Annotated in this window: 177 protein-coding genes and 5 tRNA genes (2 of these 182 only partly in view); 89 read left to right on the plus strand and 93 right to left on the minus strand. The window is 58.0% G+C overall.

What is annotated here, in order from left to right; genetic code table 11:
* Positions 1 to 565, plus strand: the 3' portion of a protein-coding gene (locus OHL20_RS05635; RefSeq protein WP_263382225.1) for a DsbA family protein. 74 nt of this gene lie to the left of the window's left edge; only the last 565 of its 639 coding nucleotides appear in the window; its start codon lies beyond the left edge, outside the window; it ends in the stop codon at positions 563 to 565.
* Here the strand turns inward: OHL20_RS05635 and OHL20_RS05640 are convergent, their stop codons facing one another.
* A complete protein-coding gene (locus OHL20_RS05640; protein WP_263382226.1) occupies positions 566 to 1,519 on the minus strand; it encodes an outer membrane lipoprotein-sorting protein in 954 nt (317 codons plus the stop codon).
* Between the two features lie 222 nt (positions 1,520 to 1,741).
* Between OHL20_RS05640 and OHL20_RS05645 the strand changes: the two genes are divergently transcribed.
* Positions 1,742 to 2,608, plus strand: coding sequence for a histidine kinase dimerization/phospho-acceptor domain-containing protein (locus OHL20_RS05645; RefSeq protein WP_263382227.1), 867 nt, complete (start codon positions 1,742 to 1,744; stop codon positions 2,606 to 2,608).
* A gap of 62 nt (positions 2,609 to 2,670) precedes the next feature.
* Positions 2,671 to 3,216 carry a regulatory protein RecX gene (locus OHL20_RS05650; protein WP_263382228.1) on the plus strand — a complete coding sequence of 182 codons (546 nt, stop codon included), beginning with the start codon at positions 2,671 to 2,673 and terminating at the stop codon, positions 3,214 to 3,216.
* 65 nt (positions 3,217 to 3,281) lie between these two features.
* On the opposite strand, the gene OHL20_RS05655 is transcribed toward OHL20_RS05650, so the two are convergent.
* The gene (locus tag OHL20_RS05655) at positions 3,282 to 4,766 is read right to left on the minus strand and encodes a porin (protein WP_263382229.1); all 1,485 of its coding nucleotides are present in this window, start codon (positions 4,764 to 4,766) and stop codon (positions 3,282 to 3,284) included.
* Between the two features lie 94 nt (positions 4,767 to 4,860).
* Here OHL20_RS05655 and OHL20_RS05660 point away from each other — a divergent pair, with 94 nt between their 5' ends.
* The 10 genes from OHL20_RS05660 (at position 4,861) to OHL20_RS05705 (ending at position 18,855) form a co-directional block, all read left to right on the plus strand.
* Positions 4,861 to 5,796, plus strand: coding sequence for a DUF429 domain-containing protein (locus OHL20_RS05660; RefSeq protein WP_263382230.1), 936 nt, complete (start codon positions 4,861 to 4,863; stop codon positions 5,794 to 5,796).
* A 27-nt stretch (positions 5,797 to 5,823) separates the two neighbouring features.
* The gene (alaS, locus tag OHL20_RS05665) at positions 5,824 to 8,586 is read left to right on the plus strand and encodes an alanine--tRNA ligase (protein WP_263382231.1); all 2,763 of its coding nucleotides are present in this window, start codon (positions 5,824 to 5,826) and stop codon (positions 8,584 to 8,586) included.
* A gap of 42 nt (positions 8,587 to 8,628) precedes the next feature.
* Positions 8,629 to 9,753, plus strand: coding sequence for a sialidase family protein (locus OHL20_RS05670; RefSeq protein WP_263382232.1), 1,125 nt, complete (start codon positions 8,629 to 8,631; stop codon positions 9,751 to 9,753).
* A gap of 94 nt (positions 9,754 to 9,847) precedes the next feature.
* Complete coding sequence (locus OHL20_RS05675) at positions 9,848 to 10,531, plus strand: hypothetical protein (protein WP_263382233.1); 684 nt, start codon at positions 9,848 to 9,850, stop codon at positions 10,529 to 10,531.
* Positions 10,532 to 10,662: 131 nt separating this feature from the next.
* Complete coding sequence (locus OHL20_RS05680; RefSeq protein ID WP_263382234.1) at positions 10,663 to 12,777, plus strand: N-acetylmuramoyl-L-alanine amidase; 2,115 nt, start codon at positions 10,663 to 10,665, stop codon at positions 12,775 to 12,777.
* A 160-nt stretch (positions 12,778 to 12,937) separates the two neighbouring features.
* Positions 12,938 to 14,005, plus strand: coding sequence for a DUF6599 family protein (locus OHL20_RS05685; RefSeq protein WP_263382235.1), 1,068 nt, complete (start codon positions 12,938 to 12,940; stop codon positions 14,003 to 14,005).
* Positions 14,006 to 14,379: 374 nt separating this feature from the next.
* A tRNA-Thr gene (locus OHL20_RS05690) sits at positions 14,380 to 14,455 on the plus strand.
* A gap of 124 nt (positions 14,456 to 14,579) precedes the next feature.
* A complete protein-coding gene (locus tag OHL20_RS05695; RefSeq protein ID WP_263382236.1) occupies positions 14,580 to 16,457 on the plus strand; it encodes a M61 family metallopeptidase in 1,878 nt (625 codons plus the stop codon).
* A gap of 196 nt (positions 16,458 to 16,653) precedes the next feature.
* Positions 16,654 to 17,556: a tetratricopeptide repeat protein gene (locus OHL20_RS05700; protein ID WP_263382237.1), complete on the plus strand. Its 903-nt coding sequence runs from the start codon at positions 16,654 to 16,656 to the stop codon at positions 17,554 to 17,556.
* Positions 17,557 to 17,691: 135 nt separating this feature from the next.
* Positions 17,692 to 18,855, plus strand: coding sequence for an acyl-CoA dehydrogenase (locus tag OHL20_RS05705; protein ID WP_263382238.1), 1,164 nt, complete (start codon positions 17,692 to 17,694; stop codon positions 18,853 to 18,855).
* Positions 18,856 to 18,943: 88 nt separating this feature from the next.
* Here OHL20_RS05705 and OHL20_RS05710 read toward each other — a convergent pair whose 3' ends face one another.
* The 3 genes from OHL20_RS05710 to OHL20_RS05720 are packed head-to-tail and all read right to left on the minus strand — an operon-like array spanning position 18,944 to position 22,215.
* Positions 18,944 to 20,965 (minus strand): LVIVD repeat-containing protein, encoded by a 2,022-nt coding sequence (locus tag OHL20_RS05710; RefSeq protein ID WP_263382239.1) that lies wholly within the window; start codon positions 20,963 to 20,965, stop codon positions 18,944 to 18,946.
* Positions 20,962 to 21,690: a DUF305 domain-containing protein gene (locus tag OHL20_RS05715; protein WP_263382240.1), complete on the minus strand. Its 729-nt coding sequence runs from the start codon at positions 21,688 to 21,690 to the stop codon at positions 20,962 to 20,964. Before OHL20_RS05715 ends, OHL20_RS05710 begins: the two co-directional genes overlap by 4 nt.
* Before the next feature lie 27 nt (positions 21,691 to 21,717).
* Positions 21,718 to 22,215 (minus strand): DUF4142 domain-containing protein, encoded by a 498-nt coding sequence (locus OHL20_RS05720; RefSeq protein WP_263382241.1) that lies wholly within the window; start codon positions 22,213 to 22,215, stop codon positions 21,718 to 21,720.
* Between the two features lie 150 nt (positions 22,216 to 22,365).
* Between OHL20_RS05720 and OHL20_RS05725 the strand changes: the two genes are divergently transcribed.
* The gene (locus OHL20_RS05725) at positions 22,366 to 23,598 is read left to right on the plus strand and encodes an MFS transporter (RefSeq protein WP_263382242.1); all 1,233 of its coding nucleotides are present in this window, start codon (positions 22,366 to 22,368) and stop codon (positions 23,596 to 23,598) included.
* Between the two features lie 73 nt (positions 23,599 to 23,671).
* Here the strand turns inward: OHL20_RS05725 and OHL20_RS05730 are convergent.
* The 8 genes from OHL20_RS05730 to OHL20_RS05765 all read right to left on the minus strand — a co-directional run bounded on the left by OHL20_RS05730 (position 23,672) and on the right by OHL20_RS05765 (position 28,842).
* Positions 23,672 to 23,748 (minus strand) — tRNA-Arg (locus tag OHL20_RS05730).
* A 32-nt stretch (positions 23,749 to 23,780) separates the two neighbouring features.
* Positions 23,781 to 24,392, minus strand: coding sequence for a hypothetical protein (locus tag OHL20_RS05735; protein WP_263382243.1), 612 nt, complete (start codon positions 24,390 to 24,392; stop codon positions 23,781 to 23,783).
* 193 nt (positions 24,393 to 24,585) lie between these two features.
* Positions 24,586 to 25,791 carry a pyridoxal phosphate-dependent aminotransferase gene (locus OHL20_RS05740; protein WP_263382244.1) on the minus strand — a complete coding sequence of 402 codons (1,206 nt, stop codon included), beginning with the start codon at positions 25,789 to 25,791 and terminating at the stop codon, positions 24,586 to 24,588.
* Positions 25,792 to 26,168: 377 nt separating this feature from the next.
* Complete coding sequence (locus tag OHL20_RS05745; RefSeq protein WP_263382245.1) at positions 26,169 to 26,504, minus strand: hypothetical protein; 336 nt, start codon at positions 26,502 to 26,504, stop codon at positions 26,169 to 26,171.
* Positions 26,501 to 26,869, minus strand: coding sequence for a hypothetical protein (locus tag OHL20_RS05750; RefSeq protein ID WP_263382246.1), 369 nt, complete (start codon positions 26,867 to 26,869; stop codon positions 26,501 to 26,503). The genes OHL20_RS05745 and OHL20_RS05750 overlap by 4 nt, the downstream gene beginning before the upstream one ends.
* Before the next feature lie 97 nt (positions 26,870 to 26,966).
* Positions 26,967 to 27,977 carry a YheT family hydrolase gene (locus OHL20_RS05755; RefSeq protein WP_263384954.1) on the minus strand — a complete coding sequence of 337 codons (1,011 nt, stop codon included), beginning with the start codon at positions 27,975 to 27,977 and terminating at the stop codon, positions 26,967 to 26,969.
* Complete coding sequence (locus tag OHL20_RS05760) at positions 27,977 to 28,732, minus strand: DUF72 domain-containing protein (RefSeq protein ID WP_263382247.1); 756 nt, start codon at positions 28,730 to 28,732, stop codon at positions 27,977 to 27,979. The genes OHL20_RS05755 and OHL20_RS05760 overlap by 1 nt, the downstream gene beginning before the upstream one ends.
* Before the next feature lie 35 nt (positions 28,733 to 28,767).
* Positions 28,768 to 28,842 (minus strand) — tRNA-His (locus OHL20_RS05765).
* A gap of 55 nt (positions 28,843 to 28,897) precedes the next feature.
* Between OHL20_RS05765 and OHL20_RS05770 the strand changes: the two genes are divergently transcribed.
* A complete protein-coding gene (locus OHL20_RS05770; RefSeq protein WP_263382248.1) occupies positions 28,898 to 29,446 on the plus strand; it encodes a DUF4112 domain-containing protein in 549 nt (182 codons plus the stop codon).
* A gap of 35 nt (positions 29,447 to 29,481) precedes the next feature.
* Positions 29,482 to 29,558: transfer RNA gene (locus OHL20_RS05775), tRNA-Pro, on the plus strand.
* Between the two features lie 87 nt (positions 29,559 to 29,645).
* On the opposite strand, the gene OHL20_RS05780 is transcribed toward OHL20_RS05775, so the two are convergent.
* The 5 genes from OHL20_RS05780 to OHL20_RS05795 all read right to left on the minus strand — a co-directional run bounded on the left by OHL20_RS05780 (position 29,646) and on the right by OHL20_RS05795 (position 32,391).
* Entirely contained in the window at positions 29,646 to 30,002 is a 357-nt protein-coding gene (locus OHL20_RS05780) for a hypothetical protein (protein ID WP_263382249.1), read from the minus strand.
* Between the two features lie 113 nt (positions 30,003 to 30,115).
* Positions 30,116 to 30,397, minus strand: a complete 282-nt coding sequence (locus tag OHL20_RS05785) for a hypothetical protein (protein ID WP_263382250.1) — start codon at positions 30,395 to 30,397, stop codon at positions 30,116 to 30,118.
* A 45-nt stretch (positions 30,398 to 30,442) separates the two neighbouring features.
* Complete coding sequence (locus tag OHL20_RS25185) at positions 30,443 to 30,763, minus strand: tyrosine-type recombinase/integrase (RefSeq protein WP_396271692.1); 321 nt, start codon at positions 30,761 to 30,763, stop codon at positions 30,443 to 30,445.
* A 12-nt stretch (positions 30,764 to 30,775) separates the two neighbouring features.
* Positions 30,776 to 31,522: a site-specific integrase gene (locus tag OHL20_RS05790; RefSeq protein WP_263382251.1), complete on the minus strand. Its 747-nt coding sequence runs from the start codon at positions 31,520 to 31,522 to the stop codon at positions 30,776 to 30,778.
* Positions 31,522 to 32,391, minus strand: coding sequence for a hypothetical protein (locus OHL20_RS05795; RefSeq protein ID WP_263382252.1), 870 nt, complete (start codon positions 32,389 to 32,391; stop codon positions 31,522 to 31,524). Before OHL20_RS05795 ends, OHL20_RS05790 begins: the two co-directional genes overlap by 1 nt.
* Positions 32,392 to 32,465: 74 nt before the next feature.
* Here OHL20_RS05795 and OHL20_RS05800 point away from each other — a divergent pair, with 74 nt between their 5' ends.
* Both OHL20_RS05800 and OHL20_RS05805 read left to right on the plus strand, forming a co-directional pair.
* A complete protein-coding gene (locus OHL20_RS05800; RefSeq protein WP_263382253.1) occupies positions 32,466 to 32,681 on the plus strand; it encodes a helix-turn-helix domain-containing protein in 216 nt (71 codons plus the stop codon).
* Complete coding sequence (locus OHL20_RS05805; protein WP_263382254.1) at positions 32,671 to 33,147, plus strand: hypothetical protein; 477 nt, start codon at positions 32,671 to 32,673, stop codon at positions 33,145 to 33,147. Before OHL20_RS05800 ends, OHL20_RS05805 begins: the two co-directional genes overlap by 11 nt.
* Before the next feature lie 1,026 nt (positions 33,148 to 34,173).
* On the opposite strand, the gene OHL20_RS05810 is transcribed toward OHL20_RS05805, so the two are convergent.
* A complete protein-coding gene (locus OHL20_RS05810; protein WP_263382255.1) occupies positions 34,174 to 34,794 on the minus strand; it encodes an SOS response-associated peptidase in 621 nt (206 codons plus the stop codon).
* An 81-nt stretch (positions 34,795 to 34,875) separates the two neighbouring features.
* On the opposite strand from OHL20_RS05810, the gene OHL20_RS05815 reads away from it, so the two are divergent.
* The 6 genes from OHL20_RS05815 to OHL20_RS05840 all read left to right on the plus strand — a co-directional run bounded on the left by OHL20_RS05815 (position 34,876) and on the right by OHL20_RS05840 (position 39,480).
* A complete protein-coding gene (locus OHL20_RS05815) occupies positions 34,876 to 35,397 on the plus strand; it encodes a hypothetical protein (RefSeq protein WP_263382256.1) in 522 nt (173 codons plus the stop codon).
* A gap of 381 nt (positions 35,398 to 35,778) precedes the next feature.
* Positions 35,779 to 36,504, plus strand: coding sequence for a recombinase family protein (locus OHL20_RS05820; RefSeq protein ID WP_263382257.1), 726 nt, complete (start codon positions 35,779 to 35,781; stop codon positions 36,502 to 36,504).
* A gap of 306 nt (positions 36,505 to 36,810) precedes the next feature.
* The gene (locus OHL20_RS05825) at positions 36,811 to 37,206 is read left to right on the plus strand and encodes a hypothetical protein (RefSeq protein ID WP_263382258.1); all 396 of its coding nucleotides are present in this window, start codon (positions 36,811 to 36,813) and stop codon (positions 37,204 to 37,206) included.
* Positions 37,184 to 37,663 carry a hypothetical protein gene (locus OHL20_RS05830; RefSeq protein WP_263382259.1) on the plus strand — a complete coding sequence of 160 codons (480 nt, stop codon included), beginning with the start codon at positions 37,184 to 37,186 and terminating at the stop codon, positions 37,661 to 37,663. Before OHL20_RS05825 ends, OHL20_RS05830 begins: the two co-directional genes overlap by 23 nt.
* Positions 37,654 to 38,307: a hypothetical protein gene (locus OHL20_RS05835; protein WP_263382260.1), complete on the plus strand. Its 654-nt coding sequence runs from the start codon at positions 37,654 to 37,656 to the stop codon at positions 38,305 to 38,307. The genes OHL20_RS05830 and OHL20_RS05835 overlap by 10 nt, the downstream gene beginning before the upstream one ends.
* A gap of 570 nt (positions 38,308 to 38,877) precedes the next feature.
* Positions 38,878 to 39,480 carry a hypothetical protein gene (locus OHL20_RS05840; protein ID WP_263382261.1) on the plus strand — a complete coding sequence of 201 codons (603 nt, stop codon included), beginning with the start codon at positions 38,878 to 38,880 and terminating at the stop codon, positions 39,478 to 39,480.
* A 10-nt stretch (positions 39,481 to 39,490) separates the two neighbouring features.
* Here OHL20_RS05840 and OHL20_RS05845 read toward each other — a convergent pair whose 3' ends face one another.
* The gene (locus OHL20_RS05845; RefSeq protein WP_263382262.1) at positions 39,491 to 39,658 is read right to left on the minus strand and encodes a hypothetical protein; all 168 of its coding nucleotides are present in this window, start codon (positions 39,656 to 39,658) and stop codon (positions 39,491 to 39,493) included.
* A gap of 337 nt (positions 39,659 to 39,995) precedes the next feature.
* Between OHL20_RS05845 and OHL20_RS05850 the strand changes: the two genes are divergently transcribed.
* Entirely contained in the window at positions 39,996 to 40,751 is a 756-nt protein-coding gene (locus OHL20_RS05850; protein WP_263382263.1) for a hypothetical protein, read from the plus strand.
* Between the two features lie 5 nt (positions 40,752 to 40,756).
* Here OHL20_RS05850 and OHL20_RS05855 read toward each other — a convergent pair whose 3' ends face one another.
* Together OHL20_RS05855 and OHL20_RS05860 are read right to left on the minus strand one after the other, a co-directional pair.
* Complete coding sequence (locus tag OHL20_RS05855) at positions 40,757 to 42,670, minus strand: alpha-L-arabinofuranosidase C-terminal domain-containing protein (RefSeq protein WP_263382264.1); 1,914 nt, start codon at positions 42,668 to 42,670, stop codon at positions 40,757 to 40,759.
* A gap of 90 nt (positions 42,671 to 42,760) precedes the next feature.
* On the minus strand, positions 42,761 to 43,636 hold the full coding sequence (locus tag OHL20_RS05860) for a PGN_0703 family putative restriction endonuclease (RefSeq protein ID WP_263382265.1): 876 nt from the start codon (positions 43,634 to 43,636) through the stop codon (positions 42,761 to 42,763).
* A gap of 87 nt (positions 43,637 to 43,723) precedes the next feature.
* On the opposite strand from OHL20_RS05860, the gene OHL20_RS05865 reads away from it, so the two are divergent.
* Positions 43,724 to 44,998, plus strand: coding sequence for an MFS transporter (locus tag OHL20_RS05865; RefSeq protein WP_263382266.1), 1,275 nt, complete (start codon positions 43,724 to 43,726; stop codon positions 44,996 to 44,998).
* A 346-nt stretch (positions 44,999 to 45,344) separates the two neighbouring features.
* On the opposite strand, the gene OHL20_RS05870 is transcribed toward OHL20_RS05865, so the two are convergent.
* The 4 genes from OHL20_RS05870 to OHL20_RS05885 all read right to left on the minus strand — a co-directional run bounded on the left by OHL20_RS05870 (position 45,345) and on the right by OHL20_RS05885 (position 49,506).
* The gene (locus tag OHL20_RS05870; protein ID WP_263382267.1) at positions 45,345 to 46,388 is read right to left on the minus strand and encodes a ComEC/Rec2 family competence protein; all 1,044 of its coding nucleotides are present in this window, start codon (positions 46,386 to 46,388) and stop codon (positions 45,345 to 45,347) included.
* Entirely contained in the window at positions 46,385 to 47,200 is an 816-nt protein-coding gene (locus tag OHL20_RS05875) for an SDR family NAD(P)-dependent oxidoreductase (protein ID WP_263382268.1), read from the minus strand. Before OHL20_RS05875 ends, OHL20_RS05870 begins: the two co-directional genes overlap by 4 nt.
* Positions 47,197 to 48,249: a galactitol-1-phosphate 5-dehydrogenase gene (locus OHL20_RS05880; RefSeq protein WP_263382269.1), complete on the minus strand. Its 1,053-nt coding sequence runs from the start codon at positions 48,247 to 48,249 to the stop codon at positions 47,197 to 47,199. The genes OHL20_RS05875 and OHL20_RS05880 overlap by 4 nt, the downstream gene beginning before the upstream one ends.
* Positions 48,250 to 48,324: 75 nt before the next feature.
* On the minus strand, positions 48,325 to 49,506 hold the full coding sequence (locus tag OHL20_RS05885) for a tetratricopeptide repeat protein (RefSeq protein ID WP_263382270.1): 1,182 nt from the start codon (positions 49,504 to 49,506) through the stop codon (positions 48,325 to 48,327).
* Between the two features lie 201 nt (positions 49,507 to 49,707).
* Between OHL20_RS05885 and OHL20_RS05890 the strand changes: the two genes are divergently transcribed.
* From OHL20_RS05890 to OHL20_RS05910, 5 genes are all read left to right on the plus strand, one after another.
* Complete coding sequence (locus OHL20_RS05890; protein WP_263382271.1) at positions 49,708 to 53,523, plus strand: TonB-dependent receptor; 3,816 nt, start codon at positions 49,708 to 49,710, stop codon at positions 53,521 to 53,523.
* A 9-nt stretch (positions 53,524 to 53,532) separates the two neighbouring features.
* Entirely contained in the window at positions 53,533 to 54,519 is a 987-nt protein-coding gene (locus OHL20_RS05895; protein WP_263382272.1) for a tetratricopeptide repeat protein, read from the plus strand.
* A 78-nt stretch (positions 54,520 to 54,597) separates the two neighbouring features.
* Positions 54,598 to 56,661 (plus strand): alpha-L-arabinofuranosidase C-terminal domain-containing protein, encoded by a 2,064-nt coding sequence (locus OHL20_RS05900; protein WP_263382273.1) that lies wholly within the window; start codon positions 54,598 to 54,600, stop codon positions 56,659 to 56,661.
* Positions 56,662 to 56,683: 22 nt separating this feature from the next.
* On the plus strand, positions 56,684 to 58,789 hold the full coding sequence (locus tag OHL20_RS05905) for a glycoside hydrolase family 127 protein (protein WP_263382274.1): 2,106 nt from the start codon (positions 56,684 to 56,686) through the stop codon (positions 58,787 to 58,789).
* Positions 58,790 to 58,798: 9 nt separating this feature from the next.
* Positions 58,799 to 59,725, plus strand: coding sequence for a ribokinase (locus OHL20_RS05910; protein ID WP_263382275.1), 927 nt, complete (start codon positions 58,799 to 58,801; stop codon positions 59,723 to 59,725).
* A 473-nt stretch (positions 59,726 to 60,198) separates the two neighbouring features.
* Here OHL20_RS05910 and OHL20_RS05915 read toward each other — a convergent pair whose 3' ends face one another.
* Positions 60,199 to 63,747, minus strand: coding sequence for a TonB-dependent receptor (locus tag OHL20_RS05915; RefSeq protein ID WP_263382276.1), 3,549 nt, complete (start codon positions 63,745 to 63,747; stop codon positions 60,199 to 60,201).
* A gap of 138 nt (positions 63,748 to 63,885) precedes the next feature.
* On the opposite strand from OHL20_RS05915, the gene OHL20_RS05920 reads away from it, so the two are divergent.
* Positions 63,886 to 65,346: a M20/M25/M40 family metallo-hydrolase gene (locus tag OHL20_RS05920; protein ID WP_263382277.1), complete on the plus strand. Its 1,461-nt coding sequence runs from the start codon at positions 63,886 to 63,888 to the stop codon at positions 65,344 to 65,346.
* 10 nt (positions 65,347 to 65,356) lie between these two features.
* Here OHL20_RS05920 and OHL20_RS05925 read toward each other — a convergent pair whose 3' ends face one another.
* Positions 65,357 to 66,265, minus strand: coding sequence for a LysR family transcriptional regulator (locus tag OHL20_RS05925; protein ID WP_263382278.1), 909 nt, complete (start codon positions 66,263 to 66,265; stop codon positions 65,357 to 65,359).
* Positions 66,266 to 66,401: 136 nt separating this feature from the next.
* Between OHL20_RS05925 and OHL20_RS05930 the strand changes: the two genes are divergently transcribed.
* The 3 genes from OHL20_RS05930 to OHL20_RS05940 are packed head-to-tail and all read left to right on the plus strand — an operon-like array spanning position 66,402 to position 72,282.
* Positions 66,402 to 69,581 (plus strand): efflux RND transporter permease subunit, encoded by a 3,180-nt coding sequence (locus OHL20_RS05930; RefSeq protein ID WP_263382279.1) that lies wholly within the window; start codon positions 66,402 to 66,404, stop codon positions 69,579 to 69,581.
* A 2-nt stretch (positions 69,582 to 69,583) separates the two neighbouring features.
* On the plus strand, positions 69,584 to 70,849 hold the full coding sequence (locus tag OHL20_RS05935; protein ID WP_263382280.1) for an efflux RND transporter periplasmic adaptor subunit: 1,266 nt from the start codon (positions 69,584 to 69,586) through the stop codon (positions 70,847 to 70,849).
* A complete protein-coding gene (locus tag OHL20_RS05940) occupies positions 70,846 to 72,282 on the plus strand; it encodes an efflux transporter outer membrane subunit (protein WP_263382281.1) in 1,437 nt (478 codons plus the stop codon). The genes OHL20_RS05935 and OHL20_RS05940 overlap by 4 nt, the downstream gene beginning before the upstream one ends.
* Before the next feature lie 51 nt (positions 72,283 to 72,333).
* Here the strand turns inward: OHL20_RS05940 and OHL20_RS05945 are convergent, their stop codons facing one another.
* Positions 72,334 to 72,795 (minus strand): DUF4126 family protein, encoded by a 462-nt coding sequence (locus OHL20_RS05945; RefSeq protein ID WP_263382282.1) that lies wholly within the window; start codon positions 72,793 to 72,795, stop codon positions 72,334 to 72,336.
* A gap of 128 nt (positions 72,796 to 72,923) precedes the next feature.
* Positions 72,924 to 75,038, minus strand: a complete 2,115-nt coding sequence (ligA, locus tag OHL20_RS05950; protein ID WP_263382283.1) for an NAD-dependent DNA ligase LigA — start codon at positions 75,036 to 75,038, stop codon at positions 72,924 to 72,926.
* Positions 75,039 to 75,136: 98 nt separating this feature from the next.
* Here ligA and OHL20_RS05955 point away from each other — a divergent pair, with 98 nt between their 5' ends.
* Positions 75,137 to 76,312, plus strand: a complete 1,176-nt coding sequence (locus OHL20_RS05955; protein ID WP_263382284.1) for a serine hydrolase domain-containing protein — start codon at positions 75,137 to 75,139, stop codon at positions 76,310 to 76,312.
* Positions 76,313 to 76,415: 103 nt separating this feature from the next.
* On the opposite strand, the gene OHL20_RS05960 is transcribed toward OHL20_RS05955, so the two are convergent.
* A complete protein-coding gene (locus OHL20_RS05960; protein ID WP_263382285.1) occupies positions 76,416 to 77,900 on the minus strand; it encodes a glycoside hydrolase family 30 protein in 1,485 nt (494 codons plus the stop codon).
* Between the two features lie 128 nt (positions 77,901 to 78,028).
* On the opposite strand from OHL20_RS05960, the gene OHL20_RS05965 reads away from it, so the two are divergent.
* The 4 genes from OHL20_RS05965 to OHL20_RS05980 all read left to right on the plus strand — a co-directional run bounded on the left by OHL20_RS05965 (position 78,029) and on the right by OHL20_RS05980 (position 82,809).
* Positions 78,029 to 79,066: a metal-dependent hydrolase gene (locus OHL20_RS05965; protein WP_263382286.1), complete on the plus strand. Its 1,038-nt coding sequence runs from the start codon at positions 78,029 to 78,031 to the stop codon at positions 79,064 to 79,066.
* Between the two features lie 73 nt (positions 79,067 to 79,139).
* The gene (locus OHL20_RS05970; RefSeq protein ID WP_263382287.1) at positions 79,140 to 80,612 is read left to right on the plus strand and encodes a serine hydrolase; all 1,473 of its coding nucleotides are present in this window, start codon (positions 79,140 to 79,142) and stop codon (positions 80,610 to 80,612) included.
* A 32-nt stretch (positions 80,613 to 80,644) separates the two neighbouring features.
* Positions 80,645 to 82,177, plus strand: coding sequence for a class I SAM-dependent methyltransferase (locus OHL20_RS05975; protein WP_263382288.1), 1,533 nt, complete (start codon positions 80,645 to 80,647; stop codon positions 82,175 to 82,177).
* 86 nt (positions 82,178 to 82,263) lie between these two features.
* Positions 82,264 to 82,809: a DUF6580 family putative transport protein gene (locus tag OHL20_RS05980; RefSeq protein WP_263382289.1), complete on the plus strand. Its 546-nt coding sequence runs from the start codon at positions 82,264 to 82,266 to the stop codon at positions 82,807 to 82,809.
* A 76-nt stretch (positions 82,810 to 82,885) separates the two neighbouring features.
* On the opposite strand, the gene OHL20_RS05985 is transcribed toward OHL20_RS05980, so the two are convergent.
* From OHL20_RS05985 to OHL20_RS05995, 3 genes are read right to left on the minus strand one after another with little or no spacing between them, the layout of a single operon-like run.
* The gene (locus OHL20_RS05985) at positions 82,886 to 83,581 is read right to left on the minus strand and encodes a YqaA family protein (RefSeq protein WP_263382290.1); all 696 of its coding nucleotides are present in this window, start codon (positions 83,579 to 83,581) and stop codon (positions 82,886 to 82,888) included.
* Positions 83,571 to 84,134, minus strand: a complete 564-nt coding sequence (locus OHL20_RS05990; RefSeq protein ID WP_263382291.1) for a MogA/MoaB family molybdenum cofactor biosynthesis protein — start codon at positions 84,132 to 84,134, stop codon at positions 83,571 to 83,573. The genes OHL20_RS05985 and OHL20_RS05990 overlap by 11 nt, the downstream gene beginning before the upstream one ends.
* A gap of 48 nt (positions 84,135 to 84,182) precedes the next feature.
* A complete protein-coding gene (locus tag OHL20_RS05995; protein WP_263382292.1) occupies positions 84,183 to 85,229 on the minus strand; it encodes a VWA domain-containing protein in 1,047 nt (348 codons plus the stop codon).
* Positions 85,230 to 85,369: 140 nt separating this feature from the next.
* Between OHL20_RS05995 and OHL20_RS06000 the strand changes: the two genes are divergently transcribed.
* From OHL20_RS06000 to miaA, 4 genes are all read left to right on the plus strand, one after another.
* Positions 85,370 to 86,560: an acyltransferase family protein gene (locus OHL20_RS06000; protein WP_263382293.1), complete on the plus strand. Its 1,191-nt coding sequence runs from the start codon at positions 85,370 to 85,372 to the stop codon at positions 86,558 to 86,560.
* 166 nt (positions 86,561 to 86,726) lie between these two features.
* Complete coding sequence (locus tag OHL20_RS06005) at positions 86,727 to 87,782, plus strand: TonB C-terminal domain-containing protein (protein WP_263382294.1); 1,056 nt, start codon at positions 86,727 to 86,729, stop codon at positions 87,780 to 87,782.
* The gene (locus OHL20_RS06010; RefSeq protein WP_263382295.1) at positions 87,782 to 87,922 is read left to right on the plus strand and encodes a hypothetical protein; all 141 of its coding nucleotides are present in this window, start codon (positions 87,782 to 87,784) and stop codon (positions 87,920 to 87,922) included. Before OHL20_RS06005 ends, OHL20_RS06010 begins: the two co-directional genes overlap by 1 nt.
* Complete coding sequence (miaA, locus tag OHL20_RS06015) at positions 87,916 to 88,866, plus strand: tRNA (adenosine(37)-N6)-dimethylallyltransferase MiaA (protein WP_263382296.1); 951 nt, start codon at positions 87,916 to 87,918, stop codon at positions 88,864 to 88,866. Before OHL20_RS06010 ends, miaA begins: the two co-directional genes overlap by 7 nt.
* Positions 88,867 to 88,898: 32 nt before the next feature.
* On the opposite strand, the gene OHL20_RS06020 is transcribed toward miaA, so the two are convergent.
* Positions 88,899 to 89,801 (minus strand): hypothetical protein, encoded by a 903-nt coding sequence (locus OHL20_RS06020; protein WP_263382297.1) that lies wholly within the window; start codon positions 89,799 to 89,801, stop codon positions 88,899 to 88,901.
* A gap of 125 nt (positions 89,802 to 89,926) precedes the next feature.
* On the opposite strand from OHL20_RS06020, the gene OHL20_RS06025 reads away from it, so the two are divergent.
* Positions 89,927 to 91,144: a glycine C-acetyltransferase gene (locus tag OHL20_RS06025; protein ID WP_263382298.1), complete on the plus strand. Its 1,218-nt coding sequence runs from the start codon at positions 89,927 to 89,929 to the stop codon at positions 91,142 to 91,144.
* 222 nt (positions 91,145 to 91,366) lie between these two features.
* Positions 91,367 to 92,191: a DMT family transporter gene (locus OHL20_RS06030; RefSeq protein ID WP_263382299.1), complete on the plus strand. Its 825-nt coding sequence runs from the start codon at positions 91,367 to 91,369 to the stop codon at positions 92,189 to 92,191.
* A gap of 97 nt (positions 92,192 to 92,288) precedes the next feature.
* On the opposite strand, the gene OHL20_RS06035 is transcribed toward OHL20_RS06030, so the two are convergent.
* The 8 genes from OHL20_RS06035 to OHL20_RS06070 form a co-directional block, all read right to left on the minus strand.
* Entirely contained in the window at positions 92,289 to 92,759 is a 471-nt protein-coding gene (locus OHL20_RS06035; RefSeq protein WP_263382300.1) for a VOC family protein, read from the minus strand.
* A 229-nt stretch (positions 92,760 to 92,988) separates the two neighbouring features.
* Positions 92,989 to 93,873, minus strand: coding sequence for an aldo/keto reductase (locus OHL20_RS06040; RefSeq protein ID WP_263382301.1), 885 nt, complete (start codon positions 93,871 to 93,873; stop codon positions 92,989 to 92,991).
* 108 nt (positions 93,874 to 93,981) lie between these two features.
* Positions 93,982 to 95,286: a dihydroorotase gene (locus tag OHL20_RS06045; protein ID WP_263382302.1), complete on the minus strand. Its 1,305-nt coding sequence runs from the start codon at positions 95,284 to 95,286 to the stop codon at positions 93,982 to 93,984.
* Entirely contained in the window at positions 95,283 to 96,263 is a 981-nt protein-coding gene (locus OHL20_RS06050; RefSeq protein WP_263384955.1) for an aspartate carbamoyltransferase catalytic subunit, read from the minus strand. The genes OHL20_RS06045 and OHL20_RS06050 overlap by 4 nt, the downstream gene beginning before the upstream one ends.
* An 85-nt stretch (positions 96,264 to 96,348) precedes the next feature.
* The gene (locus OHL20_RS06055) at positions 96,349 to 96,813 is read right to left on the minus strand and encodes a peroxiredoxin family protein (protein ID WP_263382303.1); all 465 of its coding nucleotides are present in this window, start codon (positions 96,811 to 96,813) and stop codon (positions 96,349 to 96,351) included.
* Positions 96,814 to 97,003: 190 nt separating this feature from the next.
* Positions 97,004 to 97,573: a bifunctional pyr operon transcriptional regulator/uracil phosphoribosyltransferase PyrR gene (pyrR, locus tag OHL20_RS06060; RefSeq protein WP_317890937.1), complete on the minus strand. Its 570-nt coding sequence runs from the start codon at positions 97,571 to 97,573 to the stop codon at positions 97,004 to 97,006.
* A gap of 47 nt (positions 97,574 to 97,620) precedes the next feature.
* A complete protein-coding gene (locus OHL20_RS06065; RefSeq protein WP_263382304.1) occupies positions 97,621 to 98,328 on the minus strand; it encodes a hypothetical protein in 708 nt (235 codons plus the stop codon).
* A 45-nt stretch (positions 98,329 to 98,373) separates the two neighbouring features.
* Positions 98,374 to 99,072 (minus strand): hypothetical protein, encoded by a 699-nt coding sequence (locus OHL20_RS06070; protein ID WP_263382305.1) that lies wholly within the window; start codon positions 99,070 to 99,072, stop codon positions 98,374 to 98,376.
* Between the two features lie 316 nt (positions 99,073 to 99,388).
* On the opposite strand from OHL20_RS06070, the gene OHL20_RS06075 reads away from it, so the two are divergent.
* The 3 genes from OHL20_RS06075 (at position 99,389) to murJ (ending at position 102,099) form a co-directional block, all read left to right on the plus strand.
* Entirely contained in the window at positions 99,389 to 99,901 is a 513-nt protein-coding gene (locus OHL20_RS06075; protein WP_263382306.1) for a MerR family transcriptional regulator, read from the plus strand.
* Between the two features lie 127 nt (positions 99,902 to 100,028).
* Positions 100,029 to 100,400, plus strand: coding sequence for a hypothetical protein (locus OHL20_RS06080; RefSeq protein ID WP_263382307.1), 372 nt, complete (start codon positions 100,029 to 100,031; stop codon positions 100,398 to 100,400).
* Positions 100,401 to 100,500: 100 nt separating this feature from the next.
* Entirely contained in the window at positions 100,501 to 102,099 is a 1,599-nt protein-coding gene (gene murJ, locus OHL20_RS06085) for a murein biosynthesis integral membrane protein MurJ (protein ID WP_263382308.1), read from the plus strand.
* Between the two features lie 7 nt (positions 102,100 to 102,106).
* On the opposite strand, the gene iscX is transcribed toward murJ, so the two are convergent.
* Both iscX and OHL20_RS06095 read right to left on the minus strand, forming a co-directional pair.
* Entirely contained in the window at positions 102,107 to 102,322 is a 216-nt protein-coding gene (iscX, locus tag OHL20_RS06090) for a Fe-S cluster assembly protein IscX (protein ID WP_263382309.1), read from the minus strand.
* Between the two features lie 21 nt (positions 102,323 to 102,343).
* Entirely contained in the window at positions 102,344 to 103,294 is a 951-nt protein-coding gene (locus OHL20_RS06095) for a GlxA family transcriptional regulator (protein WP_263382310.1), read from the minus strand.
* Positions 103,295 to 103,410: 116 nt separating this feature from the next.
* Here OHL20_RS06095 and OHL20_RS06100 point away from each other — a divergent pair, with 116 nt between their 5' ends.
* Entirely contained in the window at positions 103,411 to 104,058 is a 648-nt protein-coding gene (locus tag OHL20_RS06100) for an HD domain-containing protein (RefSeq protein WP_263384957.1), read from the plus strand.
* A gap of 51 nt (positions 104,059 to 104,109) precedes the next feature.
* On the opposite strand, the gene OHL20_RS06105 is transcribed toward OHL20_RS06100, so the two are convergent.
* The 8 genes from OHL20_RS06105 to OHL20_RS06140 form a co-directional block, all read right to left on the minus strand.
* Positions 104,110 to 104,544 (minus strand): 2Fe-2S iron-sulfur cluster-binding family protein, encoded by a 435-nt coding sequence (locus OHL20_RS06105; RefSeq protein ID WP_263382311.1) that lies wholly within the window; start codon positions 104,542 to 104,544, stop codon positions 104,110 to 104,112.
* 60 nt (positions 104,545 to 104,604) lie between these two features.
* The gene (gene hscA, locus OHL20_RS06110; RefSeq protein WP_263382312.1) at positions 104,605 to 106,545 is read right to left on the minus strand and encodes a Fe-S protein assembly chaperone HscA; all 1,941 of its coding nucleotides are present in this window, start codon (positions 106,543 to 106,545) and stop codon (positions 104,605 to 104,607) included.
* Between the two features lie 26 nt (positions 106,546 to 106,571).
* Positions 106,572 to 107,180 (minus strand): Fe-S protein assembly co-chaperone HscB, encoded by a 609-nt coding sequence (gene hscB, locus OHL20_RS06115; RefSeq protein WP_263382313.1) that lies wholly within the window; start codon positions 107,178 to 107,180, stop codon positions 106,572 to 106,574.
* Positions 107,181 to 107,194: 14 nt separating this feature from the next.
* Positions 107,195 to 107,668 carry a HesB/IscA family protein gene (locus tag OHL20_RS06120; protein WP_263382314.1) on the minus strand — a complete coding sequence of 158 codons (474 nt, stop codon included), beginning with the start codon at positions 107,666 to 107,668 and terminating at the stop codon, positions 107,195 to 107,197.
* A gap of 41 nt (positions 107,669 to 107,709) precedes the next feature.
* Positions 107,710 to 108,789 (minus strand): acyltransferase family protein, encoded by a 1,080-nt coding sequence (locus tag OHL20_RS06125; RefSeq protein WP_263382315.1) that lies wholly within the window; start codon positions 108,787 to 108,789, stop codon positions 107,710 to 107,712.
* Between the two features lie 136 nt (positions 108,790 to 108,925).
* Positions 108,926 to 109,348 carry a Fe-S cluster assembly scaffold IscU gene (iscU, locus tag OHL20_RS06130; RefSeq protein ID WP_263382316.1) on the minus strand — a complete coding sequence of 141 codons (423 nt, stop codon included), beginning with the start codon at positions 109,346 to 109,348 and terminating at the stop codon, positions 108,926 to 108,928.
* Between the two features lie 53 nt (positions 109,349 to 109,401).
* Positions 109,402 to 110,670 carry an IscS subfamily cysteine desulfurase gene (locus OHL20_RS06135; RefSeq protein ID WP_263384958.1) on the minus strand — a complete coding sequence of 423 codons (1,269 nt, stop codon included), beginning with the start codon at positions 110,668 to 110,670 and terminating at the stop codon, positions 109,402 to 109,404.
* Between the two features lie 90 nt (positions 110,671 to 110,760).
* Positions 110,761 to 111,228 (minus strand): RrF2 family transcriptional regulator, encoded by a 468-nt coding sequence (locus OHL20_RS06140; RefSeq protein WP_263382317.1) that lies wholly within the window; start codon positions 111,226 to 111,228, stop codon positions 110,761 to 110,763.
* 199 nt (positions 111,229 to 111,427) lie between these two features.
* On the opposite strand from OHL20_RS06140, the gene OHL20_RS06145 reads away from it, so the two are divergent.
* Positions 111,428 to 111,628, plus strand: a complete 201-nt coding sequence (locus tag OHL20_RS06145) for a hypothetical protein (RefSeq protein ID WP_263382318.1) — start codon at positions 111,428 to 111,430, stop codon at positions 111,626 to 111,628.
* On the opposite strand, the gene OHL20_RS06150 is transcribed toward OHL20_RS06145, so the two are convergent.
* On the minus strand, positions 111,625 to 112,257 hold the full coding sequence (locus OHL20_RS06150) for a CDP-alcohol phosphatidyltransferase family protein (RefSeq protein ID WP_263382319.1): 633 nt from the start codon (positions 112,255 to 112,257) through the stop codon (positions 111,625 to 111,627). The two genes, OHL20_RS06145 and OHL20_RS06150, sit on opposite strands and share 4 nt — an antisense overlap.
* A 94-nt stretch (positions 112,258 to 112,351) precedes the next feature.
* Here OHL20_RS06150 and OHL20_RS06155 point away from each other — a divergent pair.
* Both OHL20_RS06155 and rpmB read left to right on the plus strand, forming a co-directional pair.
* Positions 112,352 to 112,428 (plus strand) — tRNA-Val (locus OHL20_RS06155).
* 75 nt (positions 112,429 to 112,503) lie between these two features.
* Entirely contained in the window at positions 112,504 to 112,695 is a 192-nt protein-coding gene (rpmB, locus tag OHL20_RS06160) for a 50S ribosomal protein L28 (RefSeq protein WP_263382320.1), read from the plus strand.
* 72 nt (positions 112,696 to 112,767) lie between these two features.
* Here the strand turns inward: rpmB and msrB are convergent, their stop codons facing one another.
* Together msrB and OHL20_RS06170 are read right to left on the minus strand one after the other, a co-directional pair.
* On the minus strand, positions 112,768 to 113,196 hold the full coding sequence (gene msrB, locus OHL20_RS06165) for a peptide-methionine (R)-S-oxide reductase MsrB (RefSeq protein WP_263382321.1): 429 nt from the start codon (positions 113,194 to 113,196) through the stop codon (positions 112,768 to 112,770).
* 39 nt (positions 113,197 to 113,235) lie between these two features.
* Complete coding sequence (locus tag OHL20_RS06170; protein ID WP_263382322.1) at positions 113,236 to 113,637, minus strand: RidA family protein; 402 nt, start codon at positions 113,635 to 113,637, stop codon at positions 113,236 to 113,238.
* Between the two features lie 127 nt (positions 113,638 to 113,764).
* On the opposite strand from OHL20_RS06170, the gene OHL20_RS06175 reads away from it, so the two are divergent.
* The 8 genes from OHL20_RS06175 to OHL20_RS06210 all read left to right on the plus strand — a co-directional run bounded on the left by OHL20_RS06175 (position 113,765) and on the right by OHL20_RS06210 (position 129,096).
* Positions 113,765 to 114,172, plus strand: a complete 408-nt coding sequence (locus OHL20_RS06175; RefSeq protein WP_263382323.1) for a YidB family protein — start codon at positions 113,765 to 113,767, stop codon at positions 114,170 to 114,172.
* A 31-nt stretch (positions 114,173 to 114,203) separates the two neighbouring features.
* Complete coding sequence (locus OHL20_RS06180; protein WP_263382324.1) at positions 114,204 to 114,596, plus strand: LysM peptidoglycan-binding domain-containing protein; 393 nt, start codon at positions 114,204 to 114,206, stop codon at positions 114,594 to 114,596.
* A 193-nt stretch (positions 114,597 to 114,789) separates the two neighbouring features.
* On the plus strand, positions 114,790 to 116,085 hold the full coding sequence (locus OHL20_RS06185) for an MFS transporter (RefSeq protein ID WP_263382325.1): 1,296 nt from the start codon (positions 114,790 to 114,792) through the stop codon (positions 116,083 to 116,085).
* 415 nt (positions 116,086 to 116,500) lie between these two features.
* Entirely contained in the window at positions 116,501 to 120,991 is a 4,491-nt protein-coding gene (locus OHL20_RS06190; RefSeq protein ID WP_263382326.1) for an FG-GAP-like repeat-containing protein, read from the plus strand.
* Between the two features lie 242 nt (positions 120,992 to 121,233).
* Complete coding sequence (locus tag OHL20_RS06195) at positions 121,234 to 121,635, plus strand: type II secretion system protein (protein ID WP_263382327.1); 402 nt, start codon at positions 121,234 to 121,236, stop codon at positions 121,633 to 121,635.
* A 342-nt stretch (positions 121,636 to 121,977) separates the two neighbouring features.
* Positions 121,978 to 125,133 (plus strand): TonB-dependent receptor, encoded by a 3,156-nt coding sequence (locus tag OHL20_RS06200; protein ID WP_263382328.1) that lies wholly within the window; start codon positions 121,978 to 121,980, stop codon positions 125,131 to 125,133.
* Between the two features lie 213 nt (positions 125,134 to 125,346).
* Positions 125,347 to 126,924: a hypothetical protein gene (locus OHL20_RS06205; protein ID WP_263382329.1), complete on the plus strand. Its 1,578-nt coding sequence runs from the start codon at positions 125,347 to 125,349 to the stop codon at positions 126,922 to 126,924.
* A gap of 24 nt (positions 126,925 to 126,948) precedes the next feature.
* Positions 126,949 to 129,096 carry a prolyl oligopeptidase family serine peptidase gene (locus OHL20_RS06210; RefSeq protein WP_263382330.1) on the plus strand — a complete coding sequence of 716 codons (2,148 nt, stop codon included), beginning with the start codon at positions 126,949 to 126,951 and terminating at the stop codon, positions 129,094 to 129,096.
* Positions 129,097 to 129,397: 301 nt separating this feature from the next.
* Here the strand turns inward: OHL20_RS06210 and OHL20_RS06215 are convergent, their stop codons facing one another.
* The 3 genes from OHL20_RS06215 to OHL20_RS06225 all read right to left on the minus strand — a co-directional run bounded on the left by OHL20_RS06215 (position 129,398) and on the right by OHL20_RS06225 (position 135,420).
* Positions 129,398 to 131,527, minus strand: coding sequence for a putative bifunctional diguanylate cyclase/phosphodiesterase (locus OHL20_RS06215; RefSeq protein ID WP_263382331.1), 2,130 nt, complete (start codon positions 131,525 to 131,527; stop codon positions 129,398 to 129,400).
* Between the two features lie 104 nt (positions 131,528 to 131,631).
* Positions 131,632 to 134,097, minus strand: coding sequence for a RelA/SpoT family protein (locus tag OHL20_RS06220; protein WP_263382332.1), 2,466 nt, complete (start codon positions 134,095 to 134,097; stop codon positions 131,632 to 131,634).
* A gap of 99 nt (positions 134,098 to 134,196) precedes the next feature.
* On the minus strand, positions 134,197 to 135,420 hold the full coding sequence (locus OHL20_RS06225; RefSeq protein WP_263382333.1) for a DUF6351 family protein: 1,224 nt from the start codon (positions 135,418 to 135,420) through the stop codon (positions 134,197 to 134,199).
* 167 nt (positions 135,421 to 135,587) lie between these two features.
* Here OHL20_RS06225 and OHL20_RS06230 point away from each other — a divergent pair, with 167 nt between their 5' ends.
* The 5 genes from OHL20_RS06230 (at position 135,588) to OHL20_RS06250 (ending at position 141,493) form a co-directional block, all read left to right on the plus strand.
* Positions 135,588 to 137,081: a sialate O-acetylesterase gene (locus OHL20_RS06230; protein ID WP_263382334.1), complete on the plus strand. Its 1,494-nt coding sequence runs from the start codon at positions 135,588 to 135,590 to the stop codon at positions 137,079 to 137,081.
* A gap of 95 nt (positions 137,082 to 137,176) precedes the next feature.
* Complete coding sequence (locus OHL20_RS06235) at positions 137,177 to 138,637, plus strand: GH1 family beta-glucosidase (protein WP_263382335.1); 1,461 nt, start codon at positions 137,177 to 137,179, stop codon at positions 138,635 to 138,637.
* A 235-nt stretch (positions 138,638 to 138,872) separates the two neighbouring features.
* Positions 138,873 to 139,469: a hypothetical protein gene (locus OHL20_RS06240; protein ID WP_263382336.1), complete on the plus strand. Its 597-nt coding sequence runs from the start codon at positions 138,873 to 138,875 to the stop codon at positions 139,467 to 139,469.
* A 13-nt stretch (positions 139,470 to 139,482) separates the two neighbouring features.
* Positions 139,483 to 140,115 carry a hypothetical protein gene (locus tag OHL20_RS06245; RefSeq protein ID WP_263382337.1) on the plus strand — a complete coding sequence of 211 codons (633 nt, stop codon included), beginning with the start codon at positions 139,483 to 139,485 and terminating at the stop codon, positions 140,113 to 140,115.
* Positions 140,108 to 141,493: a Dyp-type peroxidase gene (locus tag OHL20_RS06250; RefSeq protein ID WP_263382338.1), complete on the plus strand. Its 1,386-nt coding sequence runs from the start codon at positions 140,108 to 140,110 to the stop codon at positions 141,491 to 141,493. Before OHL20_RS06245 ends, OHL20_RS06250 begins: the two co-directional genes overlap by 8 nt.
* Here the strand turns inward: OHL20_RS06250 and larA are convergent.
* Entirely contained in the window at positions 141,447 to 142,766 is a 1,320-nt protein-coding gene (gene larA, locus OHL20_RS06255) for a nickel-dependent lactate racemase (RefSeq protein ID WP_263382339.1), read from the minus strand. The genes OHL20_RS06250 and larA overlap by 47 nt on opposite strands.
* Before the next feature lie 160 nt (positions 142,767 to 142,926).
* Between larA and OHL20_RS06260 the strand changes: the two genes are divergently transcribed.
* The gene (locus tag OHL20_RS06260; protein ID WP_263382340.1) at positions 142,927 to 144,636 is read left to right on the plus strand and encodes an L-lactate permease; all 1,710 of its coding nucleotides are present in this window, start codon (positions 142,927 to 142,929) and stop codon (positions 144,634 to 144,636) included.
* Between the two features lie 4 nt (positions 144,637 to 144,640).
* Here the strand turns inward: OHL20_RS06260 and OHL20_RS06265 are convergent, their stop codons facing one another.
* The 3 genes from OHL20_RS06265 to OHL20_RS06275 form a co-directional block, all read right to left on the minus strand.
* On the minus strand, positions 144,641 to 145,975 hold the full coding sequence (locus OHL20_RS06265) for a glycerate kinase type-2 family protein (protein WP_263382341.1): 1,335 nt from the start codon (positions 145,973 to 145,975) through the stop codon (positions 144,641 to 144,643).
* A 73-nt stretch (positions 145,976 to 146,048) separates the two neighbouring features.
* Positions 146,049 to 148,763 carry a hypothetical protein gene (locus OHL20_RS06270; protein WP_263382342.1) on the minus strand — a complete coding sequence of 905 codons (2,715 nt, stop codon included), beginning with the start codon at positions 148,761 to 148,763 and terminating at the stop codon, positions 146,049 to 146,051.
* Positions 148,764 to 148,815: 52 nt separating this feature from the next.
* Positions 148,816 to 152,166: a TonB-dependent receptor gene (locus OHL20_RS06275; RefSeq protein WP_263382343.1), complete on the minus strand. Its 3,351-nt coding sequence runs from the start codon at positions 152,164 to 152,166 to the stop codon at positions 148,816 to 148,818.
* A gap of 215 nt (positions 152,167 to 152,381) precedes the next feature.
* Here OHL20_RS06275 and OHL20_RS06280 point away from each other — a divergent pair, with 215 nt between their 5' ends.
* Complete coding sequence (locus tag OHL20_RS06280) at positions 152,382 to 153,128, plus strand: FadR/GntR family transcriptional regulator (protein ID WP_263382344.1); 747 nt, start codon at positions 152,382 to 152,384, stop codon at positions 153,126 to 153,128.
* 8 nt (positions 153,129 to 153,136) lie between these two features.
* Here the strand turns inward: OHL20_RS06280 and OHL20_RS06285 are convergent, their stop codons facing one another.
* The 3 genes from OHL20_RS06285 to OHL20_RS06295 all read right to left on the minus strand — a co-directional run bounded on the left by OHL20_RS06285 (position 153,137) and on the right by OHL20_RS06295 (position 155,653).
* Positions 153,137 to 154,147, minus strand: coding sequence for a LacI family DNA-binding transcriptional regulator (locus OHL20_RS06285; protein WP_263382345.1), 1,011 nt, complete (start codon positions 154,145 to 154,147; stop codon positions 153,137 to 153,139).
* Positions 154,148 to 154,213: 66 nt separating this feature from the next.
* Positions 154,214 to 155,509, minus strand: coding sequence for a GRP family sugar transporter (locus OHL20_RS06290; RefSeq protein WP_263382346.1), 1,296 nt, complete (start codon positions 155,507 to 155,509; stop codon positions 154,214 to 154,216).
* 27 nt (positions 155,510 to 155,536) lie between these two features.
* Entirely contained in the window at positions 155,537 to 155,653 is a 117-nt protein-coding gene (locus tag OHL20_RS06295; protein WP_263382347.1) for a translocated intimin receptor Tir, read from the minus strand.
* A gap of 230 nt (positions 155,654 to 155,883) precedes the next feature.
* Between OHL20_RS06295 and OHL20_RS06300 the strand changes: the two genes are divergently transcribed.
* Positions 155,884 to 156,744, plus strand: a complete 861-nt coding sequence (locus OHL20_RS06300; RefSeq protein ID WP_263382348.1) for an inositol oxygenase — start codon at positions 155,884 to 155,886, stop codon at positions 156,742 to 156,744.
* 15 nt (positions 156,745 to 156,759) lie between these two features.
* Here the strand turns inward: OHL20_RS06300 and OHL20_RS06305 are convergent, their stop codons facing one another.
* Positions 156,760 to 158,178, minus strand: coding sequence for a glycoside hydrolase family 30 protein (locus OHL20_RS06305; protein ID WP_263382349.1), 1,419 nt, complete (start codon positions 158,176 to 158,178; stop codon positions 156,760 to 156,762).
* A gap of 363 nt (positions 158,179 to 158,541) precedes the next feature.
* Here OHL20_RS06305 and OHL20_RS06310 point away from each other — a divergent pair, with 363 nt between their 5' ends.
* The 7 genes from OHL20_RS06310 (at position 158,542) to OHL20_RS06340 (ending at position 173,512) form a co-directional block, all read left to right on the plus strand.
* On the plus strand, positions 158,542 to 161,925 hold the full coding sequence (locus tag OHL20_RS06310; protein ID WP_263382350.1) for a TonB-dependent receptor: 3,384 nt from the start codon (positions 158,542 to 158,544) through the stop codon (positions 161,923 to 161,925).
* Positions 161,926 to 162,020: 95 nt separating this feature from the next.
* Entirely contained in the window at positions 162,021 to 163,205 is a 1,185-nt protein-coding gene (locus OHL20_RS06315) for a tetratricopeptide repeat protein (protein ID WP_263382351.1), read from the plus strand.
* Between the two features lie 7 nt (positions 163,206 to 163,212).
* Positions 163,213 to 164,916: a CRTAC1 family protein gene (locus tag OHL20_RS06320; RefSeq protein ID WP_263382352.1), complete on the plus strand. Its 1,704-nt coding sequence runs from the start codon at positions 163,213 to 163,215 to the stop codon at positions 164,914 to 164,916.
* A gap of 162 nt (positions 164,917 to 165,078) precedes the next feature.
* Positions 165,079 to 167,382: a beta-glucosidase BglX gene (bglX, locus tag OHL20_RS06325; RefSeq protein ID WP_263382353.1), complete on the plus strand. Its 2,304-nt coding sequence runs from the start codon at positions 165,079 to 165,081 to the stop codon at positions 167,380 to 167,382.
* A gap of 75 nt (positions 167,383 to 167,457) precedes the next feature.
* Positions 167,458 to 168,639, plus strand: coding sequence for an MFS transporter (locus OHL20_RS06330; RefSeq protein WP_263382354.1), 1,182 nt, complete (start codon positions 167,458 to 167,460; stop codon positions 168,637 to 168,639).
* 14 nt (positions 168,640 to 168,653) lie between these two features.
* Positions 168,654 to 169,691, plus strand: a complete 1,038-nt coding sequence (locus OHL20_RS06335; RefSeq protein ID WP_263382355.1) for a LacI family DNA-binding transcriptional regulator — start codon at positions 168,654 to 168,656, stop codon at positions 169,689 to 169,691.
* A 377-nt stretch (positions 169,692 to 170,068) separates the two neighbouring features.
* Positions 170,069 to 173,512, plus strand: coding sequence for a TonB-dependent receptor (locus OHL20_RS06340; protein ID WP_263382356.1), 3,444 nt, complete (start codon positions 170,069 to 170,071; stop codon positions 173,510 to 173,512).
* Positions 173,513 to 173,605: 93 nt separating this feature from the next.
* Here the strand turns inward: OHL20_RS06340 and OHL20_RS06345 are convergent, their stop codons facing one another.
* The 3 genes from OHL20_RS06345 to OHL20_RS06355 form a co-directional block, all read right to left on the minus strand.
* Entirely contained in the window at positions 173,606 to 175,327 is a 1,722-nt protein-coding gene (locus tag OHL20_RS06345) for a CRTAC1 family protein (protein WP_263382357.1), read from the minus strand.
* 86 nt (positions 175,328 to 175,413) lie between these two features.
* Complete coding sequence (locus tag OHL20_RS06350; protein ID WP_263382358.1) at positions 175,414 to 176,565, minus strand: tetratricopeptide repeat protein; 1,152 nt, start codon at positions 176,563 to 176,565, stop codon at positions 175,414 to 175,416.
* Positions 176,566 to 176,678: 113 nt separating this feature from the next.
* On the minus strand, positions 176,679 to 179,354 hold the full coding sequence (locus OHL20_RS06355; RefSeq protein WP_263382359.1) for a glycoside hydrolase family 3 C-terminal domain-containing protein: 2,676 nt from the start codon (positions 179,352 to 179,354) through the stop codon (positions 176,679 to 176,681).
* Between the two features lie 266 nt (positions 179,355 to 179,620).
* Here OHL20_RS06355 and htpG point away from each other — a divergent pair, with 266 nt between their 5' ends.
* A complete protein-coding gene (gene htpG, locus OHL20_RS06360; protein WP_263382360.1) occupies positions 179,621 to 181,486 on the plus strand; it encodes a molecular chaperone HtpG in 1,866 nt (621 codons plus the stop codon).
* Positions 181,487 to 181,553: 67 nt separating this feature from the next.
* On the opposite strand, the gene OHL20_RS06365 is transcribed toward htpG, so the two are convergent.
* The 7 genes from OHL20_RS06365 to OHL20_RS06395 all read right to left on the minus strand — a co-directional run bounded on the left by OHL20_RS06365 (position 181,554) and on the right by OHL20_RS06395 (position 189,923).
* A complete protein-coding gene (locus OHL20_RS06365) occupies positions 181,554 to 183,425 on the minus strand; it encodes a M2 family metallopeptidase (RefSeq protein WP_396271715.1) in 1,872 nt (623 codons plus the stop codon).
* Positions 183,426 to 183,467: 42 nt separating this feature from the next.
* Complete coding sequence (locus OHL20_RS06370; RefSeq protein WP_263382361.1) at positions 183,468 to 185,240, minus strand: MiaB/RimO family radical SAM methylthiotransferase; 1,773 nt, start codon at positions 185,238 to 185,240, stop codon at positions 183,468 to 183,470.
* 50 nt (positions 185,241 to 185,290) lie between these two features.
* Complete coding sequence (locus OHL20_RS06375) at positions 185,291 to 186,106, minus strand: glycosyltransferase family 2 protein (protein WP_263382362.1); 816 nt, start codon at positions 186,104 to 186,106, stop codon at positions 185,291 to 185,293.
* Positions 186,103 to 187,335 (minus strand): beta-ketoacyl-[acyl-carrier-protein] synthase family protein, encoded by a 1,233-nt coding sequence (locus OHL20_RS06380; protein ID WP_263382363.1) that lies wholly within the window; start codon positions 187,333 to 187,335, stop codon positions 186,103 to 186,105. Before OHL20_RS06380 ends, OHL20_RS06375 begins: the two co-directional genes overlap by 4 nt.
* On the minus strand, positions 187,332 to 187,601 hold the full coding sequence (locus OHL20_RS06385; protein WP_263382364.1) for an acyl carrier protein: 270 nt from the start codon (positions 187,599 to 187,601) through the stop codon (positions 187,332 to 187,334). The genes OHL20_RS06380 and OHL20_RS06385 overlap by 4 nt, the downstream gene beginning before the upstream one ends.
* A gap of 284 nt (positions 187,602 to 187,885) precedes the next feature.
* Entirely contained in the window at positions 187,886 to 188,947 is a 1,062-nt protein-coding gene (locus OHL20_RS06390) for a type III polyketide synthase (RefSeq protein WP_263382365.1), read from the minus strand.
* Positions 188,948 to 189,053: 106 nt separating this feature from the next.
* Positions 189,054 to 189,923 carry a TTC39/IML2 family protein gene (locus OHL20_RS06395; RefSeq protein WP_263382366.1) on the minus strand — a complete coding sequence of 290 codons (870 nt, stop codon included), beginning with the start codon at positions 189,921 to 189,923 and terminating at the stop codon, positions 189,054 to 189,056.
* A 158-nt stretch (positions 189,924 to 190,081) separates the two neighbouring features.
* On the opposite strand from OHL20_RS06395, the gene OHL20_RS06400 reads away from it, so the two are divergent.
* Positions 190,082 to 191,965 (plus strand): mechanosensitive ion channel family protein, encoded by a 1,884-nt coding sequence (locus OHL20_RS06400; protein ID WP_263382367.1) that lies wholly within the window; start codon positions 190,082 to 190,084, stop codon positions 191,963 to 191,965.
* Positions 191,966 to 191,973: 8 nt separating this feature from the next.
* Here the strand turns inward: OHL20_RS06400 and OHL20_RS06405 are convergent, their stop codons facing one another.
* The 8 genes from OHL20_RS06405 to OHL20_RS06440 all read right to left on the minus strand — a co-directional run bounded on the left by OHL20_RS06405 (position 191,974) and on the right by OHL20_RS06440 (position 198,462).
* Positions 191,974 to 192,495, minus strand: a complete 522-nt coding sequence (locus OHL20_RS06405; protein WP_263382368.1) for a ubiquitin-conjugating enzyme E2 — start codon at positions 192,493 to 192,495, stop codon at positions 191,974 to 191,976.
* Between the two features lie 9 nt (positions 192,496 to 192,504).
* A complete protein-coding gene (locus OHL20_RS06410) occupies positions 192,505 to 193,179 on the minus strand; it encodes a DUF4339 domain-containing protein (protein WP_263382369.1) in 675 nt (224 codons plus the stop codon).
* A gap of 25 nt (positions 193,180 to 193,204) precedes the next feature.
* Positions 193,205 to 193,819: an NINE protein gene (locus tag OHL20_RS06415; protein WP_263382370.1), complete on the minus strand. Its 615-nt coding sequence runs from the start codon at positions 193,817 to 193,819 to the stop codon at positions 193,205 to 193,207.
* Positions 193,816 to 194,907 carry an FHA domain-containing protein gene (locus OHL20_RS06420; RefSeq protein ID WP_263382371.1) on the minus strand — a complete coding sequence of 364 codons (1,092 nt, stop codon included), beginning with the start codon at positions 194,905 to 194,907 and terminating at the stop codon, positions 193,816 to 193,818. Before OHL20_RS06420 ends, OHL20_RS06415 begins: the two co-directional genes overlap by 4 nt.
* Complete coding sequence (locus tag OHL20_RS06425) at positions 194,904 to 195,827, minus strand: Mov34/MPN/PAD-1 family protein (protein ID WP_263382372.1); 924 nt, start codon at positions 195,825 to 195,827, stop codon at positions 194,904 to 194,906. Before OHL20_RS06425 ends, OHL20_RS06420 begins: the two co-directional genes overlap by 4 nt.
* The gene (locus OHL20_RS06430) at positions 195,824 to 197,029 is read right to left on the minus strand and encodes a HesA/MoeB/ThiF family protein (RefSeq protein WP_263382373.1); all 1,206 of its coding nucleotides are present in this window, start codon (positions 197,027 to 197,029) and stop codon (positions 195,824 to 195,826) included. Before OHL20_RS06430 ends, OHL20_RS06425 begins: the two co-directional genes overlap by 4 nt.
* Positions 197,030 to 197,102: 73 nt before the next feature.
* Positions 197,103 to 197,372, minus strand: a complete 270-nt coding sequence (locus OHL20_RS06435; protein ID WP_263382374.1) for an EsaB/YukD family protein — start codon at positions 197,370 to 197,372, stop codon at positions 197,103 to 197,105.
* A 13-nt stretch (positions 197,373 to 197,385) separates the two neighbouring features.
* The gene (locus tag OHL20_RS06440; protein WP_263382375.1) at positions 197,386 to 198,462 is read right to left on the minus strand and encodes a S1C family serine protease; all 1,077 of its coding nucleotides are present in this window, start codon (positions 198,460 to 198,462) and stop codon (positions 197,386 to 197,388) included.
* Positions 198,463 to 198,618: 156 nt separating this feature from the next.
* Between OHL20_RS06440 and OHL20_RS06445 the strand changes: the two genes are divergently transcribed.
* Both OHL20_RS06445 and OHL20_RS06450 read left to right on the plus strand, forming a co-directional pair.
* The gene (locus OHL20_RS06445) at positions 198,619 to 199,812 is read left to right on the plus strand and encodes an acetate/propionate family kinase (protein ID WP_263382376.1); all 1,194 of its coding nucleotides are present in this window, start codon (positions 198,619 to 198,621) and stop codon (positions 199,810 to 199,812) included.
* 69 nt (positions 199,813 to 199,881) lie between these two features.
* Positions 199,882 to 202,293: a phosphoketolase family protein gene (locus OHL20_RS06450; RefSeq protein ID WP_263382377.1), complete on the plus strand. Its 2,412-nt coding sequence runs from the start codon at positions 199,882 to 199,884 to the stop codon at positions 202,291 to 202,293.
* 68 nt (positions 202,294 to 202,361) lie between these two features.
* Here OHL20_RS06450 and OHL20_RS06455 read toward each other — a convergent pair whose 3' ends face one another.
* Entirely contained in the window at positions 202,362 to 204,536 is a 2,175-nt protein-coding gene (locus tag OHL20_RS06455) for a S53 family peptidase (protein ID WP_263382378.1), read from the minus strand.
* A gap of 222 nt (positions 204,537 to 204,758) precedes the next feature.
* Between OHL20_RS06455 and OHL20_RS06460 the strand changes: the two genes are divergently transcribed.
* The 4 genes from OHL20_RS06460 (at position 204,759) to OHL20_RS06475 (ending at position 208,505) form a co-directional block, all read left to right on the plus strand.
* Positions 204,759 to 204,935, plus strand: a complete 177-nt coding sequence (locus OHL20_RS06460; protein WP_263382379.1) for a hypothetical protein — start codon at positions 204,759 to 204,761, stop codon at positions 204,933 to 204,935.
* A 41-nt stretch (positions 204,936 to 204,976) separates the two neighbouring features.
* Positions 204,977 to 206,017, plus strand: a complete 1,041-nt coding sequence (locus OHL20_RS06465) for an MFS transporter (protein WP_263382380.1) — start codon at positions 204,977 to 204,979, stop codon at positions 206,015 to 206,017.
* Between the two features lie 29 nt (positions 206,018 to 206,046).
* A complete protein-coding gene (locus OHL20_RS06470) occupies positions 206,047 to 207,147 on the plus strand; it encodes a nucleoside hydrolase (protein ID WP_263382381.1) in 1,101 nt (366 codons plus the stop codon).
* Positions 207,148 to 207,233: 86 nt separating this feature from the next.
* Complete coding sequence (locus tag OHL20_RS06475; protein ID WP_263382382.1) at positions 207,234 to 208,505, plus strand: condensation domain-containing protein; 1,272 nt, start codon at positions 207,234 to 207,236, stop codon at positions 208,503 to 208,505.
* Here the strand turns inward: OHL20_RS06475 and OHL20_RS06480 are convergent.
* From OHL20_RS06480 to OHL20_RS06495, 4 genes are read right to left on the minus strand one after another with little or no spacing between them, the layout of a single operon-like run.
* Complete coding sequence (locus OHL20_RS06480) at positions 208,502 to 209,767, minus strand: MFS transporter (protein WP_263382383.1); 1,266 nt, start codon at positions 209,765 to 209,767, stop codon at positions 208,502 to 208,504. The genes OHL20_RS06475 and OHL20_RS06480 overlap by 4 nt on opposite strands.
* Before the next feature lie 21 nt (positions 209,768 to 209,788).
* A complete protein-coding gene (locus OHL20_RS06485) occupies positions 209,789 to 210,754 on the minus strand; it encodes a glycosyltransferase family 2 protein (protein ID WP_263382384.1) in 966 nt (321 codons plus the stop codon).
* Positions 210,751 to 212,040 (minus strand): glycosyltransferase, encoded by a 1,290-nt coding sequence (locus tag OHL20_RS06490; RefSeq protein WP_263382385.1) that lies wholly within the window; start codon positions 212,038 to 212,040, stop codon positions 210,751 to 210,753. The genes OHL20_RS06485 and OHL20_RS06490 overlap by 4 nt, the downstream gene beginning before the upstream one ends.
* A gap of 2 nt (positions 212,041 to 212,042) precedes the next feature.
* Positions 212,043 to 212,963: an alpha/beta fold hydrolase gene (locus OHL20_RS06495; RefSeq protein WP_263382386.1), complete on the minus strand. Its 921-nt coding sequence runs from the start codon at positions 212,961 to 212,963 to the stop codon at positions 212,043 to 212,045.
* A gap of 441 nt (positions 212,964 to 213,404) precedes the next feature.
* Here OHL20_RS06495 and OHL20_RS06500 point away from each other — a divergent pair, with 441 nt between their 5' ends.
* The 4 genes from OHL20_RS06500 to OHL20_RS06515 all read left to right on the plus strand — a co-directional run bounded on the left by OHL20_RS06500 (position 213,405) and on the right by OHL20_RS06515 (position 218,143).
* Entirely contained in the window at positions 213,405 to 213,971 is a 567-nt protein-coding gene (locus OHL20_RS06500) for an RNA polymerase sigma factor (protein ID WP_263382387.1), read from the plus strand.
* An 83-nt stretch (positions 213,972 to 214,054) separates the two neighbouring features.
* Entirely contained in the window at positions 214,055 to 214,747 is a 693-nt protein-coding gene (locus OHL20_RS06505; RefSeq protein WP_263382388.1) for a zf-HC2 domain-containing protein, read from the plus strand.
* A 25-nt stretch (positions 214,748 to 214,772) separates the two neighbouring features.
* Complete coding sequence (locus OHL20_RS06510) at positions 214,773 to 215,660, plus strand: hypothetical protein (protein ID WP_263382389.1); 888 nt, start codon at positions 214,773 to 214,775, stop codon at positions 215,658 to 215,660.
* Between the two features lie 212 nt (positions 215,661 to 215,872).
* On the plus strand, positions 215,873 to 218,143 hold the full coding sequence (locus tag OHL20_RS06515; protein ID WP_263382390.1) for a CHAT domain-containing protein: 2,271 nt from the start codon (positions 215,873 to 215,875) through the stop codon (positions 218,141 to 218,143).
* A gap of 1 nt (position 218,144) precedes the next feature.
* Here OHL20_RS06515 and OHL20_RS06520 read toward each other — a convergent pair whose 3' ends face one another.
* The 3 genes from OHL20_RS06520 to OHL20_RS06530 form a co-directional block, all read right to left on the minus strand.
* Positions 218,145 to 221,912 (minus strand): alpha-amylase family protein, encoded by a 3,768-nt coding sequence (locus OHL20_RS06520; RefSeq protein WP_263382391.1) that lies wholly within the window; start codon positions 221,910 to 221,912, stop codon positions 218,145 to 218,147.
* Between the two features lie 264 nt (positions 221,913 to 222,176).
* A complete protein-coding gene (locus OHL20_RS06525; RefSeq protein ID WP_263382392.1) occupies positions 222,177 to 224,216 on the minus strand; it encodes a fused MFS/spermidine synthase in 2,040 nt (679 codons plus the stop codon).
* Between the two features lie 123 nt (positions 224,217 to 224,339).
* Positions 224,340 to 227,612, minus strand: coding sequence for an alpha-L-rhamnosidase (locus OHL20_RS06530; RefSeq protein WP_263382393.1), 3,273 nt, complete (start codon positions 227,610 to 227,612; stop codon positions 224,340 to 224,342).
* Positions 227,613 to 227,920: 308 nt separating this feature from the next.
* Between OHL20_RS06530 and OHL20_RS06535 the strand changes: the two genes are divergently transcribed.
* Positions 227,921 to 230,686, plus strand: partial view of a TonB-dependent receptor gene (locus tag OHL20_RS06535; RefSeq protein ID WP_263382394.1) — the 5' portion only. It continues 756 nt past the right edge of the window; 2,766 of the gene's 3,522 nt are visible here — the first part of the coding sequence; the start codon lies at positions 227,921 to 227,923; the stop codon falls past the right edge of the window.

The following is a 230,686-nucleotide window of genomic DNA, read 5'->3' on the forward strand; positions in this document are numbered from 1 at the left end:
CAACGCGGTGGATAGCTTCCGCGACACCTCAATGCTCAAGCCGCCAGCCGGAGCGAAGGTTGCGATCGTCGAGTTCGAAGACCTGGAGTGTCCCCTCTGCGCTTACGATTTCTCGATTGTCCGGGCAGCGGTTGAGCAGCGTAGGGTGGCCTTGGTGCGGCACGACTTTCCGCTCACAGAGATCCACCCGTGGAGCCTGACCGCCGCAGTTACAGCGCGATATTTGCAGGATAGTGCAGCTTCGGGGATGGCCGAAACGTATCGGCGAGACGTCTTCGCAAATCAGCGCAATATCGCCAGCAAGGACGATCTCAGCACCTTTACGCAGCGATGGTTTCAGACCCATGGGCAGAAGATGCCGTTTGTGATGGATGCCAGCGGCGTCTGCACGAAGGAGGTGCTGGCAGATCGCGCTTTGGGTGAGCGGCTGCATGTTCCGCACACACCGTGCATCTTCGTTGTAACGGCGAAAAGCTGGACCGAGGTGAACGACATCAAGCTGCTGAACCGGGCGGTTGACTTGGCAGTCGCGGAGACAAGTGGGCCCGTGAAGGCCCACCGCTAGCTATCTTGGTGGCGTGGCTGGCGCAGGCTGAGCTGGTTTTGTTTGATCCGGTTTCTGCTGATCACCCTTATTGGTAATGTCTTCGCCGTTGTAGATGATTCTGCTGCTGGCACGGAACTGCTTATAGTCCGAGTATTTGACGATGTTGCGCATGTGGACGTCCTGGCTCATGGCACCCGACTGGGCTGCGAAATGCAGGTTCCCCTCAGCTTTTGTGTAGGTTGGAAACCAGTATTTTCCGTCGACCTGCTCGTAGTAGGTGGTGAAGGGCGGCGACAGATCTTCGTGGCCCTTGCGCTTGTCCTGCGGTACGGTAATTCCGTTAATCAGGACGATCTGAAGATCCTGCTGGTCGACCCAGACCTTGCCCTGGAAGTAACGCTTCCCTTTCTCCAAGACCTTCGGGCCGGCATTGAAAACATAGGTGTCGAGTTCATCGACCTTCTGGCGGCCTAGATAAGTGATGTCGTATTTGGGAAGGTCTTCCGTGGTGAGGACGAAGGGCAGGCGGTGTTCGATTTCCTCAAAATCGGCAGGTGTCATGAGAACGCGCTCGAGGGTATTCTGGGGGGCGAAGACAACGTGCTCCTCGCGACGGCCGTCACGCCCAAAGGTGATGTCCGTGACTTGCTGGTACTCGCCATCGATCTTGTTTGTGTCCTCGGCGAGGGTGTCAACCTTGACGCTCTGACGAAAGGTATAGTTCTGCCGCGCCTGGTTGAAGACCGTCTCACGGGCAGCGAACTTCTCGACGATCTGCTGAGGAGTTACGCCGGTCGGCGGTGTGGGGTCGAGCGTGCCGAAGCCTGAGGCATCCTGCGCCGCGGCCAATACCGCCGACGATGACGCTGCGTATCTATATGAGACACCGGAGCTTCGGTGCGCGGCATAGGCCGATAGCGGAACGAGAGGCAGTACCGCGAGACCGGCATATTTGAGGATGAGCGAATTCATCAGAGATACCTCATTGCGTTCGCTGAGTGGATAGTTTGCCACCTGCGAAGCCTTTCTTCTTGAGAATAGACGTTCCTGAATAAAGACGGGTAGAGCGAACCAGATGCCTGCAAGGAACGAGGAACGGGTGATTGTGTGAGGTCTAGCTTGTGGTTGACTACGACGCTGACGGGGTATTCCAGGATTGTTCCCTGGATACTTGTTGCAGAATCGATATTGCTGATGATGGCTGTATGGGCGCTGGCGAGGAGACGCCGTGCGCGGTGGCTGCAACTCCAGTGGACTCGGGATCGATTGCGAGAGCTGGAGGCGTATTGCGGGCTGGAGGTCAGTCTCTCACTCGCGAGCGAACGCGACAAGCTGGCAATCCAGGCTAAGCGCGTCTGCCGCATGGTTGTAGAAAAGAGCGTGTTTCCAAAGGTCGCGCTGCTGACCCGCAACGTTGACGGACGCCTCCTCTATGCAGGAAGCTGCGGGATGGATGACCTGACGCTAGAGGCATTAGGCGCCCTGGGGGACAGGCTGATCGGAGATGAAAACACTGGAAAAGCGACGGTGGCAAAGCTGAGCTACTCCGTGACGCTTGGGGAGTGGGTGGACTTCGATGACGTCTCCGGCCATGGTCGCCACCTCACGACGATCGTCCCACTCCGGATGCAACAGGGACGGCTGGTGGGGGCGCTGGCCGTGTGCAGCGATGCGAAGACGGAGCTGCGCATGGGGGAGATGGAGCAGGTGGACGGGATACCTCGCGCGCTGATGCCGCTTGAGATGCTTGCGGCCAAGCTGGCAAGGACCCTGGAACGTGGCATGTTGATGGAGCGATTGATGCAGGCAGAGCGGCTGGCGGGAGTTAGCGGAATCGTCGCTGACGTGGCTCATAAGCTGCTGAATCCACTGACGACTGTGCTGGGTTTTGCAGAATTAATCGCTGAGACATCGATCGAAGCGCGAGCGCGGCAGGATGCGGCGATCATCGTCGCTGAAGCGACAAGGATGCAAGAGACGCTGCGAGGTCTGCAGGACTTCTGGAAGCCGCGTAAAGGAAGCGATCTGCAAACATCCCAGGCCGTTCGTGCTGGCGCATAGAGCCTCATCGGAGAGAACGTGCCGATGCGCTTAGGATGACAGATGGGCGTGAGGGCTCGTCAATGGCATTTGCGAGACCGAAGAAGCGAGAGCCGGTGGGTGAGGCTGGGCTGTTCGATTATGCGGTGGGAGTGTTGGCCCGGAGGATGCGGACAGTGCGCGATCTGCGGCGACTGATGAAGCTGCGAGCCGAGGAGGGTGCGGTCGGCGAGGCAGCCATGGATGCCGTTGTGGCGCGACTGAAGGAGTTGAACTACCTCTCGGACACGCGCTTTGCTGCGGACTACACGCGGCTGCGAAAGGACAATGAGAAGTTTGGCAGGCGGAGAGTCCAGCAGGATCTTGCCATGAAAGGTGTGGAGAAGGAGTTAGTGGCGTCTACGCTTGCGACTGCCTATGAAGATGTAGACGAGACGGCCCTGGCGCGAGAGTACATTGCACGCAAGCGGATGAAGCAGCCGAGTGGGGCGGATGCCAAAAAGGAGACGGTGCGCACGATGAATCGACTGATGCGGGCGGGCTTCTCTTCAAATGCGATCTTCAAAGTGCTGCGAGCGTGGGGCGCTCCTGTCGAGGAGATCGAGGTTGAGGAGTCGTTCGAGGACTAACTGATGGGTCCCATCCTTCGCAGTGTTGCTGTGAAGGACGGGACTCTCCTTGTGATCGGCGCCGCTTAGAAGTGATAAGTAATATCACCGGCTACGACGAACTGGGTTTTCTTGGTGCCAAGATCGTAGGCTGCAAGGTTGTAGGAGTGTTCCAGACGGATCTCCGGGCGGAACAGGATGGTCGAGCCTATCCAGTGCCCATAGCTGAGCAGGTGCTCTGAATACTTTGTAGCGTAGCCGGTGCGCTGGCCCTTGATATCGTCGACAAACTCATTGCGTATGGAGATGTAGTTCTTCTTGTTGATCTCTTTTTCGACATAATTCGTGATAGCTACTTCGGGAGCGAAGCAGCGCTGTTTGTCATAGGCACAAAAAGCTCCGTTAGCACCCGTCTCGGTAGGGATCGGGTTAACTACACCCGGTGCGATGCTGGGGACATTGCGTTCATACATGTACCAGGCCTCCGTATCGGTGTGCCAGGTGGCATTGAACTTGTGGTACCAGGTTTCGTAGAAGGACTGGACGTTGTTATAGGCGTAGTTGCCTTTATTGAGGGAGTTGATACAGGTGTACGACGCGTCGCCACCCTTATTCCAGGTGTAGTCGACGCAAGCTGTCCCGGTTGGAGTCGCATCCTTAGTCCAGAGCGCGACGTCGTTGCCATCCGAGAGTCCGAGTTGAAGGAGCCAATGATCCGAAAACTTGATACTGGCGACGATGCCGGTCTGGGTGTAAGGATCGACGGTATAGAGGAGGGAGTGCGAGTAGGTGTAGTTATTCGGGGCTAGTTGGGCTTCAATGTCGGGCAGTGAAACATAACGGCCTACGCGAATATTCATCCCCTTGGCAACGTGCGGTAGATACAGGTCGAAGTAGTACATGATGGGGTCGTAGCCATTCTCGTGATTGCGAGCGAGGAGTTGCTGTGAAAAGATGCCCTTCGAGGTGGTGTAGCGATAGTCCTGGCCATAGAGTTGGGCGAAGCGGAAGCCCCAGTCGACATGATCGGTCTGAACGGTGTTGGGAAGTCGTTCGACGTAGAGGACCTGCTGATCCGCGGTGACGCGATTTGGGTTGTAGTAATAGGAAGCCGGAGAGTTAGCCCCATCGCCTTTATTCGAGGTGCTCACGTTGAAGCCACCATTCAGCCATCCATAGACCTTGATGCGGCTCTTATTCTGGTTGATCGCCTGCATAAGGGTGTAGGTCTGGGTATCGGGCGCACCGATTACGGGCGTTCCGCCGACACTGTAGTCAGTGCCGGGAAAGGGTGTAGAGTCGAGCGGTCCCGCATAGCCGCGACGGACAGGATCAGGGCCAGCCGGCTGCGTGGGGTGCCAGTCTTCCCTGTACGCTGATGCCAGACGATGGAAGAAGTTCTGGTCCTCTTGCACGGACTGCGGGAGCGCGGGGCTGTCGGGATCGAAGGGGTGTAGAGCGCTGACGCTCACGGATTCTTCAAGGCTGGCTAGTTGCTGCGCAGGAAGTGCTGCAGCGGCGAGTGCTAGAGTGAGGCTGAAAATCAAGAGTTTTGGTGTTGCGCGTTCCATGGTTGCGTTGCTTTCCTGCGAAGGGGTTCCGGCTCCGCATCTTTCCTTATTCAGGCTAGTGAGCAGGCCATAAAGAAGGCATAAGTGGAGGCCAATGAGTTCAGGAAGCGTTGATGTGGAATCACAGGTGGAACGAGTGGTCGCGGTGGACTGGTCAGGCCGGGTTGACCTAGCAGGGCAGCGGCGACATATCTGGGCAGGAGTCTGGACGCGTGCTGGAAACAAGACAACGCTAGAAGCGGGACGGACGCGGGAGGAGTTGATTGCCTGGCTGATCGAGATGTCGAAGGAGACGCCTCGAATGGTGGTGGGGATCGATTGCTGCTTCAGCTATCCGGCCTGGTTTCTAAAGGAGCATGAGTGTCGGACGGTATTCGACTTCTGGAAGCATGTGGCGGCGGGACATGGAGAGCGCTGGCTGGCGCGAGAGGCCGGAGAGATTGCGCGGGACGAGCGCTTCTGGGGAGCACCGCACAAACGGCCGGCGGAGTTCAGCGGGGCTGGACTTGAGCGGTCCATGCGGATGACGGATGTCGAGAACAAGATCACGCCGAAGATGCTCAATGAAGATCCGGAGCGAGCGGCGAAGGTAAAGGGGATCACGCCAAAGTCGCCGTTCCAAATCGGCGGCTCTGGCAGCGTAGGGACGGGATCGCTACGGGCCATCCCACTCCTGCTGCACTTGCGGGAGGCAGGCTTTCGCGTCTGGCCGTTTGAAGACTCTGCGCTCGGCACTAAGGAGCCGAAGCCGTTGCTGGTGGAGATGTACACGCGATTGCTGACGGGAGCGGTGGCGAAGAGTAATCCTCTAGCACGTAAGGCTTACATGGACGCTCGTCGGAAGGCTGAACCAGAGTACGCGCGGCTCTCGCGAGGCGTAGTGGCGAAGGCGCTGGGAAGTGAGGACGCGTTCGATGCGCTGGTATGCGCCATGGAGATGGTGCGAGACCGCGGGGAGTTTATGCATCTGCAGCGAACCAAGGATGCGACGCTCAGGCTGGAGGGGATTACGTGGCGACCGGGGATCTGAGCGGCTTCGCTGATAAACTTTGTGCTTATGATCAGTCGCTCTGGCAACCAGATTCGGGAAGATTTTCTACGGTTTTTTGAGGTCAAGGGACATCGGCGCGTACATTCCTCGTCGCTGGTGCCTGCGAATGACCCGACGCTGCTATTTACCAACGCAGGTATGAACCAGTTCAAGGATGTCTTCCTGGGTGCGGAGAAGCGCGAGTACACGCGCGCGGTATCGTCGCAGAAGTGCGTGCGGGCTGGCGGCAAGCACAATGATCTTGAGAACGTCGGCTTTACGCGGCGGCACCATACCTTCTTCGAGATGCTCGGAAACTTCAGCTTCGGCGATTACTTCAAGAAGGATGCGGTTGCCTACGCATGGGAACTGCTGACGAGTCCGGAGTGGTTTGGGATCGATCCGGTGAAGCTCTATGTGACGATCTTTGAAGGCGATGCTGCAGTTCCTCGGGATGACGAGGCGGAGGCTTTCTGGATCGGTGTGGGCGTACCGAAGGAGCGAATCTTCGGCATGTCAGCCAAGGATAACTTCTGGCAGATGGGCGATACCGGACCGTGCGGTCCATGTAGCGAGATCTACTATGACCTTGGTTTAGAGGCAGCCGACGAGCCGGGGAGCGACAAGCCCTTCCCGCTCGATGAGCAGCGTTATGTTGAGATCTGGAACCTGGTCTTTATGCAGTTCGACCGCAGCAGCGATGGAACGCTGACGCCGCTGCCGAAGCCTTCAATCGATACCGGTATGGGGTTGGAACGGGTGTCAGCCGTCCTGCAGGGCGTGCTTTCGAACTTTGAAACAGACTTGTTTGTGCCGCTGATCCTGCGGGCTGCGGAGCTGACAGGCGTTGCGACGAAGGGGGCGGCAGTCGAATGTGTGACGGGGCCGGATGATCCTGTGCCTCCGCCGATGACTGAGGCAGAGAAGACGGCGGATACAGGCGTTGCGCCCAGTGATGACGAATTGATCGGAAACGCTTCCCTCCGCATCATCGCGGACCATGCACGCGCGGCCACTTTCCTGATCGCCGATGGCGTGCAGCCTGCAAACGAGGGGCGCGGCTATGTGCTACGCAAGATTCTGCGGCGCGGCATCCGGCATGGTCGGCTGCTCGGGCAGGAGCAGCCGTTCATGCACGAGATGGTCTTTGCGGTGCGGGATGAGATGGCCGTGGCCTATCCCGAGTTGAAGGATGTCGCTGAGCGTGTGAGTAAGGTTGTGCTGGCGGAAGAGCTGCAGTTTGCTCGCACGCTTGAGCTTGGACTCAAGCAGATGAACGACGAAACGTTGCGATCAGGATCGCTGGCATTCCGGCTATACGAGACCTTCGGAATGCCGCTCGACTTCATGGTCGATGCTGCGCGCGATGCTGGAATCGTCTTTGACATGGAAGGCTTTGACGCCGCAAAAGAAGAAGAGCAGCAGCGTGCTCGAGCATCGTGGAAGGGTGGATCGCAAAAGTCAGCAGCACCGGCGTATCGCGAGCTAGCAAAGACGGAGTTTGAGGGATACACGGCGCTTCGTGTCGATGGAGCGCGTGTGCTGGCGCTCGTGAAGGACGGTGTCGGCGTCCCGGAGTTGCAGGGTGGCGAGACGGGCGAAGTGGTGCTCGATGCGACCAGTTTCTATGCGGATTCGGGCGGCCAGGTTGGCGATATGGGCTGGCTGTACTCGGGTGATCACAACTCCGTCGTTGCCGAAGTGAGCGGGGCGACGAAGCCGGTGCAAGGTGTGTTTTCGCATCGGGTCACGGCTAATCGGACCATTGCCGTAGGCGATGTAGTTGATACGGTGGTGGACGCGGAAAACCGTCGCGCTACGGAGCGCAACCATACGGGAACGCACCTGCTGCATGCGGCACTTCGCGAGGTACTGGGAAAGCATGTCAAGCAGGCTGGATCGCTGGTTGATGCGACGCGGCTGCGCTTCGACTTCTCCCACTTTACCGGTGTCGCCGAGGAGGAGTTGCAAGAGATCGAGAGCATCGTGAACCGGCAGGTGCTTGGCAATGCGAAGGTCGAGACGATGGTGGACGTGCCGATCGATGTCGCCGTCAATGAGCTTGGCGCGATGGCACTGTTTGGGGAGAAGTACGGCGACCGCGTACGCGTCGTGCAGATCGGCGGCCCGGGCGGATTCTCGACTGAGCTATGTGGTGGAACGCACACGGGCGCTACGGGCGAGATTGGGCTGATCAAAATCGTCGGGGAAGGTTCTGTGTCGAGCGGCGTTCGCCGGGTCGAGGCCATCTCGGGAACGGGTGCGCTGCATACGTTCCGACGCGACTTTGACCTTGCGCGAGCAGTGAGCCAACTGACGGGATCGTCGGACGCTGATTCGCTGCGGGCGAGGCTCTCTTCACAGGAAGAAGAGATGAAGAAGCTGCGCCGGGAGCTTGACGCGGTGCGGATGAAGGCGGCCTCAGCTTCCGTAGCTGACTCGGCCGGAAGTGCCGTCGAGGTGAAGGGCGTAAAGGTGCTGGCGCAGCGTGTCGACGGGCTCGACAAGGGGCAGATGCGGGAGTTGATCGACGGCTTGCGGCAGAAGCTTGGCTCAGGCGTCGTCGTGCTCGGTGCCGCGGCAGAGGGTAAGGTTGCCCTGATTGTCGGCGTGACGAAGGATCTTACTTCGCGGGTGCAGGCTGGAAAGATCGTTGGATTACTAGCAACCAAGGTTGGCGGCAAAGGTGGCGGACGGCCTGATCTGGCGGAGGCTGGCGGCAACGACGCAGGCGCTTTGGATGGAGCATTGGCTGGCGCTGCGGAAGTTGTGGGCAGTCTGCTGGCGTAGGACTGCGGTGGAGCGGGGCACCCAGACTGGGTTGGAGGAAGCTTGATTCGAGTTTGTCGCGCTGTGCTGCTGGGTTTCGTGCTGGCGATAGCGGTCGTCGGACTCCAGGCGCAAGACGGCTTCATCTTCAAGCCGGGTCCACCTGCGCCTCCGGATAATCATGCCTCGACAGTCGTAGAGCTTAGAAATAACGACGTGCTTGCTGCCTGGTTTGGGGGAACTAAAGAGGGTGCCAGCGATGTCGTCATCTGGAGCGCGCGGCTGCATGGTGGGGCGTGGACGGCGCCGGCCGAACTGGTGAACGAGCATGGTGTCGCCTGCTGGAATCCTGTTCTCTTCCACACAAGAGATGGGCGCCTCTGGCTGTATTACAAGTTTGGGAAGAGCCCGAGCACATGGCAGGGTGCGCGCCGGTGGAGCAGCGATGAGGGCAGGACGTGGTCGGCGAGGGAGCGGCTTCCGGAAGGGATCTTGGGGCCGATCCGGGCTAAGCCGCTGGTGCTTGACGATGGGACTGTGGTCAGTGGATCGTCAGTCGAGAAAGATGGGCACTGGACGGTTTGGGTCGAGCGGTCGGTAGATGGTGGCCGGACGTTTACGAAGTTTGGCCCGATCGCCTTGCCCGAGACGCTGGACATCCCCGATGCCGGAGCGCTTGCTGCCGCGAAGGAGACCGGCCCGGCGGTGAGTGATGCGGATGAAGGTGTGAAGACGCGGCTCTACCCTCCGGGACCAACTACGGTTGGGATCATTCAACCGACGATTGTCTCGCTTGGCGGTGAGCACCTGCGGCTGTACGCACGCTCCAAGACCAAAGCTGCGCGGATCGCGGTAGCTGACTCGATAGACAACGGCGTGACCTGGACGCAGGCCAGCTTCATCGCATTGCCAAATCCTTCGGCAGGGATCGATGCGGTGCGGCTGCGGAATGGGCGCGTCATCCTGGTCTTCAATAACAGCTACAACAAACGAACGCCGCTGTCGCTTGGTGTGAGCCGGGATGGCAGGAGCTTTCATGTCTTCAAGACGCTGGAAGATGGTGAGGGTCAGTACTCCTATCCTGCGATGATTGAAGCGAAGAATGGCGACCTGCTGATCACCTACAGCTGGCGACGGCAGACGATTAAATTCGTACGAGTTCCAAAGGCCGAGATCCTGTCACGCTAGGCTAAAATCGAGGACGTTGCGTCCGGTCTCATCTTTTTGCCTTCTGTATGAGACGAAACTCTGAGACCAAGCAAATGCCCTGGAGGTTGAGCCTTTGGATGTCCATGCACCACACGAGCCGATTCATAGCGCCAAGGATTTCTTTCTTCACCTGTTCACAATCACGGTTGGGCTGCTTATCGCTGTCGGGATCGAGGGTTGTGTGGAGTTGCATCGCGAGCACTCGCTGGTGAAGGAGGCGCGAGCCACGTTGCGCGAGGAGATCGAGCACAATGCGACAGCGCTGAAGGGTGCATCGAGCGTCGTCGCCGAAGAGCGACGAAACATTGCTGATGATATGGACGCGTTGACCAAGATCGAGGAACATCCGCTGGATAAGACATTGCAGAACGCTAGTCTTACGGCAAAGTACAACGTTCAAGGCCTGAATGAAGCTGCCTGGAAGACTGCACAGATGACCGGCGCACTGGCTTATATGCCCTATAAAGAGTCGCAGCGATACACCGACATCTACGAGTCGCAGCATGACTTTCTGGCCGATCAGCAGAAGATTCTCGATGACGAGGCAGCATTCTTCGGAGTTCTAGCAAAGATGGACTTTGGGCATGGCAATGTTACTCCCGACAAAGCGAGTGCGGCGCTGGAGCGACTCGGGGTCTGGCAGGCCCACCTTGTGAATGTGAGCCTGATGGCAAAGTTAAGTCTGATGAATGATAGTGCGTTCCTGGAAGGCAAAGAAGGTCCGACAGACCTACATGAAGACCTGAACAGTAGATGATTCAGCCTCTCATCGTTACTGTTTGTAGTGTCGATGTGAATATTGGCGAGGTGCCGCCGGAAGTACCCCGTGCTAATCCCTGGTCCTTTCCCCCGCTGCAGACATTAAACTGGCGTTAGGGTGCGCCAGCTTTGCTCTTCTTCTCTCCAAACCGTGTAGTGCGCTGGACGGCAAGTTTCCTGCTGGTAGCAGGATGTCTCCCTCCGGCGAACGCGAAGCCGAAGCGAATCGAACTGACGCCTTGGGAGCAAGCGTCCCGTGGGCGCGAAGTGCTCGAAGCGATTCCGGCCGGAGCGAGAACACGGACAGACTACGATCGAGCGCTTGATGGATTTCGGGCCGTGTACCACGGTTCTCCGGGCGACGTGCATGCACCTGAGGCAGTGTTTGCGGTAGCTGAATTGCTGGCTGAAGAGGGTCGCACACGGCATGATGCGAAGAGCCTGAATGCAGCCGTGGGCCAGTACGAATTTTTGCGAACGCAGTATCCGGTTAGCTCGATGCGGGTTCAGGCTCTGTTGGCCGAGGCGCAGATTGAGCAGAATGACCTGCAGGATGCCAAGGGCGCAAAGGATCGCTATCGGCTGTTGTTAACCCAATCCCCAAAGAGCAGCCAGGCCGAAGAGGCTCGGGCAGCGCTGGCCGAGATGAGCCGACCTGCAAGTCAAACTGTGCGGGCAGTGCCACCTCTCGTGGTCGCGCCTGCTTCAAGTGCTCCTGCAGTTTTGGCAAGTCCTGCTTCCACTGCGGCTGCTCCCGCATCGACAGACCCTCTGCAAATTCCGTTAACGAAGCCTGAACCCAAACACACTGGACCATTGGCTCTGGTCTCCGGGATACGGCACTGGTCGACTCCGACCTATACGCGAGTCGTGATCGACCTTGGCGACAATGTGACGTATGAGGCAGCGCGGGTGCCAAACCCCGATCGCATCTACTTCGATCTGCATGGAACCAGGCTGGCTTCGGAGTTGGTCGGCAAGAACTTTTCCGTCACAGATGATGGGTTTCTCAAGAAGATTCGGGCGGCGCAGTTTCGCGACCAGATGACGCGGGTCGTGCTGGATGTTAACGATGTGACGGAGTACTCGGCGTTTCTGCTGCCGAATCCCTACCGCCTGATCATCGACATCCACGGCCAGACAGGGCCGCGACCGGTTGTTGCTGCCGCGCTGCCTGCAGAAGCTACCGTGATGAAGCCGGTGATGCCCACGCCGAGTTCTCCCGTGCCGAACACGACTTCGGTGCGCTCGAAGAGTTCGGTCGAGGTGGCGTCGTTGAGCGATCAGCCCGATCGGGTTGAGGCGACAAGCCGACCTACCTCAAAGCCTATCTCTGCTGTAGTCGAACTACCTGCTCCGTCAACAAAAGAGGTTGTGCCGCCTGCGCCTGCGACGGCTACCGGGACAGGTTTGCGCAAAAAGACCAAGTCCAAAGTGACACCTGCAGATGGTGTGGCAGTTGGCGACGCGGTACCAGCGAGAGCAGCTGTGCCTACAGCGGATGGGGAGACGTCCCTGGTGCGCGCCCTGGGGCTTAAGATTGGGCGGATCGTAATCGACGCTGGCCATGGCGGACATGATTCCGGAACTCTTGGAGTCGACGGCATCCAGGAGAAGGATGTCGTGCTCGACGTGGCGCTGCGCCTCGGCAAGATGCTGCATGAGCGACTCGGCGCGGAGATCATCTATACGCGATCGGACGATACGTTCATTCCGCTCGAGACGCGAACGGCAATCGCGAACAAGGCGCAGGCGGATCTGTTTCTCTCCATCCACGCGAACTCTTCGCCAGACGCATCGGCGCGTGGGGTGGAGACCTACTACCTCAACTTCACCTCTTCGCCTGATGCGCTGGATGTGGCCGCGCGTGAAAATGCGGTTTCGGACCAGTCCATCCACCAGTTAAGCGATCTCGTGAAGAAGATCGCGCTGAAGGAGAAGATCGACGAGTCCCGCGAGTTTGCGTCCGATGTCGAGCAAAGCCTGTACGGAGGCCTGACGACTGGGAACGCCGGTTTGAAGAATAGGGGCGTAAAGAAGGCACCGTTCGTCGTCCTGATTGGTGCGAACATGCCTTCGATCCTGGCGGAGATCTCGTTTGTTACCAACCCGCGAGATGCGGACCAGCTACAAAAGCCAGAGTATCGGCAGCGGGTGGCAGATAGTTTGTACAAGGGTGTGGCGAAGTATGCTTCAGGACTAAGCGGGGTACGGGCTCCGATGGAGCGAGCGGGCGGACAATAACTGCCGCTTCGCGCCTGCTGGGCTTCCCTATTGGCGCTGGTGTAGTCTCACCTTTAGTATGGCTGCCCTCTCCCGACCTACCCTTCCCTTACGCTGCATGGCGGTTTTCTGTATCGCCGCTGCCTGGAGTTTTCTCCTTCCCGCGCAGACGACTGTCCTCATGGAACCTGCAGCACCGCTACTGCCGCAGAAGTTTGGCACCTGGCAGATGCAGGCGGCCGCAACTACGGGCAACGATGCAAGCCAGATCGACAGTACGCACTTCACTGAGCTGAAAGAGGACGGTTTCAACCGTTTCTCTACTGCCAAATATGTTCGGAATGGCTCGACCCTCGATGTGCGGGCGCTACAGTTTGTGGATGCTACGGGTGCGGCCGCCGCGCTAAGCCTCTATCGTGGCGACCATGCTGGCCTTCAGCCGTTATCGAATGGCCAGAAGCTCGGGACCGAGGCCGCCGGGGGTAGCGGAGAACTTCTGTTTCGTGGCGGTAATACACTGGTGATCGCAAAAGCCCCCGGAGTGCAGGCATCGGAGTTGCAGGCGCTGGCCGTGACGCTACCAAAAATCAGTGGGCCAAAGGGGATGTCCCCCTTGCTGCCGACACTACTCCCGCCAAAGGGCTTGTTGCCGCAAAGTTTGCGGTACGCGCTTGGACCCGCCAGCTATACGGCGACCGGCGGCGTACTGCCAACGGAGCTTCTGGGCTTCGATAAGAGCGCTGAGGCGGTCACAGCGAGCTACGCTGCGCGCACCGGTCAAGGCATTCTGACACTGCTGCTCTACCCGACGCCAGAGATAGCGGGCGATCGAGGCCGCGCTGTCGAGGCGTGGGTCAACGGGCATCCGGGAGGACTCGGCACGGTGAAGATGCGCCGGGAAGGTCCGCTGGTGCTGATGACCTCAGGCAGCTTCCCGGCCGAAGAAGCCCAGCAGATGATCGAGAATATCCATCTGCGGAGCGAGGTCACCTGGGATAAGAAGCTTCAGCCAGAGTTCCACACCGAGGTCAAGAAGACTGCCAGCCTGCTGGTAAGCATTGTCGTGCTATCAGGCATCCTGATGGCTGCTGCGATCCTTCTCGGACTGTTTCTTGGCGGCGGGCGTGCGGCTTACCGGGTCATGCGAGGCAAGTCAGCCGCAACGGAGCCTGAGTTCCTCGGATTGGGCCTAGAGCGAGGGCCGGTGAAAGGTTTGAGCGGACACGATGGACCGGCACGGAGCCAGTAGCTTCTCGGCACAACAAAGTTTGAACCACGTTAGGTGCAATTCAGTAGCTAAGCGACTCATAGGAAGTAGCTTTGCAGCTTCGCAGGCCCCTAAAAAGCGAAGCTACGGCGAAGACTTAGGTGCAAGTTAACGACAAGGTCAACAGGTAACTTGTTCATACATAATAAGTTATGCATTGTGCAATAAGGCCTTGACACTGCAACGAGGCGATTCTAGTATTTCGCCAGAAAGTTCTGATGGCTTTGCCTCCGTTGGAACTGTTCTCCCTAAAGGAAGGGCTGCCCTGTTGCCGGGCGGCCCTTCCGTCGTTCCGGACGCCTTTTTCACATCACATTTGGCGGGATGTGGGTGCAACCGATAGAATGATGAGGCAGGCCGATGTAGCTCAGTTGGTAGAGCAACTGATTCGTAATCAGTAGGTCAGCGGTTCAACTCCGCTCATCGGCTCCATTCCCTCCCCAATCTCAGATTTTGCGGCAGTCTCGTAGCTGTGTCTTTCGTACACGGCTGGACAGCCCTATACTCGATGAACCTAAGAGCATAACTAAATTGTTGTGAGAGGAACTATCGCCTCATGCTCACCCGCATGGCCGTTCTGTCGTTTGCCTTGTCCGTTGGTGTCACCTATGCCCAAAAGCCGATAATCCAGATCACTGCCGATCTCTCCGATGCTCCGCGTAAGCTGTACCACGCCGAGGTTGACATACCCGTTACAGCCGGCCCGCTTGCGCTCACAACACCGAAGTGGATTCCAGGCCATCACAGCCCTAACGGCCCGGTCGCCGATATCACCGGCGTTGTCTTTACGGCGAATGGCAAGACGCTGCCATGGCGGCGCGATGATGTGGATCTATATCAATACCGCCTAGTAGTGCCTGCTGGCGTCACATCGCTCCACGCGCACCTGGACTGCATCGTGACAAGCCGAATCACGACAAACATGGCAGTGCTGGAATGGGAGAAATTACTCCTGTATCCCGCCGGCATTTCTGTGGCCAGGATTCCGATCCAGGCGACTGTAATCGTCCCGACCGGCTGGGGAATAGGCACGTCTCTGAAACCGATTTCCGCATATGATCCGCAACATCCGGTAGGCGGAACCGTGCACTACGCGGCAACCACGGTAGAAATGCTGGAGGACTCTCCGATTCAGACGGGGCAGTACTTTCACGAGTATGCGCTTGCGCCCGAGGTGTCGCCGAAGCACTATATCGATCTTTTCGGGGACGAGGCTGAAGATGTGCAGTTGAGGCCCGCTGTCCTCGCTCATATGGACAACCTGATCCGCGAGGCTGGGGCGATGTATAACTCGCACCACTACACGAGCTACCACTTCCTTCTCACTCTGACTCAAAAGGGCGGAGGTGGTGGTCTGGAGCATCATGAATCGTCTGATAACGGCCTGCCCGAACATGCATTTTTCGATGAGCAGAACGAGATGATCAACTTCTACCTGCTGGCCCATGAGTTTACCCATTCCTGGAATGGCAAGTATCGTCGGCCTATCGGACTGGCCACGCCGGACTACGCTATGCCCATGCAGGGACAGCTTCTCTGGGTCTACGAGGGGCTGACCGACTATCTGGGCAATGTGCTCGGAACCAGGTCAGGGTTCACAACGCAGGAGTACTACCGTGGCTACCTTGCGCTACTGGCGGCGCAATTGGACTATAAGGCTGGCCGACAGTGGCGGAGCACAGAGGATACGGCCATCTCGGTTTCAGCCCTGCGCGGCAGTCCCGCGTGGGCGAACTGGCGACGCAGTACGGATTACTACCAGGAGGGCGATCTTCTGTGGCTGGATGCGGACACGACGATTCGCAAGCTTACGGATAACAAGAAAAACCTTCACGACTTCCTTGCAATCTTTCTGGGTAAGGGTGGTGAGACGGCGCCAATGGTCGTGCCGTACGACGTGAATGAACTTGCAGTCGATCTGAACCAGGTAGTGAAGTATGACTGGGCAGGTTTTTTAAGGGACCACGTCGACAAAATCAACCAGCATGCCGATCTGACAGGCATCGAGCAGGGCGGATACAAGCTCATCTATACGGACAAGCCTACAGCCTATGAAAAAAGCTTTTTGTCGCTGCGTGGGGGCGGTATCGATGTGTGGTTCTCGCTGGGAATATCGATCGACGCGGACGGGACGATCACGGATGTGCAGTGGGACGGGCCAGCAAGTAAGGCAAAGCTCGTTCCAGGCGAGAAGATCATGGCGGTAAACGGGAGAATCTTCTCGAAGGACGCCTTGCTCAACGCAGTGAAACAGACTAAAGGCTCGACGGAGCCACTGCGTTTGATCCTTCAGAACGACACGTTAGTTACGACGGCTGACATCGACTACCACGACGGGGCGCGGTACCCAGCGTTGGTGCGGGTAGACGGATTGCCGGACTATCTCGACGACATCACCAAGGCTATGACGATCGCGCCTTCAAAGGCCGAATAGCATGTCGGTCGGAGATAACAACGGCTGTCTCCGGCCTACATCTTGTGGTTGCACGAGGGCCATGAACCCGATTTGGTACAGGTTATCCACTGTTATTTGATCGACTTAGCTCGAATGGGCTTGATTGGCGCAGGATGTAGCCGCATACTTTGGGTAGTACCTGACACCTATGCCCAAGGCGAACCGAGACACCCAAGTGACCCGATACAGCCGACGCGATGTGCTGCGAATTTTGCATCTGCAGACACGCCACCTGTCAGCCTGGGAGCGGGCTGGGTTGATTGTTTCGCAGAATCAATACACCTTTGAAGACCTTGGGCAGTTGCGGACGCTGCGCGATCTCCGTGCTACCCGCATTTCAGTGAGGAGCATCAGCCGATCGGTGACCGCAATGCAGCGCGTGGCTGGGCTGCGCAATGCCCTGCTGGAATCGAGCGCGGTACGGCGTGGATCGAGGCTGATCTGGCGCCATGCAGGCTCGCTCATGGACCCCGTGACGCAGCAGCTTGCCTTTGACTTCGAGGGCTCGACTGGAGAACCGTCGTTCGTTAGGACCGGCATACTCGAAACCGTCCGAAAGTCGAACAAGGTGCAAGAATTATTTGCAGCGGCGGTGCGCCTTGAGGAGAAGCTCGAGACACTTACCGAGGCTGCGGAGGTGTATGAGTCGATTCTCCGGGAACAGCCAGATCATGCAGCCGCAGCAATTAACCTGGGCACGATTCGGTACGGGCAGAAGGAGTTTTCTGCGGCGGAGAGGCTCTATCGGCGTGCAACGGAGAGCGATCCCGAGTATGCGCTCGCCTTCTTCGACCTGGGCAACGTGCTTGACGAGATGCAGCAGATGGACGATGCGATTGTGGCCTACCGACGAGCCATTGCGCTGGTCCCCCAATACGCAGATGCCCACTATAATCTTGCACTTGCGTATGAACGCCAGGGCGAACGACGGAAAGCCCTGCGGCACTGGTTGGTCTACGTTCGACTCGATCCGGTGGGGCCATGGTCGAGCCATGCCAAGGGCCAGGCGCGCAAAATTTTGAGCGGAGAGCGCTTGACCATCGTGAGTCGCCGAAACATGCTTGTCGCGGCTGGGTAACGTCTGCGTCGAACACGCCTGAAAGAAACGGTAGCTACGTGTTGTTTCCATGGAGCTACCGTATCTCCTTTGCCATTCTGAATGACTATTCATTTGCTGTTTTCGGATGCTAGACTCGGCTGCTTGAGGTGATCCATGGTGCAGCAGGACAGTCCGAGGCCGTTGACGCAGATCGACGAAGACGAGCGAATGTTTCGGGACACGGTACGGCAGTTTGGTGCGGAAAAGATCGCGCCGCTGGTTCGCGGGATGGACGAGGCGCAGCAATTGGAGCCTCGGCTGATCCGGCAACTCTTCGAGCTTGGCTTAATGGGAATCGAAATTCCTGAGCAGTATGGTGGTTCAGGTGGAACGTTCTTTGAGGCAATTCTCGCAGTCGAGGCTCTATCGGCGGTCGATCCTTCGGTTGGTGTGCTGGTAGACGTGCAGAATACGTTGGTTGCGAACGCGCTGATTCGATGGGCTACCGATGATCAGAAAAGGCGATACCTTCCTCGGCTGGCTGCGGACACAATCGGGGCATATGCGTTGAGCGAGGCGGGTTCAGGATCGGATGCGTTTGCCTTGGCTACCCGCGCTACTCAAAGAGGGGAAGATTACGTACTGAATGGTCAGAAGCTTTGGATCACCAATGCCAAGGAGGCAGGTCTGTTTATCGTCTTTGCGACGATCGATCCAGCGGCAGGCTATAAAGGCATCACCGCGTTCCTGGTGGAGAAGGATGCACCAGGGTTCAAGCTAGGCAAGAAGGAAGATAAGCTTGGAATTCGGGCATCGAGCACATGCGAATTGATCTTTACGGACTGTGTGGTTCCGGCGGGACAGGTGCTTGGGCAGGTTGGCAAGGGCTACAAGATCGCAATCGAAACGCTGAATGAGGGACGAATCGGGATCGGAGCCCAGATGCTGGGGCTTGCTGCAGGAGCCTGGGACCATGCAGCGAAGTTCGCAAAAGAACGAAAGCAGTTCGGCAAGGCGTTGGTGGAGTTTCAGGCGATGCAATATCAGCTTGCGGAGATGGCGACAGAGGTGGAAGCGGCTCGTCTACTGGTCTACAACGCGGCGCGGCTCAAGGATGCGGGTGCTGATTTTCTAAAAGAAGCGGCGATGTGCAAGTATTTCACCTCCCAGGTGGCGGAGCGAGTGGCCAGTCTTGCGGTTGAGGTGTTTGGCGGATCAGGGTTTGTGAAGGACTTTCCGGTCGAGAAGCTATATCGTGATGCCAAAATTGGGAAGATCTATGAGGGAACCAGCTTCATGCAGTTGGGAACGATTGCGAAGCTGGTGCTAGGGCGATAACGTACTCCGCAACCCAAATAATAAAGCCCCACTTCAATGCTCCATACGAAAGAGCAAAGAAGTGGGGCTCGGAAAACGCCTGATGAGTTCAGGCGATTGGATGCATCAGGATTGCTGACAAAGCATGCAGTCGTGTGGCGTCAGCCGGGTTTTTGGCGGTGCCGGCGCTCTCATCGATCCCCGCGGCCAGTCCCTTCAACTTCGCCAGGTCCTTTGCATTCAGGTGTGACTTCTCAGCATCGTGAATCGACTTTTGAAGCCCTGCCGCACGCTCGGAAGAAAAGGCCTGCGAGCGAATCAGCTGATCCACATAAGCCTTCGCCACGACGAGTTGTGAGGTCCATTCGATCTTTTGCTGATCCTGCACATTCAACTCTGCTAGTTGAATCGTCTTGGCCGCGTCGATCTCATTCTGGGTGAGAAACTTCGTAGGAGAGAGCTCGAAGACGTCGAGTCCACGCGCAATCTCTGAACCGTAGATGTGACCGTTATACCAGTAGGCCGACCAGTCGCCGCCGAGCACGAGCGTCTTCGGATCGATTGGTCCACGATCAAAATAAGCGATCTCAAATGGATGGGACGCATCGGTAAAGTCCATGATTGAGATACCGCCCTGGTACCAGGCTTGAACTTCGATATCGCGTCCCGGAACCGGGATGAGCGAGCCGTTATGCGCCACGCAGTTCTCCGTGTCCCCCTGCGCTGCAGGTAGCTTGTAGTAGCTCGCCAGGCTCAGCTTGTCATCCTTCAAATGGAAGATCGCGTCTGCACCCCATTTGTTCGGATCGTTCGGACGGCATCGTGCGCCGAGGCCCCCGCCCCATTCGTCCGTAAACACCACCTTGCTTCCATCATTGGAAAACGAGGCAGAGTGCCAGTACGAGTAGTTCGGATCATTCACCGCGTCCACCCGCTTCGGATGAATCGGGTCCTTGATGTCGAGCAGGATGCCATTGCCGGAGCAGGCACCCGCCGCTAATCCAATCGCCGAATAGACAGTAATGTCGTGGCACTGGTTGGTGTCCGCCGGCTTTTCCGCTTCCTTGCCGTGACTCCCACCGTTGTTGAGGCCGTTGAGCGCACCGGTCCGGGGATCGACAAACACGCGTGGGCTCGAGACGACCTTTGCCTCCTGCGGCGCTGCAATCGGAACCTTGATTACATCGATCCTGAAGAGGGCGGTGTTTTGATCCTTGTCTGGAGCCTCATTCGAGCATCCGGCGACCTCCTCAGGCTGCCGCACGAATGACGTACCCGAAACATAGAGATACACGTTGTCTTTATCGTTTGGGTCGACAACCAACGTGTGCGTGTGCGAGCCACGGCAGGTCTGTACGGCTGCGACCTGCTTCGGATTCTTGATATTTGAGATGTCGAAGATCCGGACGCCACGAAAGCGTTCTGACTGCGCGGCGGGTATATGGCGATCCTTCTCATGCCCTGCAGCGGGAGGCGGCTCCGGAGGAAATCCCTGCACACCGCAGTCCAAACGTCCATTCGGCATCTCGACCGAAACAAACATCAGGTTGCCGTAGACAGACACATCACCTTGTCCACCCGGGCAGACCAGCGAGGTCAGCAGGGTCGTCTTGGCTGGATTTGCGATGTCGTAGATGTTGACCCCATAGAAGTTCCCCTGAAAGAGGTGATTTCCCTGGAACGCGAAGTCTGAGTTCGCGAAAGCGAGTTGGGCAATCACCATTTGCAGAGGCTTCGGCATCTTCGCAGTGTTGCTCATGCCAAGTTGATCGAGTGTCTTGCCAATCTTCGGGTCGCCGGGCTGAACGTCGCCAAGCTGGAAGGCATCGGGCTTGTGAAGTAAGAGCAGGTGCTTGATACCCATCGAGGTTTCGCCGGCGTCGTACATTCCCGGCTTCAGCTTGAAGCGAGGATCGCTGGTATCTGACCCCGTCATCCCCGCAGGCAACGGCGGCGCCGGCTGTGGCGCAAACGGATTTGCCTCTGCTTCCTTGGCTGGCGTCGACGGAGCAGGGGTCGTCGGTGGAGCAGCCGGTGCCTGTGCCTGAAGGTGGCCCGCGGCGAGGTACATGACAAACGCTGGCAGGGCCGTACGGGCCGCGCGAAAGGCAAAATGGAGCACTTGCTTCATGGTTTTTCCTTTAGAAGAGACTGCATAATCGTGATTTCGGCACGCTGGGTATTATCCGCATCGGTCGCAAAATTGAACAGGTCGGCATCCTGCCCGGCACCTGCGCGGCTAAACAGTGTTTGCACCATAGTAAGCGCTCCGTTGTGGTGCTGGATCATCCCCGTTAAAAAGAGCTGATCGAACGCTGCGCCTTTCGCATTGCGCAATGCATCGATCTGGCGCGGGGTAAGCATCCCGGGCATGGAGACCATCGGCCTACCCGACATGTCCATTTCAGGCATCCCGGGCATAGCCATCGAAAGCGGTTCTCCTCGTGCGGCAAGCCACTTTTGCATGAACCTTCGTTCATCTGACTGCGAACTGCTGATGCGAGCCCCGAGAGAACGAATGCTGGCGTTTTCCGTGTGCGATGGAATGAGCGCGGTCATCTCCACAGCTTGACCATGATGCATGATCATGCCCTGCATAAACTCCACATCGGCCTGCGAGCGCTCGGGAAGTGTGGCGCGGGTGGAGGGCGGCAGCACCTTGCTCGGCTGACCCGGCGCGCCCGGCTGGACAATGACGGGAGACTCATGGGGGTCCACATGCTGAGACTGCGCGTGAGTAGAGAACAGGACACTGGCAAGGAGAGCCCACCGATGCACTACCGCTCCCCGCTGCGTTAAAGACATGGAGGAGCGGCAATCACTGGAAGATACAGACTCTGGTTTGAGGTCGAACATTGATGATGCCGTAACGCTAACACAAGGTTAGTGGTCGAGGCCGTGAAGGGCACCGATGTGGCGTTTGACGATGCGATCGGTTGCGGCCGCGAAGTTCTTAAAATCAACTGAGCCGCCATCATTGGCTTCCTGGGCGAAGAGTTTTTCGTCCTTATCGTGAATAGTAGCCATCTCGGACATGTAAGCGGCGTCAAAGCTCGAGCCGTTGAGGGCTTTCAGCTGAGCAAGCTTACCTTGAAACTCCGCGTTGAGGTCAGGAGCGATGGAGACATGCTTTGCGATAGAGATTCGCTTGAGCTCGGCATTAACAAGTTCGTGGTCGTGGACCTCACTCGAAGCGATGTCTTTGACATCCTGGGCGACAGCTTTCTGTATGGCTAGCTTGCTGGCTTCAACCTCATAGCGGCCCCCTTGAGAGACCTTAGCGACGAAAGCCTGATCATTGGGCGATGAGAGCTGTTGAGCATAGACACCAACGGTGAGCGCAAGAATTATTGGGCAAAAGGCAATCTGGACATGCTTCATGGAATCTGGCTCCTTTAGTTCAGCTTTCCTGTGAGATGCATTTACGCGAAACGGCAGCATAAGGCTGGCAATACTGTTCGCCTGAGTCACTTGGCTTCAAGAAAGACCTTGGGCTCGCTTAGACTGGTTGTTGAGGATATTTCCGTTTTGATGAGTGCCAAAGACCAGAACGCCGCTACGCCACGGGCTCCCCTTCCCTTTCTCGGGCTTGCGTGCGCAGTGGGTGTATCGACGATCTACTACAACCAGCCTTTACTTTTGGAGATGGGACGCAGCTTCAAGGCAACGGCGGGGCACACCGGTTTTGTAGCGGTGGCCACGCAGGTCGGGTATGCCGTGGGCTTATTGTGCTTCGTTCCGCTTGGCGATGTGCTCGAGCGACGCGCGTTGATGATGCGAATGTATGCGGCAGTTTCAATAGCGCTGCTTGCGATTGCGTTCGCACCAAACCTCATATGGTTGATCGCGGCAAGCGCAGTAGCTGGGATGCTTGCGTCGGTGACGCACATCGTTCTCCCGATCGCGCCGGACCTTGCTACGCATGAGGGTCGCGGACGGGCTATTGGAATCGTGATGACGGGGCTGCTATTGGGCATCCTGCTGGCACGCACCTTTGCCGGATGGCTGACGAAGTTGCATGGCTGGCGGCTGGTGTTTATCGCAGCTGCGCTGATGAACGCGATATTTGTGCCATTACTCTGGCGGCTGATGCCGAAGCTACCTCCGAAACAGGCTTTGAGCTATGGAGAGGCGATGCGATCTCTCTGGACACTTTGGCGGACTGAGCCGCTGCTGCGGGAGTCCTGCGCGATTGGGGCATTGGTGTTCGCTTCGTTTAGTTGCTTCTGGACGACGCTGGCGTTTCTGCTGGATCGACACTACGGACTTGGTCCTGGCGTGGCAGGAACATTTGGACTGGTAGGCGCAGCGGGCGCGCTGGCTGCTCCCTTGGCCGGACGGCTTTCGGATAAGCACGGACCACGATACGTCGTGCAGGCTGGAATTCTCATACTTGGAGCTTCGTATGTAGTGCTCTGGAGCGGAGAGCGGTTAGCTATGCCGATGGTGTGGCACCTGGTCGTGCTTGCGTTGGGGGTGATCGTGCTGGATCTTGGCGCGCAGATGACACAAGTGGCCAATCAAACGCGCATCTTTGGGCTGGTACCTTCAGCACGCAGTCGGCTGAACACGGTGTACATGACAACTTACTTCACCGGAGCGGCAGCGGGATCTGCGCTAGCCACAGTGGCATGGGTGCACTGGGGATGGAGCGGTGTTTGTGCCTTGGCTTTCGTCTTTATCGCACTGGCTGGATTGAGACATCTGGCTGGCCGTGAAAGCGGCCGGGAGATTTCTGCCCCAGCGGTCACGGCTGAAGTGTAAAGACAATCCGCTGATTTCCCGCCATCAAACGGGAAGAGCAAAGCTCCGTTCAGGGGATCACTCTTAGGGAAGGTGGTGGGCGAGACAGGGATCGAACCTGTAACCCCGGACTTAGAAGGTCCGTGCTCTATCCGATTGAGCTACTCGCCCACGAGGGGGACCTTTTGATTGTAAGGGTGGGGCTAGGCAAGTGCCAGTTCTTTGCTGCGGAGAAGAGTGACAACAGCTTCGAGAGCGGCGGACCAAAGCTCCCATGCCGTGTGAGGGTCAGGGCCGATAGCTTTGATATAAAGCGTGATCGCAAAGCCTTCCTGCGGTCCAGTAAGGTCGATCAAGGCCGGGCGAAGAACGCAGTCCAAGGTGGCCTGCGGATGGTCGAGGGTAGCTGCGCGGCGTGTGAGGCGCGCAAGCACCTGCTCCTGCCGGGGGAACGAAACAAAGAGGGCGCGGTCGCGGCATAGAAGATCGATGTAGCTGCCAAAGCCCGCGGGAACATCTGCGGGATCGCTATACAGAGTGGGATCGATATTGAAGCGAAGAGCTTCCAGTTCCTCTGCACCTAACGCCCATGCGTCACATTTGGCAGTGAACACCGGAGAACGAGCCGCATTGAGCGAGCGGAGGGCCTGCATGAGCGGTGGGTTCTGCTCGGCCTCGACAATCTGATCAAGATCGTACGGGGACTCTCGGAGATCGATGAAGTGAGCTGTACTGGCTGGGTCAGACGTATCTGACCACGGAACTACAAGGACGGGGTCCTCAGCGGCACATTCGGCGGACCATTCTGCAAGCATGAACTTCTATCTTACTGGCTTAACGTCCAATCTTCTACGCAACGGATGATGACTCGTTAGGGTTGCTAATCTTGTCTACCTTCTAACTCTGCCGCGACCTTGCAAGTAGCGATGCGATAGCAACGGCCTGGGGAATGAAGTGGTACAAAACGACGAGACCGGACTCGCGTCCGGCCCCTTCATTTTGTTGCGACTAGCAGGCGTGTTGATTAAGGAGATGCGGGTAAGGATGAGTGAGCGCGTTCATCTTCCCGTCAGGTAGCTGCATCACCTCTAAGAAAGCGCTTTGAAAGCTCTGCATATCAGAGGGACTGCCCACCGTGATTCGTGGCCAGTTTGGCATTGCCGCCCAGGTACGGCCGACCATGACAGAATGATGCGCGAGAGCGTTGACCACAGGGGCTCCCGGCTGCTTGACGTTCAAGAGAAAGTGGTTGGTCTGCGATGGGGTGAACGCGTAATTATTCTTGGCGAGCCACGTGAAGGTCTTGTCGCGAGTGTCGGCCATTGCCTGCTTGCGGAGAGGGATCAACTGCTTATCCGCCAACTGGATCTTGGCACACTGGATGGCCGTGGTCGACATTGCATTGACGTTATAGAAGTGCAACTTCGCCGTAAGGTCAGGTCGCGCCATGGCATATCCAAAGCGGAGACCGCCCATGGAATAGATCTTCGAGAAGGTACGGGAGACGATAAGATCCTTGTCCTTGCCAACCAGATCGATCACTGATTCGGCGTCGGAGAAGTGGATATAGGCCTCATCGACAAGAACAATGGAGCCGGGTGCCTTGTTGGCCAGCAGCCACTCGATATCTGCACGTTTGACCGGAACGCCAGTAGGGTTATTGGGATTACAAACATAGTAGAGACCAGCATTTGGATCGGCAGCGACCATGGCCTTCATGTCATAGCTGTAATCGGCCTTGAGGGGAACCTTGTGGACTTTGGCCCCATTCGACTCGGCGACGCGCCAAGTCTGCTCAAAGGTCGGGTCAGCAGTGACAAGAGAGCGCGTAGGCGAGGTAAAGGCGAGTGTGGTGAAGTGGAGAACTTCGGTTGAACCGGCGTAGATGGTGAGATAGCCGGGTTTCAGGTCATGATATGCGGAGAGCTCTCCATTGAACTTGCTGGTCTCGTTCATGTAGTAGCGATTTCCGCTAACAGCCATCTTGTGCATGATGTCGACGGCGGCTTGCGTGGGGCCGGAAGGATACTCGTTGATGTTGAGAAGAGCGACGTTGGCGGGGACGTCGATGTAGCCGACGGCCGGGACTCCTGCTGCTGCGGGCGGGGCGGCGAAAGCCGAGGTCGCGAGCGAAGGAAGAACTGTGGCGGCAATGGGGAGGGTGGCTCCCATGCGAAGGAAGTTGCGACGGTTGATTGGGGTAGGTTGCGTCATAAGGACTCCTCTTGGGTGCGGATTGACCAAGTGCAAAGTGGCGGAGAAAGCGTTGCGCAAACGCTTCGCACAGTAGCTGCGAAGGATGCACAAATGGGTAGCGAGACTGCATTGTGCTGTCTGAGGCTATCGATTGCTTTTTACTTATGGTGATTCGTTAAACGCGAACCAAATGGAGATTGTGTCGGTAGTGTGCATCGGGATGCGTCAAAAGTCCAGCATTAATCGCTCTGGACGACGAGCATCTTAGCCTGTTCGCGATCGCGAACAGGCGGCATTATTCCAACGGCTCAATCGATGATGAAGTCGACACACGACGAGAGCCTCAGCGCACGCCCGCGCGAGATAACTGTGCGGCGTCCGTTTTATGCCCCAGCCTACAGATGAGCCATGTCTGCAACTTCTCGCTGCATACTCTGGATCGCGATGTTCGGAAACGATGCTTTCAGCTGCTCATCGGTCAAACCCTCTGCATGACCGAAGCGCAGGGCGTACCAGATCTTCCACTTCATGGTGCTATTTACCTGGAAGAACTTGGTGAGCTTGCCGCGGCATGAGGCAGGATACAAGACTCCGTTGATGGTCTCCGCAACACTGGGACTCAGATCATTGGTCGTACATGGCGAATGCGACAGGAAGATCTCTGCAGACTTCGGCTCGCGGCCTCGCTTCGTTCTGAAATGCGTGACGCACGCAGTCCATGCCTCAATCATGTACCGCTCCGCGTGACCGCCAGCCTGTACCGCGCCCCGTGCTTCAGCCGTTTCGAGGAGACGTGGCGCAAGTGCTGTCCCGCTGCTATCCGGGCCGCACCGGGAAGCGCAACGCCTTGCAATCCCGCAGCGACCTGCGATGGGAGCAGATTGTCATTAGCGCCTAAACCAAGATGATTGACCTGCATAGTGACGCCAGCCAGGTTGAAGCCGGTGCGCTTCAGAGCCTGCTGGAGACTCGGTTCACTGAAGAACACGTAGTAGGCGGCTCCCTCAATGGAGAGCACCAGCCAGATGGTGTTGGGTGGGCGCACCGCGGCTCGTTGCATGGCCGCTGTGAGCGTGTCATAGGTCCTAAATTGCATCAGTCGTCTCCTGTCCAACCTTGATCTTAGTGTGAACGAGCGTTTGGAGGTGTGCATGCGTCATTACATTACGACCAGGAAATCCACAGCCAGATGTCTAGGCGTGAGCGAGGAGGAAACGGAGCAGTGTGGATTCGGCCCAATAGCCATCATCGTTTTTCGAAGGATCGGCTGAGGCCAGGAAGGCGCAGTGGCCTCCATGAGCAGGCTCGACATAGGTAATAGAGGGGTTGGCAGCAATAAGAGAGCGGCTCTCTGGAGTGATGTAAACGAAGGGATCGTCGGCGGCATGCAGGATGAGGGTGGGGACCGCAATCTGGTCGAGGACGCGGCCAGCAGCTGCGCGAAAATAGTAGTCGTCAGCACCCGAGAAGCCGGAGTAAATGGCGGTAATCTCATCATCAAACTGGCGGAGAGAGTGGATATAGTCGGCCCGCTTCACATCGTAAGCCCGGGGGAAAAGGGCGGCCTTGCGGCGGAAGCGCTTGAGAAGAGCGCGAAGGAACTTCCACTCGTAAAGACGATTGAAAGGACGGTGAAGAGCGTCGGCTGAGGGGCCGAGATCGACCGCAGGAGAGACGCCGATCACGGAGTGAAGCTGGGGTGGAGCTTCGGTCCCTAGTTCTCCGGCAAGCTTGAGGACAAGGTTGCCGCCCATAGAGTAGCCGATCAGCGAGACGGACTGAAGGTGGCGCGTGGCAAGAAAGTAATCCATGACGGCCCGCACATCCCCCGAAAGCCCGGAGTGGTACAAGGTGGGCGAGAGTTGCTCCGTACCGCCGCAGTTGCGCATATTCATGCGGATAATACTGCAGCCGGCGCGCCAGAGCTTGTTCGCGTTGCCCACGACATACTGAGAGTTCGAAGAACCTTCCAGCCCGTGGACGATGATGGCTGCGGGTTTTGTCGCAGCATCTGGTTGCCAGTGGCAGTGACAGAGAACCTGGCTGGCGATCTGATCCTGCGTTGCCGGCGAAACCTCTACGAGCTCAGATAGAGGCGGCGGAAGTGCGTCGATGCGATGGAGATAGTTACCGATGATGGTCTGGAGATGACCATTGCTGAGATAGCGACGGGGATAAAAAGGGACTGGCTCAAAGTCCTGCATCAACGCTTGCCTGCTGCGGCCAATAGAGCTGCGGCGTTGAGCGCACCGGTTGGTTCGTCCTCATGCTTGAGGTAGGCGAACACCTCGCGTGTGGCGGCCAGCGCAACAAGGCGAGCAGCAATAGCCTCGAGTTCAGGCTGGGTGTAGCCCCCGTTGCGGCGAAGACGAAAGGCGCTGTGGGTAGTGGAAGTATGCACCTCGGGAGTGACGAGGTCGTCTGACTCAGCGACACAGAGCGCAGCATTGTGATCACGAAGAATCGTGTAAACCGAATCGCCAAACCAGCTCTCATGGCGAAACTCGAAGGCGATACGATGTGCATCGAGCGATCGAGTTCTCAGGAGCGTAGCGATACGAGCTTTGGTGTCGTCGTCAGCCTTGAAGTTCGGAGGCAGCTGAAAAAGCAGAAGACCCAATCTGCCAGCCGTATAAACGGGTTCGAGCGACGCAACGAACTGGTCGACCGCAGCTTCACAATCGCGAAGGCGGCTGAAGTGAGTAATGCGCTGCGGAGCTTTGAAGGAGAAACGGAAGTGGTCGGGAGTCGCAGCGATCCAGCCTTCGAGTTGCTTCGCTGTCGGCAGGGCGCGAAAGGTGTAATTAACCTCAACCGAGGTGAGTTGCGAGGCGTAATAGGCAAGGAATTTTGTAGCCTGAGTCTTGGGTGGATAGAAATCAGGCTTCCAGGTAGGGTAAGCCCAGCCGGAGGTGCCGACGTAAAGTGCTGCGGGCGGATTTTTGAGTAGGCTATCCACGCGGCTGCACAGTCTTACTTGAGATGAGGGGAAATTGGGGCGGCTAGTGGGTTTCGAACCCACGACATCCGCTGCCACAGAGCGGCGTTCTGCCACTGAACTATAGCCGCCGTATTACGACAATTGTAGCACCGGCAAAGGCCTGGGAATAGCATCCAATCACCTATGAGTGTGAAACCCATTCGCGTGGAGATAGAACCGGAGATACTGTCGCCCGGCCAACAGTCGCGTGGTCGGCATGGAGCGAGGCTCTTTGATAACCACAATCTCGATCTCCTCTCGCATGTGCTGGATGATTGGTTCCGAATCCCGGGAACGAGCTTCCGGTTCGGCATCGACGGTATCGTTGGCCTGATTCCAGGAATCGGGGACATTCTCGGCGGACTCGCATCGACGGTCATTGTGTTAGCTGCGTGGTTTCGCGGGGTGCCGTACGTAACGATCCTGCGAATGGTTGCGAATGTCGGGATCGAAGTCGTGGTGGGGATGATTCCGTTCTTCGGCGATTGGTTCGACGTTGCATGGAAGGCAAACCGGCGAAATTATGCATTACTCGAACGGAGTTTGAACGACCCCCGCAAGAATCAATGGGGCGATTGGCTCTACCTGGCAGGAATTGCGACGGTGATGCTAGCGCTGACGGTACTGCCATTACTAGTACTCGCGTGGCTGACCGGACGAGTGATGGGAGCAGGTTTCCATCAAAGCCGATAGAACTAGGCTTACGGTGCGATACACTAGACGATAGTCGGGGCGTAGCGCAGTCTGGTAGCGCATCTGGTTTGGGACCAGAGGGTCGGGGGTTCGAATCCCTCCGCCCCGACCATCGAATCAAACACTTAGCTAAGCTGAGCGTAGTAAACGACTTAAGGTGTAGCAAGAACTGTAGCGGGTGCAGGTCGGACCAGTTTCCTTAGTGCTTTGGCCTTGTAAATGGAAACCGGTAGACAACTCCTGCAATGGGCAGATCTACCACATAGAACTCACCATGTTTCTCAGATTCGAAAAATACATATCCACCCACATATTTGCCTGAATCGACGGTATTGGCTTTTAGCCCTGTCTGTTCAAGTTCTGCCTCGTGTGCTCCCAAGGCAGCACGTCGGCGTGCAATGTTCTGACGGGCTTGCTCCTGCGCGGCATAATTTGGGACGCTCGTCGTACTTGTGCCGGTGCCGCTATAGGTTCCCGAGGCAGAACTTCCATCGTTGCTGGTAGCTTGCACCGTCCCTGACGAAGTCGATTGGGTTGTGACCTGTTGAGTTGCCATTCCAGCGCCCATCGCGTTAACGGCGTTTGCCCAACCTGCATGGTGCTTTTCCGATGAAATGATTTTCTCGATGGGGACCACACGCAACGCGCGCTGTTTTGGTGCAGTCACTTCTACGCTAAAGGCGTTCGGAAATACGTCAAAGTTGATTGGCTGGTGTTTGTCACCGTCACATCAAGTCGAGTGTATTTACCGTTGTCTCCGATTCCCAGAGTGACGATGGCTTGCGGGCCAACAAGCGTTTTGAAGTTCAATCCATTGATGAGCCTATGCGTACATTCAGGGGCTTGTTCTTCGCACACAATAGTCTGCTTTTCAGGACTGGCTAATTTCTGGTCCTGTGCAAGCGCCATTGCGGGAAGGAACACGAAAGCCAAGACAAGCGATACGAGCATATGACCTCTTTGCGGAGCGTTTCCGATGCTATCACTCGGCTCTCTTCACATAGGTCTATTTGAGTTCGGGTTCACCAGTAGGGGCGGACCCTGCAAACGACTGAACAAGTTCATCACTGCTTCTTGGCTCGGGTGAACATAGCGGGCGCTCATGTTGATTGAAGCGTGACCGGCAATGCGGGCAAGTGTCCATGCGTCACACCCGGCTTCTCCTAAACGGGTCAGAAATGTGTGACGGAGTGAGTACAGCACGAATGGGCGGACCCCGCTAAGGCGAATCGCGTTGTGATGCCGTTTCTTGAGCGTAGAAGGCTCGATATGACCGCTGATTGTTGCGGACGACCAAACCCATCCCTCTAAGGGCATCTTGGCTGCTTCCTAGCGCCTTTGCAGAATCGCCCGAACACGCGGACTGAGCGGAAGCATTCGGCGGGCTGCTGCCGTCTTGCCATGTGTGACCTGGAGCGTTCCTTGCTGTCCGTTGTGCCACGAAACGAACTCCCAACGGAGCCGCGCATTCTCATCAGGACGCATCCCCGTGTCACTCAGTACAGCGGCGATATCTGCCATAAGCTCGCCAGCGGCTGCCAAGTAACGCGCCTCTTCATCGGGTGTGACGACGTGTTCCCGGTGATGTTGTCCCCGCAGCATTTTGATCTTCGGAGCGTTCTCCGCAATGCCCCATTCAACCGCTAGTAGCAGCGCACGGCGAAGGACGCGCAGCGAATTGTTAACAGAGGTGGGCTTCCATCCCTTCGTCTGGAGAAACGCAGCATAATCGGCAGCGTGTTCGCTTGTTATCGTTCCTAGTTTGCGACTGACTAAGGGGCCATATGCGGAGATATTTCGGAGTTGCGTCCGATACCAACCCGTCCATGTTTTCGGAGATGCCTTTTCAAAAGTAGATTGCGCCCACGGCGTGAATCGATCCTCAAGGAATTTCGCAAGGGTTGGGGCGGGCTGCCGTTCTACCAGTCCAACTTCTCCTTTGGCCAGAGCAGTCTTGTGAGCGGCTTCGATCTGACGTGCGGTGCGAGGATTGCCCTGTTTCGTGCTCTTTTGAATATGCTCGCCGTTGAATAGAAAGTGATACCAGTAGACCGTTCCGCGCTTGAAAATTGACATTAGGTTGTCACCCCTTTCTTGGGCTTGCGTCTTGCTTCTCTTCCCCTTCGTACCGACACAAGGTGCGCGCACGACTGCGAACAAAAATGCCGCGAATGGTTTGATTCGACTTTAAAAATCAGACCGCAGTCTGATCGCGCGCAAAGCCGATATGGCACTTGGGCAATCTTGTCCATCGTTATTGTGGTTTCGATTGCCGACGAACAGAGGTCATCCCGAACGGCAAAGAACGGCGCAGTCATACGTCTTTGTGGAGCTGGAATCCTGCTACTACGCGAAAGCCACTCCTCAGCATCGCCACTCAGAGCGGCTTTGTACCGGGTTTGTTCATCCCAAATCAATTCGGGAATAATGCATAAAGGCCGATCTAAACCTAGCTTCTCCGATCCGCCTATCTGCCAGAGACTCGACATATCCCACCTTCCCCATGTGTTTAGGAACTTTGCGAGTGCTGTCGTGCGCATCGGGAGAGACAAAAACTCTTCTCTCATCTTCCAAGGATCTCGCTCTCTCTCAGGTTGCTTCTTTGCTGAAAACGAAACCAAGATCTCGAAGGTCGAATTACCTGAATAGATCGGGTTTACCTCGCTCTTGGATGTCAGGTAATCACTAATCTTCTCCTCGTGACGGTAAGAGTTAATTGTGTAAAGCGGGCTCAAAGTTAGATAGGCCGGTAACTTCATCTTGGGACGTTCTGGAGTCAGCGAAACTGCAAACTTATCAGTTGTGACTGGAAGCATTGCGAAGATGCCCGATGGTTTGGGCTGCAAATCACGCGCAGATCCCACGACGGCAGCCTCAAAAAGCTCCCATCTACGCCCCTCTGTTGCGAATTCGATTGCAAACGGAACCTGAATTATATGTGCCATGATTCGTGTCTTGTTCCTGTCACCTTAGCTGCGTTACGTTGTCTTTGCAAGACATTTCTTGGCGAGGTTTCTTCATGGATGCACTTCTATCAGTTGATGAGGCCGCCCGTAGGCTTGGCGGTCTGAGCAAATACACAATTCATGCATGGCTAAGTTCGGGCAAGTTGAAGCGAACAAAGCTAGGAAGCCGCACGATGATTCGCGAATCAGAATTGGTGCGCATCGCTAATGAAGGTGACGGCGGCAAGTCAGGCGGTCGCGTTCGAGAGCAGGCCATCGATGCAGCCTAAACGCCAGACCAAAAGCATGCCGGAGGCCCGTAAAGTTGTCGCAATCGACAGGGCTAAAGCAATGGTCTGGACCGGGCCTGAGTATCCAGTTCTCAGGCCCGGCAAGTACACGGTCCGAGGTCTTTCCATCCAAGGCCCAGATTGGGTTCGATCTTACTTTCGTTGGTCACTCCGAATCGAATTCGGGCTTACTACGGAGACGGAGAGCGTCTCGGCGTTCTTCAACTTCGGAAGCGATGCAGCCAAGCCGCGCATTGGTCGCCAGTCACGCTACTACAAAGCGTGGGTGGTCGCCAATGGGGAGCACCCGAGGAAGGGCGAAGAGATGAGCGCTAACGTATTCCTAGAAGGTCAATTCTTTGAGGTTGAGGTGGACGACTGCAATCGAGACGCCGAAGGCAATTCAAAGCCTGGAGCCGACACCTACTCGCGAATTACAAGAATCATTTCGGCCGTGCGAGCATGAGCCCAATCTGGAATCTCGAATCATTCAATCAAGAAACAAGAATCAGGAATCACCCAATCAAGCAATCAACCAATCAACTAGCCGTCTGTGAGCTTCGCCCAAGGCCGGGCGTTGGAGAGCCAACCCAAGCAAACCCTAAAGGGGGAGACTCCGGTCTCCCTCAGGCCGTCTCGACAACACCCAGCACCCACCTGAGTAAGAGAAGCGGTGTTAGGACAACACGGATGTGGATCTAGCTAATGATTTCGGATAATAAACAGTGGGCGGATGGGGCAGCGGACGGAAGTATGGATCTAAGACAACGACATCGAATTATCGCAAGCTCGATGTCAGGGTGCTCCAAAGGCAAGGGTGGTTGGACGTTCGTTACTCCGTCACGATCACATGGACCCGCAACAAACAACCAGACGGAACCATCAGCATCCGTCCGGAAAGTCATCTCGTTACACTTTCCTATCGTCATCAGAGAGCGGGTGAGGATTGGAAAAGCAAGGAATATACGGTAGATCTCGACCGGACTGCTTGCCATTATGGAGGAGTGCGAGTGTGGTTTCGCTGTCCGGCACGCGGCTGCGGGAGGCGTGTTGCTGTGCTCTATGGCGGTGGGATTTTTGCGTGTCGTCAGTGTCACGGCTTGGCCTACGACAGTCAAAATGAATCGAGGTCTGACCGTTCAGATGCTCGCGCATGGGCAATCCGTGAGCTGTGTGGTGGGTGGGGCTGCTTGTTAGATCCGGTTTTGAGACCCAAGGGGATGCATCTCAGGACTTTTAGGCGTTTGGAAAGCGAATATAGCCGCATTGCGCATGTTTCTCTCATAGACTTCGCGAAAAAAGCGAGGATTTCGCTTCCCGAAGCCGCTAAGATGCTGAATGGCGATCTCCCTCTCCCTTGATTCACCTACAGATACCGCCTGATAGAAGGCTTTCACTCCTAAATTAACTGGTTTAAACATACGCAGCTAGGCACTATTCAGCATCTCGGGACCATTGTTTCGAACGTTACCTACCAGTTGATTAGCTAGTGTCATCTGCATATGTCGGACTCAAAGGGTCGCAAAAGTTCAGTTGGTGGCTGCTCTGTAATCTCGCGCGAAAGCCATCGGTCGTAATCGCGAGTATGAAGTATTACAGGCATTCGAGTGTGAATCTGTGACATTAGCTCATTCGCCTCTGTTGTCACGATGCTGAAGGATTGAAGCCATTGGCCCTGCTCATCCTTCCAAGCGTCCCAAAGCCCGGCAAACGCGAACAAATTGCTATCTGTGACACTGAAGGTATAAGGCTTCTTCGTTTTTGCATCCAGCTTTTGCCATTCGTAAAAGCCTGATACGGGAATGAGACAACGACGCTTCCTAAAAGGTTCGCGCCAAGCGGGACTCGTGGAGATGGATTCAGCGCGCGCGTTTATCGTGGAAATTCCTTTTACATCCGCGAGTCGCTTAGTAAAGAACGGAATCAGACCCCAACGCATGAGAACCATTTCGCGAATGCCATCGTCACGACTTTCCCTTATAACAGGCTGGAAGGTGGATGGAGCAATGTTGTAATCGTCCGGCGGCATGGCGAGATGGCTTATATCGTTAGCCACCCGAAATTGCTCTGCGATACGCTGCTTGTCAGAACGTCGCAAATAACGTCCACACATGATGTTCTCCAATCCCTCGAAACTTTACATGATGGATGCTCACATCTGGGGTATAGTCGGCACCGCAGCAATGGAGCATTTATGTCCGCTTATGTAAGGAACGTGCTTTCAATCGCAAAAATTCCTTTTTCGCCGTTCGTTCCGGCTGAGCTTAAGGCGGTCGTCAGAGATGTTTACCTGACCGATGCCGGTCAGCTTGTTGGACCGTATTCACGAATGCTGAGTCGTAGACGTAACTTTCTCGACAAAATAGATGCAGCTTCCGGAGCCAATGCGGGACCGTATAACTCTTGGGAATGTCATCACGTTGTCGAAAGACAGGATCTCGAACGGCTGAGTATCAACGGCAAAGTCCCGACATATTCCCGACAGATCTGCGTGCTACTACCTAGCCATGGCCATTCGAGCAGAGTGAGCGGGGTGCTAAGAGGCGAGATTCCGGTCGGGGACTTGGTAACCATTGATGATGTTCTCCCGGCCTACTCAAGCGCCTACGAGATACTTGGAAACTACTCAGGCGGGGGCGATAAAAACATTCAGAGAGAACTAGAAGCCATAGTCAACGCGGTTTTGCACCTAGCCGGACTCTTACCTAAGCCTTAGGTTTTGTGACAGCATGCCCCACCTTCGTCTCATAATCGATTCTTTATATTCTCTGGAACTCTCCTGAAAATGCGGTTGAAGATCTCATGTGATAGATCACATGATTCCTGAATGGCATGAATTGTCGGGATAACCCTGATGTTGACCTGCCGCTCCCTAGCCAAACGCATTCCGGCGATCAGACATGCGCCGAAGTAGATAAGAGAACGGTTGGCTCGCGGTATGTGTGCATCGGGATCGAACATGCAATGAGTATAGCGAACAAAAGGCGAAATTAGGTTAGTCAGTCTAGACGGATGCAATCTCATGTAGACCCAGCTCACATCGGCGTGTTACATTTACTTCAACGTTGGTAGAAGCAAATGTAACGGAGCGAGCACAGTGGCGAATGGCAAATTCATCTCCTACCTAAGGGTCTCAACCGCACGGCAAGGCGCGAGCGGATTGGGTTTGGAAGCGCAACGTGAAGCCGTGAGCCGCTATCTGAATGGCGGAAGCTGGACACTGGTTCAGGAGGTGATGGAAGTTGAGAGCGGCAAACTGAATGACCGTCCCGCCATCGCTGAAGCTCTCCGTCTCTGCCGTCTCCACAAAGCCACATTAGTAATTGCGAAGCTGGACCGACTCGCTCGCAATGTTCACTTCATATCTTCCCTGATGGAGTCAGGTGTGGATTTTGTCGCGTGCGACTTCCCAGAAGCGAATCGCCTTACTGTTCATATTTTAGCTGCCGTTGCTGAGCATGAGGCCGCTATGATTTCAGTGCGGACAAAAGCCGCGCTGAAGGCAGCCAAGGTTCGCGGCTCTGTACTTGGCGGCCAGAGAGGCAGCCTAAACCGTATGCGGGGCATGGCAGAGAAGGGCACGCGGGCTAGTGCCGTTGTGAGGAGCTGCATCGCTTCAAAGCGTATCAAGGATCTTGTTCCAGTAATTGAGGATCTTCGTCGAAAGAGAGCAACTTCTCTCCGAGCCTTAGCTCAGGGCCTAAACGATCTTGGATTGACCACTTCTCGAGGTGGACAGTGGACTGCAACGCAGGTCCAAAGGACTTTAGCTGGCAGCCAGCAATTAGCAATTAAGCCCACCTGCGACTATAGTACCAGCTAAAAGCCTCATTCGAAAATAGTTAGCGAGATATTGGGGCGAATACTTGGCGAAGACTTTGAACAAAACCTTGAGTGGTTATAACGTTTTTAGGTTCTTCGTCGATAAAGCATCAATGACAATGTTGAACGAATCTAATCCCTATTAGATGCCGTACTGTAAATAGTTCTATTCAAATAGTTGCAAAACGCTTATTGTCACTCTAACGTTGGTGTGTGTGTCAAAGCGATTACTGATAAGGACACAACGAGACGGTTCATTACAGCGTCCATTCGACAATGATGAACTGGACGTGAGAAGGAGACCAAAATGTCATTCGCAACGTTGATCAGCGAGATTCAAGAATCAACGTCATTTTCGATCGTTCAAATATTGAGCCCGACAGACGCAGCGGAGCAGCTGGAAGCATCTCTCAAGCCATATGAAGAAAAGTTCAAAATGTCATCCAAAAGTTTCTTTCCCATCTACAAAACGATGTTGAAAGATGCCAGGACGAGCCATGAAAGGTTCGAGTTGACAACTTGGTATTTCGCAATTCGCGAATTGTATGCCCAATTGCAGTGTGTGGTGACGAAAGAAGCAATTCCTCCCCATCCCATATTTGCTTTCAATTCTGAGATTGACCAGAGGCCCGCTAACGCGGGCCTTTATACTGTTTTGACGGGGGCAACTGTCTGTGTCGATGTCAGATATTCTGTCTGCTGATAATCGACTCAGTGTGCTTTCAACGGCTGAACGCTATTACCGCATCTCAGATAAATTCATTCAATCATGTTCGGATGTGAGCAGTCTTCCGAACACTGTTCCTACCTTCCATGCTGGTTTCGGCACTTGGGAAGGCGATTTAACACTTTCTAAGAATGGCCAACACTACATCCTTCATTTTGAGGATTCCTATCAACGGATTTCAGAGTCGAGAATCGACCGTGTTTTCACCTATGACTTTCGTCTGCACCATAACACCATAGAAATTTTCCGCTTCGATAATCATGGAAAGCCACTGAATCACACTGCCGCTTGCCACTGTCACTGTGGCACAGGTCAGAGGCTCCTCGAAGGAGATCCAGCGTTAAAGCAGTTTTCTATGGTTTCACTAACCTTATGTGACGCCGTAGTGATTGCGAGCGCTTATGTAGAAGAAGGAAAACTCCCATGGCTGTGAAACGTGCCAGCACTCGATCAGTAACTTACTTCCAAAGTTCAGGGCGCGTTAACCTGAAGCGTGTAGTCACGTCGGTTTTGCGTAATCTGAAGAATAGAGAAGAACTACGCTCCCTAAAGCTTGTTTTCTTCACAGCTTATGGCGAGGGCCCTCTCCTTGCAAGCGGAATTTTGCGAGATTATGAACCCAAGATGATAGCGGTTACATTTCCTCCTTCCATTACGGTTTTTAGAGGCAATGCCACGGTTCCGCATGAACTTGTGCCGAGCGTGACTCGGTACCTTGAAGTGTTTGACGTGAAGATCTTGGCGGAGCGACTCCCATTCAGCACTTTGGATGTAGATGAATCCAGAGTTGCAGAAATCAAGTTAGTGGAGAGCACTTTAGCAACTGTCGCTAGTAGCTTTCCGTTATGCGTTCAGGCAGTTCTCCAAGCCTGTGATCATGGCCTTATTTCTGTCGGTGAGCAGGTAATTGGAATAACTGGAGACTTCGCGGCTCTTATCTCGGCTTGCGGAACAGAGAATTTTTTTTCCAAGGACTCTGGATTTTTCATACACGAGATTTTTTGCAAGCCAAGTCAACCGTATTTCAAACGAACGGTACATGCAGCCGTTGACCAAAATCTGACTGATAACGGCTAGTGAGTGTAGCGGGCAGAGCTGCTCAACATTTGCAATAAGCGTGTGCCTTGAAACTAAGTATGGTTTCCGGATGGGCGCCCCCCTGCACAGCTACAGACAGCGTCCATTCGTCTTCAACCCTGCAGCCTTCCTATATTTCGTTGCAACATCCTAGCGAGGTCTTCGCAACTTAGACAAATAACTTGCTGAAAAGCCTTTCTAACGATAAATTTAGCGGACTTAACTTTGATAAGAAATCTTGCGGGTACTGGGGATATTCATGTATCGCATCTTTCGGCGCATCTACCTCACTGTTCTACCCCTTTTTTCTTGCCTTCTACTTGCGTCTTGTACGGGCAACCGCTCCGCGCCTTCAAAAATCACTCAAAGATCTTCAAAGCATTTCGCACAAGGCTGGGTCACTCCCAAGCACAGCAAGCTCGCTTTGGTATTCGTACATGGACTGTTCGGAGTCGTGCCGGATACCTGGACATGTAAGGGCCAACTTTATTGGCCCTACGCTCTAGCGGATGATTTTTCGAATGTAGATGTTTATGTCGCCGCATTCCCAACACCGCTCAAAGGTGGAAATTGGACATTCCTGGGGTGAGCAGGGAATTGAAGCGAGAACTTCACGAAGATGGGGTTTTTGAAGACCACGATGAGGTTGACTTCGTAGCCCACAGTTTGGGGGGACTAGCCGTTGAGAGGTTGCTGATTGACGATCAGAGGGACTCTTATCACGGCGCAAAACATGCAGATTACGATAATCCGCGTTCTATGGCGGATAAGACACACTTTCTATACATGTTTGGCACACCTTTCGAAGGATCTCGAGTGGCCAAGGTTGCTGCATACTTGAGTGACGATCCGAAGTTGAAGCAGCTAAGCCCAAGAGACGAAGAGGAGTTCCTTTTCAAACTTTCAAAGGAATGGGTTGGAATACATCCGAAGCTGTCCCCTGCGCCGCATCGCTATTGCGCCTATGAAACTCTTCGTACCGATCGTGCTCTGTTGGTAGTGGATAAGATGGGTGCCACCCGTCAATGCGAGAAGATGGAAGACGTTATGGCCGACCATCTCGGGCTGGTGAAGCCTTGCAAGAAGACGGACAAGTCTTACACTCTATTGCAGGAGCGCGTCCAGCATAGGCTCGAACAGATAACAAAACATGGCAAGAAGAACCGCCAATAAAGGCGTTTGGCTAACCCATGTCCTCAAACTCTTCACGCCGGTCCAAATCGTTCACCTTCCGATAATCGTGTCTAAGGTTATCTATGCTCTGCCGAATGTCATGCAGAGCATAGATGCCGTAGATCGCAGCCGCTAACAGAATGAAGAGTCCAAGAGTGGCGATATCACGAATCGGCATATGAAGGATTTCCATCCAGCCATGCTCTCACACGTGCGATCTGGGTTAGACATGCGAGTAACGGCGGTTGGATCGCATCCGCATCGCCATCGTTTGCTGTAGCGAATACTGTAGCGGGTGCCAGTCTATATGCACTTGTATACAGTGTGCGTAAACGCCCGCAAGTGTTTGAAACTAAAAACCTATGCAAGCTCATGTTAGCGCCTCTAACTTTGTAGTCTCTGGTTTGGGACCAGAGGGTCGGGGGTTCGAATCCCTCCGCCCCGACCATCAAGTTCTAAGAGCCTTGCCCGAGCTTGATCCTTTCCCTCACAATTTACGTCTAAAAAACATGCTTATGAAGCGCCTATCCGTCGTTGCGGTGTGTGTTGCGGGTCTGGTAATCACTGCCGGAGCGCAACGTGGTGGTGCGCATGCGACGATTGGCGGACACTCTGGGCCAGCAATGCGGAGTGGGCTCGGTTCCGCACCTTCAGGTGGGTTCACGGGTGCGCCCAGATATACAGGATCTCGCTCGATGGGCGTAACTCCCGCTTTTAGGTCTGGCTCGTCTGCGGGAGCCTTGCGGCGGCCAAATGGTCCTGGCGCAGGTGGCTATCGTAGGCCTTATGGCGGAGCGTATCGTTCGCAGGGCCCTTACGTTGGCTATCCCTGGTCGGGGCTGGGCGGTGTAGCGTTTCTTGGGTATCCGGATACGACCGGCCTGAATGATGGAACAGCGAGCTATGACAACGAGCCGACAGGTAATGGCGATCCATCGCAGGGGCCATACGCTGTGGCACCTTACTCGGGTCAGGCGGGTGACGCTGCTCTTCCTCCTTATCCGCCTCAATATGCTCAGCAACCGCTAGAATCGGTCGCCCCGCCTCCTCCGGCACGGGAGCCTGCGCCCGAGGAGGCAGTCACGCTGATCTTTAAGGACGGGCGCCCTGCAGAGCAGATTCACAACTACATGCTGACGCGAACCACGCTTTATGTCCGCGATCAGCATCACCATGAGATTCCAGTGAGCGAACTCGATGAGGCGGCTACGACGAGGGCAAACAAGGCCGCCGGCGTTGATTTCCAGCTATTACCCAATGGTTCACAGTAGCTGAGTTAGTTCAGCTCGATATCCAGAACCTGAATCGAATACTGAGGAAGACTGTGGCTGAAGGTAGCCGCGGCGTTCGTAATCGTACTGACCACGGGCACAATCCGTGTGGGATCAGTGATGGAGTTGGTCTCCTGCGTAGTCTTGCCGCTCAGGGTCGTAACCGTAGCCCGAGGGCGGATGTGAGCGGCCCCGTTGAGCTTGATCTCCACCGTCTGCGGCAGCGATGACGCATTAACAAGCTTCAGGTTGAGGTGGTGGGTCTTCGAGTCATAAGTCGCGGAGTCGAAGAGACGCGGGTTAGTCGTGTCAAGTGTTGAGGCGAGGATCTGGTCGCCAAGATGCGTAGTAAACATGACTTGCGCATAGTAGCTGGGTGAGCCGTAGCTGGTGAGCGCGTCGTAGCCGATGAGATCATTTGGCCACTGCATCGCACCAACAGTGACGTTGGTGAAAAGCGGCGCATACGAGGCCATGATGACGATGTCGCTATTGCGCTCAAGGCCGGTCATCCATGCGGCGTCGCCTAGAGCAGCGCCAAGATTGGTGGTTGGAGAGCCTTCGCGTGTCGCCCACTCGCCGACGAGGATCTTGGGCCCGTTGCGATCGTAGGTGTCGTAACGGTGCGTATCGACAAAGAACTGCTGGGCAGTCCGATAGAAGTGAGTACGGAGCGTGTGGTCGTTGTCGTCGAGAATGTCGGGGCGAACGGATGTAACAGGAGCAGCGGCAACAAGCTGCAGGGCGGGATGCTTCTGCTTAATGGCCTTGTAGAACTGCGCAAAACGAGCGTTGTAGGTGCCGGAGTCGTCGTGGTATTCCTCATTACCTATCTCGATCCTGTTCAGAGAAAAGGGTGCAGGATGGCCATCTTTTGCGCGCTGAGCACCCCATCGAGTTGAGATGTCGCCGCTCACATAGTCAATCTCGTCGAGGGCGTCCTGGATATAGGGCTCGAGGTCTTTACCCGGGGTGACGTGATCGCCGGTAAGCGAGTAGCCCGAGTAGACGGCGAGGAGCGGGTCCATGTGTAGGTCTTCACACCATGTAAGAAATTCGAGCAGACCAATGCCATCGGACGAACGATAGGTCCACGGCGTGGGGTGTGTGGGCCGATCGACGAGAGGGCCGACGCTCTTCTTCCACTCGTAGTGCTCGTTCACATGATCGCCTTCAAGGTAGTTGCCTCCAGGAAAACGAAGGAAGGCCGGGTGCATGGCGGCAAGCTTCTCCATCAGGTCGATTCGCTTGCCGTTGGGCTCGTTCTTGTACGTCGGGGGAAAGAGGGAGATGAGGGTAAACCAGGCAGTCCCGGGATGTGCCGCAAGAATCTCAAGATGGTTCTTTGCCGAGGTTGTGAGGTTTGCGGTCTTGAGAGTGAAGTCATGCTTCTGCCAGGAAGAGCTGAGCGTTGGAACGATCGTTGATGCGGCGATGATGCCACTGTCGTCGTTGACCAAACGAACCGTAAGATCGCCAAGTGATGGCCCATCGGCCTTGGCATAGAAGGAACCTTGGTAGGAAGTCGCAGCGTGGAGAGGAATGCCCCAGAAGCCGGTGTTGTAAAAGCCTGCCTGAGACTTAGCATGCGCAGAGGTGGCGGTGAACTTCAGGCTGTGGGTGATGGCAGTGCTGGGTCCAGTAGTTCGGTCGATCGCGATGTCTGCTCTTGCACTTCCGTTCTGGATGAGGGTCCAGTGTTCGAGGTTAGGACCTTTGTTCGTCTGGAAGGTGCGATTGCTGACAAGCTCAGCGTAGAGGCCACCGTCGTAGGAGTAGTTGATCTCCTCCGTCATGATCCCGTAGAGGGTCGGGCTCACGTTGCCAATAGGCTTTGACACGTCGACGGTCAGGGTAGCGGGACTCTGTGACATGCCTGAGGTAGCGAGGAGCAGGAGGCCGGGAAGAAAGAGACGCATTCGCTGTGATCCTTCGCTTGCAGACTGATAACGTTTACTGACGCGTCGCCAACGGTAGCGGAAGGCCGGTTCATCGTCAAGCGATCCAGACTATGGAACGATACCGTACTTGGCCTCAAGGAAGATTTGTAGATCGCCGGGAAGTGTTGCAGCCAATTCCTGCCAGGTGAGGAGGAGCAGGCGACAGCGCAAATCATAGATTCGTACGGCGCGCAGGATGCGGTGCCAGGCCGCGATAAGGTCTGGCCGGCGAGCGTCACAAAGCACGCAAAAACGCTGGTCTGTAGCATGCGCGGCGAGAACTCCGCGGATGAGTTGGTACGAGACGACAATAGTCCCAAGGATTTCGAGGTCATCGAGGTTGAAGACTTCTTCAAGATCGCGATAGCGATCGATCAGTTTGCGCGACGCCGTCTGAAAATCGTACTCGGTAAGCTTGGCTTCGATAAGGAGATCGGCCAACTTCAGGTCGACCTCTGTGCAGTCCCGCCTACCGGATTGGAGAGGAACGCCTGGCTTGTAGCCAAACTGTGGCTCCGCTTCGGTATCGATGCCGAGCAGAAGTCGCGTGCCTTGGCTTGTCAGAACTTCAGGGTGGCAGAAGATGTTCATCAAAAGCGCGTCAGAGCTGTTGGACGAGTCCAGTTCGCGACGATCAGGGTCACGGCTAAGAAGCGCTCTCTTGGCAGACGTATGAACCTTAGTGAGACGACGCGCCCACGCTGGTGTCTCGCGGATGCGCCGGTAGCTATCAGCGAGGAAGTTGCCATGATTGCCAGCGTCGTCTTCGCGGTACAGGATGGCGGGTGGGTTCCCGAGCGAGACCTCGTGAGAGCCAGGGTGCCTGAGTGCCCATTGAAGATTGCGCACGCTTAACTCCCGGCGGAGATCGGCAGCGTAGTGTTTGGAAGGTCGCGCAGGGCGGGGCCTGGCTTCGCGGAACTCGGGATCAATGATGTAGCGCATGGCGTTTCAGGCGACGGAGTGCATGTCGTCATTACGGTACGGTACGATGAATCGCGTGTTTCAATCCACTTGAAATAGAGAACTCATTTGCCCCAACCGCGACGTCGATGGAGAATTGCCTGGCTGCTTGGGCTGGGCGTGCTCGTCAACTACTTCGACCGCGTGAACCTCTCGGTGTCGCATGCGGCGCTGGTCGGGACCTTCGGAATCTCAACGGTTGCGTTTGGCTATCTTTCGGGTGCGTACAACTGGACGTATGCCATGTGCCAGCTTCCCATTGGCGTGGTGCTGGATAAGTTCGGCGTACGGAAGGTGGGCCGCATCAGCACGTTTCTTTGGAGCGTAGCTTCGTTTGGTGCTGCAATTACTCCAAATCTACAAGGATTCTTTGCAGCGCGATTGGTGCTTGGCGTCGGGGAGGCACCTACGTTTCCAGCGAATGCCAAGGCAATCGGGATGTGGTTCCCGAAAAATGAGCGGAGTTCAGCCACATCGATCTTCGATGCAGCCGCCAAGTTTGCGTCAGCAATTGGCGTACCGCTCCTCGGAATTCTGCTGCTAAAGGTTGGCTGGCGATGGAGCTTTGCGCTGACGGGCGTCATCAGTCTGCTCTACTTTGGGCTCTTCTCGACCATCTATCGCGACCCGCAGGATGACCCCGAGTTGACGCTTGCAGAGCGACAGACGATCGGGCTGGATGAGGGAATGCGCATCGAGGCAGATGCAGGACAGGGCGCTTCGCTGGGCTACCTGCTCGGGCAAAGAAAGGTGATTGGACTGGCGATTGGCTTTGGATCGTATAACTACATCTTCTATTTGTTACTGACCTGGTTGCCTACCTACCTGTCGTCGGCGCTGGGTATCGATCTACTGCACTCGTTTTTGTACACTGGCGTTCCCTGGCTATTTGCCACCGTAGTGGAACTTATTATCGGCGGGTGGCTTGTGGATGCGTTGATCCATAAAGGCTGGGATGCAAACCGCGTGCGCAAAACTGTGCTGATCGGCGGCATGTTCTGCGGGCTGGGAATTCTTGGGGCGGCAAATGCTCACACGGCGATCCGGGCGCTGATCTGGATCAGTGTATCCATCGGAGGACTATCTGCGGCGGCTCCCGTGGGATGGTCCGTGCCGTCACTGATTGCACCGCGGAGCAGCGTGGGGCGTGTTGGCGGAATCATGAACTTTTCGAACCAATTATCCGGAATCGCGGCACCGATCCTCACCGGGTACTTAGTGTCGGCGCGGCATTCATACGCGTTGGCGTTTGCAGTAGCCGCCGGGTATTTATTGGTCGGGATCGTGAGTTATATCTTCCTCCTTGGGAAGATCGAGCCCATTCGGCTGCAGCACAGGCTTTGAAATACGCACCTCGGTCCCGAGAACCTTCCAAAGACGTGTCAAGGCCCACTTTGATACTGTCGCCGATAAGCCTATATGTATGAACCACTTACACGGAAAACAATTCCAGAGAAGTTGGCCCTCTGTTCCGCTGAATCCGCTATACTAGAAATAGAGGTAAACTCAAAACCCGGCCAAAAGCCGGGTTTTCTGCGCAATCCTAACCCCTTCAGAATGTGTACTTTACCTGTAACCGGAATGGATTGAGTACTTTAGCTTGACCTGACGACCTAAGCACAAGAAAAGAAACGACTTAAAGTCCACCTCAGGAATGAAAAAGGTTTCTGGCAGTCCACTTCGAAGTGGCTCAGCGTGTACCGTAATGCCGGACGTCGCCCGTGCGGGAGTTGAGGATGTCGAAGCTTCCATCCTTGCTGCCGATAAGCTCAAGGTAATTTGCAGCATCGGTACCTTGCGGATTGGCGATGTACGCCGCAGCGGTATTCCGGGTTGGTCCACCTTCCTTTGAGTAGTGGAGCTGCCACAGGGTTTCTAGCCCGGGCGCTTTAGCGATAAGTTCGAGGGGCGCAGCCGACCCACCCTTGGTCTCGCCGTTATCCATGATGGCCACTCGGGCCCCGATGGCATCGACCAGTGCAGGGCTTGAACTCTGGTTCCAGCCATGGTGCGAGACGATGTAGACGTCAACCTTACCAAGCCTGTTGGCCGGGCATTGAAGTTGCATCTCCTTATCCCACGTAAGGTCGCCGAGGTCGAGCAGCTTGAGGTCGCCGAAGGTGATCTGGATACCAAGCGAGCGAGAGTTTTCGGTCTGGTCTGCGGGACGCGGTTCGGAGGCCTGGCAGTAGGGATTCGCTTGACCTCCGCCGGGAAGATTGGTTTGGATAAGGTCGCCGTCGGAGCTGATGACGGTCGCGTGCAAACCGGCGATGGGTAAAATGTCGCCGGGCTTCGCGATGACGTGCTTATACTTTCCGGTCGCCAGCAGCTGCTGGTAGAGAGCATAGCCTTGCTCGGTGATGCCCTTGTCCAGCTCACGGTTCGTACCATGATCGATGAAGGTGCCGACCGGAATACGGGCTACAAGTTGCGGGACGCCGCCCACGTGATCCTCATGAAAATGCGTGATCAGAACGTAGTCGATCTTGCTGATGCCTGCCTTTTTAGCAGCGGCTACGATGCGGTCGGCGTCGCGGCCATTGTTTCCGTGCCAGCCGGTGTCAATCAAAAGCGACTGGCCGCTGGGCGTGACAAACAGTGTCGCCTGGCCTCCTTCGACGTCGACGAAGAAGATCTTCAAACGACCTGCGCCGACTTGGGCATGCGCACTTACTGAGATCGAGAGGGTCGCCACGACGAGTGCGAGGAGCAGTTGAGTGAAGCGCTTCATCGGGATTCCCCTGAGCTTGGAGTAGTGGGTGGGTTGACAGTGGCGCGCATGGCGCCAGTCGAAATGCCTCCATCAACAAGGAGGGTTTGACCGGTGATGTAGCGGCTTGACTCGGAGGCAAGGAAGACGACAGCCCCGTCGAGATCATGGTCCTGACCGGGACGCTTCAGAGGAATGCGGTCGATGAGGTAATCCACCCACTCCTTGCTCTCGTACATGACCTTATTCTGATCGGTGCGGAACCAGCCGGGCGCGATGCAGTTGACGGTGATGCCATGCTTGCCCCAATCGTCAGCGAGCGACATGGTAAGTTGGCGAATGCCGCCCCGACTTGCACCATAGGGCGCAAGGCCGGAGTAGCCGAAGACACTGGTGACAGAGCCGATGTTGATGATCCGCCCATAGCCATGCGGGACCATGCGGCGGGCGATCTGCTGGGCGACGAAGAAGCTGCCGCGGAGATTGGTGTCGAGGATAAGATTCCAGTCATCCCAGGTCACGTCGAGAGCTGGCTTGCGGACGTTGCATCCTGCGTTGTTAACGAGGATATGCAGTTGATCGCAAGAGGCTTCGACGGCAACCGCCATGCGCTCGATGCTGCCCTGATCGCGTACGTCGAGTTCAAGCGGCGTCGCCTTGCGGCCAAGCGCTTCAATCTCGGCGACAAACGGAGCCAGGTCAGCTACCTTGCGGCTCGTGAGGATTAGATCGGCACCGGCCTTGGCAAGCGCGCGGCCGAAATGCTGACCGAGGCCGCGGCTGGCTCCGGTGACGAGGGCGGTCTGGCCGGTCAAGTCAAAGAGTTCATTCATGACGACACCTCCTCGCTTCTTGGATCGAGGACAACCTTCATCAGGTTAGGCTCGCGGCCGTAGAGACGATCGAACCAGGCAGGTCCATCGCTCAGAGGAGCTACGGCGGAGATGAGCATGTCAACGTTGATCTTGCCAGCCGCTATCAGTTCAATGGCCTGGGGATACTCGCCTGCCGAAGAGCAGGAGCCCTGCAGGCGGATCTCGCGGGTGACGACCTTTTGGAGGGGGAGCTTGATCTCACGGGCAATGTTGCCGACCAGAGCTACCTTGCCACCCTTGCGGACGCAATCGATGGAGGAGTTGACGGTCTCGTCGCGGCCCACTGCTTCGAACACGACATCGACTCCCTGCCCTGCGGTAAGGTCGAGGATGATCTTCTGGAGAGCCTCGCCGGAGGCTTCGAAGGTCTCATCGGCCCCTAACTTCCTGGCTAGAGCAAGGCGGGTGGCATCGATATCGGCCACGTAGACGCGGGAGCACCCGGCGACGCGAGCAGCCTGCAGGAGCAACAGCCCAATCATGCCTGCGCCGATAACAAGGGCGGTTTCGCCGCCTTCGAGGAGGGTAACGCGAACTCCATGAAGAGCAACGGAGACGGCTTCGAGCATGGCGGCACTGGCGAAGGGAAGGCCGTCGGGAAGGCGGTAGAGGATGTGGGCGGGAACGGCGACGTACTCGGCGAAGGCACCGGCACGGCGGTAGTCGCCGCAGGAGACGCCGACGACCTGGCGATCGTCGCAGAGGTTGACCTCGCCCTTGAGGCAGAAGGTGCACTTGCCGCAGTAGACAGTCGAGTCGAAGGTGACGCGGTCGCCGATGCTGAAGCCGGTGACAGCCGAGCCTACGGCGGCAATGGTGCCGGCGGCTTCATGCCCCATAACGATGGGGGGAATGCGACGGCCGGATGCACCATCGAAGCCGTGGACGTCGCTGCCACAGATGCCGCAGGCGGCTACCTGGACGAGAACGTCTTCGGGGCCAGTCGCTGGCATGGATTGATCGGTGACTTCAAGATGCTTGTATTCGGTAAGCAGGAGAGCCCGCATTTTTGGAAGATTACCTCGCGCGTAGATGCTTCGCAACCAAGGGTAAACCTTTACTGCCGGGTTGGGTAAGGACCGCTATACCGCTCCCGGCGACGTAGGCTCAAGTTTGCGCCAGTCCTGCAGTTGCTGTGCGTTCTGCTTTTCCTGCAATTCCCTGAGCCGCGCGTACTCCTCTGTTGCATGGGCTGCATCAGCGGTCCGCTGCAGCTTACGATAGGCCCGCGCCAGTTCGTACCAGGCACGCTTTACGACCTCGCTGTCGTGACCATCAGCGATGCACTTCTCCAGATACTTGACGCCATTGGTCTCGCTTCCCTCTGCCACCAGGCCTCGTCCCAGGTAGTATTCGACCACGGGAATGGGTCCGGAGCGGGCGAGCATAGCGGTGAGCAGTGGGACGCCTTCGGCTGCGGCTCCAAGATCAACTTCGGTACTGCCAAGGTTGTACATGGCGATGAGGTTCTGAGGACTCAGTTCGAGTTCCTTGGCGTAGGCCTTGCGGGCCTCCTCTAATTGGTTGGAAGCACGGTACTCGTCGCCGAGTGCTTCGTAGAGGTCAGAGTTACGGGTCTCGAGCTTGATAGCTTCTACATACTCTGCGATGGCTTCCGGATGACGTCCCTCGTCGGCATAGAGCTGGGCCCGAACGCGGCGCACATGCCAACTATTCGGATCGACAAGGGCCATAGCCGAGTAGCTTTCGCGCGCAACCGCACTATGGGCCCGCCCACGATATTCAAGGACGTTTAGATCCTTTGGCGCAAGTTCGTGAGCGTGATCGAGCGGCGCCACCGCACGTTCAGGGTGCCCCATGCCTAGCTCGACCGTGCCGAGCCAGGTGAGCGCTTCGACGTTGTCCGGAGAATGGGCAAGTTCCTGCTCGAGGGCACTCTCGGCCTTCAGGGGACGGTTCGCCTGATACTCAAAGATGCCAAGAAACATAGAGGCAGAGTCCAGATGAGGGCTGAGGTGGAGGGCAGCGTCAATAGCGGAGATCGCCTCATCGAGCTTGCCTTCGCGGCCAAGGACGAGGCCGAGATCAAGGTGAGCCTCGGGTAGTTGCGGAGCAAGGCTGACAGCAAGTCGGAAGGCTTTTTCGGCATCGTCGGCACGGCCGTTCCGCATGGCTATGGCTCCCCGCTGAAAGGCATCCTGAACCCGCGCGTCCTGCGGAGGTGCCTGCGCCAACGCTGCACGCAGAGCAAAGAGCGCTGGGATGAGCGTCATCAGTTGGAGTGACCTGGTACCTATTTTCATGACTATCCCAACAGATGGTAGAAGTGGAGCCACTGCTTGTCGACCTGATGGTCCGGCACCCACTCCACCAAAAGGTTGAGGAGACCGCCTACCGTAAGACGGAGCATCTCTTGACAAAGCTTTTTCCACAAGCCTAATATCTTCCGTGTTCGAGATTGTTACCGTTTACATTTCAGGATCGAAGAATCCGGATGTAACTGCGTGACAACGAACCGGCAGATTACGCACACCGCCGCACCTTGGGCCTACCGCAACACTTTGGAGGAAGACGTGAAGAACCGCATTTCACTGAGCAGGATCGTATTAGCGTTCATCGCAGTTGTTTTCAGCTTCGTTGCCTCTCTAGCCATGGCACAGACAAATGAAGGCCAGTTGGCTGGAACTGTCCTTGACAGCACCGGTGCCGAGATTGCCAACGCTGCAATCTCCGCAAAGAATGAAGCGACCGGTTCCGTGTATAGCAGTACATCCACGAGTTCAGGCAGCTATCGCTTTCCTTCAATCAGCCTCGGTCGGTATACGATTACTACGACTGCAACAGGATTTAAACCGATCATTAATACCGGCGTTGAGGTACGCGTCGGAACCGTAACAGCCTTCGACGTTCATCTGACCATCGGTGGGGCCAGCGACACGATCACGGTAGCATCGGACGCACCTTCGGTCGAAACGCAATCCTCTGAAGTCGGCGGTACGGTGACGACGCAGCAGATTGTGGATCTACCGCTTGCACTTGGCGGCGTCGGCGCGATGCGCTCGGCTGAGTCCTTCGTATTTTTGATTCCAGGTACTGCGGGTCCTGGCACAGGAAACAGCAACAATGGTGTCTTCATCTCGAAGATTGGCGGTGGCCAAAACTTCGGCAATGAAGTGCTACTCGACGGTGCCAGCCAGACTCGCTCTGAAAATGGCTCATCCTTTGACGAAGAAGCTCCCTCCGTCGAAGCAATTGCCGAGTTCAAGATCACCACGAGCACACCGGCTGCAGAATTTGGTCGTACGACCGGCGGCATCGAAAACTTTGTAACCAAATCCGGTACGAACTCATTCCACGGCACCGCCTTCGATATCTTCCGAAATGATGCCCTCGATGCAAATCAATGGTTCAACAATGGCCGTCAGGCTTACTACAAGTCCATCAATGACCTGACGGATTACAACAACAACGCTCGTCCCAGCGATAAGCAGAATGACTTTGGTGGTTCATTTGGCGGCCCGGTCTTCATCCCCCATGTCTACAACGGCAAAGACAAGAGCTTTTTCTTCTTTGCGTGGGAGCAGTTCCGCCAGACCCTAGGCGGCGTTGCAACGAGCACCGTCCCAACGCTCGCTGAACGTGGTGGCGATTTTTCAGATCAGTTGATTGGCGGCCCAACCAAGCAGAACAGCGCGTGCGACGGTTCGGCTATTCAAAATGGTGAAATCTTCGATCCTGCTACGACGCGCACGGTCAATGGCACACAATGTCGCTCTCCGTTCATCACGAATGGAAAACTGAATGTAATTCCGCAGGCTCGTTTCAGCCCGCTTGCTTCGAAGATCCTGGCGTATTACCCCCTGCCGACGAATAACGCCTTGACAAACAACTACTCACTCCGGTCTTCCTCCCCGATCAACAACACTACCTACACTGTTCGTATCGACCACTCGATCGGTGCGAACGATAAAGTCTACGGCTCGTATAATTCGCGCGAGAACACACGTCACAGCCCAACCTTTCTGACCCTTCCAGCCCCCGTCGATCCTAGTGTGCAAACGCAGGACTTCATCACACACTTCGGCCGTGCAGGATGGGATCACATCTTTAGTCCTTCGGTCCTGAATCACCTTAATCTGGGATTCAATCGCTCCAATTCGATCAATGGTTCAATCGAGGCATTGAGCGGCGTCAACTATGCTCAGCAACTCGGAATTCCCAACATCGTGACTGGTTTTCCGGTAATCAATATTTCGGGCGAGCAGACGTTGAGCCGCAACCAGCTTGGGGACAACATCGACAACGGCATTCGTTTGAATGACTCCGTGAGCTGGCAGAAAGGCCGTAACAGCTTCAAGTTCGGCTTTGACTACCGATATCAGCAGTACTCTGCGCTGGCGAATGACCAGATCAACGGTTACTTCAACTTCGATGGCAATCAGACGAAAGCGGCCTTTAGTGGCCCCACTCTGAATGGGACTGGCCTCGGTCTGGCAAGCTTCCTGCTTGGCAACTTTGACTCGGCAGGCACGACGATCCCGTCACACCAGCCACGATGGATCTCTGCGTACTACGCAGGATTCGTTCAGGACGACTTCAAGGTAAGCAACAATCTCGTGCTGAATATCGGCCTCCGGTACGATGTCGACCAGCCCCGCAAGGAAGCAACGAACAGCACTTCAAACTTCAGTGAGACGGCGATTGATCCAAAGAGCGGTCTGCCGGGCGCGTTGATCTTCGGAACGAACTGCACTAACTGCAACAAGCGATGGGCTGCAACCTGGTTCAAAGATTTCGCGCCGCGCATTGGCTTTGCGTACACGTTGCCGAACAGTGCCGGTAAGTCAGTGCTGCGCGGAGGTTTCTCGACCCTCTATGGCCCACTGCAATACAGCGACTTCGGCGGCTCGACAATCACCGGGTACTCGAATCCCATCAACCAGAACACCAATGGCTTCGATGCCTCGTACAGGATCGACAACGGGCTCAATCCTTATACGGTCGGCACGAACCTGGATCCTGGCTACTATGACAACGGCAACTCTGCAGCTCCTGTCGCTTTCAGCAACTACATCAAGTCTTCGTACGGACGACCGGCCCAGGTCAATCAGTGGAACCTGCAAATCCAGCAGGAACTTGCTAAGGACTTGATCATGACAGTTGGGTATCTCGGTTCGTCAGGGGCCCACCTGAAGTCTTCGGAAGAAAACATCAACAACAGTTCTAAGGCTACCTTTGCTCTAGGCGACATCCTGTCACGGCAATTCAACTTCAGCGCTCCTGCACAGGGCACCAAGGCTCCTTATGCCGCTTTCAACCAGAACGCTGCTTATGTGCAAGCGCTCCGTCCTTTCCCGCAGTATGACTTCATTGCCACAGACTGCTGTCTACAGAACGTAGGTCACTCCTCGTATGAAGCGTTGATCGTTTCGGTCGAACGTCGCTTCTCGCAAGGGTTGAACCTGCAGGCATCGTATACGTGGTCGAAGACGATTACGAATGCGGACTCTGCGATCAACGTAACGAACGGTGTGGCTCAGGATCAGGACCCGGCAGACTCGAAGAGTCAAAAGTCGCTCTCCAACCAGGACATTCCTCACACGTTTGTCGTGAGCTACCTCTATCAACTGCCATTCGGTAAGAACAAGCATTTCCTGAACCATGGAAACCCCGTGCTTGTCTCGCTGATCAGCGGCTTCGAGCTTGGTGGCGTTCAGCGCTACCAGTCCGGACAGCCGACCTCCTTTGGCTGCGCGGATGGCATCCCGGGCTTCCAGAACTGCATCAAGTTCACACGCCTTCCGGGCTCCCAACTGAAGAGCAATGCACGTCATGGCAAGATCAACCCCTTCCGTCAACTTTATGCAGGCGGCAACCTTCCCGCTCCCGATCCCAACGTCGATAGTGAGTTCAATGGTCTGTTTAGAAGAGATAATGCGGCCTACTCTGCACTGCAGCCGACACCCGCACTCTATAGCCAGAATGAGAGTGCAAATCGTGTCCTGCGGGCCAAGGTGGCCTGCGCTCCGGACGCGGCAACCCCTAATTGCGATAACGGAGACTTCGAGTTCGGAAACGTCCCGCGGGTTACCGGCGAAGCTCGCAACTATCTCTACACAAACGAAGACTTCAGCTTCCTGAAGAAGACGCCAATCGGCGACAACAAAACACTCATCCTCAAGGTGGAAGCACTGAATGCCTTCAACCGGCATGTCTTTTCGACGCCCGACCTGAACCCCTACGATTCCACATTTGGTGTGCCTAGCGGGGTCATCAACGGTGCGCGCAGCCTTCAGCTAACGGCTCGGGTGCAGTTCTAACCAGAACAGATGAATCCTGTATTTATAGCAGCGTTTGCACTTCTACTACCGGCGATGCCTTTAGGCATCGCCGGTTTTTCGCAGGCTGCTCTTTTCGAAGCGTCCAGGCAGGCGAGTGCCGACGCCCCCTCTGACAACCTTAAGTTGGGCAACATGCTCCTCAGTCAACATAGATACCCAGAGGCAATGGAACATTATGAGGCCATTCTTTCACTCAACATGCATGATGAAGAAGCGCGTCGAAATGAGCTTGCTGCTTCGGTCGCGCTTGCGCTCCAGGCGAGACGCGAGGGAAACCAGGAGGCGGCGTTGGGTTGTCTTCAGCATGCCCGAGAATATCTGCCCGACGATCCGACATTGCTGACAGACCTAGGCATCCAGGCGCAATTCGTACATCAGCTTCCGCTGGCTCAGGAAGTCCTTGTCAACGCGTTGAAGCTAAAACCCGGTGACCTCACTGCGACGTATGCGCTCGCCCGGGTTGAGACAGATCGCCAGCAATTCCCGTCCGCCGAGGCGCATATGCGGGAGTATCTCCAGGCTAAACCGGACGACGCTACAGCGCACTTTGGGCTTGGACATCTACTGTATATGGAGCAACGGCTTGAAGAGGCTCGAACTGAGTTTCAGACCTCGATCGAACTTCAACCCGCTCAAAGCGAATCGTATTACCAACTCGGCCAGATGGACCTTGACGCACATCGAGATGCGGAATCCCGGCTACTGTTTGAAAAAACGTTGAAGCGCGATGCGCATCATGGTGGAGCCCTCACCGGGATGGGCATCGTCTCATATCGTGCGAAGGAGTTCGCCATCGCACGTGATCAGCTTATGGCTGCCGTTCAAAGCTCTCCAGACTATCAGCCGGCTCACTATTATCTCGGGCTGACGCTTGCACGCCTGGGCGACAAGGAAGCTTCGGATCGCGAGCTGACCCTCGCGACACAGCTGGCCGCGGCACAGCAGGCGCCAGCTCGTCCTCAAACTCAGCCGTAGTACTTGCTGCGGTTTTCCTGTCGCGTGGCTGTCTGCCTCCGGCTTTAGAATGGCACGGCCCACAGTAACGGAGGCATCATGCGCACGACCTACTTTCACCTACGGCCTGGATTCACAAACTCCTTATTGCTAGCGACGATCTGCATCGCCATTGCTGGCCCGCTCTGCGCGCAGATGACAGAATCAGCGCCCATCGCGACTGCACCTATTGCGATCAGGGTAACCCGGCCTGCAACGGAGCAGGTGATCTCCCCGATGTTGTTCGGGAGCTTTCTCGAACCTATCGGTCACTCGACATACGGCGGCCTCTGGGCGGACGCAGTCGAAAATCCGAGCTTTGAAGAAGGTTTGTGGTCGGCAGGCAACGTCGATTCCATGTTGCACGCGCACCCGGAGTTACGTCGCGCGTCGCAGCTTGGATTACCTCTTCCGTGGCAGCCGCTCGATCAGTCTCAAGGCGCACGCTATCTGCCGGTGCGAGGCGATGCTGCAAACTCGGCACAGTCCGTGCTGATCATGGCCATGCCGGATAAAGAGGTCGGTATCCTCCAGGAGGTTTATCTGCCGGTACAGCGAGAGTTGAGCTACAAAGGCAGCCTGTGGGTGAAGCATGTACAGGGTGGCGATGCGGTATCGCTGACGCTGCGGCGCCACGCTCATCCCGACCAGATACTTGCTTCAGCCAGCATCCAGGCCACCTCTGCCGAGTGGAAGAAGTACATGTTCTCCCTTGATCTAAAACCGAACACTGTGGAGCGACTTGAACCCGTGGACCTTGTGCTTTCGATCACGAACGAAGCGCGGATCCAGGTAGATAATGTGTCGCTCAATCCGGCCGATGCGGTCGACGGTATGGATCCAGAGGTGATTGACATGGCTCGGGAGCTTCATTCGCCGGTGCTACGATTCGGTGGCAACTTCACTTCCGCGTATGACTGGCACGACGGCATCGGGCCGCTCGACAAACGCGTCTCAAAGCTCAACCTCTCGTGGGGCATTCCCGAGTACAACACCTTCGGAACGGACGAGTTTCTTCGCTTCTGCGAGCTGATCCATTCGCAACCACAGGTGGCGCTCAATCTCGGAACGGGTACACCGGCACAGGCTGGCGAGTGGGTTCACTATATCGACCAGCATTGGGAGCGCCACAAGGGTGGGCTGCTCTGGGAGATGGGCAACGAGCTATGGGGCGACTTCCAGACCGGCTATCCGACGATTACCCGCGTTGCTCCCCTGACGCTGAGCTACAGCCAGGCTATCCGCAAGGTTGATCCACGAGCCGTGCTGATTGCTACGGGCGGTGACGAGGATTCCTATCGTGATTGGAACGCGAAGCAGCTCAGTAATCCGGCAGGAACCTTCAACTTTCTTTCAACACACTTCGTCGTCAACGATGCCGTACAGATGCCTCATGCGTCGAGCGAGTTCCGAACGATGGCGGCTCTGGCGCTGCCGTGGGGGCTTGCAGAGCGCATGCGAGCCATCAAGCAGCAGGCCGGAGAGGCTGGCCATCCGGATGCGCGAGTAGCCTTCACCGAGTGGTTGATGATCTCGAATGACCATACAGGCCCTAACTATACGAACATGGGTGGCGCTCTGTTTGCGGCTGGATTCCTGAATATGGTGATGCGGAACGCTGACACCGTAAGCATCTCCGACATGACGGGAATCCTCGAGTTTGGGGGCATCTGGAAGAAGCGCGGGCAGGTGTATGGAGCACCGGCTTACTGGGTGCTACGCACGCTTGCGAGCGCGAAGCCACATACTCTTCTCACCGTCTCGACGACATCGCCGACATACTCGATCAAGCGTGGTGTAAATCGACTGCCAGAGATTGCGGAGGTGCCGTATCTCGATGTGGTTGCTACCGTATCCGAAGATAAGAGCAAGCTGCTGCTGATGTGTGTGAATCGCCACCTGGTCCGACCTGAAACAGCGACGATTGATCTTACGGCTCTCGGCATCGCCGGGGGTATGGCGAAGGTGACTACGCTCACATCGGAGAATATCCTGACCGAGAACGATGAAGAGGAGCCAAATCGCATCATTCCAATTGTGCATAATGAAACCGTACAGGCTACGTTCAGCCATACCTTTCCCAATGCCAGCGTGACGCTCATTGAGATCCCTCTTTCGAAGTAGGTCAACATATCTGGAGTTGTCAATGATGATGGGATGTGGATTGGGGCTGCTCGCCATGGCAGTGATCTTGGATGTAAGCGCGGTTGCGCAGACTACAGGCGAGCTGAAGCCGCAGCGAGCAGTTGTAGCGAATCGTGCTCCGTTGGCAGCGAATGCCTACGATCCCTTGCCGCTTGGCGCGATTGAACCGAGAGGCTGGCTGGCGGATCAACTACACATTCAGGCGAATGGGTTGACCGGTCATCTGGACGAGTTCTGGGCGGATGTCAGCGCGAAGAGCGCGTGGCTTGGCGGCGATGGCGAGGCATGGGAGCGTGGTCCTTACTTCGTTGATGGTCTGCTGCCGCTGGCATATGAACTACACGACGCGAAGCTGATCGGCAAGGCGGATCAATGGATGAACTGGACGCTTGAACATCAACAACCGAGCGGGCAAATAGGCCCTAAGAGCAATGACGACTGGTGGCCGCGCATGGTCATGCTGAAGGTACTGACTCAATACGCTGAGGTGACTGGTGATCCGCGTGTCGAGCCGCTGATGGCACGCTACTTTGACTTCGAGCTGCGAGAGCTGCCGAAACGACCGCTCGAAAGCTGGGGAAGATATCGATGGCAGGACAATGCGCTTACGGTGCTGTGGCTCTATAACCGCAATGGTGACCCAAAGCTGCTGAAGCTGGCGAACCTGCTACGGACGCAGGGCTTTGACTGGAAGGCCAGCTTCGCGGACTTTCAATTCAAGGGTAAGCAGACGCGTGAGTCACTGGGCTTTGACCAGGGGATGCACAACAATCCAGAGCGGGCGATGCAGGCGCATGGGGTCAACAATGCGATGGCTCTGAAGGCTTCGCCGCTGAGTTGGCTGATGACCAGGGACGCGGGTGACAAGCACGCCCTCTATGAACAGATTGGCGATCTCGAGAAGTATCACCTGCTTCCAAACGGGATGTACTCGGGCGACGAGCATCTGTCCGGCGACAATCCTTCGCAAGGTGTTGAGCTGTGTACGGTGGTCGAGAGCATGTTCTCGTGGGAGGAGAATCTTGCGGTGATGGGCGATGCGCGCTTTGCCGATCGGCTGGAGCGCGTCGCATTCAACGCGCTGCCCGGGACGATCTCGGATGACATGTGGTCGCATCAGTATGACCAGCAGCCGAACCAGATATCCTGCACGCGAGGCGAGCGGCAATGGAGCACGAATGGACCAGATTCCAACTTGTTCGGGTTGGAGCCACACTTTGGATGTTGCACGGCGAACATGCACCAGGGCTGGCCTAAATTCACCGGGAGCCTTTGGATGGCGACTCGCGATGGTGGACTAGTGGCGACGGCCTACGCTCCAAGCCATGTGCGTGTCGACCTGCCTGGACACGACAGGAAGCTGCAAAGCTTCAGCGTGGATGAGGAGACCGAGTACCCATTCCGTGGCTCGATTCACTTTACGATTCATACTCCACGGGCGATTGAGTTGCCGGTCGTAGTGCGGATTCCGGGATGGGCGGACTCGATGACGCTGTCGATCAATGGTGGGCCCGCGCAGGAGGTCGAGCCAGTCTGTGTAAGGGACACTTTTGACGGGCGTCTACAGGCTGCCGGAAAAGTAGATACGTGTTCCTTCCATGCGATCCGGCGCGTGTGGAAGGATGGGGCTCGGGTCGATCTCACGTTGCCTATGCAGCCTCGTGTCACGCGCTGGTATCACCAGTCGGCGGCTGTGGAACGTGGGCCGCTGCTGTTCTCGTTGAAGATGGATACGGACTGGAACAAGCTGGCGCAGCATGGCGAGATGTCGGCGGACTGGCAGCTCAAGTCGGATACGCCGTGGAACTATGCTTTGGAGTTGAACGCTGCTGCTCCTGCGAAGAGCCTCACGGTGCACGAGATGCCGCTTGGTTCGGTGCCGTTCAGCGCGAAGACGCCTCCTGTCGAGATGACGGTAGAAGGCAGGCTGCTGCCGGGTTGGACTGTGGATGAGAACTCGGCTGGGCCTCTGCCTCAGAGTCCGGTGAGTAGTTCGCAGCCACGGAGCTTGTTGGAGTTGATTCCCTACGCTGCGGCAAAGCTGCGGATCACAGCCTTCCCGGTGCTTGCGCCGGATGAGGTCGCACCTCATGCAAGCGGTCGCTGAGGCGTGCCTATGACTACAGCTAAGCCGGTGATTGTCGTCGGCAGCCTGAACGTAGACCTGGTAGTTGTGGCCGAGCGGTTTGTTACTCCCGGCGAGACAATGCTGGGAAAAAGCTTTCGGGTGGTTTCCGGCGGGAAGGGTGCGAATCAGGCGGCGGCTTCGGCGCGGCTTGGCTATCCAACGCAGCTCTTTGGGCGTGTTGGCGATGATGGTTTCGGGTCTCGATTGATTGGCGACCTGGAGGCTGCGGGCGTCGACGTGAGCGGGGTTGGAAGCGTCCCGGGAAGCACGGGCACGGCCTTGATCACGACGGTGGCGAGCGGTGAGAACTCGATCGTTATCGTTCCGGGGGCCAATGGGACCATCGGACCGAACGACATCGACGGCTGGTGGCCAACTATCCATGAGGCAGGCATAGTGCTAGCGCAGCTTGAGATTCCGATGGATGCTGTCGAGCACCTGGCGAAGCTTTGTGCAGAGGCCTCGATTCCCTTCATGCTTGACCCAGCTCCGGCTCAGGGATTATCGGCGGCGCTGCTCAGCAAAGTCGCGTGGCTTACCCCGAATGAGAGTGAGGTGCTTGCTCTGACCGGGCGTGATCTGATCGGGGCGGAAGAGCCTGCTTTGCTTAAGGTCGCAGGGCACTTTCTAGACCTGGGGGTGGACGGGGTGGTGCTGAAGCTTGGGGCGCGGGGGGCTTACGTGGCTACCGCGAAGGAGCAGCGGTGGGTCCGTCCGTTTGTAGTGGAGGCGGTGGATACGACGGCGGCAGGGGATGCGTTCAACGGAGCGTTTGCGGCTTCGTTGCTGCGATTACATGATCCCTTCAGAGCGGCCCAGGTCGCTGCTGCGGCAGCGGCACTCTCAACAACGGTTCCTGGAGCTATTCCGTCGATGCCCAGCCTCCAGCAGGTTGAAGCATTATTAGAGGTCTGAGTGTTGCAGCTATCCTCTAACCTCAGCCCCAACCTGTCATCCTGAGCGAGTCCAAGGACCTACGGTTGCCCTTGCTCTTCTAGTGGTCAACTCGACGAGAACCCGCGTCTGTCTCCACGTCACGCTACCCAAAACAATCCCCGCACAACTTGACAAACTTGACTCCTAGGACCCCCACCCATCCAGCCTGAAGTTCACTTGGCACGAATCAAGTCCAGACCTAAGTACATAGTTATGAAGACTTTGGACTTATAGAAAAAATATCAAAACGCTCGAAAACACCCGGAACCAACGCCAGAGGTTTTATCAGCAAGCCCCGAAAATAAAGCTGAGGAAGTTGACAAACTCGACCGCGAAACACCCTTCATAATCCAAATCAGGCCGCCCAGGCTGGACTGACTACGTAGTCAAGTCCAGACCTAAGCCACCTTCTTTCAAGACTTTGGACTCCAGAAAGAAAATAAAAGGTCTCTCTAATAGAGGACCTTCAGCCCGAACTGGATGATACGGGGCTCGAAGGTGCTGCTGATGATGCCACCCGTGCTGGCGTTGGCGCCGTTGGTTCCACCGATGGTAGAGGGCAGGTAGAGGTTGGTGTGGTTGAGGATGTTGTAGAACTCGGTACGGAACTCGACCTTGAGACCCTCGACCGGGGTGGTGAACCGCTTGTTGAGCGAGAGGTCGGTCTGGTAGAAGGGCGTGTTGCGGAGTGGGTTGCGGGCTGCGTTGCCGAAGGGGCTCTGCAGGACGCCGTTAGCAGTGGTGCCGGGGAGGGCGAAGGCGGCGGGGTTGACGTACTGGATGAAGCCACTGCTGGCGATCTGTGTGTTCAGGATCTGCTTGACGCCCGGGTTGACGTTTGGGCGATACAGGTTTGCGCCGCGGAAGCTGTTGGAGATGGTGGGAGAGACGGAGTTCGTTGCGGCCGGGGAGTAGGTGAGGTTGAACGGCGTTCCGGACTGCATGGTGTTGATTGTGGAGAGCTGCCAGCCGCCCAGAGCGGCATCGACGAAGCCGTTCGAGGTAGAGAGGAAGCGACGGCCGTGGCCGACCGGTAGCTCGTAGATGAGGCTGGTGATGTTCGCAATGGGAAGGTTGTAGTCCGACTGTCCATAGTCCGCGCGGAGGTTGTTGGCATCCTGAACGGATGGGGTGTTGCCTTCGAGAGAGGCGCTGGTCTGGTCGAGTGCCTGCGACCAAGTGAAGGAGTTGAGGACGGTGAGACCGGCGACGAAGCGCTGCTCGTAGCGAACCTGCAGCGAGTTGTAGTTGCCGGAGAACTCGTTCAGGGCTTCAGTGATGTCCGAGAACTTCGGGAAGGGGCGGTTTGCCTGCGCGAAGCCGACGGCCGGATTGAGCTGATTGGCGTTGATGAAGCCCTGCAGCTTGAGGCTGTGATTGCCGACGTAGGCTATGTCGAGGCGGGTGTTCTTGGCAAGCTCGCGCTGGACGCTTAGGAAGTAGCTTTCGACGTAGCTGTCGCGGGTGTTGCGAGGAACATAGGTGACGTTATCGGTAAGCGGGTTGAAGGTGGTGGTGAGGCCGGTTGGGAAGCCCTGCTCGGCGGAGACGTAGCAGCCGCCGGCTACGTTGCCGATCTGCGCGACGGTGGGTGAGCCGGTGCAGTGGTTTGTAGGCGTGGGTTTGAGGTTGTTCTGGTTGACGGCGACGAAGAGCGCCTGTGGTGCGTTGATGCCGAGGATGTCGCCTGAACCGGCGCGGGTGTAGTGGACGAAGCTCATGCCAAAGCCGCCGCGGATCGCGGTCTTGCCATCCGGGGCGTAGGCGAAACCAGCGCGTGGGGCGAAGTCGTTGAGGTCTGGATTGACGAGGGTGCTGTTGTAGACACCGCCGGACGGGGAGACCGAGGTGATGGCTGCTCCGGTGGCACCGGGGGTAGTGGTGAGGACGGTCTGCGAGATGGGATCGAAGTTCGAGACGAAGTTGTTCTGCTCGGCGTAGGGCGAGCCATACTCCCAGCGCAGGCCGAGGTTGAGGGTCAGGTTGGGAAGGGCCTTCCAGTCATCCTGCGCGTAGGCGCTGTGGAAGGTCTGACGGAGATGGGTGGTGAAGACGTTCGCGGCGGAGTAGCCACTGGTGGTGCCGAAGAGGAAGTCTGCCCAGAAGGTATCGGAGACGGCGGCGGAGCTGAGAGCGGCCGGTGTGCCTGCAGCGGCACTACAGGTTCCGACGCCGGGGATGATGGTGCCTGCGGGGCATGCGCTGTAACCGCCGCCGTAGGTAAAGGAGCCGAAGAGCGGGTTGTTGTCGCTAACGGCCATCCAGACATGCTCGTACTCGTAGCCGAACTTCATGGAGTGCCGACCCTTGACGTAGGTGAAGTTGATTTTGGGGTCGAGCAGGGCGGGGTTCTGGAACTGGGGGTTGGTGCTTTGACGACCGAAGCCGGTGAAGCCGTTGATGGTGGTGGTGGGGAGGCCGCCGGAGACGGAAGGGTCGGTGGGGAGGCCGGGGATGTTGAAGGACGTGCTGCCGATCGAGGTGGAGAACTTACCGGCCTTGGTGCGGGAGAGACCTACGCGGGCGTCGAGAACCTTGTCGGAGCCGAAGAGGCGGGTGAAGCCGAGGACGGCCTGCTGATCGAGGACGCGGATCTTGCCGTTGGTCTGACCGTCGAGAGGCAGGGGGAGGGCTGGCGAATTGAGGGCGTTCTCCTTGCGGTCGCTGACGCGGAGGAACCAGGAGGTGGAGGGGTTCTGCTGGTAGTCGAAACGGAGGTCGCCCTTGTCGGAGTTATCGGTGAACGGGACCTGGACGGCGTAGTTGAACTGGGCAAGTCCGGTGCCGGGTGCGCCGGGGACGGGAGAGATGGGAACCTGGCGGAAGGCGGTGATGATCTGGCGCGACAGGGGGTTGATGTCGCTGGTGGGGATGGTGGAGCCGGCGGCGTAGACCTTGCCGGTGAGGGGGTTGCGGACGGGCGCGACGAGGACGCCATTCAGCTCGTTCTGGGTGGGGAGGGTAAGGACGCTGAGGGGCTTGAGGACCTGGCGGAAGCCTTCGTAATCGAGGAAGAAGAAGAGCTTGTCCTCGACGATGGGGCCGCCGAAGTTGACACCGTACTGGTTACGATTGAAGGTTGGCTTCTTGAAGGGGACGACGATGCCGGAGGTGCCGGTGCTGGTGGGCTTGAAGAAGCCCGCGGCGTTGAGGTCGGTGTTGCGGAAGAACTCGTAGAGGGTGGCGTGGTATTTGTTGGTGCCGGAGTTTGAGGCGACGTTGATGGTAGCCCCGGAGGAGCGGCCAAACTCGGCACTCTCGTTGTTGGTGACGACCTGGAACTGGGCGACGGAGTCTGGCGGGACGGCGATGATCTGGTTGTCGAAGCCCTGGTTGCTCTCGCCATAGGCGTTGTTATCGAGGCCATCCAGCAGGAAGTTATTGAACATGCTGCGCTGGCCGTTGATGTTGTAGGCTCCGGCGCGGACGAGGGAGTTGATGGAGCTGGTGGTAGCGGCGGTGGGCGCCTGGCGCGAGCCGGTGACGAGGCCGAGGAGATCGGAGTAGTTCCGACTGACGAGCGGGAGGGCTTCGCTCTGATAGTTGGTGATGGTCTGGCCGCGTTCGCTGGATTCCGTCTCAAGCTGGAGCGTGACGTCTGAGACCTCGACGGTGGTGCTGGCGGAGCCGACTTTGAGCGTCAGGTCGATGTGGGTGCGACCACCGACGGAGACGGTTACATTCTGGGCGACCGTATCGGAAAAGCCCGGAGCCGTGGCGGCGATGGTGTAGACGCCGACCTTGAGCGTGGGGACTTCATAGTCGCCGCTTGCGTTCGTGGTGGTCTCGGTGCTGATGGCGGTGGCGGTGTTGGTGATCTTGACGGTTGCGTTGGGAACCGCTGCTCCGCTGGCGTCGTGGATGGTGCCGACGGCGCTGCCGTTATCGAACTGTGCGTGAGCTACTGGAGCGGCGAGGAGGAGGACCGCGACGAGAATCGCGATGCCGAGGAATACGCGCTGGCCTAGCGCGGCAAGAGATTGCCGTGTGACGTCGTTCATGATGTGCATAGGTTGAAGGTAGGGGTCGTATGAGAACGCTTCTTGAACAGAGTGTGAACGGACGTTGAATCGGGGTATCGTAGTGGATATTCGTTGCGAACAAATTTGTCTCATACACATGCCTCCAAGGAGAATTTCTTGATTCGTGCTCGTCTGCTGTTCTCTCTTCTTCTCGTCAGCCCTTTTGCGGTACATGCTCAGAGCGACTCTGTAATCGCGAATCAATATAAGCCTGCTGCAGACAAGCTGATCGAAGCATCGTTGGCGGATGGTCAGGGCTATGCGAATCTCGCTTACCTTTGCGATCACATTGGAAAACGGATCAGCGGAAGTGAGCCGCTGGAGCGGGCCATTGCATGGAGCGCTGACCTGATGAAGAAGGAGGGTCTGACCAACGTGACGGTACAGCCGGTGATGGTGCCGAAGTGGGTGCGGGGTAAGGAGTCCGGATCGATCGTTGCGCCGGTTGAGAAGCCGCTGCACATGCTGGGGCTTGGGATGAGCGTCGGCACAGAGGTGGGTGGAATTACGGCCGAGGTTGTGGTGGTGTCGAACTTTGAGGCGCTGGCAAAGCTGGGCCGTAAGGGCGTCGAGGGAAAGATCGTCTTGTACGACGCGCCTTACGAGGGCTATGGGAAGACGGTGATGTACCGTGCGGCGGGAGCTTCACAGGCAGCGGCGCTTGGGGCTGTGGGGATGCTGGTGCGGTCGATTACGCCGCTGGCGATGCAGACTCCACATACGGGTGCGCTGCAGTATGACCCGAAGCTGCCGAAGATTCCTGCGGCGGCTATTTCTCCTGAGGACGCGATGATGCTGAGCCGGTTGTATGCGGAGGGTCAGCCGGTCAAGGTCCACCTCGACATGGAGGCGCACATGGATGCCGATGCGCAGAGCGGCAATGTGATGGGCGAGATTGTGGGGAGCGAGCATCCGGAGGAGATCGTGGTGCTGGGCGGGCATATCGACTCGTGGGATGTGGGGCAGGGCGCTCAGGATGACGGCTCGGGAATTATGGCGACACTGGCTGCGGTCGCCGAGATCAAGAAGCTGGGGATGGTGCCGAAGCGGACGATCCGTGTGGTGTTCTGGGTGAATGAGGAGAATGGCGATGCCGGGGGGATCGCGTATCGAAAGATGCTTGGGGACAAGCTCTCGACGCAGGTAGCGGCGATTGAGATGGATGGTGGGGCTGAAGCTCCGGTGGGTTATGGGTACGGGTCTGTGGGTGGTCGGCGGCGTGCGGTTCCGGGCGCTGCTGTGCAGGCTGCTCCGCCAAAGCTGGCACCGGCGGAGCAGCATTCGCTGGAGTTGCTACAGCAGATTGGTACGCTGCTGAAGCCGATTGGCGCGGACAAGGTGACGGAGGGCGGCGGCGGCTCGGATATTGCGCCGATGATGAAGGATGGCGTGCCCGGGCTTGGCGAGGTGACGACGGCGGCGCACTACTTCGACTGGCACCATACAGAGGCGGATACGCTGGACAAGGTGGACCCGAAGGAGTTCCGCAAGAACGTCGCATCGCTCGCGGTGATGACGTGGGTTCTGGCGGATATGCCTGAGAAGCTGGCGGGCCACAAGGGCGTCGAAGGAGAGTAGCGCTGCTTCGTCAGATGTTTCGGCGCGTCTGGATCTGGTCTTTGTTTTCGCGCACGAGGTCGAGGAACTGCTGGACGATGGGGCTCTCGCGCTCCGGGTTCCAGGCGATGGAGATGCCGACGTGGGTGTCCTGCGGCTCGAGCTCGGAGAAGACGAGGCCGGAGGTGGCGAGATAGCGGACGCCGGAGGGGACGAGGGCGATGCCCTCCCCTGACTCGACGAGGGTGAGGATGCTCGGCCAGCCGAGGGAGCGGTGGGCGATCTCCGGCGAGAAGCCAGCCCCGGAACAGAGCGCCAGGATGCTATCGAAGATCGTCGGGTTCTGCTCGCGCTCAAGCATGACGAAGCGCTCTTCGGCGAGGGCGGCTACGGGGATGGTCTTACCGGCGAGAGGATGGCTTCGCGGCAGCGCAACGACAATGGGATCGCGGTAGAGAAGCTCCGCACAGAGCAGGCGGTCGAAGGGCGGCTCGAGCGGACGGGTGAAGCCTACGTCGATCTTGCCCGAGATCAGCGCGTCCATCTGAACATTGGCGTGCATCTCAAAGAGGGATAGCCGTACATCGGGATGCAGTTCCCGGTAATCGCGAATGATGCGGGAGAAAAAGTCGCCCGCACCCCAGAGAAAGAACCCGATCGCCAGGGTGCCAATCTGGCCATGCATGGAGCGGCGGGTAACATCGATGGCGCGCTCGGCAGCAAGGAGGGTCTTTCTAGCCTCGACGAGGAAGAGGGCACCATGCGGGGTAAGGCGGGTCTGGCGGGGTTGCCGATCCAACAATGGGCCGCCCATCTCGCGCTCCAGATCGGCGATCTGCTCGCTGATTGCGGACTGCGAGACATGCAGGATGCGGCTGGCTTTGCTAAATGTGCCTTGTTCCGCCACGGCGCAGAAATAGCGTAGGTGTCTTAGTTCCATTGCAACTCAATTTATACCCTGCTATCGGTCAATCCGATACACGGCACCGGAATAAACTGTGAAACCTTAGGATGACGGCAGTGTCTACTTCTATGTAGAGTGTTTCGCTCAAATTCCTCGAGGCAAAGTACCGACTATGTGGATCGTTAAGCTAGCCCTGACCCGGCCCTACACCTTTATCGTGCTGGCGATTCTCATTCTGATTGCTGCGCCAGTGGTGATTCTGAACACGCCTACGGATATCTTTCCAAACATCAATATCCCTGTGGTGTCGATCGCCTGGCAGTATACGGGCCTGAATCCGACTGACCTTGAAGGGCGCATTACGACGCCGTTTGAGAAGGTGCTGACGACGCTGGTCGATAACATTCAGCACATCGAGTCAACGACCTATAACGGTCAGGCCATCGTCAAGGTTTATCTGCAGCCGGGCGCGAGCCTGGACACGGCGAATGCACAGGTAAGTGCCGCTTCCGAGTTTGAACTGCGCAGCTTACCGCCGGGGATTCTGCCGCCGCAGATTATCAACTTCAGCGCGTCGAGCGTTCCGATTCTGCAGCTTGGGCTTTCAGGTCGCGGTCTGACAGAACAGCAACTCAACGATATTGGTTTGAACTTCGTGCGTACGCAGCTTGTTACCGTACCGGGCGCGGTGATCCCCAGTGTGTACGGCGGCAAACAGCGCACTATCATGGTCAACCTTGATCCGAAGGCGCTGCAATCCCAGGGGCTTTCGCCATCGGATGTACTCAATGCGCTGGCGTCGCAGAATATCGTTCAACCGGGTGGTACGGCGAAGATTGGATTCGCCGAATACGACATTCATCTGAACTCGTCTCCGGTAACGCTTGAGGGACTTCGGAACCTGCCGCTGAAGCAGGTGAACGGAACGACGATCTATGTGCGTGATGTGGCGTCGATCGCTGACGGCAGCATTCCGCAGACCAACATCGTCCGGCAGGATGGCCATCGCGGAGTCCTGGTGACGGTGCTGAAGTCAGGTAACGCCTCTACGCTGGATGTCGTGTCGGGCGTGCGTGCACTGCTTCCGCGGATCGCACTGACGGTGCCCTCCGAACTGAAGATGACCCCGATTGGCGATCAGTCTGTCTTCGTTCGCGGGTCGATCGAAGGCGTTATTCGCGAGGCCATTATTGCTGCCGTGCTGACCGGCCTGATGATCCTGCTGTTCCTTGGAAGCTGGCGCAGCACGGTCATCATCGCGGTATCTATCCCGCTGTCGATTCTTTCGTCGATCATCGTCCTTGGACTGCTTGGGCAGACGATCAACATCATGACGCTGAGCGGACTGGCGCTGGCTGTCGGCATCCTGGTGGACGATGCGACGGTGACCATTGAAAATATTGAGCGCTATCTTGAGGAAGGTAATGAGCTGAATACGGCCATCCTCGAGGGTGCGGCGCAGATCTCGGTTCCGGCGCTGGTGTCGACGCTTTGTATCTGCATTGTGTTCCTGCCGATGTTCTTCCTGAGTGGCGTGGCGAAGTACCTTTTTGTTCCGCTGGCGGAATCGGTCGTCTTCGCAATGCTTGCGTCGTACATCCTCTCTCGAACGCTGGTGCCTACGCTTTCGATGTACCTGCTCAAGGCGCACGATCATCACGCGGTGCCGTCCCGCAATCTCTTTGCACGGTTTCAAAGGGCGTTCAATCGCGGGTTCGAGAGGGTACGTGCAACGTACGAGGATCTGCTGGGGCGCCTGGTAGGAATGCGCGTGTTCTTCGTGCCGATTTTCCTGCTGGTTTGCGTATGCGCGTTTATTCTGGTGCCGTTCCTTGGCCGCAACTTCTTTCCAAGCACGGACAATGGCGCGTTCATTCTGCATGTGCGGGCGCGTACGGGAACACGCATCGAGGATACGGCCAAGCTCTGTGACCTCGTTGAACAGTCCATCCGCAAGACGGTTCCGGCGGGTGAGATGGATACGATTCTCGATAACATCGGCCTGCCGTACAGCACACTGAACACACAGCACGCGACGTCTGGCCTCTTTGGTGCGGGCGATGCGGACATTCTCGTCTCGTTGAAGGAAGATCATCATCCGACGATTGAGTATGTGGAAGCGTTCCGCAAGAATCTGCCGAAGGAGTTTGCGGGGACGATCTTCTACTTCCTGCCTTCCGATATCGTGACGCAGATTTTGAACTTCGGTCTGCCCTCGCCTATCGATGTTCAGATTGAGGGCTCTGACCTTGTTGGCAACCGCAAGGTGCTGAACACGATGTTGGATCAGTTGAAGCAGGTTCCCGGACTGGTCGACCTGCGCATTGAACAGCCGGATGATTATCCCGTGCTCGACATCGCCGTCGATCGAACGAAGGCTGTGCAGGGTGGATATTCCCAGCGCGATGTCGGTACAAGCATCCTGAACATTTTGAGCGGCAGCAACCAGTTGACGCCGATGTTCTACCTGAATCCAAAGAACGGCGTGAACTACAGCATGGTGGCGCAGTCACCGCAGTATGACTTCCAGACGCTGAACGATCTGCAGAATATTCCGCTCTCCGCAGCGGCTGCAAAACAGCCGGAGATTTTGGCTGATGTTGCAACAATCAGCCGCTCAGCTGAGATGCCGATCATCAGCCACTACAACATTCGGCGAACGCTCGACATCTACGGCAACGTGCAGGGACGCGATCTCGGCGCTGTCGGCAAGGATATCCAGAAGATCGTCGATGCCAACCGGAAGGACCTGCCGCGCGGCAGCTTTGCGCGGGTTCGCGGCCAGATCGAGACCATGAACTCGTCGTACATCGGACTGATTGGTGGGCTGGCCTTCGCTATCGTGCTGGTCTACCTGCTGATCGTGGTGAACTTCCAATCGTGGCTTGATCCGTTCATCATCATTACGGCGCTGCCAGCGGCGCTTGCGGGTATTGTGCTGTTCCTGTTCGCAACACGTACGACGTTGAGCGTGCCGGCTCTGATGGGCGCGATCATGTGCATGGGCGTTGCAACGGCCAATAGTATTCTGGTCGTGTCCTTCGCGAAGGAGCGATTCGAGCATCATGGAGATCCGATTATGGCGGCGATTGAAGCTGGTGCGACTCGCTTCCGACCGGTCATGATGACGGCGCTGGCGATGATTATCGGCATGATCCCGATGGCACTGGGAGCAGGCGAAGGCGGTGAGCAGAACGCACCGCTGGGACGCGCCGTGATTGGCGGTCTCTCCTGCGCGACCATCGCGACCCTGATCTTTGTTCCTGCGGTATTCGCCCTGCTGCATGCGCGCCGTGAGCAATCAGATGCACCCTTGCACCAGACCCATGAGCAGATGGCGGCAGGAGACTAACCATGAGCGAGACCGGAGAGACAGCCAGTATGCCCAGCACGATATCGGAACCAAGGAACGAAGAGATGACAACCCCCTCGCACGCTAACCCGACCGATATCCAGCCAGGACCGCCCAAGCGTGGCCTGCCCAGTGCGGTATGGCTTGTGCTTGCCGTCGTCGTGATCGTGCTGCTGGTGGTTATTGCTTACGGCGTGCTGTCGCGTGCTGCGGCAGAGCGCGAGTTGGCGAAGCAGACGAAGATCGCTGCTATTCCGACCGTGGAGGTTATTCATCCTTCCGGCTCGACGCTATCGGCCGAGATCTCGCTGCCCGGCAGTACACAGGCCTTCACAGACACGCCGATCTATGCGCGAACCAGCGGCTATCTGAAGAAGTGGTACTTCGATATTGGTGCTCATGTACGCAAGGGCCAACTGATGGCGCAGATCGAGACGCCGGAGACTGATCAGCAGTTGCAGGTGGCGCAGGCCGACTTGAAGAGCTCGCAAGCTAACCTCAATCTCGCCAACACGACCGCCGTTCGGTATCAGAATCTACTCAAGTCGAACTCGGTTTCACGGCAGGAAACCGATCAGGCGGTAAGCGATGCGGAGGCGAAGCAGGCGGCGGTCGATGCGTCTGAGGCGAGCGTCCGAAGGCTGCAGCAGCTTGTTTCGTTTGAGAACGTCTATGCTCCATTTGATGGCATTGTGACGGCGCGCCGCATCGATATTGGCTCGCTGATTGCTGCCGGCGCGAACACGACGCCGCAGGAGCTTTTTCATATGGCTGCGATCGGGGGCATCCGCGTGTTTGTGTCCGTGCCCGAGGCATACTCGGCGGGCATCCACGACGGTGCAGAAGCTACGCTGACGCTTGATGAGTATCCGAAGGAGAAGTTTGTCGGCAAAATTGCTCGCAACTCCAACGCTATCGATTCGGCGACTCGAACGTTGAACGTGGAAGTCGATGTGGATAACCCGAAGGGCCTGCTGCTGCCTGGAGCGTATGTATTTGTTCATTTCAAGATACCGGACCATGGGAGCACGCTGACGCTTCCCTCGAATACGTTGCTTTTTCGTAGCGAAGGCCTGCGGGTTGGTGTTGTTCGCGACGGCCGCGCTGTCCTGGTTCCAGTGACCATCGCGCATGATGCTGGAGAGACTGTCGAGATCGGTTCCGGCTTAACGGCCGCGGATCAGGTTATCGTAGATCCATCGGACTCTCTGGCCAGCGGACAACAGGTCCACGTCGCGGAGCCCCACAAAACGGCAGGTGCTCAATGAATCGTCGCATTACAGCAACAGTCGCTACGGCAACGCTGATGCTTAGTGGCTGCATGGTTGGACCGAAGTACGTCAAACCAGCAGCACCCCTCGCTCCTGATTTCAAAGAAGATAAAGCCTGGCAGCGCGCTCAGCCAGCAGATACGAAGCTGCGCGGCACCTGGTGGACGATGTTCAGCGACTCCCAACTCAACGAGCTGGAACCCCAGATCGCCACCGAGAACCAGACTGCCAAACAGGCAGAGGCGCGCTTTCGAGAGGCGCGGGCATTGATCCAGTTCAACCGGGCCAGCCTTGCACCGACGATCGGGACTTCCCCGTCGTATGCCGGTTTGCGCGAGTCGTCCAATCGACCGTACTTCAGTTCGATCAACGCGAACAGCAACGGGATTGGTGGCGGCGATCTACAGCTTCCCCTGTCGATCAGCTACGAGGTTGACCTGTGGGGCCGCATTCGGCGAAGCGTCAGCGCAGCACGCGAAGAGGCGACGGCCAGTGCGGGCGACTATCAATCGGCGCTGCTGAGCCTGCAGTCTGAGCTTGCCGTGGACTACTTCGAAGCGCGGGCCGCAGATGCGGAAGAGAAGCTGCTGAACGATACGGTCAAGACCTATGACGAGGCTTATCGGATCACCTCAAATCGCTTTGAGGGTGGAGTGTCGCCGAAGTCGGACGTTGACCAGGCGAAGACACAGCTCGAAGCGGCCCGGGTGCAGGCCAGTGATGTTGCCGTCATCCGCGCGCAGTATGAGCATGCGATTGCGGTGCTGATCGGTAAGCCGCCTGCCTCGTTTACGCTTGCTGCGTCGCCGCTGGCTACCCAGCCGCCATCAATTCCTGTAGCGCTTCCTTCGGAGTTGCTGGAGCGACGGCCAGATATTTCGGCGGCAGAGCGACGCATGGCAGAGCAGAACGATCGTGTTGGAATTGCAACTGCTGCCTACTATCCGACGGTCTCCTTCAGCGCAGCAGCTGGGCTTGAGGCGACGACGATCACTAACTTGGCGAAGACGTCGAGCATTCTTTGGTCGGCTGGCCCTACCGTGTCTGAGACCCTGTTCGACTATGGCCGGCGACGCTCGGTCGTGGTCCAGGCAAAGGCGACCTACGACGAGACGGTTGCTAACTATCGGCAGACCACGCTGACGGCATTTCAGCAGGTAGAAGATAACCTTGCGGTCTTGCGCGTTCTGCAAAACGAGGCGGAGCAGCAGCATCGTGCTACCGAGGCGGCGGAGTCTGCGGTGCAGATCTTCAACAATCGGTATGTCGGCGGCCTGGATACATACCTGCAGGTTGTGACGGCGCAGACGACGGCTCTTGTCAATGAGCGCAATGACATCGACATCGAGCGACGCCAGATGGATGCGAGCGTTCTGTTGATCAAGGCGCTGGGCGGCGGATGGGATACATCGCAACTACCGAAGCTGTAATTTCGGCGCAGCAAATGGCCCGTCGCAGATTTCTGCGGCGGGCCTTTCTTTTTAGCCGAGCCGTGTGACGACAACTACGGCGAGGATGATCGCTACGACATCCTCAAGCAGGGCTGCGGGAAGATCCTTGCCGAAGAGGCTGGCAAGCCTGCCGCGAACGGCCGATCCGCCAAGTGTGCCGACGACCGCGCCAACAGCGCCGAGGACGAGACCGACGATGAGTTGATGAGCAGCGATTCCTATCGCCGCACCGACGAGTGCGCCGCTGACGACGCGGGTGATGAATTGCATCGGCACCTTGCGGCTCGGAGTCTTCGGCAGCTTATCGGTGATCAACTCTCCTATGGCGAAGAGCGTGAAGATGTACGCGGTGTAGTGATAGCCGAGGAAGGCGAGGGGTGTGCCAGCGAGGTTGAGCAGGCCGAGTTTCGCAGCCCAGCTTGCGGCTGCGGGCGCCGTCATGGCCCGTAGTCCAGCTACGATGCCGAGGATAAATGCGAGCGCGAGGATCATAGATCTCCTTGAGTGCAGAGCGTTGCTTGTGACGAGTGTGCGGTAATCATTGCACGACTGAACACGCAAAGAACTTCTCAGGCTATTCCCGGCGATAATGCTGCCGACATTTGGCTCGGAAGATCACGCTAGGCTGACTCACCCAAAAGAGCGAGCAGACCGGCTTCATCGAGCACGGCGACGCCTAGTGAGGTTGCCTTGTCGAGCTTCGAACCTGCCTCTTCTCCCGCAATGAGGTAGCTCGTCTTCTTGCTGATGGAGCCGGAGACTTTTCCTCCCGCAGCCTCGATCTTTTCCTTGGCCTGGTCGCGGGTGAGATTTGGGAGCGTTCCAGTGAGGACAAAGGTCAGCCCGGAGAGGGTGTCGGTTGTGACGCGCTTCTCTGCGACCATTGCGAGCTCCAGTGATTGCAGGTCCGCAACGAGCGACTGATTTTTATCGACAGCGAAGAACTCCACAACACCCTGCGCGACCTTCGGCCCAACCTCATTGACGGCGATGAGTTCTTCCTGCGTTGCATGCTTGAGGGCATCCATCGAGCCGAAGTGCTCCGCAAGAAGCTGCGCGGTTCGCTCTCCTACGAAGCGTATGCCGAGGCCGAGAAGTACCCGTGCGAGTCCGGCTTTCTTTGATCGAGCGATCTCAGCCAGCAACGTATCTGCGGTCTTTTCGCCGACGCGCTCGAGGCCGAGCAGCTGCTCGCGCGTCAGCCGGTACAGATCGCCGATGGTGTGGATCAGCGGGGTCCGCGAGAGCACGGGTGCGCCCTCCTCCGTGACCTCTTCGGCCATGCCGCCAAGCTCCGCGCTCTGGCCGAGTAGCTGGGCCACCATCGCATCGCCAAGTCCTTCGATGTTCATCACGCCGCGAGATGCCCAGTGCAGCAGTTCTTCGCGAACACGCGCCGGGCAGGAGTTGTTGACGCAACGCCAGTCGACCTCGCCCTCTACGCGCATCAGTTCGCTTGCGCAAATGGGGCACAGGGTCGGGAAGAGAATCTCCTGTGTGCCTCGCGGATGTTTGGTGTCCTCAGCTACGCCGGTGATTTTTGGGATGACGTCGCCGCCGCGCTCGACCGAGACATAGTCGCCGATCCTTACGCCGAGCCGTGCGATCTCGTCTGCATTGTGGAGCGTTGCGCGGGTGACGGTTGTGCCGCCGATTAGCACAGGGGTCAACGCGGCGACCGGGGTGAGCTTGCCGGTGCGGCCTACCTGGAAGAGCACGTTTACAAGCTGGGTCGTGCCTGCGCGCGCGGCGAATTTATAGGCCATCGCCCAGCGCGGAGCCTTGCCGGTAAAGCCGAGCCGCCGCTGCTGTGACGTTGCGTCGAGCTTGATGACGACACCGTCGATCTCGTAGCCGAGGGAGTCGCGCAGGCTATCCATCTTCGCGATGAAGGTCAACACGTCGTCGATGGTGTCGACCACCGTCGCGTGCGGGTTGACGAGGAAGCCAGCGTGCTTCAAGGCCTCGAGAGCGTCCGACTGGAGCGGCATGAGGAACTCACCGTCGCGCGTCAGTAGAAAGTACGCGTAAAGTTCGAGCCGCCGCTGCGCCACGATGTTGGGCTCGAGTGTGCGGATTGTTCCTGCAGCCGCGTTGCGCGGATTCGCAGCCGGAGCCTGACCGGCAGCGACGCGCTCCTCGTTCATCTTGACGAAGGCCGCATGAGGCAAGACGACCTCCCCACGGACCTCGAAGCTTTGCGGGAGCCCTGCAGCCTTCAACTTCGCTGCGGAGACACTGAGGGGCACACTGCGGATCGTCCGGACATTGCTGGAGACATCTTCGCCGGTGCTTCCATCGCCGCGGGTGATGCCGCGTTCGAGATGAGCCGAGCCCTTGGCGCCCTCGCCATAGTGGAGGGCGAGCGACAGGCCGTCGAGCTTCAACTCGCACACATAGCGAACCTTTTCGGTGCTCGGCAGACCGTTGCGGACGCGCTGATCCCACGCCCGCAGATCGGCTTCGCTAAAGGCGTTGTCAAGGGAGAGCATGGGCCGTGAGTGCGGCGTCTTAACGAAGCCATCGCGTGGCTTGCCGCCGACCCGCTGCGTGGGAGAGTCGGTTGTGATCAGCTCAGGATGCGCTGCCTCGAGGGCCTTCAGCCGCTCCATGCGCTCGTCGTACTGCGCGTCGGTCAGCTCTGGCGCGTCCATCACGTAGTAGAGGTGTTCATGGTGGCGCAGGTCGTCGCGGAGCGCCTGGATCTGCTGGTCGGGTGTGAGCTCGGAAACCATCCGCCAATTTTATCTGGAAGGCGCGATACGTTCGGTCTTTCGACGACACCATGTTCACGGGCCCCATAGATATTCGAAGAATTCGACAGGAAGACGTTATGAACAGCACCACCACACAAGACCTTCAGATCGATGAGACCGCGCTCAGGGCGCACGTCATCGTTCCCTCAAACATCCTCAACATCACCACGGAGAAGATCGATCTCAAGCAGCCGCCTGCCCACGCCATCCCGCATGGCCCACAGGTGGCTCACCTCAACGGAGCAGGCTTTTGCAATACGCTGCATGCCGCGCTCAAGAACTCCGTGACCGGATATGTCATGCAGCTCCAGCAGCATGGTTCGGTCATCTACACGCTCGAGTGGAACTGGGCGCAGACGCCGTCGGACGTGGCCACGGGCTGGAACCCACAGGTTCCGATGCACGTTGCCAGCCTCAGCAAGATGATCACGGCCATCTCGATGACCAAGGTTCTCGACGCGCACAACATCTCCTACGATGCCAGCATTGCGCCCTATCTGCCCCACTACTGGGTAAAGGGACCGAACATCGCGACCGTGAGCTTCCGGGAGTTGATGACGCACACCTCCGGCTTTACCAATGGCGGCGCGGACTTCCTCTCCGTGAAGGCACAGGTTGCCGCTGGTGTCCCCCTCCAGAAGCACGCGCAGTATGAGAACTCCAACTTCTCTATTCTTCGCATTCTGCTCTCGGTGATCCAGGGCGATATCGCTGTCGGCGCTACCTACGCTGTTCCCTTCAATGATCAGTTCTGGGACATCATCACGATCAACGGCTATCGCAACTACGTCAACGCAAACATCTTCCCGCAGACCGGATCGAACGGCACGCTTGCTCACAACGCCGGCGATGCACTCGCCTACAACAGCCCGGCTACAGGCCATGGCTGGAACTCCGGTGACCTCTCGACGGTCTGCGGTGCCGCTGGATGGCACTTCTCCGTCGCTCAGTTGCTCAAGATCATGGGCTCCTTCCGCCGCGGGAATACCATCATGTCGCCCGCACACGCGCAGCAGATGCTTGACAACATGTTCGGCATCGACTGGAAAGTCGCGCGGCCACTTGATGGCGCCTTCACCTACTCGAAGAATGGTCTGTGGGAGAACGGCTCCGGCCAGACGGAGCAGGCTGTCGCCTTCTACCTGCCTGAGGACATGGAGATGGCCGTCTTCGTCAATTCGCCCATCAACGCTGCTGCGAACTTCCTCGAGAACGTTGTGCGTGACGCGTACAACGGGAACATCGTCGCTTAGCAAAGATGCTGACGGGAGAATCGGCACAACAGACTGATTCTCCCGTCCAACGACCGTCTCCGCTCCAGATCGTCTCGGCATCCTGCATTACGGAACTCCCGGTCTACGCCCAGTGCTTGATCAACAGTGTGTTGAAGGAGTCCGCCTGCATTGTTCCCGGCACCTTCATGTCGCCGATGGTGACATCAACGGGTCGCTCCAGGCTGCTCTCATTGCGCAGGATGACAGCGACACTTCGATCAGGGTTCAGGAAGGCCAGCACGTCGTCGCAGGTGCCGTCGGTGGTCAGGCGCTTCGCTCCCGGCTGTACGAAGTGGCTCACATGCTTGAGAACGTAGTGCTCGTGGTTGAACTGGTAGCTGCCATCCGGCTTAACGGTGATCAGCGAGTTTTGCGGCCAGCCCCAGTGGCTTGCACCGCCGGGTAGCAGCGAGATGTTCCAGTACATGTAGCCGGTTGCGCCATCGGACAGATAATGCTTCATCAGGTTCCAGCAGTAGGCGGCATAACTCCAGTCATTCTTGCCGTCGCCGCACTCCTGCTCGGACTGGTAGATCGTCAGTGCCGGGTGCTCCTTGTGGATGGCAGCAAGCGCGGTCTTGCCCGCCCACTGCAGACCGACACCCTTGATCCAGCGCCCTGCCTCCGGGTCCGCCAACACATGGCTGAGCAGGTCTTTGTTACCCCGCTCCAGCGTTCCGAAGAAGACCTCGACGTTGCGTTTCGCCATCACCGGGCCGAGCCGCCGGATGAACTGAGCGAGGCCTTCCGGCGTCCAGGTACAGCTTGGAAAAGCCTGTGCTGAGTTGAACTCATTCTGCGGCATGACCATGCCGACCTCGATGCCCTGCTGTTTGTAGGCATCGATAAACTTGCCGAAGTATTCGGCGTAAGCCTCGAAAAAGCGCGGCTTCTGGATGAACATGTCCGTACCTTCTTTGCCGACCTGATCGGGACGAATGCCATTCGGAAGCCAGCCGGGAAACTGATCTGCCTCGGCGTAGAACTTGTTGCGTTTCATCCAACTCGGCGGGCTCCACGGCGAAGCCCAGAGCTTGAGTGCAGGGTTGTACCGCTGCGCGCTCTTGATAAATGGCACCAACGTTTCGAGGTCGTTCGCGATGCTGAAATGTTGGAGCGAGAAGTCGTCGGACGTTTCGTCGTAGGAGTACCAGCCGCGTGAGAAGTCGTTCGCGCCGACAGGCATGCGGCAGATCGTGAAGTTTGCGCCTTTGCCCGGTGCGAACATCTCTTCGAAGACGCTCGCGCGATCGGTGGGCGTCAGCTTCTGGAGCGACGTCCAGCCAAGCTCGTTGAAGCATGCGCCGAAGCCTCTGATGGCTGACTGCCCGGCTGGCTGTTCGGTCTCGAGGCTCACCGTCACGTCGAGGGTGTCCCACCGCCAGCCTGCCGGTCGAAGCGGCTGTAGCTGCCATGGTGCCGCCTGTGTGGTCGCGGTCCATGTCGGGGCGTTGGGAGGAACCGTCTCCTGAGTCGCAAATGCTCTTACGGGCAGCACCATTGCTGCAGATGATCCTGCGGCCAGCGTTGTGGCCTTCTTGAGAAAGGTCCGTCGATCCTGCTTCATGGTCAGCCTCGTTACCGCATGGCATCTGCTGCCTGCACCATCATCACACCGCCTCGATGATCAACTGTCAACGCACGGCTTTCCCGTTGCGGTACCCTCTCGAAGCGAACCTCCGCTATGCTGGCTGCATGGAACCAGTGACGCATTTCCTGACCGGGGCATGTTTGGCTCGCACCGGCCTGAATCGCAGGGCCGCCTACACCACGCTCGCCATGACACTCGCTGCCGAGGCTCCTGACCTCGACACTCTGTGGTCCGTTGATGGGCCGGTCGCGGGCTTTCAGCACCATCGCGGATGGACGCACACCTTCCTGGGCATACCGTTCGAAGCCGCACTGGTTGTGGGTCTCATCTGGCTGCTGCACCGCTGGCGGGTTAGGCGCGGGTATCCGACGCTTGCGCCGGTGCGGTGGGGGATGCTCTGGCTCTTCTCCGTAATCGCCCTGCTCAGCCACATCTTTCTGGACTGGACGAACAACTACGGCGTTCGGCCCTTCTTCCCGTTCAACGCGCATTGGTACGCAGGATCGTTCGTCTTCATCTTCGAGCCTGTTCTCTTCGCGATCCTGCTTGTTGCCTTGATTGCGCCTGCGCTCTTCGGGCTGGTCGGCAGCGAGGTCGGTGCGCGGCGGCAGCCCTTCCGCGGTCGAGGCTGGGCGATCGGCGGCCTGATCGCGATGCTCGCGCTCTGGGGCTGGCGGGCATCGGAGCACAGCAAGGCGATCGACCTCGCTACCGCTGGCGACTACGACGGTGCGCAAGTCCGTCGCGTCTTTGCGAGCCCTGAGCCGATCAATCCGTACCGCTGGCATGTTATCGCCGAGCTGCCCACGGCCTTCCAGCTTGGCGTCGCCGAAACGCTCAGCGGCACCCTCACCACCACGCCCGACGACCTGCTTTATAAACCTCCGACGACGATTGCTACACTCCCCGCGAAACGGAGTTGGCTTGGGGAGGTCTACCTTGACTGGTCCTCCTGGCCGATGGTCACCGACATCGGTCCCGATGGGGACGGTTTCACCGAGGTCACGTTTCGCGACCTACGCTTCATGTACGACACACCCTTCATGCGAGGCCGTACGATGCCTCCACTTGGCGGCATCGTCTACCTTGACGCCGACCGCCGGATCAAGATCATGGAGATGAACGGCCGACCGCAACACTAGCGGCTTCCATCCGTCTCATATCCACCGGGCTCTGAAATCGCTGTGACCCAATGCTGCACCAGAGGGAAGCCGCATGTTACGAAACGTCATCTTTGCCAGCCTGCTCGTCCTTACGCTCTGTGCTGCACCTGCTTTGCGCGCACAACAATCGCCTGCTTTGACGCCAGAGGCTAAGCAGCACATCCAGCAGGTTGAGGCCGGACTGACGCCGTCCATCATCCTCAAGGACGACCCCCACCCCACTCATACCCTTGCTGAACGCATGGCCGCGCTCCACATCCCCGGCGTCAGCATTGCCGTTATCCATCATGGTTCGATTGAATGGGCGCAGGGCTTCGGCGTCACCCGTCTTGACGGTCCACCGGTGACCCCGGAGACTCTCTTTCAGGCTGGTTCGATCAGCAAGCCGATCGCCGCTATCGCTGCGCTCCACCTCGTCCAGCAGGGCAAGCTTTCGCTCGATGCCGATGTCAACACGTACCTCACCAGTTGGAAGCTACCTGCCGCTCCTATCACCACTGGCAAGCCTGTCACTCTTCGCGAACTGCTCACGCACACCGGCGGCATTACGGTGCATGGCTTCCGTGGCTACGCAGCAGGTGAGCCCGTCCCTACGCTGGTGCAGGTGCTGAACGGCGAGAAGCCCGCGAATAGCGCACCTATCCGGAGCGAGGCCGCGCCGGGCGTCATCAACAACTACTCCGGCGGCGGCTATACGATCATGCAGCAGATGCTGATCGACATCACCAAGGAGCCCTTCCCAACGCTCCTCCACGACGTCGTCTTCGCACCTATCGGGATGACCTACAGCACGGACCAGCAGCCGCTGCCTGCCGATCGTATGGCTAACGCCGCCACGCCGTATTACACCGATAACAAGCCCGTCCCCGGAGGCCCACATACGTATGCCGAGTTGGCTGCTGCGGGACTCTGGACCACGCCCTCCGACCTTGCACGCTTCGCGATGGAGTTGCAGACTTCGCTCCAGGGCAAGTCGAACCACGTCCTCTCCACCGAGATGACGCGCCAGATGCTGACGCCTATCATGACCTCCGCCGGGCTTGGCCTCTTCATCAGCGGTGCGCCCACGAATCCCTACTTCTCGCATGGCGGCGTCAATGACGGCTTTGAGAGCATGATGGTCGCGTACGAACAGGGCGGCGATGGTGCCGTTATCATGACCAACGCGCAGGGCGGCTCCGCGATCGCGGACGAGATTTTGCATAGTATCGCCGCAGCCTACAATTGGCCGGACTACCACCCGACCGTCCGCACCGCCATTACCGTGGATCCGAAGATCCTCGCCACCTACACCGGCACATTCGAGCTGCAACCAAGTTTCAGCCTCGTCGTTACGGCCGAAGATGGCAAGCTGATGGTCCAGGGAACAGGCCAGCCGAAGTTCCCGGTGTACGCCGAATCCGAAACTAAATTCTTCCCACTCCTTTTCCCTGCCGAGATCGAGTTCGTCAAGGACGATCAAGGCAAGATCACGAACCTGATCCTGCATCAGGGCGGCCATGATATGAAGGCCATGAAGAAGTAACGATCACCTTCACTCTGTTTGAGGAGTTCCGAGTGCCTGCAGCCCCCGATGTCTACGACCTGATCGCCTACCCTGGCTTTGCCTACGCCAACACGCATCCTGATTCATTAGCCACGATGGCCATCCTGCACGGCCTGGATCCGACGCCCGTTGAACGATGCCGCGTCCTCGAAGTTGGCTGCAATGAAGGCTCCAATCTCATCCCGATGGCCTACAGCATTCCCGGGGGGGAGTTTGTAGGCTTCGATCTGGCGAGTGTTCCCGTCGCCCACGCGCAGCAACGCATCCGGCAACTCGGACTTACCAACGTTCGCATCTTCCAGGCGGATATCCTGACCGTCGGTGACGATCCGTCCCAGCCGTTAGGCACCTTCGACTACATCATCGCGCACGGCGTCTATGCCTGGGTGCCGGAGCACGTCCGCGACGCCCTGCTCGCCCTTTGCCGCGACCACCTCGCCCCGAACGGGATCGGCTTCATCAGCTACAACGCCCTGCCCGGCGGTCATCTGCGGGATCTCAACCGGGACATACTTTCGCTGCGCTCCACCGCCTCGGACGACCCGATCGAAGGCATCAACCAGGGTCTTGAGCTGATGCAGTTCGTAATTGAGGCGCGACCGGAGCACGATCCGCTTCGGCTGCTGCTGGAGTCGCAGATCAAACAGCTTCGCAAGCGTGGCCATGGCGTCATCTTCCACGATGAACTGGCTCCGGCACAGAGACCCGTTTCGGTGACGACCTTTGTCAGCCACGCTGGCGGGCACGGGCTCCGATATGTAAGCGAAGCCTCCATGCCGCCTCCGAACGACGCCTGCTTCCAGCCCAAGACCGCCGCCACCGCAAAGGCGATGGCCCATGGAGACTGGCTTGCCGAGGAGCAGATTCTCGACTTCGCCCGGATGCGCAAGTACCGCGAGACCCTGCTCTGTCGCACGGATCGCCCTGTGACGATCGACCTGCGCCTCGATCGTCTCAGCCTTCTGCGCTTCGCATCGCCCGCGCAGGTGGCCACGGCTGCGGACCCCGCAAAGCGCGTCTTCATCCTTCCGAACACGTTACAGATGGAGAGCCAGCACCCGGGAACCATCGCGCTCCTTGACCATCTGATCGCTGCATGGCCATCCTCGGTCCCTTTCGCCGAGATCGCGAGCCTCCTGACCTCGAATGATGTTGCGCTGGACGCCGAGTTCTTCACCCTGCTGATCCGCCTCGTCGTCGCGCGCGTCATCACGCTGCACACCTGGAAGGCTCCAGTGAGCAGCCGCGTTGGGAGGCGTCCGCTTGTGAGCGCCATTGCGCGGCAGGAGGCATCGACCGCCGATACGGTCACTACGCTGCTCCACACGACCCTCAGCGTCGCAGACCCTGTCGTCCGGGAGTTCGTTCTTCTGCTTGATGGCTCACGAGAACGGGGAGCACTCCTGAAAGCGTTCCAGCAGGCCCATCCTGACCAGCCCGAGGCATCGATCGTTGAAGGCATCGAGGCCACCCTGCAACTTCTGAACCGGGCTGGTACGCTCCTCGCGGACAATGCACAGGAGGAGACCGACCAGCAGGATTGAGTTGACCCACTGCTTCTGAAGGCCCAGAATTGAGACTGGCAGCTTCTTGTGCGCCTCCGTGTCTCTCCGGATTAAGGATCTTCCCCATGACAGCCTATGTAGCTCTCCTCGTCGCAGTTCTCAGCCGCCTTCTTCCCCACGCCTTCCACACCACCAGCGTCGGCTTTACTGCGGTGGGTGGCGGCCTGCTCTTCTTCGGAGCACGCCGGAGTCGCTGGCAGACGGTCTTCGCCGTGCTTGCCCTGATGGCGACCGACTACTACCTCACCGTCTGCGCATACTCCTACGCCTTCCACGCCAGCCACTATGTTGTCACCTGGGTCTGGTACGCGGCGGTCTGCCTGATGGGTCACCAGCTTCTCGCGGGTAAGCCTTCGGCCCTCAAGGTGGGTGGCGCAGTTCTCGCCTCGTCCACGTCGTTCTTCATCCTGAGCAACTTCGCGCTCTGGGCTGGCGGCACGCTCTACGCCCATACGCTTGCCGGTCTCGGGACCTGCTTTGTCACGGCGATTCCCTTCTACGCGAACGACGCCATGTCGACCGCTATCACCGCCGGCGCACTGTTTGGCCTACCCGCTCTTGCAGCCAGCATCGCTGAGAGTCTGCATGACGGACAGATCGCAAAGGCCTAACACGGATCAGTGCGGATGACACGAATTTGAGTGCAGCAGATCTTGCACTGATTGGTGTTATCCGCACTGATCGGTGTTAAGTTTTGTCTTCCTCTTCCGCGGGGAACTTTACTCCCCGCTTTCCATCGAAGAGCTTGCGGATCACGTAGATCGCGAGTAGCAGGAGCAGCACCCCACACCCGGCAAGGACCAGGCCGAAGTGATGGTGGAGCGCGCCCATTGCAGTTGTCAGAATCTTCTGTCCGAAGAAGATGATGAGGAACGACACCACCACGAAGCGGATGAACTTGCCCAGAAAGATCGCGCTGAAGTACCAGACCAGCCGCATCTCGAAGACGCCCGCAGCAAACTCGAACAGCTTCACGGGGAATGGCGGCGGCGCCATCGCGGGTAGCATGATCGCGAGAAACTCCTGCTTCTCGAAGCGATCGCGCAGCTTCTCGTAGCGCTCGCGATTGATCCGCTTCAGCAGGAAAAGCTCGCCGCCCGCACGACCAAGGAAGTAGGGCAGCAGGCTGCCGACGGCCGAGCCCAGCGCGGCCATCAGGCAATACACCACGGCCCGCGCATGGTCGTGTACGACGTAATCCACCACCATCGCATCGAGCGGCATGGGAATCGCCGCCGAATCGATCACCGCAATCGCGCCCACCCCCCACGCTCCCAACGGCTTGAGCAAGGCAAGGATGGCGAGATTCCACTTCATCAGAAAGCCGAAGCGGGAGTGATGCGGCGCCACGGCTCCGGCGGCGGCTACAGGATTAAATCTCATGGCTGGTCCTTGCCTCAGGACTACTTGACTCGGAGTTGCCAGGCTCATGGCTGCTCGGCTCATGCGAGGTCAGCCCTGCCAGCAGGTCGAGCGCATGGGGCAGCAGAGGCAGGATCGCCGCCAGCGAGGTCTCGGCACCCGCCGGGCTGCCCGGTAGATTCACAATGAGCGTGCTCCCCACCGTCCCGCAGACGGCGCGGCTCAGTGGCGCGAGTGGCGTGTGCTGCAGGCCATCGGCGCGCATCCGCTCCGCAAGACCCTCCACCAGCCGTTCACAGACCATCCGCGTCGCCTCGGGCGTCACATCGCGCGCGGCCAGCCCCGTGCCACCCGTGGTGACGATCAGGGATGCCGTGCGCGCGTGGTGCCGCAACGCTTCAACGATCTCGTCGAACTCGTCCGGCAAGACATGAGCCGCAGGGTTATGGGCACCGGCAGCAAGCAGCAGGCGCACCACCGCTGGACCGGAGAGGTCCTGCTGGGTGCCCTGAAAGCAGCGATCGCTAATCGTAAGGACTACTGTGCGGATATCGGAACGGAAGCGCGGAATCACAGGGCTTAGTTTACGGTACGGGGCACCGCTCAGCGTTAACAGATCACGCTATGGCTGCGAGTAGTAGCCCGTCCGCGTTCGTGCCGTCAGCCCTGGCTGACCAACCTGCACCTGGATCTGGTGATATTCGTCGGCATGGTCGGAGGGCGGCGCGTCGAACGAAATCTCGTAGTAAGCCTTCGTGTCGTCCATCACACGCTGTAGTTCGCCCGTAATGTCGTTGTTGGAGTTCAGCACGAGACCTCCGCTCTGGGTGGCGAGCACCTGCAGCCCAAGGTCGCCGAGATCGACCTTGCCCGCCTTGCTGACACCCTTGACGAACTCCTGGTAGTACGAGCTTCGCAGAACCGACTCACTCGCTCCGAGCGGATCGACACTGTAGAGCGTCATGCGCGCCTGCCGCATCTTGTTCGACATGTCGATGACCTCGGCGAAGATCTGGTCCTGCTGCTTGCGGTCGAGATCGACAGCCGGACCCGAGAGCAGCGGCCAGCCCGGCGAGATCCACAGGAGAATCTTGCGTCCTGGCCGGGCCGCCTCGCGTGCCGTAAGCTGCCGCAGGGCCACCATGGAGAGCTGGAACCGGTCCGACGCGCCATAGAAACCCGCAGACCGTCGAATATCCCGCAGGCCAATCGTGAACTTGTCCAGATCGGCGCTTAGCGCGTTTCCATCGGTGGAGAAGCCGTCCTGCACCTGCGTTCCCGTGTCCGTAAAGATCGCCAGCGACGTTGGGTGTGCCAGGTGGCCACCGTTGGCCTTCAGAAATGCTTCTATCTGCTGCCGCTCGTAGGCCACGCTCTGGAAGTTGGTGTTGACCGCGTCGACAAGGAGGACCACCTCGATCGGTGCCTGATCGGCGGTAAGCGCCTTGAATGAGGTAAGCGGGCGCGCAACCTTGTTATCCAGAAGCGTGAACTCCGGCTGCTGCAGACCACCTACCGGCTGACCCGACTTCGGCGTCACCACAACATCAAGAACAATCTTGTTTCCCGCATGGGGCGAAGAGGAGAGTGCTTCCTGCTGGGCCAATCCAAAACTTGTAGCAATGAGGGAGCAACCGAGAATCAGGCCGAGACGCGTACTGCTGTACATAAGTTCCCTTCGTCCGAGCGGAAGGCCGAAGTCTCCGTTGGAGCCTGCACGTAAATGCGCAGAGCGTAGATCTTTAGACGCGATTGGAGGCTACCGAGTTTCGGTTATCCCTCTGCCCAGACCATCAAGCACAATAGGGCATGCCTGCCGTCGCTACCAACCCCAACCGAAGCTGGAGCCGCCTCGACGGCGTCGATCTTCTGCGCGGCCTCGCCATCTTCTTCGTGCTGATGAATCACGTCAACATGCGCCTGCTTGGCACAAAGGTTCCGTACGCGAAGGGGCTGCCGGATCAACTCGTCTCCTCGCTCGTGTGGAACGGCCAGTATGGCGTGCAGATCTTCTTCGCCATCTCCGGCTTTCTCATCACCTCGACGACGCTGCGCCGCTGGGGATCGGTCGCCCGCGTGAGCATCTGCGACTTCTACCTGCTTCGCTTCGCCCGTATCGGACCGCTGCTGCTCCTGCTGCTGGCCATCCTGAGCACGCTGCACCTCGCGCACGTCGATGGCTTTATCGTCGGCCACAAGACCGGCGGCCTTGGTCGCGCCCTGTTCGCCGCACTCACCTTTCACATCAATCTGCTCGAAGCCCATCGCGGCTACCTTCCGCCAAGCTGGGACATCCTCTGGTCGCTCTCCGTCGAGGAGATGTTCTACCTCTTCTTTCCGCTCGCCTGCCGCCTCTTTCGTCGGGAGCGCTTCCTCGTGGTGCCGCTGCTCCTCTTCGTGGCGCTTGGTCCCATCGCCCGGTCGCACCTCTTCAATCACAACCCTGTCTGGCGCGAGTACTCCTACCTCGGCGGCATGGACGCCATCGCCCTCGGCTGCCTCACCGCGCTCTTCCTCGCCGGACGGCACCTCTCCCGAACTGCGGTACGACTCCTGTGTGGCTGCGGCGTCGCTGTACTCGTCTTCAGCCTTGGTTTCTCGCTGCGTGCCTACGCCTGGGGACTTGGCCACAACGGCCTCGACATGACGATCCTTGCCGTTGGCACCTGCATGGTGATCGCGGCGGCAGCCGAGTCCCGGTGGCGAGCACCACGCCTGCTCGCGCCGCTCCGCATCGTCGGCCAGCGCAGCTACGAGATCTACCTCACTCACATCTTTGCCGTCCTCGGGCTCTTCAGCTTGTTTCTAGCCGCTGGCAAGCCGATGCGTGCTGTTCCCGCCCTCTTTCTCGCCGTCCTCATCGTTGGACCGCTGCTGGGCTACCTGGTCGCTCGCATCTATTCGGAGCCAATTAATCGCCGGCTCCGCGCGCGTTGGAACGACGGACCAAGGCAGCTTGGCTCCGTCGTTGACAGTGGTCAGACAGCCCCGCTCGATTGAACGGAACGACGTGTGCGGCGCTGAGGAGTGTGAACTTCTCACCGAAGCTGCAAAGGATGAGAAAATAGAACCGGGATCGGTGCAACTCGAATCTAATGCGTCCATTTTCCCGATGCGGCGACGATCCGAACTTTATCGGTCCAACAAGCGTCTTACCTACTAGCTCATGCCTGCACCTTTTCTCGAAACACCCCCGAACCCGGTCGAATCATCCCAGACGACCAAGGTCCGCACTGGCCGCTATGGCGAGCTTGAGGAACATGAGATCGTTCGTCTGCTGGATACGCTTGATGACGAGCGCTCCAAAGCCCGCTTTCGCGAATCCATCTACATCTCGGTCTTTGTCTACATCATCGTCTCGTGGTTCGTCTTTTACGGTCCCCGAATCCTTTTTCACCAGCCGCGCCTCGTCAACCCCTTCGACGTATTGAAGCAGCGTGAGATGACCGAGTTGCAGGTCCCGCGCGATATAGCGAAGCAGTTGCAGCAGGCTCAGAAGAGCGGCAAGGCACCGAAGCAGCCAGCCGAACACCAGGTCGATCAGAAGACCCTCCAGGCCATGCGCAAGGCTGCACCGGCTCCGAAGCCTCTGCCTGCGACGCCGCAGCCGCAGCAGGCAGCGACACCTCCTCCGCCACCGCCGGTCCAGCAGGCGCAGCAGACGCCGCTGCCGCAGATTGAACGGCCTACCCAGCCTCAGTTGGAGAAGGTTCCCGATGCACCGAAGCCCTCGCCGAACTTCGGTGGTGGCAGCAAGAGCGCCGGGAGCACCATCCGCGATGCCATACAGGGTGCCACCAAGGATCGTGGCGGCAATGGCGACTACAGCAACGGCATCACGCCCTCGAAGTCAGGCGTCGGTACCGGGGTCGACATCCTCTCGGACACGATGGGCGTCAACTTCGACCCCTACCTGAAAAAGATCATGCGGCAGATCTACAACACCTGGATCCCGCTGATCCCCGAAGAGGCCCGCCCGCCGCTCAACAAGCAGGGCGTCACCCAGCTTCGCATCACGATCATGCCCGACGGCAGGCTTCATGTTCAGGACGGCAGCAACGACGGCATGGTCCTCGAAGGCTCGTCCCACGACGATGCACTCAACCGTGCCGCATGGGGATCGGTCACTGGCGTGGGTCAGTTCCCTCCGCTGCCCAGCGAATTTCACGGCCCAAATTTGACCCTGCGTATTCACTACCTGGTTAACATGAAGCAGGAGTAGTGGACACCCCTGCGGAACTGCAACAGCGACGGCGACAGGTACGTGGCCTCCTCGTGATCGCAGCCCTTGTCCTCGCGGGCAGCCTCTGGCGAGCGGGAGCTGCACGGGTCTTCACTCTCGGATGGTGGCGGCTTTGGTAGACACGCCGCTCATCGTTCTCGCAGGCCCAACGGCAAGCGGGAAGACCGCACTCGCCATCCATCTAGCGGAAGAGTTCGGCGGGGAGATTGTTAGCTGCGACTCGGTCGCGGTCTACCGCGGCATGGAGATTGGCACGGCCAAGCCCTCCGTCGCAGAGCGTTCCCTGGTTCCCCATCACCTGATCGACGTCGTCTGGCCGGACGAGGCATGCACCGCCGGAGACTACAGCCATCTCGCCCGCGAATCGCTCATCGGCATCCGTGAGCGCGGTCACCTGCCCATCGTCGCGGGCGGTACGGGCCTCTACCTGCGCGCGCTGATCGATGGGCTCTTCCCCTCTCCGCCGCGCCAGGACGAGCTTCGGGATCGCCTGCGCAAGAGGGCGGAAGGCAAAGGCGCGGCGTATCTGCACCGCATCCTGTGCCGACTCGACCCTGCTGCGGCGAAGGTCATTCATCCCAACGATGTGTCGAAGGCGATTCGCGCCATTGAGGTCAGCCTGGCGGCGCGACAGCCCCTGACGGAGCAGTGGCAGAAGGGCCGCGATGCGTTGACTGGGTACGGCATCCTGCGGCTCGGCTTGAATCCGCCTCGGGAGCGGTTGTATGAGCGCATCAACCTGCGCGCTGCGGCGATGTTCGAGCGCGGGCTGGTTGAGGAGACGGAGCAGTTGGTGGAGCGATATGGCTTTGAGTGCAGGCCGTTCACCTCGCTCGGCTACGCAGAGGCAATTGCTGTGCTGCGAGGCGAATGCACGCGGGATGACGCTATCAGGCGCGCCCAGCAGGGGCATCGCAACTACGCCAAGCGGCAGGGGACGTGGTTCCGACGGGAGCCGGAGATGCACTGGCTGGTCGGATGCGGTGGGGATGAAGAGGTCTGGGATCAAGCGAGGGGGTTAGTAGTTCGGCACCTGTCCAGTTATCCACGTGGAACATCTTGAATGTTCCACGTGGAACATGTATAGGGCGCTTGCTATTGCTGGAGAACCAGATCGTCGGCGAGACGGAAGCGCATGATCGACTCTGCCGGAATCTCGATGTCGCGATTGCCGGTGAGTCCGCCGAGAGCTGTTCCACCGCCTGCACCGACGAGTCCACCTACAAGCAGGCCGACGCCGCCTGTTGCTACGCCGCCGACCAGCATGCCGAGGCCTGCGCCACCGCCGATAAAGGCTGCAGAGCGTTTGCCCTTACCCTTCTTCGAGCGGGAGAGGTCGTGCGTGTCGAGCGGGTAGCTCTGGCCATTGAGGTAGAGCGAGGTGAGGCGAAGTGAGAGGATCGAACGTCCTTTGAAGTGCCCGCGGCGGTGCGAGGCATCGATGACGCCTTCGACGCGCGCTCCCTGCGGGATGACGATCTGGTTGTTGCGACCTGCAACCGGCTCGGCGACCTCGCCGGTGAAACGGTCTCCAGGGCGGCTCGTCTTGACGCTGATGTGCTGGTTGATGCGGATGGTGAGCGAGGTTCCGGCGGCCACATTGACGTCGGCGGGACGAATGATCGGGTTCGATCCGGGAGCGGGAGGGCCGGTCTGTACTTGCTGCTGTTGCTGTGCGGGCGGATAGTTGGACGGCTGTCCCTGTGGTGGCGGGCCGCTCATCCCCTGCTGTCCGTTGTAGGCAGGTGCGGGCCCTGCGCCGGGGGTCACGGTGGTCGTGACGGCCTGTGCGGTCTGTCCGGGGACTGGCGGCTGAATGATGGTCGTCGTGGTGTTGCCGTTCTTATCGACGGAGATCACCTGCTGGGCCTGGCCGGTGGCGGCTGCCTGCTGTTTTGCGGTGTCGATTGCGGCGTCCTGCTTTGATTTGCAGCCGGTAAGAAGCATCAAGGCAATTGCGGTGGCTGTGGTGTAGCGGGTAATGGCCTGAGAGATCATGTTCGGTCCTCTTCTATTTCCTGATTGATTACGGCAGATTGTGAGGTTCAACTTTAGTTTGATGCCGATATGTACAAACGTACCGTATGCGATTCAGGATTCGCTGAAGGTTTAGCATGGTGAACATGACTACTGCGACCGCTACGCGCCCCCAGCTTGCCCATTTGACTGCACAGATTGATGACTTCAAAGCTCGCGGAACCTTCTTCAAACTGCGGGTGCTGGAGGATGAGCAGGCTCCGGTTTGCACCTATGATGGCAAGCGGGTTATTAACCTCGCCTCTAATAACTACCTGGGCCTGTGCAATCATCCAAAGCTGCGCGAGGCGGCGATTGCGGCGACGGTGAAGTACGGTGTCGGCTCGGGTGCGGTGCGGACAATTGCGGGCACGATGCGCATCCACATGGAGCTTGAGGAGAAGATTGCGGCGTTCAAAAACGTTGAGGCCTGCGTGGTCTTTCAGTCAGGGTTTACGGCAAATGCGGGAACAGTCTCTTCGATTCTTGGTAAGGATGACTTCATCCTGTCGGATGAGTTGAATCATGCTTCGATCATTGACGGAGCGCGGCTTTCGAAGGCCAAGATCAAGGTCTTCCGGCACAAGGACGTTGCGCACGCCGAAGAGTTGTTGAAAGAGATCGAGAACGAGCCAGGCCGGAAGCTGATCATCACGGACGGCGTGTTTTCGATGGACGGCGACATCGGTCCGGTTGGCGAACTGGCGACGCTGGCGGAGAAGTATGGCGCGATCATGATGGTCGACGATGCGCATGCGAGCGGCGTGCTGGGGCGTAACGGGCGCGGGTCGGTCGACCACTTCGGGGCGCATGGCAAGGTCGATATCCAGGTAGGCACGTTGTCGAAGGCAATTGCTTCGCTGGGCGGCTATGTGTGTGGAAGCCGCGATTTGATTGACTATCTCTACCATCGAGCGCGGCCGTTCCTGTTCTCGACCTCGCATCCGCCGAGTGTCGCTGCGACGTGCATTGCCGCATTCGATCTGCTCGAGAGTGAGCCGGAGCGGATCGAGCGGTTGTGGTCGAACACGTGGTACTTCAAGGAGCAGCTTACGAACGCGGGCTTTGATGTTGGCGGAGTGACGACGCCGAAGAGCGAGACGCCGATTACGCCGATCATCCTGGGCGATGGGCGAAAGACGATGGACTTTTCGAAGGCGCTGTTTGACGCGGGCGTGATGGCCACGGGGATTGCGTTTCCGACGGTGCCAGAGGGCAGGGCTCGCGTGCGAACGATCATGACGAGCGAGCATACGCGGGCCGAGATCGATCAGGCTCTTGAGACGATCGTGAGTGTAGCGAAGACAACGGGCGTGCTGGCGTAACGTCCGGCACGTCTCTTCGCAGGTCGCATGATTTGCGCGGCTGACGTTGCGTCCCTAGTATGGATTCATCAACCTGAGGTGGCTAGGGTTCCGCCGTAACCCAACGGGCAGGACCGAGCGCTACAGCAGCCGCAAGCCGGCTGGCACCCGAAGCATAAAAGGCTAGAGGGGGTGGTTGTAAGGCCGTAGGTCTGCCTTATACCCAATCCCGAGGCCTGCTTCATGCATCAGTCCGCTGTAACTCTCGTCCTTCTGTCCGCCCTCCTTCATGCGACCTGGAATGCCCAGCTCAAGGGCAGCAGTAACCGCTCGCAGTTTATGGCGAACATGTCCACCTGCATGGGCGTACTGGCGCTGATCTGTATTCCCTTCGTGCCTTTTCCAGTTGGATCAGCCTGGATGTGCATCGCCCTATCCGCCGTCCTTCACGTCGTGTACAACCTTCTCCTGCTGCAGAACTATCGCCTCAGCGACTTCAGCAGCGCTTATCCCATCGCTCGCGGCATCTCGCCCCTGATGGTCACCTACGGCGCCTTCGTTTTCATGCATCAGAGGCCCACCCTCTTCGCAATCGGTGGCGTTGCGATGATCTCCTCCGGCATCGTCTTTCTCTCAACCGGGAAAGACAGGGCGGGCACGCGTGCCACTCTCTCGGCCCTTGCTACCGGAGCAGTGATCGCTGCCTATACCGTTACAGACGGCATGGGCATTCAGCGTTCGCAGAACACCCTCTCCTACACGGCATGGGTCTTTGCCAGTTATCTCCTGATGCCTGTTGTTCTGCTCCTGCTGCGGGTTCCCGTCAAGGTTGTCACAATCGAGAATCTACCGCGTGCTGCGGGAGCGGGAGCGTTCTCACTGGCTGCCTACACACTTGTCTTATGGGCCACCCACTATGTCGATGTGGGGATTGTTTCCGCGTTGCGCGAGACGAGCGTTCTCTGGGCGATCGTACTTGGACGGCTCTTCCTCGGAGAGGCTTTCACGTGGCGCAGAGTCGTTTCGGCGTCCATTATCTGCCTGGGGATTGCCGCTTTAGTTTCCTGAATTGCGCCAGGCCCACGCCGCGTGGGTCGCCGGAAACAACAAAGCCGAAGTCCGAAGGGCGGAACGGGGACAGTTGGTCGGGCGAGGCTGCTTCGGGTCAGGACTGGCCTGCCTGTTCCAGTTCGGCGATGTTGAGTTTGACCATCTGCATCATGGCCAGCATGGCGTTGGGGTGTTTGAGGAGGTCACCCAAGCGGGAGGGGACAATCTGCCAGGCAAGGCCGAAGCGGTCCTCGAGCCAGCCGCACTGGATCTCTTTACCGCCCTGGGAGAGTTTGGCCCAATAGTGATCGATCTCGTGCTGGTCTTCGCAGGTGACGACGAAGGAGATAGCCTTGGTGAACTTGAACTCCGGGCCGCCGTTCATGGCTGTGAATTTCTGGCCATTTAGCTCAAAGTCGATGACGAGGATCTTGCCCTCGGGAACGCTGGTTTGCACGGGGGAACGAAAGCCTGTGAGCTGGCGAGAGTTGGGGAAGATGCCGGTGTAGAAGGCTACGGCTTCTTCGGCGTTCTGGTCGAACCAGAGGAATGGACTGATGCGCGGGGAGGCTTGGAGGGCGCTCATGGTGTCTCCTTGGCGTGAGCTTCTTGCGCGACCATTCTGCCGATTCTTCGCTTGCAATGCAAGGAGGATAAACGCAGATTTTCTCGGGAATGACAGAGAAGCGCGGAGACCAAAACAACCGCAGGTCCTTAGATTTTGCTGAGGATGACAGTTTAGAGGGGTGTCAGCGATAGATGATTTGTTCGATCCCACCCTTCGCGGTCAGGCTGCGAAGGATGGGGCACCCGAGCTAGGCGAGGGCGAGGTTCAGGTTGTTGATGGCTTCGTCGATCTCGCCTGTGGTTTTATAGCCCACCGTGACGCTTTGGACGCCTGCGGTACGGAAGGCGAAGCGCATGGCGGCCTGGCGATCCTGGTGATTGAAGACGCCCTCGCCGACGAGCTTCATGCTGATGACGCCCATGCCCTCTTTGCGGACCTGCCGGACGTGGGAGACGACCTCGGGGACGTTGCCGAGGACGGGGGCGTCGTGCTCTTCGGCGTCCATGTGGGTGCCGTTGTGGTTGACGCGGATCATGGCGACGTCGAGCCATTTGTTGCCGGGAACCTGTCTGAGGGCAGGCAGGCCGTGGACGGAGGCGCCACGCTTGACGACCGCGCCACGGTGCTGCGCTTCGGCGATGCCATCCTGCCAACGAAGGCTTTCCACAGGCCAGGTGCCGGTGTGCTGCCAGTGGAGCAGGAGGATGTCGAAGTACTCGGTGCGGGCGAGTTTGCGGAGCTCGTCGATCTTGGCCTGCGGGTCGACACCGTCGCGGGTGGTGACCTTCGACATGATTCGGTAGCTGTCGCGCGGGAGACCTTCGAGGGCGATGCCCAGGCGGCGGTGCATGTCGTCGTAGGACTCGGCTGTCTCGAAGAAGCGGATGCCGTGATCGTAGGCGTAGCGGACCTGGCGGGTGAACTCCGCCTGTCCGAGGTTGCGCTGGACCTGGCCGCCCACGCTGCCAGTGCCGAAGGCGAGCCGCGTAACCTTGACGCCGGAGTGGCCGAGTTCTACCCAGTCGGTGGCGGTTTGGGGTTCGGCGAAGAGTGGCTGCGTGCCGGTGACGCCGAGAACGGCGCCTGCGGCGATGCTGGTCTTAAGGAAGCTTCGGCGGGAGTAGCGAGTCATATACCTTCTCCGTTGGGAGAGAGAGTATCAATCGGGTTGGGAGCCGTCAAGAGTGAAGAGGCCGAGCCTATCCCGTCACATGGCGCTGAAGCCCCACGCTCCCACGCGTTAAGAGGCGCGGTGGACGATGCGACCTTCGCTGAGGGTGGTGTGGATCTGGCCGAGCATGGGGGCGCCGTCGAAGGGGGAGTTTTTGGATTTGGAGAGGCTGACTTCGGCGCTGTAGGTCCACGCGGCGGCGGGGGCGAAGAGGACGAGGTCGGCGTGGCTGCCGGGCTTGAGGTTGCCGCGATCGTGAAGCTTGATGAGCTGCGCTGGGTTTGTGCTCATCAGGGTTACGATCTTCGCAAGGGGCAGGCCGTGGTCGCGGTGGAGAATGCGCAGGGCGAGACCAAGTGCGGTTTCGAGGCCGGTGATGCCGTTGGGGGCGCGCTCGAACTCGACCTCTTTTTCATAGGCGGCGTGGGGGGCGTGGTCGGTGGCGATGCAGTCCACGGTGCCGTCGAGGATGGCGGCGATGACTGCCTGACGGTCGGACTCGGCGCGGAGGGGGGGATTCATCTTGGCGTTGGTGTCGAAGTGCTCAAGGGCCTCGTCGGTGAGGGTGAAGTGGTGTGGGGCGGCTTCGCAGGTGACGTGGAGGCCCTGCTGTTTGGCGAGGCGGATGGCGGCTAGTGCTTTGGCCGTCGAGACGTGCTGGACGTGGAGGTGGGGGCGCAGGCCTTCGACCTTTTCGATGTCGCGGAGGAGCTGGATGTCGCGCTCGACGATGTTCGATTCGGCTTCGATGGTCATACCGCGGAGGCCGAGGCGGAAGGCTACGGGGCCGAAGTTCATGCTGCATCCACCGGTAAGGCGGGTGTCTTCGGCGTGCTGGGAGATGGGGAGGCCGAGGCGGGCGGAGGCTACGAGTGCAGCCCACATGATGTCGCTGTCGAGGACGGGCTTGCCGTCGTCGGTGAAGCCTACGGCTCCGGCGTTGGCCAGGGCTTCGTAGTCGGAGAGGGTTTCGCCCAGCGAGCCAAGGGTGGCGGCGGGCATGGCGCAGAGGTTGACGGCGGCGTTGCGGGCCGGGGAGAGCATCCAGTGGAGGGAGGCTACGGAGTCGTTGACCGGGAGGGTGTTGGGCATGGCGACGACGGTGGTGAAGCCTCCGGCGGCGGCGGCGCGGGTACCGGTGGCGATGGTCTCTTTATAGGTCTGGCCGGGCTCGCGGAGGTGGACGTGGATGTCGATGAAGCCGGGGGCGAGCGTAAGGCCGGTGGCGTCCAGTTCTTCAGGGCCTGCGGGGAGGATGCCGGGGAGTTCGATTGCGGCGATGCGGCCGTGATGGATGAGGATGTCGCGCGGACTATCGAGGCCGGTGGCGGGGTCGAGGGCGTGGGCGTTGCGGATGAGGAGGTCTGGGGTCATGGGGTGGCACCTAAGGCGCGGACGAGTAGGGCGGTGCGGATGGCCAGGCCATGGGTGACCTGTTGCTCGATGGCGGAATTGGGGCAGTCGGCTACTTCACCGGCGATCTCGAGGCCGCGGATCATGGGGCCAGGGTGCATGACGAGGGCGTTGGGGGCGTGGGTGGCGAGGCGCTCCGTCGTGAGTTGGTAGTGGGCGATGTAGTCGGCGAGGTCGAGTTCGAGGCCGGCGAGGCGTTCGCGCTGGATGCGGAGCATCATGGCGACACAACCATGCGGGGCGGCGTGGGCGAGCGTAAGCGCGAGGTCGAAGTCGCGGATGATCTCGATCCAGCCAGTGGCTGCGGGGTCGGTGGCGAGACCTTCGATGGCGTGCTGCGGGAGGAGTTCCGGAGGGCCGCAGAGGATGACGCGGGCTCCAAGCCGGGGGAGCAGCATGGCGTTCGAGCGGGCTACGCGGGAGTGGCGAATGTCGCCGGTGATGACGATGGTGACGCCGTCCAAGGACTTTGCGTGTGCGGTTGCGGCATCGAGGTTGAGGCGGGTGAGGATGGTGCGGAGGTCCAGCAGAGCCTGGGACGGGTGCTGGTGCATGCCGTCGCCGGCGTTGAGGACGGGGAGGTTGCAGGTGCGTTCGAGGAGCTCCGGTGCGCCGGAGGCGGGGTGCCGGAGGATGATGCACTCGGCTCCGAGGGCGCGGAGGGTGAGGCCGGTGTCCTTGAGGGACTCACCTTTTTCGATCGAGGAGGACTTGTCGCTGACGAGAGTGGTGGTGGCCCCGAGCGATTTGGCGGCGAGTTCGAAGGAGGTGCGGGTGCGGGTGCTGGACTCGTAGAAAAGGAGAGCGATGCGGCGGCCCTGCAGAAGCTTTGCTCGCTCGCCCGGGTGCATCTTCTCGATCTGCGTGGTGAGGGCGAGGAGGTGAGCTACTTCGGCTATGGGGAGACCGTTGACGGTGAGGAGGGAGCCGAGGTTCATGAGATAAGTGTGGCGCAATGCTCCTTCAGGATGACACAAGAAGAGATGAGCGACATGGCAGAAGGTCCGCTTGATGATGCCCGGATCAACGCTCGGCCAGAAGTTTCTTGATGTTTACTTCAACATCATCCTTACTAACGACCCCAACATAGGTCGCAGCGATCTTCCCGGAGCGATCAAGCAAATAAGTCGCGGGATAAGACGGGAATCCGTAAGCGTCGACCACTGCGCCATCTCCCATCAGAATGGGATAGTTGAGTTTATGGCTGGCCATAAAGGGCCGCACGAGTCCCCAGGCTTCATCGGGGCTCTTCAATCCTTCATAAGGGATATCTGCAGAGATGCCAACAGCGGTAAAACCGCTCTTTTCATATGCCTTTTGGAGCTCCATGAAGGAAGGTATCTCAAGGATGCAACCTCCGCATTTCGTCGCCCAGAAGTTCAAAAGGACAACCTTCCCCCGGTACTCCGCTACTTGAACGATCTTGCCATCGGCGGCAGCAAGATCGAAATTATGTGCAGGCTTACGATCAGGTTGAGCGACAAGCATAGCGTGAACGTCATGCTGAGCATGAGCAACTGCGGGCGTCAGTCCTGCCGACGAGGACGCAATCAGGAGGGCGATGGCAAGTCGCCTTCCTACTCCTGATTCCATTTCTTTGACGCGAAGGACGTGCATACCGCGTTTCCTTTCCGAAGGAGAAATTGCAATCCTGCCCTGCGATATCGAGGAGGAAACGCTAGTCTGCCAGTTCTACGAGAAGGACTTGTTCGTCGCTGTCGATCTCGTTGAGCTTGACCTCGATGATCTCGCGGCGGGAGGTGGGGATGGTGCGGCCTGTGAAGGTGGCCTGAATAGGGAGTTCGCGGTGGCCGCGGTCGATGAGCACGAGGAGTTGGACGCTCTTGGGGCGGCCGTGGCTGAAGAGCGCGTCGAGGGCGGCGCGAATGGTGCGTCCGGTGTAGAGGACGTCGTCGCAGAGGACGATGTCGCGACCGGCGATGTCGAAGCCGATCTCGCCTGGGGTTACGGTGGGGCGGGGGCCGGCGGTCGAGAGATCGTCGCGGTAGAAGCTGATGTCGAGAATGCCGGTGTCGACGGGGTGCTTTTCGATCTTGCCGATCAAGGAGGCGAGGCGTTGAGCAAGCGGAATCCCGCGACGCTTGATGCCAACGAGGCCGAGGTTGGCGCTCCCATCATTTTTCTCGACGATCTCGTGGGCAAGGCGGACGAGGGTGCGTTCGATCTCGGAGGCCGACATGAGACGGCCTTTGTGGCGAAGTTTCGGGGTCTGGAGAGACTCAGTCATAGCGGTTGGGGTCGATTCTAGCAGTTGCAGCCTGCCGCCTCCAGTTGCTAGAGGCGGGCGCGCCGGCGGGTTCGCAGGAGTCCATTGACAGCTCCGCCAAAGGTCGAGAAGAGAAGGAGCAGGATGGCCATGAACGCCATGGTCGCGAGGAGAATTCCTGACTGAAACTCAGGGAGGTCGTAGAACTTCAGAATTTCTGCCTGAATTTCGGCGGGCTGGGCTGCGGCAGTCTGGCTGGCAGCGACCTTTGCCTGCGTAAGGATCTGAGCGAATCCCGCGTCGAAGCCGGCCATGGCATGGAGGCCGAAGCGGGCGACGAGGCCAGCGATCGCCATGGAGATGCCGGTCAGGAGGATGACTGCGGCTCCGGCGGTGAGGCCGATGCGGGCTCCGACGGCGGCATCCATCCATGCCAGGGGACGGCGGCGATGGTAGAGCGCGAGCGTCGAGGTGGACGCAGTGAGTATCCAGATGGTGCTGAGAAACGAGAAAGCCGGGATGCGGAGGGAGAGGATGAGAAGAGCGGCAGCGATGGCCGCCACGATGGCCGAGCAGCGAAATGCCGCCTGCCAGTCCACCTGCCTGGGCAGCGGCGGGGGCAGGGCTCCAGTGGTGTCGGCATTGGCAACGGGAGCCTGATCGGCGAAGTAGTCTTCGGAGAGGTAAAGCTGCGGCGATCCGCAGTGGGGACAGAAGAGCCTGATGCCGTCACCAGAGGGTAGATCGCCGCCACATCGGTGACAAATTTTCTGCATACGTTCTAAAGCTATCCCAGCCTGTAGGGTGCGGCAAGCTGGAGGCTACTGCTCCTTCTCGTGCTTGTCGTTCTGGCTGCTGTCGTGCTTGTCATTGTCGTCGGTGCCGAAGTGGAAGTCGATCGGCAGATCAAGTGAGACCAGCCCGAACTTAGTGCCGCTGTCTTCGGGATTGATGTCGACGATATGCTGGTGTTTCTTCGAACCGGCTTTGAGTTGGAACTTGGTGTCCTTGTCGCTGCCGCTTCCGTTGATTTGCAGGTCTTTGCCGCTTATGTGAAGACCTCCGTCACCGCTACCGTTGTGGTTATCATCGTCGCAACTGAGGCCTTCGTTGGTGCGGGTAGGCGTGCCTACGGGGTGCTTATCCTGACATTGAATGACGTTCCCGAAGCGGTTGAGCGCCTTTTTGTAGAAGGCAAGAACCTTCTCGGGGCTGTCGGGGGTTCGGTACGAGGCAGCTTTGACCTTGAGCTGGAAGCTCCCGAAGCTCATGTTGACATCGGCGGCCCCGTCTTCATCCTTGCCGTTGTCCTTCTGTTTGCGGACGAGTGTAGCTCCCGGGTAGGCCGGCAGACCGATGCCAGCGAGAACGTTGGTCTGGTCCGTCTTGACCTGCATGCCCCCGAAGGGTGTGGCGATCTTCACGTTGTCGCCGTTACCACTTTTATCAGTGTCAATACGACAGCCGGTAAGGCTCGCTGCCATGAGGATGATTGCCGCTGCTACGATCGTCTGGCGCATCTGACCCGTCCCTCTTGATACATAAGTTGCTGTCGCAACACTTTACGATACGCAGGCGGGCCGTGGAGAGTTCCGCGCGAATGGCGTTGCTGCATCGGCTCCTCGCGATTCTGCTCAGCACGGTGACTTCATTCCGGCTGCGAGTCGCGACAGAGGCGACACCAGGCTACCTGACGCCTTAGGTTACGAAGGAGTAGGCAAAGCCAAGTATGTGGTAACGAGACAAAAGGTCCTGTTCCACCGGCTCAGGCTAGGCCTATACTCTGGTTAGTCGCAGATACGGCAAAGCCGGGCGTCACCGGCTCCGGAGACATGCATGGCGCAGCATGGGACGACACGGCGGACCGCTCCTGGATCCAGGGGAGAGACGTCTGCGATTCCAGATAAGTTGTACTTCCGGATCGGGGAGGTTGCAGCTCTGTGTGAAGTTGCGACCTATGTCCTGAGGTTCTGGGAGAGCGAGTTTCCCCAGCTTAAGCCGAACAAGGGCGGGACTGGTCAGAGGCTGTATCGGCGAAGAGATGTTGAGATGGCATTACGTATCAAGACTCTGCTGTACGACGAGGGCTTTACCATCCCCGGCGCACGACAGACACTGAAGACGGAACAACGACATAAGGAGCCGCAACTCTCCTTAGCGATCCTGGAGAGCGAGTCGACTCCGAGTGTTAGCCGTAAAGGTTTGCTGCGACTGCAGAAGGATATGAAGGAGCTGTTGAGCATGCTCTCAGTGCCGGCTTCGAAGGGTGCGCTGCAATCGATTCGGGCACCACGAACGCAGCGTCCCGAGTTGAGCGATTTATCAAGCTCCGACGATTTGTTCTCTTAGCTGGCACATATTGAGACAGGTTCCGAGTCTCAGCAATTGATCGGCTTTCTGCATTCCCTTTCCTCTATTCGACGTAACTGTAAAGGACCGAGTCATGACATCCTCCGGAAAACACGAGAAAACAAATATGGGAACGCAGTGCCAGGATTGTGCTGGACTAAGCTTTCGCCGCTCGCGGTTGAAAGCTAAGGACATGATTCCGCTGCTGATGATGCGCTATCCGGTGCGCTGCCTTTCGTGTAGCAGACGGCAGACTGTCAGCTTTAGAGTGGCGCAGCGTTCCGTATCTTCATCGGTGAAGCAGGTGCGAGCCCCGCGTCCTGAAGAGTCCCATGGGGGCTGGATGTCTACGGATGTGCCTGCGACGTCGACTTCTCCCATGCCCGTGGACACAAGGAACTTCACGGCCATCCCGATCAGTGCACCGATTGTCATGCCTGAGTTACGTGGCGTTACGTTGAAGCACATCAACGCAAATCCCGGAAGCGAAGCAGTTTAGATCCCCGGACTGCGGCAGCATCTCCACTGCTATCTCATCGGGATAGACTCGACCACTAGAATCGTGAGTGTGTATGAGTTTTCTGAGATGACCTCCTGATTTGGCCGAGCACCCAACCTCCGATCTGACGAAGCATGTGCAACGACGCGGCATGTTTGCGATGCTGCGACCTTCGGCCACACATACGGCCTTTTCGGCGACGCTGCTGCTGATGGCGTCCACGATCGCTTCGGGTGTTCTCGGGCTGGTGCGGACGAAGTACATTGCGCATCTCTTCGGAGCGGGGCCGGTAACGGATGCCTACTATGCGGCGTTCCAACTGCCGGACATGATCAATTATTTCCTGGTTGGTGGGGTGGCTTCAATCTCGCTGGTGACGATCCTGAATCGCTACCGGCAGGCTGATGATGAGGCTGGGGGCGATCGCGCGCTATCCGTCGTGCTGAACGGGATGCTGGTCGTACTGGGAATCGGCGTGCTGATTGGCGAGATTTTTGCGCCGTTGTATACGCGGATTGCGTTCCACCAGTTTGGCCCGGAGGCGGCGGCGTTATGTACCTCGCTGACGCGGATGCTGTTGCCGGCGCAGCTCTTCTGGTTCGCTGGTGGTGTGCTCGGATCGAAGCTGCTGGTGCGCAAGATCTTTCTCTACCAGGCCGTCACGCCCGTTCTTTATAACGTCGGCATTATTGCCGGAGCGGTCTTCTTCTCGGCTCGCTTTGGGGTCTACTCGCTGGCGATTGGTGTAGTCGCGGGAGCGTTTGTTGGCTCGCTGCTGATCAACGGTTTTGGGGCGTATCGCAATGGGATGCGGTACCAGGCAGTCTTCAACCTGCGTGATCCGGCGTTTGTGGAGTGGCTACGCATGTCGCTGCCGCTGATGATCGGCGTCTCCCTGACGATGGCGGACAAGTGGATCCTTGCTTACTTTGCCTCGGGCGACGCAGGCGGCATCTCGCGGATGAGCGTGGCGAAGACACTCTTCAACGCGCCGATGGGCATTCTCGGACAGGCTGCAGGCGCGGCGTCACTTCCCTTCTTTGCGGCGCTCTTCAGCCAGGGGCGATTGACTGATTTCGCTGATGCCGTAAACCGATCCGCCTCGCGGGTCATCGCAGTCTCGCTGCTGGCGACCGGATGGATGATTGCGCTTGCCTCACCCATTGTGGATCTGATTCGCGGTGGTTCGTTCAGTCAAAAGGACGCTGCCGAGACGGCGAGCTACTTCATTATCTTTGCGGTGTCGATTGCGCTGTGGGCGGCGCAGGGATTCTACTCGCGAGCGTTTTATGCGGCAGGCAACACACGGGTTCCGGCGATTACGGGGTGGGTGGTGACGGTCGTTTCGATCCCGATCTACAGCGTGCTGTTCCACCGCATGGGCATGGTGGGACTAGCGATTGCGTCGGATATTGGCATTCTGCTGCTGACGCTGACCATGGCTCTGCAGCTTGACCGGCGCGGACTCGTTCCTGTCTCCGGGTTGGAAGGCTGGGAGTTGGCGAGAGCAACTCTCGCTGCGGTCGCAGGATACGGTGGCGCTGCTGCCTGCGTGCGCTACCTGCATCTCCCGCATGGCCACACGGGAGATGTGTTGATGATCGGAGCCGGGACGCTCTGCTGGGGCGCGCTCTGCTTTGGTGTCCTGACGGCTACTGGCTCGAAGCTGCCGAGGCAGATCCTGCGTCGAAAAAGCTAAGCAGAGACTACTTGGCGTCCTCGTATTCCTCGTGCCAGGCGGTCTGGATGGCTTCGAGGAGACCTTCGTTTGATTTGGCTCGGTCGCCGATGAAGCCCGGAATCTCGGTGACGTAGCGATGCAGATCGGTGAAGCGGACGGTATAGGGATCGAGGTCCGGGTACTTCTCCTGTAGCTGAATGCCAATCTCTTCGGTGTCTGTCCAATCGATTTCGCGGGGCATGTAAATCTCCTCAAGGATAGTTTAGCGAATCGCCGGGCGCTTGAAGCGGTCCATGTACTCTCCGGCGGTAATGCCGATGACGCGAATAAAGGTGCGGCGCATCGCGTCTGCGGTCTGGAAGCCGCTTGCATCAGCGACTTCTTTCAGGCCCATTGCGGAGCTGTCAATGATCTGCTGTGCGGCTTCAACGCGCATGCGATCGACGAACTGCCCCGGATTCATCTTCGTTTCGTGAAGGCAAACGCGCGTGAAGTGTCGTGCGCTCATGCCGAGACGTTCTGCGAGTTTTTCGACGCTTAGATCCTCGCGCAGGTTCTCGATCATCCACACCTGCAACTCTCGCAGAGGCCGCGAGGTGACGGCCTGATGCGAGAGCATGTGACTGAACTGGGCCTGTCCACCGGGACGTACGAGGAACATGACGAGTGATCTTGCGACGTCAAGAGCTACCTGGTGCCCGAGATCTTCTTCTACGAGAGCGAGCGAAAGGTCGATGCCCGCCGTGATTCCGGCCGAGGTGTAGATGGCACCGTCCTTGAGGAAGATCGGCTCAGGCCGGACAAGAACCTTCGGAAACTCCTTCGCGAGACGATCACAGAACTTCCAATGGGTGGCCGCGTTCTTGCCATCGAGCAGACCTGCTGCGGCAAGGAGAAACGCGCCGGTACAGATGGCCGCGACGCGACGGGAGCGCGAGGCTGCTTCGGTGATCCAAGCTAGAAAGGCCTCGTCGTAGACGCCCATCTCGGCGCCGGGACCGCCGGCGATGATCAGCGTATCGATCGGGCCGGTGATCTGAGTGGTCGGCAGGGCTTCCGTGAGGGAGATTCTGCGGTTCGTCAGCAGTGACGTTTCCGGCCCGGGATTGCCAAGCTGCACCTCGTAGCCGGGTGCGCTGGAGAAGACCTCGAGCGGACCGGTAACGTCGAGAATCTGCACGGGAGGCGGCCCGACGATGACGATCTTCCTCATCGAGCCATTCTAGGAGAGCGGTAGTGCATGTCCTAATTTGCTGTATCCGCGTCGTGGCGTACCCGGGTGCGCGGATCTACCTTGGCTATGGAAACGGATTCCTCAAGGAGATTGACATGACGACTACATCGATAACGAACGTGATTCCTGATACCAAGCTTGCTCGCGAGGCCCACGACATCCTTCGTGAATTTTCAACCGACCTGCTCTATAACCATTCCAATCGCGTCTACCTGTTCGCGTCGGAGCAGGGCCGACAGCAACAGCTTCGCTTCGATGCCGAACTGCTCTACGTGAGCGCGGCGTTCCACGACATGGGGCTTCTAAGTGAATACTCCAGTGAAGCGGAGCGATTCGAAGTAGACGGTGCGAATGCGGCACGACAGTTCCTGACGGCGCACGGCATTGCTGCAGAGACGGCGCAGACTGCATGGGAGGCGATTGCGCTGCACACAACGCCTGGCATTACACAGTACATGAAGCCTGAGGTCGCTTTGCTGTTTACCGGTGTGGGTCTGGATGTTTTAGGCGAGGGCTTTGACGCCTTCCCTGAAGCCCTGAGAGAGCAGATTGTCGCGGAGTATCCGCGCGAGAATTTTAAGGAAGGGATCGTTACAGCATTTTTCGGCGGATTCGCACACAAGCCGGCTTCAACGTGGGGCACGGTGAAGGCCGATGTCTGCGAGCGGTACATTCCCGGTTACAAGAGCCCGAACTTCTGTGACCTGATCGCGAACTCACCGTTCCCGAACTCGACAAGCTAACGAGAGAACGATCGGCAGAGCGATCGTTCTCTCCAGCGATGGGAGGCCTGCCTAGGCCCCGGGACCGTGCGAGGGCTTGCCTTCCTGCACGTAGTTGCGATTCCACTTGGGGATCTCGACGGTGTAGGTGCCGGGCCGCTCGATGACGGCCTGGCAGCCAAGGCGGGAGTTGAGCTGGATATCGGCTGCAGTCTCCATGCGGTCAAGTTCGAGGTCTTCGGGCTCGCTGACGCCCTTGGCTCCCTCTTTGATCCAAAGATGGCAGGTGGTGCAGGCACAGACGCCACCACAGGCGTGGTCGAGGAAGATGTCGTAGTTCTCGGCGACATCGAGGAAGGACATGGGCAGGCCATGCCCCTCGTAGGGGAGCGTGTCAAAGGGGAACTCGACGGTCTTGCCCTCGGGCTGGAAGGTGACGCGAACCATGCCCTCGGCTGCTGGCTTCGAGAGGTCGACGGGTTCGAGCGTTTTCTTGCTATCAGACATAACTTGGTTTCCGTTCTGGCGCGAGGCCTGTCCGCAGTGGGACCTTACTTGATTGGAACGTTACTTCTTGGAATCGTCAAACTGAGCCTTGGCGAACGGATGCGGTGCGGAGGGTCCCTCGCCGAGACCTTCGCCTGCGGATTCCATCGTCTGGCCCTTCATGGCTCCGGCCAGCGTGGTGTCCATCATGAGTTCGGCGAAGCGGCGGGTGGCCTTGTCGAGGCGCTCGATGGCGGTGCGAATGGTCCTGTAGTCGCCGCCCATGACGGAGGCTTTAAGCCCCTCCACCTGCTCTTCGATCTTCTCGATTTCGACGCTGGTGAGCTGCTGCCATGCGGCGTGCTTCTTGCCCTTGCTGACGGCTGTGAGAATCGTCTCTGCTTCGTTCTTCGCCTCGATGACCTGGCGCTCGTTGATGTCGGTCTCTGCGTTGTCGAAGGAATCCAGAATCATCGTCTCCACTTGTTCGTCGGTGAGACCGTAGGTCGGCTTGACCTCGATCTCAGCCTCTTTACCGCTGCGCTGTTCGCGTGCGGAGACGTGCAGGATGCCGTTCGCGTCGATCAGGAACTTGACCTCGATGCGCGGCAGACCGGCGACCATGGGCGGAATGCCCTTCAGGTCGAAACGGGCGAGAGAACGGCAGTCCTTGGCAAGCTCGCGCTCACCCTGGACGACGTGGATGGCAACGTTGGTCTGGCCATCGACGCCGGTGGTGAAGTGCTCGGTTGCGCTTGCCGGGATGGTGGAGTTGCGCTGGATGATCTTCGCCACGACGCCGCCGAGCGCTTCAATGCCGAGCGAGAGCGGGGTGACGTCGAGGAGCAGCAGGTCCTCCGTAGCGGCGGAGCCCCCGGCAAGAATCTGCGCCTGGACGGCTGCGCCCAGGGCGACGACTTCGTCAGGATTGAGGTCGGTATGCGGCTTCTTGCTCCGGGCTGTGAGATGGAAGAGGTCGTCGACGAGAGTACGGACGGCCGGGATGCGGGTCGAGCCACCGACGAGGACGACTTCGTCGATCTGCTCAGGCTCGAGCACGGCATCTTTGAGAGCTTGACGAACGGGACCGGCGGTGCGGGCGATGATGCCTGCGGAGAGCTGGTCGAACTGTTCGCGAGTGATCTCGCGGGCGTAGGGCTTGCCGCTTGGAAGGATGAGCGCGATCTTTGCGAGCGGCTCCGAGGAGAGGGCGATCTTTGCTTCAATCACCGCCTTGCGGATGGCCTGGACGGCCTCTCCGTTGGAGCGAAGATCTTCGCCGAGGTCGCCTGCAATGTCGTCGAGCGCGATGGCGATGAGGAGGTTGTCGATATCGTCGCCACCGAGGTGGGTGTCGCCGCCAGTCGCAATGACCTCGAAGATGCCCTCGTGGAGCTTGAGGATGGAGACGTCGAAGGTACCGCCGCCGAAGTCGTAGACGGCGATGACGCCATCCTTCTGCTTGTCGAGGCCATAGGCTAGAGCGGCTGCGGTCGGCTCGTTGACGAGTCGCAGCACGTCGAGACCGGCGATGCGACCGGCGTCCTTAGTGGCCTGCCGCTGCGCATCGTTGAAGTAGGCAGGAACGGTGATGACTGCCTTCGTGACCGGTGCGCCAAAAAAGCGCTCGGCGTTCTTCTTGAGCTGCATCAGGACGTAAGCGGAGATCTCGGGAGGGGTCAGGGTGAGGCCGCCAACGTTCAGCTTCAGCACCTCATCCTGCTTCAGGCCTTCGACGAGCTTGAAGGGGAAGAGCTTGAGTTCGGCCTGAATGTCGTCGATGCCGCGCCCCATCAGACGTTTAGCGGAGTAGACGGCGTTGCTCGAATCGGTGAGCAGCGTGGCGCGAGCGGCGTTGCCGATGGCCATGCCGTTGTCCGTCCATGCGACGACGGAGGGCACGAGACGCTCACCGTCCTCTCCGGGAATGACCACCGGCGTATCGCCCTGCATAAAGGCTACCAGCGAGTTGGTGGTGCCGAGGTCGATGCCGACTACGCGGCTGTTCTGTTCATCTGCCATTACTTGATCCTTGTGATGAGCACTGCTTAGTCGAGCGCTTCATTGACGTCGCGGACGAGGTTGCGCAGGTAGCTGCGGCGATTCAGCAGGGCTACCATCGCGTCCTTTGCCGCGTCTTTTACTGCATTGTCGTTGGTGCCCGTTCCTGTGTCCCACTTCGTCCAGAGCTGTTCGAGATTGGCCTGAGTCTCAGCCATCTTTCCATCGAACGTCTGCTTAGCGGCGAGCAGGTCTTTTCGAAGCTGCGGGTCGTCCTCGCCCATCTTCTTCGCCATACGCATCTCTTCGAGCTGCATGTTGAGTTCGAAGGCCTCTTCGAGAAGGTCCGGCGGAACGATCTGTTTCTTGGCGACCCCGCTGGTGCGAGCGGCTTCCGTTGCTGCTTTTGATTGCTCCTCAAGCTCGACGCCTTCGAGGGTGAGAAGATACTGCGTCCTCAGAATCGGATCTTTGAGCGTGCGGTAGGCATCGTTGAGGAGGGAGCTTTGCGCGAGCGCCGCCTCCTGCTCCGCTGCGGGTTTTGCGGCGAAGCGGTCGGGATGGAGCTTGCGGCTCAGCGCGTAAAAGCTCTGCTCAAGAGCAGGGACATCGAGCGTGAGCTTCCGGGGAAGCGAGAAGAAAGTAAAAAAGTCCATAGAAGGCGGGTCGACTAGGTGGAGAATGAGGATCCGCAGCCGCAGCTCTTGGTAGATTGCGGGTTGATGAAGTTGAAGCCCTGGCGCATCAGGGTCTCCTCAAAGTCGAGAACCATGCCCGTGAGATAGATAAAGCTCTTGGGGTCTACAAAGATGCGAATTGGCTGGATGACTGCGTCGTCAAAGGTGAAGGTGCGATCGCGTTCCCGAGCCTTCGAATCGAAGCGAATGTTGTAGCTGAGACCGGAGCAGCCGCCACCCTGAATGCCGAGACGCAGGCCACCCTCTTCGGGCGAAACATTCTCCTTGGCCATGGCGGCGCGGATGCGCTTCAACGCCTTCGGGGTCAGGCGCACACCCTTTGCCGCTGCCTCTTCCGAGAGGCCATTGGGGTTGAGCAGCGTTATGCCGACGAGCGGATTGGCCGCCTCGATTGCCGGAGCACTCATGGAGTTGCTGGTCGTCGCGTTAATTTGGACGGAAGACATAGATATAGGATGCACCTGTCTGACGGATGATGCGAGGACAGTCAGGCAGTCTGCGTGACCTGCCGAGCAGACGTTGCACCAGAGCGTCTCAACCAGTTTAGCAGCGGCCGCTCGACAACTACGTGTAAAAGGCTGCCCGCACCTGTTCCGGCGAGAAGCAGCATCAGCATCCAGAGACCGACGGGGAGGTGGAGATGCGCGTCGAGGCGAAAGCAGAGATGCGCCAGGTGCGAGATCACCGGATAGTGAATGAGGTAGATCGCGTACGAGGCGTCTCCCAGAAATACGAGCCACCGCGGGATGGAAAGACGTTGGAATCGCTCCATCTCCGACGCCCCGAGCAGAGCGAGCATGCTGCCAAAGCCGGAAACCATGTAGGTTCGGGGGGTGAGAGATCCTATCTGTCCGGAATAAGCGACCGCAGCACAGAAAAGGAAGGTCCCGGCGAGCAACATCAGCCGAGGAACGGGGACTTGCTTCTTCTGGAGAAGCCATGCAGCAAACATGCCAAAGCCAAATAACAGATGGATCGCAGGAAAGGTCGCGGAGGTTTGTGCGCCGTCTTTGAAAAGACTTACAAGTGAGGCGCAGAACCAGAGGGTGAGCAGAAAGACGCCGATCCGTCTGTTGATCAGAAGCGTGGCAAAGACGGCATAAAAGGCCATTTCGTGGAAGAGCGTCCACGCAACGACAAGGTTCGTTTCAGTCGAATGAATGTGGATGAGGAGGATGCTGGAGAGGACCACGTACGGGTCGCGATGGAAAGGAAACTGCAGGTCGGCGTGCGTCAACTGGCCGCACAGGACGAGGGCAAGAACGAGCCAGTAGATCGGGTAGATTCGGAGGACACGCTTCGTCGCATACGACCAAACAGTGGCCGCGTCGCCGATATCGTGCCAGTGGGCCGTAAGGATGACAATGCCGCTCAACACAAAGAAGAAGGCGACACCAAGCGACGTACCCATGAGCCAGCGGCCAATTTGGGGATAGCTCCAGAGGCGGGGTTCCCCACCGACGAAGCTGGAAACGTGATGGAGCACCACCAGAAGAGCCGCAATGGCGCGTCCCGCCTGCAGTACGGCATAGTTGCGACGCTGCCTGGATTGCGCAAAGGATGTCATCCGACGCGATGCTATCAGCGCACGAGCGGCGATGGTGTCATCAGATTGTCATGATCATTCACGAGGAGGCGCCACAAACACCTCACCGTCGACAGATATCTGTCGACGGTGAGGTTTGCTGCCTGCTGCTCAAAAATTAGTGAGCAGCGGAAACTGCGACGCCTTCTGCTTCAGCTACGTTGTTTTTCTTCTTCCAGTCGCCGATCGCGGCGCGGATCGCATCTTCTGCGAGAACCGAGCAGTGAATCTTGACTGGTGGGAGGGCGAGTTCCTTGACGATGTCGGTGTTCGTAATCGTCAGAGCCTCGGCGATGGTCTTGCCCTTTACCCACTCAGTTGCGAGCGAGCTGGAGGCGATGGCCGAACCACAGCCAAAGGTCTTGAACTTGGCATCCTCGATGACTTGGGTCTCAGGATTCACGCGGATCTGGAGACGCATGACGTCGCCGCACTCCGGTGCGCCAACGAGGCCAGTTCCGACTTCGTCCGACCCCTTGTCCAATGTGCCGACGTTGCGGGGATTTTCGTAATGATCTACTACCTTGTCGCTGTATGCCATGGTGTTCTCCTTGAACTTGATGCTGATTCTATAGAACTGAAATGAATAGGAACTTAGTGGGCGGCCCACTCGATCTTCGTGAGGTCGATACCTTCCTTGACCATCTCGTACAGCGGAGACAGTTCGCGGAGCTTCAGAACAACATCGATCACCTTGTCGGATACGTAATCGACTTCAGCCTTGTTGTTGAAACGGCCGAGACCGAAGCGGATCGAGCTATGCGCTACATCGTCGCCAAGGCCAAGGGCCTTGAGGACATAGCTTGGCTCGAGGGTGGCCGAGGTGCAGGCCGAACCGGACGAGACAGCGATGTCATTGATGCCCATCAACAGGCTCTCACCCTCGACATAGACGAAGCTCATGTTGAGGTTGCCGGGAAGGTGGTGATCCATGTTGCCGTTGACGTGGACGTAGTCGAGAGCCTTTTCAAACTTCGCCTTCATGTACTCGCGAAGCTCGATGAGACGTTTGGACTCAGCTTCCATCTCCTGTCCGGCGATCTCGCAGGCTGCGCCAAGTCCGACGATGCCCGGGACGTTGAGGGTGCCGGAGCGCATACCGCGCTCGTGACCGCCACCATCGATCTGCGCCTGGATCTGGACGCGGGGGTTACGGCGACGGACATACAGTGCGCCAACACCCTTCGGGCCGTAGATCTTATGGGCAGTCAGCGAAAGAACGTCGATGTTGTCGGTCTGGACGTTGACGGGGATCTTGCCAACCGCCTGCACAGCGTCAGAGTGGAAGATCACACCCTTCTCGTGGCAAAGCTTGCCGATCTCGGCCATGGGCTGAACCACGCCGATCTCGTTGTTGGCATACATGATGCTGACGAGGATCGTCTGATCGTCCATCGCGCGCTTCAGGTCTTCGATGTCGATGAGACCATCTGCCTGCACCGGAAGATAGGTGACGCGGTAGCCGTTCTTCTCGAGACGCTTGCAGGTGTCGAGAACCGCCTTGTGCTCGGTCGCCTGGGTGATGATGTGATTGCCGCGCTCGCGGTACATCTCTGCAATGCCCTTGATCGCGAGATTGTTCGACTCCGTAGCGCCGGAGGTGAAGATGATCTCCTTCGCGGTAGCGCCGATCAGCTTGGCGATCTGCTCGCGGGACTTTTCGACAGCCTGCTCTGCTTCCCAGCCAAAGGCATGGTTGCGGCTTGCTGCGTTACCGAATTTGCCGGTGAAGTACGGCAGCATGGCTTCGAGGACGCGGGGGTCCATCTGCGTCGTGGCGTGATTGTCCATATATAGGGGCAGCGTGACGCCCGCTGGCAATGGCTTTGCCGACTCGCTGATGATGACGCCATTGTTGGCCATGTCGTTGAAGCTGCCGTTGTTGCTGATCTCATTGCTCATGTCGAACTCCTCAAAATTGAAACTGAACTCTGTTGGCCGGAAGATTCTCGGCTAGACTGCGATGCTTACAAGACCGCCTGCAACTGCAGCGCTCCCAAACTCTGCCGGGTCGATCAAATCTCCGATGCGGATGCCGTTCAGCAGGTCCTTAATGCTGTCGTTCACTTTACGCAACGGTTCTTTGATGGTGCAGTGACCCGCAAGGTCGCATGTTCCGTGAATCGTAATGCAGCTTGTAATAAAAAGTGGGCCGTCGATTGCGCGGATTACTTCAAATGCGGTGATACCAAGCGCCGGCCTCGAAAGCGCATAACCACCATTGCTTCCCGCGTGCGAGACCAGGAGACCTGCCTTTGCAAGGGTCTGCAGAATCTTTGCCAGAAGCTGCGGCGGGATATGGTAGGCCTCGGCGATATCCTTGGCACTCCGCGCAGGCGCCTGTGGAGTTAACAATTGCTGCTCCGCCAGGTACTTGAGCGCCATGAGACCGTAGTCGGCTTTTTTGGTCAGACGCAGCATAGTTATCCCTGGTGAATACAACTGTGACCGACTAAATCGGTCTTAGATAGTGTACGGCTGGGCATTAGCAGATGCAACCGGCATCGCAGTCTGCCCAGATCAGTGCATAAATAACGGTGCAGATCGTGCTTTTACTAGAATCTGCATTGACAACCGCTCTGGACGCGGGCAAAATCCTTAGCATTCTCACTCGTTTCCCATGACAAACCCTTGCAAACATCCCCAGGTTCGTGTCGTCGCCCGCGAGGACGATGTCGAGTTCGTTGAGTGTCAGACATGCCGTGAGGTCTTCGATTCGGCCGAATATCTCGATATGGCGATCGAGGAGGAGCAGCTCGCCGTTGGCGCGGACGAAGAGGGCTTGGCAGTGTCCCGCAAGCCGGCGCGCGGAAGGCGTTAGACCGGGCGCTCCGCAGGACGTTCTGCGGCCACGATGGGTCCTTCCATAACAACCGGCGTCGTCACCGCGTGCGCCGGAGCACTGAGGCGCCGAACGATAATCCAGGCATACTGGGCTGCGGATAAGGGTGCCAGAAAGGCAATCGATCGCACAAGCACCTCGCGGAGCATGCCAAGCGGCATCGCTGGAGCGACCTTCGCGAGAAGAATGATGACCAGCGTCACGATCTGGATGAAGGTGTTGAGCTTGCCGAAGAAGCTTGGGCGGAAGTTTCGCAGGGTGCCGGTCGCGAAGAGCAGGGTGGCGATCAACAGGATGCCTAGGTCGCGACTGAAGACCAGAACCGTGACGTAGCGCGGGATGAGGCCGACATGGGTCAGCACGATGAAGAGCGTGCTGAGCAGAAGCTTGTCGGCGATGGGGTCGAGATACTGCCCCAGTGTGGTGTGCTGGCTCAGCCAGCGAGCAAGAATGCCGTCCATGCCATCGCTTATGCCCGCCAGAATAAAGAGAGCGAACGCCATGCGATAGTGGCTATCCAGTATCTCAATGACGAGAAATGGGATGATGAAGAGGCGAAGTAGCGTCAGCAGGTTAGGCGCGGCTCGGAATTGAGTAAGAAAAGACATTGCTTGCAGTACCGTCATCGTAGCGCAACGGAAAGAAAACTGTGATGGAGTTTGCCGTGCCGGGCTATTCCATTTAGACTGATTAGACGCACGCAGGCGCGTAGCTCAGTTGGTTAGAGCGCTACCTTGACACGGTAGAGGTCAGCGGTTCGAATCCGCTCGTGCCTACCACTCCCACGGCTCTTCTATTATCTGTCGGAAGGCTTGTTCTGCGGGAGTTCTGCGATTCAGGATTGGAGAATCACCATGGCAGCAAAATGCGATCTTTGCGGCAAAGGCCCGCAGTTCGGTAACAACATCTCTCACGCCAACAATACGACCCGCCGTCGCTGGAACGTCAACCTGCAGCCCGTAAAGGCGAAGATTGGCCCAAGCTCCACGAAGCGTCTGCGTGTGTGCACCGGCTGCATCAAGACCGGTAAGGTCGTCAAAGCTTAATTGGTTCTAGTGGGCACGAGAACCCCAGCCGGGTAGCAGACGGCTGGGGCTCTTTGTGTTTCTGGTGGTGCCTTACTGCTTCTCAAAGGCCAGAGACGCGCTATTCATGCAGTAGCGCAGGCCGGTAGGTTTTGGCCCGTCGGGAAAGACGTGGCCAAGGTGAGCTCCGCAGGTCGCACAGGTTACTTCGACCCGACGCATGCCGTGCGCGTTATCTTCATGGGCCTCGATCGCGTCCGGCGAGACCGGTAGCCAGAAGCTCGGCCAGCCGCTTCCCGACTCAAACTTCTTATCCGATGTGAACAGCTCGGCGTTGCAGGCGGCGCAATGGTAGATGCCGTCGTCGTGGTTCTCGTTCAGCGGACCGGAGAAGGCGCGCTCAGTTCCCTTTTGGCGCATGATCTGGAACTGTTCGGGTGTGAGCAGCTCGCGCCACTCTGCCTCGGTCTTGTGAATCTTCTCTTTCTTCGGTGCATTCTGCTCGGTGCCTGTCTCTGCCATTCGCTTAAATCTCCTGTCTATTGGATGCCTGGTGGCCGATTACGCTTCCTTGGCGATGACTTCGATCTCGACGAGCGCATCCTTCGGCAGACCAACCACAGCAACGGTCGAGCGAGCCGGCGGAATAACGCCTGTGGGAGCGAGATACTTTGCGTAGACCTCATTCATGGCTGCGAAATCGCTCATGGATTTGAGATACACGGTGGTCTTGACGACGTGCACCATGTCGATCCCTGCCTTTGCGAGCACGGCCTTGATATTCTCGAAAACACGCGTCGTCTGCTCAACGATGCCGCCCGGAACCATCTGTCCAGTCGCCGGATCAAGCCCTACCTGGCCGGAGGCGAAGAGCATATCGCCCACGCGAATAGCCTGTGAGTAGGGGCCGATGGCGGCTGGGGCTTCGTTCGTGGCGATTGCGGTCTTGCTTTGAGGTGTCATGCAGGGATTGTCGCCGTTGAAGCGCAGTTTCGCAACTCGATCAGCCGTCCTTCCCCTTGGAAGAAATCCTGATGAATCGTACGAACTCATGACGGCGTGAGTCATCTAACGGGCAGAGGATAGAGACATGGGCTTTATGGATGAGATGGGGTCACTCGTTGGACAGTCCGGCGAGATGGGCGACCGCGCGAAGGTCGCGGGCGGCCTAATGGAGGCCTTGGGGCAGCATCCGGGCGGAATACAAGGCGTCATCGACAGCTTCAGGCAGAATGGCATGGAACAGCACGTCAACGCCTGGGGCTCAGGCGAGCAGCAGACGGCGACGCCAGAACAGGTTCAGCAAGGGCTCGGCGGTACTGGGCTTATCGAACGGACGGCGCAGAATGCAGGCGTCTCACCAGAGGTAGTCCAGATGGCGATGGCGACGATCCTGCCGATGGTCATCCGTCACTTCGCCCCCGGTGGACAAGTTGCACCGCAGGGTGAAGGACAGTTCGGCGGGATGGCACAGCAGCTTCTCAGTCGCTTTCTATAAACAGCACCATTATCGAAATAGGAGATACACGATGGCAGATTTCGAGCAGTTGAAGCAGAAGTACGCACCAGTGATCCAGACGATTCAGAGCTTTCAGGAGTTTGGCGCCACCCTCGAGACGGTGGAGTTGAGTGGCGACAAGCTTCACATTCGCGGAACAGTTCCGTCGAAGGTCTGCGCCGAGCGCGTCTGGGCGGTCATCAAGCAGGTTGATCCCACGTACTCCGATCTATTCCATGAGATCGGGACGACCGGTGGAGAGAAGCAGCCTTACACCATCAAGTCCGGCGATACGCTCTCGCACGTGAGCAAGGTGTTCTACGGTACGCCAAACCAGTACATGCTCATCGTGAAAGAGAACCATCTTCCTGATCCAAACAACGTCAAGATCGGCACGACTCTCCAGGTACCAGTCAAGGCATAGCGCAACAGCCGATCACTCGAAACGGGTGATCGGCATTCGTCGCCACTCTTCAGAAGCAACCTTGAGCCATCTTCGAGATGGAGTACCAATAGCACGACTCTTCTAAGCTGGATAACTTCTGATCCTTCATTCGAGGGGTTGTTCAATCAGGCTCTTGCGTGCGACCCATGCGTGGCAGCAACATGGACAGTACATGCCCAGCCAAGTAACGAGGCGCAACACGCCTGCGCAAGTGCTCTTCGCCAGTCTCGTCGGTACGACCGTCGAGTTCTTCGACTTCTACATCTACGCGACAGCAGCGGTAATCGTCTTCCCCAAGTTGTTTTTCCCGACGACCGATGCCACAGCCGCAACGCTAGCCTCGTTGGCTACGTTTGCAATCGCGTTTATTGCACGTCCTATTGGTTCAGCGCTTTTCGGTCATTTTGGCGACCGGATCGGCAGGAAGGCGACGCTGGTGCTCGCGCTTTCAACGATGGGCCTGTCCACCTTTGCCATTGGGGTTCTGCCGACATACAAGAGCGTGGGCGTACTCGCGTCGGTGCTGCTGGCGCTTTGTCGGTTCGGCCAGGGAGTTGGCCTGGGCGGCGAATGGGGCGGTGCTGTCCTACTGGCGACGGAGAATGCACCGCCCGGCAAGCGTGCATGGTATGGCATGTTTCCGCAGTTGGGCGCACCGCTCGGATTCTTCTTTTCGAGCGCGATCTTTCTTATGCTTTCCCGGTGGCTGAGTGCAGCACAGTTCCTAAGCTTCGGCTGGCGGCTACCCTTCCTCGCAAGCGGAGTGCTGGTTTTGCTCGGGCTTTACGTGCGTCTAACCATCACGGAGACGCCGGTGTTTGCGGCTGCCATGAAGCGCGGCGAAGCAGTGAAGGCACCGATCCTCTCCGTATTTCGGAACCACTTTGGCGTCCTCGTTGCGGGGACGCTCACCTGTCTTGCGACCTTCGTTCTCTTCTACCTCATGATCGTTTTTACGCTGAGTTGGGCGACCTCTGCGCTGCACTATGCGAAGAGTGAGTTTCTGGAGATGCAACTGGTCGGCGTGGTGTTCTTCGCGTTGATGATCCCTGTGGCAGCGTTGCTTGCGGAACGAGGACGCAAGCCAGTGATGATCGCGATCAGCGCTGGTATCGGCATCTTCGGGCTCTTCTTCGCTCGCCTGTTTCAGGCCGGCCCCGGCGGTGCATTGGCTATGTTGATCATAGGATTGTCACTGATGGGTCTTACCTACGGACCGCTTGGAACATTGCTTTCGGAACTCTTTCCAACAGCCGTTCGCTACACCGGCAGTTCGCTCGCCTTTAGTCTTGCGGGCATTCTCGGCGCATCGCTGACGCCATATCTAGCGACGAAGCTTGCGACCGCATTTGGGCTACAGTATGTCGGGTACTATCTGAGCGCGGCGGCGGTGCTTACCATTCTTGGACTCCTCGCGATCCGGGAGACAAAGGATGAAGACTTTGCTTCCGTCGTTGAAGTGCCCTAACTCCCTCAGATGAGAAAAGAGTTCGACCAGTCCGTTACAGTGCCACGACCACGCATGCCTCCGACTGCAATAAACATGCGGAGCGATGCGGCTGTTCGTCATTCCAGGAGCCTGCTTGCGTTCGCGACCCTGACAATTAACGCGAGCAGTTCCAGAGTTATGCCAATGAGCTAGCTCTTTAAACTGCAGGTCGTACCGTTATGTTCCGGCGTAAAACGAAGTTCCTCTAAAAATGTTCCGAAGAATGTTGCTTAATATCTTTTGACACCCCCTGCACCGTACTGTAAGTTCACATCCACAACTACATTTTTCCTCTTAAATACTAAGTTCGGTGTTTGTCGTGCTCCTTCTGTTTCTTCTTGAAACGGTTTTCGACTCTGCGTCTGTTCTCTACTAAGTTCTCCGAGGCTCTTCCATGATTGAGTTACCCCGCAAACTAGCGAGCGTGTGCCTGCTCGCAGCGATCACCTTGTCCCCTTTTCTCCAAGTCAGCCTTAACGCGCAAATGTCTTCTTTGGGGGGCATCGCCGCGTCAGGAAAAAGTCAGGGTGCGGGTGTCGCTCCCCGCGTTGTTGAGAAGATTAATGAGAGCCACATGATGTCCCTGGCGGGGCATGTGCGTCCTTTCCTCAAAAAAGCTGTGGACCGCGGGCAGGTAGACGGAAGCCAGCAACTTGGCGCAATCATGTTGATGCTGTCGCGTACGCCGCAGCAACAGGCAGCGCTCGATTCATATGTCGATCAACTGCACAATCGCAATTCACCGAACTTCCACAATTGGCTCACGCCTGCTGAATTCGGCGCTCGCTACCAGCCTGCGGATGAGGATGTGGCCGCGGTCCGGGCGTGGCTTGTAAGTAAAGGTCTGACGGTTCTCGATGTGGTTCCGTCGAAGACGTACATCTCCTTTACAGGAACGGTCGGCCAGTTGCGGTCGATCTTCAAAGCAGACATCCATCACGTAAGCATCAACGGCGAGGAGCACATGGCGACGGTGAACGAACCGCAGATCCCGGCAGCGCTTGCGCCTGTGATCGGTGGCCTTCACAAGCTCGACGACTTCTCGCCGAAGCCGCTGGTGAAGAACTTCGGCACGTTTACGAAAGACCTGAAAAGTGGCAAGGTGACGTCGGTTGCAGGCACAACGACCGGGCCCACTGCGAACTTGACTGACGCGGAGGGCGGCCACCAGATGGCGCCGCTGGACTTCTACACCATCTATAACGAGAATCCTCTCCTGAGAGGGGGCATTACAGGTGCTGGTCAGACAATCGCCGTGATCGAAGAGGTCCAGGTAGCTCCCGCCGATGTCACGGCTTTCCGCTCGGTCTTCGGATTGCCGACATACCCCGCCACGCCCAATGCAACGGCCGGTGGCGTCAATTACATGATCGGCAGCACGAGCGGTCTTGGCGGCTATGCGTCCTGCTTCTCGCCGGTGACGCAGGCGGCGGGCAAGACGTCGGGAGAGGAGGGCGAAGCTGACCTCGACCTGCAATGGTCGGGCGCTGTAGCTCCGAACGCCACTGTAGACTTTGTCGCCTGCGGCGGAACGGCGACGAGCGGTACCGGCGGGACCATCGGCAGTTTGGGTATCGACCATAGCGCGCAGTACATCGCGAACTTTCTTTCAGGTTCGGTTGTGGCCGCCAGCATGAGTTACGGCGAGTGCGAGGCAGACATGACCGGCTCGACGACAACGGGCGTCGGCTATTACAACAACCAGTGGCAGCAGTTTGCCGCAGAGGGTATTACACCGATAGTCTCTTCAGGCGATGGTGGAGCAGAGCAGTGCTATCAAAACGACGCAAATGCGACGACACTGCCGCCGTCAGTCAATGGCTTTGGAAGCTCTGCGTATAACGTCTCTGCAGGTGGCACCGACTTTGGCGATGTTTATGAGTCGAACAACTATAAGACGACACCGGTGAGCACGTGGTGGAATGCGACGAATGGTCCAGGCCTGTCCTCGGCGGCGACCTACGTTCCAGAGACGACATGGTCTGGCTACTGTTCAAACCCGCTCTATGTGTCTTATCTGCAGAATTCAGGGAGTACAACCTTCGGTACGACGTATACGCCTTCCGCTGTCTGTAGTAACGCAACAGCTTTAGCTAGAGGCTACGTAGCCGTAGTCGGTGGTGCCGGTGGTATCAGCACCTTCAACACAATACCGACCTGGCAGAGTGTCTACGGCGTAGGAGCGAATTCGGTGTCGAAGACACAGAGAAACCTTCCAGACGTTTCCCTTTTTGCCGCGTCTGGCTTCTGGGGTCACTACATGCCGTATTGCGAAACCGATGTGGCTAATTGCACTGTTGCGGACTACCAAGCTGAGACCGCGAGTGGTGCGGGTGGTACGTCGTTTGTGGCGCCGCAGCTTGCAGGTCTAATGGCGTTGATCAGCCAGAAGACCAATCAGCGCCAGGGGCAGGCAAACTACACGTTCTATAATCTCGCAGCCCAGGAGTACGGTGCTGCAGGCAGCCCGAGTTCAACCCTGAGTGCTTGCTCCGGCTCGAAGGTTGTGCCGGGTCAGCGGCCACCAGACTCCTGCTATTTCTATGACGTGTCGAACGACATGCCAAGCCTGCAGGGTGGAACCATCACTCCGGGTATCTACCAGCCTTGCCTTGTAGGCGACATCGATTGCTATCAGGGTGCGGGTACGAAATATGGCGTCAACACAGTCCCAGGAACGGTAGCCACCGCTGGAATACTTGGCTACACAGCCAGTCCTGGCTACGACGACGCTACCGGTCTAGGCAGCCTCAACATCAACAGCGTCGTGCAGGGCTGGAACAACGCCAGCCCAACCTTTGCCAGTACCTCAACCTTAGCGACTAGCTCCAACAGCATCCTGACCACCGGCAGCGTGACCCTGACGGCCACAGTGACGGCAACAGGTCGCGGTGGCAACGTGGCTCCCGGAGGAATCGTCGAGTTCTTTGTCGGTTCGACGAGTGGTAAAAATCTGGGGTCCGGCCCCATCACGACTGCGTGCTCCGGAACCGGTGCGGCCACATCGTGCAAGGGAGTTGCAAGCTTGGTGGTTGCTGGCTCGGCGCTCCCAGTAGGCAGCGACAGCATCGTTGCTTACTTCGCAGGAGACGGCGCGAACGATGCTCCCTCCACCTCTTCGGCGCAGACGGTACAGGTTACTGCACCGGTACTTGCCTCAACGACGACCCTGGCAACGACGCCAGCATCACCCGTGGTTGCAGGCACTGCGGTCACGCTGACGGCAACGGTAGCAGTTGGCTCCGCCCCGGTCACGGCGGGCACGGTGAACTTCTACGACACGGTAACGACTTCGACGCTGCTCGCTTCGACGGAGCTTACCGTTGCCGGTGCCGCGACGTTCACCTTCACCCCGGGTGCGGGAAGCCACAGCTTCCAGGCGCAGTTCCCGGGCACGACGAGCGTGCCTGCTTCAAACTCGGCGCAGAGCACCTTTGTCGTCACACCAGCCGCGACGTACCAGACCTCGAGCATCCTGACGTATGCCACCACGGGCTCGAACTACGGACTGACAGATACTGTTACCTTCTTCGGCTTGTCCACACCGAGCGGCCAAGTGAACTTCAACAACAACGGAACAAACACGGCCGGAACCCTGACCTCGCTTACCCCGACGATGGCGCAACCCACCACCATCGTTACGGGTGCGACCAACACCAGCTCGCTGTTCTCAGCGATCGGCGACTTCAACAAGGACGGTATTGCGGATCTTGCGGTCACCAACTTCGGTGACGGCACGGTTAACGTGCTGCTCGGCAAAGCTGGCTCCACTCTCTCCTACCAGGCGCCGGTAGCGTATGCCACCGGTAAAGCGCCGTATGGCATAGTCGTTGGGGACTTCAACAACGATGGCAAAGCGGATCTTGCGGTGAGCAATGTGGTCAGCGGCACGGTCAGCATCCTGCTCGGCAATGGCAACGGAACCTTCCAGACCCAGCACAGCTACAATACCGGCAGCACCGGCACGGCAGGCGCAACAACGCTTCCCGAACCGTATGGCCTGGCCATTGCTGACTTCAACAAGGACGGCTTCCAGGACCTGGTCACCACCAACACTCAGGAGGGAACGATCAGCATCCTGCTGGGCCATGGGGACGGCAGCTTCGGCGCACCGTCGACGACAGCCGTGGGCGTCAATCCCTTCCTCTCCGTCGCAGCGGACTTCAACGGCGACGGTAACCCTGACCTGATGGTGGTGAACTCCAAGTCGAACAACGTCTCGTATCTGCTGGGCGATGGGAGCGGAAGCTTCAACGCCTCGACAGCGACGACGTACGCGACGGGCGGTACACCGTACTCAGCAGCCGTTGGCGACTTCAACCAGGATGGGCGTCCTGACGTTGCCATCAGCAACCTCGGCGACCCTAACGCTGCGCCCACCACAGGCAGCGTCACCATCCTGCTGAACCAGGCAGGTGGCGGCTTCGCGACCACCAGCTATGCGACCGGAGTCGAACCGACCTCGGTCGTTGTGATGGACTTCAACGGAGACGGCAAGCAGGATCTCGCCGTCGCCAACTACGCCAGTAATACTGTTGGCGTGCTGACCGGCAAGGGCGATGGAACGTTCAACACGCAGATCACCTTCCCGTCGGTTTCGACGCCGTACCAGCTCGCAATCGGCGATCTAAACGGAGATGGAAAACCGGATGTTGCGGTTACGAGCTTCGGAGGCGCGAACCTCGGAGTACAGCTCGGAACTCAAACTGGTGTCTACAGCCTCAGCGGCCTCACGGCCGGTGCGACTCAGCATCAGGTAACTGCGACCTACACGCCTTCAGCAAACGATGCTTACATGGCAACCACTTCAAACCCTGTCCAGGTACCGGCTGATGCAACTCCGATCACGAAGGTTCCTGTTACACGAAAGGGAGCTGTCAAATAATCCGAAGCAAACTGCAGTAAGACTCAAATGGCTGCCCGGAAGGTTTCGGGCAGCCATCTCTTTCAACTTCCGGCTTCTGAACTCCATTCAAATTGGAGCGGCAGAGTTATCTTGAAGCTGTCAATTGGATTAATAAGATCGAATTATTTTTGATGGATTGCGGTTAATTCATGCGAGACTCTCAACTGCCGGAGTTCATAGGTTCTGCTGGCCTTCTGTTCAAAAGCTTGTGAGGAGAGAATATGATGCTTCATACAAGAGCCAGTCATAGGTCCGCATCTTCCGGGTTCACATTGATCGAATTGCTCGTGGTGATTGCCATTATTGCAGTGCTGATTGCTTTACTGCTGCCGCAGGTCCAAAAGGTGCGACTCGCCGCGGCTGACCTTGCTGCAAATAATGATCTTGTACTGATCGGCCAGGCAGAAAATGCCCTCCACGACACTACCGGCACCTATACAAGCTCGCTTCCCACACTCAAGGGGCTTCCTGCGAACATAGCGAGCGGTGAGGCTGATGGACACCGTTTTAAGATTCTATCTTCGTCGCAAGAGAATTTTGTGGCGCAGTCCACGCCAGTAGAGGTGGGGAAGACCGGAACGAAGACCTGCACAATCGATAAGACGCTCAAGGTTAGCTGCTGAATGCAACTGGTCGTATAGAAGGCAAGGTTCCGTGAAAAGAGTTTACGGTCCATAGTCCTGATTGCTGAAAGCATGACCACGTTTACACGAGCGTCAACAGGTAGAGCCGACTGCAACGCGCCCTGGCTTTCTTCATTTCTGCCGTGAGATAGAACAATAGTCCTAGAAACTTCTAGGTAAAAAGTCCCCTTCTGCTTTTGTTCGGAATGAGACATAGTAGTGACTTCACCTCAACGCAATTAAGGTACGCACTGAACACTCCTCGCAGAAGACTCCGCGCACATGCGGCGTCAACGGCATAGCGTGGCGTGTTCTTAACGAATTTTCTGAGGACAAGCAGCCATGATGAATCGTTCCGTCTTGATCTCCGTCGTTATATTTTGTTCCAGCCTGGCGTCGCCGCTCTCAGGCCAGTCAAGCGACACCAGTTTTCTTGGTACTGCAACCGATGGTTCGGGAGCCGCAATCTCAGGAGCAACCGTTATGGTCACCTCCCCGGGTACCGGGATCACGCGATCGGTTGTGACTGGCCCACAGGGCGAGTATGCCATTCGCTATCTCAAGCCCGGAACCTACGACATCACCGTCACCTCGCAAGGCTTCAGCACCAAGTCGGAACACGGCGTCGTACTGCAACTCGGACAGCAGGATAAGCTGGATTTTTCGCTCAGCGTCGGGGCTGAGCAAATCGTTGAGGTACACGGCACGCAGCAACTGCTGCAAAGCGAAGACGCCACGCTGGGCGCCGTGATTGGTTCAGAAAGAACACAGAACCTGCCCCTGAATGGTCGCAAGTTCAATGATCTTGCTGTTCTGACGCCGGGTGTCAGCGTGTATAACCCGGACGTGCATTCTTCCAGCAGCGATGGTTCGACTGTAAGTTCGAATGGTGGCCGGTCGACCTGGGGACAGATCAACGTCGATGGTATTTCGATGGTCAACAATCGCCATGCCTACGTAAACCTTTATCCGTCGATTGACGCCATCCAGGAGTTCCGCGTGCAGACCGGCGACTACTCCTCCGAGTATGGTGGAGGCGCAGGCGCAATCGTTAATATTCAGCTCAGGTCCGGCACCAATGGATTCCATGGAACAGTCTTCGACTTCATCCGTAATGATGCTGTCGATGCGCGGAACTACTTTCGCCCGGCGCCGCTTTCGAAGAACGTGCTGAAGCAGAATCAGTTTGGCGGAACACTGGGTGGACCAGTCGTCAAAGATAAGACGTTCTTCTTCGTCAGCTACGAGGGCCTACGCTCGGTCGAAGAGTTTCCAGGAACAGCGCAGGTACTTACTGCGGCTCAACGCAGCGGAGACTTCTCTGCAAGCAGCAGCCCGATTCTCAACCCTGCGACGGGCCTCCCGTACACAGGCAATAAGATCCCTGTCAATGCCGTATCCCAGCAGATCATCAACACCTATATGCCGCTGCCGAACATCGCTAACAGCGGCGGTGGTGCGAACTACGCTGGTGCGAGTCGCGGAAATCTCAGCGTCGATCAGGGCATCGTTCGCATCGATCACAAATTCAATGATGCAAACCAGATCTTTGTGCATTACATCTATGCCTATCGCAACTTTCCAACTACCGATCTGAACCCGAACTTTCAGTTCACTGGCACGTATCCGATCCATAATGCAGCGCTTCAATACCTGCATGTCTTCTCGCCTTCGCTGGTTAATGAAGTGCGCGGAGGAGCCAATCTTGAGCATGTGAAGCAGTTGAGCACACGAACCGGCACCTCGTTCACGGTCGAATCACTGGGCATTAATGGCTTCAAGGTTGGCGGACCGAACGGCCGCGCGCTCAACCCGAATGAAGAGGGCTTTCCTCTGCTGAACATCTCCGGCTATCTCGGCATGGGTGATGACAAGGCGGCGTCGAACCTTGATGACAGCCGCACATATCAGCTAGTGGATACCCTCACATGGACCAGAGGCAAGCACACGATCTCCTTCGGTGCGGACCTCCGGCATGTGCAGGATGACGCAACGACGAATAACACACCCTTCGGCGAGATGGACTTTACTTCGGATATCTCCGGCGATGCTGCCGCCGCATTCATGCTCGGTTTTCCCCGCACTTCGCTCACTCCGGAAGGCGTGCCGATCACACGCGCACGGCAGTGGAGGACTGCAGAATATGTGCAGGATAACTGGAAGCCCACCTCAAGGCTGACGTTGAACCTTGGCCTTCGCTACGACCTATTCTCACCGCCCGTGGACATCAGTAACGTGTCCCGAACGCTCGATTTCAGCACGGCAACACCAACGTTCACGCCTGCTGCCGGAACAAGACTCAACAATCTGTGGAGCGTTACCCATAAAGATTTTGCACCACGCGTAGGTTTCGCTTATTCGATCTCCCCGACTTCGGTCGTGCGCGGCGCCTACGGCATCTCCTACTATGGCGGCCAGTTCGACAACATCAATATCCTCCAACTCAACCCTCCTACCGCAGGAAGCCTGACCATTACGAATCCGAGCAGCAACCCTGTGGCAACGATCCAGACTCCGGTTCCTGCGTCGCTCTATCCTGCTAATCCGTTCTTCAATGCGGTCACGCTTCCTGCAGACCGCAGGCGGCCCGACTTGATGCTGCAGACCTATAACCTGACTGTTTCGAAGCAGATCGGTTCGAACGTCCTCGACATCTCGTACGTCGGGGTGAAAGGCAATAACCTCGACAGCAGCATCAAAAACTACAACTCGCCAGCACCGGGAGTGGGCGCGATTCAGGCGCGACGTCCCTACCCGACGTTTGCCCGTATCCGCTATCAGGACTTCTCGGGTTCGTCGAACTATAACGCGCTTCAAACCCACTTCGAGCACCGTCTCACACATGGACTCAGCTTGACGGCGGCCTACACGTGGGCGCACGAACTGGACAACCAGGCATTCGACACGAACGGTGGCGGATGCGGATGCCAGGATCCACGCAATCCGCATGAGTGGGCGAGCGGCGCAACCGACCAACGGCATAGCGCAGCCATCGGCTATGTCTGGGCTCTTCCGAAGGCCAATCTGTCTCACGGCCTGGACCAGGCAGTAAATGGCTGGACGTTGAACGGCTTGATCCTGCTGGCGAGCGGAAATCCCTATGACGTGCTCGAGAGTTCAGATACGCAGAATACAGATGACCAATGGGAACGCCCAAACCGCGTTGCAGGACAGGCACTCGGCGTACCAAACCGTTCTATCAACAACTGGTTCAACACGTCCGCGTTCGCCCCGAGCATTCTCCAGTTCGGCACCTCTACCCGCAACCCGCTGGTATCACCGGCTACGCGCATTGTGAACTTCTCAGTAATGCGCGATATCGTGATGCCGTTCAACGAAGCCCAACGCCTGCAGCTTCGGTTTGAAGCGTTCAATGCGCTGAACACACCTCAATGGTCAACACCCGACGCGAATTTGGGCGATGGCACATTCGGCCAGATCACCTCGACTGCTTCGGCAAATCGTGAACTGCAACTGGCACTGAAGTACTTCTTCTAATCGGCGACAAGACTTACTTCAGATAGGAGCACTGCTGCGGAAGTTCGAGCACGAAGCCCTTCCGCAGCAAATGCTTTGCCCCCAGGAGTAATAGCCGATACCCAAAGTACATAGAAGGACATGCCCTCGCTACACCGGCACAACTTTTGTCATGAATCTGACAGATCGTCCTTCGGTAGAGACGGTTGTAGGATAGAGCGCACGACTTCTTCTATGACAAACTCCACCTGGCCTAATCAATCGTCAAGACTGGTTCTGTTCTCAGCGGCATTTTATCTTTTGCTCGTCGCGTATCTGCTCATAAGCATCGTGCGAGCCACGGGCGGTCACTTCGTCTATCCGCTGGATGACTCCTACATCCACTTGGCGATGGCCGAAAACCTTGTTCATGGCCACTATGGGATCAATCTTTCAGAGTTCTCCTCGCCGTCATCGAGCATCCTCTGGCCCTTCCTGCTGATCCCCTTTACCGGAACTTCGCTGCACGTCTACGTTCCGGTTCTCTTGAACCTGCTCTTTGGATTGGCTAGCGCCTGCCTCATCGGGCGGGCTGTCGCGCGCTGGCCTCCACAGGTCGATCAACAAGGCGTCATGCCATGGTGGCAGCAGGCTTTTACAGCGGCATTGCTCATCTTCGTTGCCAATCTCGCAGGATTGACCGTCCTTGGCATGGAACATGTACTTCAAGTGTTGCTGGCGATCTGCTGCGCAGTCGGCGTGGGTGAGGCCTTGTCCGACCGTCCTATTCCGGCGTGGTGCCTGGCTGCTGCGGTTATCGCACCACTCGTTCGATATGAGGATCTGTTTCTGCTCCTGGCTGTCTGCGCAACGCTTGCGGGCCTTCGTCAGTGGAGAAAAGTGCTTATCGTGGTCACGCTGGGTGTTGCGCCGTTGCTTGCCTTCTCGGTGTACCTGCGAACCATGGGGCTTCCGCTGCTGCCAATGTCGCTCATGGTGAAGGGCTCACTCTACGGAACTGTGGGTCTGGGATCGAGGACGCTACGGATGCTGCAGGATAACCTCCGCTGGAGCCTGGTCGATCCGGAACGAGTCCCTGTCGTGCTGCTGTCGCTGACCTTCCTGGGGCTGGCATGGAAAGCTCCCACAAGGCTGCGGCGGTACATCTTTGGGGGAGTCGCCGCACTTGGCGTGCTGCAACTTACCCTTGGTCATTTCGGCTGGTTCTACCGTTATGAGGTGTATGCGCTCATCTTTCTGACGCTGCTTTGTCTGCGCGTACTGGCCGAGCGACCACGTTTTCTCTTCGGCTTCTATGCACTCGCGCTCATGTTCTGTGCATCGCCATACATCCGGGCGACGGCTACAACTGCCGCCGCTGCAAACGACATCTACGAGCAGCAATACCAAATGCATCGCTTTGTAACACGCTTTTATAAGGGCGATTACGCCGTTCAGGATCTGGGACTGGTTAGCTTCCAGCGCAGACCCGGCGCTTACGTCCTCGATCTATTCGGTCTTGGATCACTCGAGGCCTCGCGTCAGTCCGACAAGTCGGCGGAATGGCTTGCAACCGTGGTGCAGCGTCACCAGATCCCGCTGGTCATCGTCTATCCAAACTGGCGGCATATTCCCACGACGTGGACACCGCTTGCCCGGATGTGTAGCCCGACGACCCCCGTCTTCATGGCATCGGGCTGTATTGCCATCTTTAGCACAATACCCGACCGCGAGTCGGAGATCCTTACTGATCTGCAGGCGTTCTCAACCACATTACCGGCGGGCGTCAGGCTTTCACTAGCAAGGGCTGCCGGACCGGACCCGGCGAAGTAGTCGAAGCCTCGATAGAATATCGGGATGGCCGAAACTCGTTCTCCTCTCGCTACGATTGATCCCTCCTCCGTTTTGACCTACCCGCAGGCACGTCGTGCGGAGCAGGTAGATAACTATTTCGGAACGAGCGTCGCCGACCCATATCGCTGGATGGAGGATGTCGACTCCTCCGAGATTGCCTCCTGGGTTGAGGCTGAAAACGCTCTGACGCAGGGCTTTCTCGCCGAAGTTCCCGAGCGGGCCGGGATGCAAAAGCGACTAATGAGCCTGATGGACTTCGAGCGTTACACCGTGCCGACTGGTTACAACCTGGAGGGTGGCGGCAAGCGGTACTTCTTTCAACACAACTCCGGCCTGCAAAATCAGGCTGTCGTGTACTGGCAGGATGGTCTCGACGGCGAGCGGACGGTGCTGCTCGACCCGAATACGATGTCGGCAGATGGAACGGTGGCGTTGAACGGCTTCAGCGTTACGGACGACGGGCAACTGGCGGCTTATGCGATCTCAGAGGCGGGCAGCGACTGGATGATTTGGCGCGTGCGCGACGTCGAGACTGGCTCAGACCTCGAAGACAAGGTCGAGTGGTCCAAATTCAGCGGCGCGTCATGGACGAAGGACGGTAGCGGCTTTTTCTACGCTCGCTACGATGCGCCGGGCAGCGAGTCGTTCAAAGAAGCCAATTACTTTCACAAAGTCTACTTCCACGTGCTCGGCACAGCGCAGAATGAAGATATTCTCGTGTTCGAACGGCCGGACAATGGCGAGTTGAACCTTGGTGCACAGGTCACGGATGACGGGCGCTACGTCATTCTTCACCAGTCGCAGGGGACAAGCCCGAATAATGAGTTGGCGATTCTCGATCTTACAAACGGCCTGAAAGGTGCAGCCGTGGTGCGCCTGGTCACGGAGTCCGATGCAGCCTACAGCCCCATCGACAACGATGGAACGTTCTTCTGGGTCCAGACAACGCTCGATGCGCCAAACGGCAAGGTGATCGGGATCGACCTCAGGAAGCCAGAACGCGAGTATTGGGTGACGCTTATTCCGGAGACCCGGAACGCGATCGACCAGGTCTCGATGGTGCATGGAACCTTGATCGTTCTCTACCTTGCGGACGCGCAAAGCATGGTCGAACTGCATCACCCAGATGGAACGTTTCTACAGCGGCTCGAACTGCCGGGGATCGGAACTGCCGGCGGCTTCAACGGACGGCGCGAGGATGATGAGACCTTCTTCGGATTCACCAACTTTACGACCCCGGGTGTCGTCTACCGGCTTGATCTGAAGACCTTGGCGACCTCGATCTACAAGGCTCCGGAGCTGCGCTTTGCTCCTGCCGAGTTTGAGACAAAACAGGTCTTTGTGACCAGCAAAGATGGGGCACGGGTGCCACTCTTTCTCAGCTATAAGAAGGGCCTTACGCTCGACGGCACGGCTCCCACCTTGCTTTATGGCTACGGCGGCTTCGGCATATCGCTGCTGCCGAGCTTCTCGTCTGGCCGCGTGCTCTGGATGGAGATGGGCGGCGTATACGCTCAGGCCTGTCTGCGAGGTGGCGGCGAGTACGGTGAAGCGTGGCACGAGGCCGGGATGAAGCTGCAGAAGCAGAACGTCTTCGACGACTTCACAGCCTGCGCCCAGTGGCTCACTGAGGCGAAGTACACATCGCCGAAGAAGCTTGCCATCCAGGGTGGAAGCAACGGCGGCCTGCTCGTCGGCGCCTGCATTACCCAGCGGCCCGAGTTATTCGGGGCGGCGCTCGCCGAGGTCGGTGTGCTGGACATGCTGCGTTTCGACAAGTTCACGATCGGCTGGGCCTGGAAAGCAGAATACGGTGCTCCCTCCGATGACGCCGCCGAATTTGCAGCTATCTATCAATACTCCCCGCTGCACCGCCTGCGGGACGCTGTATCCTACCCGGCGACGATGGTGATGACAGCGGATCATGACGATCGAGTCTTTCCGGCGCATAGCTTCAAGTTCGTTGCGGCGATGCAGGCACTCGCGCCAATCGAGCCGGCGCTCATCCGCGTGGAGACACGGGCCGGACACGGCGCGGGCATGCCGCTCTCAAAACGGGTGGAAGCGCTTGTGGATCAGTACGCATTTCTCGTGCGGGTGCTCAAAATGAGCCCACCTGCAAACCTGTCAAGACCGACTTTCGTACCATAAACTATTCAACTCATTCAGAATGAATTATTTGCAGGCAAAAATATCCTTGAAATAGTTGGCCGTTTAGTTACACCCTGCTTGATACACTTGAGTTAGACAGAAAGGCCCCGGCGCGCAGCTGGGGCTTTTTGTTTAGAATGAGGACTTTACCCGTAACCATCGCAGATAGAATACTTTAGCTGGACCAAGTGAGCTATGTTGTTGCATCGAGATAGTTCAAAGTCCAAGCCCAAACTAAAAGTCTTCCGCTGATCTGTCTCACGTTCAGGGCGGCCCGCGAGTACATAGGGTCTTGGGTGAGCTAGGCGAGCTCTGGGATCAAGAGGTACTGCTGGTGGGTTGGTGCCGTTTCGATCGGCCGCGTTAGGATGAGGTCTTCAAAGGCCTTCGGGCTCATGGGACGGGCCAGAAAGTAGCCCTGCATCTGGTCGCAATTAAGGTCGTTGAGCTTCTTGAGCTGGCCTGCCGTTTCCACGCCCTCGGCGACGACGACCATGTGGAGAGAGTGGGCGAGTGCGATCATGGCGGAGACGATGGCCTGACCCTCCTCACTCTCGTCGTCGAGCGCGCTGGTGAAAAAGCGATCGATCTTGAGCTCCGTCACTCGGAACTTCTGTAGATAGGCCATGCTGGAGTATCCGGTGCCGAAGTCGTCGATCGCGATATCAAAGCCACGTTCCTGAAAGGCGCGGATCATCTCGCCGGCCATCTCGGGCTCGCGCATGGCGATGGTCTCGGTGATCTCGAACATGATCCATTGCGGGTCGATGCCTGCAGTCTCGATGATGCTGGCAACGCGGTCAACGTAGCCTTCGACGCGCAACTGTTCCGGAGAGAGGTTAATCGCGATCTTGATCTTCGGCATGCCAGCGAGTTCCCAGGTCTTCATCTGGCGGCAGACCTCGCAGATAACCCATTCACTGATCTGGACGATCTGGCCGGTCTGCTCGGCAACCGGAATAAAGTCCATCGGGGGAATATTGCCCATCTCGGGGTGGTTCCACCGGATGAGAACCTCTGCGCCGACCACCTTGTTGCTGACGCCGCCAAACTTCGGCTGGAAGACGAGCGAGAACTGGCGCTGCTCAAGCGCTTCGGTAAGACCCCTGTAGATTCTGCGGGTCCGGTCTGCGGCGTTGCTCAGCTCCATGTTGAAGAAGCGAAAAGCATTCTTGCCATGCTGCTTGGCGTCGTACATGGCCATGTCAGCATTTTTGAGCAACGCGGAGACAGTCTGACCGTCGGCCGGGAAGGTAGATATTCCGAGAGAGCTGGTGAGGCGAAGCGGCATACCCCGAATAACAAAGTCCTTCTTCATGCGATCGAGCACTGTCTTTGCAATGGGAACAACGTCTTCGCTTCTGCTGAGACCGTCGAGGAGGACGACAAACTCGTCTCCCCCCAGGCGGGCAACGGTATCTTTGGCGCGGACGTGGCGCACGAGTTCCGTGGCAAAGCATATGAGCAGTTCGTCGCCACAGGCATGTCCGAGCGAATCGTTGATGGTCTTGAAGCCGTCGAGATCGATGAACATAACGCTGAACGAAGTTCCGGCGAGCTTGGCGGCAGCGAGTCGCTGGTCCATGGTCTGGATGAACGAGGGTCGGTTGGGAATGCCGGTCAGCGCGTCGACCATCGCCAAAACTTTTAGCTGCTGATTGGCTTCGTCTAGGGAATGGTGCGAATCCTCGAGCAGCAGATCGAACCGCGTACCCAGGGTGGAGAGGATCAGAACAACAAGAAGGCCGGATAAAGAGAGAACGCAGGTAATGGGCAGCAGCCAGTTCATGCCGAGCGGGCTGGTTGCGCGACAGATGGAGCCGGGAGCGAAGTCAGCCGCGCTCATGCCGACGTAGTGCATTCCAGCGATAGCGCAGCCCATGATGAGACCAGCAGCGCAGCGCTTCAGGAAAACGTGGCGCTGGGAGTCCTGGTGGAGGCTGAAGGCAATCCAGAGGGCAGCCCAGGAGGCAACAAGAGCAATGGCGAGCGAGGTAATGAAGCGGCTTGGATCAAACTGAATACGTGGGTACATCTGCATGGCTTCCATGCCGGTGTAGTGCATGGCAGCGATACCAAAGCCCATCAAAATACCGCCGTATAACAGGTGGCGGGCACCTAATTCACCGCGCGAAGTGACGTGCAGCGCGAAGTACGCCGTCAGGATGGCGATGAGCAAGGATGCCGCTGTGAGCCACGGATCGTAACTGATCTGCATAGGCATCTGGAAGGCCAGCATGCCTATGAAATGCATAGACCAGATGCCGAGACCCATGGCCATGGCACCGCCGAGGAGCCAGTAGGTGCGCCTGCCGCCGGAGAGATCAACCGATCGAATACGCGCTGCAACATCAAGCGTCGTATAGGACGACAGGACCGAGAACACGAGTGACAACGCGACTAGATTGAGATTGTACGTTCCGTGAATCACACAAAACCTCTGCAGAAGATAGTCGACCCGAGGCGAGATGCCCTGCGGATGGATGACGCACTATTGCAATGATCGGCTTGACGGCTGAATAGATGAGGCTGGGCTTAGATCTTCTGAATGCGCTGGACGTCGCGAACGCCGGGAACCTTGCGAAGATTCTGGGTAAGCTTGTTCAGGTGACGGACGTCTACGGTCTCAATGACGAAGTCGACGAGGGCATTGCCGTCAGGGGTGGGTTTAGAGTCAACCGAGCGGATGTTGGTGCCGTCCTCAGCGATGATGGCGGTGAACTCCTTGAGGAGACCGGGACGATCTTCGCAAAGGACGGTGAGCCGGACGGGATAGGTATCGGCCTTGGGAGCGCCGGCTTCTGAGGGAGGCGCGGACCACTCGACCTGGATGCGGCGGTCGGACTCGTAGAGCAAGTTCTGGACGTTGGGACAGCTTCTTGCGTGAACGGCGACGCCTTTGCCGCGCGTGACATAACCGATGATCTCTTCACCACGGATAGGGTTACAACAGCGTGCCCGGTAGACGAGGAGGTCGTCCTGACCCTCTACCTGGAGGGAGTCTGAACCTTTGCCGAAGAAGACTCGCTTGACGGCTTCGGACATCTGGCTGAGGGTATTGCCGACGCCTGCCTCGGGCGGTGGAGGCTCGGCGGCGAGGGTGCTGCCGGGCTCGAGCTTGTTGAGGACGACGCGCGAGGAGTATTTGCCGAAGCCTACACCGGCGAGCAGTTCGGCCCTGGTGCCGAGACCGTAGTCGGCGGCGACGCGGAGGTAATCGGCCTCGTCAAACTTGTTGAGAGAAAGCTTGTACTTGCGGGCTTCGCGGTCGAGGAGCTTGCCCCCGATCTCAATGGCGCGTTCACGCTGGTGCTCGTTGAGCCAGTGCTTGATCTTGTTGCGGGCGCGGCTGGACTTAGTGAAGGAGAGCCAGTCACGGCTGGGGGAGTGGCCGGCCTGCGTGGTGATCTCGACGATATCCCCATTACGCAGCTTGGTGCGGAGGGGGACGATGCGGCCGTTTACCTTGGCGCCGGTGGTGGTGTTTCCAACGTCGGTGTGAATCGTATAGGCGAAGTCGATAGGGCTGGCGTCTTTGGGAAGGACAACAACCTTACCCTTCGGGGTGAAGGTGTAGACCTCTTCGGGGTACAGGTCGATCTTCAGGGTCGACATGAACTCGTTCGGGTCGGACATCTCCCGCTGCCATTCCATAAGCTGCCGAACCCATGCGAGGCGGGCTTCGTCCTTTGCGGTGACGTTGTCGGAGGCCTTGTACTTCCAATGGGCGGCGATTCCCTCTTCTGCGACGCGGTGCATCTCCTCGGTGCGGATCTGGACCTCAAACTGATGGCCGCCGTCGGCGATGAGCGTGGTGTGGAGGGACTGGTAAAGATTCGGGCGCGGCATCGAAATGAAATCTTTGATGCGGCCGGGGACAGGACGCCAGATGCTGTGGAGGAGGCCGAGGAGGGCATAACAATCCTGCACGGAGTTGCAGATGACTCGAATGGCGAGAAGATCGTAGACCTGGTCGACCGGGATCTTGCTGTCGGCCAGCTTCTGCTGGATGGAGTAAAGACGCTTGATGCGCCACTCGACGCGGCCGGCGATGTTGTGTTCCTTCAGCTTGGCTTCGAGCGTAGTGACGATCTTTTGAAGGAATGTCTCACCTTCACTCCGAAGAGCTTCGACCTCGGTCGAGAGCTGCTGGTAGGCAAAGGGATCGGTGTAGCGGAAGGCAAGGTCTTCAAGCTCACCGCGCAGCTTACCCATGCCGAGGCGATGAGCGAGCGGAGCGTAGATGTCGAGGGTTTCGCGGGCTATCTTCTGCTGCTTCTCGGGCTTGAGATGCTCGAGGGTACGCATGTTGTGGAGGCGGTCGGCAAGCTTGATGATGACGACGCGAACGTCGGTGACCATGGCGAGGAGCATCTTGCGGATGTTCTCAGCCTGGTGGTCTTCGCGATTGGCGAATTTGATCTTATCGAGCTTGGTGACGCCCTCGACAATGTGGGCGACCTGCTCGCCAAAGCGCTTGCTGATCTCGGCGGTGGTGACGTCGGTATCTTCGACAGCGTCGTGGAGGAGGCCGGCAGCGATCGCAGTAGAGTCCATGCGGAGCTCGGCGAGAACCTGACCGACTTCGAGGGGATGGATGATATACGGCTCGCCCGAGGCTCGCTTCTGACCTTCGTGCTGGGACATGCAGAAGGCCCAGGCAGCGCGGATGATGTCCAGATCGTCGGAGGGACGATTGGCACGGACGGTAGCGAGCAGGGTAGCGAAGTTGCGGTCGATCTCAGGATCGTGGCTTGTGGGATCGGGCTTGATGGCGGCAGGCGGCGGGGCGACGAGGGTGCCGGAGGGCTCGTCGAGCGCGATCAGAGGCTTGGGGTCGGTGGCGCGACGGGCGGGGGTTGGAACCTTGGGGATAGCCGCTTCGAGGTCAATTCCCGTGTCCGTGGGCGGCGCGAGGGTCGCCTCGGCGGCTCTGCCTAACGCGGATTGGGAGCCCGATAGTGGGCCAGCCTCGGGGGAGGCTGGGTGGACGGTTGCCATAGTTCATTATAGGCGGTTGATGTTGCGGTGAATATTGCGTTGTTGGAGGCGGTAGTAGAGACGCAGGTTCCCTTAGGTTTAAGAAGCTGGTCGCGAGGCTTAGCGCAGAAGGCCGGGGGCTGGGGGTTTGTTGGCATGGACCCAGGCGGTGAGTTCGTCGAAGGCTATGCCCACCTCTTCAGCAGACATGGTGCAGTGACCATCGCGGTGGACGTACTGCTGGATGAAGTTCTGGCCAAAGCCTGCCTGCTCGACGATGTGGCCGTAAAGGGCGAGGGTGGTGCCCGGAATGAGAGGGTCGTAGGTGGTGTGGAGGGCGAGCATGGGTTTCGTCAGCTTACCGCTCGGGGTGTAATGCTCGATGAGATAGCGGCGTGCGGCGGGATCAGCTGCGTAGCGGCGGACCGCATCGTTGAGCTTGTTGTCCTCGCTGCTGATGTTTGGGTTCGTGCCGGTGTAGAGATAGTTTCGGTTGTCAAAGGGGTTTCCGTTGGCCTTGTGCTGCATGTCGGCGACGACGAAGCTGATATAGCTGATCATGTGGACCACGTCAGCGTCGGTATGAAGAGCCATGAGGTTGCGCATGGCGAGAGCGGACGCGGGGTGGTCGCTGAGGGCGGCGGCGATCTTGTGGCGGGTGGCGTCGGTCTCGGGCGCGGGTGCAGGGTAGCCAGCGGACTGGAGGGGAACGAGGGGCGGGAGCAGCCCGGGAAAGTAGGAGTCAAATGCGGCTCGGGCGGCGAAGCGTCGGGTAAACGACTCGTAGGTCGGGCCAACGGCACCGCAGAGGTCGAGACCGCCAACGTAGGGCTTCGGGTTGCGTTCGAGGGTGATGTCGGTGAGGAGACCGCCCATCGAGCCGCCGACGGCAAAGGTCTCGCGAGGCTGGCCATACTTGCGGACGAAGTATTTGCGGAGTGCCTCGGTCTCGGCAATGCCCTGGTCGAGAGCCCAGCCCGTGGTGGAGTAGCCGGATTCGATAACGGCGTAGCCACGCTCGAGCATGGGACGACTCTGATCGGTGAGGGAGTGACTGGGGTGATAGGTGAAGGGCGTCTCGCTATAGCCGTGATAGAAGACGACGAGATTATGGTTCCAGTTGTTCGGGACGTCAATGCGATAGGCGGCGTTGTCGAGCATGCCTGTTTCGACGGCACCGGCAGGAGTTTTAAGAACATCTGGCGTTCCGGTGGGATTGCTCTCGAGCTTCTGAATCTTTGGCGCTTTTGCGGGCTTCTGCGCGTGGAGCGGACAGGTGAGATGCAGAAGCACGACGACCGCTGAGGCTGCCAGCAGAGAGCTTGACCGGAAGAAAGATTGCATGACGGAAAGCATAGAGGAAAATGATAGGTCCGACCAGATGTGGTTTTGTAAGAGGCGAGCAGCGTTCGAAGGAGCGCGTGCCTGCGAAATGATGAACAAGGCATAGGTCAAGGGTTTGGGCTCGTCGGATGAAGAAGGTGCGCTGGATGCCCTATAGTGGTTTCCCTATGAAGAGAGTTCTCATTGCTGTTTTCCTAACTGCGTCATTTTCGGCTACTGCGGTGATGGCCGAGATTTCTCTTCCGAAGATTCTGAGCAGTCACATGGTGCTGCAGCGCGATAAACCGCTTCACATCTGGGGGAGCGGGACACCGGGTGAGGCGGTGTCGGTGACCTTCCACAATGGCAAGGGATCGGCAGTCGTCGATGAGTTGGGCCGATGGAGCGTTGAACTTCCTGTGGAGCGGGCCGGTGGGCCGTACACGCTGACGGTAAAGGGGACGAACACCATTGCGCTTGAGGACATCCTGGTTGGGGATCTCTGGTTTGCGTCCGGGCAATCGAATATGGAGATGCCGCTGAAGGGGTTTGGCGGTGCCACGGTGGTGAAGGATGCGGAACGGGAGATCCGTGAGGCTAATCATCCGAACATTCGCCTGCTCAAGGTAGATCTGAAAGCGGCGACGTATCCAATGGAGGATGTTCTTACGGGAACGGCGTGGGTGAAGTGTACGCCGGAGACAGCGAAGGACTTCTCGGCGGTGGCCTACTTCTTTGGACGATCCATTGAGCAGCACGAGAAGGTGCCGATTGGTTTGATCGACTCAAGCTGGGGAGGAACGCCTGCGGAGGCATGGACGAGCCTTGAGGCGCTGGGTTCCGATGCAAGTCTGATGCCTGTCTTTGCGGCTCGGGCGGCAATGATGGATCGCGAGGCGACGGTGATTCGGGAGGATGCTGCTGATGCGCGTGCAAAGGCCGAAGGGCGCATGCCTCCAACGAGAGGCTGGCATCCGAACCCCGTCTCGTATGAGCCGGGTGGCCTCTACAACGCGATGGTGGCTCCGTTTACACCGCTGCCGATTCGTGGGGTGATCTGGTATCAAGGCGAGACGAACAGTGCGCTGAATCGTGCGCCGACCTATGACAAGCTCTTCCCTGCGCTGATTGAGGACTGGCGCAAGCAATGGAGAGATGAGGAAATGCCGTTCCTCTTTGTGCAGCTTGCGGCGTTTACGTCCACCCCGCTGGAGGACTGGCCGATGGTGCGTGAGGCGCAGCGAAGGACGCTGAAGCTGCGGAATACGGGGATGGCCGTAACGATCGATGTAGGGCAGGCAGACAATGTGCATCCGCCGGATAAAGAGACGGTCGGCGAGAGACTGGCGTTGTGGGCTCGGTCAATCAGCTATGGCGAGCGAGTTGAAGCTTCAGGTCCAGTGATGAAAGAACTGGTTCCGCGAGATAGCGGGCTTATGGTGTTGTTCGACCATGCTGCAGGCTTGAATGCACGGGGTGGTGCGGTAACGGGTCTCGAGGTGGCGGGGCCGGATCGGATCTTTGTTCCGGCTGCCGGCAAGCTTGAGGGCGAGGCGTTGGTGGTGACTAGTCCGACGGTGGCGACGCCGGTGTATGTGCGGTACGCGTGGAAAAACTTCCCTGAGGCGAATCTCTATAACGGCGCAGGGTTGCCGGCCTCTCCGTTTACGTCGATGCGGTAGGCAAGGCTGATCCCTATGCTTCACCTGATGGTTCGATTGGCTATGCTCCGAATTAAGACGCTATACTTCGTCGAGTTCCACGGGAGATTTTCGCTTTGACCACTCGCTTTTCCAGAAGATCGTTTGCACAACTTGTCGGTGCCACTGCCGGTGCTGTTTCGCTGCCGTCCTGGGCTGCAGGTCTAGCCCAGGACGCGCCGAAGACGGATGGCAACGGGCGTCACTTTCCGCAGGGTTTTCTGTGGGGCTCGGCGACGGCTTCGTACCAGGTTGAAGGTGCGGTGAACGAGGAAGGACGTGGGCCGTCGATCTGGGACATCTTCTCGCATACTCCGGGCAAGACGCATGGCGGCGACACGGGCGATGTAGCGGATGATCATTTCCACCGCTATAAAGAAGATATCCAGCTGATGAAAGACCTCGGGCTGAAGTGCTACCGGTTCTCGGTGGCGTGGCCTCGGGTGTTTCCGACGGGAACGGGTGTGGCGAATCCAAAGGGACTGGACTTCTACAACCGGATGCTCGATGTGCTGCTGGCTGCTGGGATCGAGCCCTTCTGCACGCTGTATCACTGGGACCTGCCACAGCCTTTGGAGGACAAGGGTGGATGGCGGAACCGCGACACGGCAAAGGCGTTTGCTGATTATGCCGGGTATACGGCTGGCAAGCTTTCGGACCGCGTGAAGCACTTCATGACGATGAACGAGATTCGCACCTTCACGGAGCTTGGGTATGGGAATGGTGTGCACGCTCCCGGGCTGAAGCTCGACAAGAAGGGGTTAGCCCAGGTGAACCACCATGCGGTTCTTGGACATGGGCTGGCGGTCCAGGCGATTCGAGCGAAGGCAAAGGCGGGCACGAAGGTAGGGCTTGCCGATAATCTGACAACGGCTACGCCTGTGTTCGAGGTGCCGGAGCATATTGAAGCGGCGACCAAGGCCATGCGCGAAGAGAACGCAATGTACCTGACGGTGATCCAGGAGGGACGGTATACAGATCTCTACCTGAAGGGGCTTGGGGCTGCAGCTCCGACGACAACGCCGGAGGAGATGCAGGCGATTGGGAGCAAGATCGACTTCGTGGGTATCAACGTGTACACGGCGTCGTTTGTTCGCGCGGATGGATCGGAGAAAGGCTACGAGATGGTCAAGCAGCCGGCGTCCTATCCGCATATGTTCAGCGAGTGGCTGTCGATTGGACCGGAGGCGCTTTATTGGGCTCCAAAGCTGGTGGGCAAGATCTGGAACGTGAAGGAGATGTACATCACAGAGAACGGAACGTCGTCGGCTGATGTGCCTACGGCTGAGGGGAAGATCCTCGATACAGATCGCGTGATGTACCTGCGGAACTACCTGACGCAATTACAGCGTGCTGTATCTGAGGGCGTACCGGTGCATGGGTACTTCTGCTGGAGCCTGATGGATAACTACGAGTGGGCTGATGGCTACGAGAAACGATTCGGCATTCATTACGTGGACTTCAAGACGCAGAAGAGGACACCGAAGCTAAGTGCAGAATTCTACAAAGCGGTGATCGCTCGAAACGGACTTGCCTAGAGTTTGATCGTCGGCTTGACCTGCGACCCCCGACCTTTCTGTTTGCTTGACATTGCACATAGCCCCTGTTAAGTTGCTCCCTACGCGATAGGGAGAAAGTTAGCAGCTGTGCTCTGTGTTGCTCTTCTGCGCTCGTTCCGAGCTCCGAATCTACTTCGGCAACTGTTGTTTTACCTGGGCCATTTACACGAGTCAGTTTCGGGATCGTTGCCTTGACAGGTCCCGATGGAGCCTCATGAGCAACATAAACGGCAAAGTCTACGCGCTGAATGTAATTACCCCGATGAAGCCATGGAAGACGTGGCTGCTACGCGGATTCTTCCTTCTGCTTGGGTGGATCAAGCCGCTGCAGAAAGACTTGATTGATCTCTCCTTCATCGAGTTTGCGCGGTGGGTGATTCTGCCTCGGCGGCAGTTTCCCTTTCTTGGGGACGGGCAGGCAAAGGAGGATTTGAAGTATGACTACCTGCTGTTTTTCAGCAACTTCAATGGGACGTGGAATCAATATATCGATGCCTTTTCAGCGGTGCTCAGTAAGGGGCTTAACCTGATCTGGCGTTGGAGCGAGAAGTTCCCAGGATCGGTGCCGGTGACGCCGTTCAAGCAATATATCGCGCAGGTGCAGTTCGATACGGACTACTACTTCACAGCGTATCCACAGGCCGCGGCAAATGACGTGAAATCGGCTCATGTGGTGCAGACCTCGCTGGATAAGCTGGCGCTGGGTGCGGGGGGACTTACACCGCAGCAGTTTGCAGAGGCGTATCAGAGATTTGTGATTGAGGTTCAGGCTCATCTTGGTGAGACCGGCGAAGCACCGGTGCCGTTCTAAAAAGGAGATAGAGATGCCGAATAAAAGCGGCAAGGTGTACGGGCTAACAATCCTCTCGCCGATCATCGATGATGCGAGCGTGACGCCGTCACACGATCTGCAGATTCGCAAGTACCTTGCTACATTGTCGACCAATGAGGGAAGCCCATTTGCGATTGCACCGGGAACCCATCTGGCGCGAATTGTGGTGATGGACGACGTGATCTATGTCGGGATGCCGTCATGTGAGGAGCATCTTCGCTCAAAGTACCTGGTGCTCGAATCGAACTGTGATGGGGAGCTTGACGACTATCTCCGTGGACTCGCGGCATCGGTCCCCGAGCAGATGGATGCGATCTGGAGCCACTGTGTGGGCTATCCGGGTGCGGCCGATCATGAGGCTTTCATTGGCTACATGAAGGCGTGTCAGATTGAGACTACGTTTTACTTTGCGGCGGTGAATGACCGGTCGGTAAAGGAGACTCTGCGTGCGTTGCAGACGCAGCGAGCAGTGGCTGATTTCGTGGCGAGTCATCAGGGGGTTGAACCGGTGCAGTTGCAGCGGGAGTTTCTGGACTTTGTTTCGCAACTACGGAGCGAAGTGATTCCGCCGGTCGGATCGATGGGTCCGCGCAGAGAGATCAAGACGGGTGGCCGCAATGAGTAGGTTGAACGAGACAGACATCCAGGGCTTTGTGCTGCGAGGCTACAACATGCCCTTCGCGCGCTACTACTTCCTGCGTTTCAACGCTGCTGTAGCGGCGTGTGGATTATTGAAACGACTGCTGCCCGAGGTAACTACCGGGCAGCGCTGGGATAACGGCAAGCCGGATAGCACGGTTAACATTGCGTTCACGTTTCATGGACTGGCGGCGCTGGAACTTCCGGATGCGACGCTGCTGACATTTCCAGTGGAGTTTCAACAGGGGATGCGGAAGCGTGGGGCCGTCCTGGGTGACACAGGCCTTAATGCAGCTGAACGATGGGATGAAATGTGGCAGGGAGAGCCAGTACACGCGTGGCTTGGCATCAACGGGAGTTCGATCGAAGCGCTGGAGACGCGGTGTGCGCAAATCGTGGCGCTGGTTGAGGCTTCGGGTGGTGCAGCGGTGGTTGGAGCACAGGATGCGGCGGCCATTGCGATCGATGGTGCGCCGACGACGCGGGAACACTTTGGATTTACCGATGGTTTTGGCAACCCAGATTATCTTGGGGTGGAGCGTAAGACGCAGCCGGGTCAAGGCAAGCTGATGCCGGATGGAAGCTGGGCACCTCTGGCTACGGGGGAGCTTTTGCTGGGGTACGCGGACGAGGCTGGCGAGTTGCCGGTGGCTCCGGTGCCGCACCTTCTCGCGAGCAACGGAACGTTCATGGTCTATCGCAAGCTGCATCAGAACGTGGCTACATTCCGCGCCTACCTTGATGAACATGCGTCTTTATATGCAGGGGGCAAAGAGAAGCTGGCTGCCAAGTTTCTTGGGCGTTGGCAGGATGGGACTCCCCTTGAGCTTTCGCCCGACAAGCCAGATGCTGCGATCGCGCAGGACCCGAGCCGAAGTACGAACTTTACGTATGGCGGAGATGCTGACGGCACACGGTGTCCGATCGGCGCGCACATACGACGGGTGCATCCGCGGGATGCGTTCGGATTTAGTGGGCGACTGATCAATCGGAGGCGGATCACGCGGCGAGGGCTTCCATACGGACAGGCTGTGCCGGAAGGCGAGGCGGCGACAGATCAGGAAGATCGTGGAGTGATCTTTATGGCGCTGAATGCCAACATCTCACGACAGTTTGAATTCGTGCAGCAGCAGTGGATTGAGTACGGTAATGACGCGCATCTTGGCAATGACAAGGACATGCTGCTGGGCAATCACGGAGGACATGGCAAGTTCGTAGTGCAGGGGGATACGAGTGCGACGAATCCCCCCTTTGTGTGCAGCAAGCTTCCCAACTTTGTGGAGTTGCGCGGGGGTGACTACTTCTTTCTGCCAAGCATTACCGCGCTTGGGATGCTTGCGATGGGGCTGGTTGATCCGCGGTGACGTCCTCGGGGATGCGGGCGAAGACGTAGGGGCCTTCGGGAACGAGGGCTACGCGAGCATCGGGCGGGAGGTCCATAAGGGCTGCGGCTATGGCTTCGGGCAGGGTGACAAAGCTTCGGTTTGCGAGTGCGCCGAGGCTCTCTCGTCCAATGTTCGGAGTGTAGAAGAGAAGATCGTGGGTGAGGCCGGTGAGCGCCAGCTTTTCGAGTTGCCACTGGTCGACCACTACAGGAGCCTGGCGAATCTCTTCGAGGTAGTTCTCGTAACCGGAGAAGGTGGCGAGCTTGTGTACGAACTCGGGAGAGCCTACACCCTCGGAGCACTCGCCAATGGTAAGAATCCTGCCGCCCGGCTTGACGAGGTGCGCGGCCGAGGTGAGGCCCTTGATGGCCTGGTAAAAGGTGAGGTCGAGGGGATGGCCTGCCGCGCTCGTGATCACTACATCCGCGAGACTTGTGAGCTTCTCGAGCGAGGTCTTACGGAGGAAGTCTACGCCGGCTGCGTGGGCCTGGACGGGTGACCCGGCGAAGACGCCTGAGATATCGCGCGTTTGGGTCAGAGTGACATCGAGCATGAAGTCATGGCGGGCAATGCCAGCTATTTCGAGAAGCTCCTCGTGGAGGGGATTCTCGGTGATGGAACCCTCGGTCGCCATGGGTTCGCGCATGAACTTTGGAGAGTGGATGACCTTGATGGTCTCCTGCGCGGCGAGGCCGGGAGCGACCAGCTTGCGGCCACCGGAGAAGCCGAGCATCAGGTGCTGCTCAATGAAGCCGAGGGTGATGTGCAGGTCAGCGGCCATGAAGCGTTCGTCGATGAAGATGGGGGTGCCGCGCTTTGTCTTTCCAAGGGAGCGATGATCTGCCATGGCGCGGGCGTCGTGATTGATGATGCGATAGGTTGCGGCGATCTCCGGCCCAAGAATGCTGACGATTTCTTGCCTGGTGGCTGCACGGTGAAGGCCCGTCGCGATGAGGATCGTCACACCATCAACTGGAATACCAGCGTTATGGAGACGGCGCAGTAGAGGCGGTAGGGTCAGCCAGTTTGGCGCAGGGCGGGTGATATCGCAGACGGAGATGGCGGCGGTCTTTTTACCAGCGGCGAGCACGGCGAGGGAGGGGCAGCCGATTGGATGATCGAGAGCTTGGTTGAGGGCGCGAGACACATCGCCAAGCGGCAGAGCCGATCGGCTCTCGATCACCTCGTAATGAGGACCGACAGGCAATGAAACAGTGATACCCTCTTTTCCAAATGCGAAACGCAGCTCCATAGGTCTCCATACCTGTCCCGCAACGTGACGGGGGCCTGATCTTACCATTTTATTGCAAAAGCATTGATCATATGGTCTGACCAAAATGTCTATTTACATGTCCAGATGTAAGGCATGATAATGGCCGTCATCTTGAATGGAAGCGAATCCCCGTGCCGACATGTTGATCTTTCGAGGCGGCACTCTTCACGCGTTTGAATCTGCAACGCACATGGTGCTTAGTTCAGGACCGCGATGGGAACAGGCCTATGATCCCACTCATCACTGGTGGCTTTCCACGATTTGGGCAGCGCTTCCGCTAGTAGTTCTGCTGCTGGCGATGATCGTGTTTCGGCTCAAAGCACACCTTGCGGCACTGCTGACGCTGGGGACGGCTATCGCTATCGCTATCGGCATCTTCCATATGCCGCTAAAGCTGGCCGGACTTGCTACAGGATATGGAGCTGCATACGGTCTGTTCCCGATCTTCTGGATTGTCTTCCCGGTGATGTTCATGTATCAGCTGGCTATACATGCGCGCCGCTTCAACCTTCTGCAGGATTGCCTGCAAGGAGTTACGGAGGATAGCCGACTGCAGCTTCTGCTGATTGCGTTCTGCTTCGGTGCATTCTTCGAGGGGGCGGCAGGGTTCGGGACTCCGGTGGCTGTGTGCGGGACGATTCTGATAGGGCTGGGCTTTGCGCCAATTGAAGCTGCAGGGCTGGCGCTGCTGGCGAACACTGCGCCGGTCGCTTTCGGTGGTCTCGGAATACCGGTGATCGCTCTGCATGGAGTCACGGGGCTGGACACGTTGCTGCTTTCGCGAGTGGTTGCGGCACTGCTGACTCCGTTCTGCGTGCTCGTCCCATTCTGGCTGATCTGGGCCTACGCGGGCTTCACGAAGATGCTTGAGGTATGGCCAGCCATTCTTGTTGCAGGCACCACATTTGGGTTGACGCAGTTCCTGATTGCGCGACTACATGGCCCGTGGCTGGTGGACATCAGCGCGGCTGTGGTCAGCATTACTGCTCTGATTTATTTTTTAAAGATCTGGAAGCCGAAGCGCATTCTTAATGCGAACCGCGAGGATATCACCCACCTTCCCCGTGCCGTGAGTACGAATCGGACAGCGCTGGTAATGCGCGCGGGGCTACCGTGGTTGATCCTGACACTTTGCGTAACGCTCTGGGGAACGCCCAAATTTGGTCAATGGCTGGATAGGCTCAGTTCGCCACACATCCATGTTCCGGGGCTAGATGGGCTGGTATTTCGAATGCCGCCGGTGGTTGCGGCACCTACTGTGGAGCCGGCCATATTTATCTTCAACTGGCTTTCGGCTACAGGCAGCGGCATCTTCATCGCTGCGATTATCGCTGCATTCTGCATGGGACTTCGCCCGCGCAGCATCCTTGAGACTCTCTGGAAGACTGTGTTTGTCACGCGTTACACGATGGTTACAATTGCGGCTCTAATGGGGCTTGGCTTCATTACGCGCTTCTGTGGACTGGATGCCACGCTTGGGCTGGCGTTCGCGAAGACGGGCGTTCTTTATCCTTTCTTTGGCACACTGATTGGCTGGCTGGGAACCGCATCGACGGGATCGGACACCTCGTCTAACGTGCTGTTTGGCAGCCTGCAAAAGCTGACGGCACAGCAATTGGGAATTTCTCCCTATTTAATGACAGCAGCCAACTCTGGCGGCGGCGTAATGGGTAAGATGGTCGCCCCGCAGAGTGTTGTCGTCGCCACGACGGCTACCGGCATCTACGGCAGCGAAGGAACGATCCTACGGTTCGTCTTTCTTCACAGCCTTGGATTGGCATGCCTGATGGGCGGCCTGATTGCGCTGGTAGTTTATACGCCCGCCCTGACAAGATTGATTCTCCGGTAGGTAGTCAGGCCGCCGTATTATCTGCCAGAAGGATTCGTAGATCACGTACGTTGGTACCGGTGGGACCTGTATGAATCGCGTCGCCTAATGCCTCGAACAATGGGTAGCTGTCAAACTTTTCAAGCGCAGCGGTGATGCTGAACCCGATTGATGCTGCCCTGGCAGTTGTAGTTTCGGAGCACACTGCTCCTGCTACCAAGCTGTTCCCGTCGATACCATCGGAACCTCCGCTAAGCACCGCGATGTGGCGCTTCTCTTCCGCGATGAGGCGTGCACATTCGAGGACGAACTGCTGATTTCTACCGCCGATGCCGTGACTGGCTCGCAGTTTGACCGATACCTCGCCAGCGGAGATAACGCAGACCCTGGGATGGCTTTGCTGAAGTATGACGAGACGATCGATAAGATATTTTGCGGCATCGCGATAGTCCCAGTCGTCGCAGGTGTTATCGATGAGGGTAACGAATCCTGCCCGCCTGGCGAGGCTTTCTGCGCCGCGACAAAGATCATCGCTGGAGACAAGGCAGATCCAGTCGGCGTGGAGAAAGGCCGCGTGATCGAACTTAGGGGTTTCGAGCAGGCGGGGGCCTTTGAAGAATGCTAAGACCTTCGGCGGGAGATCCAATCCTGTGACGCCGGAGCCGATGATGTCCAGGCACTCCTGTATCGTGGACGGATCGGGAAGCGATGGACCGGAACCGACGATATGCGGTGAATTTTCGGGAACGTCAGAAACGAGCAGGGTGCATTGCGTCGCGGGTTGCGCGGCTACTGCGAGGCGGCCTGCCTTGACCCTTGAAAAATGCTTTCGCAGAGCATTCATCTGTGTAATGGGCAGTCCGGAATGGACAAGCGCGCTGTGGAATAGAGCTGTTTCTTCAAGTGTGATTTCTTCGTCGAGAGACTTCTCGACCATTGCGGAGGAACCGCCACTGATCAGGAAGAGGACCAGGGTTGACTCATGCAAGCCGGCAAGCAATTGCAGAATAGCGTCAGCTGCGAGCTCTGAATCTCTGTCAGGAAGGGGATGGCCGCCATGAAGAAAGCGAATCCTCGGATCGAGATTGGCCGACGGGGTAACGCCCACGGCAATGCCCTCAAGAACCTGATTCGCTTCGAGTGCAGGCGCCAGGATAGGAACCAGAGTTTCGCAGAGCGGGACCGCCGCCTTGCCGATCGCGATGATGATGACCTTCCCGAACATCTTGAGAGGGTAGACCAGTTCTCCGATATGCAGGAGGCCGCCTGAGCATCGAACACGGCTTTGCATGATCTCTGGAATCTGAACTTGCCGCAGGGTTCCTAGAAAGATTTCTTTTGCTATTGAACCTAAAATCATTGGACTGTTTACTCAGCCTATCGGCAATCGTCCTGCACTGTCTTCTTACGTGGCGACAGTCTGGAGAGATGGATTACATACGGAGGGCGATGAAGTAAGGCTGGCTCGCCAGATTCTTTGAGAAACCCGGATAAAGACTAGCATTCATACCCTCTTGTTTTACTTCAAAGTAGTACTCCAATGGGTATTCTGAATCAGTGTAGGAAGCGGGGATGGCCGCAGCATAGTGAGCGCCCTGAACCTCCATTGGCACCATCGTGTAGCGTTCGGCTTGATCGACGTGGCGATAGTACAGATGGACCGCACTGCCAGGTTGGGGGAGGGATACGGAGAGCTGTAATGGCTGCCCTGGGTGGAACTTGCCGGGAGCTTCGTGTTTGATGGCCGGTATGTGCCTGACGGGCCGACCGAGTGCCTCTCTGATGGCGAGAGCTACGCTGGGTTGAGCAGGGCTGTTGGTGGAGGAATCGACCCTAAGAGCCACGGCGGCAATATCTTTGTCGATCGCTGGAAGGCGGTCGAGCCAGTGGCCTCGGAGTTGTGACTGCTCACCTACCGTGATGTCGGACATATAGACGCCCTTGGCCTGATTCGCAAGATCAGCCCATATGTCACGGGCCTGCCGGTATTGGATCAAGGATGCCTTCAGAGCAGCCTGATCGTTGGTCTTCTTGTAGATCTCGAAGAGGACGCCACTTCGGAATTTCGTTGCAAAGAAAGACCCGAGAGCAGCCTGCAACGAGACGTCGATTGCCATGCGCCGATACTCCGGCGTGGTGCGGTTGGTGGAGGTTACGTTTGCACGCTTCAGATGACGCTGTGCTTCGGCAGATAGATCTTCGAGCCACTGTGCTACTTCGACCGGCGTGTACTTACCGCTTCGGTTGCCATCGACCAGCTCTGCGGCGAAGTCGCTCATGCGAGAGAAAAGTTGAGGATCGAGTGGACTGACGTTGCCGAAGACCTTAGGGGATGGGCTGTCGGTGTAGGGGCCGGGATGATCGCTGTCGACCATCGACTGGTTGTAGTAGACCTCAGGCCAGTAGGTGTTGTTTCCCGCTGAGGCTCCATGCGCCGTAGTGATGATGGGCAGGATGCGGCTGGCGTTTGCGAGAGCGGCTTCAACGTCAGGAGCACCGGGACCGAACTCGTGGTGCAGAGACCGCTGCCAGACTGCCGGGGCAGCATCGGGATTGTAGAGGAGCCTGCCCCAGATCCGATAACTGTAAGCGTATTTCTGCCAATCCCAGCGGGGGCTGAGTGACAGATCTGTGTAGGCGGTTCGGTTGCCGGCGTGACCCGAACCGCGACGACCCTTGAAGGAGAGCGGCTCGCAGATCTCCACGCCATTGCTGCCGCAGAAACTGAAAGCCTTTGAATACTGGGCGCCTGTGACAGGATCTCCCCAGAGGAGCAGGCGCTGGGTGCCGGGCCAGATGCGATGCACGACGGAGTACTTGCGATCGTCACGGAGAAGATCGCCGTGGCCATAGCGGAGAAAACTGCGCGTTCCGGTGCTGAGCTTCATCAGGCCAGTCTTCTCTTCGCCAGGTTTTGGCTGTTCGAGTTCTCGGATGTCGGCCTGATGGTAGCTCATACCCATGTGCTCGGCCCAGAACTTTGGGGAGATCGCCACGGGTTGCTGGGTCGCGATGGCGATGTCAGTCATCGTCTGATCCATGCCTTTAGCGTGCATGTCGATCTCGATCTTGCGGCCGCAGGTGGCTACGCCATCGAAGACTGTTTTCCAGAACTCGTAGCTACCCTCCGACACACCACTCTCGCCGTGGATGCGGAAGGTGACACCGCTGATGGATGGACATTCTTTCAGCAGCATACGCACGGCATCGCGGCAGTACGGGCCGTGAGTCTTGTGAGTCAGGCCCTCGATGGTGTAGTTGGGATTTGGGCTGTCGATCCACTCGTAGCCGTGCATCCATAGGCCGACGCTGAACTCCATGCCGCGAGCTACGGTCTCTTCGCTGATGAAGCGGAGCATCGCGAGATTACTATCCCTCTCGGCATCAGAAAGTTGAGGGACGCGTACGTTGTAGCCAGGAACTGCGAGCATGAAAGGGTAAGTGAAAAGGAAGTAGGCGTCCGTGACCTGGCGAATGAAGTCGTAGCCGATGCCGAAGGCCAGGTTGAAGCGATTGAAGCGGTTTGCGGCTAGCATGGTCAAATATTGCTTCCACATCTCGCGATCGTTGTACCAGGGTTTGTCTTCGACATCACTGGTGAAGAGGCGCGTGATACTGCGAACCTGATTTGCGGGACGCTCTGCCAGTGGTTGTGTGATTGTGAGCGCAGCGATAGCGTTAGGTGCGTTCTGAACGCGGTCCGAGAGATCGAGGAGAGCGTAGACGAGCCCCCGTATGTCATAGCCACAGGCGAGCAGTACTTTGCGGCCATCAATAGTGCCTGAAGCAAGACCAAGAGCCTCATGAACCTTGGGTACTTCGATCGCTGCGGCCTGCAGGATCTGCGTGGCCACGAAAGTAGTTGAACCGGTTGCAAGGATACACAGGTCCTCTGTGCTTGCTCGGTCGAGGAGGTCGAAACGAGAGACTATAACACCATGTGCGGAGAGTGAATCCTCCAACTGCTTCGCTGCCCACAGCGCCGCCGGGGCGCTCGCGACCGGGTCGGCGGGATCAATGATGATGAAGACGCTGCGCGTGTTTGCCGGGACGGCCCGGGCCCGGGCTTCGACGCCCGCAAGTGCTGCCGTCGTGCCTGCTGCCTGAATAAATTGACGGCGATTCCAAGAACCCCTAACTCGATCCATGACGTTCCTCGATGACCTACTGATGTGCTGCACTAAAAGAAGCTGATTGTATTTAGAACTTGAGCGTGGCTGCCAGTTCCAGCGTGCGCGGTCCAGAGGCGTTGCCGGCGGCAGACGCCCCTGACGAGGCGATGGCAGTGACCTGCCCGAAGCTTGAACTTGTCATGTCGGTGCTGGGGTTGCTGAAGTTGGGATGATTGAGAACGTTGAACGAATCGAGCCGGAACTGCAGTTGCACCGAGTCGCGAATTGGGAAGCTTCGGGCTAACGCGCTGTTGAATGTGATCTGTCCTGGGCCGCTGTAGACGTTTTTACCCATATTTCCAAGGACAGGTCCTACAGGTTGTGTGAAGGCGCTTGTATCAAACCACGGATGGCCAGGCCCGATAGATTTGATCTTGTGAAAGGCACCCACTTGGTTGGGCACCTGTGTGTTTCCAGGCGCATTTAGGACACTGGCGCTTGCCGTAAAGAGGAGAGGCAAACCCGTCTGCGAGTTGAGCAAGGAGCTAACCTGCCAGCCACCCACGACCTTGCTTACAAGTCCTGTCTTGAGGTAGGCCTTGTTCTTTCCCAAGGGCAACTCATAGACGAAGCTCTGCGAGTAGGTGAGACGCGTGTCCCAGTTAACGGGCGCATAGTCGCGTTTTGGATCGAGGTAGAAGAGGTAGCCACCAAGATTATTCTGGTTGGAGTTGAACCCGAGAGCCTTCTGCCAGGCGAAGGCTGAGGTCCACACTAAACCGTTCGCGTAACGATGGGTGACGCGAGCCTGCAGAGAGTTGTACGCCGAGTTTGTGCCCTTCGGAAGGAGTTCGGTTGTTGCAGTTCTGCCAAAGGTTGCAAACTCTGGTTGCCCCTTGGCTCCGAGACCGGCAACGGTAGCCGCGTTGAGGTTGTAGTTGCCTGGGACATGACGGCCTAGATTGCCGACGTAGGCCACATTTGCGACCCACTTATGTCCGAGGTTCTGCTCCATCGTGAGGTTAAACGACATGATGTAGGGATCTCGGTAGTTTGTATCTACCGAAATATAGCTGGACGAGATGGGCGCGTTCGGAATGATGCCAGTGGAAGGGATGACGGCTTCCGGTGCGGGAGCAAATCCGGCGGCCAGAGTGGCTGGCTGACTGGAGTTGTTGAGGGCCGGGAAGAAGCTATTGACCGGGTTGAAGACCTGGTTTTGCTTCACCGGATAGTTGTAGGCGTAATCCTTGTACTGGAAAGGTGTATGGCTTATGCCGAAGCCGCCGCGAAGGACGCTCGACGGAGAGATGCGATAGGCGAAACCCATGCGCGGCTCGAAGTTCTTAGCGTTAGTTTGAACACCAAGGTTGAGAGGGATGTCACCGTAACCGGCTACGAGGAGGCTGTTGGTTGTGGGGTCGTACTGCGAGAAGCCACCCTTCTGCTTTGGAGTGGCCGGTGGGTAGAACTCCCAACGGAGGCCATACGTAAGTGTCAACTTGGAGGTGGCCTGCCATGTGTCCTGACCAAAGCCAAAGTAGAGTTTCTCGCGCCATGAGGCGTCACCGACGTTTACATCAATGCCGACCTGACTGGGCAAATCCAAGATGAAGCTGGCGAAGTCGTTCCCGATGCTCGCAGCCGTTGAAGCATTTGAGATGTTCAACGAGGTCTGGCCAGTGGAATAGGTGAAGACACCGCGGGTGCCATAAGTTTGGCCCTCTGTGACGTCATCGCGCACGACGCGTGCCTCGCCACCGAAGACGATGGAATGATTGCCGAGGATCTTCGTCCAATTATTGACCACGTCGATGTTGGTTTCGGGATTGGTCGAGGGAACGAAGGGCGTGTAGCCAAGTAGAGGCTGTGAGTACCCGGTGATGTTGATGCCGACAAGACCGCTATTTACCTGGTTCGTGTTGATGCCGGGAATACCAAGATCGGTCGTCGCTGTCGATCCGTAGTCCGTTGGTGTTTCAACGTTGTTGAAGTAATTGACACCAAGACGAGCTTCCGTAAAGAACGTCGGTGAGAAAACGTGCGTGTACTCTCCGGCCGCAACCCAGATGAGGTCGGTAGCGGTCCCCTCATAACCCCCACCACCGCCTGGACCACCTGCTAAACCGAAGGAAGGATCCTGCTGCGTGTTGACGTTCTGGTAGCTGAATCGCGCTGTAAAGTGATCAGCTTTGCGAAGATTTTGATCGACCTTTATGTCGAAACCATTCGACTTCACACGAAAGCCTGCGTCCTCCTGAAAATTGTTCGTAAAGCCTGCACCCGGGATATTTGGCAGCGGAACGAGAGCGATCAACTTCTGTGCGAGTGGATTAAGGCGACCAGTGGGGATAACGTTTGCTACTCCGTTACTTGTAAATTGCGATCGGCCGGTGCCATCCGCTTTTCCAGTCTGCGGATCGTAGATTTTAGTAGTGCTGGCACGGAAGTCGCCCGCTCGAAATGAAGCGGTCGGCACCGTCCATAACTGATATTGACTGCTGTCGTTCGCATAGCGAAGAAAGTCCGCGAAGAAGAAGAGCTTGTCTTTGCGGATGGGACCGCCAATCGTTCCACCGAAGTAGTTGTTCGTGAACCGCGGAAAGACCCCTGTGTTATTGAAGTAGCTGCGCGCCGAGGTCTTGCTGACCGAGTTATATTCAAAGGCTGAGCCGTGATACCCATTGGTGCCAGACTTCAACGTCACGTTGGTGACCGCACCGGCAGACCGCCCGAACTCCGGCGCGTAGTTGCTCGTCTCAACGTCAACAGTCTGAATGGCTGCGGCAGGGGGTATATATACCTGCAGAAGGCCGCCGCGCTGATTGTCATCAACACCCTCCAACTGAGTGTTATTGGCGAGTTCGGACTGCCCGTTTACTTTAAACGCCTGGGAGTTCTGGGCGTCGAAGAAGGTGGAATGATCGTAAAATGCAGGGCTGACACCGGGCACAAGAGCTTCCAGCGACTGAAAGTTTCTATCAGAGCCTAAGGGGAGTTCGTTCACCTGTTCGGCCTCGATCTGCGCGCTGACGTCACCTCGATCAGTCTGGAGGAGTGGGGCCTGATCGGTCACGGTAACCGTCTGCGTGACAGAGCCTGGCTGCAGGGTGACGTCGACGCGAGCGGTGGTGTTGACCGGAACGCTGACGTCTCTGGTCACTTTCGTCTGGAATCCATCTCCGGTGGCAGAGACTGAATAAATGCCGGGCGTCAGAAACGAGAATTGATAGTTTCCACTTTCATTTGCCGGCTGCGTAATCGTTGCGCCGGTCTGTTGCTCGGTGATCGTCACTCTTGCATTTGCAACGCCGGCCTTGGCGCTATCACTGATCGTGCCAACGAGCGTAGCTGTAACCGCCTGACCGAAGAAATGAGTACCGCTCATAGCAAGAACAAACGCGATGACGAGCGTCGAGACTAATTTTTGCGAGTGCATGACAACTCTCCTGGTTCAGATCGACCGATCAAGGTCCGTATCGATATGGCCGATACGCGACACAGTCCACTCAACGAGCGCTCTGTGCTCCCCACAACATCGGGCGAATAGTAGTCAGGTTGTCAGACCATTGTCAACAGCAAACGTGATGATGCAACGAAATGGTTTCATGTATTGTGGTGTTCTCCCCTTGCTGGGATGGAGATCGACAGCACATGACAACGCAACGGGCCGCTGGTACTAAAACCATCAAGTCAAAGATTCGTCCGATTAAGAAGACTTCCATCAGCGATGACATCGTTGAACAGATTATGACTCTGATCTCCAAAGGAGACCTGAAGGCGGGTCAGCGTCTACCGTCGGAGCGGGAGCTCTGCAAGACGTTTGGAGCGGGACGCTCCTCGCTAAGGGAGGCTCTTCGCTGCCTGTCGATTGTCGGCGTGTTGACCGCTCGTGTTGGTGAGGGAACCTCAGTTGCGCTTGACGGCGGGAAGTTTCTTGAAAAAATTGTGGAGTGGCGGCTCATTACAGAAAAGCACGACATTGAGAACCTGATCGAGGTTCGGCTCGCGCTGGAAGGGGTATCGGCGGCGAGTGCAGCCGAACGCGGCACGGCGGCCAACCACGATTTGTTGCGGGGATTGTTGGAGAAGATGAAGGCAGCCGTGAATGATGAGAAGCGCTTTGCAGCGTTAGACCTTGAGTTCCATGTCAATGTGGCCAAAGCTTCAGAGAACCAACTGCTCTTCGACTTGATTTCGATGATTCGGGGACAGTTGGCGAAGGTGCTGTCGAAGGTGCTGCTGTTGCCGCAAGCGCGTCCTCTATCACTGAAGGAACATGTACTCATTGTCGACGCCATTCTGCGGCGTGATTCGGTTGCGGCACGAGGCGCGATGCAAACTCACCTTGAAGCTGCGCTTACACGTTACCGGACGGCGATTGAGAGTAATCCCGCTTAGACAGATGTTTACTGGGCCACGGTCGACTGCCTGACGATGAGTGTTGGTTCGATGAGGATAGCCTGCGAAGGTTTTGTGGAACCCTCGGCGAGGTTAAGTGCCAGCCTGGCTGCAATGACGCCCATCTTCTGCGTGGAATGGTCGATTGAGGTCAGCGGAATCTTGAGATACTCGGCATAGCGCAAGCCGCCACACCCGACAAAGGCGATGTCCTCAGGAATACGGAGGCCGGCCTCCGTGGCCGCGGCCATTGCTCCGATCGCGGAGAGATCGTTATAGCAAAACACGGCGTCAGGTCGAGACTTGAGGCTGAGGAGCTCCTGCATGGCCAGATGGCCCATAGAGTCGGCTGTCTCCTCAAAGCGATCTCGCGTCACTACGAATCCTCTAGGGACGGGGAGATTTGCGTCCTTTAGTGCGGATCGGTAGCCGTGAAGACGATCGACGGCGGGGCTCATACCTCGACCACCGATATGAGCGATGCGCTTGCGGCCAAGCTCGATGAGATGACGGGTTGCGAGCTCGCCCACCATGACGTCGTTGGAGCCTACGAAGTTCGCGTTGAGGCTTGGGAAGTTGCGATCGACCAGCAGAAATGGTGTGGGGTCGTCGCTGAATCCACCTTGATTCGGGGGCTTTGGCTGGCATGAGGCGATAAGCAAGACATCGACGCCGCGACTCAGGAGGGTGCGGATTTCCTGCTGCTCAATTTTCGGGTCCTCTTCTGAGGAAGCAAGCACCAAGGCGCGATCGCTGGCGCGCAAAGCTCCGCCCAGTGATTTGGCGAACTCGCCAAAGAATGGATGTACGAGGTCGGGCACGATCAGGCCGACGGCAAAGGTCTTGCCACTCGCCAGTCCTCTTGCGAGCATGTTGGGCTGGTAATTCAACTCCTGCATACGTTTGAGGACAAGGGCGCGGGTGCGCTCGCCTATATCCGGATTGCCACGCAAAACCTTCGATACGGTGACCTTGGAGACGCCGAGATCATCGGCAATATCCTGCAAACGAACAGCCATGACGATCCCCGCCTCCCGACACTCTCTCCAGTGTAGAGTTTTAGGGTAGGCGGCGACCTGATTTTCTTAGCTGAAGCGGGTCTGCTTCCAGAGTGCCCAGCCGCCGCCGGCCAGGGCGACGAAGAGAACGACGCTTAAGGCGGCGACCCAGTGAAGATTCATCGCAAGGGGGGGTACAACGGCGTTGAGACCAAGCCACAAGAAGATACCAGTCGCCGTGGCGACGATTAAGACGTCCCACCAGCGGCGGCGTTCGGTACGACTTCCGAACTCGTCTCCACTTTGCGCCAGCAGGACCTCACGATATTCAAGGCCGTAGCGAACACATTCCCGCTCCAGAGCTTCGTTTCGCGAGAGATGCTCACGTGAGGAGGCCACGGCTGTACTGATGGCTAGTGCTCCGAAGATCATGAGGATGGAACCAGCCAGGACGAGAGTGCGGTGGCTACGATCGGCGGTGGCGAGTTCTCCAAAGACGAGTGCACCCCAGGCGAGGCCCCAAAGCTGGTTGGTATTCGAGAGTGGAATTCCTCGGCCGATGCCCAAATACTTCGCGGCAAATTGCTGGAAGAGGTCGCCAACGACCCAAACGAATCCGCCTAAAAACAGCCAGAAGAGGAGTTGCTTGCTTTGTACGAGTTGGAAGGCAGAGGAGTGGATGCCGCCATCGAGGGTCCAAGTGAGCGCGAACATGGTGCCCAGTTCGCCTATGGTGAAGGCTGTGACGAAGGACAGCGGGTTCATGCCACTGAGGTAAGCCTTGCGGTAGGGGATATACATGGTGCCCCACATGAGGCTGGCTCCCGCAGCTGCGATGAGGCCGCGGATGGCGTGCGGGGCGACGGCACCTGTGCCGTGGATAGTACTGAAGCCGAGCATGATTGCGGCAATGACAATTGCGATCGCGCCGACGACGACCTTAATGGTGTTCTTCGGACCGGCGCCGCGAAGCTCCTGAAAGAGCAGCCTGCCCCAGAGGAGGCCGATGAGCGAATTCGTGTTCCAGAGGGGGAAAGCAGTTGCCAGTCCAACGTCGCGGATGGCGAAGACGGTGAGCGTATTTGCTACAGCCCAGAGAGCGCCCGCGAGGATCGCCCAGACCACCAGGTGCTTCTTGGCTAAGAGATCGGCAAAGACGTAGCTGGTGCCTTTGAGGAGCGTCGGGAAGGTCCAACGCGCTGTAAAGACGCCTGCCACCATGCAAAGCGAGACGGCGAAGGGTGAAAAACCTGCGTTGACGAGTTTAGTTGGGGCTTCGGCAGCGCCCAGCCACACACCCGCTGCGAGACCGCAGATGACCCCCATGGCGTGGAGAGAACCGCCTGCCTGCCCTTTGCCTGATGCTACCTGTTCAACCGCCATGCTTCCTCTTCCGACTCTCGACTGAATTTAGTGCAGGATGACGAGCAGGGCGATTCCTGCTGCAAGAACTGTCGCCGGAATCCAGAACTGAATGTCGGTCAGGATGGCTTTTAGGGTTTGCGGGCCGTTCATGCGGGTCATCATCACTCCTGTTGTTCTACTCTGGTCTATCACGGGTCATGCTGAGTCGGTCAGGTTGCGCAACCTTATTGATCGAACGGAGGCGTGTCAAGGTCGCCTTCGGATCTAGGTAGTCTACGTTTCTGTAGCTCTTCTATCTTGCTTCTTTATTGATCTTTCTGCTAAGTTACCGGTAACGGAGTTGGCGGCTGGCTTCCTAATGTCCCTGCCTATATTCCTTAAGGAGTGACACGATGAGCGCAACCACGACAATACCAAGTAATCCACTCCACGATCTTGACGATTGGGATGACTTTCTTGAAGGTCGCTACAAGGAAGGCAAGACAGAGGAAGAGTTCCGTGTCTACGACGCGAGCGCTACGCCGGGTGTTGCGGAATTTTATCGACTGAACCACGAGAATCAGACGGTCGACTATGTTCTTGAGAAGGAAAAGACCTACTTCGGTCTGAGCAAAGGACAGAAGACCATCTGGGAGGCTGCGGATTTTCTCAATACGCTTGTCGATGACAGCGATCCGGATACCGACCTTACGCAGATTGAGCACCTGCTGCAGACCTCAGAGGCGATCCGGCGCGATGGCCATCCTCGCTGGATGGTGCTAACCGGCTTCATCCATGACCTGGGCAAGTGCCTCTGCCTCTACGGAGAGCCGCAGTGGGGTGTGGTAGGCGATACCTTTCCGGTGGGCTGCGCCTGGTCGAAGGATATTGTGTTTCCGGAGTACTTCGCCAAGAACTCTGATCGTATTGTGGCCGAGTACCAGACAAAGTATGGAATCTATGAGCCGAACTGCGGTCTCGAGAATCTGCACATGTCCTTTGGCCACGATGGCTACATCGCCAAGGTGATGGCGCCATATCTTCAGGATGAATCACTCTATATGCTGCGTTTCCACTCGTTCTATCCGTGGCATAAGCATGGAGCGTACGACCATCTGTGCACGGATAAGGATCGGTCGATGCTGGAGTGGGTTCTCAAGTTCAACCAATATGACCTGTACTCAAAGAGCCACACCAAACCGAACGCACAGGAGTTGAAGCCCTACTACGATGACCTGTTTGCGGAGTTTCTGCCACCTACGCTGGCTTGGTAAGGTCGCTCAGAGTGGCTACCAGACGAAGGTAGCCACGCTGCCCGCTCCAAGGTTTGTGTGGAAAGCTTGTCCGTGCCATTGCACGTTGACGTCTTTCCCTTCAGACATTCTGTTTACGACCAGAAGCACTGTGTGGCCATCCGGAGTATGGAAGGCTACATTAGGCAGGTCGCCATCAATCGGCTCCGTCGACGCGATTCGTACTGATCCCGGTGGTACAAACTTTGAGACCTGCGCGATGGCGTAATAGGCGATGTTGCGCTGCACAGCATCTGCATCAAGCGTGATTGCGCCTTGGCAAACCGGGCAGCCTCCTGAAGTTGTGTGCGGCCCAAAGGTCGGATCGGCAGCGAGGTTCCAGAGGAGGACGTTGCGGCTCCAGTTGCGCATAGCTCCGATAACAACCCGGTCGACTGGATGCGAGATCGGTTGCGCAATGCCCTCATGCTTCTCTTCGATGACCATCTGTTCAGTGAAATAGAGGTTCTTTTGCTTGAATGCGTCATGCACCTGGGTCATGGCGTCTATCTTGCCACCGTAGAGATGAAAACCTGAGCCATCGACAAACTTGCTGGCGACAGGATCGTTGAGGATAGCGAGCGGATAGTCCGGCCGATCACAGTTGTGATCGTAGAGGATGATCTTCGTCTGGAGGTTGTTCTTCGCAAGCGCGGGACCCAGGGTTTTGATGAAGGTCGCCTGCTCCTCTGGCTGCATGACCATACTGGGCGTGTTCTTGGGGTTTAGCGGCTCATTCTGTGTGGTGATCGCGTCGATCCGAATGCCGTGCCGCTGCATCGCCTCAAGATAAAGAACAAAATACTGAGCATAGACCGGATAGAACTCAGGTCGAAGGGCACCACCCTTGGCTGCTTCAACGGTCTTCATCCACGATGGCGCCGTCCATGGCGAGGCAAGGATCTTGATCTTCGGTGAGATCGTAAGGATCTCCTGGAGAACAGGGATGACGTCCGCCTCATCCTGCTTAACGCTAAATTGCTTTAGCTCGGGATCACGCTGGCCGGGGGGCATGTCGTCGTAGGTAAAAACGTGGTCGTTCATGTCCGAGGCACCGATACTGACACGAAGGTAGCTCACGTCGATGGATTTGGGATCATGCCCAAAGAGTTCAACCAGAAGAGCATGCCGCTGTGTTGGGCTCATCTTCATCAGGAGTTGAGCGCTCCCGCCGGTAAGGGCAAAGCCAAACCCGTCTATAGTCTGACTGCGATCGTTATCGTCGATCATGATGTCCGCAGGTTTGTCACGACCATGTTTAAGAAGTACGAGGGAGTCCGGCTGCTTTGCCACCAGAGACGATCGGTCCGCCGTTGTCAGCCATTCCGTCACAGATTGCCTGCGTTCTGCGTGGGCAGCTACGGGCAGGAGGCATATCAGGCACAGCAGAAATCCTCGAGGAATGATCGGACGCATTCGTCCTCCTTGGACAGATAGTGAGCGCGTTATGTTCTGGATGAAAGGCGTGCTGCTCCCCGTGACGGCAGGCAGGATAGCGATCAGATAGGAACCCGCAACGTGAATTAAGCACTTTGTTCCTATGCGATGTCAAACCGGCATTCCCGACGACCCATGATCTAGACAAACCTTTGTTTAGTGGATATGGAACGAATTGTGAGTATTTCTGTGGTATCTCGATTAGTGCTTGACAGGTGTTCCAGCGCTCGGGTTAGATTGTCACGCATCACCAAAGACAAACGTGTGTCCTAAGAAGGAAGTTGGATTTCCTCACGAAAGACTAAAGAAGCGTTGTCAAGCAGCACCTTAGGGAGGATTTTTATGGGACGCAGGTCTCTCAGTTTTGCACTAGGATTGGTCTGCCTTCTGGCAACGCCAGCGGCATACACCCAAAGTACTAACTCCGGCGACATCCGGGGTACCGTCACAGACAGTACCGGCGCTCTTATGCCCGATGTGACCGTCACCATCGTCAACAAGGACACCGGCGTCAGCAAGGAGCTGACGACGAACAAGGACGGCCTTTTCGACAGCTCATCAATTGTCGTAGGCACCTATCAACTTACCTTTGCGAAAGACGGCTTTACCAAGTTTGAGCGCTCGTCGATCAGCGTTCAGGTCGGCGTGATGACTATCAATGCCTCGTTGAAGGTTGGGTCTGTTGATTCGTCCATCGTAGTCAATACGGACGCCACGCTGCTCCGGACTGAGAATGCCGAGCAGTCGACTACCTTTGAAGCGAAGGCCATGGCGCAGTTGCCCAACGTCGGGCAGGATTGGGAGAACTTCACGATTCTGCTCCCCGGCTCCTCAGGCACCGCCAAGGGTTCGCAAGGCGCAGCTAACCCCGGCCAGGAGGTCTCCGTCAACGGCAACCTTCCGTACAGCAATATTCTTGCCGATGGTGCCTCAACAACGCTCTCACATAGCGCGAACGCAAATCCCGCAACCTTCGAAACCGTTGGCGAGCTGCAGGTGACCACATCCGCCTTCTCCGCCCAGTACGGCATAGGCGGCGTCGTGTTCAACCAGATCAGCAAGGGCGGTACGAGCAGCTTCCACGGCTCCGCTTACGACTACTTACAGAATGACGCTTTGAACGCGGCTCAATTTGGGTTCCAGAGCACGCCGAAGATTCCCTTTCTTCGCTATAACAACTTTGGCGGTTCGATCGGCGGTCCGATCCTGAAGAAGAAGATGTTCTTCTACTTCAACTACGACCAGACGGTTAATCATGGATCAGCCAGCAATTCAACGAACACGGTTCCCACTGAAGCGGTCAAGGGTGGTGACTTCACCGGTCAACCCACAATCTTCGACCCTACAACGCAGACGATTGCGCACGATGCGAAAGGAAATCCTTATCCGGTGAGGAAGTCGTTCGCTAGTGAGTATGGAAACAACGCTGTTCCTACCGCGCTGTTCGACAAGGTTGCAACCAAATTCCAAAACTTCTACCCGACGCCCACAAGCCACATTGCTGGCGGCAAGTTCGTTCCAGGAACGGTGAATTCAGTTGGTCTGCTGCAAAATAACTTCTTCTCGAGCAATCCCCAGTCAACTCCCTACCGCAAGTACTTCGGGCGGTTGGACTACGACCTGAACGAACATAACCGGATTACGACGTCGGTCACACAGGCCGATACCCCTGTCGTTTATCCGAACTCAGTTACCGCCTGCCCGGTTGGCTGCCAGTCTGGTGACGTCGATAACTACAACGCACAGGTTACCGACGTTTGGAGCATCAGCGACCGGACCATCAATGAAGTGCGGTTGGGATACACCTGGCAAGGCAGCTTCTATGGCGATCTTGCACTCGGCAAGGGTTACGCCGCACAGCTCGGTTGGCAGTTTGCCAAGGCTGATGACTTACCGGCGATTCAGTTCGGCGCTCCTTATCCCTACGCGTGGGTTCAGCCAAGCACAAACGCTGTCTACAAAGAGCATGTGTTCGATCCCTCGGATGTTATGACGATGATCCGCGGTAAGCACGTGCTCCACTTCGGCGGTGAGTTCCTGCTGTATCAGGACAACTCCACTGCTTGGGGAAACACCAACGCTGGCACCATGAACTTTTCAGGACAATACACGCAACAATGGAAGGTCGATTCCGGCACAGGTATCGCATCGCCTGATTCGACCACGGGCTTGAACTATGCTGACTTCCTTCTTGGTCAGGCACAGTCGTGGAATGCAAACGTCTCTCCTGAGTATGGAGCTCGCCTGAAGAGCCCACAGGTTTTTGTCCAGGATGACTATAAGATTCGTCCGAACCTAACCCTCAACGTCGGCCTTCGTTACCAGATACGGCATGGCTGGAGTGAAACTCACGGGAACATCGCGGCGTTCGACCCGACGGTCGCGAATGCAGGCACAGGCACACTCGGCGCTTACTGGTTTGCGAGCACCCATGCAAATGGTCGCAACAACTTGCAAGCGGACTCCTACAACACTTTCCTGCCGCGCGTAGGATTCGCCTGGCAGCCGGATGCAACCACAACCTTCCGTGGCGGCTTTGGTATCTATGCCTATAACCTGAGCCTTGACACCTACGGCGGTGGCATGGGCGGATCCTTCAGCTCGACCGGGAGCCTTGCTGACCAGTCGAACGGCATCAATTCCGTTGTTAAGCTGGATAGCACGGGTTCGAATCTGCCCTTTACCGCATCATCGACCAATCCAGCGCGCTTCAACGGTCAGGGCGCAACCTACAACGAATACCACACGCCAACACCGCAGATTTATCAATGGAACTTTGCGATGCAGCACGAGTTGGGAACGAACATGGTGGCCGAAGTGGCCTATGTTGCCAGCCACGGCCTGAATCTAAACTTCCCCACTGATCTGAATCAGGTGCCTGAGAATCTGCTATCGCCGAATGATAGCCCGACGAGTCGGCCTTATCCGGGATATCAAGGCATTGGAGGAAGCACGAACAATGCAATCTCCAACTACAACTCACTCCAAGTCTCGCTCTCGCGGCGGCTTGCAGCAGGTCTTAGCTTCAACGCTAACTACACATGGTCTCACTTTCTCGACGACCAGGACTCCTCAAGCTGGGGTAGCCGGGCGGGTGATCAAAACTATCAGCGCGCCAATAATCCCAACGCCAACTACAGCAACTCCAACTTCGATGTGCGCAATGCCTTCAAGAACAACGTTGTCTATGACCTTCCGTTCGGCGTTGGTCGGCACTTCCTAAACAGGAACCGCCTCTTGGACGAGGCAATCGGAGGCTGGCAGATCTCGGAGACGGGCGTTCTGTCCACAGGAAATCCGTTCACCGTCACCGTAGATAACCTTAGCTACTCACAGGCAGGAAGCGAGTTCCCGAATGCGACCGGGATTAGCACACGCCCCTTGGGTGGTCGCAATATCAAGGAGTGGTATAACCCAGCAGCGTTCTCGCAGCCGCAGAACGGCACCTTTGGCAACGTTCGCAGAAACAGCTTGTACGGGCCTGGGCTCAACCTCTTCAATCTTTCGGCAGGGAAAAAGTTCACGATCTACGAGCAGGTCAAACTGCAGATCAGAGCAGATGCTACTAACGCCTTCAACCATCCCAGCTTTGGTGTGCCGCAGCAAAGTCTTTCAAAGGGTACGCCCGGCGTAGCGTTCAACGAGAACTACTTCAACGGTAATCAAATCACCTCGACAACTGTAGGCGGTCGCACCATGCAGCTTGGTGCTCGCCTGGAGTTCTAATTACCAACTCGATCAACCTAAAGGGGATGGTGCACCTCACCATCCCCTTTGCTTTGCTGCCATACTTATCTCTAACCCGATATCATTTGCTTGCTATGCGCCTGAATCTCACCATAACGATCTTCCTGCTAGGCACCTTGACGGCGGCACCGGTCGATGCACAAGCCGGCCCGAGCCGGACTCAACAACTTGCCGCGCATCAAAGGCGGGCTCAGCAGGATCTGCAGGAACATCATCCCGATCAGGCGATCGAGGAGTTTCGCGCCATCGTCGCGCTCGACCCGAAGAATGCGGATGCTCGTGGAAATCTTGGCGTGCTGCTCTTCTTCAAAGGTACCTACGCTGAGGCTATCCCCGAGTTGCGCGAGGCTCTTGCGATGAAGGCTGGTCTGTGGCGAATTCAATCGCTGCTTGGGCTTGCCGAGAGGCGTGTTGGCGACGACACCGCCGGTCGCGGAGACCTCGAAGCAGCGTTCCCGCATATGGAAGATCCGAAGATCAAGTTGGATGTAGGGCGCGAGTTGATTGATAGCTACTCTTCTACTGGGGAGTTGGATAAGGCTGCGGCGATTTCTTCCGTTCTATTGAAGACGGCACCGACCGACCCCGCACTTCTATACACGACCTATCGACTCTATGCAGACCTTGCGGGAGAGGCTATGCTCGACCTCTCACTTGCGGCTCCCGACTCCGCGCAGATGCACCAAGTCATGGCGCATGAACTGCAGCGCGCGCGCGATGACAAAGGTGCGCTGAACAACTATCGGCAGGCACTGGCGCTTGATCCGAACCTGCCCGGACTACACTTTGAGATTGCTGAGGCGCTTCACGCTTCTTCGGAACCGGCGCTGCATGCCGAGGCCGAGCAGCAGTACCAGCTTGCGGCGACGGCTAATCCGCGCGATGTGAAAGCTATTCGGCGGCTTGGCGAGATTGCCGAAGAGAAGAACGACCAGAAGGCAGCAGAGGTTCTCTACCGGCGAGCTCTAGCCATACAGCCTGGGGACGTTGATTCCTCCATCGGCCTTGCACATGTGCTGACCGACCAGAATCAGTCCGATGCGGCTCTTCCTTTGCTTGAGGGCGTTGTCGCTGCCGATCCGACGAATGTTCTCGCACACTATCGGCTTAGTGCCTTGTATCGACGGCTTAAACGACCCGATGATGCGAAGCGGGAGATCGCAGCCTATGAGAAGTACAAGGACCTGAAGGAGAAGCTTCGCAAGATCTATGCCGAGATGCGTGTAGATGACCCGCAGAATACTGGCAAGGAGCAGTAGCGCCTGTATGCGAATGCTCCTCACCATCTGCTTGGCCGCTGGCCTTCGATCGATCGCGGCCGCGCAGAATACCGCCGTTCCGGAAAAGATTCCGGAACTTGTCGACATCACGGTATCAACAGGCATTCACTTCGACCATCTTTCGAGTCCTGATCAGAAATTTATCGTGGAGTCGATGAGCGGCGGCGTTGCATTACTCGACTATGACCGCGATGGATGGCTCGACATCTACTTTACCAACGCACCGAATGTCGCGATGGCGCTCGCAGGCAAGAAGGCCCGCAGTGCACTCTTCCATAACAACCACGATGGAACCTTTACCGACGTCTCCGACAAGGCGGGCGTGACTTATCCCTGCTGGGCGATGGGGGCGGCGGTCGGCGACTATGACAACGATGGGTGGCCCGATCTCGCGGTAAGTTGCTTTGGCGGCGTGGTGCTCCTCCACAACAATCACGATGGAACGTTTACGGATGCGTCGAAGAGTTCCGGGCTCGCTAAAGACGCGGGCTGGGCGACGGGGTTGACCTTTGGCGATTACGACGGCGACGGCTTCGTCGACCTGTTCGTGCCACACTATGTCGACCTGGATCTTACAAATCTGCCTACCTTCGGCTCGCTCAAGACGTGTCAATATCACGAGATTGCGGTGCAATGCGGCCCACGGGGCTTGAAGGGCTCGCCGGATGCGCTTTACCACAATAACGGAGATGGAACGTTCACCGAGGTTGCTGTTGCCGCGGGCGTGAGCGACCCGAAGCATTTCTTTGGACTCGGTGCGGTGTGGTCAGACTTCGATGGCGACGGTAAGATCGACCTCCTCGTAGCCAACGATGGCGAGCCGAACTATCTCTACAAGAATCTTGGTGGTGGCCATTTCACCGAAATGGCTAACGAGGCAGGCGTAGCTCTTAGCGAGGATGGACTAGAGCAGGCCAACATGGGTATAGCCCTCGGTGACTACGACCACTCAGGACGTCTCAGCGTAGCGATCTCGCATTTCAGCGATGAGTATGCCGTCCTCTATCGGAACGACGGCAGCATGAACTTTACCGACGTCGCGCATACGGCAAAGGTCGCGAAGAGTACGACACCGTTCGTAGGGTGGGGCGACGCCTTTCTCGATACGAATAACCGGGGATGGCAGGATCTGCTTATTGCGAATGGCCACGTCTACCCCCAGGTGGATGATGCGAAGCTGGGGACGCGCTACCGTGAGCCGAAGCTGCTCTTCTGGAATGAACGCAACGGGAATTTTCGCGACGTAAGTGCACAGGCGGGTGCCGCGCTGCAGGAGCCACTGGTAAGTCGCGGGCTGGCGGTGGGCGATCTCTTCAATCGAGGCAGGCTGGACATAGTCGTTGAAAATCTTACCGGTGGTCCACAGATCCTCGAGGTAAAGAGCAATCCAGCAAATCACTGGGTGAGCTTTCAACTGGAGGGAGGTCCGTCGAATCGGCTCGCTCTAAATACGCGGATTTCTGTGACGACGGCAGCGCTACGCCAGACCGAAGAGGTGCGAAGCGGCGGTAGCTATCTGTCGCAAAACGACCTGCGACTTCACTTCGGAGTTGGCCCCGTCGCGAGCCTCCAGCAGGTCGATGTGCTGTGGCCGGATGGCAGGAAGCAGATGTTTTATGCAATCGCCGCGGATCGCTTTTACAAACTCAAAGAGGGCGGCGAACTGCAGGTGGATGTTGCAGCAAAATAGCGTGCTATAGCAGCTACAAAATTGCAACTAGACAGAAGATAATCGTTTATCTAAACTTGCACAGACCGAAAAGCTCGCGAAAATCTGATTTGAAACAGACACTTTGCAGTTGTGCCTCGATCAGTCTCGGCGAACAACCTCATCGCCCAAGGATTTCTCTGTATGTACGCTTCAGCACTTCGCCGATCGACCCTCTTCGTCGCAATTGCCTTCTTCACCCTTGCGTCTGCTGGTCTGCCACTCCTGAACCCCGTCTTTGCGGCGCCCACAACAAGCGAAGGCAATGATGTTGCAGCATCGCGAGTGGTTGAGGGCCTGCTGAAGAAGATGACGCTGGAAGAGAAGATCGGCCAGATGAGTCAGGTCGCCTTGAACCAGCCGCAGACTATTTCGCCGGAGGAGCAGGCGCGACAGGGTGTAGGCTCCTTCCTTTTCATCACTGACCCTGCACGCATCAACCATCTGCAGCATGTCGCGGTGGAGCAGAGCCGCCTGCATATTCCTTTGATCTTCGGCTTCGACGTTATCCACGGTTTTCGGACGATCTATCCGGTGCCACTTGCGCTCGCTGCCTCATGGGACCCGAAGGTTGCGGAGCACGCACAGCACATGGCGGCGCGCGAGGCACGGGCAGCCGGGGTCAACTGGACCTTTGCCCCAATGGTTGACATTGCTCGCGATGCACGATGGGGTCGCATCATGGAAGGCGCTGGCGAAGATCCGTACCTAGGTGCACGGATGGCAGAGGCTCAGATTCATGGCTTCCAAGGTGAGACACTCGGGGGCCCGGACAGCTTGCTCGCCTGCGTCAAGCACTTCGCGGGATACGGGGCTGCAGTCGGCGGACGCGACTACGAAGAGTCGAACATCTCTGATGAGCAGCTATGGAATGTATACCTTCCTCCGTTCGAGGCTGCAGTGGATGCTGGCTCGGGAACCCTGATGACGGCCTACATGGACCTGAATGGCGTACCTGCTGCAGGAAATAACTGGCTCCTGCATGACGTTCTTCGCGACAAATGGCACTTTAATGGCTTTGTCGTGAGCGACTGGGATGCCGTAAAGAGCCTCACCGTCCACGGTTTTGCGGCTGACGATGCGGATGCCGCTGCCCGCGCCGTGAACGCAGGAATCGATATGGAGATGACCAGCCATGTTTATCGGGATCAGCTAGCAGCAGCAGTCAAGGATGGTCGCGTCTCGCAGGCTACTGTTGACGAAGCTGTCCGGCGCATCCTAACGGTCAAGTACCGTCTCGGACTCTTCAGCAGCCCATATATCAATGTTGAGGAAGCACCGTCCCGCATGGTGACACAGGAGCAGCGCACCGCTAGTCGTCTCGCTGCAGAGCGCAGCGCTGTACTTCTTCGCAATGAGAACCAAATCCTTCCGCTGAAGACTTCGGGAACGGTCGCGCTTATTGGTCCGCTTATCGATTCGAAGGCGGACATCATGGGCTCGTGGAGTCTGGCAGCGCATCAGGCCGATTCTGTCACGGTTCTTGATGGCATGAAAAGATACACTGCGAGCCATCCCGCCCTGAAAATTGTCTCTACGGTTGGCGTGGAGATTGAGCGTGGACAGCCTTCCATCTTCGACGAGCAGTTCGCTAGCCCTAAACCAAAATTCGCCACAGACGACCAGCGTCAGAGAGAGTTCGCCCACGCCATCGAACTTGTAAAGTCTTCCGATGTAGCCGTGTTGGTCCTTGGGGAGTCGCAGGACATGAGCGGTGAACGTGCCTCCCGTTCTACGCTCACGCTGCCCGGTAAGCAGGAGCAGTTGCTCGAAGCAGCCGTAGCTACCGGTAAGCCCATCGTGTTGCTCCTAATGAATGGGCGCCCTCTGGACATCACATGGGCTTCATCTCACGTTGCGGCCATCCTTGATGACTGGTACCCAGGAACAGATGGCGGGAATGCAATCGCCAACCTCCTCTTCGGGGAAGCTGTTCCCGGCGGGAAGCTGCCGGTAAGCTGGCCCCGTACTGTCGGCCAGGAGCCACTCTACTACGGAGAGAATCTAACGCAGATTCCTGACGCTCCGAACACCCGATACTGGGATGGCTCGAGCGCTCCTTTGTATCCCTTCGGATTCGGGCTGAGCTACAGCACATTTACTCTTGGCAACCTGAAGAGCAGCGCATCCACCATGCATACTACTGGCAGCATCACCATGTCCTGCGACGTCACCAACATCGGAAAGATCGCGGCGGACGAAGTCGTTCAGATCTACACCCATCAGCGTGCAGGCAGCGCATCGCGCCCTGTTCGCGAGTTGAAAGGATTCAAACGTGTGACTCTCAAAGCGGGCGAACACCAAACCGTCTCAATCAAAGTCGATGCCCAGGAGCTCGCTTTCTGGAGCCCGCAGACACACAAGCGGTCGGTCGAACCAGGAGTTTTCGATCTCTGGGTAGGGAACAGTTCACAAGCCACGACTCACACAACCTTTGCAGTCAAGTAGTTGTAGAGCAAAGAATCTCTCAATACACTCTTCGACTCGTCGCATGTAATGTTGCTCGTTAGGGGTACCTTCTCAGTGCAGGATTCGAAGAGTTCCGACGCAGGAGAGTTTTCATCTGAGAAGAACCGCCTTGCGCAGGCAGTTTCTCTCTACCTTGGCTTCACAGGAACAGGAATCTGCTGCGCGCTGATGGGTGTTTTACTGCCGACGCTGCTCTCGGAGTGGCACCTCGACGATCACGCAGGCGGGCTCATCTTCCTTCTCATCTGGGTCGGAAGCTCGATAGGTGCCTTGATGGTGCTCAATGCTCTGCGGCTCTCGGTGGCTCTGGGCTGCGCCGCAATTGCCGTGGCGACGGGCGCGCTAGCTTTCTTCGGTCGAAGTCTCTCGTCTCCATTAATGCTGCTCTACGGTGTCGGGCTCGGATTGACGATGACTTCGATCAGCCTCTTGCGTCAGAAGAAAGAGTCACATGCCCGCAGTGTAGAGCTTGTGCGACTCAACTTGACTTGGGCTATCGGGGCATGTGTCTGTCCTGTGCTTATGAGTCAAGCCCTTCGCTCTGGAAACCCACGGCAAGCTCTGCTTGCCGTAACTGGCCTCTTTGCGGCGATTGCGGGAGTGACGCTGTTGGTAGTTTCGCGTGATAAACATCTTTCCAGTAAGGCCAGCATCGTCCTCCCGACGTGGACGATCTTCCGCCAAGTTCCCATCACACTCATTTTGATGACAGTTCTAGCGACGGGAATAGAAGCCTCAGGTGGTTCATGGCTCGCCACCTACGCACATCGGTCTCAGCCAGGAGTCCTCTTCACGATTGCCGCACCTACCTGTCTTTGGGCAGGTCTGCTCTCCAGCCGCTTTCTTGGATCGTTCGCTGACATGGAAAGACAGATGCGTCGCTATTTAAACATCTTTCTCGCCATGGTGGTCCTGAGCACCATGGCCCTTGTGTCGGCTGTCCACGGAGGAGGGCTCCTGATAGCGTCCCTGATACTTGGTTTTGGGCTGGGGCCGCTCTACCCGATCTTTCTAGCTAAGGTTCTCACCTACCAGCAGGGTGGCGCGATCTTTTTTCTAGCAGGTGTAAGCTCGGCCATAATGCCGTGGATGACAGGAGTGGTGTCGACTCACTTTTCCTCTCTAAGTCTCGGCTTAATTGTTCCGGCGGCAGGGGCCGTCGTCCTGCTGCTGCTCGGAGTAACATCATGGTCTTCAGCAGCGACGCGGCTTATGCCTCGAGGTGAACTACACTGACAGCATTACCAGCCATGTCTAAGCAAACAAAGAAAGAACCGGTGACAGGTCGCCCTGCGAGCCTGAAGATCATCGCGGAGCATCTCGGTCTAAGTCCCGCGACAGTCTCCTTTGTCTTGAACGATGCACCCAATCGCTCTATTCCCGAGAAGACGCGGGAGCGTGTCCGTGAGGCCGCTAAGCTTTTTGGCTATCGCCCAAGCCACATCGCCCGATCCCTGCAGGGCAAACGGACCCAGACTGTCGGCATCATGCTTCCCGAGCTGGGCGATGGGTACCACTCTCAGGTCCTAAGCGGAGCCGCCGATGTGCTGATGCGGGAGGGCTATTTCTTCTTCACGGTCCATCATCGTCATCGCAAGGATCTTGTCGCAGACTATCCGGGCCTCCTGCAATCCCGCGGGGCCGAGGGGCTGCTGATGATCGATACACACCTGGAGTGCGAACCGCCTCTTCCCTCTGTCGCAGTCGCTGGGCACCGGTCGGTGCCTAATGTTACGAACGTGATTCTCGACCACGAACGAGCAGCCGAGCTTGCCCTGCAGCACCTATACGATCTCGGCCACCGCAAGATTGCTTACATGCGAGGCCAACTTTTCAGTTCGGACTCGCGGAGCCGATGGCGTTCTACCCTGCATGTGGCGCGAGCGCTCGGGCTCCAGGTGTCTCCAGATCTGACAATCCTGCTCGACAAAGACACGCATTCGCCCGAACTTGGCTATCCGGGAATCCAGGAATTGCTGCACCGGCATCGTGACTTCACCGCCGTGCTCTGCTTTAACGACGTCTCGGCAACCGGCACCGTACGTTCCCTGCATGACGCCGGATTGCGCGTGCCCGAGGACGTCTCCGTTATGGGTTTTGACGATATTCCCGCAGCTGAGTTCTACACGCCAAGTCTCACGACAATTCGACAACCACTTCGCGAAATGGGCAATGTAGCAGCCACACTTCTGCTCAGGAAGATAGCCGGAGAGAAGGCCCCTGGAGTCTCCCGGGTTAATCCTGAGTTGGTCGTCCGGGAATCCACTGCACCAGTTCGACGACCGTAAGGCGGAGCGCGGGTTGCGACCGATCAGTGCCTGCTGATCCCGCTTCGAGGCGAAAGCGTTCGTTAAACCTTTTTCTCTAATTTAAGGATGAGGGTGACACGGTCGCCACTTAGGCTACGAAGTCTCTTGACACTTCTGTAAGTCCATCACTAAGATTCACGATCGAGCATATACCAGCTACTAAATCGTTTTGGGGACCTGAGACTCAATCCATCGAACGATAAAGAAGTCAGCCGTATACGTTGCTTGCCTTCCGAAGGGACTGTGATGGGATAACGCTTTCTCAGCCAAATAAGAAGATCAGCAGCAGGTGCTTTAGGTGGTCCCTTCTCGGAGGGATCTCGGCAACCGTACTAGTTTGACCTTTAGGAGACCAAATGCGTTACACACGTTCGATAGTTACAGGCCTCACCCTTATGGCGTCCATGTTCTTCATTTCTATGGCTCACGCCCAGGAGAACGCTACCATCAATGGGCTCGCGACTGACCCCACCGGCGCCGTCGTTCCAAATGCCGCAATTAAACTGCAGCAAACCGAGACGGGCGAGACCCGGACAGGTACCTCGAACGGCTCCGGTCTGTTCAGTTTTACCGGGCTGCACATCGGCCATTACAGCCTGTCGGTCATTGCTCCAGGCTTCAAAGCTTCAGCTATCAACAACATTGTGTTGAATACGGCCCAAACCCTGGAAGAGAACGTAACGCTTCAGGTCGGCGACCAGGGCCAGACGGTCTCGGTCGAAGCCAACGCGCTGCAGGTTCAGTCCGAGACAAGTCAGGTCGACAGTCTTATCTCAGGCGCCCAGGTATCCGAACTCGCAACGAACGGCCGTAACATCACGTCATTGGCGATTCTCGCCCCCGGCGTTTCGAACAATCTACCGGATTACAACGGAGTCATGGCTCTCACCGCCGGCAACGGCATCAGCTTCAATGGAACACGTCCAAGCCATAACATCTACCTGGTAGACGGTGGCGAAATTTACGACCGTGGTTGCGGCGGCTGCTTCAGTATCCTCGTCTCGCAGGATTCCATCTCGCAGTTCCAAACGCTGACCAGCAACTACAGCCCTGACTACGGTATCGGTTCGGGTGGTCAGGTCCTCATGGTGCTGAAGTCCGGAACGAAGAGCTTTCATGGTGGCCTCTGGGAGTTCAACCGTAACGAAGCGGTTGACGCCAACAACTACATCACCAAGGGCGCTGGCGTGGCAAAGCCTGAACTGCGAGTTAACATCTTCGGTGGCAACATCGGCGGTCCACTCGTCATCCCACACCTCTATAACAATAATCGCAACCGCACCTTCTTCTTCGTGAACGAAGAGGATCGCCGCGCGATTCAGGGCAGTTTGCCGAGTAAGATTAATACCATCCCGGCTGGCGATTTCCCGACACTTGGCCAGCCGTTAGCTTATACCCCGGCTACCGGCGCTGGAACACCCATTGTGCCCATGACGACCGATGCGGCCAAGCTTGCAATCTATTCAAGCAATGGTCTTGTAGGCGGGCAGCCTTTCAACAAGAACGCATCAGGACAGTACATCATTCCTGCAGCCTTGATCGATCAGAATGTCGTCCGCATGATCAGTACCGGCATCTTCCCTACACCGAACGTTGCCGGGGCCAACCAGTTCGTCGCCTCCGTCGCCGCACCAACCATCGTTCGTGAGGACCTCGTTCGTATCGACCACACCATCACGGACAAGCTTCAATTGATGGGCAACTACATCCACGACGCCAACTCGCAGGGAGCCTATCCTCCACTCTGGAGCGATGACAGCTATCCCACAGTCGGCAGCACACTCTCGAACCCTGCATGGGCAGCCGTCGTCAAGCTGACCCAGACCATTTCGCCGAATCTCCTTAACGAGACCGCCTTCAACTTCGACGGAAATAAGCTGGTTATTACTCCGATTGGGACCTATGCTCAACCCGCCGGGTATAACGCAACGACCTTCTTCACCGGTAATAATCCCGGCAACCGTATGCCCGAAGTTGATCTTGGGGCACCCTACGGCACGAACTGGAGTTCGTCATACTATCCATGGCATAACGCCGCTATGGACTATCAGACACGCGACGATCTCTCCTGGACCAAGGGTCGCCACGGCCTGAAGTTCGGTGGATCTTGGATGCACTTTATCAAGAACCAACAGCTGCAAGCCAATACCCAGGGTACCTTCAACTTCAACAACACATCATTCTCGAACGACTCTTACTTAAACTATGTGCTTGGGGATGCGGCCTCGTTCACACAACTCCAGGCGCTCAACGGCCTGCACTGGGTCAACAACACCTACTCGGGCTATGCCCAGGATAACTGGAAGGTCACCCGCAAGCTGACCCTCAATCTAGGTATCCGTTACGATGGACTTCCTCACAACTATGAACGCTTCAACGAGTTCGCCAACTTCCTGCCAAGCGACTTCAACGTAGCAAACCAGCAGACACCGCGTGCAGACGGTACGTTGAACCCCGCAGGCCCCGGATTCAGCACTCCCGCTGGTAGCACGACGCCCTTCTACCTCAACGGCATTCAGCTCGCTGGCGTCAACGGTTTCCCGCGCGGTGGTGTCCAGAACGATTGGAAGTCAACCCAGCCCCGCGTAGGTTTCGCGTTCGATCCTTACGGCGACGGCAAGACAGTCGTTCGTGGAGGTGTCGGTCTTTTCTACGAACGCATTCAGGGTAATGACTCCTACGATGCAGGCAACAATCCACCGTTCTCCTACCAGCCATCCGCAAATAACGTCTATTTCTCTAACACGAACCAGAGTGCCCTCAATGGTCAGACGGCTTCAACTGCGCCCCACCCGGCCAGCATCACCAACCTTGCATACCACTACCCGCTCCCCGGTCTCGCCATGTTCAGCTTCGGCGTTCAGCAGGAGCTCGCTCCGGCAGTCGTAGCGGTTATGCAGTATGTCGGAACAGCAGGGTGGAATCAGAATGACGACCGTGCCATCAACACACTCCCTCTAAACAGCCCAATGCGTCAAAGCGTCGCTGCCGGTACGGTCGACGCAAACGTCTACCGCCAGTATCCTGGCTACGCTGGTATCAACCAGGAAGAGCAGACCACCAACTCGAGCTATCACTCGCTGCAGGCAGGTCTTCGCTTGGAGAACAAGCACGGTGTAACGCTCCAAGCCTCCTACACCTGGTCGCATCAGATCGATCTCTCCAGCAACGCAGGCGATCTCGCAACCCTCTCGAACCCTTTTGATACCCATTACGACAAGGGGTCGGGAGCACTGGATCGCCGGCACATCTTCAGCACCAACTATATCTACGATCTGCCCTTCTTCAAGCGCTCCAGCAACTTCGCTGAGCATGAGTTCTTGAGCGGCTGGCAGGTCTCCGGCATTACCATCGCGAACTCCGGCGTTCCGCTCTCTGTTACCTACGGTACGGATACAGTTGGACTCGGCGGCGGCTTCACAAACCGGGCGAACTTGGTTGCGGGCGCTTCCTCACACGGGTCAAAGACCTTCAACCAATTCTTCAACACGGCTGCTTTCACCGCCCCACTCGCCCCATGGAAAGGTGGAGTAACAACCGGTGTCGATCAGGGCTTCGGTAACTCCGGCAAAGATTCAGTCGTCGGTCCGGGACGCTTCAACACAAATCTGTCACTCTTCAAGACTTTTCCAATCCATGGAGAAGGGTTGAGATTCCAGTTCCGTGCGGAGTCCTTCAACACCTTCAACCACACTCAATTCCAAAACCTCCAAACCAGCTTTACCGCCAGCAACTTCGGTCAGGTTACGTCAACCTGGGATGCACGTAAATTCCAGTTCGGCGGTAAGCTGCTGTTCTAACTACTAACTACTAACTACTAACTGCTAACCGAAAACCGCCGCGAGCTTGTTAGCTCGCAGCGGTTTTCGCTCTCAGTCTGTAGCTGACGCAGACTATTTCTTAGCGCCACCAAAGCCTTCCATCTTCACCACACCGCTTTTCTCCTTGATCGTGACGAGCTTATTAGCGGGTACACCCTTGATCTGTTCCACATAACCGTTCGTCCAATAAACTTCAAGATCGACTTGCTTACTCGCGCCGAGTCCAAAGTGGATCCGCCGGTCGTTCACCGAGTAGAAACTTGATTGCGCCATCACTGCTTGCGCCTGCGTCTTACCTCCATACCGCGCTATGATCTTCGAGCCGATCGCACTCCGATTGGACACGGTCCCGACAAGTAGCACCTTGAGCCAATTCCCGTCGCCCTTCACATCATTTCTGAGGAGCGACGGGGGCTCATTCAAATTCACTACGACCATGTCGACATCGCCGTCATTGTCGAAATCACCGAACGCACATCCCCGACTGCAATGGACCGCCGAGATTCCCGGTCCTGCCTCATCGATCAATTCTTCAAACTTACCATTGCCAAGATTGCGAAAGATCATCCGTGGTGTACGGAGTGGGTACTCCGGAAACTTGGCCTCAACCTCCGGGTAAACCGATCCTGTAACAACTGCAAGATCCGGCCAGCCATCGTTATCGAAATCAGCAAACCCAGTGCCCCAGCTAATGTAGCGCGTCTCCACAGCTACACCAGCCTCGATCGTGACATCCGTAAAGTCTCCTTTGCCGTCGTTCTGATAGAGTACGGCCGTATCATCCGAGAAGTGAGTCTTGAAGATGTCAAGATGTCCATCAAGGTTATAGTCGCCGACTGCAACCCCCATACCCGCCTGCTCGGTCCCTTCATTACTCAGGCCAACTCCTCGCTCGACGCCGTCCTCAACGAAGGTCCCATTATGTTGATTCCGAAACAGCAGGCTCGGGGTTGAGTCGGAAGCGACGTACAGATCTGTCCAGCCATCTCCGTCAAAATCTGCAGCCACAGTCGTCATTGCGTAGGTGCGTTGTGCCTTGGATATTCCGGAAGCCGCAGTTACTTCGCGAAAGGTACCATCTCCCTGATTCTTGTAGAGATAGTTCTGCCCCATCGGCAGACCACGCGGCCCGCAATTAACCGGCACGCCTTTGAAGTTGCAGTAAGGGTTGTCGCCAGGCTTCGGCAACTTACCATTGATGTCAACATAGGTAGCCACAAATAGATCAAGATGACCATCACGGTCATAGTCGAGAAAGCTACACCCCGAGCCCCAACGAGTAGGCCCTGTATAGAGAAGACCAGCCTCCTTAGTCACGTCGCGAAACGTGCCATCACCATTGTTCTTATAAAGAACATTCTGACCGTAGTAGGTGATGAAAATATCTTCAAAGCCATCATTGTTATAGTCAGCAATCGTAACGCTGCTTGCCCAACCGGAGCGGAGGAGGCCCGCCTTTTCGGTGACATCGGAGAACGTGCCGTCACGATTGTTCTTATAAAGGCGATTCGTAGCATCAGAAGGAGCATCTTCCATGCGCGTCCCTGAGAGAACAAGAATGTCCAGCCAGCCATCGTTGTCGTAGTCAAAGAATGCAATTCCACACCCAACAGTTTCTACGATGTAGTCTTTACGGTGAAGACCACCGTAGACGATCGGATGAGTCAGCCCGGCAGCAGCGGCAACATCACTAAATCGAGCTACGAACGGAAGTCCTGACGGCTTACCGCGCGGTTGCGGCTTTACGCTTCTCGGAATAACACCTTGCCCCAAAGCTGCAGTGCTTGCAGCCATCCAGAGAAACTCCCGGCGTGAACTTAGCCGATTGCGCATCGTCATCTCAGCAGTAGAACATCTATACAACATTGAAGGCCAGCAGCCTAGTGTGGCATCGCGCCTCCGCCGCCGGAGACCTTCTGGATCAACGTATCGGTCGCCTTACTATGTAGGTCTTTTGTCTTCGTGAATTCAGTTTGTGCTTTTTGCTTGTCGCCCAGCGCCATGTAAATTCGAGCTAGCCGGTAGTGCGCATCAGCGTCGTTGGGATCGAGTTTCTCCGCCTGCAGAAAAGCCTGTAGTGCTTCTGGATTACGTTTTTGCTTCGCGTATATCTGCCCAAGATCAAAGTAGGCGATTCGAATTCCGGCCTGTAATTTGACAGCCTTTGTCAGCAATGTTTCTGCTGCTGCGTCATCGTCTGTTCGCAGTTTTACATCTCCAAGATAAGCCGCTGCCTGTGCATTCTCAGGATTGTTCTTCAACTCTGCTTCGAACTGGAACGCAGCCTTTTCATAGTCATGGCCTGTGAAGTAGAGATAGCCGAGTTCAAAGTGAACGTTCGGCTCCGTCGGTGCGATCCTTGCTGCAGTCTCTAACTCTGCAATTGCATCGGCCGGCCTGTTCATCGTGTCCAAAGCCTGGCCAAGCAACATATGCGCCTGTACGGAATTGGGATCAGCAGTCAAAATGCTCTTGTACTGGGTCATTGCACAGGGATAATTCGCACTCCAAAAACAACTCTGCGCAAGCACCTGATGCAGTTCCATATTGGTTTGATCCGCATCGACAGCAGCCTGAAGGTAGGGTACTGCCTTCACATAGCTTCGCGTGCCGTAGTAGCTCATTCCCAGCAACAACCCGCTTCGGGTGTCCTGCGGCTTTGAGTTCCTTGCCACAAGAAGAGGCTCAATCGCTTCTGCGAAACGACCGGCCTTGAACTCTGCGAGTCCAAGATTCATCGAGACGTCAGGCTCGCGAGGATTCAGTGCGAGTGCCCTTCGATACTCTGCTATCGCATTATCGAATTTCCCTTCCTGGGCTAGCACGATGCCAAGAGCGGCATGAACAGCAGCACTCTTCGGATGAGACTTAGCAAGTTCGTTCCATGCCAACTCCGCTTCAGGAAGTTTCCCACTCTGTGTCAGTTCGATCGCATGCCGAAATTCATCTCCTTGAGCAAGGACCGATAGATGCAGCACAATCGCTATGCCGACACATAGAGAAGCACACCATCGACCTCGCAACTTGAACATGACCGTCTTCCTGGCTTAATCGTACAGGCTAACTTTGCGATTCCCAAACAAGGAGGTCGGGCACGCTGACGTGCGACAGACGCACCGACAGAGCATTCGATCCGCCTTACTGGCTACATCGGAAGAGGTACCGAGCCCTTGATTGTGAAATCAGCTTCGGACTTGGCCTTCGTCTCTTCAGGTTGTGCCGCGCCGATGCTCAGGTGGTAAGACCCTGCCAGAATCGACCGCTTGCCTTGATCGTCAACGCTCGATAGCGACCGGGCATTTAGGACCAACTCAACATCTCGGCTCTCGCCTGCATCCAGGTGCACGCGCTGGAAACCAACCAGCGAGTGCGCCGGACCACCTTCCTGCGGCGTCTTCAAATAGGCTTCAATTACCTCGTCACCAGGCCGACCACTCGTATTCTTCACGGTAACTATAGCGGTTACAGGCTTACCAGCTGCAATTAACGGCGCAATCTTCACTGCGCTATACGTAAAGCTCGAATAGCTCAGCCCATAGCCAAAGCCCCAAAGCGGCTTGCCGGTGTAATAGCGGTACGTCCGATTTTTCAAAGAGTAATTCGTGAAGTCCGGCAGGTCCGTCGTGCTTGCATAAAACGTAATCGGCAGACGACCAGCAGGGTTGTTCACACCGGCCAACGTCTCCGCGACGGCTGTTCCGCCCTGTCCGCCTGGATACCACGCCTGCAGCACAGCTGCCGCATGTTCCCTGGCCCATGTCAGAGCGAGAGCACTTCCCGACATCGAGATCACTACCACGGGTTTTCCAGTTGCAGCAACTGCCTCGAGCATCTCGCGCTGCGATGCTGGCAGATCAATGCTCGTCCGATCACCACCGTTAAAACCCTCAATCTTGATCGGCATCTCTTCGCCCTCAAGCTGCGGCGAAAGTCCAACGAATGCCAGCACGACGTCCGAGGCCTTAGCGGCTGCGACAGCTTCGGCGATCTGCGCCTGCGCAGGAGCCTCCCAGCGAAGCGTCATACCCCCGCCAGCGCGGTCGCCAGCATGGCTGTATTCCAGCTGGAAGTCATGCGCCTTGGTATCGGCCATGCTTATTTCAATCTTTGCCGGCGTCGATCCCGTCATGACCGGAGGAGCCGTCGGCGATGCGCCGGAACCCACGGCGAAGGCGCCCATCTCAAGCTTGCCCTTCGTCAGCAGACCCTCCGAAAGCACCTTGCCATCCAGTACAAACTTGTAGCTCTCTACCGGCGAGTACGGAAACGCCGATCCGCCCTCCACGATAAACGTGTATTTACCAGCCGCAGGTACTTTCAGTTTGCCCGACCACCGAACCGAGTAGTCATGCGTATGGATCTCGGGCACCGGCGTCACGTCGCGCCAATCGTGCTGAATGCCCGGCTCACTGCCAACCGCGACCGGCTTACCAGTCCAATTCGGCGTTGCGAACGACTCCATCTTCAAGCCTCCCGGAAACACTGTTCGTGGCACCGGCACGCTGAAACCAGTCGCAAGTGTTGCGCCTTGCGCGTAATGAATGGTCGCTCCTGAAAACTGCTTCGTTATTCCATCCAGCGGTGATACCGCACCCAAAGCTTGACCGTTATAGTTCCCCTCCAGCGAGGTCAGCAAATCAGCCGTTGGACCAACGACGGCGATCCGTTTTGCCTTTACAAGCGGAAGTGAGCCGTCGTTCTTGAGCAGTACGATTGACTCCTCCGCGGCCTTGAGAGAGATCGCCCCATGCGCAGCCGAGGCGTCCTCTGAAAATGGAATCTTGTCATATGGGGTCGAATCGAACATTCCCAACTCAAACCGCGCCGTATACAGGCGCTCCGCCGAACGCGTAAGCAAATCCTCTGAAACGACCCCCTGTTTTACAGCGTCACCTAGCGTGTTAAATCCCGGTGCCCAGATGCTGCAGGAGAGATCCGTTCCTGCCTTGATTGAGATCGCAGCCGCATGCATGATGTCCGGTGCGTTGTGGTGTCCGTTGGTGACGTCCATGATCGCCGCACAGTCCGATACGACAAAGCCTTTGAAGCCCCAGGCGTCGCGCAGATGCTCTTTCAGTAGCATCGTGTTCGCGCACGCCGACATGCCATCGACGGCGTTGTAGGAGCACATCACCGACTTTACGTGCCCGTCGATCACCGTCGACCGGAACGCAGGCATATATGTCTCTTCCAAATCGCGCTTGCTTACATCCACATTTGCCGTGTGGCGGGTTGACTCTGGTCCACTGTGTACAGCGAAGTGTTTGCTCGTCGCTACCGCCTTCGGGTGCTCTGGATCGTCGCCTTGGACGCCGTGAATGAAGGCCACGCCCATCTTGCCGGTCAGGAACGGGTCTTCGCCATAAGTCTCCTGCCCACGGCCCCAACGCGGATCGCGAAAAATGTTGATGTTTGGTGACCAGAAGGTCAGTCCATAGAAGATCCGATGATTCCCTTCCCGCTGCGCCTGGTTGTACTTTGCCCGTCCCTCGGTCGAGATCACGTCGCCCATCTGCTGCACGATCGACGGGTCCCAAGTCGCCGCCATCCCAATCGCCTGCGGAAACACGGTCGCATAGCCAGAGTTCGCCACGCCGTGCAGAGCCTCACTCCACGTCTGGTAGTCCGGAATGCCCAGTCGCGGAATCGCCGTAGCCCAATCCTCAAGCTGCTGCGCCTTCTCCTCCACCGTCATACGCGACACCACATCATGTGCCCGCACGGCGGCAGGCAGCGAGGAATCCATGTAAGCAGGCGGCTTCGTCTGAGCAGATGCGGATACAGCGAGCAGTCCAAGGGCGGCGATTGTAAGGCAATTCATGCGCGACACTCCAAATTGAAGAAGCTAAGCAGGCGATAAGTGCAACCAGGATCGTTCAGCATGTCCAAGCGGCTAAAACCCAGTACTAAAAGCCGTTAGTAAACCAGGAGGACCGAGAAAAACTGGGACGGCCAATAGTACACTTTCCGAACATTCAACGGCCAGCAGCAGCAAATCTCGCCCTCGGCAGACAATCGCAGGCAGATAGAATGGCCGCTCATTTTGCAATTCACGCGATGCTTACTTTTTGTTGATAATCAATAGTTATGGCGAAACAAGAGTTCCAAACAGAAGTCAGTCAACTGCTCCAACTGATCATCCACTCGCTTTACTCGCACCCGGAGATCTTCCTCCGCGAACTCATCTCGAATTCTTCCGACGCACTCGACAAACTCCGTCACCTCACCCTGACTGACGAGACATTCAAGTCACTCCCCTTCGATCCCCGCATCTCGCTTGAGTTGGACGAAGAGAACAAGACCCTTACCCTCAGCGACACCGGCATCGGCATGAACGAGGAGGACCTCATTGCCAATCTGGGCACGATCGCTCGTTCGGGCACCAAGAACTTCCTCGCGCAACTCACCGCCGACGCAAAGAAAGATTCCAACCTTATTGGCCAGTTCGGTGTCGGCTTCTACAGTGCCTTCATGGTCGCCGATCGCGTAGAGGTCGTCTCCCGTAAAGCTGGCGAGGAGCAGGCCTTCCGCTGGATCTCCGACGGCAAATCCGGCTTCGACATAGAGCCAGCCTCCCGAGATGTAGCCGGCACCACGATACTCCTCCACTTCAACGAAGAGGGTGCGCAGTACGCCAATAGCTGGCGATTGCAGGAGATTGTCAAAAAGTACTCCAACCATATCGCCTTCCCCATCTTCCTCACCTACGACAAGAGCGAGTGGAACGAGGAGGAGAAGAAGTCCGACAAGATCCGCACCACCGAGCAGGTCAACGCAGCCAGCGCCTTGTGGCGTCGCTCCAAGAACGAGCTCAAAGATGAGGACTACAAAGAGCTCTACAAATCCATCACCGGCGACTACGCCGATCCGCTCTTCTGGTTTCATACCCGTGCAGAGGGCAGCCTCGACTACACCACCCTCTTCTACATCCCCTCAAAAGCGCCGCTCGACCTCTACCAGTCTGACTACAAGGTAGGCGTCAAGCTCTACGTCAAACGTGTCTTCATCCTCGACGACGCAAAGGAGCTTCTCCCTCAATACCTCCGCTTCGTGCGCGGCATCATCGACAGCGAAGACCTGCCCCTCAACGTAAGCCGCGAACTTCTCCAGCAAAATCGCGTCCTCACCAGCATCCGCAACGCCAGCGTCAAGAAGATCCTCTCCGAGCTGAAGAACATCGCCACCAACAAGCCCGAGGAGTACCTGAAGTTCATCACCGAGTTCAACCGCCCTCTCAAGGAAGGTGTCCACGGCGATTACGCCAATCGCGAGACGTTGCTCGATCTAGTCCGCGTCAAGTCCACCAAGGTCGACGGTCTCACCAGCTTCGCCGATGTAAAGTCGCGCATGAAGGAAGATCAGAAGAGCCTCTACTACATCACCGGCGGCGCAGAGGCGCTTCTGCGCACCTCCCCCCTGCTTGAGATCTATAAGAAGAAGGGTATCGAGGTCATCATCCTCGACGACGACATCGACGAGATCGTCTTCTCGGGCGTCGACAAGTACGGCGACCTCGACCTCAAGGCCGTCAGCAAGGCCTCGACCAGTGACGACCTGAAGGATGAGACCGAGCCTGATCAGGCCGAAGCGTTGAAGCCGCTGCTCGACAAGCTGAAAGCCACCCTCGGCGACCGTGTGAAAGATGTACGCGCCTCCGTTCGCCTCGCCGACAGCCCGTCCTGCATCGTCTCGGACGAAGAGGAACCATCACTCCAGATGCAGCAGATGCTGCGCGCCATGGGTCAGACGGAGATGCCTGCATCGAAGCCAACGCTCGAGATCAACCCCGATCACGAGATCGTCAAGAAGCTCCTCGCCCGCATCGACGATGTGACGACGGAAGATGCTGCGTGGCTCCTCCTCGATCAGGCTCTCCTGATGGAAGGCGTGCCGCTCCTTGACCCCGCATCGTTCGTGCAGCGTCTCAACCGCATCCTCAACCTGTCCATCTAAACGCCCGAGAGTGGCGGCTGTGAACCACACAGTCGCCACTCTCAACAAGCAGGATTGGTTCAGCGCACTACTTTGCTGCGCTCCAACCCGGCTTGGCCTGATTCATCGCGTTCTGCTGCTTGAGCCACTGGTAGAGCGGTGCAAAGTATTCGAGCATCGGCGCAGCATCCAGGTGATCCTCTCCCGTCATCGTCTTGAGCGTCTTCTGCCATGGCTGCGACTGTCCCGCCTCAAGCATTGTATTGAGCTTGTCACCAGCCGCCTTCGAACCATAGAACGTGCAACGGTTCAGAGGCCCCTTGTAGCCTGACGCATCACACATGGCCTTGTAGAACTGAAACTGGTAGATCCGCGCAAGGAAGTACCGCGCATACGGGACGTTGCCGGGAATATGGTACTTCGCGCCCGGATCAAAGTTAGCTTCGGTCCGCTCCGTCGGCGGCGCAATGCCCTGGTACTGCTCGCGAAGCGCCCACCATGCCTTGTTGTAGTCCGCAGGCTTTGTCTCGCCTGAAAAAACCTGCCATCGCCACTTGTCGATCAGCAACCCAAACGGCAGGAACGCCACCTTGTCGAGCGCTGTCCGAAGCTGCAGCGGAATGTCTGCCTCAGGCGGAGGAATTTGGTCGATCAGCCCAATCTCTTTTAGGTACGCAGGCGTGATGGCCAGCGCCACCGAATCGCCAATCGCCTCGTGAAATCCATCATTCGCACCGTTCCGAAACGAGAGCGGCTGGTGCCGATACGCTCGCTGGTACATCAGGTGTCCTTCTTCATGATGAACCGTCGTGAAATCGTCAGCATCTACCTTGATACACATCTTAATCCTGAGATCCTGTTCGTTATCTACATCCCAGGCGCTCGCGTGACACACTACATCGCGATCACGCGGCTTGATGAACTGCGACCGTTGCCAAAACGTATCGGGCAACGGTGCGAAGCCAATCGAGGTGTAGAAGCGTTCGCCGTAGCGAGCCATTGCCTTACCGGCATCCAGCTCACTCAACTTGCCCTTTGCGTTGATCTGCTGATTCAGCGCACCTTCCAGGTCGTACATTTTGAAGCCGGACGTCGGTGCCGGGGCAACAATGTCATAGATGTTGCCCCACTCCTGCGACCACATGTTGCCGAGCAGATGCGCTGGAATCAAGCCGTCCGACCGCTCTGCCGCAGCACCGTACTTCTGAATCAACTTGAACCGCACATAGGCATGCAGCTCCTTGTAGAGCGGCTGAAGCTGCTGCCATGTTCGCTCTAATTCCGCAGAGAACTCTGCCGGCGTCATATCGTATCCGGAGCGCCACAGGTCACCCGTATCCTTGAAGCCAAACTCATGCGCTCCCTGATTCGAGAGTTCCACCAGGCGCGCATACTTCTCCCTCATTGGAGGCGAGATCGTGTGCCACCCCTGCCAAAACTCCAGCAACTCCCTCGGGTCGCGCGACTTCGCCATCAGCACATCCAGCTCTTCAATCCCCATACATACTGGAGCCTGACCCGCGACCGCTGGCCGGCAATACTTTCCCTTGCCGTACATCCCGTCCAACGCTGCGGCAGTCTGCGTCAACTCAGCCACCAGCTTTGGATCGGTTGGCGCACCATTCAGCCGGAGCAGCATGAATTTGCGAGCGAGATCTGGCGGAAGCTGCAACTTGTCGAAGCGCCTCGACGCCACCACAAGCTCATTTGTTCGATTCAGTGCGCGCTCCCCTGCCTTCGCTGCGATTGCCTCCGTGTCATCGGTGATGTAGGTCTCCTGCACCCAGGCGGCACGCTGCGCCTCATTGCCGACCGTCAGCATGTCGGCCTCAGCCTTATCCATGAAGGCTTGAGCCTCCGCAACAGTTGGGGGACCACTCTGCGCGGGAGAGTTTTGGGCGCTCAGGCAAAAAAATACAGCGAAAATACACGCAGCAAGGGAAAGACACTTGAAAGACATGGTGGGAGTGTACCCGACCCAGGCCCTGCGCTCAATGACCGACTAGTCGAGGATGCGGGCGACCACGTCGTAGTCATGCGACTCGGTGATCTCGGCGCGATAGAAGGTGCCGGGAACCAGCGTCTCATGCGGTCCAAAATCATTAATGAAGACCTTGCCGTCGATCTCGGGGGCATGCAACGGTGTGCGGCCCTCCCAGAGAAGCTCCGTCTCTTCGGATTCGCCTTCGACGAGCAGGTCGATCTCGCGACCTACCCAGTCAGCCTTAGCTGCCGTGCTGATCTTTTGCTGAAGCTTCATCAGCTTGCGGCGACGAGCCTGGATAGTGCGGCTTGGAACCTTCATCTCGTCAGCCAGTTCGAAAGCCTTGGCGCCCTCTTCATCCGAGTAGGTAAAGACGCCGAGCCAGTCAATCTTTGCAGCACTAACGAAAGCCTCGAGTTCCTTGTAGTCCGCCTCAGTCTCGCCGGGAAAGCCAACAATAAAGCTGGTCCGGATGACAATCCCCGGAACGATGCGGCGAGCCTTCTCAATCAGTTCGAGAAAGAGCTGCGCATTGCCGCCGCGTTTCATCGTCTTGAGGACGCTGGCGCTGGCATGTTGAAGCGGAACGTCGAGGTATTTGGCGACAGTCGCATGCCTGGCCATCGTCTCGAGCAAACGAGTCGTGACCTTGTTTGGATAGGTGTAGAGGAAGCGGAGCCATCGCAGACCAGGTAGAACTGCCAGCGCATCGAGAAGCTGTGCAAGCCCCTCCTTCAGTCCAAGGTCCTCGCCGTAACAAGTCGTATCCTGCCCGATGAGGGTGATCTCACGGACACCCTGCGCGATGAGATTTTGCGCCTCGGCGATGATCGAGCCCATGCGGCGTGAACGGAACTTGCCGCGAAGCTGCGGAATGATGCAGAAGCTGCAAGGGTGATCGCAGCCCTCGGCAATCTTGATGTAGGCTGACGCGCGCGGCGTAGTCAGGATACGCGGCGTCGCATCGTTGTAAAGATACTCTGGGAGTGCTGCTGTCGCGCCATCCCAGGACTCGCGGGAGAAGCGACCTTGCTGCTGGCGAAGATCGCCTTCGGGGCGGCTTGTGTTCCCTGCATCGATCCCTGCCGGCAAGTGCGCGATGTGGTCGCCGGAATGATTGAGCGGCTCGTCACCGTGTGTTGTGCCGGTTTCAGCGAGCGACTGAACGATGCGGAGCTGCGGAGCGACCTCGCGGCCATGTTCCGGGTCAGCCAGGGGACGAGAGTGCTGACTGACCGCACTGGCAGCGCGAGAGACAAGCGTCTCGTTGACGAGCGGATCTTCCTGGACAGCGAGATCATGCTGCAGATGTGCGTCAATGGAGGGCTGGTTGAAGTCTCGCGGGAGAATCTGGAACGGTGAGTTGGTCGCGTGACCTGTGGGCGTGAGACCGGCGGCGAAGAGGATCTGCTCAAGCTCACCCGTGCCGACTACAGCATCAACCTCCGGGATGTTCTTGCGGATCTCGTCGCGGTAGCGCTCGACGAGACAGCCGGCAACGATGATGCGCTGGGCCTTGCCGCCGTTCTGCTGCTTATGCTGCACCATCTCGAGGATGGTGTTGACCGACTCCTGCTTGGCGGAGTCGATGAAGCTGCAGGTATTGATGACGATGATCTCGGCGTCTTCTGCGCGCGGCGTAAGCTCGGCTCCGTTGTGGTGGAGCATGCCCATCATCACTTCAGAGTCGACAAGATTCTTCGGGCAGCCGAGCGAGACGAAACCGACCTTTGGACGCGCAGGTGCTGGCTGCGTCAGGTTAGGAGCGTCGAGGATGGCCGGAGGAGTCACAGTCTTCTAGTTTAGCAAGTTCCAGCCGTTTTCCGGTTAGAAGGCTCGAATCAGGCCCCGCCGCGATCCAGTTCCCTTGTCTTGAGGACGATCAGGTACTCGTAGAAGGCCTGGAGTGTTGCATAGGTCAGCCCCGCGTATCCGTCGAGAATCGCTCGGCGAAGCACCATCATGTAGAGCCACTTGAGGATGGGACGTCCCGGCAGGCGGTAGAAAAGCGCCTTCTGATGGAGGCGGCGCGTGTTGAAGTCCGGATCGCGGAGAGCGGTCTTGATCGATGGATTGCGAAGACCCTGCTGGAGATGGATTAACTCCGCTTCCATGGTGCTGTAGACGTTGTGCTTGCTCACCCAATGGGCGATTCCCTTGGAGAATGGGAAGTGGTCGAGCGGGTAGGACAGTTCGGCGATCTGCCCCTCAACCTCGATCACCTCGTTGACGGCACGGGTGTAGCGGCTGCGCTCCGGGCGGACGAGGCGAATGTAGAAGGGCGAGATCTGGGCATGTTTGAGCCAGGTGCCGAAGAGGAAGTCACGGCGACGGAAGCGGAAGCCGCTGGTTTCGGGGGTCGCCGAAAGGACGACCTGCTGCATCTCGCGGGAGAGTTCGGGCGTTGGACGTTCGTCGGCATCGAGCAGGAGAACCCAAGGATGCCGGAACTGGAGTTGAAGGCCGGCATTGCGATGGGCGGCGTAGTTGTCGAAGACTCGTTGAGTGATCTGCGCTCCGGCGGCCTGCGCGATCGCGACGGTCGCATCGGTCGAGAAGGAGTCGAGAACGTGAATGTCGTCTGACCAGGCAACTGAATCGAGGCAGCCGGGTAGATCGATCTGCTCATTCTTCGCCAGGATCAGGATCGAGATCATGCGATGAAGGGACGGATCGCAAGGACGGCGTTGAGGCCACCGAAGGCCAGCGAATTCGTGAGGGCCAGCTTGGGGGTGGAGACGCGGTAGCTGTCGAGGATGACATCGAGATCGAGAGCCGGATCGACTGCGGTTACGCCAGCGTTTGCGGGCAGCTTGCCTTCGGAGAGCGCGAGGATGGTGGCCAGAGCCTCGATTGCGCCGGTCGCTCCGATCGAGTGGCCGTGGAGCGCCTTGGTCGAGGTGACCGGAATGTGGGCGGCGCGTTCGCCGAAGACCTGGTGAATCGCAGCAGCTTCGACTGTGTCGTTGACCTGGGTTCCTGTGCCGTGCGCATTGATGTAGTCGACTTCGTCGAGCGAGGCTCCGGCATCCTTGACGGCGCGACGCATGGCTTCGGCTGCGCCCTCGGCCTTGGGCTGGGTGATGTGGTGGGCGTCCGCGGACATGCCGAAGCCGACGATCTCAGCGTAGATGGTGGCGTTGCGGGCCCGGGCGCTCTCGAGGGTTTCGAGGATGAGGGTCGCTGAGCCTTCGCCGAGGGTCATGCCGTCACGGTCGGCTGAGAAGGGTCGGCATTGGGTGGGGGAGACGACGCGCATCGAGTCCCAGGCGCGGAGGAAGCCCAGTGTCAGCGGGGCTTCGTGTCCTCCCGCGATGGCTGATGTGACCATTCCGGAGCGAACCATCTGGAAGGCCAGGCCGATGGCGTGGGTGCCGGAGGAACAGGCTGTCGAGATGTTGAGCGTTGGGCCGGTGATGTTGTTCTCGGTCGCGATGTAGCTTGCGCCTGCGCTCGACATGGTGCGGATGACGGTGAGGGGGTGGACGCGGGCGTTCTGGTTATAGAGGCGACCGGTTTCGTGCTCCTCGGAGTTGCGGCCGCCGGTGGAACAGCCGGTAATGATGGCGATGGCCTCGGGGGTATGCGACTGAAGGAAGCCGCTGTGTTCGACGGCCTGGCGGGCGGCGAGGATGGCGAACTGGGCGCTGCGGTCGGTGGCGACGATCTGGCCTGAGGAGAGGAAGGGTGCCGGGTCGAAGTCCTTGACCTCTGCGTAGCGGCTGAAACGGAGGTTCGGGTTGAGGGGGTCGCCTGAGGGAGCTTCGGGGAAGGCGCGGAGCGGGCCGATTCCGGTGGCTCCGGCGAAGAGAGCGGTGCTGAACTCGTCCACCGTCTTGCCGATGGGGGTGATGCAGCCTAGACCAGTGACGACGACGCGGTTCACTTGGTCTCCTCCGCTTCGGGAACGCTGACCGACTGCTCTACAAGCAGCGTGACGCCGTTGACCATGTCGCGAACCGTACGGAGGGAGTTAATGGATTCGTCGGGAATCTGGATGTGGAAGACGTCTTCTACCTCGAAGGATATGTTGATCTTGTCGAGCGAATCGAGGCCGAGCGTGTCGAAGTTGTCGTCCAGTGTGACGTTCGTCAGGGGCGGCGTCTTGGCCTTCGAGATGATGGCGATACAGCGTTCGGCGATCTCATCCATGCTTTTCCAACTGTACCCTGTTTTAACAAACTCCTGCTTCGAGGTTGGACTTTTATTTTTTTCTCCTAAGTCCTAAAGTCTAGTAAACAGGCGGGTTAAGTCTGGACCTGGTCGGGGGTCCTGGCGATGGTTCTGGTGGGTCATGGGGTCTCTGGAGGCTTGTTTGTCAAGTTTCCCGGGTATGTTTTGAGTCGAAGAGACGCGGGTTTTCGCCGGGAATGACAGAAAAAATGCAAGTCCTTCGACTTCGCTCAGGATGACAGTTGGAACTGGTCCTCAGTGAGTTACCACTGCAGGAGGACCAGTTCGGAGCAGAAGCCGGGACCCATGGCGGCGAGGATGCTGTAGCTGCCGGGTTCGCCGGGAGTGTCTTTGAGGTAGCCCTCGAGGACGGCGAGTACGGAGGCGGCGGAGAGGTTGCCGACTTGGCTGAGGCTCTTCCAAGAGGGAGCGAGGGCGTCCTTTGGGAGGTCGAGCGAGGTTTCCATGGCTTCCAGGACCTTGGGTCCACCACTGTGGAAGATATAGGTAGAGATATCACCGAGCGAAAGTTTGTTCTCGGTGAGGAAGCCTTCGACGTTGCTTCGGAGATTCTCGTTGACGACCTTAGGGACGTCGGGGGAGAGGACGATGGTGAAGCCGTTATCGCCGATATCCCAGCCCATGACGTGCTCGGTGTTGCGGTAGAAGGTGGAACGGGTGGCGAGGACGCGTGGGCCGGTTCCCTTTTTGCCGTGTGGGGTGTCGGCTCCAGCGATGACGACGGCGGCGGCGCCATCGCCAAAGAGGCCGCAGGAGATGAGGTTGGCGATGGACTGGTCGTCATCCTGCCAGGTGAGGGAGCAGAGTTCAACCGAGAGCAGGAGGGCGTACTGGTCGGGGAAGGCCTTGACGTAGTCGGAGGCGCGGGAGATGCCGGCGGCTCCAGCAACGCAGCCGAGGCCGAAGATCGGGGTGCGCTTGACGCTATCCGGAAAGGGCATCAGGTTGATGAGGCGCGCATCGAGCGTGGGGCTGGCGATACCGGTGACGGAGGCTGAGAAGATGGCCGAGATGTCGGCGGCGGTGAGGCCGAGCGGATCGAGCGCGCTCTTGATGCATTGCTGGGCGAGGTCGACGGCGGCGGCGATCCAGGCGTCGTTGGTCTGCTGGAAGCCCTTGAGGGTGGGGTAGGTTTCGAGCGGGAAGACGGTGTGGCGGAAGTCGACGCCGCAGTTGGCATGAAGGCGGCCGAGAAGACGGGGTTCTTCCAGTTTGCTGCCCCAGCGCTCTTTGAGAGCTTCCGTGATGACCGATTGTGAGTAGCGATAGGAGGGGTAAGCGGTGCCGACTGACGCGATTTGCATTCCGTGGTAATTCCCTTGTGTGATGCATTGAGTAAAGCGGTAAGTGTCAGGCTGGGCTGACAGAGAGGAGGGGAGGAGAGAAAACGTTCCCCAGAGACATCATAAGTTACTGGGGGATGCGGGCGATCTCCCTTTGATAGAGACTATTGCGGGGAAACTGTTTCGAGAGAGCGACCAGAATGTTTTTTGCCTCCTGCGGGCGGTTGTCACGGAGGGCGGCGACGGCGAGCATCATGCGGGCAAACGGGGCGAGGTAATGACCCTGCTGGGCGGTGATGCGGAGCAGGCGGATACCCTCTTCCTTGTTGGTGGCGGAGCCGGTGATGCCAAGGAAGAAGCGGATTGGGGCCGGCTTGAGGCTAAGCATGTAGTTTTCGACACCGGAGGCAAGGTAGGCATCGTACATGGTGGGATCGACGGCGAGGACCTGCTTCGAGAGCGCGCTGGACTGTTTGCTGAGGTTGAGAGCGGCGAGATCGCGCTTCTCGATAAGGAGGGCGTAGTCGGACTGCATGCCGCTGATGCAGGTTTTGACGTAGAGGGCGTTGGCATCCTTCGGGTTACGGCTGAGAGCGGTATCGGCGAGGCGGCCTGCCTGGGTGGTGCGGTCGTCAAAAGCCCTGCGGACTGCTGGGTCGGGCGTGAGCTTCGAGCGGTGATCGAAGCGGTCCTGATCGGCGAAGAGTTGAACGTCGATGATGTGGAGGCGGTCAAACTCTCCGAAGAGATAGGCGGCAGCGTCGGAGGCGACGGGCATGGGATCTTCGGGGTGGCTGGCCGCGTATTGCTGAAAGGTGGTGTGGGCGCTGGCGAAGTCGAGGTTGTAAAGGTCGCGGTAGCCACGGTCGAGGGCAGCTGGATAGCTTGCGGCGGCAAAGGCTGCTGGAGTCGCGAGGAGAAGACAACAAAAGACTAGCTGCAGGATGCGCATGATGATGATCGAGGCAGGAGCCGGGGTGTAACAGGTGGATCTCATCGCTTCTTTGGACGCCTTCCTGAATTCTTCCTACCTACACTCTGACGGCTGAATGCAGGGAAAAGACTGTCTGGTGTTTGTCTTCGAAGTGTCTGTGGCTTGTTGGAGACGCAATTACGGCTGGGCGGCTATCCTGAAGGTGACGTTCTGGAGTTTGAATGACCGATAAACGACGCCTGATTCTGGTGATCCCGGCGGTGGTGCTGGTGCTTTGCCTGGTGGGAAGCTTTCTGACGCAGGGCGCGATGGCGAACCTGCAGTTTTTGAAGAACGGCAAGGGACCGGGCTCTCGGAGCAGCGAGATCGTCGACCAGCTGCCGCTGCAGACAGCGCAGGCGCTGACGCCACTGGCGGTTTCGGCGGAGGAGCAGGCGTTTGCGCATGAGTCGCTGCGGGTGGCGGACCATGAGGTCGATCAGGCGTTCGCGATGGCGCTGCGGCAGGCTAATGCTGAGAACAGGACACTTACGGGCAAGGCGTTGGAGGTGTCGCAGAAGGTGACAGCGCTGCAGCAGACGGTGAAGGACGACCAGGCGGGCGTCGATGCGCTGGTGGCGAGCGCCAAGGCGCGCAATCCGGGCGTGGACGACGATGAGCTTGATGTGGCGAAGGCCCAGCTTTCGCTTGATACCGATGAGCTGACGGATACGCAGAACAACCTGGCGGTGGTAAGCGGGGATCAGCGCGGCAAGATCCAGGAAGAGCTGGCGGCGCATGACGCCGGGATGAAGAAGTACGACGAGCACACGGATGGTGGGCAGACGGCGGTGATCTCGTCGCGGCGGTACGGCACGCTGGCGGGACGGCTGAAGGGCTACTTTGACCAGTTAAGCCGGGAGAGCCTGATCGAGCAGGCGAAGACGCAGGCGGACGCTGATGCCAAGACGCTTACGGCTCAATATGCGACGCTGCAGCAGAAGGCTGCCACGCTGACTACGAGGATGAATGCGGACCGGGCGCAGGCGAACGCTCCGGCGGCCGCCCCGGTGCCGGCGACTATCGCGGGTACTCCGACCGCAGCTCCTACGGTTGTGGCAGCTCGGCCTTCACGGCTGATTTCGCTCCGCCGGCTGGAGGCGCAGAAGAACATTCTCGGTATTCTGGACGATCGCATCGAGGGCCAGAAGGAACTTTCCACCAACTATGCGAAATGGCTGGCGCAGGTGCAATTGCAGCACCGGATCGTGGTTCACCTGATTCTGCAGTCTTTTGCGTGGATCGCCTTTATCGTGCTGTGCGCCGGGTTAACGGGGATGCTGGTACAGATCCTGGTGGAGCGCCGGATGAAGAACCGCACGCAATCCGAGCTGCGCAGCATGCACACGCTGCTGACGGTGCTGCGGCTGGTCGTGCAGTTGGCGGCGCTGATGCTGATTCTGCTGGTGGTCTTTGGACCACCGAGCCAGGTGCCGACGATCCTCGGACTGGCTACGGCTGGGCTGACGGTGGTGTTCCAGGATCACATTCTGGCGTTCTTCGGCTGGTTTGTGCTGATGGGGCGGAACGGGATTCGGATTGGGGACTGGGTCGAAATCTCGGGCGTGGGCGGCGAGGTGGTGGAGGTCGGGCTGTTCCGAACGACGTTGCTCGAGATGGGCAACTGGACGGAGAAGGGACACCCGACGGGGCGGCGGATCTCGTTTGTAAACAAGTTTGCGATGTCGGGGCAATATTTCAACTTCTCGACAAATGGGCAGTGGATGTGGGACGAGCTTACGGTCAACAGCCCGGCGAGTGAGGACAGCTTTGCGGTGATGGAGCGGATTCGGGCGATGCTGGTGGAGAAGACGGCGGAGGATACGGCGCTGGCCGAAGCGGAGTGGAAACGCTCGACGCAGCAGAATGTGTTTACGCAGTTCAGCGCGACGCCGTCGGTCGAGATGCGGCCTGCGGCGGCGGGGATCGACCTGGTGATCCGGTATGTGACGCGGGCGGGTGATCGGCTGGATATGCGAAACAAGCTGGCACAGGCGGTGATCGGGCTGATGCGTGGGGGCGCGGTTGTGGCGCCTCCGGCAGCGATTGAGGCGCAGACGGGTTAGCGCCCGCGCTACTCGGCGATGCTGATAGGGGCGGACCAGGGGGCGGGAGTTTCTACGGCCGCGGCGGTGGGCGGAGCTATGGGGCGAGGGTCGAGCGGAAGGAGCTGCGGGTGCTCGGCGGCCCAGCGTGCTGCGAGGCCATTGAGGGGGCTGCGGGTGTTGTACTCCTGGTAGGCGATCATGCGGCCAATGCGGATGATGAGGTCATCGAGGCCTTCGGAGGCGGCCCAGAAGTCGCCGATGCAGACACTGGCGTCGTCGAAGTTGGGGTGGAAGACGGGGGTGTGCATGCGACACTGCGGGGCACGGCGAGGATAGTCGAGGGAGAGATTGATCTCCATAAGGTGAGAGCTGCGCTCGTGGATTTCACCCTGCGGGTTAACGTAGAGGCCCTTGATGGCATAGGTGATCCGGTAGACCTCGGGCGGCATGCCAGCGGTGCCGGTGATCTGGATGAGCGGCCAGTCGGCGAAGCGGTGCTTGAGGGCGTCGTGGTCGAGCTTGAGACGGCGGATGCGGGGTGAGGCCATGACTGAATCTTAGTAGGGATTGGAGATGCGGTAGGCGCGCTTGATCTCGTTGATGCGGTTGAAGTGGTATTGGAAGTAGAGACAGCCGAAGAAGAAGGTCATGACGCCGGAGAGGGTGAGGCCGATCGGTTCGACGGTGGTGAAGTGCTTTTCCATTGAACTGCGCATGGCGAACCGGTAGACGATGAGCAGGACGATGTAGCCGAGCGTGATCAACAGGGAGATGCTGGACATCAGCGGGGAGCCGATTGCGCCCGCTCTGTTCGAGGCGGTAATCGCGACGTTGCCGATGGAGAATGCGATGTTCAGTCCCCAGAGGGCTACGTAGGCGATGTTGTAGAGGAGTGCCTTGGTGTCGGGCTGGACGCGCTTCATCCAGGAGGTCTGGATGAACTCCCACACGATGATGAAGATGCCGCAGCTCAGAAAGCCGAAGAGCAAGACTAGAGCCCAGTGGAGGTTTGGGGCGTCGGGATACTGCGGCATGGCGGCGTATGGGACGGCGGCCTGCGGCTGTGCGACGGCGATAGTGCCAATAACTTGAGAGACGGGGAGCCAGTCGGTGGAGCCTTCGGCGCGGGCGAGGTCGGTGAGGAGGATGTTGCCGGTGCCGACATAGCGCTGTACATCGGAGAGGGAGTAGGGGCCAAACTCCTGGCCGTCACGCGAGATTTGATAGGTCACATTCTTCTCCTAGCTGGTGTGTGAATCAGCTTAGCAGCACCCCGTCGTCGTCAACATTTATTGTGCAGGCTTCGATGATTGCCCAGATCCAGGGGATGGCGGAGGCCCAGAAGCAGGTGCAGAGGGTGATGCAGAGTTGGATGACCGCCTTCTTGGTGTAGCCAGCGTAAAAGTTATGGGCACCGAAGCTGCCGAGGAAGACGGCGAGGAGGACGAAGGCTACGCGGCTCTTCGGCTTGACGTAACTGCCGTAGGCGTAGGCCGGGAAGGGCTGCGGCTGATAGTAGGGCACGATGGCCGGGGGTGGAGATGGAAAGCTGCCGTCGGGCATGGGTGGTGGTGGCGGAGCGGATTGCAAAGGCGGTGGAACGGGAGCGTTGAGGTTGTAGTAGGAGTTTCCTTGCGGGGCGAGGTGGGGTGGGTGGAAGTCGGTGGGAGTGATGCTGATCTTGGCTTCGTCGGCTGGGGCGGCGGTGCAGCCAAAGATGGTGCAGCCACCATTCTCGGCGAAGCAGTCGGCGTGGTGCGGGGTGTTGCAGGCGGAGCAGAGCTTTACTTCGTCCGCAGGTTCTCCGTTGGCTCCGGCGGTTTCGAAGCCGGCGCGGCAGTAGGGGCAGACGGCAGCGGCGGTCTCGGTCATCGCTGCTTCTCCTGGTAGCGGAAGCCGTAGCGGCCGATGCGGAGGATAGATCCTGACTGGAGGACGTGGGTTCCGCGGATGGGGCTGCCACCGACGTAGACCGTTCCGGTAGGGACGACGTGGATGCGGGAGCCCTTAAGGAGCAGGGTGGCGTGCGCAGGGAGGATCTCGGCGTCTTTGAAGAGGTAGATGTCGGCCTGCTGGTTCGAGCCGAGGGTGGTGACGGGCTTATAGAGGATGAATTGTTTTCCGGCCAGCGGGCCTGCGGTGACGTAGAGCCAACGATCTTTAAGGGCGGACTCGACAAGGCCCATGGCGATGCCGGTTGCCATGCCGAGAAGGGCGAAGCCGATGGCTCGGCTGGGGGCAGCGCTGTGGGCGGCTCCATGGGCGCTATGACGTTCCATGAGGAAGGCGATGGGATCGAAGATGGCTCCGCCGAGGAGGGCTCCAAGTGCGCCGCCGAGGGCGCCGTAGCCTGCTTTGCGCCCGGACTTGCCGATGATGCCGTAGACGAGGCCACCGGCTGCTCCGAAGGCCATCCACGCGATGCCGCGCACGAGCCAAACGGCGGGGTTGTGGAAGGACTGCACTCCTGCGGCTCCGAGAATGCCGAGGCCGATGTTGTAGATAAGGTTGGCAATGAAATCGAAGATGAAGCCGAAGACGATGCCGAGCGGAAGGGCGATCGCAACGCGGATGAGGCCCTTGCGAGCGGAGCGTTCGACTAAGCTTTCGGCGATGCCGAAGGCGACACACATGAGGGCGACGATCAGCGGGAGGAGCCAGATGTTGCCCCATGTTTTGGCACCGGTGCCGTTGTCTACGAACGCATGCTCGCAGATGCCCCAGCCGGCGAGTGCTCCAAGGAGGCCTGCGCTGCCGAGATAGAGCCAGCCCTGGAGCCAGATGCTGGGCTTCTCTGCGGGCAGCGTTGGGTCGTCCGGCATGTCGTTGATGGTGCCGTAGATGCTTGTGCCGGAGGTGGAGGTCGTCGCGATTGCGGCCGGGCTTGGGAGAGTGATGGCCTCAAGATCGTCGAGGGTGATCTTGATCGTGTTGGGATCGGGCTGTGGAGATTCGCTCATTTCTTCTCCCTGGGAGTGTCTTGAGGCGATGGCGCGGGTGTCATAGGGGCAGGCTGAGGCTGCTGCGGGAATGGGTTATCGGTTGGCGCGGGCTGCGCGGCCTTGAGCGCCTCGGGATCAATCGGCGTGAGCTTGCCGGAGTGAAGGTCGAGTGTAAGGTAGCGCTGCGTCCGAGGGTCGATGTAGACGGCGTCGCCTGTCTTCGGGTCGTGGATCAAGGGCTGTCCCGTCATAGGATTCATGGGCAGGATAAGTGGATAGATCGCCGGAAAGAGGATATGCGAGACCGTGAAGCCGACGAGCAGGGCGGCGGCGAGCGCGGAGATCGAGGCAGTCCAGCGGAGCCAGCGCGGCGGATGGCCGATGCGCATTCTGCTCTTCTTTGTGGGAGTCTCGTCGGGGTCGGCGTCCTGCAGGTCGGGGTCGCTGGACGAGGTCAGTTCGCGGCTTTCGGAGACGTTGGCGGGCGGTTGGCTGTCAGTGATGGTGAGCGCGGTGAGGCGGGCGATACTGCCGTTGATCCAGCCGAAGCAGCCCTCCTCGTCGGTGTGCGGATCGAAGACCCAGGCGACCTGATTGGGTGCGGAGAAGAAGTTTTCCTGGATGAAGGTGTCGTGCTCGGAGAGGAAGACGCCAAAGCCCGGGTGCGAGTGGTACCAACCGACGATGCGGGCTTCGGGGTAGTCGGCATCCTTGACCTTGTAGATGTGCTCCCAGGCATCCTGCGTAAACGTGACGTGGGTGCCAGCTTGCGTGGCGTTGACAGCGGCTATGGCAGCGAAGATGGTGGTGTCGGTTTCCGAGCCGGGCAGGAGGTCGCCGATGAGGACGCCGCAGACCTCGGTGGTCATGCTGGAGCGGGCGTGCTGACGGATCTGGCGGGTGACTTCGGCGCTGATCTGGACGGCTGGGGTGGTCATGCGGCCTCCGCGTTCTGGCCGAGAACTGATGAGGCGTCTCCGGCGATGAGGTAGGCGATCTCGTCGTCTCGACCTTCTTCGGTGGAGCGGGCGGTGAAGATGTCGTAGAGGGGCAGGCCCAGCTGGTTGAGGGTCAGGTCGGCGAGTTCGGACTGGCCTTGGAAGCCGGAGAGAGTCTGGACGATGCGAGGCGTGTTGTCGATGGGGCAGCGACCCTGCTGGTAGGTGAGCGAGCCTACGGGTTTGAAGACGGACTCTTCGGCGTGGCAGTGCGGGCAGACGAGCTTGTGGATGATCTCGCGGCTGAAGTCGATGGCGGCTTCGGTAGTGTTGAGGTCGTGCTGGGCGATGCTAAGGAGTTGACTCAGCGTTAGCTCTGAGGACTCTTGCTTGAGCTTGATGAGGCGGTCGAAGGTGTAGTGGCTCTGACAGTCGGGGCTCTCGGTGTAGTCGACCTTGTAGGAGCTGTGGTTGAGGCCTTCGAAGACGAATCCCTGCCCGGCTAGTGTCGGTAGGGCATGGACGAGTTTGAGGGCTTCCTGGGTCTGGATGCCCGCGATGATGGAGGAAATAGTAGGGGTGGTTGGGACTTTACCTGCGGTGTCGGCCTCGTGAAGGAGCAGGTTGCAGGACATGCGCTTTTCGAGGAGTGCCCAATCGGTGGCGCCGAGGGTGCACTCGTAGCACGGAGGCTGGCCGGGAAGGAAGACGCGGGCTACGCCGTTGATGCCTTCGATGGCGCCATCGATCCACGGGCGATTGACCTTCCAGGCGGCGCGGTTGATGAAGAGGCGGGCTTCGCGGTTGTCGAGGCCGGCGAGGATGAGGTCGCTCCAGAGGAAGACGCCGAGGCCGAGGGTGTGGAGGATGTTCGCGACGATGGGGGTGACAGCGGCTTCGGGGAGGAGCTTCTCGTAGGCTGCGGCTACGACGTCGGCTTTGAAGTGGCCGATAGACTCGTTTGAGAAGAGGATGGCGCGGGAGAGGTTGGTGACTTCGATCCTGTCAAGGTCGGTGACTACGATGTGCTGGAAGCCGAGGAGTGCCAGATTTTTCAGGATCTCGTTGCCGAGGGCTCCTGCACCGATGACGAGGATGCGGGCGGTGCGAATTTTCTCCTGATCCCACCAGGGGATGAGGCGGAAGCGGCTATAGCGGTCTTCTTCGAGGTCTGCGCCGATGTGGATGGTCTCGGTGGTCATGCGTCCTCTGTAGTGGCGGTGGAGAAGCAGATTCCTCCGCTTCGCTGCGGAATGACAACAAGAAGGCAGGATGCTAGCCGGCAGTGATCTCGGGCTGGAGGCGGAGGATGTCGCCGTCTTTGACGCCTGCGTCAGCGAGGGTCTGGGTGTCCTGAATCTGACGGCCGGAGTTCTTGTGGTGGAACTTGTAGCTGAGGGGTGCGCCGTCGGGACCGTTCATGGGCAGGGCGAGCTTCTGGACGAGGACAGCGACGATCTTGTTGCAGGGAGCGTCGTCGGGTAGCTCGGCGGGGACGCGCTTGTTTTCAGTGGAGTCGTAGACGGTGACGTTGAGGGTGGCCATGGTTTCTCTCTGACTACTTCGTGGAGTGAAGGGCGTTGATGTAGCTCTGGAGGCGGTCGCGACCGCCCGCGGCGAAGTGCCAGACGTCGGGTGTGAGGAGTGCGGCGGGCTTGACGGCAAAGCTGAGATTTTCGGCGTTGGCGTCCTGGTTGCGGTCGAACTTGGAGCTGACGATACCGGCGAGGTTGCCGTGATCGTCGTAGACCGGGCCGCCGCTGTTGCCGGGGCTGACGGCGGCGGAGATCTGAATCGCCTGATCGCGGAAGCCGGAGACGATGCCGGTGCTCAGGGTGTATTTCAGGCCTTCGGGATGGCCGATGACGAAGACGGCGGCTCCGTCGCTGATGGCGGTGAGGGGTTGGGTAAAGGCGAGGGTGCCGGTATGGCGGGGCAGCCAGAGGAGCGCTAGGTCGAGCTGGTCGGCGGTGGCGATGATGTCGGCGGTGCCCCAGGTGCCTTCCTGGGTGGAGAGGAGGACGTGCGAGGCCTTAGCGCCGAAGCGGCCTAGTGGAAGCTGCGCTACGTGCTTGGCGGTGACGAAGAGGTAGCCATCCTTATCGGCGTGGAGGAGCTCGCCCGCGCCGAAGGTGTTGGAGGGGGCGTCGGTCTGGGCGTGGCTCCAAAGGCGGGTGGCAGACGGTGAGACGACGATGACGAGGGGCTTGAGCTTAGCGGAGGCTTCGACGCTAGTGAGGGCGGTGGGCGTGGGGAGCGTGGGGAAGCTGGCGCGCTCGTCGAGGTCGGCGAGACCGGAGCCGGTGATGATGGGGGCGGGCGCGATGTAGAAGGCGATGGTTCCGACGAGCAGCATGAACAGGCCGCTGACGATCAGGAGGGTGGCAAGAAAGCCGGTCCAAGCGAACTTGATGCGCGGGGTCTCCGCACGGAAGGCGATGCGGAGAATGACGGTGACGATGCAGAGCAGAGGGAAGCAGAGCGCGACGAGGGACAGGCCGATGCGGGCCCACCACGGTATGGCCGGGGTGAGCTTTGCGGGCGGCGGCGTGTTGCTGGGCGAGGTGCTGGTGAGTAAGGCTTCGGGTATCTGGCTGACCTCGTACCCGCTGACGATCACCTTCTGGGTCGACATGCTTCCGTGGTCCCTCACACCGGAAAGGTGAATACAGGTGGTTATAGTGGAATGACGGTTGGGGTGCAAGGTTGCGCGGCGCGGCTTCGTTGTAGTTCCGTGACAATCTCGATCACCGTGCAACCGGAGGAGACGAATGGCTTCTCAAACAGGCTAATGCAGATACTTGTTCTTAATAGCGGATCGACTTCGATCAAGTTTTCCTTCTTCGATGCTGAAGAGGGGTCTACGCCTGTGTCCGTTTTTGAGGGCGAGGTGAGTGGGATTGGCGGCTCAGAGGCTAAGTTTTCGTTTCGTGACGCGGATGGCCACGACCTTGCGCCGCCGGGAGCGAAGGCGCGGATCGGGTCGCTTGAGGAGGCGGTTGAGTTTGTGGGGCGCGCCGTGATGGGGCCCGAGGTGCCGAAGATTGAGGCGATCGGGTACCGAGTGGTGCATCCGGGGGCTCGGCTGAAGGGTCATCAGCGGATCACGGATGAGGTTTTGAAGGAGCTGCGGGCGGCTGCGGAGTTTGCGCCGCTCCATGATCCGGCAGTGGTAAAGCTGATCGAGACGATGCAGGCGAAGTTTCCGGCTATTGCGCACTACGCGTGTTTTGATACGGTCTTCCACGAGACGATGCCTGCGGAGGCGAGCACCTATCCGCTGCCTGCTGAGTATGCGGGCAAGGGTGTGCGGCGGTATGGATTTCATGGGCTGTCGTGCGAGTCGATTGTGGTGCAGCTTCGCGAGGCGGGAGGAGACTTTCCCAAGCGGCTGGTAATCGCTCACCTTGGGGGCGGTTGCAGTGTGACAGCGGTGCTCGAGGGCAAATCGATTGACACGTCGATGGGGCTGACGCCGACGGGCGGGATTGTGATGGCGACGCGGCCGGGAGACCTTGACCCGGGGCTGATGATGTACCTCCTGCGGCACCATGATGGCGATGTCGACGCTGTTGAGAAGATGTTGAACCACTCGTCGGGGTTGGCGGCGTTTACGCCTGCTGGCAGCGGCGATATGCGGGCGTTACGGGCTGCGGCGGATCGCGGGGCGGAGCGGGCCGGGCTGGCGGTAAAGGTATTTACCCGCAGTGTAACCAAGGCGATCGGGAGCTACCTGGCGCTGATGGGCGGGCTGGATGCAGTGGTGTTCGCTGGCGGCATTGGGGAGCATGATGCGGCGTCGCGGCAGGAGATTCTTGATGGGCTGCAGACTCTTGGCATCCAACTGGATACATCCCGTAATCAGGAAAAGAAGTCGGGCCTGCGCAGCATCAGCGCAGAGGGATCGCCGGTCGCGATTAGCGTCGTTCCGGCTGAGGAAGATCGGATGATTGCAACCCACGTGGCGGCGATGTCCAGGGTGTAAGTGACGGGCGTCACGCTGCATTTTCATGCGCACGGACTAGAGTCTTTTGTACAAAGGAGTTTCATCCCTATGAGCACGACCGAGCTGACTGCACCTGAGACGACGAAGTCACCGACCCTTGCGAGCGATGAGCTACGGCGCATCAATGCCTACTGGCGCGCCTGCAATTACTTATGCGCGGGAATGCTTTATCTGCGGGCGAACCCGCTGCTGCGCGAGCCACTGAAGGTCGAACATATCAAGAATCGGCTGCTGGGGCATTGGGGCTCCGATCCAGGCCAGAGCTTTACGTGGGTTCATCTGAACCGGCTGATCAAGAAGTACGACCTCGACCTGATCTATCTTTCGGGACCAGGGCATGGAGCCCCGGCTACGCTCTCGAACAGCTATCTTGAGGGCGTGTATTCGGAGGTCTATCCCGATAAAAGCAGGGACGAGGCGGGGATGCTGAAGTTCTTCAAGCAGTTCTCGTTCCCGGGTGGGATTGGGAGCCACTGCACGCCGGAGACACCGGGATCGATCCACGAGGGCGGCGAGTTGGGCTACAGCATCTCGCATGGATTTGGCGCGGCGTTCGATAACCCTGACCTGATCGTGACGGTGGTTGTCGGGGATGGTGAGGCGGAGACGGGTCCGCTGGCGACGAGCTGGCACTCGAATAAATTTCTTAATCCAATTCGCGATGGCGCGGTGCTGCCGGTGCTGCACCTGAACGGGTACAAGATCGCCAATCCGACGATCCTGGCGCGCATCTCGGCGGAGGAATTGGACGACCTTTTCAAGGGCTACGGCTGGAAGCCGTACGTGGTCGAAGGCGACGACCCGATGCTGATGCACGAGAAGATGGCAACGGTAATGGAGCAGTGCGTGCTCGAGATCAAGGCGATCCAGAAGCATGCGCGAGAGACGGGCGACTGCACACGACCACGTTGGCCGATGATCATTCTGCGCAGCCCGAAGGGGTGGACGGGACCGAAAGAGGTCGATGGGCACAAGGTGGAAGGGTTCTGGCGCGCGCACCAAATTCCGATTCTTGACCCGAAGACGAAGGCGAGCGACTTTGCGGCGCTGGAAACGTGGTTGCGTAGCTATAAGGTCGAGGAGTTGTTCGACGAGGCGGGTACACTACGACCGGAGTTGCAGGAGATGGCCCCGAAGGGGCATCGGCGCATTACAGCTAATCCGCATGCGAATGGCGGGTTGTTGCGCAAGCCGCTTGATATGCCGATCTTTCAGGACTATGCAGTTGATGTGAAAGAGCCGGGACAGCTTGAGTTGTCGCCGACCGACGTGCTGGCGCATTTTCTGCGCGATGTGATGCGAAAGAATATGACGAGCTTCCGGGTCTTCGGGCCGGATGAGACGGCGTCGAACAAGCTGCAGGAGATCTACAAGGCAAGCAAGAAGACGTGGATGGCGAAGGAACTGCCGGAGGATCTGGATGGCGGCGAACTCTCTGTCGACGGGCGCGTGATGGAGATGTTGAGCGAGCATACGCTTGAGGGCTGGTTCGAGGGCTATGTGCTGACGGGTCGGCACGGATTCTTCTCGTCATACGAGGCATTCGTTCACATCATCGACTCCATGTTCAACCAGCATGCGAAGTGGCTGGAGAAGAGCAAGCTGGAGCTGCGCTGGCGTGCGCCGATCTCCTCCATCAACCTGCTGATTACATCGCTGGTGTGGCGGCAGGATCATAACGGCTTTACGCACCAGGACCCAGGCTTCCTCGACGTGGTGACGAACAAGAGCCCCGAGGTAACGCGCATCTATCTTCCGCCGGATGCGAACTGTCTTCTGAGTGTCGGAGACCATTGCCTGAAGAGTGAGAACTACGTCAACGTGATCGTGGCAGACAAGGCGGCGCATCTGCAGTACCTCAATATGGAGGACGCTGTCGCGCATTGCACGAAGGGCATCGGTATCTGGGACTTCGCAAGCAATGACGATGGGGTTGAGCCGGATGTTGTGATGGCGTGTGCGGGGGATATTCCTACGTCGGAATCACTGGCGGCTACGGCGATCCTGCGGGAGCATTTCCCGGAGTTGAAGATTCGCTTCGTCAACGTGGTCGATCTCTTTCGGTTGATGCAGGAGCGGGAGCATCCACATGGGCTTTCGGAGAAGGACTTCGACAGTCTCTTCACCGTTGATAAGCCGGTGATCTTCAACTTTCACGCGTATGCTTCGCTCATCCACAAGCTGACCTATAAGCGGAAGAATCATGACAACTTCCATGTGCGCGGCTACAAGGAGAAGGGCAATATCAACACGCCGCTGGAGTTGGCGATTCTGAACCAGGTAGATCGGTTTAATCTGGCGATCGACGTGATTGATCGCGTGCCATGGCTGCAGAAGAAGGGTGCTCATACGAAGGAATGGCTGAAGGACGAGATCAATGCGAGCATTGCGTATGCGCATGAGAACGGGATCGATCGGCCGGAGATTCGTGAGTGGAAGTGGCCGGTCGCTAAGGTTTAGGTGCTGAGCAACATAAATGGGAGCCGATAGAAGTGGCTCCCATTTACTTTGTTCCCTGCGGTTGATCGTCACTTTGGCCAATTGTTGACGAGGTTCGTTGCGTTGATGGTGCCGATGCCGGTTGAGAAGTCCCAGCCGGTGCCGGTGCCATAGGCCTTAACGTAAGCGGTGTTTGAGGTGGAGAGAACACCGTTCGTTCCCGAGGGTTTGTAACAGTTATGGGTGCCAGTGCAGTTGACGTCCATGTCGCCCTGCGTGACGTCGCGGAAGGTGCAGGTGCTTGCAATGCCGTTGCCGTTGGTGGAGTTGCAGTTGGCGTTGCCGGTTGAGCCGTACTCCGTCGCTGCCAGCTTGTAGTAGGTGTAGTTGGGATTTCCCTGCGCACTGCCCGTCTTCTGATTGATGAGAGACTGGACGGCGGCAAGGATAGGCGATGCGAAGGACGTACCTCCAGCGCCTGACCAGGTGCTGGGTGCGCCTGCACAGGAGACGCCTCCGTTGCGGGTATCCGTATAGCAGTAAACGTAATAGTGGCCCCATACGCCATTGGCTGCGAAGAGCGAGACGTCGGGAATGTCGCGCACGCTATCCGCTGGATTGCCAAGCAGCGTCTGATATGACGGTTTGGCATAGCCCTTGCATGTTCCGCTGACAACGCCGGAGGTTGAAGCTGATCCGGTGGCACAACCTGACGGACCGCCACTGCCGCTTGCCGTGGTCAGGTAGTCCGCCTTGCCTGTGGACGAGTTGCAGAAGCCGCTGGTGCCGTAGGGTGTGCTGTAGCCGTTGTAGGTTGAGAGAAGCGAACTGGCGCAGGAGTCATTCCATGGAATTTCGGGGATGTAGGACTTAGCCGAGGCGAAGGTCGCCGTGTTGGTGGCGTTCCAGTAGGTGCTGTTGGTGCCCGCGTAGCTATCGCCAAAGTCGGTTCCGCCAACCGCTACGTTGTAGGGTGTTGAGGCGAAGCCGCTGACAGCGATGCCGTGCGTGGACTTCGCAAGGTCTGCATCGCAGCTGGCCGCGCCCTCGTCGCCCGAGGAGACAAAGACCGAGATGCCTGCCGCCACAGCCGCCTGGTAGGTCGAGTTATACGAAGCGTTGGCTGCCACGCCGTTCTCGGCTTCACACTCGCCATAGCTGATGCTGACGATCTTCGGTGGGTTGGTGGCGTTGACGATGTTCTGAAGCGCGATCAAGCCGCCGAAGGTGGTTGCTGTGTCGGCGCATGAAGCGAGTTCGATGGCGGCGCTTGGGGCGGCGGCACTGGCCCATTCGGCATCGAGGATGGCTTCGCCATCGGCTGCGTTGACACCGGGATTCTTACAGTTGCTGCCGGGATGCACCTGCGTGAAGCTTCCGCCGGTGTAGGAGGACAGGCCGAACTTGCTGCGGAAGGTGGACCAGTCGGTGGTCGAGTAGACGTTGGTGTCTTCGATGACGACGATGGTCTGGCCCTGCCCGGAGATGCCTGCGGTGAAGAGCGGGTTGAGGTTATAGATGGTGGCGAGATCACCGGGAACAACGGCTTGGTAGGTGCTGCCGCTCGAGGTGAAGGTGTAGCCCGGCGTGACGCCATTCGCGGCGATCACTCCACCACTGTGCGCGTCGACGTGGGCAGCGGCGATGTTCTTATGCAGGACGTGCGGCAGGAAGTCATGCAACGAAACGACGCCTTTGACGACACCGGCGAGGGCCGCGGGGATCTGCGGGTCCTGCATGTTGGCGATGTGGTCTACGCCGCGCACGTTGAGGCGATGGATCTCCGTGTGGAAGGCTTTCTTGACCGTTGCGGCATCGCCGGAGAAGTCGACTACCGTGCCGTTAACCGAGACGCTGTTGACGGTGAAGCCGCTGGTGGAGAGCCACGCGGTGACGGCGGCGATGTCGCTCTGCACGGGACCATATTGCTGGTTCAACTGCTGCGGTGTTAGCCACTTGTGATAGTTCGGCGAACCGGCGGTGTGAAGTTCGTCGATATAGGCGACGAGCTCCTGTTCTTTATCGGGAGAGCGCTGAAGTTGGAGCAGCATGTGGTCGAGCGGGAGGCCGGCGTCGACGGGGCCCAAGTCATTCTCGGCGGTGGCGGCTGAGCGGACATTTCCGGTGAGGGTGATGAGCTTTGTTGCGTCGATGCGTTCGGTGACCATGGAACGAGGGGTGGTTGCACTCTGCGCGAGGAGACCAGCGCAGGGCAGAGCAGTTGTGAGGAATAACGCCAGGGGAAAATAACCGCTCAATTTCATGAAGTCTCCTTGAAGTCTGACACCGGTACCGGTGAAACACACTTTGAGAACAACAGCTTTGGTTTGAGGAAGTAGCTCGAACGGCAGGCAGATGAGGTTCCTGCGTTAGAGTGAAACGATAGTAACCCACACAGTAACGAAACGTAAATGCTGCTTTCATTTGGTCAAAGCGCGAAGGCCGCCGACGCCGATGGTGTAGCTTAGGCAGACCAGGAGACATGCGTGAAGATCACCGACCAGATTCGCAGGCTTACGGCTTCACAGCGCAACGCGTTTATCGCGTGCTTTCTAGGTTGGTCGCTCGATGCGTTCGACTATTTCATCCTGGTCTTCTGTGTCAGCGCCATCGCGAAGGACTTCCATGCGCAGGTGACACAGGTGACCGAGGCGCTGTTCTGACGCTGGCTATGCGGCCGGTCGGGGCATTTCTTTTTGGTCGGATGGCGGATAAGTACGGGCGGCGACCGACGCTGATGATCAACATCATCTGCTACTCCGTATTTGAGCTTGCGTCGGCGTTTGCGCCATCGCTGCGGATGCTGCTGCTCTTTCGCGCGCTCTTCGGAATTGCGATGGGTGGTGAATGGGGTGTGGGGGCAGCGCTCGCGTTTGAGACGCTGCCGGCTGAGGGACGCGGCTTCTTCTCTGGACTGCTGCAGGAAGGCTACGTGGTTGGCAACCTGATGGCGGGGATCGTCTATGCGCTGGTGTTCCAGTATGTCGGTTGGCGCGGGATGTTTGTGATCGGGACGATACCGGCGTTCCTGGTGCTGTATATCCGGTCGAAGGTCGATGAGTCACCGGCGTGGCTGGAGACGCAGCGGATTGGCAAGATCTCTGTGGCAGCATCGGCAGAGCCGGGACCTTCGCTCTGGAAGAGTCTGCTGAGCTATGCACCGACCTTTCTTTTCCTTGTGGTGCTGATGACGGCGTTTACCTCGTTCAGCCATGGAACGCAGGATCTTTATCCGACCTTCCTTGAGAAGAATCACGCGTTCGGGCCGAGGGCTACGGGGTTCATTACGAGTGTGGGCAACGTGGGCGCGCTGCTGGGCGGCATCTGCTTCGGTGCGTGGTCGGAGAAGCTGGGACGGCGGAAGGCAATCCTGCTGGCATCGCTGCTGGCTATCCCGATGATTCCGATCTGGGCGTGGTCACACACGGTGGTGCTGATCTCGCTCGGCGCGTTTCTGATGCAGTTTATGGTCCAGGGCGCGTGGGGCGTGGTGCCGGCGCATTTGAATGAGCTATCGCCTGCTCCCGTACGTGGGACGTTTCCTGGGCTGGCATATCAGCTTGGCAACCTGCTCTCATCGCGTAACAGTGTGCTGCAGGCGAGACTGGCGGCATCGCGTTTTGGTGGAAACTTCCGCGTGGTTCTCTCGGTGACAGTCTTCGTTGTGGCGCTGCTGGTGGCAGGGATTGCCTTCCTCGGCAAAGAGGCCAAGGGCGCGGACATGAAGGCGCAGCAGCCGATCTGATGCGCTGCGCTGGTAGTCTAGCGAGACACATGAACCGACTTTCCAGTCTTCTCTGCTCGCTGCTTTGCTGTGCGACCGTGGCGCTTGCTGCCGAACCGAAGCGGCTCGTGGTGATCGATCAGGATGGCTCCGGGCCTGCGGGCTCGAACCAGATGGCGATGATGCTGCTGCTCCAGGCGCCGCAGGTGCAGGTGCTGGGCATCACGATGGTGAGCGGCAATGCGTGGGAGCCTGAAGAGGTGCAGCACACGCTGCGGATGCTGGAGTTGATCCATAGGGCTGGAATGCCTGAGGTGCCGGTGGTGCCGGGTGCGGTCTTCCCACTTGTGCGCACAGAAGAGGAAGCGAAGATCGAGCAGAAGCTCTACGGCACACTGCCTTGGTATGGGGCGTGGGGCGACCTTGCGGCGCACACGAGCCAGCAGGCCTATCATCCGCCGTTTGAGCTGCCGCGGCTTGTTGAGGGCGAACCTACGCTCAAGCCTTCGAGTGAGGACGCAGCTCACTTTCTTATTCGGCAGGTCCACGCTCATCCGCACGAGGTGACGATCTACGCGGCTGGACCGCTGACGAATATTGCGCTCGCTGTCTCGATCGATCCGCAGTTCGCGGCGCTGACGCAGGGGATTGTGATCATGGGCGGGAGTCTCAGCCCGCAGACGAGTGATCCGGAGTTTGCGAATAGTCCGCGCCATGAGTTCAACTTCTGGTTCGATCCGGAGGCGGCGCACATTACGCTGCGCGCGCACTGGCCGCGCATCGATCTGACGACGGTCGATATCTCGATCAAGACGATGTTCACGAAGGAGATGCTGGCTGAGATCGGCACGTCGCCGAGCCCTGCTGCGCGCTACCTCGTGCAGTACACGCACGAGTTCTACTACCTTTGGGATGAGCTTGCCGCAGCGGCCTGGCTCGATCCGGCGATTATCACCAAAGAGCAGAAGCTGTATATCGATGTGGACTGCACGCGTGGGCCAACCTATGGCGATACGCTCAGTTGGGCAGCGGCGGGTAAGCCCCCGCTCGATCTGCAACTAGTGCATGTCCAGACCGATCTGGATGCACTTCGCTTCAACGCCATGTTTGTCGGGCTGATGAAGAGTGCTTCGCATGTGACCGATCAGTAACCGTTTGCATCCGACGCTGACGGGATGGACAATGGAGTCCACGTTCTTCGTATGAAAAAGGATTGCATGTCAGATTGGATCGAAGCATGAAACGCAGGATGCTCTTCTTTGAGCGCTTCATGTACATCGATGGCGTGACGCCGATCAATTGTGTCATTACGGCTCGGCTGCGTGGCTCGCTCAACCCTGAGAAGCTGCGGGCGGCGCTCTCGAAGGTGCAGGCGAAGCATCCGTTGCTGCGAGCGCGCGTCACAGAAGAAGAGGGTGAGCCGTGGTTTGTCTTTGACGCGGAGATCCCGGAGATTCCGCTGCGCATTATGGAGCGGCACGCGGCAGATGACTGGCAGGCAATCACGGAAGCGGAGTGGAAGAGTCCCTTCGACATGAAGGCAGGCCCCTTGCTGCGGCTTGTCTGGATCAGGTCGGATGAGGTCTCCGAGTTGATGTTTGTCGCGCATCATTGCGTATGTGATGGTGGCTCGTTGATCACGCTGATGCGGGAGGTCCTGCAGGTCGCTGATCAACCGGCGACGGAGTTGACGCCGTACGACTCCTATAGGTCGTTCGAAGATCTAGTGCCAGCAGAGACCCTGGCGAATCCTGCAATCGTACGGGGCGTCAAGCGCAAGGTGGCGCTCTACAAACTATTCCTGACTCTTGTTGCGCGCAGGAAAGCAGTTCTGCCGGAGAGCAAGCCGTACGTCCTTTACTGGTTTGGTGATGCGGAGAGATCGGCTGTCATCAGCGGTCGATGCAAGGCCGAGAAGACGACTCCCTATGCGGCACTATGTGTGGCCTATCTCCAGGCGTTCCGTGAGGTTCAAGGTAAGGCCGCTCGCAACAAGATCATGTGCCCGGTCGATATTCGCAGGCTTACTCCTGCCGTCAAGGACGACATGATGTTTTCCTTTGCGCCGACTATTGCTCTCTCGCTCGAGAAGAAGCAGGATGCGGATCTTTGGACGCGTGGCCGCCGTATGAAGCAATCAATCACAGAAAAGATCAAGCAGATGAATGTCTATGAAGACCTCATGGTCGGCGACCGGATGCGGTCGTATGTTTCGAAGATCGTCAGTTTTCTTCAGTCGAGCAAAGGGGGCCACGATGTAGCGTTCTCGAATGTTGGACGTATCGCTATTCCTACGACGTATGAGGCCTTTCAACTGGAAGCAATACTCGGGACCTCGGTAGCCGTGCCGTGGAGGAACGCGAACACGCTGGTGATGTCTTCGTTTGATGGGGCGATGGAGCTTGCGTTTATCTCGAATGAGCGCTTTCTGGCGCAGCATGATGCGAAGGCTATCCAGGAACGGGCGCTGCAAATTCTAGAAGAGGCGTTGCAGCTATCGACGGTCTAGACAGTAGCAACCCTGCGGCTTAGCTGACGGCGTAGCGAGAGATGACCGACAAAGACAAGCCCCATGAGGAAGATGGCACTCAGCAGGAAGACTTCACGCACTCCGAGGAAACGCGTCAGCAGGCCTGAGAGAAAGAGTCCGACGACCTGGGCTCCGAAGACGATCGACATGCCGGTGCTTGAGACGCGGCCGACCAGTTCCTCTGGCGTCTCCTGCTGAATCAGGGTCTGTGCCGGCAGCAGAATGCCTGCGACTGAGAAGCCTATCAAGAACGCCGCTGCGATCGTGCAGGCGATCTGCGAGATGCTGGCGAGAACTAGGAGGCCTCCGGCCATGCCCATCAAGCCGCCGAAGACGAGTTCCTGGTTGGCATACTTTTTGGCAAGGTGCTGCACCGCAAAGAAGCCGAAGAGAATGCCAACACCAATCATGGAACTGATGATGCCGAAGCTGCGCGTTGTGCCATGCAGGCATTCTCGAACATAGATGGCGATCAGCGGAGCAAAGCAGCCCAGTGTGAAGACGGCGGCCGCGAGCGCGAGAATGACGAACAGGATTGCACGACGATGCACGATGAAGTCGAAGCCGACACGCATGTCGAGCCATACCTTACGGACGCCTCGAGCGGTGTCCTCGGACGTTTCGTTCGGCATCGGAGCGCGGCGCATGATGGTCGTTGAAGCGATGAGCAGGGCGGAGCCAAGGAAGCTGACTGTATCGATGAGATAGCAGGAGACTGCTCCGAACGATGCAACCAAGAGACCAGCAATAGCTGGCGCGATGACGCGCACGAGGAAGATCGCCTGCTGCATCACGGCGCTCGTCGCCATCATGCCCTCGGCCGGAACTGAGGTGCGGATGGTGCATTGCTGCGCGGGCCCGAAGAAGCCGGAGACGATGCTGATGAGCGCGAGGATCAGGTAGAAGTGCCACAGATGGGTTGCGAAGAGCAGGAGCATCGTGAGTCCGGCACGCGCGACGTCGCTGGTTACGAGCGTCGGCTTTAGTGGCCAGCGATCGACAAACACACCCGCAAGTGGCCCCATGATGACGATGGGAAGGAGTGCGGCGATTTGCACCCAGGTGACCTGTTCCGCAGCTGCGTGCATCTTGAAGGAGACGATGCCGAGGACGGCAAAGAGCGCGAGGAAGTCGCCAAAGGTGCTGATGATGAGGGCGTACCACATGCGGCGCACCACGCGAATGCTGAGCACTTCGCGGGTGGTGAGGGGCGTAACGATTGCGGCTACAGCAGCTGCCATTGGCGATCTCCTCCCATCACTTCAGGCCTGCTTCAAGCGTGGACGTCCTGTGCAGAGCGCCGAGACGAGGGGCTGACATGCCTCAATCGATCCATAGCGGCCAAGGAGTCCGTCAATTACGCCTGCGCTCATCGCACCGAGCTTGCGAAGCTTGTTGTTCTCGTACACGATCACTGAGATGAACTGCCCGAGCGTGATCAGGTTGATGAGGAGCGCGGATGGCAGGCTGCGGCCATACAGGCGCGAGACATGAATGCAGTTCCGTGCGGAGTAGTACTGGCGCAACGGGATGTAGTTCCACTGGATGAAGTTGAAGAATCCGATCTTGCGATCGACTCGCTTGCCGATCTCGTGCTTCATGACAAGAGCGGTGTTGATGTATACGGGCACATCCTTACGAAATGCTCGAAAGCAGTACTCGGTGTCCACCTGGTCGATAAAGTAGTCTTCGCGGAAGGCACCCACTACACGGTAGGTCTCTGCAGACATCACCGAGCCGGACGAGATCATTGAGGAGCATGGAACCAAACCTCGATCTTCATCCGTCATCTGCGTCAGCGTTACACCAAAGCGGTTCATCACCAGGAGCGGGATGTAACGATCGACGTTGATGTCGAAGATCTTTGGTCCGAGCAGGAAAGTCGGCGTGCCGAGCTTGCGGCTCGCCTCGATCATTTTCAGGAAGTAGTCTTCCGGAACAACCGAATCCTGGTCAAACGTAAACAGCAGCGTGCACTGTTTTTCGATCAGCCGCTCCATGCCCTTGTTGAAGGCACCGGCAATGCCGCCTCGATTTGAGTTGACGACGACATCGATACCTAGCGATTCGAGCAGCACATGAAGCTTCAGGTCGGGCAGGGGCGAGTTGTCGACGGCGACGACATCGTTGCAGAGACGTTTTAGAAGAAGGAGATTGTCGACGTGCTCCTCCGTCGGATTAAAAAGCACAGCCAGAGTGCCCGGTGTCTGCCTGGCGTCTTGCGTCATGCGAGCACCAGATGTGGTCCTGCTGCTGCCGCAACGACTTTTTGCGAGCTTCTTGCCGCTGTCTCGATGACGACCAGGGCCTTTCGGCAGGAGACCTCGCCCGTTGCGACAAAGCGTTGGATGATGGTGCATTTCTTCTGGAAACTCTTCTCATTCAAGAGTCGCGTAAGCGCCGCGAGAAGCTGCGGTGCAGCTACGGGCGCATCCAGTCGCAGCCCACAGCCGAGTCGCACCAAGCGAGCAGCGTTGTCGAACTGGTCGTGAGCAAACGGTATGGCTAACTGCGGAATTCCTGCTGCCATTGCCTGCGACATCGTTCCGATTCCGCCATGGTGCACAAGCATCTTCGCTCGGGGCAGCAGCTTGCTGAGCGGCACGTAGGATCGAACAAGAATGCTCGGGGGGAGCGACGGCATCGGTTCACCAGCCTTCGCAAGGAAGACTCCGCGCTGCCCAAGCTTCTGGAGTGTGTTCGCAGCCGTTGTAAAGAATTTCATTGTGTCGACCATCGTTGAGCCGGGCGTGAAGACGATGGGTGCCGCTTTACCGACGAGAAACTCTTCGAGTTCCGGATCAATTTCGCGGAACTCCCCTTCGTCAAAGAGGGGGAAGCCGGTAAGGGTGACATGTTGCGGCCAATCCGTCTGGGGTGGCGCAAACCACTCGGGAAAGAGCCCGATCACCTCCTGCGGGGAATGCACCCACCGGCTGAGGATGTGTTTGACGGGGGGCAAGCCTACCGCGGCACGCTCGCGATTGAGTGCGGGGGCGCAGATGCGATCCAGTACGCCGCGCTCAATTGCCCAGAGGAGACCAGCACGGGCGCCATACGGCCAGCTTGCCGGAATGGAGAAGCGCTTGTGGACCGGCGGCAGCTTTGCGGAGAGAAATGTCGATGGCGAAACCTGCACTGAGACGTACGGTACACCGTACTTCTCCTGCATCATGCGCGCGGCAAACGCCCAAAGCGATCCCACCAAGACGGTTTCACTGTCGACCTCTGCCTGGAGCAGATTGTAGAGCGGGCGAATGTACCCCGCCATGATCTTCCACAGCACCTTGAATGAGGTGCGCGGATTCCAGAGTGCGGGATTGCTCATTGCCGCGTGGTACTCTTCGGCTGTTCCGAGGGGCAGAAACCGAAGGCCGGAGCGTTCCACAACTGCCTCAAACGCTGGGCTGGCGCAGATTGACACCCGATGACCCTGATTCGCGAAGGAGCGCCCCAAGCCTAGAAAGGGGTGAACATCCCCAGCCGATCCCATGGCAATGATGAGGATGTGCATCGTCAGTCAGCAGCCTCGGCAAACACCAACTCCTGCCCCATACCCGCAGCGAAAGGAGACGGAACGCTGAAGACCGGCTTCCGCATGAGCGCTATTGGGGACTCGTTGAAGAGGTACTCCCGGATGACTTCACTGACCGTCTTCCAGAGATGACGGCTCTCAAGATCAAGGAAGTGGCCCGCATTTTTCACCACGGCAAACTCACTCTGCGGGATGAACTGCGATAGCTGCCGAACATCCGTCGCCGTCGTATATTCGTCGAGTTCTCCGTTCAGGAACATGACCGGCACATCAATAGAGGCAAACTGCTGCATATACTGCCTCTGATCAAAGTCGAAGATCTGATTAATGTGAAAAATGATCTGCTCTTTGCTGGTCTGAACGCTCATCAGGTAATCGAAGTTGCGAGACTTGACCAGGCCGGACAGATAACGGCCGACAGTATTGTTGAGCAGCTGTGCCGCGCTCATCATGTTATTTTTCTCGAGCATCTCACGAGCGCCAGCCATGTAGTCATGCATTGCCTTGTTAATTACTGGCGAGAACGACCCAATGATCGCTCTCTCAATGGTAGGCGGTCGTCTAGCCAGCGCAAGCAGAGATGAGACTCCGCCCCAGGACACTGACATTAAGTAATTAACTTTATAGTGACTAATGAGATATTCGAGAATATCCACCTCGTCTTCTTTGGTCAGAATATCGGCATCCAGATTGAATTCTTTCGATTTGCCCGCGTAGGGTAGATCGAAGAGCAGAACATTGACCTTATCCCTGAGGTACCGGACAGTCTGGCCGAACGAGGCTGTTGTTGCGAACGCACCATTTACAAGGATGACCGTCTTTGTGCTCTCGTCATTCTTGTGGTATTCGCAATGAATATTGTGTTTTCCTAAGACATTAATGACAGCAGTATCAGGCTTCATGGGCTGCTCCTCGGGTACTGAACATCTGCTTGGCTGTATCTAAGAAGGGTGCACTGCGGTCAAATCCGTTAAGGATGGCTATGACCTCGACGCCGGCACGTGGTCCACGGCATTGAGATATAAGAACCGCACCTGGTAAGGATTTCTTACTTCCGCTTCGCTAGATGCAACTAAAGTATTTATGGTGATGGTTACTTTTGTAAGCTGAGAGTGACTATAGTGGTTTCTCGCGAAAAGGGAAGCTTTTTCGTCACCAGCTTCAAAATTTCATCTTGCTATGACATCTGGCCATACGAAAAGCGAATCACGACACCCTTTTTCGAGCGCTCCCCATCTCAGCGCAAGACCGTCCTACCTCAGAACTGAGCTTCAAACTGGACTTGAGCTTCAAATATCCCGTTACCGGTGTAAACTCAGCCCACCGGGGGACGAGGCAGGCAAGTGAATTTTGATACTTTTGATGCTTCGTACATCGAAAAGCTGCGACTTGGGGATGAAGCGACTGCGGAGCACTTTGTTCGCTACTTCAGTGAATTGATCCTGCTTAAGCTTCGTTCTCGCCTGCGAAGTCAGCAGGCGATCGAAGACGTGCGGCAGGAGACCTTCACGCGGGTTTTCGCCCTTGTTCGCAGCGAGCGCGGCATCCGCCAGGCAGACCGCCTCGGGCCGCTGGTCAATTCCGTCTGCAACAACGTCCTTTTTGAGCAGTATCGGTCCGATGGCCGCGCCGATCCGCTCGAAGAAGAGACCGCCGCGCACTTGGTGGAGCGGGCGCCTGATGCGCTGAGCAGCATGATCTCGTCAGAGACCCGGCACCGGATCAGGAATGTTCTGGACACGCTGAGCGAACGCGATCGCGGCTTGCTGCGTGCCGTTTTCCTCGAAGAAAAGGATAAAGATGAGGTTTGTAAGGAGATGGGCGTCAATCGTGAGTACATTCGGGTGTTGCTGCACCGTGCCAAACATTCGTTTCGAAAGGCCTACGGTGAGGAGGCTGGCAAAGGCTGAATAATTTGCTTGCGCCAGATGATGAAACATGAAACGAAACGTTTCTGCCCGATGCAACACGATAGTGTAGTCGAGGTTTGTGCATGACCCATCATGAAGCAGTAGAACAAATGGCCGTCGAGCGCTATCTCCTGGGAGAGCTATCCGGCGAACCCCGCGATCGGTTCGAGGAGCACCTCTTTGATTGTCAGGAGTGTGCAGCCGATTTGAAGCAGAGTGTCCTCTTTCTGGAGGGTGCCAAGGCGGAGTTGAAGTCGGAAGGAATGCGCGTGGTCCGTCCCATGCCGCAGAAGACGACGTCCCGCATAGCGTGGCTCTGGCGGCCGCAGTTGCTGGCCCCGGCGCTGGCCGCCTGTCTCGCCGTTATTGTCTATCAGTCGGCCATCCTGCTTCCGCACCTGAGGACCGAGGTTGCGGCGTCGCAGACCCCTGCTCTTCTGGAGCCGTTCGTTCTGGCCAACGCTGGTGCTCGCGGCGATACGGTTCCCGAGATCCATGTTCCGAAGCAGGGCGTGTATGCGCTGTCGGTCGATATCCCTCCTGCGCCCAACGCGGCAGGCTATCGTTGCTCCCTGTACTCCGCTGCAGGAGCGCTCGTATGGCATGTGGATGTTTCGCAGCAGCAGGCCCGCGACGCGGTCATGATTCAAGTTCCTGTGATGACAGCACAGGAGGGAATGAACGAGCTTCGTGTGCAGAGCATTACTTCTTCGGGTCCCGAAAATACACTGGCAGTCCTCGCCAGCTACAGGTACAAATTGGTATTCCAAAAATAGCTCACCTCGATGAGCCGGAGTCTGCATGAACGCCAGCAACGAACGAGTTCTCTACTACCAGGCCGACGCCAATCCCATTGGCGGCTATCTTACGCATCCGTTTTCATCAGTGCTGCATACCGATGCATCCGTCTCGCTCGGCCAGGCCGGGGGCCATGTGGCCGGAAGGAGTGAAGCCTTCAAACTGGACGATCTGATTCGCACCGGCTCGCATTACTCCCAGGTCACCGGCTCCACCCTGAAAACAAATGGAAACTGGACCATTCTGATCACTTCGGTCGTTGAAGACCTCAACGTTCTTGAGGTTGTAACCGCAGACCGCATCGTGTCGCGTGTGGCCCTCGAGTATGAGCGTGCTGAGGGCAAGTACTATCCGAAGATCTCGTTCGTTGGTGCACAGTATGAAAATCTCCGGATCTCCGGAACGGACGTCACACCGACACTCGATCTCGATATTCTTTCGGCACCAGCGGCAAATCAGGCACCCCGGTCTGCGGCGGAAGGCGATATTCTGCCTGCAGCCTCTCCAGCGATCATTGAATTTCCAGATACACCATGGCCGGACGTGCAGAGCTTTGTTCGCCGGGCAGTTGATCAGAGTGAGCGAATTGTAAGTGCCAAGGGAGTTCCCGAGTGGTTGAAGCGTCGTTACGAATGGATGGCGGACCCGGCTGCCCGCGCCCGCAAAGGCTACATCGCCTGCTCCCTCGTGAACGAAGTGCCGGGCGCCGCTCCTGGAAGCTCCTTTGGTCATGTCGTTCAGGTTCCCGACTTTGGCAACGTCTTCCTGGGCGAGTTGATGATCGATCCCATCTCCTACCGTCTCACGATGCTTCGGGTCGAGATGGGGTGCTTCGCGGAAGGAAATGTGAGCTTCGCATCGACCGGCGGTGGCAGCAGCCCTATGCCATAGCGATTGTTGCAGCCTTATGTTTGACCGCGGTAGGTTGCAGACAAAGAGGCAGTAGCACTGGCAAGACTCCTGAGGCTGCTTATCAGGAGGTTCGAAGCCTTTTCATCTCCGGTGATCTGCCAGCAGCACGGCTGAGATCGCAGGAGTACCTGGAGCACTATCGATCGAATAGTCCTCTTTGGGCGGCGAGGTTCAGGGCGGAGCTTGCTCGTGTGTACCTTTATCAGGGCCACAGCGAAGATGCGGCTGCCTTATTAAGGCAGCCGCCTCCTGTACATGCCGAAAGTTCGCTGGTTGTCAGGCAGAACCTTCTGCTGACCATGGCGGAGGCACGGTCCGAACATCGGGAAGCCGCCGCCCGCGCCATCACAGTTGCGGAGACTGCCGATACACAAGGTGTGCTACGCGCCGAGATTCTCGCAATCAAGGGAAGTCTGGCACTCGAACAAGGACAGCGCACGGAAGCCGAGAGGCTCTTCAACGCCGCACTGGCACTTGGCACGCCGCAGGATACAAAGTTCTTCGAGATGCAGATGTGGATGAATCTCGGTGCGGTCGCACTGGATCTGGAGCACTACGAAGATGCGCTTGAACGATTCAATCGCGCTTCCATCCTTGCTCAATCGCTCAACGCCCGACTCGCCCTCGAAAAGGTGCTCGGCAACCTTGGCTGGACGTACTACAACACCGGCGACTTTGTGCGTGCCCTGCAGAGTTCGAAGATAGCCGAGACCCAGGCAGCAGCGATTGGCGTCACTCTCGACCAGGTGCGATGGCTGAGAAATGCTGGCATGAGCCAGTTCGAGCAGAATGATCCTGCAGCTGCCCGTGTCTCCTTTGAAAACTCACTCCGACTTGCCGAAGGACTCCACAACTCGCAGGAGATGCTGTACGCCCACTTGGCACTCTCCTATCTCCTGCTGCACACGCAACCGGACCTAGCAGCAAGCCACATCCATGAGGCCGCCCGGCTGGCCCAACTTCGCCAGAACCCTACGGAGGAGTTGGAGCCAATGCTGCTGCAGTCGTTGCTGCTTCTGCAACAGGGCCAGACTGGTGCGGCGGAGACAGGCTTACTCGCCTTCGTGAAGCAGACGACAGCCTTTCCATCGCTCCAATGGGAGGCGGAAAATACCCTGGCGAGGATTTATGCAGTATCGGGCAGGCAGCAAGAGGCCGATCACTGGTACCAGCGCGCTATCACGACCTTCCACCAGCAACGCCTCTCTCTGAAAAGCGTCGAGTTGGAGCTGCCCTTTCTCGAAAACGGTAGCGACCTCTATCTCGGCTATATGGAGCACCTGATCCATGAGGGCAGGACCGACGACGCCTTGAAGATCCTCGATGACAGCCGTGCCGAGACGCTCGCAGAGGGCCTGAAGACCTCCGCCGCCGCGACGGATAAGACGTCGCCGGTCACTGCAGCTTCCATAAGAACGCTCGCCGGTCGGCTGCACGCGACGATCCTTGTGTACTGCCTTCGCCCGGACACATCGTATCTCTGGGCGATCAATGCGGGTAAGGTAGAGTTCCGCACGCTGGCGGCAAGTACAGCGATTTTGCCTCTTGTCGACCGACAAACGCAGGCCATCCTTGCCTCGAAGGATTTGCTCACTCAGAAGGATCAGACCGGCCAGCAGCTCTACGAGCTCCTGATCAAGCCTGCTGCGGACGCGATCGGCAGCAACCGGCGTGTTTTTCTGATCGCCGATAAAGGTCTGGGTGCGCTCAACTTCGAGACGCTGATCCCGACAGACTCGCAGGCGCATTACTGGATTGAAGACGTGGCACTGACGAACGCACGATCACTTCGTCTGCTTGCCGCCTCACCAGATACTGCGGCACCAGCGGCTTCGAACAAGCTCCTCCTGATCGGTGATCCGCTCTACAGGACTGGTGAGTTTCCGCCGCTCCCGAATGCAGCCGCTGAGATGGAGGGCGTCGCCTCTCACTTCGAGGCTGCCGCACGAACGATGTCCACTGGCGGCAACGCACTACCCGCAAGCTACGCTTCAAGCAATCCGGCGAACTTCACTTATATTCACTTCGTAGCCCACGCTACTGCGAACGAGACGAATCCGCTGGACTCGGCGATCATTCTCTCGACCCCGCCAAACACTCCGCAGGATCGACCAGCCGCCAATCGCCTCTACGCCCGCGATATCCTGCAAAGTCCCGTGCATGCCGAGTTGGTCACCATCTCCTCGTGCTTCGGCTCGGGCACGCGCAACTACTCCGGCGAGGGCGTTGTGGGGTTGGTCTGGGCGTTCCTTCGAGCAGGAGCGCACTCGGTGATCGGGGCAAGCTGGGAGGTCAGCGACGTCTCAACCCCACAACTGATGGACGCGCTCTACACGCACCTGCTCAGTGGCGACAAACCTGACGAGGCTCTCCGCTCCGGAAAGCTCGCCATGATCCATGGCGAGGGCGTCTTTCGCAAGCCACTCTACTGGGCGTCCTTCCAGCTTTACGCTGGAAGGTAGGCTACGTCACCTTTTTCTTTGGTGCGGCTCTCTTCTTTGCCACCTTAGCTGATGCCTTTGCGACCGATGCTTTCACCTTCGACACTTCGACGACGGGAGGTGTCAGCGGAGCAGTTGCGACAATTGGCTGCAATTGGGCGACCAGCTTCTGCACCTCAAAGCCGGACTTCTCAGCCGTCGCAGCGATGGAGGTTAGAAAGCTGTTCTTAGCGATCTTTGGCCTGGCCGACTTCTCTTTAGCGGCGAGGAGGACAGGGATCAGCAACCACCCAACCATCTCCTCAAACTGCTCCTTATTGAAGTAGGTCTTGCCCTGATACTCTCCAGCTCCTGTAAGCCACCGAACGTCAGGATCGCTCCAGAACTCGCCCGAGCCAAGTAGATCTTCGAGCGAAGGACTTGTTCCATAGGCCAACAAGATCCGCACCCGTGCCGCCGCACGCCATGCACCCTCACCCTCCAGACCGAGCGATGAGAACGTTTCGGCAAGCGCGGCGCGAAGCTGAAGCTGATCAAACAACACGACGTTTTCACGGCTCTTCACCTTGAGGGCGCTGAGAACGCTCCAGGCCAAGATGGGAGCCCAGGTGCCCAGCGACTCCTTCAGTGAACCGATCGGAAGAAACGCGCCTGACACTCCTGGCCAAGTCGCCGCGTAGCTCGCCGCCTTCTCTGGCAGGCGCGTCACCGCCTTTACGGAATCTTCGATCGCCTTCTGGAACCGCGTTCCTTCGGCCTCGTCCGATCGCCCCTCAAGATGCTCCACGCTCTCAAAGAATGGCTTCGCCTTGTCAAATAGCGGGACCAGCCGCGTCTCATGTAGCTTCACCTCGACAAGCTTCGGCAGCGGAGCCTCAGCCTGCTCAGACCCTAGCAAGGAAGAGAGCGCAGTGTCGATGACGTGCGCTACCTTGTCGGCGATCGTCTCCGCAACCGGCTCTGCCTGCGGCGTTTTCTTCTGCGGAGAGCTGGCACTTACCTCGATCACGGCCTCGATCGAGCCAGCACAGAGCATCTGCCGCAATGCCTCGTGCAGAGGCCGCAGCCGCAGCTTCGATAGCGCCTCGTCGAGGTTGTAGACGCCAGCGCCGTTCAGCGCGTCACACAGCCTGTCCCATGGCTGCTCCGCCGTCGAACGCAACTGTCGCCAATGCTGCAGCACAACATACTGGTACGCTCGCAGTTCAATGGTGATCCCGTGGTGTGCCAGGTCGTTCGACCGGCGCAGGTACTCGAGCCCGGTCGCCACATCCTTGTAGGCCACCACCAACGAGTCTTCCGCTCCGAGCTGCAGCGCATCGTCGAGCCGACGGCTCCGCAGCGTTCCACTTCCCTTGTCCATCGACTCAGCCGACGTGTGGATCGTTCCGCGCGTGCCGCCATAGCGATTGTTGAAGAAGATAATGGCGCGCTCTGCCCCTGAGAGATTCGAGTAGGCGTAGACGCTTTCATCTACTGAGCCATCCTCGTTCCAGAAGTCATAGAGAAAGAAGTCGCTGCTTCCGGCAAACAACTGCCGGTTCTTCAGCAAAGGCGCAATCTCGCGCTGATGCCGCGCGACGAGATCTTCGTTCGGAGACTCGTCGAAGCGCGCCTTCTTATATTCCATACCGTACTTCTCGGTGAAGGCCTCGATCTGCCCGTGTCCGAACATCGGCAGCCCGGGCAATGTTGCCAATAGCGTGCACACGCCGAAGTAGCGGTCGCCGGATCCGAACTGATCGATCGCAGTTCGCTCGTCCGGATTACTCATGAAATTCACGTATCGCTTCAGGATGTCTGGATCGAACTCTATCGTCTTCTTCAAGTAGGACCGATACTTCGCATTCTCCTCATCACGCAGCATGTTCATGAAGGCGCTGTTGTAGACGCGGTGCATCCCCAGCGTGCGAACGAAGTAGCCTTCCAGCAGCCAGAAGGCCTCGGCCAGAAGAAGCGTGCCCGGCACCTCGACTGCGACACGATCCACCACCTCGCGCCAGAATTCGTTCGGCATCAGCGCGTCGAACTCCGCGTTCGTCATGCTGTCCTCAGCGCGCGAAGGGATCGAACCGCCAACGCCGGGAATTGGAAACCAAAGCCGCTGCACATGCTTCTTAGCCAGCGTCATGGCCGCGTCGAAGCGGATGATCGGAAACAACCGTGCGACCTGCAGAATGGTCTGCATCACTTGCTCACGCACCACAGCCTTGGAATAGTCCAACTGCGCCGTATCGTTCCAGGCAAAGGTGGTTCCGTCGTTGCCGTGGTACATGAAGTCCGTATGGCCGCTCATCCGGTCGCGCCGTCGGAAGACCACCGCAGCATCCGTCTGGTCGAAGTAGTGGTCTTCAATCTTGATCTCGACACGGCTGTCATTCGACAGGTCCGGGCCCTCGAAGCTATATACCGGAAATGGACTCTCGGCACGGGATAGGAACCACTCCGGATGCTCCATCACCCACGTCGAATCGATGCCCATGTGGTTTGGCACCATGTCGCTTGCGAGCCGGATGCCAACCACCGCGCAGCGATCCCGAAGATGCCGATAGGCTGGCTCGCCGCCAAGGTCCTCCGCGATCCGGTAGTCCGCCACAGAGTACGCCGACGCCACCGCGTCCGCCTGGCCACGCAGTCGCTTGATCGTCTGTGACGCGCTGCTTCGTTCCCAGAGACCGATCAGCCAAAGGCCGTTCAAGCCGCGGTCGGCAATCAGCGCAAGTTCCTCATCCGGGATCTGGTCGAGCCGCTGGATGTGCCGCTGAAACTTCTTCGAGAGCTGTTCGAGCCACACATACGTGCTCTTCGCCAGTAGAACAACCGTTGGCATCCACGCCTGGTCCGGGCTAAAAGCCTCGTACTCGTTGACGACTGGCTGCTCCTGCGACTGCGCCTCGCGCCACCGCCTCGCCCGCTCCTCCGCCGCTCCTTCGAAGCCGACGAACTCATCACCAATAAAACCTTCGCTTCCCCAGCCCTGCTGGCCTTGCCGATGCGACGCCATGCCAGAGGCTGGATGGAACTGCATCCAGATGGCGATGTCCTCTTCCTTCAGGGTGTCGATCGCCAGCAGGACCTGCCTCAGTTCATCGCCCAGGTACTCGACCCACTTCTCGCGAATGAAGGCCAGTTGGCCCGTCAGCGAATCCGGTGATGCCAGCATCGGCGCAAGCAGCGCATCGAGCAGCGTTCCGACCTCGAGATCAAACACAGGCCGCGTCGCAAAATATTCGTCCAGCGTCGACGTGACAGCCTTGTAGACCGTCTTCTTCTCGAGATCCGTATCGTCGAAAAACTCTTTGAACGGGGCAAACGCTGGATTGATATTAGCCAGCCAGAGCATGAGCAACTCTTCGACCGCTGCCTCACGGTTCGACATGCCCTCGGTGGAGCCATCAAGCCACTCCTGCACCGTCTGCTCGCCGCGATAGATCCCGACATTTGGAAACTGTTGCGTAAAGGTCGTCAGCAGCTTCTCGACGCCGATCTCGTTCGCCTGCGACTGAAACCACTGCAGCGCCGCTGACAGCACCTCGGGATCGAGCGTCTCGCGAAACTGAGCGATCAGCGCATGATTCAACTCATCGATCAGCCCCATCGCAAACAGGCTGCCGGCATGCATCACTTCCGCGGGAGCCAGGGTCTTTCCCGCCCCGCGAACCTCGTTCACGCGCTTCGCAAGCTCTCTGCTGGCCGCGATATTGCCAAACACTACATTGCCCGCATAGTTAAAGAGCAGATCACTAATGCCATATCGATCGCGAACGTTACGCGAAATGTGGAATTCCATGCCTGAACGCCTCTATCTCAGTTGCTGCCGCCATGGCGGTATAGTTTCGATGCCTTATTTCCGGATGCGGTACACCGGCGGACCTGCTTTCAAGGTCACACGTTTAGAAGGAGTTTTTGCGGTCCCTGCAACAGGTATACCTTGTTTGCGGCAAGGCATATTGGCAAAGATGCACTAGTTGCCATCGGCGATCCATAATCAGCTGGGGTTGCCTGCAAGGCGCAAGAAAATCCAAACAGAGATTGGGCACTTTTCTGTTTGGAATCAGTGACTTCCCCATCGCAGGATGGGCAGGAGACTCGAATAGTCGTCCGTCCACACGCGCAGCCCGGCAACAGGATCTATCGCCACCGTCTGCTCGCGAACCGTCTCCGAACCCTCGAAGAATCCGAGTGGCGCGACCAGTACCCAGGTCGCCTGAAACTCTCCGCGCCCCTCGTTGAGCGGGCTTTCGATTAGCCGTGCCGCCATTCCCGAAGCTACAGCCAGGAGGGCGACTTCGGGCGCGAGGTCAAGGTACTGATTGGAGACATGAAATGCCAGGATACCCCCCGGCGCAAGCTGTCTGCGGTAGACCTGCATCGCCTCCGTAGTGAGCAGGTGCAGCGGAATGGCATCGCCTGAAAATGCATCCACCACCAGCACCTGAAAGCCGTGCGGCGCCTCACGAGTCAGCGACGCGCGCGCATCTCCCTCCGCAACACTGACCTTCGCGCCCGATTCGCGCAGGTAGGTAAACAGGTTCTCCGCGATCGGCTGCACCAGCGGATTGATCTCATAGAAGCGGAACTCATCGCCCGCCCGACCATATGCCGCCAGTGTTCCGGCTCCCAGCCCTACAATCCCGACCCGCCTGCCGGCCGTCCGGCAGCACTCCGCAAGGGCCAGTCCCACACCGGAATCCCGCGCATAGTAGGTGGTCGGCAGCCGGCTCATGCCGGGTGCGAAGGACTGCGTCCCATGCTGAATGGTTCCGTTTAAGAGCAGGCGTACCGGCTGCAGCTCCGGCGGCGAATTCGATTGGCGTACCCGCAGCGTGCCGTAAAAGTTCCGCACCTCCACCAGCGTCTCGCGGCCATAGACGATGTGCATCATGATGGCGAGCCCCAGCAGCAGCACACTCCCGGTCGACCAAAGCAGACGCTGCGGCCACCCATCAGCCCATGTCACCACCAGCGCCAGCGCCGCCGTTACGAGGAACGAGATCGCCAGGTCATAGTTTCCGGAGAAGAGTAGCGGGCTCAGGATCGCCACGAAAAAGGTTCCCGCCACACCGCCACCCGCGATCAGGAGGTAGAACTCCGTCGCCTCGGACGCTCGCCGTGGTCGCAGCGCGAAGACCTCTGCATGTAAGAAGAGACAAGCGACAAAGACCTCAACGAGGAAAAAGAAGATCCCGATGCCTATTGGCAGCGAGGCGTCCGTCTTCGAGAGCGCGTAGCCGAGGCTCGCCAGCATCAGTACCAGAAAGCGCACCACGATGCCACGTCGATACAGCCCGGGAAACTCGAATGCCATGATCAACGTCAGCAGGTACACCGCGAGCGGCATCATCCAGAGCAGCGGGATCGCTGCGATATTCGAAGTCAGATGGCTGGTTACCGCGCTCAACTGCAGCGCCGCAGCCATCGGCAGCAGAAACCAGAGGACCTTACTCTGAAGCGAGGCTGCCGCAGGTTCTGCCGAGGCTTCTATGTCCTCGAGTGGCGCACCTCCATCCTTCAAGCTGAGAGACAATATGGCGCTCAAGACCGCATACAGGAGAAACGCTACCGACCAGGCCAGTCGCTGGTGGCGCAGCGAAAGGTGCGGCTCGACCACTGTTGGATACAACACCAGCGCCAGTAACGATCCCGCATTCGACAGGGCGAAGAGCCTGTACGGTACGCCGCCACTGCCTCGCGCGATCCATACCTGCAGCAACGGACTTGTCGAGCCTAGCAGCAGAAAGGGCAGCCCAATTCCCAGGGTCAGGCCAGCGAAGATGGTTCTCACTGGATGCGCCGCGCCATTGCTCAGGTCAAGCCGGAAGTGCGTCGCCACGCCAACAACGATCACCGCCGCAGCCAGCACCAACAAATGGATGCGACGTTGGCGAAGCACCGTCAGTCTGCGCGAAAGCCAGTGCGCATACAGATAACCGAACAGCAGGACAAGCTGAAAGAAGACGAGGCACGTGATCCACACCGCAGACGACCCGCCCAGTGCAGGCAGTAGCTCCTTCGCTGCCATCGGCTCAACCAGGAACAAAAGGAATGCGGAAAGAAAGATCGTGATGCCGTAGAGCGCGCGGGAAGAGGTCATAGGGCCAGATGGAAGCGGTTTTGAACGCGCTCCCATCTTGCCACACGCAGCCTGACTTTGCCCTGAACTACAGCAGGTCGTTGCCCTTATACCTCTGCTCGTCGCCGACCGCTTCACTGCACCTTAGTTGGAATGCACCGTGAAGTTGTAGCTCCCCGAGCCAAGCTCGGCGACGACCGAGCCGTCCACGGCGCGCGTTGAGAGCTTTACACCGTCCTGCTCGACAACGCTTGAAGCCGTAGCCGGAAGCGAGACAGTAGCCGTAGTGTTCGGCGGAACACGCACGCTCAGCCGGAAGTTCGAACCCTCCTGCGTCCAGTCCGACGTCACGAGGCCATACGCTGAGTCATACTCCGCGTGAACATGGGGCAGCCGCGAGTCGACGTGCGGACTGAGCACGATGTGATGGAAACCCGCGCCCGCACCATTGGTGTCGATGCCCGCAGCCCGCCGGTACACCCACGCCATCACCGACCCGAACGCATAGTGGTTGTACGAGTTCATCGACGGGTCACCGGTGTCGCCGTTCCAACGCTCCCACCACGTCGTCGCGCCCTTCTCCACCATGTAACCCCAGGACGGATAGGTCGTGTTCAGCAGCAGGCTGTACGCCACATCCACACGGCCATGCAGATCGAGCACCGACAACAGAAACGGTGTTCCCAGGAAGCCTGTCGTCAGATGATTTTGGTGCGCCTCGATATCCTTGACGAGGCGATCGGTCATCGCCGCTTCAAGCGCCTTTGGAGCCATGCCGGTATACAGAGTCAGCACGTAAGCCGTCTGCGTGTTGCCTTTGACCGAACCATCCGCCTGCACATAGTTCTTCCGATAGGCCGTCTGGATCTTCCCGTAAAGGTCCTCGTATTTCTGCGCGTCTGCCGTCTTCCCGAGAGCTGTAGCCATCTCCTGCATTTGTTTTGCCAGCAGTGCCCAATAGGCAGTACCGACTAGGTCTGACGGCGTGTTTGGATCAGGAGCGAGCCAGTCGGCGTAGTTCGGGCCAAGCTCCTTTTGGCGAAGATAGTTTGGGTTGGTCCGGAGCATGAAGTCCATCCACTTCTCCATCGCCGTCCAGTTCCGCTCGAGGATCGCCCGGTCGCCATACTGCAGCCACGTCGCATACGGCACCAGCACGCCCGCATCGCCCCATCCTGGCGCCCCCGGATGACCCTCTACTCCCTCCAGCAGGTTGGGGGAGATGTTCGAAAACGCGCCCTCATCACTCTGCGCGTCGACCACATCCTGCATGAACTTGTGCGAGAACGAATCGATGTCGAAGTTGTAGCTGCCCGTCCGCCAAAAGACTCCAGCATCGCCCATCCAGCCCATACGCTCGTCGCGCTGCGGGCAGTCCGTCGGAATTGAAACAAAGTTGCCGCGCTGGCCCCACAGGCCCAGTTCGTTCATATGGTTTAGCAACTCGCTTGAGGTCGAGAGTCGCATGGAAGGCGCGGCCGGCAGGCTGTTCCATACGATTCCTTCGAGCGAAGCGGGTGTAGCCTTTCCGGGATACCCGGAGACCTCCACATACCGGAAGCCGTGGAAGGTAAACGCAGGTTCCCATACCTCTTCCCCATTGCCGCTCAGGGTATAGAGATCGGTCGCATCGGCATCACGAAGATTTTCCGTATAGACCGTACCGTCTGGTTTGAGCCGCTCTGCGAAACGCAGCCGCACCGTCGTTCCGCGCGCACCCTTCACACGAAGCCGCACCACGCCGACCATGTTCTGTCCCATGTCGAAGAGCGCGTCCTGCCCTTTGCCCGCTGCCACCATCGTCACCTTCACCGGCGTCACATTCTGCGCAGGATGAACCGGCGTGTCCGGCTCAGCTGTCACCGCGACCTTGGGGTTGCCTTCTGATACCGTAGCGGCACTCCAAGCTCCGGCTTTGTCGCCGTGTACCTTGTTCCAGCCGGGAAGCTCGCGGCGCGCGTCATACGCCTCGCCGGCATAGATCTCCGAGGCGATAATTGGCGAGGCAGCCGTCTGCCACGTTTCGTCCGTCGCTACTGTCTGGCTCGTTCCATCCGCGAACCGCAACTCAAGCTGTGCTCGCAGCAGGTCCGGCCCCGAGAACATACGCGTCCCCGACCAGAGCAGCGGGCTTCCATGCCACCCTGCTCCCAACATTGCCGCCAACGTGTTCTCGCCTTTGCCGACCAGCGCGGTCACATCGTAGGCCTGATACAGCACTCGCTTCCGATAGTCCGTAAACCCCGGCGTTAGCTCGTCCGCTCCAACCTTCTTCCCGTTTAAGAACGCCTGGTAGCCACCGAGCGCCGTCACATACAGGCGGGCTGAAACTACCTTGCCCTTTGGCGTAAAGTCTTTCCGAAACAGAGCAGTCGTCGACTCGATGCGGTCGGGGCTGTCCGCAGGGGTCACGCGATCCGGTGCAACCCCAAAGTGCTGACTCGCCAGCACGCCAAGATCATCCGCCCCCCGCAGTTCTGCCGCTCCAGCTACCCGCGCCTTCCAGGCCCCATCGCTTACGATCGTGCTCTCCGTACCATCGGCGCTGGTCAGCCGAAGGAGGGCCGCAAGAGCCGCCGGATAGGTCTCCTCCGCCTTTTTGGACTTCCTCACATCTACAGACACGGTAATCAGGTTGTCCCCGGCTGCACCCGCTCCATATACAAGCTGATCGCGAATATCCTCCCGATCGAAGGCGCCCCACTCCTGCTTATGCCCGGTCTCCGTACCATTGACCCGGGTCGTAAACGTGCCGCCGGAGAAGATGTGCAGCACCGCTGCCGAAGGCTTCGCCGCCAAGTGCAGCGAGTACGTAAACTCCGAGCTTGTTCCCTGGGGCACATGGTGCGCATCGATGCCCGGCACCCAGATCCAGTGGATCGCCGCCAGCTCCTTTTCGGCCGATATATCGCGCCGCCGAATCCACTTGCCCTGCCAGTCCGCCTGCTCGGGCAGACCCGTCTCCCACCACGATCCAGCGGGCGCCACTTCGCTCTTGCCCGCCTTGTCCCACACCCGAACGGTCCAGAAGTATCGTGTGTGCGCCTTCAACGCAGGCCCGCTGTACGCAATCCCGACTGATTCGCCCGATGTCACGCGTCCGCTATCCCAGACATCCGCCTTGCTTGCATCAGCTGTGCTGGACACGGTCACCTGGTACGCCGACTGCATCCAGTCCCGCCCAGCGGCGTCACTTTGCCACGAGAAGACCGGGCGGGCGATGTCCATCCCAAGCGGGTTTACCTGTCCCTCGGCCCTCAGATGTACCGGTGTCGCCTGCAGGCTTGCGCCGCCCATTGCTGCAACCAGCACGGCTCCAAGCAGCGCAGCGCGGCTATAAAATCTTCCACGCGAAGAAAAACTCAATTGATCATGAAAACCCACGTTGGCCGCTCCGAGCTTAGACACCTTAGTCACGATCATCTTACCCCGGTCCCGGCCGGTCCCTAGATCGTCAATAGTCGTGTCCCGCCCGACGCATCAAACCTGCATCCAACGGAGTGACACCGGAAGATCGCCTCATTTGTTTCTTTGCCGCACGGTTTATTGCTTTGAAGCCATCAATTCTGCGGTAAAGCGGCGATTGACCATCGAACTTCCACGGTGATAGAACTGCGTTTGGTCAGCGCAATCGATTGCGCAACCAGACACAAGAACCTCCCTGCCGCCATCGCGAGTCTCCCCCTCCAATGGCCGTGCAGGATTGATCCGCTTCAGGAGGCACTATGCACGCACCGTCACGAAACACCCCCAGCCACTTCAGGTCTCCCTTTCGGCCCCTGAGAGCAGCCCTCTCCCTGGTCGTCCTCGCCTGCCTTGCGGTACCAGCGGCCATGGCCCAGTTCCGCGCCTCCATTCAGGGCACCGTTACCGACCCCCAGGGCGAAGTCGTCCCCGGCGCCATCGTCACCCTCACCGACACCGCCACGAACAAGGTGCTCACCAGTACAAGCAACGAGAGCGGCGTCTACAACTTCAACGCCCTCCCCGACAGCACCTTCACGATGGCGGCTGAACGTCCCGGCTTCAAGAAAAAGGTTCTCAGCGGCATTCACATCACGCCGGAGCAATCGAACGCCGTCAATCTTCAACTCGACCTGGGCGGCGCGACGGAGACGATCAACGTCAACGCCGACACCACGCCGCAGCTTGAAACGGCGAACGCGGCCATTAGCGGCGTCGTCAATGACAACCAGATTCAACATCTTCCCTCGTCAGGCCGCGACGTCTTCCAGCTCGTACAGCTTGCCCCGGGAGTCTTCGGTGACGGCTCGCGTGCGACCGGCGGCAATTCAAGCAGTCTCCCCGGCACCTCTGGCCCTGGTGGCAGCGGCAGTGGCATCTTCCAGACTGAAAACGGCCCGCAGGCGAACGCAAATGGCGGCCAGACCAACTCGAACGGCATCCAGATCGACGGCATCAGCACGGTCAGCGCCGTGTGGGGCGGAACCTCCGTGATCACTCCCACTGAAGATTCTGTCGGCAGCGTCAAGGTTCTTTCGAACGGCTATGACGCGGAGAATGGACGGTTCAGCGGCGCAAACGTCCAGATTACCTCGAAGACCGGAAGCAACCAGTACCATGGCAGTCTGTTCTTCCGGGCGAGCCGCCCCGGCCTTAACGCCTACCAACGGTACAACGGTGCCGGCACCTTCAATTCAGGAACTCCTTCGGACCGTGGTCTACTCCGCGACACCACCTTTGCGAATCAGTATGGCGGCAGCGTCGGTGGCCCCATCCTTCATGACAAGCTTTTCGCCTTCTTCGCTTACGAGACGCAGCGCGGAAATACCGTGGCGACTGCAACTGGCTGGTACGAGACTGCCGCCTTCCGTGGTCTTGCCCCCGCTGGCAGTATCGCTTCGACCTACCTGAACTTTCCCGGCGGAGCAGTCTCCGCCTCGTCACTCGTCAACCAGACCTGCAGCCAGGCTGGCTTTACCGAGGGACAGAACTGCCGCACCATCGCCGGACAGGGTCTCAACCTCGGCTCACCCATCAACGGAGGGCTTGGGCAGCAGGATCTCACCTGGCAGAGCACCACGAACCCAGGAATTGGGGGCGGCCTCACCAATACTCCCGACATCGCCCTTTACAGCACCCTGAACCCGACCAACCAGACCGCCGCTCAATACAACGGTCGTATGGATGGTGATGTCACCAAGAGGGATCACATCGCCTTTGCCATCTACTGGGTTCCGCTCTCCAAGGTGAACTACAACGGAACCGCGCGCGCCTACAACCTCTTCAACCACAGCCAGATCAACGACGCTTATTCCGTTATTTACAACCATGTGTTCTCGCCGACGTTTCTGAACGAAGCTCGCGCAAATGATGCTGGCTATCGCTGGAATGAAGTTGCAACGAATCCGCAGGCACCATTCGGTCTTCCCCAATCGCAGGTCGATGGGCTGGCGAACATCTCCGGCAGCAATCAACTTAGCTTTTTCGGTGCAGGCGGCCCCAGTAACCTGAATCAGCACACCTTCACCTACAAGGACGTTGCCACCAAGATCCTAAGCAATCACACTGTCAAATTTGGCGGCGATGTGACCCGCCTCTATTACCTCAACAATCCGACCTACGCGGCCCGCCCAAGCTATAACTTCTATAACATCTGGGACTTTCTCAACGACGCGCCGCACAGTGAGTCTGGCAGCTTCGATTCGGCCACCGGTACCCCTACCACCAACCGTCAGGACACCAGAGAAGACCTCTACGGCTTCTTTATTCAGGACGACTGGAAGGTGCGACAGAATCTCACCATCAATGCTGGTATTCGCTACTCCTACTTTGGACCCTTCTCATCCAAGCAGAACAACCTTGGTGTTGTGCAACTTGGATCTGGAGCAACAACTTACACGGGTCTCTCGATCCGTCGTGGCGGGAACCTGACCAACGCGCAGAAGGGTAACTTTGGACCGCAGATCGGCTTTGCTTACAGCCCGGACATGTTCCATGGCAAAGCAGTTGTTCGTGGAGGCTTTGGGCTGAACTATAACCAAAGCGAGATCGCAATCTCCGGCAACTCTGGCAACAATCCACCGTACATCTTCAATGCGAACTTCAATAGCAGCAGCATCAATAACGGCGTAGCCACCATCGATCCGCGCATCCGCTACGGAATTGGCAGTTCCCCCACATCACTTTACGGCTATGCTTCGAACCCGAATGCCGTGACCGCCTTCAATGCCGCGAACCTGCCGCTGTCAGGAGGCGTTGCGGTTACAGCATTCCAGGCAAATCAGCCGACGATCTACACCGAACATTTCTCCCTCGATACGCAGTTTGACCTCGGTCACCAGATGGTCGCCACCGTTGGCTACCAGGGCAGTCTGGGTCATCACCAGATCGTGCAATCGCAACTTTACGTCAACGCCTTTGCCGCTGGACAGGCACAGAACCCCCTGGTCCAGAACGTCGACTACTACGCCAACACGGGCGCCTCCAACAACAACTCACTCCTGCTCGGCCTGAAGCACAACATGGCG

The organism is Granulicella arctica (genome assembly GCF_025685605.1).
Classification (GTDB): domain Bacteria; phylum Acidobacteriota; class Terriglobia; order Terriglobales; family Acidobacteriaceae; genus Edaphobacter; species Edaphobacter arcticus.

What these genes read in the sequence shown, in the direction of transcription:
- OHL20_RS05640 (WP_263382226.1), bottom strand. Translation starts at nt 1,519, where the DNA reads ATGAATTCGCTCATCCTCAAATATGCCGGTCTCGCGGTACTGCCTCTC.
- OHL20_RS05645 (WP_263382227.1), top strand. Translation starts at nt 1,742, where the DNA reads ATGATGGCTGTATGGGCGCTGGCGAGGAGACGCCGTGCGCGGTGGCTG.
- OHL20_RS05650 (WP_263382228.1), top strand. Translation starts at nt 2,671, where the DNA reads ATGGCATTTGCGAGACCGAAGAAGCGAGAGCCGGTGGGTGAGGCTGGG.
- OHL20_RS05655 (WP_263382229.1), bottom strand. Translation starts at nt 4,766, where the DNA reads ATGGAACGCGCAACACCAAAACTCTTGATTTTCAGCCTCACTCTAGCA.
- OHL20_RS05660 (WP_263382230.1), top strand. Translation starts at nt 4,861, where the DNA reads ATGAGTTCAGGAAGCGTTGATGTGGAATCACAGGTGGAACGAGTGGTC.
- alaS (WP_263382231.1), top strand. Translation starts at nt 5,824, where the DNA reads ATGATCAGTCGCTCTGGCAACCAGATTCGGGAAGATTTTCTACGGTTT.
- OHL20_RS05685 (WP_263382235.1), top strand. Translation starts at nt 12,938, where the DNA reads ATGGAACCTGCAGCACCGCTACTGCCGCAGAAGTTTGGCACCTGGCAG.
- OHL20_RS05695 (WP_263382236.1), top strand. Translation starts at nt 14,580, where the DNA reads ATGCTCACCCGCATGGCCGTTCTGTCGTTTGCCTTGTCCGTTGGTGTC.
- OHL20_RS05705 (WP_263382238.1), top strand. Translation starts at nt 17,692, where the DNA reads ATGGTGCAGCAGGACAGTCCGAGGCCGTTGACGCAGATCGACGAAGAC.
- OHL20_RS05710 (WP_263382239.1), bottom strand. Translation starts at nt 20,965, where the DNA reads ATGAAGCAAGTGCTCCATTTTGCCTTTCGCGCGGCCCGTACGGCCCTG.
- OHL20_RS05715 (WP_263382240.1), bottom strand. Translation starts at nt 21,690, where the DNA reads ATGTTCGACCTCAAACCAGAGTCTGTATCTTCCAGTGATTGCCGCTCC.
- OHL20_RS05720 (WP_263382241.1), bottom strand. Translation starts at nt 22,215, where the DNA reads ATGAAGCATGTCCAGATTGCCTTTTGCCCAATAATTCTTGCGCTCACC.
- OHL20_RS05725 (WP_263382242.1), top strand. Translation starts at nt 22,366, where the DNA reads ATGAGTGCCAAAGACCAGAACGCCGCTACGCCACGGGCTCCCCTTCCC.
- OHL20_RS05735 (WP_263382243.1), bottom strand. Translation starts at nt 24,392, where the DNA reads ATGCTTGCAGAATGGTCCGCCGAATGTGCCGCTGAGGACCCCGTCCTT.
- OHL20_RS05740 (WP_263382244.1), bottom strand. Translation starts at nt 25,791, where the DNA reads ATGACGCAACCTACCCCAATCAACCGTCGCAACTTCCTTCGCATGGGA.
- OHL20_RS05745 (WP_263382245.1), bottom strand. Translation starts at nt 26,504, where the DNA reads ATGATTGAGGCATGGACTGCGTGCGTCACGCATTTCAGAACGAAGCGA.
- OHL20_RS05750 (WP_263382246.1), bottom strand. Translation starts at nt 26,869, where the DNA reads ATGCAATTTAGGACCTATGACACGCTCACAGCGGCCATGCAACGAGCC.
- OHL20_RS05755 (WP_263384954.1), bottom strand. Translation starts at nt 27,977, where the DNA reads ATGCAGGACTTTGAGCCAGTCCCTTTTTATCCCCGTCGCTATCTCAGC.
- OHL20_RS05770 (WP_263382248.1), top strand. Translation starts at nt 28,898, where the DNA reads ATGAGTGTGAAACCCATTCGCGTGGAGATAGAACCGGAGATACTGTCG.
- OHL20_RS05780 (WP_263382249.1), bottom strand. Translation starts at nt 30,002, where the DNA reads ATGGCAACTCAACAGGTCACAACCCAATCGACTTCGTCAGGGACGGTG.
- OHL20_RS05785 (WP_263382250.1), bottom strand. Translation starts at nt 30,397, where the DNA reads ATGCTCGTATCGCTTGTCTTGGCTTTCGTGTTCCTTCCCGCAATGGCG.
- OHL20_RS25185 (WP_396271692.1), bottom strand. Translation starts at nt 30,763, where the DNA reads ATGCCCTTAGAGGGATGGGTTTGGTCGTCCGCAACAATCAGCGGTCAT.
- OHL20_RS05790 (WP_263382251.1), bottom strand. Translation starts at nt 31,522, where the DNA reads ATGTCAATTTTCAAGCGCGGAACGGTCTACTGGTATCACTTTCTATTC.
- OHL20_RS05795 (WP_263382252.1), bottom strand. Translation starts at nt 32,391, where the DNA reads ATGGCACATATAATTCAGGTTCCGTTTGCAATCGAATTCGCAACAGAG.
- OHL20_RS05800 (WP_263382253.1), top strand. Translation starts at nt 32,466, where the DNA reads ATGGATGCACTTCTATCAGTTGATGAGGCCGCCCGTAGGCTTGGCGGT.
- OHL20_RS05805 (WP_263382254.1), top strand. Translation starts at nt 32,671, where the DNA reads ATGCAGCCTAAACGCCAGACCAAAAGCATGCCGGAGGCCCGTAAAGTT.
- OHL20_RS05810 (WP_263382255.1), bottom strand. Translation starts at nt 34,794, where the DNA reads ATGTGTGGACGTTATTTGCGACGTTCTGACAAGCAGCGTATCGCAGAG.
- OHL20_RS05815 (WP_263382256.1), top strand. Translation starts at nt 34,876, where the DNA reads ATGTCCGCTTATGTAAGGAACGTGCTTTCAATCGCAAAAATTCCTTTT.
- OHL20_RS05825 (WP_263382258.1), top strand. Translation starts at nt 36,811, where the DNA reads ATGTCATTCGCAACGTTGATCAGCGAGATTCAAGAATCAACGTCATTT.
- OHL20_RS05830 (WP_263382259.1), top strand. Translation starts at nt 37,184, where the DNA reads ATGTCAGATATTCTGTCTGCTGATAATCGACTCAGTGTGCTTTCAACG.
- OHL20_RS05835 (WP_263382260.1), top strand. Translation starts at nt 37,654, where the DNA reads ATGGCTGTGAAACGTGCCAGCACTCGATCAGTAACTTACTTCCAAAGT.
- OHL20_RS05845 (WP_263382262.1), bottom strand. Translation starts at nt 39,658, where the DNA reads ATGCCGATTCGTGATATCGCCACTCTTGGACTCTTCATTCTGTTAGCG.
- OHL20_RS05850 (WP_263382263.1), top strand. Translation starts at nt 39,996, where the DNA reads ATGAAGCGCCTATCCGTCGTTGCGGTGTGTGTTGCGGGTCTGGTAATC.
- OHL20_RS05855 (WP_263382264.1), bottom strand. Translation starts at nt 42,670, where the DNA reads ATGCGTCTCTTTCTTCCCGGCCTCCTGCTCCTCGCTACCTCAGGCATG.
- OHL20_RS05860 (WP_263382265.1), bottom strand. Translation starts at nt 43,636, where the DNA reads ATGCGCTACATCATTGATCCCGAGTTCCGCGAAGCCAGGCCCCGCCCT.
- OHL20_RS05870 (WP_263382267.1), bottom strand. Translation starts at nt 46,388, where the DNA reads ATGAAGCGCTTCACTCAACTGCTCCTCGCACTCGTCGTGGCGACCCTC.
- OHL20_RS05875 (WP_263382268.1), bottom strand. Translation starts at nt 47,200, where the DNA reads ATGAATGAACTCTTTGACTTGACCGGCCAGACCGCCCTCGTCACCGGA.
- OHL20_RS05880 (WP_263382269.1), bottom strand. Translation starts at nt 48,249, where the DNA reads ATGCGGGCTCTCCTGCTTACCGAATACAAGCATCTTGAAGTCACCGAT.
- OHL20_RS05885 (WP_263382270.1), bottom strand. Translation starts at nt 49,506, where the DNA reads ATGAAAATAGGTACCAGGTCACTCCAACTGATGACGCTCATCCCAGCG.
- OHL20_RS05895 (WP_263382272.1), top strand. Translation starts at nt 53,533, where the DNA reads ATGAATCCTGTATTTATAGCAGCGTTTGCACTTCTACTACCGGCGATG.
- OHL20_RS05900 (WP_263382273.1), top strand. Translation starts at nt 54,598, where the DNA reads ATGCGCACGACCTACTTTCACCTACGGCCTGGATTCACAAACTCCTTA.
- OHL20_RS05905 (WP_263382274.1), top strand. Translation starts at nt 56,684, where the DNA reads ATGATGATGGGATGTGGATTGGGGCTGCTCGCCATGGCAGTGATCTTG.
- OHL20_RS05910 (WP_263382275.1), top strand. Translation starts at nt 58,799, where the DNA reads ATGACTACAGCTAAGCCGGTGATTGTCGTCGGCAGCCTGAACGTAGAC.
- OHL20_RS05915 (WP_263382276.1), bottom strand. Translation starts at nt 63,747, where the DNA reads ATGAACGACGTCACACGGCAATCTCTTGCCGCGCTAGGCCAGCGCGTA.
- OHL20_RS05925 (WP_263382278.1), bottom strand. Translation starts at nt 66,265, where the DNA reads ATGGAACTAAGACACCTACGCTATTTCTGCGCCGTGGCGGAACAAGGC.
- OHL20_RS05930 (WP_263382279.1), top strand. Translation starts at nt 66,402, where the DNA reads ATGTGGATCGTTAAGCTAGCCCTGACCCGGCCCTACACCTTTATCGTG.
- OHL20_RS05935 (WP_263382280.1), top strand. Translation starts at nt 69,584, where the DNA reads ATGAGCGAGACCGGAGAGACAGCCAGTATGCCCAGCACGATATCGGAA.
- OHL20_RS05940 (WP_263382281.1), top strand. Translation starts at nt 70,846, where the DNA reads ATGAATCGTCGCATTACAGCAACAGTCGCTACGGCAACGCTGATGCTT.
- OHL20_RS05945 (WP_263382282.1), bottom strand. Translation starts at nt 72,795, where the DNA reads ATGATCCTCGCGCTCGCATTTATCCTCGGCATCGTAGCTGGACTACGG.
- ligA (WP_263382283.1), bottom strand. Translation starts at nt 75,038, where the DNA reads ATGGTTTCCGAGCTCACACCCGACCAGCAGATCCAGGCGCTCCGCGAC.
- OHL20_RS05955 (WP_263382284.1), top strand. Translation starts at nt 75,137, where the DNA reads ATGAACAGCACCACCACACAAGACCTTCAGATCGATGAGACCGCGCTC.
- OHL20_RS05960 (WP_263382285.1), bottom strand. Translation starts at nt 77,900, where the DNA reads ATGAAGCAGGATCGACGGACCTTTCTCAAGAAGGCCACAACGCTGGCC.
- OHL20_RS05965 (WP_263382286.1), top strand. Translation starts at nt 78,029, where the DNA reads ATGGAACCAGTGACGCATTTCCTGACCGGGGCATGTTTGGCTCGCACC.
- OHL20_RS05970 (WP_263382287.1), top strand. Translation starts at nt 79,140, where the DNA reads ATGTTACGAAACGTCATCTTTGCCAGCCTGCTCGTCCTTACGCTCTGT.
- OHL20_RS05980 (WP_263382289.1), top strand. Translation starts at nt 82,264, where the DNA reads ATGACAGCCTATGTAGCTCTCCTCGTCGCAGTTCTCAGCCGCCTTCTT.
- OHL20_RS05985 (WP_263382290.1), bottom strand. Translation starts at nt 83,581, where the DNA reads ATGAGATTTAATCCTGTAGCCGCCGCCGGAGCCGTGGCGCCGCATCAC.
- OHL20_RS05995 (WP_263382292.1), bottom strand. Translation starts at nt 85,229, where the DNA reads ATGTACAGCAGTACGCGTCTCGGCCTGATTCTCGGTTGCTCCCTCATT.
- OHL20_RS06000 (WP_263382293.1), top strand. Translation starts at nt 85,370, where the DNA reads ATGCCTGCCGTCGCTACCAACCCCAACCGAAGCTGGAGCCGCCTCGAC.
- OHL20_RS06005 (WP_263382294.1), top strand. Translation starts at nt 86,727, where the DNA reads ATGCCTGCACCTTTTCTCGAAACACCCCCGAACCCGGTCGAATCATCC.
- OHL20_RS06020 (WP_263382297.1), bottom strand. Translation starts at nt 89,801, where the DNA reads ATGATCTCTCAGGCCATTACCCGCTACACCACAGCCACCGCAATTGCC.
- OHL20_RS06025 (WP_263382298.1), top strand. Translation starts at nt 89,927, where the DNA reads ATGACTACTGCGACCGCTACGCGCCCCCAGCTTGCCCATTTGACTGCA.
- OHL20_RS06030 (WP_263382299.1), top strand. Translation starts at nt 91,367, where the DNA reads ATGCATCAGTCCGCTGTAACTCTCGTCCTTCTGTCCGCCCTCCTTCAT.
- OHL20_RS06035 (WP_263382300.1), bottom strand. Translation starts at nt 92,759, where the DNA reads ATGAGCGCCCTCCAAGCCTCCCCGCGCATCAGTCCATTCCTCTGGTTC.
- OHL20_RS06040 (WP_263382301.1), bottom strand. Translation starts at nt 93,873, where the DNA reads ATGACTCGCTACTCCCGCCGAAGCTTCCTTAAGACCAGCATCGCCGCA.
- OHL20_RS06045 (WP_263382302.1), bottom strand. Translation starts at nt 95,286, where the DNA reads ATGACCCCAGACCTCCTCATCCGCAACGCCCACGCCCTCGACCCCGCC.
- OHL20_RS06050 (WP_263384955.1), bottom strand. Translation starts at nt 96,263, where the DNA reads ATGAACCTCGGCTCCCTCCTCACCGTCAACGGTCTCCCCATAGCCGAA.
- OHL20_RS06055 (WP_263382303.1), bottom strand. Translation starts at nt 96,813, where the DNA reads ATGCTTGTCGCTCAACCTGATCGTAAGCCTGCACATAATTTCGATCTT.
- pyrR (WP_317890937.1), bottom strand. Translation starts at nt 97,573, where the DNA reads ATGACTGAGTCTCTCCAGACCCCGAAACTTCGCCACAAAGGCCGTCTC.
- OHL20_RS06065 (WP_263382304.1), bottom strand. Translation starts at nt 98,328, where the DNA reads ATGCAGAAAATTTGTCACCGATGTGGCGGCGATCTACCCTCTGGTGAC.
- OHL20_RS06070 (WP_263382305.1), bottom strand. Translation starts at nt 99,072, where the DNA reads ATGCGCCAGACGATCGTAGCAGCGGCAATCATCCTCATGGCAGCGAGC.
- OHL20_RS06075 (WP_263382306.1), top strand. Translation starts at nt 99,389, where the DNA reads ATGGCGCAGCATGGGACGACACGGCGGACCGCTCCTGGATCCAGGGGA.
- OHL20_RS06080 (WP_263382307.1), top strand. Translation starts at nt 100,029, where the DNA reads ATGGGAACGCAGTGCCAGGATTGTGCTGGACTAAGCTTTCGCCGCTCG.
- iscX (WP_263382309.1), bottom strand. Translation starts at nt 102,322, where the DNA reads ATGCCCCGCGAAATCGATTGGACAGACACCGAAGAGATTGGCATTCAG.
- OHL20_RS06095 (WP_263382310.1), bottom strand. Translation starts at nt 103,294, where the DNA reads ATGAGGAAGATCGTCATCGTCGGGCCGCCTCCCGTGCAGATTCTCGAC.
- OHL20_RS06100 (WP_263384957.1), top strand. Translation starts at nt 103,411, where the DNA reads ATGACGACTACATCGATAACGAACGTGATTCCTGATACCAAGCTTGCT.
- OHL20_RS06105 (WP_263382311.1), bottom strand. Translation starts at nt 104,544, where the DNA reads ATGTCTGATAGCAAGAAAACGCTCGAACCCGTCGACCTCTCGAAGCCA.
- hscA (WP_263382312.1), bottom strand. Translation starts at nt 106,545, where the DNA reads ATGGCAGATGAACAGAACAGCCGCGTAGTCGGCATCGACCTCGGCACC.
- hscB (WP_263382313.1), bottom strand. Translation starts at nt 107,180, where the DNA reads ATGGACTTTTTTACTTTCTTCTCGCTTCCCCGGAAGCTCACGCTCGAT.
- OHL20_RS06120 (WP_263382314.1), bottom strand. Translation starts at nt 107,668, where the DNA reads ATGTCTTCCGTCCAAATTAACGCGACGACCAGCAACTCCATGAGTGCT.
- OHL20_RS06125 (WP_263382315.1), bottom strand. Translation starts at nt 108,789, where the DNA reads ATGACATCCTTTGCGCAATCCAGGCAGCGTCGCAACTATGCCGTACTG.
- iscU (WP_263382316.1), bottom strand. Translation starts at nt 109,348, where the DNA reads ATGGCATACAGCGACAAGGTAGTAGATCATTACGAAAATCCCCGCAAC.
- OHL20_RS06135 (WP_263384958.1), bottom strand. Translation starts at nt 110,670, where the DNA reads ATGGCCAACAATGGCGTCATCATCAGCGAGTCGGCAAAGCCATTGCCA.
- OHL20_RS06140 (WP_263382317.1), bottom strand. Translation starts at nt 111,228, where the DNA reads ATGCTGCGTCTGACCAAAAAAGCCGACTACGGTCTCATGGCGCTCAAG.
- OHL20_RS06145 (WP_263382318.1), top strand. Translation starts at nt 111,428, where the DNA reads ATGACAAACCCTTGCAAACATCCCCAGGTTCGTGTCGTCGCCCGCGAG.
- OHL20_RS06150 (WP_263382319.1), bottom strand. Translation starts at nt 112,257, where the DNA reads ATGTCTTTTCTTACTCAATTCCGAGCCGCGCCTAACCTGCTGACGCTA.
- rpmB (WP_263382320.1), top strand. Translation starts at nt 112,504, where the DNA reads ATGGCAGCAAAATGCGATCTTTGCGGCAAAGGCCCGCAGTTCGGTAAC.
- msrB (WP_263382321.1), bottom strand. Translation starts at nt 113,196, where the DNA reads ATGGCAGAGACAGGCACCGAGCAGAATGCACCGAAGAAAGAGAAGATT.
- OHL20_RS06170 (WP_263382322.1), bottom strand. Translation starts at nt 113,637, where the DNA reads ATGACACCTCAAAGCAAGACCGCAATCGCCACGAACGAAGCCCCAGCC.
- OHL20_RS06175 (WP_263382323.1), top strand. Translation starts at nt 113,765, where the DNA reads ATGGGCTTTATGGATGAGATGGGGTCACTCGTTGGACAGTCCGGCGAG.
- OHL20_RS06180 (WP_263382324.1), top strand. Translation starts at nt 114,204, where the DNA reads ATGGCAGATTTCGAGCAGTTGAAGCAGAAGTACGCACCAGTGATCCAG.
- OHL20_RS06185 (WP_263382325.1), top strand. Translation starts at nt 114,790, where the DNA reads ATGCCCAGCCAAGTAACGAGGCGCAACACGCCTGCGCAAGTGCTCTTC.
- OHL20_RS06190 (WP_263382326.1), top strand. Translation starts at nt 116,501, where the DNA reads ATGATTGAGTTACCCCGCAAACTAGCGAGCGTGTGCCTGCTCGCAGCG.
- OHL20_RS06195 (WP_263382327.1), top strand. Translation starts at nt 121,234, where the DNA reads ATGATGCTTCATACAAGAGCCAGTCATAGGTCCGCATCTTCCGGGTTC.
- OHL20_RS06200 (WP_263382328.1), top strand. Translation starts at nt 121,978, where the DNA reads ATGATGAATCGTTCCGTCTTGATCTCCGTCGTTATATTTTGTTCCAGC.
- OHL20_RS06205 (WP_263382329.1), top strand. Translation starts at nt 125,347, where the DNA reads ATGACAAACTCCACCTGGCCTAATCAATCGTCAAGACTGGTTCTGTTC.
- OHL20_RS06210 (WP_263382330.1), top strand. Translation starts at nt 126,949, where the DNA reads ATGGCCGAAACTCGTTCTCCTCTCGCTACGATTGATCCCTCCTCCGTT.
- OHL20_RS06220 (WP_263382332.1), bottom strand. Translation starts at nt 134,097, where the DNA reads ATGGCAACCGTCCACCCAGCCTCCCCCGAGGCTGGCCCACTATCGGGC.
- OHL20_RS06225 (WP_263382333.1), bottom strand. Translation starts at nt 135,420, where the DNA reads ATGCAATCTTTCTTCCGGTCAAGCTCTCTGCTGGCAGCCTCAGCGGTC.
- OHL20_RS06230 (WP_263382334.1), top strand. Translation starts at nt 135,588, where the DNA reads ATGAAGAGAGTTCTCATTGCTGTTTTCCTAACTGCGTCATTTTCGGCT.
- OHL20_RS06240 (WP_263382336.1), top strand. Translation starts at nt 138,873, where the DNA reads ATGAGCAACATAAACGGCAAAGTCTACGCGCTGAATGTAATTACCCCG.
- OHL20_RS06245 (WP_263382337.1), top strand. Translation starts at nt 139,483, where the DNA reads ATGCCGAATAAAAGCGGCAAGGTGTACGGGCTAACAATCCTCTCGCCG.
- OHL20_RS06250 (WP_263382338.1), top strand. Translation starts at nt 140,108, where the DNA reads ATGAGTAGGTTGAACGAGACAGACATCCAGGGCTTTGTGCTGCGAGGC.
- larA (WP_263382339.1), bottom strand. Translation starts at nt 142,766, where the DNA reads ATGGAGCTGCGTTTCGCATTTGGAAAAGAGGGTATCACTGTTTCATTG.
- OHL20_RS06260 (WP_263382340.1), top strand. Translation starts at nt 142,927, where the DNA reads ATGTTGATCTTTCGAGGCGGCACTCTTCACGCGTTTGAATCTGCAACG.
- OHL20_RS06265 (WP_263382341.1), bottom strand. Translation starts at nt 145,975, where the DNA reads ATGATTTTAGGTTCAATAGCAAAAGAAATCTTTCTAGGAACCCTGCGG.
- OHL20_RS06270 (WP_263382342.1), bottom strand. Translation starts at nt 148,763, where the DNA reads ATGGATCGAGTTAGGGGTTCTTGGAATCGCCGTCAATTTATTCAGGCA.
- OHL20_RS06275 (WP_263382343.1), bottom strand. Translation starts at nt 152,166, where the DNA reads ATGCACTCGCAAAAATTAGTCTCGACGCTCGTCATCGCGTTTGTTCTT.
- OHL20_RS06280 (WP_263382344.1), top strand. Translation starts at nt 152,382, where the DNA reads ATGACAACGCAACGGGCCGCTGGTACTAAAACCATCAAGTCAAAGATT.
- OHL20_RS06285 (WP_263382345.1), bottom strand. Translation starts at nt 154,147, where the DNA reads ATGGCTGTTCGTTTGCAGGATATTGCCGATGATCTCGGCGTCTCCAAG.
- OHL20_RS06290 (WP_263382346.1), bottom strand. Translation starts at nt 155,509, where the DNA reads ATGGCGGTTGAACAGGTAGCATCAGGCAAAGGGCAGGCAGGCGGTTCT.
- OHL20_RS06295 (WP_263382347.1), bottom strand. Translation starts at nt 155,653, where the DNA reads ATGATGACCCGCATGAACGGCCCGCAAACCCTAAAAGCCATCCTGACC.
- OHL20_RS06300 (WP_263382348.1), top strand. Translation starts at nt 155,884, where the DNA reads ATGAGCGCAACCACGACAATACCAAGTAATCCACTCCACGATCTTGAC.
- OHL20_RS06305 (WP_263382349.1), bottom strand. Translation starts at nt 158,178, where the DNA reads ATGCGTCCGATCATTCCTCGAGGATTTCTGCTGTGCCTGATATGCCTC.
- OHL20_RS06310 (WP_263382350.1), top strand. Translation starts at nt 158,542, where the DNA reads ATGGGACGCAGGTCTCTCAGTTTTGCACTAGGATTGGTCTGCCTTCTG.
- OHL20_RS06315 (WP_263382351.1), top strand. Translation starts at nt 162,021, where the DNA reads ATGCGCCTGAATCTCACCATAACGATCTTCCTGCTAGGCACCTTGACG.
- OHL20_RS06320 (WP_263382352.1), top strand. Translation starts at nt 163,213, where the DNA reads ATGCGAATGCTCCTCACCATCTGCTTGGCCGCTGGCCTTCGATCGATC.
- bglX (WP_263382353.1), top strand. Translation starts at nt 165,079, where the DNA reads ATGTACGCTTCAGCACTTCGCCGATCGACCCTCTTCGTCGCAATTGCC.
- OHL20_RS06335 (WP_263382355.1), top strand. Translation starts at nt 168,654, where the DNA reads ATGTCTAAGCAAACAAAGAAAGAACCGGTGACAGGTCGCCCTGCGAGC.
- OHL20_RS06340 (WP_263382356.1), top strand. Translation starts at nt 170,069, where the DNA reads ATGCGTTACACACGTTCGATAGTTACAGGCCTCACCCTTATGGCGTCC.
- OHL20_RS06345 (WP_263382357.1), bottom strand. Translation starts at nt 175,327, where the DNA reads ATGGCTGCAAGCACTGCAGCTTTGGGGCAAGGTGTTATTCCGAGAAGC.
- OHL20_RS06350 (WP_263382358.1), bottom strand. Translation starts at nt 176,565, where the DNA reads ATGTTCAAGTTGCGAGGTCGATGGTGTGCTTCTCTATGTGTCGGCATA.
- OHL20_RS06355 (WP_263382359.1), bottom strand. Translation starts at nt 179,354, where the DNA reads ATGAATTGCCTTACAATCGCCGCCCTTGGACTGCTCGCTGTATCCGCA.
- htpG (WP_263382360.1), top strand. Translation starts at nt 179,621, where the DNA reads ATGGCGAAACAAGAGTTCCAAACAGAAGTCAGTCAACTGCTCCAACTG.
- OHL20_RS06365 (WP_396271715.1), bottom strand. Translation starts at nt 183,425, where the DNA reads ATGTCTTTCAAGTGTCTTTCCCTTGCTGCGTGTATTTTCGCTGTATTT.
- OHL20_RS06375 (WP_263382362.1), bottom strand. Translation starts at nt 186,106, where the DNA reads ATGATCTCGATCCTGATCCTGGCGAAGAATGAGCAGATCGATCTACCC.
- OHL20_RS06385 (WP_263382364.1), bottom strand. Translation starts at nt 187,601, where the DNA reads ATGGATGAGATCGCCGAACGCTGTATCGCCATCATCTCGAAGGCCAAG.
- OHL20_RS06390 (WP_263382365.1), bottom strand. Translation starts at nt 188,947, where the DNA reads ATGCAAATCGCGTCAGTCGGCACCGCTTACCCCTCCTATCGCTACTCA.
- OHL20_RS06395 (WP_263382366.1), bottom strand. Translation starts at nt 189,923, where the DNA reads ATGAGATCCACCTGTTACACCCCGGCTCCTGCCTCGATCATCATCATG.
- OHL20_RS06400 (WP_263382367.1), top strand. Translation starts at nt 190,082, where the DNA reads ATGACCGATAAACGACGCCTGATTCTGGTGATCCCGGCGGTGGTGCTG.
- OHL20_RS06405 (WP_263382368.1), bottom strand. Translation starts at nt 192,495, where the DNA reads ATGGCCTCACCCCGCATCCGCCGTCTCAAGCTCGACCACGACGCCCTC.
- OHL20_RS06415 (WP_263382370.1), bottom strand. Translation starts at nt 193,819, where the DNA reads ATGACCGAGACCGCCGCTGCCGTCTGCCCCTACTGCCGCGCCGGCTTC.
- OHL20_RS06420 (WP_263382371.1), bottom strand. Translation starts at nt 194,907, where the DNA reads ATGAGCGAATCTCCACAGCCCGATCCCAACACGATCAAGATCACCCTC.
- OHL20_RS06425 (WP_263382372.1), bottom strand. Translation starts at nt 195,827, where the DNA reads ATGACCACCCCAGCCGTCCAGATCAGCGCCGAAGTCACCCGCCAGATC.
- OHL20_RS06430 (WP_263382373.1), bottom strand. Translation starts at nt 197,029, where the DNA reads ATGACCACCGAGACCATCCACATCGGCGCAGACCTCGAAGAAGACCGC.
- OHL20_RS06435 (WP_263382374.1), bottom strand. Translation starts at nt 197,372, where the DNA reads ATGGCCACCCTCAACGTCACCGTCTACGACTCCACTGAAAACAAGCGC.
- OHL20_RS06440 (WP_263382375.1), bottom strand. Translation starts at nt 198,462, where the DNA reads ATGTCGACCCAGAAGGTGATCGTCAGCGGGTACGAGGTCAGCCAGATA.
- OHL20_RS06445 (WP_263382376.1), top strand. Translation starts at nt 198,619, where the DNA reads ATGCAGATACTTGTTCTTAATAGCGGATCGACTTCGATCAAGTTTTCC.
- OHL20_RS06450 (WP_263382377.1), top strand. Translation starts at nt 199,882, where the DNA reads ATGAGCACGACCGAGCTGACTGCACCTGAGACGACGAAGTCACCGACC.
- OHL20_RS06455 (WP_263382378.1), bottom strand. Translation starts at nt 204,536, where the DNA reads ATGAAATTGAGCGGTTATTTTCCCCTGGCGTTATTCCTCACAACTGCT.
- OHL20_RS06465 (WP_263382380.1), top strand. Translation starts at nt 204,977, where the DNA reads ATGGCGGATAAGTACGGGCGGCGACCGACGCTGATGATCAACATCATC.
- OHL20_RS06470 (WP_263382381.1), top strand. Translation starts at nt 206,047, where the DNA reads ATGAACCGACTTTCCAGTCTTCTCTGCTCGCTGCTTTGCTGTGCGACC.
- OHL20_RS06475 (WP_263382382.1), top strand. Translation starts at nt 207,234, where the DNA reads ATGAAACGCAGGATGCTCTTCTTTGAGCGCTTCATGTACATCGATGGC.
- OHL20_RS06480 (WP_263382383.1), bottom strand. Translation starts at nt 209,767, where the DNA reads ATGGCAGCTGCTGTAGCCGCAATCGTTACGCCCCTCACCACCCGCGAA.
- OHL20_RS06485 (WP_263382384.1), bottom strand. Translation starts at nt 210,754, where the DNA reads ATGACGCAAGACGCCAGGCAGACACCGGGCACTCTGGCTGTGCTTTTT.
- OHL20_RS06490 (WP_263382385.1), bottom strand. Translation starts at nt 212,040, where the DNA reads ATGCACATCCTCATCATTGCCATGGGATCGGCTGGGGATGTTCACCCC.
- OHL20_RS06495 (WP_263382386.1), bottom strand. Translation starts at nt 212,963, where the DNA reads ATGAAGCCTGATACTGCTGTCATTAATGTCTTAGGAAAACACAATATT.
- OHL20_RS06505 (WP_263382388.1), top strand. Translation starts at nt 214,055, where the DNA reads ATGACCCATCATGAAGCAGTAGAACAAATGGCCGTCGAGCGCTATCTC.
- OHL20_RS06510 (WP_263382389.1), top strand. Translation starts at nt 214,773, where the DNA reads ATGAACGCCAGCAACGAACGAGTTCTCTACTACCAGGCCGACGCCAAT.
- OHL20_RS06520 (WP_263382391.1), bottom strand. Translation starts at nt 221,912, where the DNA reads ATGGAATTCCACATTTCGCGTAACGTTCGCGATCGATATGGCATTAGT.
- OHL20_RS06525 (WP_263382392.1), bottom strand. Translation starts at nt 224,216, where the DNA reads ATGACCTCTTCCCGCGCGCTCTACGGCATCACGATCTTTCTTTCCGCA.